General features: G+C 63.4%; 209 protein-coding genes, 2 tRNA genes and 1 riboswitch (1 of these 212 cut by a window edge). Of the genes, 84 read left to right on the top strand and 127 right to left on the bottom strand.

The window, feature by feature from the left end; genetic code table 11:
- Positions 1 to 927: the 3' portion of a type I glyceraldehyde-3-phosphate dehydrogenase gene (locus AC2FMD_RS02235; protein WP_496711336.1), read on the top strand. The gene continues 57 nt to the left of window position 1, outside the view; only the last 927 of its 984 coding nucleotides appear in the window; the start codon falls outside the window, past its left edge; its stop codon occupies positions 925 to 927.
- 5 nt (positions 928 to 932) lie between these two features.
- Here AC2FMD_RS02235 and AC2FMD_RS02240 read toward each other — a convergent pair whose 3' ends face one another.
- On the bottom strand, positions 933 to 1,421 hold the full coding sequence (locus AC2FMD_RS02240; RefSeq protein ID WP_496711335.1) for an ureidoglycolate lyase: 489 nt from the start codon (positions 1,419 to 1,421) through the stop codon (positions 933 to 935).
- Complete coding sequence (gene puuE / locus AC2FMD_RS02245) at positions 1,418 to 2,836, bottom strand: allantoinase PuuE (RefSeq protein ID WP_496794603.1); 1,419 nt, start codon at positions 2,834 to 2,836, stop codon at positions 1,418 to 1,420. The genes AC2FMD_RS02240 and puuE overlap by 4 nt, the downstream gene beginning before the upstream one ends.
- A gap of 202 nt (positions 2,837 to 3,038) precedes the next feature.
- Here puuE and uraH point away from each other — a divergent pair, with 202 nt between their 5' ends.
- Positions 3,039 to 3,395, top strand: coding sequence for a hydroxyisourate hydrolase (gene uraH, locus AC2FMD_RS02250; protein WP_496682016.1), 357 nt, complete (start codon positions 3,039 to 3,041; stop codon positions 3,393 to 3,395).
- A 4-nt stretch (positions 3,396 to 3,399) separates the two neighbouring features.
- Here the strand turns inward: uraH and AC2FMD_RS02255 are convergent, their stop codons facing one another.
- Positions 3,400 to 4,314, bottom strand: coding sequence for a LysR family transcriptional regulator (locus AC2FMD_RS02255; protein WP_496682014.1), 915 nt, complete (start codon positions 4,312 to 4,314; stop codon positions 3,400 to 3,402).
- A 95-nt stretch (positions 4,315 to 4,409) separates the two neighbouring features.
- On the opposite strand from AC2FMD_RS02255, the gene AC2FMD_RS02260 reads away from it, so the two are divergent.
- The 3 genes from AC2FMD_RS02260 (at position 4,410) to AC2FMD_RS02270 (ending at position 11,667) form a co-directional block, all read left to right on the top strand.
- Positions 4,410 to 5,633: a urate hydroxylase PuuD gene (locus AC2FMD_RS02260; protein ID WP_496794604.1), complete on the top strand. Its 1,224-nt coding sequence runs from the start codon at positions 4,410 to 4,412 to the stop codon at positions 5,631 to 5,633.
- A 140-nt stretch (positions 5,634 to 5,773) separates the two neighbouring features.
- Positions 5,774 to 7,579 carry an autotransporter assembly complex protein TamA gene (locus AC2FMD_RS02265; protein ID WP_496794605.1) on the top strand — a complete coding sequence of 602 codons (1,806 nt, stop codon included), beginning with the start codon at positions 5,774 to 5,776 and terminating at the stop codon, positions 7,577 to 7,579.
- Positions 7,576 to 11,667 (top strand): translocation/assembly module TamB domain-containing protein, encoded by a 4,092-nt coding sequence (locus AC2FMD_RS02270; protein ID WP_496794606.1) that lies wholly within the window; start codon positions 7,576 to 7,578, stop codon positions 11,665 to 11,667. The genes AC2FMD_RS02265 and AC2FMD_RS02270 overlap by 4 nt, the downstream gene beginning before the upstream one ends.
- Before the next feature lie 21 nt (positions 11,668 to 11,688).
- On the opposite strand, the gene AC2FMD_RS02275 is transcribed toward AC2FMD_RS02270, so the two are convergent.
- From AC2FMD_RS02275 to ychF, 6 genes are all read right to left on the bottom strand, one after another.
- Positions 11,689 to 12,210 (bottom strand): thioesterase family protein, encoded by a 522-nt coding sequence (locus AC2FMD_RS02275; protein ID WP_496743418.1) that lies wholly within the window; start codon positions 12,208 to 12,210, stop codon positions 11,689 to 11,691.
- The gene (locus tag AC2FMD_RS02280) at positions 12,207 to 12,995 is read right to left on the bottom strand and encodes a cyclase family protein (protein WP_496743419.1); all 789 of its coding nucleotides are present in this window, start codon (positions 12,993 to 12,995) and stop codon (positions 12,207 to 12,209) included. The genes AC2FMD_RS02275 and AC2FMD_RS02280 overlap by 4 nt, the downstream gene beginning before the upstream one ends.
- 117 nt (positions 12,996 to 13,112) lie before the next feature.
- Entirely contained in the window at positions 13,113 to 15,896 is a 2,784-nt protein-coding gene (gene fdhF, locus AC2FMD_RS02285) for a formate dehydrogenase subunit alpha (protein ID WP_496794607.1), read from the bottom strand.
- 11 nt (positions 15,897 to 15,907) lie between these two features.
- Positions 15,908 to 17,611, bottom strand: a complete 1,704-nt coding sequence (locus AC2FMD_RS02290) for an NAD(P)H-dependent oxidoreductase subunit E (RefSeq protein ID WP_496794608.1) — start codon at positions 17,609 to 17,611, stop codon at positions 15,908 to 15,910.
- Between the two features lie 86 nt (positions 17,612 to 17,697).
- Complete coding sequence (locus AC2FMD_RS02295) at positions 17,698 to 18,579, bottom strand: LysR family transcriptional regulator (RefSeq protein ID WP_496743423.1); 882 nt, start codon at positions 18,577 to 18,579, stop codon at positions 17,698 to 17,700.
- Between the two features lie 72 nt (positions 18,580 to 18,651).
- Positions 18,652 to 19,749 carry a redox-regulated ATPase YchF gene (gene ychF, locus AC2FMD_RS02300; protein WP_005978002.1) on the bottom strand — a complete coding sequence of 366 codons (1,098 nt, stop codon included), beginning with the start codon at positions 19,747 to 19,749 and terminating at the stop codon, positions 18,652 to 18,654.
- 194 nt (positions 19,750 to 19,943) lie between these two features.
- Here ychF and AC2FMD_RS02305 point away from each other — a divergent pair, with 194 nt between their 5' ends.
- The 7 genes from AC2FMD_RS02305 to AC2FMD_RS02335 all read left to right on the top strand — a co-directional run bounded on the left by AC2FMD_RS02305 (position 19,944) and on the right by AC2FMD_RS02335 (position 25,821).
- Positions 19,944 to 20,429 (top strand): acyloxyacyl hydrolase, encoded by a 486-nt coding sequence (locus tag AC2FMD_RS02305; protein WP_496794609.1) that lies wholly within the window; start codon positions 19,944 to 19,946, stop codon positions 20,427 to 20,429.
- Positions 20,430 to 20,507: 78 nt separating this feature from the next.
- A complete protein-coding gene (gene trpA / locus AC2FMD_RS02310) occupies positions 20,508 to 21,299 on the top strand; it encodes a tryptophan synthase subunit alpha (RefSeq protein WP_496794610.1) in 792 nt (263 codons plus the stop codon).
- Between the two features lie 158 nt (positions 21,300 to 21,457).
- Positions 21,458 to 22,624 (top strand): alpha-hydroxy acid oxidase, encoded by a 1,167-nt coding sequence (locus tag AC2FMD_RS02315; protein WP_496711324.1) that lies wholly within the window; start codon positions 21,458 to 21,460, stop codon positions 22,622 to 22,624.
- 110 nt (positions 22,625 to 22,734) lie between these two features.
- On the top strand, positions 22,735 to 23,382 hold the full coding sequence (locus AC2FMD_RS02320; protein ID WP_496681983.1) for a 50S ribosomal protein L25/general stress protein Ctc: 648 nt from the start codon (positions 22,735 to 22,737) through the stop codon (positions 23,380 to 23,382).
- Between the two features lie 129 nt (positions 23,383 to 23,511).
- Positions 23,512 to 24,192, top strand: coding sequence for an aminoacyl-tRNA hydrolase (gene pth, locus AC2FMD_RS02325; protein ID WP_496686909.1), 681 nt, complete (start codon positions 23,512 to 23,514; stop codon positions 24,190 to 24,192).
- A gap of 78 nt (positions 24,193 to 24,270) precedes the next feature.
- Entirely contained in the window at positions 24,271 to 25,434 is a 1,164-nt protein-coding gene (locus tag AC2FMD_RS02330; RefSeq protein WP_496743119.1) for a serine hydrolase domain-containing protein, read from the top strand.
- Between the two features lie 9 nt (positions 25,435 to 25,443).
- Positions 25,444 to 25,821: a DUF2237 family protein gene (locus AC2FMD_RS02335; RefSeq protein WP_496743118.1), complete on the top strand. Its 378-nt coding sequence runs from the start codon at positions 25,444 to 25,446 to the stop codon at positions 25,819 to 25,821.
- Between the two features lie 27 nt (positions 25,822 to 25,848).
- Here AC2FMD_RS02335 and AC2FMD_RS02340 read toward each other — a convergent pair whose 3' ends face one another.
- The 16 genes from AC2FMD_RS02340 to miaB form a co-directional block, all read right to left on the bottom strand.
- Complete coding sequence (locus AC2FMD_RS02340) at positions 25,849 to 27,504, bottom strand: autotransporter domain-containing protein (protein WP_496794611.1); 1,656 nt, start codon at positions 27,502 to 27,504, stop codon at positions 25,849 to 25,851.
- Between the two features lie 457 nt (positions 27,505 to 27,961).
- Positions 27,962 to 29,209, bottom strand: coding sequence for a tryptophan synthase subunit beta (gene trpB / locus AC2FMD_RS02345; RefSeq protein ID WP_496682055.1), 1,248 nt, complete (start codon positions 29,207 to 29,209; stop codon positions 27,962 to 27,964).
- Between the two features lie 118 nt (positions 29,210 to 29,327).
- Complete coding sequence (locus tag AC2FMD_RS02350) at positions 29,328 to 29,972, bottom strand: phosphoribosylanthranilate isomerase (protein ID WP_496686905.1); 645 nt, start codon at positions 29,970 to 29,972, stop codon at positions 29,328 to 29,330.
- An 8-nt stretch (positions 29,973 to 29,980) separates the two neighbouring features.
- On the bottom strand, positions 29,981 to 30,331 hold the full coding sequence (locus AC2FMD_RS02355) for a lipopolysaccharide assembly protein LapA domain-containing protein (RefSeq protein WP_496682576.1): 351 nt from the start codon (positions 30,329 to 30,331) through the stop codon (positions 29,981 to 29,983).
- A gap of 7 nt (positions 30,332 to 30,338) precedes the next feature.
- Positions 30,339 to 30,623 (bottom strand): integration host factor subunit beta, encoded by a 285-nt coding sequence (gene ihfB / locus AC2FMD_RS02360; RefSeq protein ID WP_149775649.1) that lies wholly within the window; start codon positions 30,621 to 30,623, stop codon positions 30,339 to 30,341.
- Between the two features lie 273 nt (positions 30,624 to 30,896).
- Positions 30,897 to 32,573 carry a 30S ribosomal protein S1 gene (gene rpsA / locus AC2FMD_RS02365; protein ID WP_496682571.1) on the bottom strand — a complete coding sequence of 559 codons (1,677 nt, stop codon included), beginning with the start codon at positions 32,571 to 32,573 and terminating at the stop codon, positions 30,897 to 30,899.
- Between the two features lie 320 nt (positions 32,574 to 32,893).
- Complete coding sequence (gene cmk, locus AC2FMD_RS02370; protein WP_496743114.1) at positions 32,894 to 33,511, bottom strand: (d)CMP kinase; 618 nt, start codon at positions 33,509 to 33,511, stop codon at positions 32,894 to 32,896.
- Positions 33,508 to 34,854: a 3-phosphoshikimate 1-carboxyvinyltransferase gene (gene aroA / locus AC2FMD_RS02375; protein WP_496794612.1), complete on the bottom strand. Its 1,347-nt coding sequence runs from the start codon at positions 34,852 to 34,854 to the stop codon at positions 33,508 to 33,510. Before aroA ends, cmk begins: the two co-directional genes overlap by 4 nt.
- A 68-nt stretch (positions 34,855 to 34,922) precedes the next feature.
- Positions 34,923 to 35,633 (bottom strand): tRNA (guanosine(46)-N7)-methyltransferase TrmB, encoded by a 711-nt coding sequence (trmB, locus tag AC2FMD_RS02380; RefSeq protein WP_496682565.1) that lies wholly within the window; start codon positions 35,631 to 35,633, stop codon positions 34,923 to 34,925.
- Between the two features lie 127 nt (positions 35,634 to 35,760).
- The gene (gene metK / locus AC2FMD_RS02385; protein WP_496686899.1) at positions 35,761 to 36,942 is read right to left on the bottom strand and encodes a methionine adenosyltransferase; all 1,182 of its coding nucleotides are present in this window, start codon (positions 36,940 to 36,942) and stop codon (positions 35,761 to 35,763) included.
- Between the two features lie 5 nt (positions 36,943 to 36,947).
- A riboswitch (SAM-SAH riboswitch) is annotated at positions 36,948 to 36,997 on the bottom strand.
- A 42-nt stretch (positions 36,998 to 37,039) separates the two neighbouring features.
- Positions 37,040 to 38,545, bottom strand: coding sequence for an apolipoprotein N-acyltransferase (lnt, locus tag AC2FMD_RS02390; RefSeq protein WP_496743113.1), 1,506 nt, complete (start codon positions 38,543 to 38,545; stop codon positions 37,040 to 37,042).
- Positions 38,542 to 39,426 (bottom strand): hemolysin family protein, encoded by an 885-nt coding sequence (locus AC2FMD_RS02395; RefSeq protein WP_496682560.1) that lies wholly within the window; start codon positions 39,424 to 39,426, stop codon positions 38,542 to 38,544. The genes lnt and AC2FMD_RS02395 overlap by 4 nt, the downstream gene beginning before the upstream one ends.
- A gap of 36 nt (positions 39,427 to 39,462) precedes the next feature.
- Positions 39,463 to 39,957 carry an rRNA maturation RNase YbeY gene (gene ybeY, locus AC2FMD_RS02400; RefSeq protein WP_496794613.1) on the bottom strand — a complete coding sequence of 165 codons (495 nt, stop codon included), beginning with the start codon at positions 39,955 to 39,957 and terminating at the stop codon, positions 39,463 to 39,465.
- A gap of 35 nt (positions 39,958 to 39,992) precedes the next feature.
- Entirely contained in the window at positions 39,993 to 41,015 is a 1,023-nt protein-coding gene (locus AC2FMD_RS02405; protein WP_496682556.1) for a PhoH family protein, read from the bottom strand.
- Positions 41,016 to 41,154: 139 nt separating this feature from the next.
- A complete protein-coding gene (locus AC2FMD_RS02410; protein ID WP_496794614.1) occupies positions 41,155 to 41,820 on the bottom strand; it encodes an outer membrane protein in 666 nt (221 codons plus the stop codon).
- A 274-nt stretch (positions 41,821 to 42,094) separates the two neighbouring features.
- The gene (gene miaB / locus AC2FMD_RS02415) at positions 42,095 to 43,414 is read right to left on the bottom strand and encodes a tRNA (N6-isopentenyl adenosine(37)-C2)-methylthiotransferase MiaB (RefSeq protein WP_496711316.1); all 1,320 of its coding nucleotides are present in this window, start codon (positions 43,412 to 43,414) and stop codon (positions 42,095 to 42,097) included.
- Positions 43,415 to 43,536: 122 nt separating this feature from the next.
- Here miaB and AC2FMD_RS02420 point away from each other — a divergent pair, with 122 nt between their 5' ends.
- Positions 43,537 to 44,400: a hypothetical protein gene (locus AC2FMD_RS02420; protein WP_496743109.1), complete on the top strand. Its 864-nt coding sequence runs from the start codon at positions 43,537 to 43,539 to the stop codon at positions 44,398 to 44,400.
- A gap of 10 nt (positions 44,401 to 44,410) precedes the next feature.
- Here the strand turns inward: AC2FMD_RS02420 and AC2FMD_RS02425 are convergent, their stop codons facing one another.
- A complete protein-coding gene (locus AC2FMD_RS02425) occupies positions 44,411 to 45,208 on the bottom strand; it encodes a phytanoyl-CoA dioxygenase family protein (RefSeq protein WP_496743108.1) in 798 nt (265 codons plus the stop codon).
- A 111-nt stretch (positions 45,209 to 45,319) separates the two neighbouring features.
- Positions 45,320 to 45,739 carry an iron response transcriptional regulator IrrA gene (irrA, locus tag AC2FMD_RS02430; protein ID WP_490360294.1) on the bottom strand — a complete coding sequence of 140 codons (420 nt, stop codon included), beginning with the start codon at positions 45,737 to 45,739 and terminating at the stop codon, positions 45,320 to 45,322.
- A 187-nt stretch (positions 45,740 to 45,926) separates the two neighbouring features.
- On the opposite strand from irrA, the gene fabA reads away from it, so the two are divergent.
- Genes fabA through AC2FMD_RS02450 form a run of 4 tightly spaced genes read left to right on the top strand, consistent with a single transcriptional unit; the run spans position 45,927 to position 48,765 of the window.
- A complete protein-coding gene (gene fabA / locus AC2FMD_RS02435; protein WP_149775635.1) occupies positions 45,927 to 46,436 on the top strand; it encodes a bifunctional 3-hydroxydecanoyl-ACP dehydratase/trans-2-decenoyl-ACP isomerase in 510 nt (169 codons plus the stop codon).
- 48 nt (positions 46,437 to 46,484) lie between these two features.
- Positions 46,485 to 47,714 carry a beta-ketoacyl-ACP synthase I gene (fabB, locus tag AC2FMD_RS02440; RefSeq protein WP_496686890.1) on the top strand — a complete coding sequence of 410 codons (1,230 nt, stop codon included), beginning with the start codon at positions 46,485 to 46,487 and terminating at the stop codon, positions 47,712 to 47,714.
- 5 nt (positions 47,715 to 47,719) lie between these two features.
- On the top strand, positions 47,720 to 48,511 hold the full coding sequence (locus AC2FMD_RS02445; protein ID WP_005978083.1) for an enoyl-ACP reductase FabI: 792 nt from the start codon (positions 47,720 to 47,722) through the stop codon (positions 48,509 to 48,511).
- Between the two features lie 59 nt (positions 48,512 to 48,570).
- Positions 48,571 to 48,765 carry a hypothetical protein gene (locus AC2FMD_RS02450; RefSeq protein ID WP_496686888.1) on the top strand — a complete coding sequence of 65 codons (195 nt, stop codon included), beginning with the start codon at positions 48,571 to 48,573 and terminating at the stop codon, positions 48,763 to 48,765.
- Positions 48,766 to 48,776: 11 nt separating this feature from the next.
- On the opposite strand, the gene AC2FMD_RS02455 is transcribed toward AC2FMD_RS02450, so the two are convergent.
- Complete coding sequence (locus AC2FMD_RS02455) at positions 48,777 to 49,205, bottom strand: FKBP-type peptidyl-prolyl cis-trans isomerase (protein ID WP_496794615.1); 429 nt, start codon at positions 49,203 to 49,205, stop codon at positions 48,777 to 48,779.
- Positions 49,206 to 49,333: 128 nt separating this feature from the next.
- Between AC2FMD_RS02455 and AC2FMD_RS02460 the strand changes: the two genes are divergently transcribed.
- From AC2FMD_RS02460 to AC2FMD_RS02500, 9 genes are all read left to right on the top strand, one after another.
- On the top strand, positions 49,334 to 50,020 hold the full coding sequence (locus AC2FMD_RS02460) for a haloacid dehalogenase type II (protein ID WP_496682540.1): 687 nt from the start codon (positions 49,334 to 49,336) through the stop codon (positions 50,018 to 50,020).
- Positions 50,020 to 50,847, top strand: a complete 828-nt coding sequence (locus tag AC2FMD_RS02465; RefSeq protein WP_496743106.1) for an alpha/beta fold hydrolase — start codon at positions 50,020 to 50,022, stop codon at positions 50,845 to 50,847. Before AC2FMD_RS02460 ends, AC2FMD_RS02465 begins: the two co-directional genes overlap by 1 nt.
- Positions 50,844 to 51,818 (top strand): threonine ammonia-lyase, encoded by a 975-nt coding sequence (locus tag AC2FMD_RS02470; protein ID WP_496711819.1) that lies wholly within the window; start codon positions 50,844 to 50,846, stop codon positions 51,816 to 51,818. The genes AC2FMD_RS02465 and AC2FMD_RS02470 overlap by 4 nt, the downstream gene beginning before the upstream one ends.
- Before the next feature lie 73 nt (positions 51,819 to 51,891).
- Complete coding sequence (pcaD, locus tag AC2FMD_RS02475) at positions 51,892 to 52,680, top strand: 3-oxoadipate enol-lactonase (RefSeq protein WP_496743105.1); 789 nt, start codon at positions 51,892 to 51,894, stop codon at positions 52,678 to 52,680.
- 13 nt (positions 52,681 to 52,693) lie between these two features.
- Positions 52,694 to 53,407, top strand: a complete 714-nt coding sequence (locus AC2FMD_RS02480; RefSeq protein WP_496743104.1) for an alpha/beta fold hydrolase — start codon at positions 52,694 to 52,696, stop codon at positions 53,405 to 53,407.
- 117 nt (positions 53,408 to 53,524) lie between these two features.
- Positions 53,525 to 54,724 carry a TCR/Tet family MFS transporter gene (locus AC2FMD_RS02485; RefSeq protein WP_496711821.1) on the top strand — a complete coding sequence of 400 codons (1,200 nt, stop codon included), beginning with the start codon at positions 53,525 to 53,527 and terminating at the stop codon, positions 54,722 to 54,724.
- 80 nt (positions 54,725 to 54,804) lie between these two features.
- The gene (locus tag AC2FMD_RS02490) at positions 54,805 to 55,899 is read left to right on the top strand and encodes a Zn-dependent alcohol dehydrogenase (protein ID WP_496682530.1); all 1,095 of its coding nucleotides are present in this window, start codon (positions 54,805 to 54,807) and stop codon (positions 55,897 to 55,899) included.
- 31 nt (positions 55,900 to 55,930) lie between these two features.
- Positions 55,931 to 57,163, top strand: a complete 1,233-nt coding sequence (locus AC2FMD_RS02495; protein WP_496682528.1) for a mandelate racemase/muconate lactonizing enzyme family protein — start codon at positions 55,931 to 55,933, stop codon at positions 57,161 to 57,163.
- Positions 57,164 to 57,278: 115 nt separating this feature from the next.
- The gene (locus AC2FMD_RS02500; protein WP_496743102.1) at positions 57,279 to 57,566 is read left to right on the top strand and encodes an ArsR/SmtB family transcription factor; all 288 of its coding nucleotides are present in this window, start codon (positions 57,279 to 57,281) and stop codon (positions 57,564 to 57,566) included.
- Between the two features lie 6 nt (positions 57,567 to 57,572).
- Here AC2FMD_RS02500 and AC2FMD_RS02505 read toward each other — a convergent pair whose 3' ends face one another.
- Positions 57,573 to 60,659: a cyclic nucleotide-binding domain-containing protein gene (locus AC2FMD_RS02505; protein ID WP_496794616.1), complete on the bottom strand. Its 3,087-nt coding sequence runs from the start codon at positions 60,657 to 60,659 to the stop codon at positions 57,573 to 57,575.
- Positions 60,660 to 60,784: 125 nt separating this feature from the next.
- Between AC2FMD_RS02505 and AC2FMD_RS02510 the strand changes: the two genes are divergently transcribed.
- Positions 60,785 to 61,177, top strand: a complete 393-nt coding sequence (locus tag AC2FMD_RS02510) for a DUF3307 domain-containing protein (protein WP_496682524.1) — start codon at positions 60,785 to 60,787, stop codon at positions 61,175 to 61,177.
- Here AC2FMD_RS02510 and AC2FMD_RS02515 read toward each other — a convergent pair whose 3' ends face one another.
- Positions 61,178 to 61,639, bottom strand: a complete 462-nt coding sequence (locus tag AC2FMD_RS02515) for an Lrp/AsnC family transcriptional regulator (protein WP_496682521.1) — start codon at positions 61,637 to 61,639, stop codon at positions 61,178 to 61,180.
- 139 nt (positions 61,640 to 61,778) lie between these two features.
- On the opposite strand from AC2FMD_RS02515, the gene AC2FMD_RS02520 reads away from it, so the two are divergent.
- A complete protein-coding gene (locus tag AC2FMD_RS02520) occupies positions 61,779 to 65,207 on the top strand; it encodes an indolepyruvate ferredoxin oxidoreductase family protein (RefSeq protein WP_496794617.1) in 3,429 nt (1,142 codons plus the stop codon).
- Here the strand turns inward: AC2FMD_RS02520 and AC2FMD_RS02525 are convergent.
- The 7 genes from AC2FMD_RS02525 to AC2FMD_RS02555 all read right to left on the bottom strand — a co-directional run bounded on the left by AC2FMD_RS02525 (position 65,195) and on the right by AC2FMD_RS02555 (position 73,207).
- The gene (locus tag AC2FMD_RS02525) at positions 65,195 to 65,926 is read right to left on the bottom strand and encodes a hypothetical protein (RefSeq protein WP_496794618.1); all 732 of its coding nucleotides are present in this window, start codon (positions 65,924 to 65,926) and stop codon (positions 65,195 to 65,197) included. The genes AC2FMD_RS02520 and AC2FMD_RS02525 overlap by 13 nt on opposite strands.
- Before the next feature lie 54 nt (positions 65,927 to 65,980).
- Complete coding sequence (locus tag AC2FMD_RS02530) at positions 65,981 to 67,285, bottom strand: NAD(P)/FAD-dependent oxidoreductase (protein WP_496794619.1); 1,305 nt, start codon at positions 67,283 to 67,285, stop codon at positions 65,981 to 65,983.
- Entirely contained in the window at positions 67,272 to 67,958 is a 687-nt protein-coding gene (locus AC2FMD_RS02535) for a TetR/AcrR family transcriptional regulator (protein WP_496711830.1), read from the bottom strand. The genes AC2FMD_RS02530 and AC2FMD_RS02535 overlap by 14 nt, the downstream gene beginning before the upstream one ends.
- Before the next feature lies 1 nt (position 67,959).
- Complete coding sequence (locus AC2FMD_RS02540; RefSeq protein WP_496794620.1) at positions 67,960 to 69,504, bottom strand: trimethylamine methyltransferase family protein; 1,545 nt, start codon at positions 69,502 to 69,504, stop codon at positions 67,960 to 67,962.
- A gap of 2 nt (positions 69,505 to 69,506) precedes the next feature.
- On the bottom strand, positions 69,507 to 71,909 hold the full coding sequence (locus tag AC2FMD_RS02545; RefSeq protein ID WP_496742367.1) for a GcvT family protein: 2,403 nt from the start codon (positions 71,907 to 71,909) through the stop codon (positions 69,507 to 69,509).
- Positions 71,910 to 71,987: 78 nt separating this feature from the next.
- Positions 71,988 to 72,617 (bottom strand): glutathione S-transferase family protein, encoded by a 630-nt coding sequence (locus AC2FMD_RS02550; RefSeq protein ID WP_496686868.1) that lies wholly within the window; start codon positions 72,615 to 72,617, stop codon positions 71,988 to 71,990.
- A 92-nt stretch (positions 72,618 to 72,709) separates the two neighbouring features.
- Positions 72,710 to 73,207 carry a class I SAM-dependent methyltransferase gene (locus AC2FMD_RS02555; protein WP_496711833.1) on the bottom strand — a complete coding sequence of 166 codons (498 nt, stop codon included), beginning with the start codon at positions 73,205 to 73,207 and terminating at the stop codon, positions 72,710 to 72,712.
- A 234-nt stretch (positions 73,208 to 73,441) separates the two neighbouring features.
- On the opposite strand from AC2FMD_RS02555, the gene AC2FMD_RS02560 reads away from it, so the two are divergent.
- From AC2FMD_RS02560 to AC2FMD_RS02580, 5 genes are read left to right on the top strand one after another with little or no spacing between them, the layout of a single operon-like run.
- Positions 73,442 to 75,214: an ABC transporter ATP-binding protein gene (locus tag AC2FMD_RS02560; RefSeq protein WP_496742368.1), complete on the top strand. Its 1,773-nt coding sequence runs from the start codon at positions 73,442 to 73,444 to the stop codon at positions 75,212 to 75,214.
- Complete coding sequence (locus AC2FMD_RS02565) at positions 75,207 to 77,120, top strand: ABC transporter substrate-binding protein (protein ID WP_496742369.1); 1,914 nt, start codon at positions 75,207 to 75,209, stop codon at positions 77,118 to 77,120. Before AC2FMD_RS02560 ends, AC2FMD_RS02565 begins: the two co-directional genes overlap by 8 nt.
- Positions 77,121 to 77,133: 13 nt before the next feature.
- Positions 77,134 to 78,162 (top strand): ABC transporter permease, encoded by a 1,029-nt coding sequence (locus tag AC2FMD_RS02570; protein ID WP_496678962.1) that lies wholly within the window; start codon positions 77,134 to 77,136, stop codon positions 78,160 to 78,162.
- Complete coding sequence (locus AC2FMD_RS02575) at positions 78,159 to 79,313, top strand: ABC transporter permease (RefSeq protein WP_496678964.1); 1,155 nt, start codon at positions 78,159 to 78,161, stop codon at positions 79,311 to 79,313. Before AC2FMD_RS02570 ends, AC2FMD_RS02575 begins: the two co-directional genes overlap by 4 nt.
- Complete coding sequence (locus tag AC2FMD_RS02580) at positions 79,310 to 80,659, top strand: CoA transferase (RefSeq protein ID WP_496794621.1); 1,350 nt, start codon at positions 79,310 to 79,312, stop codon at positions 80,657 to 80,659. The genes AC2FMD_RS02575 and AC2FMD_RS02580 overlap by 4 nt, the downstream gene beginning before the upstream one ends.
- Before the next feature lie 23 nt (positions 80,660 to 80,682).
- On the opposite strand, the gene AC2FMD_RS02585 is transcribed toward AC2FMD_RS02580, so the two are convergent.
- On the bottom strand, positions 80,683 to 83,058 hold the full coding sequence (locus tag AC2FMD_RS02585; protein WP_496794622.1) for a mechanosensitive ion channel domain-containing protein: 2,376 nt from the start codon (positions 83,056 to 83,058) through the stop codon (positions 80,683 to 80,685).
- A gap of 363 nt (positions 83,059 to 83,421) precedes the next feature.
- Here AC2FMD_RS02585 and AC2FMD_RS02590 point away from each other — a divergent pair, with 363 nt between their 5' ends.
- Genes AC2FMD_RS02590 through AC2FMD_RS02620 form a run of 7 tightly spaced genes read left to right on the top strand, consistent with a single transcriptional unit; the run spans position 83,422 to position 89,921 of the window.
- Positions 83,422 to 84,636: a glycosyltransferase family protein gene (locus AC2FMD_RS02590; protein WP_496742409.1), complete on the top strand. Its 1,215-nt coding sequence runs from the start codon at positions 83,422 to 83,424 to the stop codon at positions 84,634 to 84,636.
- The gene (locus AC2FMD_RS02595; protein ID WP_496794623.1) at positions 84,633 to 85,880 is read left to right on the top strand and encodes a glycosyltransferase; all 1,248 of its coding nucleotides are present in this window, start codon (positions 84,633 to 84,635) and stop codon (positions 85,878 to 85,880) included. Before AC2FMD_RS02590 ends, AC2FMD_RS02595 begins: the two co-directional genes overlap by 4 nt.
- The gene (locus AC2FMD_RS02600; protein ID WP_496686856.1) at positions 85,880 to 86,956 is read left to right on the top strand and encodes a glycosyltransferase family 4 protein; all 1,077 of its coding nucleotides are present in this window, start codon (positions 85,880 to 85,882) and stop codon (positions 86,954 to 86,956) included. The genes AC2FMD_RS02595 and AC2FMD_RS02600 overlap by 1 nt, the downstream gene beginning before the upstream one ends.
- Positions 86,953 to 87,537, top strand: coding sequence for a histidine phosphatase family protein (locus AC2FMD_RS02605; RefSeq protein WP_496742372.1), 585 nt, complete (start codon positions 86,953 to 86,955; stop codon positions 87,535 to 87,537). The genes AC2FMD_RS02600 and AC2FMD_RS02605 overlap by 4 nt, the downstream gene beginning before the upstream one ends.
- The gene (locus AC2FMD_RS02610) at positions 87,534 to 88,676 is read left to right on the top strand and encodes a glycosyltransferase family protein (protein ID WP_496686852.1); all 1,143 of its coding nucleotides are present in this window, start codon (positions 87,534 to 87,536) and stop codon (positions 88,674 to 88,676) included. The genes AC2FMD_RS02605 and AC2FMD_RS02610 overlap by 4 nt, the downstream gene beginning before the upstream one ends.
- The gene (locus tag AC2FMD_RS02615; protein ID WP_496742373.1) at positions 88,673 to 89,425 is read left to right on the top strand and encodes a polysaccharide deacetylase family protein; all 753 of its coding nucleotides are present in this window, start codon (positions 88,673 to 88,675) and stop codon (positions 89,423 to 89,425) included. Before AC2FMD_RS02610 ends, AC2FMD_RS02615 begins: the two co-directional genes overlap by 4 nt.
- A gap of 19 nt (positions 89,426 to 89,444) precedes the next feature.
- On the top strand, positions 89,445 to 89,921 hold the full coding sequence (locus AC2FMD_RS02620; RefSeq protein WP_496742374.1) for a class I SAM-dependent methyltransferase: 477 nt from the start codon (positions 89,445 to 89,447) through the stop codon (positions 89,919 to 89,921).
- Here AC2FMD_RS02620 and AC2FMD_RS02625 read toward each other — a convergent pair whose 3' ends face one another.
- Positions 89,922 to 91,064, bottom strand: a complete 1,143-nt coding sequence (locus AC2FMD_RS02625) for an alpha-D-ribose 1-methylphosphonate 5-triphosphate diphosphatase (RefSeq protein WP_496742375.1) — start codon at positions 91,062 to 91,064, stop codon at positions 89,922 to 89,924.
- Positions 91,065 to 91,116: 52 nt separating this feature from the next.
- Between AC2FMD_RS02625 and AC2FMD_RS02630 the strand changes: the two genes are divergently transcribed.
- A complete protein-coding gene (locus AC2FMD_RS02630; RefSeq protein ID WP_496742376.1) occupies positions 91,117 to 91,800 on the top strand; it encodes a DUF1045 domain-containing protein in 684 nt (227 codons plus the stop codon).
- Here AC2FMD_RS02630 and AC2FMD_RS02635 read toward each other — a convergent pair.
- From AC2FMD_RS02635 to phnG, 7 genes are all read right to left on the bottom strand, one after another.
- On the bottom strand, positions 91,782 to 92,330 hold the full coding sequence (locus tag AC2FMD_RS02635) for an AAA family ATPase (RefSeq protein WP_490360371.1): 549 nt from the start codon (positions 92,328 to 92,330) through the stop codon (positions 91,782 to 91,784). The genes AC2FMD_RS02630 and AC2FMD_RS02635 overlap by 19 nt on opposite strands.
- A complete protein-coding gene (gene phnL, locus AC2FMD_RS02640; RefSeq protein ID WP_496742377.1) occupies positions 92,327 to 93,010 on the bottom strand; it encodes a phosphonate C-P lyase system protein PhnL in 684 nt (227 codons plus the stop codon). The genes AC2FMD_RS02635 and phnL overlap by 4 nt, the downstream gene beginning before the upstream one ends.
- A gap of 24 nt (positions 93,011 to 93,034) precedes the next feature.
- Complete coding sequence (phnK, locus tag AC2FMD_RS02645; protein WP_490360369.1) at positions 93,035 to 93,805, bottom strand: phosphonate C-P lyase system protein PhnK; 771 nt, start codon at positions 93,803 to 93,805, stop codon at positions 93,035 to 93,037.
- Positions 93,802 to 94,662 carry an alpha-D-ribose 1-methylphosphonate 5-phosphate C-P-lyase PhnJ gene (locus AC2FMD_RS02650; RefSeq protein ID WP_496742378.1) on the bottom strand — a complete coding sequence of 287 codons (861 nt, stop codon included), beginning with the start codon at positions 94,660 to 94,662 and terminating at the stop codon, positions 93,802 to 93,804. Before AC2FMD_RS02650 ends, phnK begins: the two co-directional genes overlap by 4 nt.
- Before the next feature lie 238 nt (positions 94,663 to 94,900).
- The gene (locus AC2FMD_RS02655; protein ID WP_496794624.1) at positions 94,901 to 95,992 is read right to left on the bottom strand and encodes a carbon-phosphorus lyase complex subunit; all 1,092 of its coding nucleotides are present in this window, start codon (positions 95,990 to 95,992) and stop codon (positions 94,901 to 94,903) included.
- Between the two features lie 3 nt (positions 95,993 to 95,995).
- Positions 95,996 to 96,571, bottom strand: a complete 576-nt coding sequence (gene phnH / locus AC2FMD_RS02660) for a phosphonate C-P lyase system protein PhnH (RefSeq protein ID WP_496686840.1) — start codon at positions 96,569 to 96,571, stop codon at positions 95,996 to 95,998.
- Entirely contained in the window at positions 96,568 to 97,029 is a 462-nt protein-coding gene (phnG, locus tag AC2FMD_RS02665; protein ID WP_496686838.1) for a phosphonate C-P lyase system protein PhnG, read from the bottom strand. The genes phnH and phnG overlap by 4 nt, the downstream gene beginning before the upstream one ends.
- Positions 97,030 to 97,131: 102 nt before the next feature.
- Here phnG and phnF point away from each other — a divergent pair, with 102 nt between their 5' ends.
- Positions 97,132 to 97,848: a phosphonate metabolism transcriptional regulator PhnF gene (gene phnF, locus AC2FMD_RS02670; protein ID WP_496686836.1), complete on the top strand. Its 717-nt coding sequence runs from the start codon at positions 97,132 to 97,134 to the stop codon at positions 97,846 to 97,848.
- Between the two features lie 6 nt (positions 97,849 to 97,854).
- Here phnF and AC2FMD_RS02675 read toward each other — a convergent pair whose 3' ends face one another.
- The 5 genes from AC2FMD_RS02675 to phnC form a co-directional block, all read right to left on the bottom strand.
- Complete coding sequence (locus AC2FMD_RS02675) at positions 97,855 to 98,472, bottom strand: LbetaH domain-containing protein (RefSeq protein ID WP_496794625.1); 618 nt, start codon at positions 98,470 to 98,472, stop codon at positions 97,855 to 97,857.
- 24 nt (positions 98,473 to 98,496) lie between these two features.
- The gene (gene phnE / locus AC2FMD_RS02680) at positions 98,497 to 99,864 is read right to left on the bottom strand and encodes a phosphonate ABC transporter, permease protein PhnE (RefSeq protein ID WP_496794626.1); all 1,368 of its coding nucleotides are present in this window, start codon (positions 99,862 to 99,864) and stop codon (positions 98,497 to 98,499) included.
- Positions 99,861 to 100,742, bottom strand: coding sequence for a phosphonate ABC transporter, permease protein PhnE (gene phnE, locus AC2FMD_RS02685; RefSeq protein ID WP_496794627.1), 882 nt, complete (start codon positions 100,740 to 100,742; stop codon positions 99,861 to 99,863). Before phnE (AC2FMD_RS02685) ends, phnE (AC2FMD_RS02680) begins: the two co-directional genes overlap by 4 nt.
- Before the next feature lie 66 nt (positions 100,743 to 100,808).
- Complete coding sequence (phnD, locus tag AC2FMD_RS02690; protein ID WP_496742380.1) at positions 100,809 to 101,711, bottom strand: phosphonate ABC transporter substrate-binding protein; 903 nt, start codon at positions 101,709 to 101,711, stop codon at positions 100,809 to 100,811.
- Between the two features lie 68 nt (positions 101,712 to 101,779).
- Positions 101,780 to 102,601 (bottom strand): phosphonate ABC transporter ATP-binding protein, encoded by an 822-nt coding sequence (gene phnC, locus AC2FMD_RS02695; RefSeq protein ID WP_496742381.1) that lies wholly within the window; start codon positions 102,599 to 102,601, stop codon positions 101,780 to 101,782.
- Between the two features lie 183 nt (positions 102,602 to 102,784).
- Between phnC and rpe the strand changes: the two genes are divergently transcribed.
- Positions 102,785 to 103,474 carry a ribulose-phosphate 3-epimerase gene (rpe, locus tag AC2FMD_RS02700; RefSeq protein ID WP_496742382.1) on the top strand — a complete coding sequence of 230 codons (690 nt, stop codon included), beginning with the start codon at positions 102,785 to 102,787 and terminating at the stop codon, positions 103,472 to 103,474.
- A 108-nt stretch (positions 103,475 to 103,582) separates the two neighbouring features.
- Here rpe and AC2FMD_RS02705 read toward each other — a convergent pair whose 3' ends face one another.
- From AC2FMD_RS02705 to AC2FMD_RS02730, 6 genes are all read right to left on the bottom strand, one after another.
- The gene (locus AC2FMD_RS02705; protein WP_496794628.1) at positions 103,583 to 105,073 is read right to left on the bottom strand and encodes a class I adenylate-forming enzyme family protein; all 1,491 of its coding nucleotides are present in this window, start codon (positions 105,071 to 105,073) and stop codon (positions 103,583 to 103,585) included.
- Positions 105,074 to 105,112: 39 nt separating this feature from the next.
- On the bottom strand, positions 105,113 to 105,613 hold the full coding sequence (locus AC2FMD_RS02710) for a PaaI family thioesterase (protein WP_496794629.1): 501 nt from the start codon (positions 105,611 to 105,613) through the stop codon (positions 105,113 to 105,115).
- A complete protein-coding gene (locus tag AC2FMD_RS02715; protein ID WP_496686825.1) occupies positions 105,513 to 106,640 on the bottom strand; it encodes an acyl-CoA dehydrogenase family protein in 1,128 nt (375 codons plus the stop codon). Before AC2FMD_RS02715 ends, AC2FMD_RS02710 begins: the two co-directional genes overlap by 101 nt.
- 1 nt (position 106,641) lies before the next feature.
- Positions 106,642 to 107,832: an acyl-CoA dehydrogenase family protein gene (locus AC2FMD_RS02720; protein WP_496712876.1), complete on the bottom strand. Its 1,191-nt coding sequence runs from the start codon at positions 107,830 to 107,832 to the stop codon at positions 106,642 to 106,644.
- 103 nt (positions 107,833 to 107,935) lie between these two features.
- A complete protein-coding gene (locus AC2FMD_RS02725; RefSeq protein ID WP_496742384.1) occupies positions 107,936 to 109,111 on the bottom strand; it encodes an acetyl-CoA C-acyltransferase in 1,176 nt (391 codons plus the stop codon).
- On the bottom strand, positions 109,111 to 111,207 hold the full coding sequence (locus tag AC2FMD_RS02730; protein WP_496794630.1) for a 3-hydroxyacyl-CoA dehydrogenase NAD-binding domain-containing protein: 2,097 nt from the start codon (positions 111,205 to 111,207) through the stop codon (positions 109,111 to 109,113). The genes AC2FMD_RS02725 and AC2FMD_RS02730 overlap by 1 nt, the downstream gene beginning before the upstream one ends.
- Before the next feature lie 251 nt (positions 111,208 to 111,458).
- Between AC2FMD_RS02730 and AC2FMD_RS02735 the strand changes: the two genes are divergently transcribed.
- The 3 genes from AC2FMD_RS02735 to AC2FMD_RS02745 all read left to right on the top strand — a co-directional run bounded on the left by AC2FMD_RS02735 (position 111,459) and on the right by AC2FMD_RS02745 (position 113,015).
- Positions 111,459 to 112,277 (top strand): cyclase family protein, encoded by an 819-nt coding sequence (locus tag AC2FMD_RS02735; RefSeq protein ID WP_496712881.1) that lies wholly within the window; start codon positions 111,459 to 111,461, stop codon positions 112,275 to 112,277.
- A 2-nt stretch (positions 112,278 to 112,279) separates the two neighbouring features.
- The gene (locus tag AC2FMD_RS02740; RefSeq protein WP_496742385.1) at positions 112,280 to 112,675 is read left to right on the top strand and encodes a carboxymuconolactone decarboxylase family protein; all 396 of its coding nucleotides are present in this window, start codon (positions 112,280 to 112,282) and stop codon (positions 112,673 to 112,675) included.
- A 124-nt stretch (positions 112,676 to 112,799) separates the two neighbouring features.
- Positions 112,800 to 113,015, top strand: coding sequence for a DUF1127 domain-containing protein (locus tag AC2FMD_RS02745; protein ID WP_496679012.1), 216 nt, complete (start codon positions 112,800 to 112,802; stop codon positions 113,013 to 113,015).
- Here the strand turns inward: AC2FMD_RS02745 and AC2FMD_RS02750 are convergent.
- The 6 genes from AC2FMD_RS02750 to AC2FMD_RS02775 are packed head-to-tail and all read right to left on the bottom strand — an operon-like array spanning position 113,012 to position 120,631.
- A complete protein-coding gene (locus AC2FMD_RS02750; RefSeq protein WP_496686817.1) occupies positions 113,012 to 114,310 on the bottom strand; it encodes an aspartate aminotransferase family protein in 1,299 nt (432 codons plus the stop codon). The two genes, AC2FMD_RS02745 and AC2FMD_RS02750, sit on opposite strands and share 4 nt — an antisense overlap.
- Positions 114,311 to 114,320: 10 nt before the next feature.
- Positions 114,321 to 115,427 (bottom strand): mandelate racemase/muconate lactonizing enzyme family protein, encoded by a 1,107-nt coding sequence (locus tag AC2FMD_RS02755; protein WP_496742386.1) that lies wholly within the window; start codon positions 115,425 to 115,427, stop codon positions 114,321 to 114,323.
- Entirely contained in the window at positions 115,424 to 116,530 is a 1,107-nt protein-coding gene (locus AC2FMD_RS02760) for a mandelate racemase/muconate lactonizing enzyme family protein (RefSeq protein WP_496794631.1), read from the bottom strand. The genes AC2FMD_RS02755 and AC2FMD_RS02760 overlap by 4 nt, the downstream gene beginning before the upstream one ends.
- A complete protein-coding gene (locus tag AC2FMD_RS02765; RefSeq protein WP_496742388.1) occupies positions 116,527 to 117,105 on the bottom strand; it encodes a dimethylsulfonioproprionate lyase family protein in 579 nt (192 codons plus the stop codon). Before AC2FMD_RS02765 ends, AC2FMD_RS02760 begins: the two co-directional genes overlap by 4 nt.
- Positions 117,102 to 118,181 (bottom strand): alcohol dehydrogenase family protein, encoded by a 1,080-nt coding sequence (locus AC2FMD_RS02770; protein ID WP_496794632.1) that lies wholly within the window; start codon positions 118,179 to 118,181, stop codon positions 117,102 to 117,104. Before AC2FMD_RS02770 ends, AC2FMD_RS02765 begins: the two co-directional genes overlap by 4 nt.
- The gene (locus AC2FMD_RS02775) at positions 118,178 to 120,631 is read right to left on the bottom strand and encodes an FAD-dependent oxidoreductase (protein ID WP_496742390.1); all 2,454 of its coding nucleotides are present in this window, start codon (positions 120,629 to 120,631) and stop codon (positions 118,178 to 118,180) included. Before AC2FMD_RS02775 ends, AC2FMD_RS02770 begins: the two co-directional genes overlap by 4 nt.
- A gap of 68 nt (positions 120,632 to 120,699) precedes the next feature.
- Between AC2FMD_RS02775 and AC2FMD_RS02780 the strand changes: the two genes are divergently transcribed.
- The 10 genes from AC2FMD_RS02780 to AC2FMD_RS02825 all read left to right on the top strand — a co-directional run bounded on the left by AC2FMD_RS02780 (position 120,700) and on the right by AC2FMD_RS02825 (position 128,878).
- Positions 120,700 to 121,587 carry a MurR/RpiR family transcriptional regulator gene (locus AC2FMD_RS02780; RefSeq protein ID WP_496742391.1) on the top strand — a complete coding sequence of 296 codons (888 nt, stop codon included), beginning with the start codon at positions 120,700 to 120,702 and terminating at the stop codon, positions 121,585 to 121,587.
- Positions 121,584 to 122,708 carry an aromatic ring-hydroxylating oxygenase subunit alpha gene (locus AC2FMD_RS02785; protein WP_496742392.1) on the top strand — a complete coding sequence of 375 codons (1,125 nt, stop codon included), beginning with the start codon at positions 121,584 to 121,586 and terminating at the stop codon, positions 122,706 to 122,708. Before AC2FMD_RS02780 ends, AC2FMD_RS02785 begins: the two co-directional genes overlap by 4 nt.
- A complete protein-coding gene (locus AC2FMD_RS02790) occupies positions 122,692 to 123,084 on the top strand; it encodes a carboxymuconolactone decarboxylase family protein (RefSeq protein ID WP_170357019.1) in 393 nt (130 codons plus the stop codon). The genes AC2FMD_RS02785 and AC2FMD_RS02790 overlap by 17 nt, the downstream gene beginning before the upstream one ends.
- 190 nt (positions 123,085 to 123,274) lie before the next feature.
- On the top strand, positions 123,275 to 124,477 hold the full coding sequence (gene pcaF / locus AC2FMD_RS02795; protein WP_496679027.1) for a 3-oxoadipyl-CoA thiolase: 1,203 nt from the start codon (positions 123,275 to 123,277) through the stop codon (positions 124,475 to 124,477).
- Between the two features lie 15 nt (positions 124,478 to 124,492).
- Complete coding sequence (paaA, locus tag AC2FMD_RS02800) at positions 124,493 to 125,485, top strand: 1,2-phenylacetyl-CoA epoxidase subunit PaaA (protein WP_496679029.1); 993 nt, start codon at positions 124,493 to 124,495, stop codon at positions 125,483 to 125,485.
- A gap of 23 nt (positions 125,486 to 125,508) precedes the next feature.
- On the top strand, positions 125,509 to 125,793 hold the full coding sequence (paaB, locus tag AC2FMD_RS02805) for a 1,2-phenylacetyl-CoA epoxidase subunit PaaB (RefSeq protein ID WP_005978248.1): 285 nt from the start codon (positions 125,509 to 125,511) through the stop codon (positions 125,791 to 125,793).
- Positions 125,793 to 126,554, top strand: coding sequence for a 1,2-phenylacetyl-CoA epoxidase subunit PaaC (paaC, locus tag AC2FMD_RS02810; RefSeq protein WP_496742395.1), 762 nt, complete (start codon positions 125,793 to 125,795; stop codon positions 126,552 to 126,554). The genes paaB and paaC overlap by 1 nt, the downstream gene beginning before the upstream one ends.
- 6 nt (positions 126,555 to 126,560) lie before the next feature.
- On the top strand, positions 126,561 to 127,022 hold the full coding sequence (paaD, locus tag AC2FMD_RS02815; RefSeq protein WP_496679032.1) for a 1,2-phenylacetyl-CoA epoxidase subunit PaaD: 462 nt from the start codon (positions 126,561 to 126,563) through the stop codon (positions 127,020 to 127,022).
- A gap of 10 nt (positions 127,023 to 127,032) precedes the next feature.
- A complete protein-coding gene (locus tag AC2FMD_RS02820; protein WP_496742396.1) occupies positions 127,033 to 128,106 on the top strand; it encodes a 2Fe-2S iron-sulfur cluster-binding protein in 1,074 nt (357 codons plus the stop codon).
- Between the two features lie 13 nt (positions 128,107 to 128,119).
- Positions 128,120 to 128,878 (top strand): Phenylacetic acid catabolic protein, encoded by a 759-nt coding sequence (locus AC2FMD_RS02825; protein WP_496712899.1) that lies wholly within the window; start codon positions 128,120 to 128,122, stop codon positions 128,876 to 128,878.
- Between the two features lie 33 nt (positions 128,879 to 128,911).
- Here the strand turns inward: AC2FMD_RS02825 and AC2FMD_RS02830 are convergent, their stop codons facing one another.
- From AC2FMD_RS02830 to paaG, 5 genes are all read right to left on the bottom strand, one after another.
- Complete coding sequence (locus AC2FMD_RS02830; protein WP_496742397.1) at positions 128,912 to 129,094, bottom strand: hypothetical protein; 183 nt, start codon at positions 129,092 to 129,094, stop codon at positions 128,912 to 128,914.
- A gap of 70 nt (positions 129,095 to 129,164) precedes the next feature.
- Positions 129,165 to 129,761: a TetR/AcrR family transcriptional regulator gene (locus tag AC2FMD_RS02835; RefSeq protein WP_496679037.1), complete on the bottom strand. Its 597-nt coding sequence runs from the start codon at positions 129,759 to 129,761 to the stop codon at positions 129,165 to 129,167.
- Between the two features lie 3 nt (positions 129,762 to 129,764).
- On the bottom strand, positions 129,765 to 131,075 hold the full coding sequence (paaK, locus tag AC2FMD_RS02840) for a phenylacetate--CoA ligase PaaK (RefSeq protein WP_496742398.1): 1,311 nt from the start codon (positions 131,073 to 131,075) through the stop codon (positions 129,765 to 129,767).
- Between the two features lie 15 nt (positions 131,076 to 131,090).
- A complete protein-coding gene (gene paaI / locus AC2FMD_RS02845; protein WP_496686796.1) occupies positions 131,091 to 131,519 on the bottom strand; it encodes a hydroxyphenylacetyl-CoA thioesterase PaaI in 429 nt (142 codons plus the stop codon).
- 2 nt (positions 131,520 to 131,521) lie between these two features.
- Positions 131,522 to 132,307, bottom strand: coding sequence for a 2-(1,2-epoxy-1,2-dihydrophenyl)acetyl-CoA isomerase PaaG (paaG, locus tag AC2FMD_RS02850; protein WP_496742399.1), 786 nt, complete (start codon positions 132,305 to 132,307; stop codon positions 131,522 to 131,524).
- A 165-nt stretch (positions 132,308 to 132,472) separates the two neighbouring features.
- On the opposite strand from paaG, the gene AC2FMD_RS02855 reads away from it, so the two are divergent.
- The 8 genes from AC2FMD_RS02855 (at position 132,473) to AC2FMD_RS02890 (ending at position 141,126) form a co-directional block, all read left to right on the top strand.
- Positions 132,473 to 133,492, top strand: coding sequence for a TRAP transporter substrate-binding protein (locus AC2FMD_RS02855; protein ID WP_496742400.1), 1,020 nt, complete (start codon positions 132,473 to 132,475; stop codon positions 133,490 to 133,492).
- Positions 133,493 to 133,548: 56 nt separating this feature from the next.
- Positions 133,549 to 134,055, top strand: coding sequence for a TRAP transporter small permease (locus tag AC2FMD_RS02860; RefSeq protein WP_496686795.1), 507 nt, complete (start codon positions 133,549 to 133,551; stop codon positions 134,053 to 134,055).
- Positions 134,052 to 135,404: a TRAP transporter large permease gene (locus AC2FMD_RS02865; RefSeq protein ID WP_496679045.1), complete on the top strand. Its 1,353-nt coding sequence runs from the start codon at positions 134,052 to 134,054 to the stop codon at positions 135,402 to 135,404. Before AC2FMD_RS02860 ends, AC2FMD_RS02865 begins: the two co-directional genes overlap by 4 nt.
- Before the next feature lie 43 nt (positions 135,405 to 135,447).
- Positions 135,448 to 137,478 (top strand): phenylacetic acid degradation bifunctional protein PaaZ, encoded by a 2,031-nt coding sequence (gene paaZ / locus AC2FMD_RS02870; RefSeq protein ID WP_496742401.1) that lies wholly within the window; start codon positions 135,448 to 135,450, stop codon positions 137,476 to 137,478.
- Positions 137,479 to 137,529: 51 nt separating this feature from the next.
- Positions 137,530 to 138,330 carry a PaaX family transcriptional regulator C-terminal domain-containing protein gene (locus AC2FMD_RS02875; RefSeq protein WP_496742402.1) on the top strand — a complete coding sequence of 267 codons (801 nt, stop codon included), beginning with the start codon at positions 137,530 to 137,532 and terminating at the stop codon, positions 138,328 to 138,330.
- A 76-nt stretch (positions 138,331 to 138,406) separates the two neighbouring features.
- Entirely contained in the window at positions 138,407 to 139,387 is a 981-nt protein-coding gene (locus tag AC2FMD_RS02880) for an alpha/beta fold hydrolase (protein WP_496742403.1), read from the top strand.
- Positions 139,388 to 139,465: 78 nt separating this feature from the next.
- A tRNA-Met gene (locus AC2FMD_RS02885) sits at positions 139,466 to 139,542 on the top strand.
- 612 nt (positions 139,543 to 140,154) lie between these two features.
- On the top strand, positions 140,155 to 141,126 hold the full coding sequence (locus AC2FMD_RS02890) for an adenylate/guanylate cyclase domain-containing protein (protein WP_496742404.1): 972 nt from the start codon (positions 140,155 to 140,157) through the stop codon (positions 141,124 to 141,126).
- A gap of 125 nt (positions 141,127 to 141,251) precedes the next feature.
- Here AC2FMD_RS02890 and AC2FMD_RS02895 read toward each other — a convergent pair whose 3' ends face one another.
- The 10 genes from AC2FMD_RS02895 to AC2FMD_RS02940 form a co-directional block, all read right to left on the bottom strand.
- The gene (locus tag AC2FMD_RS02895) at positions 141,252 to 141,845 is read right to left on the bottom strand and encodes a GNAT family N-acetyltransferase (protein ID WP_496742405.1); all 594 of its coding nucleotides are present in this window, start codon (positions 141,843 to 141,845) and stop codon (positions 141,252 to 141,254) included.
- Complete coding sequence (locus tag AC2FMD_RS02900) at positions 141,838 to 142,236, bottom strand: ketosteroid isomerase-related protein (protein WP_496679054.1); 399 nt, start codon at positions 142,234 to 142,236, stop codon at positions 141,838 to 141,840. Before AC2FMD_RS02900 ends, AC2FMD_RS02895 begins: the two co-directional genes overlap by 8 nt.
- Positions 142,233 to 142,691: an arsenate-mycothiol transferase ArsC gene (locus tag AC2FMD_RS02905; protein ID WP_496686785.1), complete on the bottom strand. Its 459-nt coding sequence runs from the start codon at positions 142,689 to 142,691 to the stop codon at positions 142,233 to 142,235. Before AC2FMD_RS02905 ends, AC2FMD_RS02900 begins: the two co-directional genes overlap by 4 nt.
- 3 nt (positions 142,692 to 142,694) lie before the next feature.
- Complete coding sequence (locus AC2FMD_RS02910; RefSeq protein ID WP_496679056.1) at positions 142,695 to 143,174, bottom strand: UPF0262 family protein; 480 nt, start codon at positions 143,172 to 143,174, stop codon at positions 142,695 to 142,697.
- Positions 143,175 to 143,257: 83 nt separating this feature from the next.
- On the bottom strand, positions 143,258 to 144,055 hold the full coding sequence (locus AC2FMD_RS02915; protein WP_496686783.1) for a hypothetical protein: 798 nt from the start codon (positions 144,053 to 144,055) through the stop codon (positions 143,258 to 143,260).
- Positions 144,056 to 144,183: 128 nt separating this feature from the next.
- Complete coding sequence (gene hisD, locus AC2FMD_RS02920) at positions 144,184 to 145,485, bottom strand: histidinol dehydrogenase (RefSeq protein ID WP_496742407.1); 1,302 nt, start codon at positions 145,483 to 145,485, stop codon at positions 144,184 to 144,186.
- A 50-nt stretch (positions 145,486 to 145,535) separates the two neighbouring features.
- The gene (locus AC2FMD_RS02925; protein ID WP_496742408.1) at positions 145,536 to 146,078 is read right to left on the bottom strand and encodes a GNAT family N-acetyltransferase; all 543 of its coding nucleotides are present in this window, start codon (positions 146,076 to 146,078) and stop codon (positions 145,536 to 145,538) included.
- Positions 146,079 to 146,555 carry a DUF2948 family protein gene (locus tag AC2FMD_RS02930; protein ID WP_496679062.1) on the bottom strand — a complete coding sequence of 159 codons (477 nt, stop codon included), beginning with the start codon at positions 146,553 to 146,555 and terminating at the stop codon, positions 146,079 to 146,081.
- Positions 146,555 to 147,820 (bottom strand): UDP-N-acetylglucosamine 1-carboxyvinyltransferase, encoded by a 1,266-nt coding sequence (gene murA / locus AC2FMD_RS02935; RefSeq protein ID WP_496679064.1) that lies wholly within the window; start codon positions 147,818 to 147,820, stop codon positions 146,555 to 146,557. Before murA ends, AC2FMD_RS02930 begins: the two co-directional genes overlap by 1 nt.
- Before the next feature lie 5 nt (positions 147,821 to 147,825).
- Entirely contained in the window at positions 147,826 to 147,981 is a 156-nt protein-coding gene (locus AC2FMD_RS02940) for a hypothetical protein (protein ID WP_496711525.1), read from the bottom strand.
- A gap of 83 nt (positions 147,982 to 148,064) precedes the next feature.
- Between AC2FMD_RS02940 and AC2FMD_RS02945 the strand changes: the two genes are divergently transcribed.
- Positions 148,065 to 148,139 (top strand) — tRNA-Thr (locus AC2FMD_RS02945).
- A gap of 92 nt (positions 148,140 to 148,231) precedes the next feature.
- Positions 148,232 to 149,377 carry a hypothetical protein gene (locus AC2FMD_RS02950; RefSeq protein ID WP_496794633.1) on the top strand — a complete coding sequence of 382 codons (1,146 nt, stop codon included), beginning with the start codon at positions 148,232 to 148,234 and terminating at the stop codon, positions 149,375 to 149,377.
- Positions 149,378 to 149,669: 292 nt separating this feature from the next.
- Here the strand turns inward: AC2FMD_RS02950 and AC2FMD_RS02955 are convergent, their stop codons facing one another.
- The 5 genes from AC2FMD_RS02955 to AC2FMD_RS02975 all read right to left on the bottom strand — a co-directional run bounded on the left by AC2FMD_RS02955 (position 149,670) and on the right by AC2FMD_RS02975 (position 156,844).
- Positions 149,670 to 149,915, bottom strand: coding sequence for a MoaD/ThiS family protein (locus tag AC2FMD_RS02955; RefSeq protein WP_496679068.1), 246 nt, complete (start codon positions 149,913 to 149,915; stop codon positions 149,670 to 149,672).
- The gene (locus AC2FMD_RS02960; protein ID WP_496743148.1) at positions 149,908 to 152,163 is read right to left on the bottom strand and encodes a xanthine dehydrogenase family protein molybdopterin-binding subunit; all 2,256 of its coding nucleotides are present in this window, start codon (positions 152,161 to 152,163) and stop codon (positions 149,908 to 149,910) included. Before AC2FMD_RS02960 ends, AC2FMD_RS02955 begins: the two co-directional genes overlap by 8 nt.
- A complete protein-coding gene (locus tag AC2FMD_RS02965) occupies positions 152,163 to 152,642 on the bottom strand; it encodes a (2Fe-2S)-binding protein (RefSeq protein ID WP_170435415.1) in 480 nt (159 codons plus the stop codon). The genes AC2FMD_RS02960 and AC2FMD_RS02965 overlap by 1 nt, the downstream gene beginning before the upstream one ends.
- Positions 152,639 to 153,505 (bottom strand): FAD binding domain-containing protein, encoded by an 867-nt coding sequence (locus tag AC2FMD_RS02970; protein WP_496686772.1) that lies wholly within the window; start codon positions 153,503 to 153,505, stop codon positions 152,639 to 152,641. Before AC2FMD_RS02970 ends, AC2FMD_RS02965 begins: the two co-directional genes overlap by 4 nt.
- Positions 153,506 to 153,631: 126 nt before the next feature.
- Entirely contained in the window at positions 153,632 to 156,844 is a 3,213-nt protein-coding gene (locus AC2FMD_RS02975; RefSeq protein ID WP_496794634.1) for a reductive dehalogenase, read from the bottom strand.
- 75 nt (positions 156,845 to 156,919) lie between these two features.
- On the opposite strand from AC2FMD_RS02975, the gene AC2FMD_RS02980 reads away from it, so the two are divergent.
- Complete coding sequence (locus AC2FMD_RS02980; protein ID WP_496743150.1) at positions 156,920 to 157,822, top strand: LysR family transcriptional regulator; 903 nt, start codon at positions 156,920 to 156,922, stop codon at positions 157,820 to 157,822.
- Here AC2FMD_RS02980 and AC2FMD_RS02985 read toward each other — a convergent pair.
- A complete protein-coding gene (locus AC2FMD_RS02985) occupies positions 157,813 to 158,664 on the bottom strand; it encodes a LysR substrate-binding domain-containing protein (protein ID WP_496743152.1) in 852 nt (283 codons plus the stop codon). The two genes, AC2FMD_RS02980 and AC2FMD_RS02985, sit on opposite strands and share 10 nt — an antisense overlap.
- A gap of 104 nt (positions 158,665 to 158,768) precedes the next feature.
- Between AC2FMD_RS02985 and AC2FMD_RS02990 the strand changes: the two genes are divergently transcribed.
- Positions 158,769 to 159,473 (top strand): SDR family oxidoreductase, encoded by a 705-nt coding sequence (locus AC2FMD_RS02990; RefSeq protein ID WP_496794635.1) that lies wholly within the window; start codon positions 158,769 to 158,771, stop codon positions 159,471 to 159,473.
- 4 nt (positions 159,474 to 159,477) lie between these two features.
- On the opposite strand, the gene AC2FMD_RS02995 is transcribed toward AC2FMD_RS02990, so the two are convergent.
- The 4 genes from AC2FMD_RS02995 to AC2FMD_RS03010 are packed head-to-tail and all read right to left on the bottom strand — an operon-like array spanning position 159,478 to position 165,199.
- Positions 159,478 to 160,752 carry an NAD(P)/FAD-dependent oxidoreductase gene (locus tag AC2FMD_RS02995; protein ID WP_496743155.1) on the bottom strand — a complete coding sequence of 425 codons (1,275 nt, stop codon included), beginning with the start codon at positions 160,750 to 160,752 and terminating at the stop codon, positions 159,478 to 159,480.
- A 41-nt stretch (positions 160,753 to 160,793) separates the two neighbouring features.
- Positions 160,794 to 161,828 (bottom strand): ACP S-malonyltransferase, encoded by a 1,035-nt coding sequence (locus AC2FMD_RS03000; protein WP_496743156.1) that lies wholly within the window; start codon positions 161,826 to 161,828, stop codon positions 160,794 to 160,796.
- Positions 161,825 to 164,014 (bottom strand): dehydrogenase E1 component subunit alpha/beta, encoded by a 2,190-nt coding sequence (locus AC2FMD_RS03005; protein ID WP_496743158.1) that lies wholly within the window; start codon positions 164,012 to 164,014, stop codon positions 161,825 to 161,827. The genes AC2FMD_RS03000 and AC2FMD_RS03005 overlap by 4 nt, the downstream gene beginning before the upstream one ends.
- Before the next feature lie 18 nt (positions 164,015 to 164,032).
- Positions 164,033 to 165,199 carry a pyridoxal phosphate-dependent aminotransferase gene (locus tag AC2FMD_RS03010; RefSeq protein ID WP_496794636.1) on the bottom strand — a complete coding sequence of 389 codons (1,167 nt, stop codon included), beginning with the start codon at positions 165,197 to 165,199 and terminating at the stop codon, positions 164,033 to 164,035.
- Between the two features lie 98 nt (positions 165,200 to 165,297).
- On the opposite strand from AC2FMD_RS03010, the gene AC2FMD_RS03015 reads away from it, so the two are divergent.
- Positions 165,298 to 166,182: a LysR substrate-binding domain-containing protein gene (locus AC2FMD_RS03015; protein ID WP_496743173.1), complete on the top strand. Its 885-nt coding sequence runs from the start codon at positions 165,298 to 165,300 to the stop codon at positions 166,180 to 166,182.
- Between the two features lie 101 nt (positions 166,183 to 166,283).
- On the opposite strand, the gene AC2FMD_RS03020 is transcribed toward AC2FMD_RS03015, so the two are convergent.
- The 3 genes from AC2FMD_RS03020 to AC2FMD_RS03030 all read right to left on the bottom strand — a co-directional run bounded on the left by AC2FMD_RS03020 (position 166,284) and on the right by AC2FMD_RS03030 (position 168,954).
- Positions 166,284 to 167,441, bottom strand: coding sequence for an acyl-CoA dehydrogenase family protein (locus tag AC2FMD_RS03020; protein ID WP_496711537.1), 1,158 nt, complete (start codon positions 167,439 to 167,441; stop codon positions 166,284 to 166,286).
- A 108-nt stretch (positions 167,442 to 167,549) separates the two neighbouring features.
- Positions 167,550 to 168,341: a TIGR03084 family metal-binding protein gene (locus tag AC2FMD_RS03025; protein WP_496794637.1), complete on the bottom strand. Its 792-nt coding sequence runs from the start codon at positions 168,339 to 168,341 to the stop codon at positions 167,550 to 167,552.
- A 49-nt stretch (positions 168,342 to 168,390) separates the two neighbouring features.
- Entirely contained in the window at positions 168,391 to 168,954 is a 564-nt protein-coding gene (locus AC2FMD_RS03030; RefSeq protein WP_496679087.1) for a TetR/AcrR family transcriptional regulator, read from the bottom strand.
- 303 nt (positions 168,955 to 169,257) lie between these two features.
- Between AC2FMD_RS03030 and AC2FMD_RS03035 the strand changes: the two genes are divergently transcribed.
- From AC2FMD_RS03035 to AC2FMD_RS03050, 4 genes are all read left to right on the top strand, one after another.
- Complete coding sequence (locus tag AC2FMD_RS03035) at positions 169,258 to 169,872, top strand: pyridoxamine 5'-phosphate oxidase family protein (protein ID WP_496711540.1); 615 nt, start codon at positions 169,258 to 169,260, stop codon at positions 169,870 to 169,872.
- Positions 169,873 to 169,920: 48 nt separating this feature from the next.
- A complete protein-coding gene (locus AC2FMD_RS03040) occupies positions 169,921 to 170,268 on the top strand; it encodes an alpha/beta fold hydrolase (RefSeq protein WP_496711541.1) in 348 nt (115 codons plus the stop codon).
- Positions 170,269 to 170,525: 257 nt separating this feature from the next.
- Positions 170,526 to 170,900, top strand: a complete 375-nt coding sequence (locus AC2FMD_RS03045) for an alpha/beta fold hydrolase (protein ID WP_496794638.1) — start codon at positions 170,526 to 170,528, stop codon at positions 170,898 to 170,900.
- 52 nt (positions 170,901 to 170,952) lie between these two features.
- Entirely contained in the window at positions 170,953 to 171,789 is an 837-nt protein-coding gene (locus tag AC2FMD_RS03050) for a PhzF family phenazine biosynthesis protein (RefSeq protein WP_496794639.1), read from the top strand.
- 6 nt (positions 171,790 to 171,795) lie between these two features.
- On the opposite strand, the gene AC2FMD_RS03055 is transcribed toward AC2FMD_RS03050, so the two are convergent.
- Complete coding sequence (locus AC2FMD_RS03055; RefSeq protein WP_496686745.1) at positions 171,796 to 172,464, bottom strand: TetR/AcrR family transcriptional regulator; 669 nt, start codon at positions 172,462 to 172,464, stop codon at positions 171,796 to 171,798.
- A 64-nt stretch (positions 172,465 to 172,528) separates the two neighbouring features.
- Here AC2FMD_RS03055 and AC2FMD_RS03060 point away from each other — a divergent pair, with 64 nt between their 5' ends.
- From AC2FMD_RS03060 to AC2FMD_RS03085, 6 genes are all read left to right on the top strand, one after another.
- Positions 172,529 to 173,845, top strand: coding sequence for a flavin-containing monooxygenase (locus tag AC2FMD_RS03060; protein ID WP_496686743.1), 1,317 nt, complete (start codon positions 172,529 to 172,531; stop codon positions 173,843 to 173,845).
- A complete protein-coding gene (locus tag AC2FMD_RS03065; protein WP_496679096.1) occupies positions 173,842 to 174,744 on the top strand; it encodes a bile acid:sodium symporter family protein in 903 nt (300 codons plus the stop codon). Before AC2FMD_RS03060 ends, AC2FMD_RS03065 begins: the two co-directional genes overlap by 4 nt.
- Positions 174,741 to 175,673 carry an SDR family oxidoreductase gene (locus AC2FMD_RS03070; protein WP_496711543.1) on the top strand — a complete coding sequence of 311 codons (933 nt, stop codon included), beginning with the start codon at positions 174,741 to 174,743 and terminating at the stop codon, positions 175,671 to 175,673. The genes AC2FMD_RS03065 and AC2FMD_RS03070 overlap by 4 nt, the downstream gene beginning before the upstream one ends.
- The gene (locus AC2FMD_RS03075; protein WP_496743167.1) at positions 175,670 to 176,428 is read left to right on the top strand and encodes an SDR family NAD(P)-dependent oxidoreductase; all 759 of its coding nucleotides are present in this window, start codon (positions 175,670 to 175,672) and stop codon (positions 176,426 to 176,428) included. The genes AC2FMD_RS03070 and AC2FMD_RS03075 overlap by 4 nt, the downstream gene beginning before the upstream one ends.
- A gap of 133 nt (positions 176,429 to 176,561) precedes the next feature.
- Entirely contained in the window at positions 176,562 to 177,434 is an 873-nt protein-coding gene (locus tag AC2FMD_RS03080; RefSeq protein ID WP_496743169.1) for an NAD(P)-dependent oxidoreductase, read from the top strand.
- 104 nt (positions 177,435 to 177,538) lie between these two features.
- Positions 177,539 to 180,604, top strand: coding sequence for an aminotransferase class III-fold pyridoxal phosphate-dependent enzyme (locus AC2FMD_RS03085; RefSeq protein ID WP_496794640.1), 3,066 nt, complete (start codon positions 177,539 to 177,541; stop codon positions 180,602 to 180,604).
- A 42-nt stretch (positions 180,605 to 180,646) separates the two neighbouring features.
- Here the strand turns inward: AC2FMD_RS03085 and AC2FMD_RS03090 are convergent, their stop codons facing one another.
- Both AC2FMD_RS03090 and hemP read right to left on the bottom strand, forming a co-directional pair.
- Positions 180,647 to 181,123 (bottom strand): hypothetical protein, encoded by a 477-nt coding sequence (locus tag AC2FMD_RS03090; protein WP_496742883.1) that lies wholly within the window; start codon positions 181,121 to 181,123, stop codon positions 180,647 to 180,649.
- Positions 181,120 to 181,287, bottom strand: coding sequence for a hemin uptake protein HemP (gene hemP, locus AC2FMD_RS03095; RefSeq protein ID WP_005978533.1), 168 nt, complete (start codon positions 181,285 to 181,287; stop codon positions 181,120 to 181,122). Before hemP ends, AC2FMD_RS03090 begins: the two co-directional genes overlap by 4 nt.
- 209 nt (positions 181,288 to 181,496) lie before the next feature.
- On the opposite strand from hemP, the gene gph reads away from it, so the two are divergent.
- Positions 181,497 to 182,156, top strand: coding sequence for a phosphoglycolate phosphatase (gene gph / locus AC2FMD_RS03100; RefSeq protein ID WP_496711548.1), 660 nt, complete (start codon positions 181,497 to 181,499; stop codon positions 182,154 to 182,156).
- Positions 182,157 to 182,386: 230 nt separating this feature from the next.
- Here the strand turns inward: gph and AC2FMD_RS03105 are convergent, their stop codons facing one another.
- The 16 genes from AC2FMD_RS03105 to AC2FMD_RS03180 all read right to left on the bottom strand — a co-directional run bounded on the left by AC2FMD_RS03105 (position 182,387) and on the right by AC2FMD_RS03180 (position 199,258).
- Positions 182,387 to 183,607 (bottom strand): acetate/propionate family kinase, encoded by a 1,221-nt coding sequence (locus AC2FMD_RS03105; protein WP_496742882.1) that lies wholly within the window; start codon positions 183,605 to 183,607, stop codon positions 182,387 to 182,389.
- Complete coding sequence (locus AC2FMD_RS03110) at positions 183,604 to 184,977, bottom strand: bifunctional enoyl-CoA hydratase/phosphate acetyltransferase (protein ID WP_496742880.1); 1,374 nt, start codon at positions 184,975 to 184,977, stop codon at positions 183,604 to 183,606. Before AC2FMD_RS03110 ends, AC2FMD_RS03105 begins: the two co-directional genes overlap by 4 nt.
- Before the next feature lie 210 nt (positions 184,978 to 185,187).
- A complete protein-coding gene (locus AC2FMD_RS03115; protein WP_496742878.1) occupies positions 185,188 to 185,883 on the bottom strand; it encodes an RraA family protein in 696 nt (231 codons plus the stop codon).
- Entirely contained in the window at positions 185,883 to 186,575 is a 693-nt protein-coding gene (locus AC2FMD_RS03120) for an alpha/beta fold hydrolase (protein ID WP_496742877.1), read from the bottom strand. Before AC2FMD_RS03120 ends, AC2FMD_RS03115 begins: the two co-directional genes overlap by 1 nt.
- The gene (locus tag AC2FMD_RS03125) at positions 186,572 to 187,696 is read right to left on the bottom strand and encodes a cobalamin-independent methionine synthase II family protein (protein ID WP_496711553.1); all 1,125 of its coding nucleotides are present in this window, start codon (positions 187,694 to 187,696) and stop codon (positions 186,572 to 186,574) included. The genes AC2FMD_RS03120 and AC2FMD_RS03125 overlap by 4 nt, the downstream gene beginning before the upstream one ends.
- A 19-nt stretch (positions 187,697 to 187,715) precedes the next feature.
- Positions 187,716 to 188,675 carry a cupin domain-containing protein gene (locus tag AC2FMD_RS03130; RefSeq protein WP_496742875.1) on the bottom strand — a complete coding sequence of 320 codons (960 nt, stop codon included), beginning with the start codon at positions 188,673 to 188,675 and terminating at the stop codon, positions 187,716 to 187,718.
- 155 nt (positions 188,676 to 188,830) lie between these two features.
- On the bottom strand, positions 188,831 to 189,820 hold the full coding sequence (locus tag AC2FMD_RS03135; RefSeq protein ID WP_496742873.1) for a nuclear transport factor 2 family protein: 990 nt from the start codon (positions 189,818 to 189,820) through the stop codon (positions 188,831 to 188,833).
- On the bottom strand, positions 189,817 to 190,860 hold the full coding sequence (locus AC2FMD_RS03140) for a LacI family DNA-binding transcriptional regulator (protein WP_496679113.1): 1,044 nt from the start codon (positions 190,858 to 190,860) through the stop codon (positions 189,817 to 189,819). Before AC2FMD_RS03140 ends, AC2FMD_RS03135 begins: the two co-directional genes overlap by 4 nt.
- Positions 190,860 to 191,624, bottom strand: a complete 765-nt coding sequence (locus AC2FMD_RS03145) for an SDR family NAD(P)-dependent oxidoreductase (RefSeq protein ID WP_496686721.1) — start codon at positions 191,622 to 191,624, stop codon at positions 190,860 to 190,862. The genes AC2FMD_RS03140 and AC2FMD_RS03145 overlap by 1 nt, the downstream gene beginning before the upstream one ends.
- Positions 191,624 to 192,676, bottom strand: a complete 1,053-nt coding sequence (locus AC2FMD_RS03150) for an ester cyclase (protein WP_496686719.1) — start codon at positions 192,674 to 192,676, stop codon at positions 191,624 to 191,626. The genes AC2FMD_RS03145 and AC2FMD_RS03150 overlap by 1 nt, the downstream gene beginning before the upstream one ends.
- Positions 192,673 to 194,001, bottom strand: a complete 1,329-nt coding sequence (gene hisD / locus AC2FMD_RS03155) for a histidinol dehydrogenase (protein WP_170361379.1) — start codon at positions 193,999 to 194,001, stop codon at positions 192,673 to 192,675. The genes AC2FMD_RS03150 and hisD (AC2FMD_RS03155) overlap by 4 nt, the downstream gene beginning before the upstream one ends.
- Positions 194,002 to 194,012: 11 nt before the next feature.
- A complete protein-coding gene (locus tag AC2FMD_RS03160; RefSeq protein ID WP_496679119.1) occupies positions 194,013 to 194,543 on the bottom strand; it encodes an ester cyclase in 531 nt (176 codons plus the stop codon).
- Positions 194,544 to 194,673: 130 nt separating this feature from the next.
- Positions 194,674 to 195,828, bottom strand: coding sequence for a carbohydrate ABC transporter permease (locus AC2FMD_RS03165; RefSeq protein ID WP_496679123.1), 1,155 nt, complete (start codon positions 195,826 to 195,828; stop codon positions 194,674 to 194,676).
- Between the two features lies 1 nt (position 195,829).
- Positions 195,830 to 196,852 (bottom strand): carbohydrate ABC transporter permease, encoded by a 1,023-nt coding sequence (locus AC2FMD_RS03170; RefSeq protein ID WP_149774998.1) that lies wholly within the window; start codon positions 196,850 to 196,852, stop codon positions 195,830 to 195,832.
- 70 nt (positions 196,853 to 196,922) lie between these two features.
- Positions 196,923 to 198,134 carry an ABC transporter substrate-binding protein gene (locus AC2FMD_RS03175; RefSeq protein ID WP_496679128.1) on the bottom strand — a complete coding sequence of 404 codons (1,212 nt, stop codon included), beginning with the start codon at positions 198,132 to 198,134 and terminating at the stop codon, positions 196,923 to 196,925.
- Positions 198,135 to 198,208: 74 nt separating this feature from the next.
- Positions 198,209 to 199,258 carry an ABC transporter ATP-binding protein gene (locus tag AC2FMD_RS03180; RefSeq protein ID WP_496794641.1) on the bottom strand — a complete coding sequence of 350 codons (1,050 nt, stop codon included), beginning with the start codon at positions 199,256 to 199,258 and terminating at the stop codon, positions 198,209 to 198,211.
- 165 nt (positions 199,259 to 199,423) lie between these two features.
- Here AC2FMD_RS03180 and AC2FMD_RS03185 point away from each other — a divergent pair, with 165 nt between their 5' ends.
- Together AC2FMD_RS03185 and AC2FMD_RS03190 are read left to right on the top strand one after the other, a co-directional pair.
- Positions 199,424 to 200,425, top strand: a complete 1,002-nt coding sequence (locus AC2FMD_RS03185; RefSeq protein ID WP_496794642.1) for a nuclear transport factor 2 family protein — start codon at positions 199,424 to 199,426, stop codon at positions 200,423 to 200,425.
- Complete coding sequence (locus AC2FMD_RS03190; RefSeq protein WP_496679227.1) at positions 200,425 to 201,291, top strand: amidohydrolase family protein; 867 nt, start codon at positions 200,425 to 200,427, stop codon at positions 201,289 to 201,291. The genes AC2FMD_RS03185 and AC2FMD_RS03190 overlap by 1 nt, the downstream gene beginning before the upstream one ends.
- Before the next feature lie 10 nt (positions 201,292 to 201,301).
- Here the strand turns inward: AC2FMD_RS03190 and AC2FMD_RS03195 are convergent, their stop codons facing one another.
- From AC2FMD_RS03195 to AC2FMD_RS03210, 4 genes are all read right to left on the bottom strand, one after another.
- Complete coding sequence (locus tag AC2FMD_RS03195) at positions 201,302 to 202,303, bottom strand: HupE/UreJ family protein (protein WP_496686712.1); 1,002 nt, start codon at positions 202,301 to 202,303, stop codon at positions 201,302 to 201,304.
- The gene (locus AC2FMD_RS03200; RefSeq protein ID WP_496742868.1) at positions 202,300 to 203,172 is read right to left on the bottom strand and encodes a peptidyl-prolyl cis-trans isomerase; all 873 of its coding nucleotides are present in this window, start codon (positions 203,170 to 203,172) and stop codon (positions 202,300 to 202,302) included. Before AC2FMD_RS03200 ends, AC2FMD_RS03195 begins: the two co-directional genes overlap by 4 nt.
- 86 nt (positions 203,173 to 203,258) lie before the next feature.
- Positions 203,259 to 205,181: a DUF3604 domain-containing protein gene (locus AC2FMD_RS03205; RefSeq protein WP_496742867.1), complete on the bottom strand. Its 1,923-nt coding sequence runs from the start codon at positions 205,179 to 205,181 to the stop codon at positions 203,259 to 203,261.
- 133 nt (positions 205,182 to 205,314) lie between these two features.
- Entirely contained in the window at positions 205,315 to 206,073 is a 759-nt protein-coding gene (locus tag AC2FMD_RS03210) for a porin family protein (protein WP_496794643.1), read from the bottom strand.
- Positions 206,074 to 207,177: 1,104 nt separating this feature from the next.
- Between AC2FMD_RS03210 and AC2FMD_RS03215 the strand changes: the two genes are divergently transcribed.
- Complete coding sequence (locus AC2FMD_RS03215) at positions 207,178 to 207,525, top strand: hypothetical protein (protein ID WP_496794644.1); 348 nt, start codon at positions 207,178 to 207,180, stop codon at positions 207,523 to 207,525.
- A gap of 987 nt (positions 207,526 to 208,512) precedes the next feature.
- Here AC2FMD_RS03215 and AC2FMD_RS03220 read toward each other — a convergent pair.
- Positions 208,513 to 208,860, bottom strand: coding sequence for a hypothetical protein (locus tag AC2FMD_RS03220; protein WP_496794645.1), 348 nt, complete (start codon positions 208,858 to 208,860; stop codon positions 208,513 to 208,515).
- A 46-nt stretch (positions 208,861 to 208,906) separates the two neighbouring features.
- A complete protein-coding gene (locus AC2FMD_RS03225; protein ID WP_496794646.1) occupies positions 208,907 to 209,716 on the bottom strand; it encodes a hypothetical protein in 810 nt (269 codons plus the stop codon).
- 510 nt (positions 209,717 to 210,226) lie between these two features.
- Here AC2FMD_RS03225 and AC2FMD_RS03230 point away from each other — a divergent pair.
- Positions 210,227 to 212,248 (top strand): hypothetical protein, encoded by a 2,022-nt coding sequence (locus AC2FMD_RS03230; protein WP_496794647.1) that lies wholly within the window; start codon positions 210,227 to 210,229, stop codon positions 212,246 to 212,248.
- Between the two features lie 264 nt (positions 212,249 to 212,512).
- On the opposite strand, the gene AC2FMD_RS03235 is transcribed toward AC2FMD_RS03230, so the two are convergent.
- The 11 genes from AC2FMD_RS03235 to AC2FMD_RS03285 all read right to left on the bottom strand — a co-directional run bounded on the left by AC2FMD_RS03235 (position 212,513) and on the right by AC2FMD_RS03285 (position 227,464).
- Positions 212,513 to 213,496, bottom strand: a complete 984-nt coding sequence (locus tag AC2FMD_RS03235; protein ID WP_496794648.1) for a hypothetical protein — start codon at positions 213,494 to 213,496, stop codon at positions 212,513 to 212,515.
- A gap of 569 nt (positions 213,497 to 214,065) precedes the next feature.
- The gene (locus tag AC2FMD_RS03240; RefSeq protein WP_496794649.1) at positions 214,066 to 214,587 is read right to left on the bottom strand and encodes a DUF2478 domain-containing protein; all 522 of its coding nucleotides are present in this window, start codon (positions 214,585 to 214,587) and stop codon (positions 214,066 to 214,068) included.
- 12 nt (positions 214,588 to 214,599) lie between these two features.
- A complete protein-coding gene (locus tag AC2FMD_RS03245) occupies positions 214,600 to 215,877 on the bottom strand; it encodes a molybdopterin molybdotransferase MoeA (RefSeq protein WP_496794650.1) in 1,278 nt (425 codons plus the stop codon).
- Positions 215,874 to 216,506, bottom strand: coding sequence for a carbonic anhydrase (locus AC2FMD_RS03250; protein WP_496794651.1), 633 nt, complete (start codon positions 216,504 to 216,506; stop codon positions 215,874 to 215,876). The genes AC2FMD_RS03245 and AC2FMD_RS03250 overlap by 4 nt, the downstream gene beginning before the upstream one ends.
- Positions 216,496 to 217,065 carry a hemerythrin domain-containing protein gene (locus tag AC2FMD_RS03255; RefSeq protein WP_109565324.1) on the bottom strand — a complete coding sequence of 190 codons (570 nt, stop codon included), beginning with the start codon at positions 217,063 to 217,065 and terminating at the stop codon, positions 216,496 to 216,498. The genes AC2FMD_RS03250 and AC2FMD_RS03255 overlap by 11 nt, the downstream gene beginning before the upstream one ends.
- Before the next feature lie 20 nt (positions 217,066 to 217,085).
- On the bottom strand, positions 217,086 to 217,880 hold the full coding sequence (locus AC2FMD_RS03260; RefSeq protein ID WP_496794669.1) for a peptidylprolyl isomerase: 795 nt from the start codon (positions 217,878 to 217,880) through the stop codon (positions 217,086 to 217,088).
- 5 nt (positions 217,881 to 217,885) lie between these two features.
- Positions 217,886 to 218,671, bottom strand: coding sequence for a respiratory nitrate reductase subunit gamma (gene narI / locus AC2FMD_RS03265; RefSeq protein ID WP_496794652.1), 786 nt, complete (start codon positions 218,669 to 218,671; stop codon positions 217,886 to 217,888).
- 1 nt (position 218,672) lies between these two features.
- Complete coding sequence (gene narJ / locus AC2FMD_RS03270) at positions 218,673 to 219,392, bottom strand: nitrate reductase molybdenum cofactor assembly chaperone (RefSeq protein ID WP_496794670.1); 720 nt, start codon at positions 219,390 to 219,392, stop codon at positions 218,673 to 218,675.
- Between the two features lie 2 nt (positions 219,393 to 219,394).
- The gene (gene narH / locus AC2FMD_RS03275) at positions 219,395 to 220,921 is read right to left on the bottom strand and encodes a nitrate reductase subunit beta (RefSeq protein WP_496794653.1); all 1,527 of its coding nucleotides are present in this window, start codon (positions 220,919 to 220,921) and stop codon (positions 219,395 to 219,397) included.
- Positions 220,918 to 224,676 (bottom strand): nitrate reductase subunit alpha, encoded by a 3,759-nt coding sequence (locus AC2FMD_RS03280; protein WP_496794654.1) that lies wholly within the window; start codon positions 224,674 to 224,676, stop codon positions 220,918 to 220,920. The genes narH and AC2FMD_RS03280 overlap by 4 nt, the downstream gene beginning before the upstream one ends.
- Positions 224,677 to 224,740: 64 nt before the next feature.
- Positions 224,741 to 227,464, bottom strand: a complete 2,724-nt coding sequence (locus AC2FMD_RS03285; protein WP_496794655.1) for a nitrate/nitrite transporter — start codon at positions 227,462 to 227,464, stop codon at positions 224,741 to 224,743.
- Positions 227,465 to 227,489 lie beyond the last annotated feature (25 nt).

Here is a 227,489-nt window from a genome sequence, read left to right on the forward strand (position 1 = left end):
ATGGCGCTGCCCGCCGGGTCGGATGTTCAGGTGGTGCTGATCAACGACATCGCGCCGCTGGAAACCTGTGCCTATCTGTTCCAATACGACAGTACCTTCGGCCCCTATGCCGGGACGGTCGCGGCCCGGAACGCCGCGCTGGTGGTGGATGGCGTAGAAATCCCCGTCACCAACAGCGAAGATGTGGCGCGGGTCGATCTGTCGGGGGTGGATGTGCTGCTGGACTGCACCGGCATCGCCCGCAGCTCGGACGTGGCCGCACGGGGGCTGCAGGCCGGGGCGTCAAAGGTTCTGATCTCGGGGCCGTCACCGGCCGCCGACACCACCATCGTTCTGGGCGCCAACGAAGACGTCTTGGGCGATGCTCGGATCGTGTCGAACGCGTCCTGTACCACGAATGCGCTGGCGCCGCTCGTCAAGGTGCTGGACGGCATCGGGGGCATCGCATCAGGGCACATGACCACGATCCATTGCTACACCAACAGCCAGCCGATGGTAGACGCACCGCGGGGCGATCTGGCGCGGTCGCGCGCGGGGGCGCTGTCGATGGTGCCCACGACCTCGAGCGCGACGCACCTGATCGACGTGGTGCTGCCGCATCTAGCCGGGCGCATCTCGGGCGCGGCGGTGCGGGTGCCGACGGCCAGCGTCTCGGCCGTAGACCTAGTGGCGACGCTGGAAACTCCGATGGACATCGACACCTTCACAGAACGGTTGCGCCATGCGGTTGCCGAGTCGGCCGTTCTTGGCTGGACCGACATGCCCCTGGTGTCGTCCGACCTGCGGGCGCGGCCCGAGTCTCTGGTCATCGCCGGCCCCGAGATCCGCATGGTCGGCGACCGCCAAGTGCGAGTTTTTGGCTGGTACGACAATGAATGGGGGTTTTCGGCCCGGATGCTGGATGTGGCCCGGCTGATGGCGGGCTGACCCGGTCAGGGCAACCGCACCTCGTAAGGGGTGTCGAACCAATGCTCCTGAAGGTTGGTGCCGTCGCCGATGCGGTCGACCACGGCGAACAGGCCGGGCGCGCGCAGCGGCGTCAGCACGCCGTGCCATGTGCCGCGATGATAGTTCACGGCCTGCCCCGGCTGCGTCACGAAGGCCAGCGGCCTGCCCGGAACGCCATCTTCGTCCGGCGCGACGATCACCAGGAACGGCTGGTGGGTCATCGGAATGAAGGCCTGGCTGCCCTGAGGGTGACGTTCGACCATGTCCAGTTGATAGGGCAATGCCCGCGGGTTGGCGTCGAACAGGCTGATCCCCGCGCGCCCGTCCGCAAAATCCAGAACCGCCCGGTCATGGTATCGCCCGCACTGACCCTGGTTGATGATCTTGTCCGGCGCGCCGGAAACCTCGAGCACGTCGCCGAACGGCGCAAAGGCCTGGGCCGTCAGCGGCGCGATATGGATGACCCGGGTCATGAGGGCAGCAGGTCGCGCAGACGGAACTCGGCGATGCGCTCGACCTGACGGCAGGCTTCGGCGAGCTCGGTCTCGCGGTCATTCTCGATGCGTCGCTGAAACGCCTGCAGGATCGAGGCCTTGTCGTGGTCGCGCACCGCGATGATGAAGGGAAAGCCGAATTTCCGGGTGTAACGCGTGTTCAGATTGGTAAAGGCGTCGCGCTCGGCGTCGGTCAGGGCGTCCAACCCGGCCGAGGCCTGTTCGGCGGTGCTTTCAGCCGTCAGGCGTTTGGCCTGTGCCAGCTTGCCCGCCAGATCCGGATGCGCGGTCAGAACGCCCAAGCGCTCCTTGGGCGAGGCCGAACGGAACACCCGCGCCAGCGCGTTGTGCAGCCCGCCCGCCGTATCGTGCGCCGGCCCCAGTTCCAGCGCCCAGGCGCGCTCGGCGATCCAGGGCGAATGTTCGAAGATGCCGCCATAGGCCGCCACGAAGGAGTCGCGGTCCATCTGCGAGGGGCGCGGGCGGTCCTGCGGCGGATGATGCGCGGCCCAGTGTTCGGCAATCTGTAACCGGGTCGCGAACCACACATCGGAAAAGCCGCGCGCATAGTCCAGAAACCGCTTCAGCGCCATCACCCGGCCCGGTCGGCCGATCAGGCGGCAATGCAGACCGATCGACAACATCTTGGGCGCGCCGGCCTGCCCCTCGGCATAGAGCGCATCGAAACTGTCGCGCAGATACGCAAAGAACTGATCGCCCGAGTTGAACCCCTGCGGCGTGGCAAAGCGCATGTCGTTGCAGTCCAGCGTATAGGGCACGATCAGCTGGTCGCGCCCGCCGGTGTGCACCCAATAAGGCAGATCGTCGGCATAGCTGTCGGCCACATAGGCAAACCCGCCTTCCTCGGCGACAAGCCGCACGGTGTTGTCCGAACACCGCCCCGTGTACCAGCCGCGCGGGCGGTCTCCGACCACCTCGGTGTGCAGGCGGATCGCCTCGGCGATCTGGGCGCGCTCCTCGTCTTCGGGCATGTCCTTGTGTTCGATCCATCTCAGCCCGTGGCTGGCGATCTCCCACCCGGCGGACTTCATCGCCGCCACCTGATCGGGCGAGCGCGCCAGCGCGGTGGCCACGCCATAGACGGTCACCGGCAGGTCGGCCATCAGGCGATGCAGCCGCCAGAACCCGGCGCGGGCGCCGTATTCATAGATGGATTCCATGTTCCAATGCCGCTGGCCGGGCCAGGGCGCGGCGCCCACGATTTCGGACAGAAACGCCTCGGACGCCGCGTCGCCATGCAGCACGCAGTTTTCGCCGCCCTCTTCATAGTTCAGCACGATCTGCACTGCCAGCTTGGCGCCGCCGGGCCACTTCGCATCGGGCGTGGTGGCGCCATATCCGATCATGTCGCGCGGGTATCTGGGGGGCTGCATGTTGGGTTCCGCCTTTTGTTGCGACCATTCACTGGCTTTTTATTGCATGAAACCGCAAGGGATTATCAAATCAATCCGAACGCTGTTTCGGTTATTTGGCCGTTTCCTCGGGCATGGGTTTCGCCTCAGAATGCGGTCTATCCGTTTGCCAAATCCGCTGACGACCGGCAAGACTGCACCACGCAACAGGCAGGAGAGACCCGTGACAGGATACCTGACGACCCACGTTCTGGACACGGCCCGCGGCTGTCCGGCCCAAGGGCTGAAAATCGCGTTGTACCGCGTGTCGGGCAATTCGCACCGCAAGCTGGTCGAGATGCAGACCAACGCCGATGGGCGCACCGACAGCCCGATCCTGCCACAGGACAAGTTCCAAACCGGAACCTACGAGTTGATCTTTTTTGCCGGCGACTATCTGCGCGCCACCGGCCAGGCGGGAGCGGACCCGCTGTTCCTGGATCAGGTGCCGATCCGGTTCGGCATGTCCGATCCGCAGGCGCATTACCATGTGCCGCTGCTGCTGTCGCCCTACGGCTATTCCACCTATCGCGGCAGCTGAGAGCCTAGGCCTCGGCCCGGCGGACGACCGCACCGATCCGGGCGATCACGAAATCCATGAACAGGCGCGCCTTTGGGTCTTGATGGCGGCGATGCGTGTACAGGCACGCCATCTGCACCGGCACGGGCGGCGTGTCTTGCGCCACCGGTACAAGGCGGCCGGCCTTCAGATGCTCGGCCACTTCGAAGACCGGCTTCATCGCGATCCCCTGCCCCGCCAGTGCCCAATCGGTCAGCACGTCGCCATCATCGCACTCAAACCGGCCGGACACGGCAAAGCGTTTGGGGCCGTCGGGCGTCTGCAACAGCCATTGAAACTCGGTCGCGCCGGGATAGCGCAGGTTCAGGCATTCGTGCCGGTCCGCGATCAGATCAGCCCCCGATCGCGGCATGCCCCGGCGCGCGACATAATCCGGGGCCGCGCACAGAATGCGCTGACAATCGGCGATCTTGCGGATGCGCAGGGTGCTGTCCTCGGGCAGGCCGATGAAGAACGCAAGATCCAGCCCCTCGGTCGTCAGGTCCACCGAGCGGTCGGTCAGGCGCAGCCGCACGTCGATCTCGGGGTATTTGTCCAGAAATTCCGGCACTTGCGGCGCGATCAACCGCCGCCCCACCCCAAGCGGCGCCGCCACGAACAAGGTGCCGCGCGGGGCCTCGGTCAGGTGCATAACCTGCGCCTCGGCCTGATCGACCGCGTCCAGCACAGCAACCGCGCCGGGATAAAAGGCCCGGCCCTGCTCGGTCGGCGACAGGTTGCGCGTGGTGCGCTGGAACAGACGCACGCCCAGATGATCCTCGAGCTGGGAAATACGCGCCGATGTTACCGCCGGTGAAATCCGCAGATCGCGGCCCGCCGCGGACATGCTGCCCAGATCATAGACCCGGACAAAGGTGCGAATGTTGTCGAGATAGGACATCTTATCGTTTTTTTTGATACAGTTTGACAATATGCGGGAATACCGAAGAAACCATCACTTGCCTAGTGTGCAGGCAAACAATCGGAGAGCCATGGATGTTTGAGTTTGCCGTGTTCTGGGACTGGTTGGCCTTTGGCGTGCGCTGGCTGCATGTGGTCACCGCGATCGCGTGGATCGGGTCGTCATTCTATTTCATCGCGCTGGACCTCGGCCTGAACCGCGACATTCCCGGCCCGGCGGATGGCGAGGAATGGCAGGTGCATGGCGGCGGGTTTTATCACATCCAGAAATACTTGGTGGCGCCCGAACGGATGCCCGATCACCTGACCTGGTTCAAATGGGAAAGCTATTCCACATGGCTCAGCGGCGCGGCGCTGCTGATGATCGTCTATTGGGTGGGTGGAGAGCTGTACCTGATCGACGCGCAAAAGGCCGATCTGGCGCTGTGGCAGGGCATCCTGATCTCGGCGGCGTCGCTGACCGTGGGCTGGCTGATCTATGATTTCCTGTGCAAATCTGATCTGGGCGAGCGTCCGACCCTGCTGATGCTGCTGCTATTCGTTCTGCTGGTGGCAATGGGCTGGGGATACAACCAGATCTTCACCGGCCGCGCGATGATGCTGCATCTGGGCGCCTTCACCGCCACGATCATGACGGCCAACGTATTCTTCATCATCATGCCCAACCAACGGATCGTGGTGGACGACCTGAAAAATGGCCGCACCCCCGACCCGAAATACGGCAAGATCGCCAAGCTGCGTTCGACCCACAACAACTATCTGACTTTGCCGGTGGTCTTCCTGATGCTGTCGAACCACTATCCGCTGGCCTTTGCGACCAAGTACAACTGGATCATCGCGGCGCTGGTCTTTCTGATGGGCGTCACCATCCGCCACTATTTCAACACGCGCCACGCCCGGGCCGGCAACCCGACCTGGACCTGGCTTGTGACGGCCCTGCTGTTCATCGCCATCATGTGGCTGTCCACCGCCCCGATGCAGGACCCGCTGGAAGAGGCCGAGGCGCAGCCGCTGACGCCCTATGAACAGCGGTTCGCCGAGGCCCCCGGCTTCGAGGCCGCCCATGACGTCGTTCTGGGCCGCTGTTCGATGTGCCACGCGCGCGAGCCGGTCTGGGACGGCATCCTGTGGGCGCCCAAGGGCGTTCTGCTGGAAACCGAGGCCGACATCGCGCGCAACGCCAAGCAGATCTATCTGCAGGCGGGGATCAGCCACGCGATGCCGCCCGCGAACGTGACCTACATGGAGCCCGCGGACCGCGCGGCCATCGTCCGTTGGTTCCGCAACGCCGGGTCATGACAGCCGGCTGAAAATCCAGCTTGTCCACCCAATATTTCTGTCCCTTTCCCGCGCGCGATGTTCTAACATGCCGATCAAGGACGTTGCGGAGGCCGCATTTCGGCTGAAAAACCGCAATGCAGAACGGGTGGAGCCAATTGATGCGGGCAGGCAGGCGGAAGTGCAGTCTGAGGGGCTGGTTCATTGGCGCGATGCTGGCCGTGGCCCCGCACAGCCTGCTTGCACTGGAAACCTCCCTGTCGGCGCCGGGCCTGCCGCCGGACGTTGTCAAGAAGATCGAAAACACGTCCTCGGTCATCACGGCCGAATCCCGGGGCCTGGACACACCTTTGGAGGTCTTTTCGGCCGCCCTGTCCGATTATCGCACCATCGTGCAGATCCTGTATGACGCGGGGTATTTCGGGCCTTCGGTCAGCATCAAGCTGGACGGGCGCGAAGCCGCTGACCTCAGCTCGGTGAACGTTCCGGCGCGGATCAACCGTGCGGTGATCTCGATCAATCCCGGGCCCGCGTTTTCTTTCGGAACCGCCGTCATCCGCCCCGTGGCCCCCGAAACCGACCTGCCCGAAGGCTTCGCCACCGGAAAGCGCGCCACTACCGGCGCGATCCATGATGCGGCGTCGGCCGGGGTGCAGGGCTGGAAAAACGCGGGCCACCCCAAGGCCGCCCTGTCCGATCAAGAGATCATCGCCCGCCACGCCCAAGCCCGGCTGGATGCTCGGATCAGGCTGGACCCGGGCCCACGCCTGCGGTTCGGCAAGATGCATATCGCAGGCGACACCGATGTCAGACACAGGTCAATCGAGAAAATCGCTGGTTTCCCTTCGGGCGAGGTCTATTCGCCGGACAAGCTGCAGAGAGTCGGCACCCGGTTGCGTCGCACCGGAACATTCAGCAGCGTTTCGATCGTCGAGCGTGAAACACCCAACCCCGACGGCACGCTGGATTTTGACGCCACCTTCGAGGACCTGCCCAAGCGCCGCCTGACCTTCGGGCTCGAACTCGCCTCGCGCGATGGGCTGGATCTGGCGGCCACCTGGACCCACCGAAACGTTTTCCGACGCGCCCAGCGTCTGCGGCTCGAAGCCGCGATCCGCAACATCGGCGGGTCCGAAGACGTCGATTACCGCCTGGGCCTGCGCCTGGACCAGCCCGACAGGCTGGGCCCCGACGACAGCACATTCTGGAGCGCGTTGCTGGAACGGCGCGACACCGACAATTACACCGTCTCGGCAGCGTCGCTGGTCTTCGGCGCACGTCGGACATTTTCAGACAGTCTCTATGCCGAAGCCGCCACGGGTTTCTACTACTCCGAAGCGGATGACGCCTATGGTACAGGCCGCAAGTTCCGGTATTTCATCCTGCCGACCCGATCCGAATGGGATCTGCGCGACAGCAAGGTCAGCGCCACGCGCGGTTATTACCTTGACGCCCAGGTTATGCCGTTTGTCGGGCTGTCTGGAACCGATACGGGGATTCGGCTGTTTGTCGACGGGCGTGGTTATGCCAGCTTGGGCACCGGCGGACGGCTGGTGCTTGCCGGGCGCATTCAGCTGGGTTCGGTGATCGGCCCGCCGGCCGACGGGGTCACGCCCGACTTCCTGTTCTTCTCGGGAGGCGCGGGCACCGTGCGCGGCCAACCGTATGAAAGCCTGGGCGTGCCCGTCGGAACCGGAATCGCCGGTGGCAAATCCTTCCTGGGCCTGTCCGGCGAAGTCCGCGGAAAGGTGACCGAGAAACTGTCGCTGGTCGGGTTCTACGACTACGGTGCCGTGGACATCTCGTCCTTCGTTGGCAGCGGCGCCGAAACCCATTCGGGCGCCGGCTTGGGGGTCCGGTATGATCTGGGTGGGTTTGGGCCCCTGCGGCTGGATCTGGCCGTTCCCGTCCAGGGAGACACCGGCAACGGGCTGCAATTCTACATCGGGATCGGGCAGGCATTTTGACACGTCATCTTTTATATCCGCTTGCGATCGCCGCCCTGTCGCTGACTTTGTCGGGTCCCGTTGCAGCACAGGACTCGGACGGCGGTGGCATGCTGTCCGATTTCCTTCAGAACACCCTGTCAGCCGACAATCGCAACGTGCGCGTCGTGGGGCTGCAAGGCGCGCTGAGCGCCCGCGCCACGATCGAGGAAATCACCGTCGCCGATGACGACGGCGTCTGGCTGACCATCCGCAACGCCGAGTTGGACTGGAACCGCCTGGCCCTGATCCGCGGACGGTTTTCCGTGAACGCCCTTACGGCGCAGGAAATCGACATCGCCCGCGCGCCTGGCAAGACGACGTCAGATGAACCAACCGCCACAGCCGAGGCCCAGCCCTTTCAACTGCCGGAACTGCCTGTTGCCATCGAAATCGGAGAACTCCGGGTGGACAGCCTGTCGCTGGGTCAACCGCTGATCGGCGTCGCGGCCAAGTTGTCGGTAGACGGCAACCTGACGCTGGCCGACGGCACCCTTGACACCAAGCTGGGTATTGACCGACTGGACCGCCAAGGCGACCGGATCGCCCTGACCGCCGGGTTCCAGAACGAAAGCCGTCAGATCGACCTTGATCTGACCGTGTCCGAGGCGCCCGGCGGCCTGATTTCCCAAGCCCTGAAAATCCCCGACAGCCCGGCCATCGGGTTGACGGCCAAAGGGTCTGGGCCGATCACGGATTTCACCGCCGATATCGGTCTGGGCAGCGACGGGATGGACCATGTCAGCGGCCAGATACGTCTGCGGGGACTTGAACAAACGCAAACCTCCGCACAGGACGGCATTGTCTTTACAGCGGATCTGGGCGGCGACCTCAGGCCGTTTCTTGCCCCCGAAATCGACCCGTTCTTCGGCGCGCGCACACGCCTGTTCATCGACGGACGGACATTGCCGGGCGGTGGGATGGAGGTCTCCAAGGCCGAAATCACCTCGCAGGCGCTGCGCTTCGAGGCGCAGGTGAACCTTGCCGCAGGCAATGCCTTGCAGATGGCAGCCATTCAGGGCCGGATCACTCCGCCTGCCGGCGATGAGGTGGTTCTGCCCTTCGGCGGCGGGGATACCTCGGTGGGCGCAGCCCAGTTCTCGGCCCTGTTCGACCAGAAGAACGGCAACTACTGGGATCTCAGCCTGACCGCCAACGCAATCGATACGCCGCAGTTGCGCGTCGCTCGGGCGCGGCTGACGGCACAGGGCACTCTGACGCAAACCGCCGGCCTGGACCTGAGCGGCGATCTTCAGGCCTATTTGGGCGGTGTCGATCCAAACGATCCCGCCTTGAAGGCGGCGGTTGGCGACCAGATCACCTTGGATGGCCGGTTCGACTATGGCGCAGACCAGACGCTTGGGTTGTCGGGGTTCGAACTGGTCGGAACCGACTATGCCATGCGGGCCAACGCACAGATTAGCGGGTTGGCAAGCGGGTTGAAGGTCGACGGGACCGCCACCGCCGATGTGACGGACCTGTCCCGGTTCTCGGGCCTGGCGAAACTGGACTTGGGCGGACGGGCCAGCCTGCGTGTCGAAGGCGCGGGCTCGCCGCTGGAGGGGAGTTTCGACGGCAAGCTGACCGTTGAAGGGTACGACCTGTCCACCGGCCGCGACGACATCGACCCGGTGATCGCCGGAGAGACCGACATCGCGCTGGACGCGCGGCGCGATGCGGGCGGCATAACGATCCGCGCGCTCACCATCAATGGCGAGACCCTGACCGCGCAGGCCAGCGGAGACGTGACGACCCCCGGCGGCAATCTGACGCTCGACGGACAGGCCGAGGTGAGGGCGACCGATCTGTCGATTTTCTCGGGTCTGGCCCAGCGCCCGCTGACCGGCGCGCTGTCAGCGCGGGTGGATGGCAAGGGCGCGTTCCAAACGCTGACGTTCGACGGCACCGCCAGCCTGGACGCCCGCGATGTCCAAACCGGACTGGACCAGATCGACCCGCTGTTGACCGGCCGCGTTGAGGCGGCGTTCGACGGGGCGTACGGCCGCGACCGAATCGACATCCGGCAGGCCAGCCTGAACAGCGCCGCCGTGCAGGCCGAGATCGCCGCCACCATCGACGACCCGACTGGGACATTGGTCGTTGATGGCCGGGCCAAGGCCGAAATCCCGGACCTGTCGTTGTTCGCGGCATTGGCGGGCCGCCCCGTGGCCGGGGCCGTTTCGGCAGAACTGTCGGGCAAGGCCGCCAGAGACAGCCGGACCTTCGACATTCGCGGAACAGTCAAGGCCGACGACATCCAGACCGGGGTCGCATTGGCCGACGCTCTGGTACCGGGTCGCACGACCCTGACCGTGGACGCGGCGAACGACGACCAGGGCCTGAACATCCGCACATTCCGGCTGGCAGGCACCGCGCTGTCGGCAAATGCCTCGGGTCAGTTGGACCGGGCATCCGGCGGGCTGAGTTTCTCGGCCGGTCTGGACGATCTGGCACGCATCTCGAACACGATTTCGGGGCCATTGAAACTGGATGGTAACGTGGCGCCCACGGCTTCGGGGCTGGAAGGGTCGGCGCGTCTGCAAGGGCCTGACAGCTCATTCGCGGCGCTTGTTGGCGCGGTGAATACGGATGGGTCCGCCGATCTGGACTTTGACGCCAGGTTCGACCGTATCGAGCGTTTCGCGCCGGACTTCCCGGGCAGCGTCACCGCCAAGGGAAATGCCCGGCGTGACGATGGTGTCTGGACGATCGACGCCGCCGCAACCGGCCCGGCCGAGATCAACAGTACCGTCAAGGGCACTTATTCCGAGGCAGCAGGCACGGCCGACATCACCGCGCAGGGCGGCGTAAATCTTGGCATCGCCAATGCGTTCATTACCCCGAACAAGATCGAGGGCTCAGCCCAGTTCGATCTGGCCCTCAATGGCCAACCCTCGCTGGACGCGCTCAGCGGCTCGGTCACGACCTCGGAGACTTCGTTGGCCATACCAACCGCCGGTCAAACCATTACCGGCATCACCGGCCGGATCGACCTTGCCCAAAGCCGCGCGACGATCGCGTTGAACGGCGGCATGCGGGCAGGCGGCGGGTTCACCGTCAGCGGCCCCGTCGATCTGACACCGCCCTTCAATGCGCAGATCACCACCGCGATCAACAACCTGGTGGTGACCGACAACCTGCTGTACAAAACCACGTTGAACGGACAGCTCGCCATGACCGGTGCGCTGGCCCGCAACAGCACGCTGGCCGGGCAGATCACCTTCGGGGAAACCAACATCAACCTGGCAGCCGCCTCGGGGGCCGTCGGCGCCGCACCCATCCCGGTGATCGAGCATGTGGGTGAAAGCGCCGCCAGCCTCGTCACGCGCCAGCATGCCCAATTGGTCGAAACCGAGCGCACCCAGAAAGGCGAGTCCCGCATCGCGCTGGACATCAGCCTGCTTGCGCCCAAAAGCGTCTTCGTGCGCGGGCGTGGCGTCAACGCGGAACTTGGCGGTGCGATTTTCATCAGGGGCACCACCGCCTCCGTTGTGCCTTCGGGCCAGATCGACCTGATCCGGGGCAATCTGGACATTCTCGGGCGTCGGCTGGCCTTGACCAAAGGGATCGTCAGCCTGCAGGGCGACCTGAAGCCGTATATCGAATTCGTGTCCTCGGCCAGCACCTCGGACGGAACCGCGACCATCGAGATCGCCGGGCCGCTGGACGCCCCCGCCGTCGACGTGTTTTCCGACCCCGAACGCCCGGCCGAAGAGGCGCTGGCCATGTTGCTGTTCGGCAACCGGTTTTCCGAGCTTTCGCCCTTCGTGATCGCGCAGATGGCGGCCTCGCTGGCGCAGCTCAGCGGTGCGGGCGGCGATGCCACCAAAGGCGTGCGCGACGCGACAGGGGTTGATACCGTCGATGTCGGCGCGACCGAAGGCGGTGGCGGGCGGCTGGGTGCCGGCGCCTATCTGAGCGACAACCTCTATACCGATTTCACCGTGAACACCGAGGGCGATACCGAGGTGAACCTCAACCTGGACGTCACCGACAATATCACCGTGCGCGGCACGGTGGATGGCAAAGGGGAAACCGGGATCGGCATCTTTTTCGATCGCGATTACTGAAGGCCAGTATCGCGGGGCCCGTCAGGATCTTCGGATGCCGATCGGCTGCCCGATTTGCGGCGCGGCCTCCAGACCCGCGTGATCGGCCACCATCCGGGCCAGACGCGCTACGGCCCAGTCCGGGTAGGGTTCCGACCGACCTGTTGTGTGGCTGACATTCATGAACAGGGCCTCTTGGGTGGCACAGACCACGCCATCCTCGGCCGACACCATCTGTGCAAAATAGTGACCACGCTTGTAATCGGCGTCCAGCATCCGAAACCGGAACACCAGTGCCTCGCCTTCGCGAACCTCGCGCAGGAAATGCAGATGAGACTGCAGGATGTACGGCCCCTGCCCCAGCGCCGCGACCTGCGGTTCGCCCAAGCCCAGATGATCGACCAGCAGACGTTCGAAGGCCAGATCGAACACCACGCCGTAATACCCCACATTCATGTGGCCGTTATAGTCGATCCAGTCGGGCCGGACCGAAAAACCGGTGATTTCGACTGGTGCGGGGTACGGGCCGTCATGGCCGCCCAAAGGCTCGGATTGCGGGGTCATTGCGCGCTGTCCTCCTCGAAGATCGCCACCGCGCGGACGAACCCGGCCGAGGCGCCCTTAATCTTGAACGGAAAGCAAGAGATCTCGAACCCCGTGGGCGGCAGGCTTTCCAGATTGGTCATCTTCTCCATGTGGCAATAGCCGATCTCCATCGACGCGCGATGCCCCTCCCAGATGATCGAGGGATCATGGGTTTCCGCGTATTCCTGCGCGGTCAGCGGAAAGGGCGCGTCCCAACTCCAAGCGTCGGTGCCGGTCACCCGTACGCCGCGCTCGGTCAGGCACAGCGTGGCCTCGCGCCCCATTCCGCAGCCTTTCATCAGGTAATCCGGCTGGCCATAGCAGGTGCCGGCGGAGGTGTTGACCACGACGATATCCAGCGGTTGCAGGTCATGCCCGATCCGCTTCAGCTCGGCCTCGACATCGGCGGCGGTGACGACGTAGCCATCCTCGAAATGCCGGAAATCCAACTTCACGCCCGGGTTCATACACCACTCCAGCGGCACCTCGTCGATGGTGATCGCCCGCTCGCCCCGGTTCATGGTCGAGTGGTGGTGGTACGGCGCGTCCAGATGGGTGCCGTTGTGGGTGGCGATCTGCAGCCGTTCGATGGCCCAGCCCTCGCCGCCGGGCAGGTCCTCTTTTTTCAGGCCGGGGAAAAATGCCATCACCTGCTCGGCCGTCTCGTCGTGGCTCATGTATTCGATCTGCGGCAGCATGATCGGTGGGTCCGACACGATGCCGGTTTCCAGCGGGACGGACAGATCGACGAAACGGCGGGCCATGAACTCCTCCGGGATTGCGCGGCTCAAGGGTTGGCTGGCTGCAAGCATCTGTCAAGCCAAGAAAAAGGCGGGCATGTAGGCCCGCCTTTTCAAGGTTTTGGTGAGTGGTGGCAGTCGTTACTCGGCCGCGATGGCGTCCTCGATCTTTTCAACACGGATGGCCGAGAACTTGAACTCGGGGATCTTGCCATAGGGGTCGATGGCCGGGTTCGTCAGGATATTGGCCGCCGCCTCGACATAGGCGAAGGGGATGAACACCATGTCCTCGGCGATCGCCCGGTCGGCGCGCACCATGATCTCGATCGAGCCGCGCCGGGTGCTCAGACGCACCATCTCGCCCGGCTCGATCCCCATCAGCTTGAGCGTTCGCGGGTTCATCGAACAGTTCGCCTCGGGCTCGACTGCGTCCAGAACCTTGGCACGACGGGTCATGGACCCGGTGTGCCAGTGTTCCAGCTGCCGCCCTGTGGTGGCGATCATCGGGAATTCCTCGTCCGGGGCCTCATCCGGGGGGATGATGCTGGCCGGAGTGAATTTCGCACGGCCATCGGGGCGCGGGAAGCCGTCGCCGAACACGATGGACTGGCCCGGATCGGTTTCGGACAGCGACGGATAGGTGATGCTCTCGGTCTCGAGCCGCTCCCATGTGATGTTGTCCAGCGACGCCATGGTCAGCTTCATCTCGGCAAAGACCTGCGAGACTTCCGTGTAATCCCAGTTCAGCCCGATGCGCTTTGCCAGATCGACGGTGATCGCCCAGTCCTCGCGCGCATCGCCCGGCGGCGGCACCGCGGGGCGCACGCGCTGCACTTGGCGGTTGGTGTTCGACACCGTGCCGTTCTTTTCATACAGCGCCGAGGCCGGCAGGATGATGTCGGCATAGTTTGCCGTTTCGGTCAAAAAGATGTCCTGCACGATCATCAGGTCCAGCTTGGCCAGCGCCTCGCGGGCGTGGTTCACGTCGGGGTCGGACATGGCCGGGTTTTCGCCCAGGATGTACATGCCCTTGATCTTCCCCACATAGGCGTGGTCGATGATCTCGGTCACGGTCAGGCCCTTCTCGTTCGAGAAATCGCCCGAATTCCAGACCTGACTGAACTTGGCTCGAACAGCGTCGTCGGTGACCGACTGGTAGTCGGGCAGGAACATCGGGATCAGGCCCGCATCCGAAGCCCCCTGCACGTTGTTCTGCCCCCGCAGCGGGTGCAGACCCGCGCCCGGTTTGCCCACATTGCCCGTCATCAGCGCCAGCGAGATCAGGCAGCGCGAATTGTCGGTGCCGTGTATATGCTGGCTGACGCCCATGCCCCAGAAGATCAGCCCCGCATTCGCATTGGCGAAAATTCGGGCCACGCGGCGCAGCTGGTCCGGTTCGATGCCGCAGATCGGCGCCATCTTCTCGGGCGTGAACTGGCGCAGGTGCTCCTTCTCGGCCTCCCAGTTCTCGGTCCAGCGGTGGATGTACTGGCTGTCATACAGCTCTTCCTCGACGATCACGTTCATGATCGCGTTCAGCATCGAGACATCGGCACCGGGCCGGAACTGCAGCATCTCGGTCGCGAATTTGCGCATGCCCACGCCGCGCGGGTCCATCACGATCAGCTTGCCGCCGCGCTTGGCGAACTGCTTGAAATAGGTCGCCGCGACGGGGTGATTCTCGATCGGGTTGGCGCCGATGATGATCGCCACATCGGCATTTTCGATCTCGTTGAAGGTCGCGGTCACTGCGCCCGAGCCCACGTTCTCGATCAGCGCCGCCACCGACGAGGCGTGGCACAGCCGCGTGCAGTGGTCCACGTTGTTGTGGCCAAAGCCCTGCCGGATGAACTTCTGGAACAGATAGGCCTCTTCGTTGGTGCATTTGGCCGAGCCAAAGCCCGCCACGCTGCGCGGATCCTCATCCCGCAGCTTCATCAGCCCCTTGGCGGCCAGGTCCAGCGCTTCGTCCCAGGTCGCCTCGCGGAAATGGGTGCTCCAGTCGGCGGGATCGACGTTCAACCCCTTGGGCGGCGCATCCTCGCGCCGGATCAGCGGCTTGGTCAGGCGGTGCGGGTGGTGGATGTAGTCGAATCCGAACCGACCCTTGACGCACAGGCGGCCTTCGTTGGCGGGACCGTTGATGCCCTCGACATATTTGACCTTGCCGTTCTTGACCTTGAGGCTGACCTTGCAGCCCACGCCGCAGAATGGGCAGACGCTTTCGGTCTCGGAGTCGTAATCCTTGCTGTCGCCGCGCTGCTGGTCGTCCAGCACGGTGGCGGGCATCAGCGCGCCGGTCGGGCAGGCCTGAACGCATTCGCCGCAGGCCACGCAGGTCGACTCGCCCATCGGGTCGTTCTGGTCGAACACCACCTGCGCGGTATGCCCGCGGCCGGCCATGCCGATCACGTCATTCACCTGCACCTCGCGGCAGGCACGGACGCAGAGGTTGCAGTTGATGCAGGCATCCAGATTGACCCGCATCGCCACATGGCTGTCATCCAGCAGCGGGATCTTCTCGGGCTCTTTCGCGGGAAAGCGGCTGTCGCTGACATCGTTCAGCTTGGCCATGTCCCAGAAATGGCTGGAGGTATCATGCGGCTGCTCTGGCTGGTCGGCCACCAACAATTCCATCACCAGCGCGCGCGATTTCTCGGCGCGGTCGGTGTCGGTTTTCACAACCATCCCTTCAGCCGCCGGGCGGATGCACGAGGCGACCAGCGTCCGCTCGCCCTCGACCTCGACCATACAGGCGCGGCAATTGCCGTCAGGGCGATAGCCCGGCGCGGGCTTGTGGCACAGATGCGGGATGACCAGACCCTTGCCGTTGGCCGCTTCCCAGATCGTGGTGCCCTCGGGTACCGTCACGTCTTCGCCGTTCAGGTTGAAGGTGACGGTCTTGGTTTCGCTCGCGTCAAGCATAGCTGTCTCCCTCAGATCTCATTGGCGAAATGTTTCATGACCAGGCGGATCGGGTTCGGAGCCGCCTGCCCGAGACCGCAGATCGAGGCATCACCCATCACCTGGCACAGGTCTTCCAGCAGGTCGGTGTCCCATTTCTCGGCCTGCATCAGCTTCACCGCCTTTTCGCAACCCGCGCGGCAGGGCGTGCACTGGCCACAGCTTTCGTCCTCGAAGAACCGCAGCATGTTCAGCGCCGCGTCGCGCGCGGTGTCCTGATCGGACAGGACCACTACGGCGGCGGACCCGATGAAGGTGCCATGCGGTTGCAGAGTGTCGAAGTCCAACGGGATGTCGTCCATCGACGCGGGCAACAGGCCCGAGGACGGCCCGCCCGGTTGATACGCTTTGAAAACGTGACCCTCGGCCATGCCCCCGGCGGCATTAATCACGTCAAGAATGGTCGACCCTGCCGGCAGCAGGTAGACCCCCGGCTTGGCCACCCGGCCCGAGACCGAGTAGCTGCGCAGGCCTTTGCGGCCATTCTTTTCAACCGAATTGAGGATTTCCGGGCCTTCCCGGCAGATCTTGGACACCCAGTAGAGCGTCTCGACATTGTGCACCAGCGTCGGGCGGCCAAACACGCCGACCTGCGCCACAAAGGGCGGGCGGTGGCGCGGCAGGCCCTTCTTGCCCTCGATCGACTCGATCATCGCGGATTCTTCGCCGCAGATATAGGCGCCCGCACCGCGGCGCAGGTCGATATAGCCTTTCTCGACGATCCCGGCCTGTTCCAACGCTGCAATCTCGCGCCGTAGGATTTCCAGCACCGCCGGGTATTCGTCGCGCATGTAGATGAAGCAGGTCTCAGCCTCGACTGCCCATGCGGCGATCAGCATCCCTTCGAGGAAAACATGCGGCGTGCGTTCAAGATAGTAGCGGTCCTTGAAGGTGCCGGGCTCGCCCTCGTCACCGTTGACAGCCAGGTAACGCGGGCCGTCGTTCATGCGGACAAAGCCCCATTTCTTGCCCGACGGGAAACCGGCGCCGCCCAAGCCGCGCAGACCCGAGGCCAGAACCTGTTCCTGAACCGCTTCCCAGTCGCCACCTTCGCGCAGTTCTCTTAGTTTGGCGTAACCACCGTTTTCGAAATAGGTCGCGAAGGTCTCGTAGTCGGGCAGATGGGCGTGGGTATCGCCCGCCGCGATGGCGGCCTGCACCTTTTCTGGGGTGGCGTGGTCGATATGGTTGTGCCCGATTTCCAGCACCGGCGCGGTGTCGCAGCGCCCCATGCAGGGCGCGCGCAGAACGCGCACTTCGGACGGGTCCAGCCCATCTTCCAGCGCCTTCTTCAGCTGTTGTGCGCCGGCCAATTCGCAGGACAGGGAATCACAAACGCGGATGGTCAGCGCGGGGGGCGGCGTTTCACCTTCTTTGACCACGTCGAAATGGGCATAGAAAGTCGCGGTCTCGTAGATCTCGGCCTGACCGACTCGCATCTCAACGGCCAGCGCGGCAATGTGGTCGGCGCTGATATGGCCGTGCGTGTCCTGGATCAGATGCAGAAACTCGATCAGCAGGTCGCGGCGGCGCGGGCGGTCGCCCAGCAGGCGCTGAATCTCGGCCTGCGCTTCGTCCGTGAACTGTCGGCCCTTGGGCGTGTGCCGCCCCTTGCCTTTGCCTGACTTCCAGACGCCCTTGGGCGCGCTTGATGGCTTGGTGTCCAATGGTGCCATGATGCCCTCCGAATTGAGGCCCCGTGTCTCATCAGCAAACCATATCGTCAAATCGCAAAACCGAATGGCACGATAACGACGGTTTATCACCGCAAAGACGTCACCACCCGTCGCAAGGCATCGACCGTCGGCAGTTCCGGGTCGCGCGCCAAGGTCGCCAGACAGATCGGCTTGCTGACCACCGGATCGACCAAAGGCAGGACCCGCGTCCCCTCAAGATCGCCCAGCGCCCGTACCAGAACGCGCGGCACAACCGTCGCCGCCAGCCCTTCGCGCGCCATGACCATCGAGGCGGTGAAACCGCTGGTTTCGGCCACTACATGAGGATGTAGCCCTTGTTCGGCGAAAATCCTGTCGAGAATGCGCCGGTTCTGCATCTGCGGCTCCAGCAGGCTGAGCGGGAACTCGGCCACGCGTGCCCAAGGGATCGGGCCGGTTTCCTGCGTCATGTGCTCGGGCACGAGCAGCACATAGGTTTCCTCGTATAGGGGATGAACATGGCGCAGATCGGTGCCGATGCTGTCGCCATAGGTGATCCCGGCATCAATGCTGCCTTCGTCCAGCCGGTACTGAATCGCGGTGGCCGACATCGTCTCGATCCGCGACAGGATGCGGGGATGCGCCGCCTGCAACCGTTTGATCAGGCGTCCGGTAAAAGCGATGGCGGTCGGGATCACGCCAAGGATCAGGGTGCCGGTGATCTCGCCCTTGATCGCCTGCACCTCCTGCTCCAGCGCCTTGGCGTCATCCAAGATACGGCGGGCGCGGCGGACGATCATCTCGCCCTCTTCGGTCAGGCCCTGAAACCGGTTGGCCCGGCGCACGATCGACACGCCCAGCCGATCCTCGAGGTTGCGGATGCGCATCGAGAACGCGGGTTGCGAGATGCCGCATTCCTCGGCCGCCTTGGCGAAATGGCGATGGCGCGCAAGCGCGGACAGCAGGTGCAGGTCGCGAAGGTCGAACACGGGCGGGCCTCGGGGTTGCGGAGGATGCCCGCAGGATACCGGGTTTGCCCGCCGGGAAAAGACGTTTCGCGATCAGGTGTTGAACAGGAAGTGCAGCACGTCGCCATCCTTGACGACATAGCTTTTGCCTTCGGCCCGCATCTTGCCGGCTTCCTTGGCGCCCTGTTCACCGTTGCAGGCGACAAAGTCGTCATAGGCGATGGTCTCGGCGCGGATGAAGCCCTTTTCGAAATCGCCGTGGATCACGCCCGCGGCCTGCGGGGCCAGCGTGCCGCGACGGATGGTCCAGGCACGTGCCTCTTTCGGGCCGACGGTGAAATAGGTTTCCAGCTTGAGCAGGTCGTAACCCGCGCGGATCAGGCGATCGAGGCCGGGTTCTTCCAGCCCCATTTCCTGCAGGAACATCTGTGCCTCGTCCGGCTCCAGCAGGCTGATCTCTTCTTCGATCTTGGCGCTGATGATGACGTGGGCGTTACCCTGCTCGGCCGCCATCTTGGCCACGCGTTCGGAATACTCATTGCCGGTGGCCGCATCTTCCTCGGATACGTTGCAGACATAGAGAACCGGCTTGGTCGTCAGCAGTTGCAGATTTTTCCAGGCCTTCGCATCCTCGTCGCTGACCTCGACCAGGCGGGCGGGCTTGCCGTCCTCCAGCATCTGTTGTGCGGCGGCCAACAGGCGGTCCTGCTGCTGGGCCTCCTTGTCGTTGCCCTTGAGCTTGCGCACCAGGTTGGCGCGTCGCTTTTCAATGCTTTCCAGATCGGCCAGCATCAGCTCGGTCTCGATCGTCTCGGCATCGGCAACCGGATCGACGCGGCCCTCGACATGGGTTACGTCGCCGTCTTCGAAACAGCGCAGCACATGGGCGATGGCGTCCACCTCGCGGATGTTGGCCAGGAATTGGTTGCCCAGCCCTTCGCCTTTCGAGGCGCCTTTGACCAGTCCGGCGATGTCGACGAAGGTCATCCGGGTCGGGATGATCTGCTTGGATTTGGCAATGGCGGCCAGCTTGTCCAGGCGCGCATCCGGCACCGCAACGTCACCCACATTGGGTTCGATCGTGCAGAACGGGAAATTCGCCGCCTGCGCGGCCGCGGTCTTGGTCAGCGCGTTGAACAGGGTCGACTTGCCGACATTCGGCAGACCCACGATACCCATTTTAAAGCCCATTGCGGCCTCCTGATGCCATTCGACGGCTGCTTCTATGCATCTCACGGGGAATCCGCAAGGCGCTGGTCTGCCGCCAGACTGAGTCCCATCGGCAACATCACGAAAAGTCGCGGAATCGTGCGCCTTCCCGTGTTGAACTTACCGACATACGGTTCCGATTTACGATCCGAGTTCTTCAAAGGTTATGATTTGACATGAAAAACCTTCTTGCCTCAGCCGCGCTTTCAGCCTTTGCGACCATAGCACCGGCGCAAACCATCATTTTTGGGGCCGGTTATGCCGATTTCTCGGACCGCCTGTCTGCAGATCAAGCGATTTTCTCGCTGGAATATCAGCACCGGCCGTTCCATCAGGCCGAACGGTTCAGTGCGACCTGGGGTGCGGCGATTTCGTCGGACAAGGACGGCGACAGCCATATCGGGGCCGGACTGATCGGAACCTACCAGTTTGCCAACCGATGGTTCGTCGAAGGCAGCGTGATGCCCGGCTATTACAACGAGTCGCTGGCGCTGAATGACCTGGGCGGCAGCTTTCAGATCCGCAGCCTGCTGGGCGTCGGCTATACGCTGAACGGCGGCAACGACGTATCGCTTGCGATCACCCACAAATCGAACGCAAGCACGCAAGAAAAAAACCCCGGCATGAACGCCCTTATGCTGCGGTATCATCTGAACTTCTGACCCCGGCGGTCAGGACGGGATTGATTTTCGGCCAAACTTTCTGCACATCGGGTCCAAACCTGTATGCAAGGATCGTCCATGACCCGTATCGACGCCAAGTTCGCCGCCCTGAAGGCCGAGGGTAAGAAGGCCTTTGTCGCCTATGTCATGGCCGGGGATCCCGACTATGACACCTCGCTTGAAATCGTCCGCGGCCTGCCGGGGGCCGGCGTCGACGTGATCGAACTGGGTCTGCCCTTCACCGATCCGATGGCTGACGGCCCGACAATTCAGGCCGCCGGTCAAAGGGCACTGGACGGCGGCATGACGCTGCAGCGCACGCTGGATCTGGCCAAGGCGTTCCGGGAAACCGACGACACCACGCCGATCGTGCTGATGGGCTATTACAACCCGATCTACAGCCGCGGCGTGGACAAGTTCCTGGCCGACGCCAAAGAGGCCGGCATCGACGGACTGATCGTCGTTGACCTGCCGCCCGAGGAAGACGACGAGCTGTGCCTGCCCGCGCAGGCGGCCGGGCTGAACTTCATCCGGCTGGCCACACCCACCACCGATGACAAGCGCCTGCCGCGGGTGCTGCAGAATACCTCGGGCTTTGTCTATTACGTCTCGATCACCGGCATCACCGGTGCGGCCGAGGCCGAGGCCACCAATGTCGGCCCCGAGGTCGCGCGCATCAAGGCGGCGACCGATCTTCCGGTGATCGTGGGGTTCGGCATCAACACGCCCGAGAAATCACGCGCCATCGCCAGCGTTGCCGACGGGGCGGTGGTCGGCTCGGCCATCGTCAGCCAGATCGCCGCCGGAAAACCGGTGGCCGAGGTTCTGGACTTCGTGAAATCGCTGTCAGACGGCGCCCACAGCGCCTGACGGCAAAATCCGAAACGGATTTCAGCCGCTGCAGGCCGCACGCCCGCGGCGGTTTATCTTTGCGTCTTTGACCCATCTGACCACATGCGCAACTGGCCGTTGCGCCTTGGCGGAAGAATTGGTAAAGAAACCTAACCAATCTGCAGAAGGGCGCGGCCATGCCTGTCATTACCAATATCGACGACCTCAAACGCATCTATGAACGCCGGGTGCCCCGGATGTTCTATGACTATGCCGAAAGCGGCAGCTGGACCGAGCAGACCTTCCGCGACAACAGCGCGGATTTCCACGACATCCGCCTGCGCCAGAAGGTTGCGGTGGACATGTCCGGCCGCTCGACCGCGTCGCAGATGATAGGACAGGACGTGGCCATGCCGGTGGCCCTTGCGCCCGTGGGCCTGACCGGGATGCAGCATGCGGATGGTGAAATGAAGGCCGCCAAGGCCGCGCTGGATTTCGGCGTGCCCTTCACGCTGTCGACCATGTCGATCAACTCGATCGAGGATGTGGCCGAACATACCGGTGCGCCGTTCTGGTTCCAGCTGTACACCATGAAGGACGAGGACTATGTCCGCCGCCTGATCCAGCGCGCCAAGGATGCCAAATGCTCGGCCCTGGTCATCACCCTTGATCTGCAAATCCTCGGCCAACGGCACAAGGACTTGAAGAACGGCCTGTCCGCCCCGCCGAAACTGACCGCCAAGACCATCGCCAACCTGATGACGAAATGGGCCTGGGGCATCGAGATGCTGGGCGCGAAACGGCGCGAGTTCGGCAATATCGTGGGTCATGTTCAGGGCATCTCGGACGCCTCGTCGCTGGGTGCGTGGACCGCTGAACAGTTCGATCCCAGCCTCGACTGGAAAAAGATCGAGAAACTGATGGAGCAATGGGGCGGCAAGGTGATCCTGAAGGGTATCCTTGACCCCGAAGACGCCAAGATGGCGGCCAAGTTGGGCGCCGACGCCATCGTGGTCTCGAACCACGGCGGGAGGCAATTGGACGGCGCACTCAGCTCAATCCGGATGCTGCCGCGGATCATGGATGCGGTGGGCGGCGATGTCGAAGTGCATCTCGACAGCGGTATCCGCTCGGGGCAGGACGTGCTCAAGGCGCTGGCGTTGGGGGCCAAAGGCACCTATATCGGGCGCGCTTTCGTCTACGGGCTGGGCGCGATGGGCCAAAAGGGCGTGACCACAGCGCTGGAAGTGATCCAGAAGGAACTGGACACCACCATGGCCCTGTGCGGCGAGCGCAACGTGGCCGATCTGGGGCCGCACAACCTGCTTGTCCCGCAGGATTTCTGCGGCCGCTGGCAGGAATGACGCGGAAATCGTTTTTACCCCTTTCCAAATGGCCGGATTCGGTCTAAGGACGCCGCTTCACGCGGGGTGACAGCCTTGGAGGCACCCTGCCCTAACATTGGAGATTTATCATGGCTGGTGAGATTCCTGATCTCGTAGCTCTGGAACGGACGGGGACGGGCAAGGGCGCCGCTCGTCAGGCACGCCGCGACGGCATGGTTCCGGGCATCGTATTTGGTGGCGACAAAGACCCGCTGCCGATCCAGATTCCGTTCAACGAACTGTTCAAGCGCCTGAAGGCAGGCCGCTTCAAGTCGACTCTGTGGAACCTGAAGGTCGAGGGCCACGAAGACGTCCGCGTCATCTGCCGCGACGTGCAGCGTGACGTGGTCAAGGACCTGCCGACCCACCTGGACCTGATGCGTCTGCGCCGCACCAGCAAGATCGCGCTGTACATCCCGGTCGAGTTCATCAACGAAGACGCGGCCCCCGGCATCAAGAAGGGCGGCGTTCTGACCGTCGTCCGCCCCGAGGTCGAACTGGTCTGCACCGCCGGTGACATTCCCGAAAAGATCACCGTCGATCTGACCGGCCTGAACATCAACGACGTCGTGACCATCTCGTCGGTCGATCTGCCCAACGGCACCAAGCCGACCATCGATCGTGACTTCGTGATCGCCAACATCTCGGCCCCGACCGGCTTGGTCACCGATGACGAGGACGGCGAAGAAGAAGTAGCTGCCGATGCAGTCGAAGTCGTCGGCGAGGATCAGGAATAAATCCAGTCCCGGATTGTTCCGAATTCAAACGGGGTGTCGCAAGGCGCCCCGTTTTTCGTTTGAACCGCGGACCGCGCTTGTTTACCTGATCGGTGCAACCAACATTCCGTGCAACGCAAGGAACCAAGGATGAAACTGTTCGTCGGACTGGGCAACCCGGGCGCGAAATACGCGAGGAACCGGCACAATATCGGCTTCATGGCCGTGGACGCCATCGCCGACGCGCATGGCTTTGGCCCCTGGCGGTCCAAATTCCAGGGCGAGGTTTCCGAAGGCCGGCTGGGCCGCGAAAAGGTTCTGCTGCTCAAGCCGATGACCTTCATGAACCGGTCGGGCCAGTCCGTGGGTGAGGCGATGCGGTTCTACAAGCTCGACTCGACCGACGTGACCGTGTTCCACGACGAGCTGGACCTAGCCCCCGGCAAGGTGCGTGCCAAATCGGGCGGCGGACATGCGGGGCATAACGGCCTGCGGTCGATCCATGACCACATCGGGGCGGCCTATGACCGGGTGCGTCTGGGCATCGGGCATCCCGGCCGCAAGGAACTGGTCTCGGCCTACGTACTGGGCGACTTCGCCAAGGCTGATTCTCAGTGGCTGGAGGACGTTCTGCGCGGGGTTTCCGATGGCGCCGTGCATCTGGCCGAGGGCGATACGGCCAAATTCATGAATGCCGTCGCCCTGCGCACCGCGCCGCCGCGCAGCTCGACCACGGCAACCAAGCCCGCGCCCAAACCTGCTACCCACCCCACCGCGCCCGAGGCCGACACGCGTTCGGCGATGCAGAAGCTGCTGGACAAGTTCAAATAGGCCCCGAAGCCTGCCGCAACGTAGCGATTGCGGATTGAACGGCATCGCGCTCCAATGCCGTCAACAGGGGAGGGAAACATGAAAACGGTCCTGAAATGGCTGCTGCGCATCGTGCTGATGCTGGCGCTGGCCGCCGTCGTCGTCGGCGTCTGGAAACGGGAAGAGATCCAGCGGTTGCTGGCCGTGAACTCTCTGTTTTCCGAGGAAAAGATCGTCCACAACTTCTCGCACATGGATCAGGCTTTTCTGACGACCCCCCTGCCCCGCGGAGATGGCCCGACCTGGGAGTTGCCCTACGGCCCCGCGTTTGACCTGCCTGAGGGCAGCCAGGACTGGATCGAGGAGAGGGCGGTGACATCCCTGCTGGTGATGCAGGATGGCCAGATCCGGTTCGAGGAATACTATATGGGCACCGGGCCGGATGACCGGCGGGTTTCATGGTCGATGGCCAAAAGCTATCTGTCGGCGCTGTTTGGCATCGTCATGAACGAAGGGGCCATCGAGTCACTGGACGATCCGGTCGTCAAATATGCCCCCAAGCTAAAAGGCAGCGCCTACGAACCCGCCACGATCCGCAATGTGCTGAACATGGCCAGCGGCGTGACCTTTGACGAAGACTACCTGGACCCCAATTCCGACATCAACCGGATGGGGCGCGTGGTGGCCCTGGGTCGAGAATTGGACGATTTCACTGCCGCGCTTACCGAGAGTTTCGCCACCCCCGGCGAAGTCTGGCAATATGTCTCGATCGACACCCATGTCGTGGGGATGGTTATCCGCGGCGCCACCGGCCGCAGTATTCCCGACCTGCTGACGGAGAAAATCGTACAGCCGCTGGGATTGGCGCGCGATGGCTACTATGTCACCGACGGGGCTGGCGTGGCCTTCGTGCTGGGCGGGCTGAACTTCACCACCCGCGACTATGCGCGGTTTGGGCAGATGATCCTGCAGAACGGTGTACACGACGGCCGCCAGATGGTGCCGGCCGACTGGATCCCGGAATCGACCTGGCCCACCGCTCCGACCGAACCGGAAAAAATCGGCTATGGCTATCAATGGTGGATCCCGGTTGGGGCACATGAAGGCGAGTTTCTGGCCCGCGGCGTCTATGGGCAGTACATGTATTTCGACCAACCTCGCGGCGTCCTGATCGTGGCCACGGGGGCTGATCGAAAGTTCCGCGAGTCCGGCGTCAACGAACAGAACATCGAAATGTTCCGCAAGATCGCCCAAAGCCTGTAAGATGGGGTCATGCAGAAACAGGACAGCATCAACGTATTGGGCGGGGTTCTGGCCCCGTGTTCGCGGAAACCGCTGACAGGGTTCTTCCGTGACGGGGCCTGCAATACCTGCCCCGAAGATCGTGGCAACCACACGGTCTGCGCGGTGATGACGGCCGAGTTTTTGGCCTATTCGAAATATGTCGGCAACGACCTCAGCACGCCGCGGCCCGAGTTCGACTTTCCCGGTCTAAAGCCCGGCGACCGCTGGTGCCTTTGCGCCGGCCGGTTCCTGCAGGCGCATGACGAGGGCTGCGCGCCCCTCGTGCATCTCGAAGCGACCCATCAGCGCGCGCTCGAAATCGTGCCGCTGAGCGTGCTTGCATCCTACCGGGCGCCAGCCGACTGACAGCGAAGCGATGCCCGACCAGATGCGTCAGAACGCCATTCGCCACATCACGTTGACCGCATAGCTTTCGAAACCGCTTTCGCCGATACCGTCATAATAGATCCCGGCTGACAGCGTGCTGCTGTTTTCCAACCGGTAGTCAAGCCCAAGATCGGCCCGGCCGCGTGTGGTATCCCCGATCGGAGCCACTCCGACGGCGGTCCCGGCGCCCGAGGTGCTGCTCCAGACCCCCGACAGGCCGCCGGTCAGCGTCATCTCGCCACGCGACACCACAATGGGGCGACTGAAATCCAGACCCAGCCTGGCCGTCGTCAGGCTGAAGTCCTGATCCGGGATCCGGTTTCCCAACCCGTCGGAATAAGCCTTCTGGTCATCGGAGGCATAGCTGACGTCCAGAAGCGGCATCAGGGTCAGGTCCCCATACTGCATCTGACCGGTCACGCGAGTTTGAACCAGCCAGCGATCACTGTCGAACTTGTCCGTGTAGGTGCCGAACGGCGAAATTTCGTTGCTGGCTTGCCCATACAGCGCACGGCCTTCGAAGAACACCGGCTGCCCGGGCATCTTGGCCACGACGTAGGGGCCGATCAGCCAGCCCGTCCCATCGACATCGCCCACACCATCCTCGGTCTTGGCATAGTCGATCTGCACCATGCCCCCCACAAGCAAATTCGGATTGATCTGCCGGTGCGCGCCCATGACCGCCAGCGCATAAGAGCTGTCGAAATCGTCCTGTGAACTCCAGTTCCCGGTCAGGTTGAACCAGATCGGATAGGCCCGGCTGCTGGCAAAGTTCAGATATCCCGCCCCTTGCGTCGCAGTGGCATCCAGAACGCCGCCTCCGGGTTCCGAGAGGAACGGCGTCAGCTTGGGCTGATTGGAAACCAGGCTGTTAGCCCGCGCATTCTGAAAGGCCTGAATCAACCGTTGGGTATTCACCACGGGCTGGACCGAGCTGACCCGGTTCGAAGCTAAGTTCGGGTTTCCGGCTGCATCGGTAAACACGTTTGCAGGCACGAATAATTCGATCGGCCCGTTGCTTTGCGGCGTCAGCGTCGCCACGTAATTTGCTCCTGAACCCGTCATCGCGGCGGTGGCATTGGTAGCCGACAGATCGCCCACCACGAAATTCGTGCTGGGCTCGCTGAGCGTGATCGTCGCCTGATACTGCCCGCCGGAAGTCGCCGACAAGGGGCTGATCGTCACTGTCGGGCGTGTGGTGTCCACGGCAGTTCGGGTGTTGATGATCTGCGTGGTGGTGACGCCAGACAGCGCGATCTCGTATCGGTAGAGTTGGCCGCCTGGTGTTTCGCGGGCGGTGAATACCACCCCCATGTAGCCATCGGTGGAATAGGTCGCATCGGCTCCGTTCTGGCTGAGGATGGTCACGTCCACCCAGCCCAAAGCTGTCAAGCCGGCAGGCGTTACCGCCGGCAAAGGAAAGATGAAACCCCCGCTGTAGATGGCCCCACCCGGCACCTCGCCCGAACCGCCAAGCGAGACGAAAGCTGTCGAAGTTCCCTGAAGATTAGTAAAGAAGATGTTGCCGCCATTCGGCGTCGTCACTGTCGATCCGATGAACTGTGGCGGACCGAAGGCCCGGGCCTGCCGCCACTCGCCAATTAACACGAACATGGCCGCCAACAGCAGAACCAAAGACTTGCGCAAGACCGACCAAACCATCCCAATCTCCTAAGTCACCACCGCGGGCGGCCAAGGTTTGCCAAGCCGCGCCGTGCAATCGTCAATCATGCTTGGGGGTCTGTTCCCACCGCACCCACATACATTCTTGACTTGAGGCTAATTGAACCGAAATCCGCTGTACAGATTCCGCAAGCGAGTCACCATTCGTCTGCTGCCTCCGCGACACAAGGGTTGATTTCCACACACGGGCGCGCGGGATCGATGGACCGGCTTAGGATATCGAAAAATGTAGTTTCTATGGCAACCGGCATCCCAACGCCGTTGCCCGGATACGCGACCACCCTGGTGTTGGACGACCATCGGCTTAGGCCTGAGCTGTCAACAATTTGAACGACTAATGCGCACTCGACCCGCACCGGAAACAAGGTCGGCCAAAGGCTGCGGTTCCGGGGCTGCAAGGCCCCGAGAACGCAATCTTCCGACGCTGGGAGGCCGGTCAGCCCGCGTCGCGCCCTTCGGTGTCGGACATATCGAAGTTCAGATACTTGGCGACTGTTTGCACGTCCTTGTCGCCGCGTCCGCACATGTTCATGCAGATGATGTGATCCTTGGGCAGCTCCGGCGCGATCTTCATGACATGCGCCAGTGCGTGGCTGGGTTCGAGCGCGGGAATGATGCCCTCGGTCGCGCAGCAAAGCTGGAACGCCTCAAGAGCTTCTTTGTCGGTGATCGACACATATTGCGCGCGCCCGATATCGTGCAGCCATGAATGTTCGGGGCCGATGCCCGGATAGTCGAGTCCGGCCGAGATCGAATACCCCTCGAGGATCTGGCCGTCGTCATCCTGCAGCAGATAAGTCCGGTTGCCATGCAGCACGCCGGGCCGACCGCCCGTGAGCGAGGCGCAATGCTCCATCTTTTGGTTGACGCCCTTGCCGCCCGCTTCGACGCCGATGATGTTGACCGAAGGATCATCCAGGAACGGATAAAACAGCCCCATGGCGTTCGAGCCGCCGCCGATCGCCGCGATGATCGTGTCCGGCAGACGACCCTCGGCCTTCATCATCTGCTCCTTGGCTTCCTTGCCGATGATCGACTGGAAGTCGCGGACCATCGCCGGGTACGGGTGCGGCCCGGCGACCGTACCGATGCAATAGAACGTGTCGCGCACATTGGTCACCCAGTCGCGCAGCGCGTCGTTCATCGCGTCCTTCAGGGTACCGCGGCCCGAGGTCACCGGAATCACCTCAGCCCCCAGCAAACGCATGCGGAACACGTTGGGCGCCTGCCGCTGGACATCATGCGCACCCATGTAGACCACGCATTTCAGACCAAACTTGGCGCAGACCGTCGCGGTGGCGACACCGTGCTGCCCGGCCCCGGTTTCGGCGATGATCCGGGTCTTTCCCATGCGACGCGCCAGGATGATCTGACCCAGCACGTTGTTGATCTTGTGCGCGCCGGTGTGGTTCAGCTCGTCGCGCTTCATATAGATCTTGGCACCGCCCAGATGCTCGGTCAGGCGTTCGGCATGATAAAGGGGCGACGGACGGCCGACATAATTGGCCCACAGATCATCCATCTCAGCCCAGAAACTCGGGTCGGTCTTGGCCTTCTCGTACTCCTCCTCCAGCGACAGGATCAGCGGCATCAGCGTTTCGCTGACGAACCGCCCGCCGAAGATGCCAAAGCGGCCGTTTTCATCCGGGCCGGACATGAAGGAATTGAACAGATCATTGGCCATGGTGGTCTCCATCATCTTGCCCAACGTTCATAGGTGCTGGCGGCGGGATTTGCCATCGCAAATCGCGGCAATCGGGGCGAGGCAAACCGCTCAGCCCGGCGCCAACAGCCCTGGGCGGTCATCGCGTCGCGCGAATGAAGGCGTCGATCAGAGCCGGGTCCTTGACGCCCGGCGCCGATTCCACGCCCGACGAGACATCGACCTGCCGTGCGCCGGTCATCCGCACTGCTTCGGCCACGTTGTCAGGCGTCAACCCTCCGGCCAGCATCCAAGGCCGGCGCCAATATTTACGCCCGGCCAGCAGCCGCCAATCGAAGGCCAACCCATTGCCCCCCGGAAGATCGGCGTTCTTGGGAGGCTTGGCGTCGATCAGCAACTGGTCGGCCACGTCGGAATAGAGGTCGATCGCTGCCAGGTCCGCCTCGTCCGCAACGCCAATGGCCTTCATCACCGGCAGGCCGAAACGGCTACGAATCTCGGAAACGCGCGCGGGGTTCTCCTTGCCGTGAAGCTGAAGCATGTCCAGCGGAACCATGTCCAACAGCCGGTCCAGCTCGGCATCGGTGGCATCGACCGTCAAAGCGACCTTGGCCACCCCCACGGGGACATGGCTTGTCAGGTCGCGCGCTGCGGCGGGTTCCAGATGCCGCGGAGATTTCGGAAAAAACACGAACCCCACATAGCGCGCGCCCGCATCAACGGCGGCACGCAACGCATCCGGTGCGGTCAGGCCGCAGATCTTGACGCTGATTTCGCCGGGCATCAGTACGCTCAGCTGGCCTCGTCCAGCAGGGCAAGCACATCGTCCTCACCCTCGCTCTGTTTTTTCTTCAGCTTTTTGACCTCTCGCTCAAGCTTGCGCACCTCGGTGGATTTCACCGACGCATCGCGGCGATGCTTGTGCTCGCGCAACCACTCCCACAGAAAACCGATGACAAGACCGGCGACCACGCCGCCCAGGACCACAAGAAACAGGGGCAGATTTGTCGAAAGATTGAAGCCCAGCAACTCGGCCAAGGCATCTGGCATCAGCTTTAACTGTACCATTTGCCGGTTGGCCAAGGAGACTGAGACCAGGACGATTCCCAGCGCCGCCAGGAACCCGTATCGAATGTAGCGCATCATGAGATCACGCCTTACCGTTCAAACGGTCCCTTAGCAACTTCCCTGTCTTGAAAAACGGCACGCATTTTTCCTCGACCTGAACGGTTTCACCGGTGCGCGGGTTGCGGCCAACGCGTGCATCCCGTTTTTTCACCGAAAATGCGCCAAAACCGCGCAGCTCGACACGGTCGCCACGTGACATGGCGTCAGTGATTTCTTCGAAAACGGTATTCACGATCCGCTCAACATCGCGCTGGTACAGATGCGGGTTTTCATCGGCAATCTTCTGAATCAGTTCTGAACGGATCATGCGTGCTACCCTCCCAGGTCACCGTGTCGTCTCGTCTACTGGTTTGGACAGTATAGGAAAAAACGCTGGCATGGGGAACGCAAACTCTGGCCGTCCGGGGCGCAATTTGCAGAAAAGAACGCGAAATTCGCGCAGCGACGTGTAATTTCGGGGAAACAAGCATGAACCTAATGCCGATTAACCCGGATTTTCAGAACGCGTTGATTCGAAAAAGAAACGGCCCCGCACGGATGTACGGGGCCGCCAATTCGGGTCTGTGCCGTTGGGCCGGGCTTAGTCGCCCGACTTCAGCGCGGCGCCCAGAATGTCGCCCAGCGATGCGCCCGAGTCCGACGAGCCGTACTGTTGAACGGCTTCTTTCTCTTCGGCGATTTCGCGCGCCTTGATCGACAGGCCCAGACGGCGGGTCTTGCTGTCAACGTTGGTCACGCGGACATCGACCTTGTCACCGACCGAGAAACGCTCGGGGCGCTGTTCGGCACGGTCGCGGCTCAGGTCCGAACGGCGGATGAAGGACTTCATGCCTTCGTATTCCACCTCGATGCCGCCATCTTCGATCGCGGTCACTTCGACGGTGATGACCGAGCCACGCTTCACGCCGCCCACGGCTTCGGCGAACTTGTCACCGCCCAGGGCTTTGATCGACAGCGAGATCCGCTCTTTTTCAACATCAACTTCCGAAACGACCGCCTGAACGACGTCGCCCTTGCGGTAGTTCTGGATGGCATCTTCGCCACGCTCGTCCCACGAAAGGTCGGACAGGTGCACCATGCCGTCGATGTCGCCTTCCAAGCCGATGAACAGACCGAATTCGGTGATGTTCTTGACTTCGCCTTCGACCTGAGTGCCCTCGGGGTGCGTTTCTGCAAACACTTCCCACGGGTTGCGCTGGGTCTGCTTGAGGCCCAGAGACACGCGACGCTTGGCGCCGTCGATTTCCAGAACCATGACGTCGACTTCCTGGCTGGTCGAAACGATCTTGCCGGGGTGGACGTTCTTCTTGGTCCAGGACATCTCGGACACGTGCACCAGACCTTCGACACCGGGCTCGAGCTCGACGAACGCACCGTAGTCGGTGATATTGGTGACGCGACCCTTGTGCACCGAACCCAGCGGGTATTTGGCGGCAACCAGATCCCACGGATCTTCCTGCAGCTGCTTCATGCCCAGGCTGATGCGGTGGGTTTCCTTGTTGATCTTGATGACCTGAACCTTGATGGTCTCGCCGATCGACAGGATTTCCGACGGGTGGTTCACACGGCGCCATGCCATGTCGGTGACGTGCAGCAGGCCGTCAACGCCACCCAGATCAACAAAGGCACCGTATTCGGTGATGTTCTTGACGACACCCTCGACGGTCTGGCCCTCGGACAGGTTGCCGATGACTTCGGCGCGCTGTTCGGCACGCGATTCTTCCAGGATGGCGCGACGCGACACGACGATGTTGCCACGGCGGCGGTCCATCTTCAGGATCTGGAACGGCTGCTTCAGACCCATCAGCGGGCCCGCGTCGCGCACGGGGCGCACGTCAACCTGGCTGCCGGGCAGGAACGCAACTGCGCCACCCAGATCCACGGTGAAGCCGCCCTTGACGCGGCCGAAGATGGCACCTTCGACGCGCTCGTCGTCGGCATAGGCTTTTTCCAGACGATCCCAGGCCTCTTCACGGCGGGCCATCTCGCGCGAGATGACGGCTTCGCCACGGGCGTTTTCCGCGGCGCGCAGGTACACTTCGACCTCGTCGCCAACAGCGATTTCAGGGGCTTCGCCGGGATTTGCGAATTCTTTCAGATCGACCCGGCCTTCCATCTTGTAGCCGACGTCGATGATGGCTTGGCCCGCTTCGATCGCGATGACCTTGCCTTTGACAACCGAACCCTCTTCGGGGGTGTCCATTTCGAAGCTTTCGTTCAGGAGGGCTTCGAATTCCTCCATGGTTGCGTTAGCCATGTGGCGTTGTTTTCCTTTGCATAACGTTTTTTCTGGCCGAGCGGTTGTCTCCGCCGGTCTTGGAGTTGGTCCGGCAACCTGAAACAGTGCCACAAAACAAAGAGGGCCGGTTGTGTCCGACCCTGCTCGTCTCATTGTTTTATGGCTCAAATTGCCTTGTCGACGGGCGCTCTGTAGCAACTTGGCGGCCGCACCGCAAGGGTTTCCGGGCGATTCCGGCGCATTCGGCGATGCCATGCAGGCTCGGGCGGTCACTCCAGCGCCCGGGCGGCCACCCTGCTGTTCGCGGCCCGGCATTTTCAAACGGTTTATCCGCGGCCTCACATGCCCGAGGACAGCTTTTCCTGAATGACGGTGATCGCCTTTTCCAAAGCGGCCTCGATGCTCAGGTCCGTGGTGTCCAAAAGAACGGCATCGTCGGCCGGTTTCATCGGGGCTGTGCTGCGTTCGGCATCCCGCGCGTCGCGCTCGCGGACATCGGCCAAAACCTGCGCGCGGGTCACATCCGTGCCCTTTCCCACCAGTTCCAGATAGCGCCGTTCGGCGCGGACTTCGGGGCTGGCGGTGACGAACAGCTTCACCTCGGCCTCGGGGCAGATCACCGTACCGATATCGCGCCCGTCCAGCACCGCGCCGCCGGCCCGCCGGGCAAAGCTGCGCTGGAAATCGACAAGGGCTGCGCGCACCTCGGGAATCACCGCCACCTTCGACGCCGCCTGCGCGATCTCGGCAGTGCGCAGATCGCCCTGTTCCAACTCCTCGGCCGTCAGGGACCGCGCAGCCTCGACCGGGTCGGTGCCGTCCAGCGTGCGCCGGCCGACTGCACGATACAGCAGCCCCGTATCCAGGTGCGCCAGCCCGAAATGCGCGGCCACGGCCTTGGAGATCGTGCCCTTTCCCGCAGCGGCCGGGCCGTCGATGGCGACGGTAAAGCTCATGTGCGCTCGACCTTGGCGCCCAAGCCGTTCATCAACGGCTCGAAGATCGGGAACGAGGTCGCGATGGGGCTCCCATCATCAACCGAGACCGCCTGTTGCGCGCCCATGCCCATCACCATGAAAGACATAGCGATGCGATGGTCCAGAAAGCTTGCGCAGGTGCCGCCGCCGGGCACGCCGCCAATGCCCAGCCCGTCGACCGACCACCAGTCATCGCCCTCGTCAACCGTGACGCCGTTGGCCCGCAAGCCACGCGCCATGGCGTCGATGCGGTCGCTTTCCTTGACGCGCAGTTCCTTGACGCCGCCCATCATCGTCTTGCCGGTCGCGTTGGCCGCAACCACCGACAGCACCGGATACTCGTCGATCATCGAGGCCGCGCGTTCGGGCGGGACGTCGATGCCCTTCATGTCGGGCGAGTAGCGCGCACGCAGATCGGCAACCGGCTCGCCGCCTTCCTCGCGCATGTTTTCATAGGTCAGATCGGCACCCATCTCGCGCAGCGTGGTGAACAGGCCGGCACGCGTGGGGTTCAGGCCGATGCCCGGCACCAGAACGTCCGAGTCCGGCGTGATCAACGCCGCACAGACCGGGAAGGCAGCGCTGGACGGATCGCGCGGCACGGCGATCACCTGCGGCTTCAACTCGGGCCGGCCGGTCAGGGTAATGACCCGGCCTTCGTCGGTGTCCTCGACCGTGATTTCGGCGCCAAACCCCGCCAACATCCGCTCGGAATGGTCACGGGTGGCTTCCTTCTCGATCACCACGGTCTTGCCGGGCGCGTTCAGGCCGGCCAGCAGAACAGCTGATTTCACCTGGGCCGAGGGCACCGGCACTTCGTACCACACCGGCACCGGATCGGCCGCGCCGACGATCGTCATGGGCAGGCGCCCGCCCGAGCGGCCCACGGCCTGTGCCCCGAACAGGGCCAACGGATCGGTCACCCGCGCCATCGGGCGCTTGTTCAGGCTGGCATCGCCGGTGAAGGTCGCGCTGATCGGGCTGGTGGCCATCGCGCCCATGATCAGGCGCACGCCCGTGCCCGAGTTGCCGCAGTCGATCACCTGATCCGGCTCGGAAAAGCCGCCCACGCCGACGCCGTGCACCGTCCATTCGCCATTCCCGTGCGAGATCACCTCGGCTCCGAACGCGCGCATCGCCTTGGCAGTGTCCAGAACGTCTTCGCCTTCCAGCAGGCCCGAGATCCGGGTCTCGCCCACGGCCATCGCCCCAAGGATTAGAGAGCGGTGCGAAATCGACTTGTCGCCCGGCACTTCGGCCGTGCCGGTCAGCGGGCCGCAGGGATGCGAGGTCATCGGGATGGGCGTGCCGTGTCCGGACATGAGGGCTCCTTTTGCGCTATCAGTGCCCCTGCCGATTAGCGAATTGGCGCCGCAGCGTCCAGCCGCAATCACCCGTTGCGGCGGAACGTCAGGTAGTGCGGCGTGCGGCCTTCACGCAGGGCTTTCTGCTCGTAGCGGGTGGAAATCCAGTCGTCCCACGGCTTGCGCCAATCCTCGGGGCCCTCGGCCAGCCATTCGAAACCGGCGCGGGGCACTTCCTCGAGTGTCTGGCGGACGTAGTCCGGGATATCAGTCGCCACGCGGAAAATCGCGCCGGGTTTCAGCACACGTGCCAGCGGCTCCAGATGCTCGGGCGTCACGAAGCGGCGGCGGTGGTGCCGCTTTTTGGGCCACGGATCGGGATAGAGCAGAAACGCGCGCGAAATGCTGGCATCGGGCAGCACGTCGAACAGGTCGCGCACATCGCCGGGATGCACCGCCAGGTTGGTCACTTCGGCCCGGCGGATCTTGCCCAGCAGCATGGCCACGCCGTTGATGAACGGCTCGGCGCCGATGATGCCGATATCGGGGTTCTGCTGCGCCTGGTGCACCAGATGCTCACCACCGCCGAACCCGACCTCAAGCCATACCGGCTTGCCGCCGAACAGCGCGTCTAGGTCGATCGGGGTGCGGTCGGGGTTGCTGTCCCAATCCACCGCGCCCGGCGACAGGGCGGCCAGGTCCTCGGACAGATAGGTCTTTTGGCTGGGCTTCAGGGTCTTGCCCTTGAAGCGGCCGTAGAAGTTTCTGCGGGGGCGTTCGGGTGACTGGGTGCTCATGCCGGTGCCCTTACTGCGGCGGCGTTTGCGTTGCAAGGGTCGGGCCGCGCCGGAGGGGCGCCCTTCGAAACGGAAACGGCGCGCCACATCGGACGCGCCATGCCGTGTTTTGTTTGCCGATGCCGGCTCAGACAGCCTTTTTCAAGGCCTCGACCAGATCGGTCCGCTCCCAGCTGAAGCCGCCGTCGGCATCCGGTTCACGCCCGAAATGCCCATAGGCCGCGGTGCGCTGATAGATCGGCCTGTTCAGTTGCAGATGCTCGCGGATGCCGCGCGGGGTCAGGTCCATTACCTGCCCGACGGCCCGTTCAATCGAGGCGTCGTCAACCTGTCCGGTGCCGTGGGTGTCGGCGTAGATCGAAAGCGGCTTGGACACGCCGATCGCATAGCTCAGCTGGATCGTGCAACGCTCGGCCATGCCGGCGGCCACGACGTTCTTGGCCAGATACCGCGCGGCATAGGCCGCCGACCGGTCGACCTTGGTCGGGTCCTTGCCCGAAAACGCCCCACCCCCATGCGGGGCCGCACCGCCATAGGTATCGACGATGATCTTGCGCCCGGTAAGGCCGGCATCGCCGTCGGGGCCGCCGATGACGAACTTGCCGGTGGGGTTCACATGCCAGTCGGTCTGGTCGGTCAGCCAGCCTTCGGGCAGGATCTCTCGCACATAGGGTTCGACGATCTGGCGGATGTCGTCCGACGTCAACGCTTCGTCCAGATGCTGCGTGGACAGCACGATCGAGCTGACGCCCACCGGCTTGCCGTTGCGGTAGATCACCGACAACTGCGACTTGGCATCGGGTCCCAGCGCAGGCTCGGCGCCGCTTTTGCGAACCTCGGCCAGGCGGCGCAGGATTGCATGCGCATACTGGATCGGCGCCGGCATCAGGGCCGGGGTTTCCGTTGTGGCGTAACCGAACATGATGCCCTGATCGCCTGCGCCTTCGTCTTTGTCGCCCGACGCATTCACCCCCTGTGCGATATGCGCGGATTGCTCGTGAAGCAGGTTCGTCACCTCGACCGTTTCGTGGTGGAACTTGTCCTGCTCGTACCCGATATCCTTGATACAGGCGCGCGCGATCTCTTCGATCCGGCCCATGTAGTCATGGAGCCGCTCCTGATCCGACAGCCCGACCTCACCCCCGATCACAACACGATCGGTAGTGGCAAAGGTCTCACACGCTACGCGCGCTTCGGGTTCTTCGCTCAGAAAGGCATCGAGGACTGCATCGGAAATACGGTCACAGACCTTATCGGGATGCCCTTCGGAAACGGATTCCGAAGTAAAGGTGTAGTTCTGTCGGGACATGAAAGCGCTCCATTAAGATTTCCCCCGTCACGCCAGGAAGCCGTTGTGACGGGCATCCGACGGGATACGCCCCCAGAAACAGACGGTCAATCGGTATTTATTCGCCAACAGGCCGAACGTTGCGCCCAAGCAGCACGAACAGGCCCACCAGAAGCACAAACACCGGAAAATCCCCGAACCGCGAATAAGGGGTCGGCGGCAATGGCAGCGGCAGGCCGGCATCGACATGCCCCGCCTGGCCCAGCGGCAGCGCAGCGGTCACGTTGCCCAGCGGGTCGATCATCGCCGAAACGCCGGTATTGGCAGACCGGGCCAGCGGCAGCCCCTGTTCGATCGCACGCATTCTGGCCTGGGCCAAGTGCTGGTACGGGCCCGACCGAGTCCCGAACCAGGCATCGTTGGTGACCTGCAACAGCAGGCTGGGCCGTTCAGGTCCGGCGGCGGCAATCTGCGGGAAAATGGCCTCGTAGCAGATCAGCGGCAGAACGCTCCCCAGATCTCCGGCCCGCAACAGGCGCGGACCGGGACCGGCGCTGAATCCGCTTCCGGTCGTGGCGGCCAGGCCGCTCAGCCCGAACCGCTCCAGCAGATCGCCCAAGGGGATGTATTCGCCAAACGGCACTAGATGATGTTTGTCATACAGGCCTGCCCGCTTTCCGGATTCATCCAGATACACCACCGAGTTGTAGATGCGCAGCCCCTCGGCCCGCTGAATTCCCAGAACCATCGGGGTGCCCTGCGCGGCATCGGCAATGGCGTCGAGATAGGGCTGCGCGCTGTCCAGCCACGCCGGCACCGAGGTTTCGGGCCAGACGATCAGGTGGGGCCTGGGTTCGGCGGCCGTGAACTCGATCTGGCGCGCAAAGAACACGGGCGTGAAGGCTGGGTCCCATTTCTGGTGCTGGGGGGCATTTGGCTGGTTCAGGCGAACGATCTTTCCGGTCTGCGCAACCGGTGGCCGCATGGCGGCATAGGCCGTACCCAGCCCGGCACAGACCGCAATCGCGACCAAAGACCCCACCGCATGCCGCGCCGGACGATCGCCAACCAAAGCAGCGCCCAGCGGCAGAAACAAAAACAGGGTCAGCGCACCCAGACCATAGGGGCCGACCAGGGCCAATACCTGCGCGACATACGTATCCACCCAGATCTGCGCCAGACCCGCCCAAGGGAACCCCGTCAGAGCATATCCGCGCGCAAACTCGGCCAGGGACACGGCCAGCGCCAGCAACATGGCCCGGCGGATCGCCGTTCCCCGCACCCGATGCACCAGCCCAAACGCCACCGCCCAGAACAGGGCCAGCCCGCCCGCCATGAACACGAGCGCAAACGGCGCCATCCAGCCATGGCGTTCGGGCTCAACCAGAAACGGCTCGATGATCCACGAGAGCGCATGCGCGAAATAGCCGGTCGCAAAAAACCAGCCGACTGCGGCCGCGCCCGTGCGGGTCTCGCTGGCCAAGAACAGCGGCGTCAACAGAACCAACGATACAGCAGTGGCCCACCAATACCCAAAGGGCGCCAGACCGAATGCCGCAACCACACCCAGCCCGGCGGCCGCCAGGTACCGCACAGCGGGCGACCACCGCTTTGCTGGGTTCATGCAGCCATATCCGGCACCATCACGCGCAAACGCTTGATCCGGCGCGGGTCGGCATCGATCACCTCGAATTCCGGCCCGTCGGGATGTTGGACCACCTCGCCTCGCGCCGGCACGCGCCCTGAAAGCATGAAGACCAGACCGCCCAGAGTTTCGATTTCTTCCTCGTCCACGTCCTCGTGATTGGTCAGAGACCTGCCGATCTCGGCCTCGAAATCCTGAAGCGGCGCCTTGGCCTGTACGATGTAGCAGCCGGGCCGCTCCTGGACCCACATCTGGTCTTCGTCGGCGTCATGCTCGTCTTCGATCTCGCCGACCACCTGTTCGATCAGGTCTTCGATGGTCACCAGACCGTCAACACCGCCATATTCGTCGATCACCAGCGCCATGTGGCGCCGCTCGGTCTGCATCTTGGCCAGCAAAACGCCAATCGGCATGGACGGTGGCACGAACAGAAGCGGCCGAAGCATCGAGCGCAGGTCGAACGGCTTGGTACTGCCATTGAACCCGTGGGTCAGCGCAAAATCCTTCAGGTGGACGAAGCCAAGCGGCGTGTCCAACGTGCCCTCATAGACCGGAATGCGCGACAGGCCGCTCTCGCGGAAGACCTGCGCCAGCTCATCCTTGCCGATCGTTACTGGAACCGAGACGATATCTGCCGACGGTATGGCCACGTCCTCCACCCGCATCCGCCGCAGGTTGATCATGCCACGAGGCTGCACTGTTTCGGCCGCATGCCCGTTGACCGCGCCGCCCGTGTCTTCGCTGTTTGGAGAGAACGCTTCCAGCAAGCGCGAGAAAAGCCCGCTTTTCTCTTTGGTTTCGTCGCCGTTCCGTGAATGCGCGCTTTGCGCTGCCCCAGAACTGCCGTCTATGTCGCCCATTTTCCTGTTCCAGTTGATCGGGCACAAGGCCCCATGTCACGCATTATATGGGTTACCGATACCCATTTTGCCAAGTATTTCGATTTCGCACCGCTCCATCACAGTGGCGTCCTGGTCACGAACGTGGTCATAGCCCAACAAATGCAACATTCCGTGAACGATCAGATGCGTGACATGGTCGTCCATCGGTTTTCCGACCTCCTCCGCCTCGCGCCGGCAGGTATCGAACGAGATCGCGATGTCGCCCAACGCGATCTCGCCGGTGAAATCCGGTTCCGGTAAGGGCGGCGTGGCACCGGGATCTTCGGGGGCCAGATCCTCGGCCGGCCAGCTCAGCACGTTTGTGGGTGCGGGCTTGCCTCGGAATTCGGCGTTCAGCTCGGCGATTCGGGCATCGTCGCAGCCCAGTATGCTGACCTCGCACAACTCGGGGTCCAGCCCCAGATGCGCAAGCGTTGCCGAAACCGCCTTGCGGGACAGCGCCTCCAACCGCTGCCAGCGGGCATCCTCGATGGAGATCTCCAGGTTCATGTCGCACTGCTCCACGGCCGACGGGCTGTCGGATTTCAGCCGGCCTCCCGGCCTGAATCGGCCTCATACGCCTCGATGATCGCGGCGACAAGCGGGTGGCGCACGACGTCCTTGGATGTGAAGTAGTTGAAACCGATGTTCGGGATCGTTTTCAGCAACCGTTCCGCATCGGCAAGCCCCGAAGCGACGCCCCGCGGCAGATCGACCTGCGACCGATCCCCCGTGATGACCATCCGGCTGCCTTCGCCCAAGCGGGTCAGGAACATCTTCATCTGCATGGTCGTGGCATTCTGCGCCTCGTCCAGAACGACGAAGGCATTCGAAAGGGTCCGCCCGCGCATGAAGGCCAGCGGCGCGATTTCGATCCGCTTTTCTTCGATCAACTTGGCCAGTTGCTTGCCCGGCAGAAAGTCGTTCAGCGCATCATAAAGCGGCTGCATGTAGGGATCGACCTTGTCCTTCATGTCGCCCGGCAGATAGCCCAGCTTTTCGCCCGCCTCGACGGCCGGGCGGCTGAGGATGATCCGGTCCACATGCCCGCCGATGAACATCGAAACACCGACCGCCACGGCCAGATAGGTCTTGCCCGTCCCGGCCGGCCCGATGCCAAAGGCAAGCTCGTTTTGGAACAGGGACTGAACATAGGCCTTCTGCGCGTCGGTCCGGGGTTCGACCAGCTTCTTGCGGGTCTTGATTTCGACCGGTCCGCCCTTGAACATCTCGAGCTGATCGCCATCACGTGAGCCGGTGCCGGCCTCGGAGTTGCCCATCCGCAATTCGCGATCCACATCGGCGGCTGCGACATCGCGGCCACCTTCCAACCGGGCGTACAGGGCCTGCAGAACCTCAATCGCCTGTTTCTGCGCCTCCTCGTCGCCCATCACAACCAACTGATTGCCGCGGCGGACGATCTGAACAGTCAACTTGCTTTCGATGTCGGCCAGGTTGCGGTCATATTCACCGCAAAGGTCAATCAACAGCCGGTTGTCGGGAAATTCCAGAAACGCCTCGCCGTGGGGCATTTCGTTTTGCGGTGGGGTCAGGGCACCGATGGCCAATCCGTTCTCCTGTCTTGGCGTTGTCATCCCAAGCGTAGACAACAAGGATCGGTGGGCGCAAGCCACAGTTTCAGGAATTTGCTTGGGTGTGAACAAATCCGCCAATACCGAGTGCGCGGGCACAATGCCCAACGCGGTTTCAGAACCGATAGTTCAAACCAAACCTCAGCCCTTTGTAGCTGGGTGTGGATTTCGTCGAGAAACCCGAACCGAAATCGATGACTTCCGACTGGAATTGAACATACTCGAACTCACCGGTGATGGACCAGTTGTTGCCCAACTGGTGTTCGGCCCCGATGCTGGCCGTGAAACCGTTGCGGCTGTCGTCGTTGTCGAATGATTGTGTGGTCCCACCGCTGGTGATGCTATTTGTGGTGGTGATATCGCCATAGACCAGCCCAAGCGTAAGGAAGTAAAGCACAGTACCATTGGGATTGGTCAGGCCGTTCTTGAAACGAACAGACATCACGTTGTTGATTTCAGAGCCGCCGCGAACCACCGTGCCCGCAATATCGGTCACCACGTCATCGTCCAGACCGGACCAGTCGTACCCCAATTCGAAACCGTAGACATAATCTCGGCCCCCCGTGGCGGGAACGACACCGCGCCAACCGCCGCGGACCCCGCCATAGTACCCTTTCAGATCCAGTTCTCCGATGGGGAAGGTGCGGATGGGCGTGGTCAGACCGAACCGATCGGAACCACCAGACCCATAGGCCCCGGTGATCCCGACATAGAAGGCGCTGACATCATCCGCGTACCGCTGAGGCCCGACCACCTGAGGATCGCGAACATTTCCACCCAAGTCACTCGCCGTTGTCGATGTTCCAGCCATTGCCGCCACTGCCGCGCCTGCAAGAGTCATCCGCACCTGTCGCGCGTGCGCACCCCATACTCGTTTCACTCGTCACCTCCTTCGCCCCGTGACGGACACCATCCGAGAGCGCCTGATCCCAAACCGGGCCATGCCAGCCCAAAACTCGACTGGGCCCCTCGGACCATAGGAGCAAACACTAAATCAAGGGTAAATTTGGAGACTGCGCGTCAATTCGTGGGGCGCGACAACCATCCAAAGCGAATCAGAGCAGCTCCCCCGCAAGCGAGTTCGCCCCCGACGCCGTGATCCGGACTGGCCGGAGATCGCCGGCGGACAGCTCAGCTCCGCTGACATGCACCGCGTGCAGGTACTCGGATTTCCCAACCATCTGCCCCGGCAGCCGGCCGGGTTTCTCGAACAGGACGTTCACGGTGCGACCGACCATGGCGTCCTGAACCTCGCGCTGATGCCGCGTGATCAGGGCCTGCAGACGCTGCAGGCGCTCATCCGCCTCCTGCGGATCGACCTGCGGGCGCTCGGCTGCGGGCGTGCCCGGCCGGGTCGAATACTTGAACGAATACGCATAGCCATAGCGAACCTGCTCGACCAGATCCAACGTGGCCTGAAAATCCTCTTCGGTTTCTTCCGGGAAGCCCACGATGAAATCGCCCGACATCAGGATATCGGGGCGCGCTTCCCGAATCCGCTCGATCAGACGCAGATAGCTTTCGGCGGTGTGGCTGCGGTTCATCCGCTTGAGGATCTTGTCCGACCCCGACTGCACCGGCAGGTGCAGATAGGGCATCAGCTTTTCGCAGGTGCCGTGCGCCTCGATCAGATCGTCGGTCATGTCGTTGGGGTGCGAAGTGGTGAACCGGATGCGTTCCAGCCCGTCGATCTTGTTCAACTCCCAGATCAGCCCGGCCAGGGTCATGTCGCCATCGGGACCGGCCCCGTGATAAGCGTTGACGTTCTGGCCCAGCAGCGTGATCTCGCGCACGCCGCGCTCTACCAGGTCCTGCGCCTCACGCAGGATGCGGTCGGCCGGACGGCTGACCTCGGCCCCTCGGGTATAGGGCACAACGCAGAAGGCGCAGAACTTGTCACAGCCTTCCTGCACGGTCAGGAAGGCCGTCGGGCCGCGCTTGGCCTTTGGACGGTTCTTGAGCTTCTCGAACTTGTCCTCTTCGGGGAAATCGGTATCCAGCGCCTTTTCGCCCGCACGCGCCTTGGCTTCCAGTTCGGGCAGGCGGTGATAGCTCTGCGGTCCGACAACCAGATCGACCAGCGGCTGCCGGCGCATGATCTCTTCGCCCTCGGCCTGCGCCACACAGCCCGCCACGCCGATCTTCAGATCGGGTTTTTCGGCCTTCAACCCCTTGAAGCGGCCCAGTTCGGAATACACCTTCTCGGCCGCCTTTTCGCGGATGTGGCAGGTGTTCAGCAGGATCATGTCCGCATCTTCGGGCGACTGCGTTTCCACATAGCCCTGCCCGCCCAGCGCCTCGGACATGCGTTCGCTGTCATAGACGTTCATCTGACAGCCATAGGTCTTGATATACAGCTTTTTCGGTTCGGACATGGGCTGGGCCTTCTACGTTCGCTGGACCGGCGTCGTCTATACGCATCGAACGCCGCTTGCAATGCCGGCGCAATTACCCGAATTTGACCGAGAATTCCAGCGAGGCAGGCAGCAAACAGGCGATGCAGCACGATTCTCTCGATGATTTCCTCAGATCCGGGCGGGCGGCCCTGTCCAAGGGGCCGGTGGCCCTGATCTTTGCCGAGGACGACGTGGAAATCGACGGCACGCTGCGCCATCACCTCGACCTCGGATTCAAATCGGTGATCGCTTTCATGCCGCCGGATTTCGCGATGGCGCCCGACCTTACCCAGCGCGTCCACCGGGTGTCCATGCGCTGCACCCCGCGCGAGGCGGTCTTTGACGCCATCAACCGCATCATCCGCGCGGCGCCGTCGATCTGGATGTATTACTGCTACAACTCGGAATACCTGGTCTTTCCCTTCTGCGAGACGCGATCGATTGGCGAAATGCTGACCTTTCACGCCGAAGAACGCAGAGATGCGATGCTGTGCCATGTCATCGACATCTATGCCGACGACCTGACCGCACATCCGAACGGGGTCGCCCCCGATCACGCCATGCTGGATAGCACCGGATACTACGCCCACAGCCGGCACGACCGGGATGGCACCCCGCTGGAACGCCAACTGGACATGTCGGGCGGGCTGCGCTGGCGGTTCGAGGACCGCATCCCCTACGAACGGCGACGCATCGACCGCATCGGCCTGTTCAAGACCCGCAAAGGGTTGACGCTTCTGCCAGACCACAGCTTCAACGAGCCCGAGTACAACACGTATGCCTGCCCCTGGCACCACAACCTGACCGCGGCCATCTGTTCGTTCCGCGCGGCCAAGGCGCTGTGCAGCACGTCCGGGCCTGGCGGCCCGATCACCAGCTTTCGCTGGCCCAACTCGGTTCCGTTCCAGTGGAATTCCAACCAACTGCTCGAACTGGGCCTGATCGAGCCGGGCCAGTGGTTCTGAAGCCGCGCCTTCAGCGCCTCAGCAGTATCGGAAACCAGTCCTCGCGCAGACGCTGACCCGGCCGCATGTCATGACCCGGAAAAGGCGGCGAGGTCCGCCCCGGACGCTCGACATAGCGCGCGTCGTCACCCACCAGACGCACCGAAAACGCCCGCCGACGCCGGTCCGAGCGGTTGCCCCGGGCGCCGTGCAGGGTGCGGAAATGAAAGGCGACCGCGTCGCCCGGCTCCATCTCGAATTCGACGATCCGCATCCCTTCGGCCTCGGGGTCGGGCACCGGGATGTACTGGCCTTCGTCGGGAAAGAACCCCTCCTCCGAGACCCAGCGCGTCGGCAGAACCTCTTTTTCCCACAGATGCGAGCCGGCGACGCACCGCAGCGTGGCCTCGCGCACCGTATCCAGCGGCGACCAGAAACTGATCGTCTGCCGCCCCTCGACGAAATAGTAGGGCCCATCCTGATGCCACGGCGTGGCCATCGAGGTGCCCGGCTCTTTTACCAGCACATGGTCGTGGAACATCTGCACGGTTTCGGACTGCATCAGGTCGGCGGCGACCTCGGCCAGAGGCGAAGACTGGATGACCTCCTGAAATTGCTGAATGCGCGACCAGTTGCAGTAATCGTCGAAGAACCGGCCCGTCTCGCCCTTTTTCCTGTTTTCCGAGGCATAGGGGCCGGGCTGTTCCATGTTCAGGGCCACCCCGTCACGCAGGGATTGAACGTGATCAGCGAACAGGCCTTTGACAAGAACCACGCCGTCCTTCTGAAAGGCATCGATCATCTGTGGAGTGACAAGGGGGTGTGGCATGATGAACTCCGACTGACGTGCCCGGCGATCTGTGCACGATCGACGACTAAGTTCAACCGGAAGTTCCGACGTGAAATGCCGCAGACACCAAGGGGGAAAAGGCCGCGCCTGTCAGGCCTTCTTGCGCAGGCGGATGACCACATCGACGGATGCGATCTCGACCCCGTCGGGCGCCTGGGGCAGACGCTGGATCACCAGCTGATCCGAGGGCGCATCACTCAGCCGGCCCTCGTCTTCCCAGAAGAAATGGGGGTGGTCATGGGTGTTGGTGTCGAAATAGCTTCTGGACCCGTCCACCGTGATCTCTTGCAGTACACCCGCATCGCAAAAGGCGCGCAGCGTGTTGTAGACGGTGGCCAGCGAAACGGCATCACCTCTCTTTTTGGCCGACTCGAACAGGCTTTCGGCGGTGACATGGCGGTGCCGCCCGTCTCCGACAAGCAGTTCGGCCAAGGCAACCCGTTGACGCGTCGGGCGCAGCCCGGCGTGCACCAACCAGTTCGTCGCAATGTCCCGGCTTTGATCCGTCATGAATTCGCAATCCGATTGTCTGATCCAATATATAAGTGCCGTCCGCCGGCAATTTCAATTGAAATTCATTCGCAATCCGATCGGCCCCATCCGCCCGATGTGTTCGGCTGCTCTTGCAGGACCTTGCAAACGGGTGCTAGACGAGGCCAGATTGAACCAACAGACCCCAGGCAGGAGACGCGGCAGAATGGCCCAATTCCCTAGCAGCTTTGACAAGGATGATCTGCTGAAATGCGCCCGCGGCGAATTGTTCGGCCCCGGCAACGCCCAGCTGCCCGCGCCGCCGATGCTGATGATGGACCGGATCACCGAGATCTCGGCCGACGGGGGCGCGCACGGCAAGGGCCATGTGGTTGCCGAGTTCGACATCACCCCGGACTTGTGGTTCTTTGAATGCCACTTCCCCGGCAATCCGATCATGCCCGGCTGCCTGGGCCTGGATGGCCTGTGGCAGCTGACCGGGTTCAACCTGGGCTGGCGGGGCTGGCAGGGTCGTGGCTATGCGCTGGGTGTGGGCGAAGTCAAGCTGACCGGCATGGTGCGCCCCGACCGCAAGATGCTGACCTATTACGTCGATTTCACCAAGGCCGTGCAAACCCGCCGTCTGACCATGGGAGTGGCAGATGGCCGGGTCGAGGCGGATGGCGAAGTCATCTATCAGGTCAAGGACATGAAGGTTGCATTGTCAGAAAGCTGACCTCAGCTGATCGGCAACAAGCACAGAACGGAATACAGGAGTACGCTTATGCGTCGCGTCGTCGTAACCGGATTGGGGGTCGTTTCCTCCATTGGGAACAATGCCGAAGAGGTTCTGGCCTCGCTCAAGGCAGGTAAATCCGGCATCGAGGCCAACGAACAGATGGTCGAACACGGCTTTCGCAGCCAGGTGGCCGGTTCACTCAAGATCGACGTGGCCGAGCACGTGGACAAACGCGCACTGCGGTTCATGGGCCCCGGCGCCGCCTATGCGCATATCGCGATGAGCCAGGCGATCGCCGATGCCGGCCTGACCGAAGATCAGGTCGTGAACCCGCGCACCGGCCTGGTGGCGGGTTCGGGCGGGCCGTCGACCAGCGCCATGCTGACGGCGCATCAGACCGTTCTGAAAACCGGCGCGACCAAGCGGATCGGCCCGTTTGCCGTTCCAAAGTGCATGTGCTCGACCATTTCGGCCAACCTGGCCACCGCCTTCAAGATCAAGGGCATCAACTATTCGATCACCTCGGCCTGCTCGACCTCGCTGCACTGCATCGGCAATGCGGCCGAGCAAATCATGATGGGCAAGCAGGACGTGATGTTCGCCGGCGGCGGCGAGGAACTGGACTGGACCCTATCGTGCCTGTTCGACGCGATGGGCGCGATGTCGTCCAAGTACAACGACGCGCCCGAGAAAGCCTCGCGCGCGTTCGATCAGGACCGTGACGGCTTTGTCATTTCCGGCGGCGGGGGCATCGTCGTGCTGGAAGATCTGGACCATGCGCTGGCGCGGGGCGCCAAGATTTATGCCGAGGTGACCGGCTTTGCCGCGACGTCCGACGGCCATGACATGGTCGCCCCGTCGGGCGAAGGTGGCGAGCGGGCCATGCGCCTGGCGCTGCAGACCCTGCCCGAGGGCCGGAAGGTCTCTTATATCAACGCGCACGGTACCTCGACCCCGGTCGGAGACGTGGGCGAGGTCGAGGCTGTGCGCCGCATTTTCGGCGAGGGCAGCGTGCCGCCGATTTCTTCGACCAAGTCGATGACCGGCCATGCGCAGGGCGCGGCGGGCGCGCTCGAGGCGATCTTCTGCCTGCTCATGCTCGAACATGATTTCATTGCACCGTCGATCAACGTCGACACATTGGCCGAAGGCATTCAGCCCGGCGAAATTGCCACGCAAGTGGTTGAAAACGCAGGCTTGGATAGTGTCATGACCAACAGCTTCGGCTTTGGCGGCACAAATGGCTCCATGGTTCTGTCCAAGTATAACGGGTGATCGAGATGTCAAACTGTCTGAAGGGAAAACGCGGTCTGATCATGGGCGTAGCCAATGACCGCTCGATCGCCTGGGGCATCGCCAAGGCCATGCACGAGGCCGGGGCCGAGCTGGCCTTCACCTATCAGGGCGAGGCCTTCGGCAAGCGGCTCGAGCCGCTGGCGCAAAGCTTGGGCAGCGACTTCATGGTCGATGCCGACGTGACCGACGACGCCTCGCTGGACCGGGCCTTTGGCGAATTGTCCGCGCGCTGGCCGACGATCGACTTTCTGGTCCACGCAATCGCATATTCGGACAAGACCGAACTGACCGGCCGGTTTCTGAACACGACGCGGGCCAACTTCAAGCACTCGCTGGATGTGTCGGCCTATTCCTTCATCGAAGTCGCGCGTCGCGCCTATCCGATGATGAAGGACAATGGCGGCACCCTGCTGACCCTGACCTATCAGGGGTCGAACCGCGTGGTTCCGAACTACAACGTGATGGGCGTGGCCAAGGCGGCGCTGGAATCGGCGACCCGCTATCTGGCCAACGACCTGGGGCCCGACGGCATCCGGGTCAACGCGATTTCGCCGGGCCCGATGAAGACGCTGGCAGGTGCGGCCATCGGCGGTGCGCGCAAGACATACAAGTTCTGCGACCAGAACGCGCCGCTGCGCTCGAACGCCACGCTCGAAGCGGTGGGCGGCACCGCCGTTTATCTGGCTTCGGATGCCGGCGCCTGCACGAGCGGTGAAATCATCCGGGTCGATGGCGGGTTCCACGTTCTGGGCATGCCTCAGCCCGATTTCATGTGACTCGATCTTTCCCTGTCGCCGCCAAGATTTGACCAATTTTCGGCGGCAGGTTTCGGCACATGAGCAAACTTGACCGAATAATCGCCAGCAGCCCGCGCGCGCAACAGGCCCGTCGAAAGGAAAGGTTCCTCAGCGAGCGTGCGCGCAAACTGCTGCTGACCCTCACGACACTGTTGATCTTGTGGGTGTTCTATACCCAACCGCAGCTGCGGTCCGCGGTTGGGTCGTTGTTGGATCTGGTGCCCGGGCTATAGGCCCGGACCGGTCAGTTGACCGAAACGACCTCGATATCAAAGGTCAGATCCTGCCCGGCCAGCGGATGGTTGGCATCCAGCGTAACAGTGGTGTCGGTGGCCTCGACCACGGTGACCGGCAAGGCTTGCCCGTCCGGGGTCTGCATCTGCAACTGGGTGCCGGGGTCCAGCGGAATGTCGGCCGGAATGCCTTCGCGCGGGATGTCCTGACGCATCGCAGGATTCACCAGGCCATAGGCGTCTTCGCACGCCACTTCGACCCGTTTCTTGTCGCCGACTTCCATCCCCGGCAGGGCCGAATCCAGCCCTGGAATGATCTGGCCGGATCCGACCGCGAATTCCAGCGGCTCGCGCCCTTCCGAGCTGTCGAAGACTTTGCCGTCCTGCAAAGTGCCGGTGTAGTGAATGCGAACGGTGTCGCCTTGTTTGATTGCGGTCATGGTGGCCTCCGGCCTTGAAGTAGAAAGAGCCGCCCAACCTAGAGCCTGCCGCGCCGTTGTAAACCCTTTTGCGCTTTTCCCACTGGGGCAGTTGTGCAAACCTGCGCGCAATCACGGCGGAGGATCACATGGCAATCACGACCTGCGTTTTCGACGCATATGGCACCCTGTTCGACGTGACCGCCGCGGCGCGGCAGGCGGCAGCCGAGCCTGGCTTTGAAGCGTTGCAGGCCAAATGGCCCGAGCTTGCCAATCACTGGCGCCTGAAGCAGTTGCAATACACATGGCTGCGCGCCGTGGCCGACGCCCATGCCGATTTCTGGGACGTTACGCAGGACGGGCTTGACTGGGCGCTCGACGCGACCGGCCTTCAGGGCGACCCAAACCTGCGCCAGCGTCTGCTGGATCTGTATTGGGAGCTTCAGGCCTATCCCGAAGTACCCGCGATGCTGAAGGCCTTGAAATCCGGCGGTCTGCAGACCGCGATCCTGTCGAACGGCTCGCCACCGATGCTTGACGCCGCCGTCAGGTCGGCGGGCATCGGCGCGTTGCTGGACGATGTACTGTCGGTCGAAAGCGTCGGCGTGTTCAAACCCCATGCCAAGGTCTATGATCTTGTTCCCGCCCGGTTCGGTTGCGACCGGTCCGAAGTGCTGTTCGTCAGCTCGAACGGCTGGGACGCGGCCGGCGCCAGCGGATACGGCTTCGTCACGACCTGGGTGAACCGAGCGGGTGAGCCGATGGACCGGCTGCCTTGGACACCCGCCCATGTGCTGTCCGATCTAACGCGCATCCCCGAACTGGCGGGCCTGTGATGCCGCGTTTCACGACCACCGATGGACTGAACCTTTACTACGCGGACACCGGCAAGGGGCAGCCGCTTCTGTGCCTGGCCGGGCTGACCCGCAACAGTCTCGATTTCTCGTTCCTGGCACCGCATGTCGCCGATCTGCGCATGATCGCGCTGGATTATCGCGGCCGGGGGCAATCGGCCCACGACCCCGACTACCGCAACTATACCGTCGCGCACGAGGCGCAGGACGTAATCGCGTTGATGGACCATCTGGCCCTGGACCGGGCCAGCATCCTGGGTACCTCGCGCGGCGGGCTGATCGCCATGACGCTGGCAACCACCCATCCCGACCGTCTGGCCGCCGTGATTCTCAACGATGTCGGCCCGGTGATCGAGCCGCAGGGCATCGCCCGGATCATCGACTATGTGGGCCGCAAACCGGTGTCGAAAACGCTTGATCAGGCGGCAGCGGCCTTGAAACAGATGATGGAGCCGCAATTCCCCGACATTCCGCTTGCGGTCTGGCGCAAACAGGCCGCGTTCCAATACGAAGAAACCGACGACGGACTGGCCCTGCGCTATGACCCGGCCCTGCGCACCGCCTTGATGGAACAGATCGAAGCCGGCGAAACCCCGGACCTGTGGCCCCTGTTCGATGCCTTGCGCGCCGTGCCAACAGGCGTGATCCGCGGCGCCAACTCGGACCTTCTAAGCCGCGACACGGTCGATGCCATGCGCGCGCGCCATCCCGGCCTGATCACGGGCGACGTGCCCGATCGCGGCCATGTCCCGTTTTTGGACGAGCCACAATCCCTCGACATCATCCGCAAGACATTGGAACTGGCATGAGCACCATTGACCTGATCGAAGCCGCCGCCGACCGTCTGGCTGGCCATGTGCGCAAAACGCCGCTGTTGACCTCGCCCTTTCTGGACCAGATCGCGGGGCGCCGGGTGCTGGTGAAACCAGAATGCCTGCAGCACACTGGCAGCTTCAAGTTCCGCGGGGCCTGGTCGGCCATTTCCGTGCTGGACGACGCGGCCCGCAAACGCGGAGTTATTGCCTATTCCTCGGGCAATCATGCGCAAGGGGTAGCCCATGCCGCAACGCTGCATGGCACCAGGTCGATCATCGTGATGCCCGCAGACGCGCCCCGGCTGAAGATCGAGAACACCCGCGCTCTGGGGGCCGAGGTCGTGCTGTATGACCGCGCCTCCGAAAGCCGCGAGGATATCGGCGAGGCGCTGGCGGCCGAACGTGGCCTGACCCTGATCCGCCCCTATGACGAACCGCAGGTGATCGCCGGGCAAGGCACCGTCGGCCTGGAACTGGCGCAGCAAGCCCGCGATCTGGGTGTCGAGACTGCCGATGTTCTGGTATGCTGCGGCGGCGGGGGGCTGACTGCCGGCGTCGCCTTGGCGCTGGACCGCCACGCGCCCGGCCTGCGCGCCCGCCCCTGCGAGCCCGAGGGGTTCGACGATGTGAAACGCTCGCTGGCCGCAGGCAGCATCCAGGCGAATGCGGCCACCTCCGGCAATATCTGCGACGCGATCCTGACGCCGCAACCCGGAGAGATCACCTTTCCCATCCTCAACCGCCTGTGCGAGCCCGGTCTGGCGGTCTCCGAGGCCGAGGCGCTGCAGGCGATGGCCCAGGCCTTTCTGCGCCTGAAGATCGTGCTGGAACCCGGCGGTGCGGTTTCGCTGGCGGCGGCGCTGTTCCGAAAGGACGAGATCGCGGGCGATGCGGTGATCGTCGTGGCCTCGGGCGGGAATGTCGATCCGCAGGTCTTTGCCGGGGCATTGGAATTCCTGACCTGACAAGCGGTCGGGACAGATGCCATAAGGTGCGGCAAACGCTGCAGAAACCCAATAGAAGAAAAAGGTCGCCCAGATGCACATCGCGGATTTCGGAGAGGTCAAGCTGCACTATCGCGAGGACGGAACCCCTGACGGGGCACCCGTCGTCTTTGCAAACTCGCTGGGGACCGATATGCGCCTGTGGGACCCGATCCTGCCGTTGCTGCCCGACGGTCTGCGCATCATCCGCTATGACAAGCGCGGGCATGGATTGTCTTCGCAGCCGCCCGGCCCCTATTCGATGGGCGCTTTGGTGCGCGATGCCGAGCGATTGCTGGATCACCTTCAGGTCCGCGACTGTGTCTTTGTCGGACTGTCCATCGGTGGTATGATTGCACAGGGTCTGGCCGTGAAACGACTGGACCAGATCAGGGCGATGGTGCTGTCGAACACGGCAGCCAAGATTGGCACTCCGGCGATATGGGCCGACCGGATCGCGGCTGCGCGCAGAGGCGGGATCGAAGCCCTGGCCGACGCGACGATGGAGCGATGGTTTTCCAAGGCGTTCCGGTCCTCGCCGGACGTCCACCTGTGGCGCAACATGATGCTGCGGCAGCCGTTGGAAGGGTACCTGGGCTGCAGCGCCGCGATATCGGGAACCGATTTCTTCACGCCGACCAGCGGATTGCGCCTGCCGACGCTGGGCATCGCCGGGTCCGAGGATGGATCAACACCCCCGGACCTTGTGCGCGAAACGGTCGATCTGATCCCCGGCTCGCGGTTCGAGTTGATCCGCAAGGCCGGACACCTGCCCTGCGTCGAACGGCCCGGCGACTACGCGGCGCTGCTGTCGGATTTTCTGGCCGAAACCGGGCACGTCTGAGAAGGAGGAACCGGTGGCGAATTTTCTGTTGATCCACGGGTCGTGCCATGGCGCCTGGTGCTGGCGCGACCTGATCCCCAAACTCAGATCGCTGGGGCACAGCGCGCGCGCTATCGACCTGCCCAGCCACGGCGCGGACCCGACGCCGGTGTCGGCCGTCACCCTTGACGATTGCCGTGACGCGATACTTGCGGCGTCCACTCCCGACACCATCCTGGTCGGGCATTCCTGGGGCGGCTATCCGATCAGTGCCGCGGCCGACCATGCGCCCGACCGGATGCGGGCGCTGATATACCTGTGTGCCTACGTGCCCCGGCCCGGCCTTTCGATGATCGACATGCGCCGGCAGTCTCCGCGACAACTCATTGCGGATGCGGTTGAAAAATCGGCCGACGGCCTATCCTACACCGTCCTGCCGGAACGGGTGGAGGGCCTGTTCTATCATGACTGCGCGCCTGAAACGGTGCGCTATGCCCTTGCGCGGTTGTGCCCCCAGGCCATCCGCCCCCAGGACACGCCTTTGGACCTGAGCGGCGGTTTTGCCCGCGTTCCCAAGGCCTATATCCGCGCCACAGACGATCGGACCATTCCCCCGGAATACCAAGAGGACATGAGCCAGATCGCACCACCGGATCTGCGCCTATCCATCGACAGTTCGCACTCGCCCTTCTTTTCGCAACCCGGACATCTTGCACAGCAACTGAGCGGATTGGCCGCCCGGCTCTAGCGGTTGGGAAGTGACCGCACGTCACAAGCCGTTTGCCGCCGCAAACCACCCCGAGCGGGTTCATAGACCGGCATGGCCTCGCTAGGCTCGGCCCGAAAAATAACAGTTGGCACAGGCATGCGGCTTCCTTTTCTTTTTGCGTTCGGAACCGTGATGATCGATGCAATGGGCATCGGTTTGATCATGCCGATCATGCCGCAGCTGATCGTCGAGGTGCAGGGCGGGTCTCTGGCCTCGGCCGCTATCTGGGGCGGCATTCTCAGCACCGCCTTCGCGGCCATGCAATTCCTGTTCGGGCCGGTTCTGGGAAATCTGTCCGATGCCTATGGGCGCCGGGTCGTTCTGCTGGTGTCGCTGCTGATGATGGCGCTGGACTATGTCGTGATGGCGATTGCGGGCAGCATTTGGCTGCTGCTGGCCGGGCGCCTTCTGGGCGGCATCACGGCGGCCACGCATTCCACCGCCGCGGCTTTTATCGCCGACGTGTCGAAACCCCATGACAAGGCAGCCAATTTCGGGCTTTTGGGCGCGGCATTCGGGGTCGGATTCGTGCTGGGGCCGTTGATGGGCGGGCTGCTGGGCGAATATGGCACACGCGCACCTTTCTGGGCCGCCGCGGGGCTGTCGGTGCTGAATTTCTGCCTTGGATTTCTGGTCATGCCGGAAACGGTGACCGACAGAAACCGCCGCCCGTTCCAGTGGCGGCGCGCCCGGCCCGACAGCGCCCTGCGCGCGATTGCCGGCCTGCCCGGTATCAGGCCGCTGCTGTGGGTCTATTTCCTGTATTCGGTGTCGATCTATGTCTACCCGGCCATCTGGTCTTATTTCACGGTCGAGCGGTTCGGCTGGTCGACCCAGATGATCGGGCTGTCTCTGGCCGTTTACGGGCTGGGCATGGCTGCCGTTCAGGGCGGGCTGATCCGCCCGGCCACCCGGCATCTGGGCGAGCGCAGAACGATCCTGCTGGGCATGGTGTTCGAGATCGTCAGCTTTCTGCTGTTGGGCTTTCTGACCAATGGCACCATCGCCCTGATGCTGATCCCGATCACCGCCTTGGGCGCGATGGTCACCCCGGCGCTGCAGGCGCAGATGTCGCGCGCCACGCCGGATTCGCAACAGGGCGAGTTGCAAGGTGTGCTGGCCGCCCTGCACGCCTTGTCCATGATCCTTTCCCCACTGGTCATGACGGCAGTGTTTGCGCAGTTCGCCCGGCCCGATGCCGCGATCTATCTGCCGGGGGCGCCTTTCCTGCTGGCGATGGGCCTGATGCTGGCGGGCTTCGCGTTGTTTTTACGGGTCCGGGCTTCCGATATGTAACAACGACATGGGAATGACGTTTTCCGTCTTGCAGCCCACGGTTTCAAACGCCACCGTGACCCAAACCAAAAGAGGGATCCATGCAGACCATCAAAGCCGCCGTATGCCGCGCCTTCAACCAACCGCTTGTCATCGAAGACATCCAGATCGCGCCGCCCGGCATGGGCGAGGTCGAGGTCACGCTGGATGCGGTGGCAATCTGCCACTCCGACATCACCTATGCCAGCGGCGCGTGGGGCGGGTTTCTGCCCGCCGTCTACGGGCACGAGGCCGCTGGTGTGGTCTCGGCCGTCGGAGAAGCCAGCGGCGGATTCAAGGTTGGCGATTCGGTCGTGGTGACCCTGATCCGCGCTTGCGGGTCCTGCCCGTCCTGCGCCAGCGGCAAGCCGGTGATCTGCGAAACGCCCTATGACACGGTCAACGGGCCGCTGCGCACGGCGAACGGTGGGGCGCTGGAACAGGCGATGGCCTGTGGTGCCTTTGCCGAAAAAGTCGTGGTCAGCCATCGCCAGATTGTAAAGATCCCCGACGCGATGCCCAAGGACGTGGCCAGCCTGCTGTCCTGCGGGGTGATCACCGGCGTGGGGGCGGCGGTCAACGCCGCGCAGTTGCGCCCGGGTCAGGATGTCGTGGTCATCGGCGCGGGCGGGGTGGGCCTGAACGCCATCCAGGGCGCGCGGCTGGCCGGGGCCCGGCGGATCGTGGCCGTCGACATGACCGAAGAAAAGCTCGAGATCGCCAAGGAGTTCGGCGCCACGCACGGGGTTCTGGCCACGCTGAAAGAACCGTGGAAAGCGGCGTACAAAGCCCTGGGCGGTCGGGGGGCCGATGCGGTTCTGATCACCGTTGGGGCCATCCCCGCCTATGATCAGGCGCCTCGCTATTTGGGTCGTGGTGGCAAGGCGGTGATGATCGGCATGCCGCATTCCGGCGCGCAATCCAGCTATGAGCCGGTCATTCTGGCAGCACTGGGTCAGGGCATGGTCGGGTCGAAGATGGGCGACGTGGTGATCCAACGCGACATTCCGTGGATGATCGATCTGTATGAACAGGGGCGGCTGAAGCTGGACGAGCTGATCTCGGGTCGCTGGACGCTGGAACAGATCAACGAGGCCATCGAGGACACCAAGACCGGGTCGGCCAAGCGCAACGTCATCGTATTTGACCGGGGCTGACGGCCCCGGACCACCGGCGGGAGGAGACCGGATGAAACTACAGGATCTCGACATCATCGTGACCGCTCCGCCCGCGCCGGGCTGGGGCGGGCGCTATTGGATTCTGGTGAAGGTCACCACCGACACCGGCATCACGGGCTGGGGAGAATGTTATGCCTCCTCGGTCGGCCCCGAGGCGATGAAACACGTCATCCGTGACGTGTTCGACCGCCACATGGCCGGCGAAAACCCCGAGAATATCGAGCTGATGTTCCGCCGCGCCTATTCCAGCGGCTTCACCCAGCGCCCCGACCTGACTGTGATGGGGGCATTCTCGGGGCTGGAAATCGCGTGTTGGGACATTCTGGGCAAGGACCGGGACCGCCCGGTATACGCTCTGATCGGCGGCCGGATGAACGATCGCATCCGCGCCTACACCTATCTGTACCCGCTGCCGCAGCACAATCTGACCGATTTCTGGACCTCGCCCGAACAGGCCGGGGAAAGCGCCGCCGAAATGGTCCGGCGCGGCTTCACCGCGGTCAAGTTCGACCCGGCCGGTCCGTACACGATGCGCGGCGGGCATATGCCGGCCATGTCCGACATCTCGATGTCGGTGGCCTTCTGCAAGGCGATCCGCCAGGCCGTGGGCGACAAGGCCGACCTGCTGTTCGGCACCCATGGCCAGTTCAACACCGCGGGCGCCATCCGCCTTGGGCAGGCAATCGAACCTTACTCGCCGCTGTGGTTCGAAGAGCCCACCCCCCCGGACATGATCGAGGACATGGCCCGCGTCGCGCGCAATGTCCGCATTCCCGTGGCCACAGGCGAGCGGATGACCACCAAGGCCGAATTTGGCGCGGTCCTGCGCTCCGGTGCGGCCGAGATCCTGCAACCCGCTTTGGGGCGGGCTGGTGGCATCTGGGAGATGAAGAAGGTCGCCGCCATGGCCGAGGTCTTCAACGCGCAGATGGCGCCGCATCTCTATGCCGGGCCGGTGGAATGGGCCGCAAACATCCATCTCGCGGCCTCGATCCCGAACCTGCTGCTGTTGGAGACCATCGAAACGCCGTTTCATGACCGGCTGATTAAGGGCTCGATCCGGGTCGAGAACGGCTTTGTCGAACCGCCTTTGGCCCCTGGTCTGGGTATTGAGGTCGATGAGGATCTGGCCCGCGCCCATCCCTATTCCGGCGACGGTCTGCACCTGCAGATGCAGGAAGACCCCTGCGATTATGTCAACGGCAATGCCTTCCAAGGCGGCGCCCCTGCCACCGAGGGGTGACAAGGCCGGGCGGCTTGGTGCATACAGGCCCGGCCCGATCTTCAGCGCTGCAAGGTGTATCTTGACCCGTCCAGACACTGACCGAACATTTCAGCCCGCCAAACCAACGTTGGACATGGCCGCAAGCGCGACCCAAGCCGCCGCGTTCCTCAAGACCCTCGCCCATGAAGGGCGGCTGATGATCCTGTGCCACCTGAGCGCCGGCGAAAAGTCGGTGGGAGAGCTGGAGAAACTGCTGAATCTGCGCCAGGCCGCAGTCAGCCAGATGTTGGCGCGGCTGCGGGCTGAAGGGCTGGTTTCGACCAGACGCGAGGGCAAGGCGGTCTTTTATTCGCTTGCGGACGGGAACACGGCGCAGGTCATCGATCTGCTGTATTCGCTGTACTGCCAGCCGCAAAGCTGACCCGGATCAGCGCGAGACATACCCCGCGATCACCTGCATCAACTTGAACGCCGTCGCCGCGTCGTTTTCGACCACGGCCAGGAACTCTTCTTCGCCGATGCGCAGACAGGTCAAATCGGTTTCGGCCACCATGCTCAGCGCGCGGGGCTCCTTGCGGATCAGCCCCAATTCGCCGACCAGGGTGCCCGGCCCGACGCGGGTCACCAATTGGTCGGGGCCGCTCTCTTGCGGCAGGTACAATCCCGCCTCGCCCTCGATGATCATATAGGCCCCGTCGGTGGGCTGATCGTCTTTCAGGAAAACGACCTCTCCGGCGCTGGCGCGATACCATTGCGCCCCGAAGGCCAGCAGGCGCAACTGCCGCCGGTCCAACCCCGAAAACAACGGCGTCTGTTCAAGTGCGCGCAGCTTGCGGACCAGATCGGCCGAGGCTGCGCCTTCGCCTTCGGATTCGGATGCGATTTGATCTGACACGACCCGACCTTGCCGGATTTCGACATACATGTCGAACACGCCCGGAGTCTGGAACTGATCGTTCAGATAGATGATCGTGGTGTCGGGCAGCAGCGCCCGCAGGTTCCGGAACACCGCGATCTGAGTTTCCATGCCATAGCTGGCAAGCGCGTTTTCCAGGATCAGAATGTCGGGCTTCTTGATCGTGGCGCGGGTGAAGGCCAGCGGCTCGGACAGGGCCGCCGGCAGGTTCTGCCCGCCCAGCGCGACCGGGATGTCGTAGATCAGTTCGATCACCATCGGGCGCGCGCCGTTCTCGGCCAGCACATCGGCGACCAGTTTGCGCACCTCGTCCGAGCGGGCGCCGCCGATCTGGCTGACCTTGCCGAACAGCGCGTTCTCCAACACCGTCAGGCCCGGGGCGAATTGGTTGGGATCCAGCGGCGCGAATACGTCGTTCAGCCGCTCCATCAGCTTGTTCGAATGGCTGTGGCGCAATTCCAGAATGCGGTTCTTCAACTCGTCGGAAAAGGCCGGCCCGATCTGCTCGGCCGAGATCACGAACGGCACCGCCAGCAAGCTGGCCAGTTGCTCGTCATCCAGCCCGGCAGCCCCGGTCTCGCGCGTCCGCTCGACCAGTTCGACCGCCGCCTCGTAGGTTGCGGCCTCGAGCCCCAGTTTCCGGAACAGCGGGTGGTCGGTTCCATCCAGCCCGAAGATCTGCCGCAACATTTCGATCACGTCGCGCGTCAACGCCACCAGCGTCTCGTCCAGCCCCAGCTCTCGCAACTGACCTAGAAAAACGGTCTGCCGCGCCAGCAACTGCTGGGTCACCGGAACGCGCGGAACCGCAAACAACAGATTTTCGGCCACAGGCAGCGCCGGATTGTAGGACGCACGGTCAAACAGCAGCGCCTGCTGTTCAAGACCGGCCGTCCGAATGGCATCCTGCACCACCGGCCGCAGTTCGATCAATCGGGCGGCCAGTTCGGGGTGCAGGTCCTGATCGAACACCTGCTCGGCCCCGCGCTGAAACAGGGTCGGTCCCGAACCCATCCCCTCGATCAGCTGCAGCCACCAGTCCCGCAGGTCCTGGGTGGTTTCAAACCCGGCCAGCAACGGTTCGAGCCATTCGGCGTCGAGCGGATCGGGGCTGTTGCCAGCGCGCAGCGTTTCCTGAAAGTCCGGATCGTCGGGCGGTGGGGTCAACGGGCGCTGCCGCAGCGGTATCATCACGTTGTCGCCGATGGTTCCCTGAAACATCACCGGGCGCGAGGTCGCATGCCCGATCCGGGCGGCGATCACCGCCTGATGCAGGCCCGACAGATCCTGCCCGGCGACCTCGACCTTGCCCGATCCGGGCAGGATCTCGCGCGTGAGCAGATCGGCTAGCGCGCGGCGGTCTTCCTCGCTGGGGGCGGCGATGCCGATGGTCCGGCCGGCACCGAAGGTCAGGTTCAGATCGTCCAGAATCTGGTTCCCGTCCAGATCGCGCACCGTCACCTGATCCAGCACGATGTCGCCCTTCAGGTGCGGAACGTCCTCGGGCGTGCCCTCGAACAGCCTTTCATCCAACATTCCTTGGGGGGCAAAGCGTTCGATCACCACCTCCCACCGCAGCGACATGTCCTGGGTCTGGTTGTAGTAGGTCAACAGTTCCTTCCAGGGCGAGCTGAGATCCTTGTACGCGGCCAGGGCGGCCACCAGCGCCCCCAATGACACCGACCCCTGCAGCACCAACAGACCGCCCACCAGGTAGAACATGAACGGCGTCAATTGGGTGATGAAGTTGTTGATGAACTTCATGAAGAATTTCTTCTGGTAGATCTCGAACCGGATGCCGAACAATCGGCCCAGCTGCGCCGAGATCAACGCCAGACGATAGCGCCATCCGCCGTTCTGGCGCAGGGTGGCCGCGCCGGCCGCGTTTTCGCCGATCTGGGCGGCCAGAACGCGGACCTCTTGAATGCGACGCTTGTTGAGCAGGTTGATCTGCCGTTGCAGCCGCGGAATCAGCCAGGCCTGCACTGGTATCAGCGCCACAGCGGCCAGGCCGAACCAGACGCTTTGCAGGAACAGGAAGGACAGGATGGTCAGCATCTGCCCGGCCTGCAGAACCGGCTGGCTGATCGCGTCGCCCATCAGGCCGCCCATCGGCTCGCTTTCGGCGGTGATCATCGAAACCAGCTCGCCTTGGCTGACCCGTTCGAAATAGGGCTGCGGGAACCGCACCGCCCGCCGGATCAGCTGATAGCGGAACCGACGCAGCATGCGCTCGCTCAGAACGCCCTTCATGGTGTTGATGCGCATTTTCATCAAGCCATGCGCCAGGACGGCGGCCAAAAACGCAAAACAAAGAATGATTAGGAATGTCGTTTGTTCCAGGGCAAAGCCCCAGACATCGACCACCTCGCTCGAGGCGCCGATCGCATCGTTGATGATACGCTTGGGCAGTTCCAGCGTCAGATACAGCAGTGGGAAAAGGGTCGCCGTCACGGCCAACAGGATCAGCTGATCGCGTTTTGAGTACTTCCAGATAAACCCGAAAATCGAACGTTCTATGGCGCCTGCCCCTGCTGATGAACCAAATCTCAAAACTGGCAACGTTCGAATGAACAAAGCAGGCCGACGGTACAGCATTCGCAATCGGCGACGCAAACGGATTCAGGTGGCGGGAAACTAATTCGGCTTGTGTGAACTAGTTCATTTGCGAACGCGGGAATTTGCACCTAATCTGTGCTGGGGATGATATCGGGAGGGTTCATTTGCCTGCCACACTGGGCACAGTGCTGCTTTTGGTTGCGTTGCTTCAAGTCAAGCACATGTTTGCCGACTTCTATCTCCAGACCCCCAAGATGTTGTCGGGGCGCGGGGTATATCTCCATGCTGGGCGCGCCCAGCATGCGCTGGTGCATGTCATCGGCTCGGTCATCGTATTCGTGATCTTCGGCGCCCCATTGTCCTTCATTCTGATGATCGTGGCGCTGGAGTGGATCATCCACTTCAACATCGATTTCGCCAAGGCCAGCTATTCCGACAAAAAGCAGTTGCAACCGAACCAGGCGGCGTATTGGCGCGCGGCGGGGCTGGATCAGTTTTTACACAACCTGACCTATGTCGGTATGGCCTGGGCATGGGTCGAGTTCGTGCCCAGATGATCACAGCTCGACCGGCCGGTTGCGCTTGACCGGGCGCAGGACGACATTCGTCTGCGCGCTGGCAACTGCCGGCAATCGAAACAAGAAATTCTCGAGAAACTCATTGTAGGCAGCCAGATCCCGGCACAGGACCCGCAGGTGGTAATCGGCCTGGCCGGTGGTGGAATAGCACTCCTGCACTTCTTTGCATGTCTCGATCGCGCGGATGAATTCCACGATCCGGTCCGGGTCGTGGCGGGTCAGATGCACATGCACGATCGCCTCGAACGCCAACCCCATCGCGGCCGGGTTCACGACCGCGCCATAGCGTTCGATGACACCGGCCTCTTCCAGCGCGCGCACGCGCCGCCAAAGGGCCGAAGCCGACATGCCCACTGCATCCGCCAGATCGGCATTCGACATGCGACTGTTCTTCTGCAAAAGCGCCAGGATGCGGCGATCTCTGTCGTCCAGCTCCAACATGCGCCCAGATTATTTCAAAAATCGCATATTTGTGAACAAATTTTTCGGATAATACCTATTTTCTCGGAGAAATTGGAACGATTTTTCACACAGATCGGTCCAGAATTCTCGGGTTCAAAACTACGCGCGGACCCCAGCCATGAGCCACCACGACAGCGCACTTCGGACCTATCAACTTGCAGACCGCTATGAACAGACCACCGGCCGGGTATTCCTGACCGGCACGCAGGCGCTGGCACGCATCCTGATGGATCAGGCACGGCGCGACCGCGATGCCGGGCTGAACACGGGCGGGTTCGTCTCGGGCTATCGCGGCTCGCCCTTGGGCGGGCTGGATCTGGAACTGTGGCGCGCGCGCGAACGGCTGAAATCCGACAACATCACCTTCATGCCCGCCGTGAACGAAGATCTGGGCGCAACCGCCGTTCTGGGCGCGCAGCAGGCGACCCTGGACCCGCAGTGCGAATTCGAAGGCATCTTCTCGATGTGGTACGGCAAGGGGCCAGGCGTCGACCGCTCAGGCGACGCATTGAAACACGGCAACGCCTATGGCTCGGCCCCCAAGGGCGGCGTGCTGGTCGTGGCCGGCGACGACCATGGCTGCGTCAGCTCATCCATGCCACACCAGTCCGACGTGGCCTTCATGGCATGGTTCATGCCCACGCTGAACCCGGCCTCGGTCGAGGAGTATCTGGAATTCGGCGAATACGGCTTTGCTCTGTCGCGGTACTCCGGCACTTGGGTCGGGTTCAAGGCGATTTCGGAAACCGTCGAAAGCGCCCGTTCGGTCGAGCTGCACCCCGACCGACAGTTCATCCTGCCCGAGATCGACCTGCCCCCCGGCGGGTTGCATGTGCGCTCGGCTGACCTGCCCTCCCCCGAGATCGAGACCCGCATCCAGCATAAGCTGCGCGCCGTGCGCGCCTTTGCCGAGGCCAACCCGATCGACCGGCGCGTCTATGACATCGACAACGCCAAGTTCGGCTTTGTCACCACTGGCAAGGCGCATTTGGACCTGATGGAGGCCTTGCGCCTGCTGGGACTGGACGAGACCGCCTGCCGCCGTCTGGGCATCGACATCTACAAGGTCGGCATGGTCTGGCCGCTGGCGCGGCGCAACGCGCTGCGCTTCGTGAAGGGCAAGGCCGAGGTGCTGGTCGTCGAAGAAAAGCGCGGCATCATCGAAAGCCAGTTCAAGGAATATTTCTATGACTGGCCGGGCGACAAGCCGCACAAGATGGTGGGCAAATACGACAGCCACGGCGAACCGCTGATCCCCTGGACGGGCGAGTTGAACCCGCTGATGCTGGTCCCGATCGTGGCGGCCCGGCTGGACAAGTTCTTCCCCGAAGAAGGCCTGCCCGCCAAAGCCAAGGCGCTGACCGAACGGCCGCCGCAACTGATCAACGTGCCCGGCGCGACCCGCACGCCCTATTTCTGCTCGGGCTGTCCGCACAACACCTCGACCAAGGTGCCCGAGGGCTCGATGGCGGCCAGCGGCATCGGCTGCCACGTCATGGCCTCGTGGATGGATCGCCACACCGTCGGCTATGCCCAGATGGGCGGCGAAGGTGTGCCGCATGTGGTGGCGTCCAAGTTCAACGGCGGCAAGCACATCTTCCAAAACCTCGGTGAGGGCACCTGGTATCACTCGGGCTCGCTGGCGATCCGGCAGGCGGTCGCGGCCGGGACCAACATCACCTACAAGATCCTCTACAACGACGCCGTGGCCATGACCGGTGGTCAGCCGGTGGACGGGCCGGTCAGCGTGGCCGGCATCGCCCAGACCTGCCGCGCCGAGGGCGTCGAGCGGATCGCTATCGTGTCTGACGACATCTCGAAGTTCCACCACGCGGATTTCCCGTCGGAAACCACGTTCCACGACCGGGCAGAACTGGACACGCTGCAACGCGAACTACGCGAGACGCCGGGCGTCACCGTCCTGATCTACGAACAGACCTGCGCCACCGAAAAGCGCCGCCGCCGCAAGCGCGGCACGATGGAGGACCCCCAGCGGTTCGTCTGGATCAACGACCTGGTCTGCGAAGGCTGTGGCGACTGCTCGGTCGAATCCAACTGCCTGAGCGTCGAGCCGCGCGAAACCCCGCTCGGCCGCAAGCGCAAGATCAATTTGAGCTCGTGCAACAAGGACTTCTCGTGTCTCAACGGATTCTGCCCCAGCTTCGTGACCATCGAAGGCGGCGAACGCCGCAAACGCATGGCAAAGCTGGATCTGGCAAAACTCGAGGACGGGCTCCCCGACCCTACCCTGCCCCGCCTGGACAAACCGTTCGAGCTGCTGGTCACCGGCGTGGGCGGCACAGGCGTGGTGACAGTTGGTGCGCTGATCACGATGGCGGCCCATCTCGAGGGGAAAGGCGCCTCGGTCCTGGATTTCACAGGCTTTGCTCAGAAATTCGGAACCGTTCTCAGCTATATCCGTTTGGGAGACACTCCAAACGCGCTGAACCAGGTCCGCATTGATCAGGGCGCGGCCGATGCGGTGATTGGTTGCGACGTCGTCGTCAGTTCGGCCCCCAAAGCCTCGGCGCATTACCGCAAGGGTACGCGCGTGGTCCTGAACCGGGCGGAAATGCCGACCGGCGATATCGTTCTGCGCCGCGACGCTCAGTTGCAGGTAAAAGCCCGTGAACAGGCAATTCAGAACGTGGTTGGGGCGGAAAACCTGTTCGGTTTCGACGCCAACGCGGTGGCGGAAAACCTGCTGGGTGATGCCGTGTTTGCCAATGTGATCATGCTGGGTTTTGCGTGGCAGCACGGTCTTGTGCCGGTATCGCATGTCGCGCTGGGTCAGGCGATCCTGCTGAACGGTGTCGCTGTCGAGAAGAACCGTCTGGCTTTTGCAATCGGGCGCAACATGGCGGTTCGTTCGGACGTTCTGGCGCTGCCTTCCGACGACGTTGGTTCGGACGAAACACTGGATCAGATAATTGCGCGCCGCACTGCCTACCTGACCGAGTATCAAAATGCAAAATACGCGCAGGCCTATGCCGATCGTATCGCCGCCCTCCGCTCGGCGCTGCCGCAGGCTGACGAGACCCTGTTGCGTAGCGTCGCCCGCAACCTGTTCCGCTTCATGGCCTACAAGGATGAGTTCGAAGTCGCGCGGCTGATGACTTCGGACCATTTCGCCCAGGACCTAGCCAACCAGTTCGAGGGCGATTTTGCGGTCCGCTTTCACATGGCTCCGCCCCTGCTGAGCCGCAAAACGGACGCACGGGGCCGACCGCTGAAAAAGGCGTTCGGACCTTGGATGCAGCCGGTTCTGCGGGGCCTGTCAAAGATGCGGGCGCTGCGCGGAACAGCTCTCAATCCGTTTGGCTATCACGCCGAAGCGCGCCTCCACCGCGATCTGCTGAATTGGTATCAGGGGCTGTTGGACCGCTTTGTGGCCGAGTACGGCGATCGGGATGCCGAAACGTGGCAAAGCATCCTGGCCTGCGCTGACGAGATCCGCGGTTATGGCCCGGTTCGGATACAAGCGGCCGAGACTGCCAGACGAAAGGTCGAAGACTTGTTGCGCGCGCCGCGCGCTCAGGCCGCCTGATCCAGCACCGAGGCCTTGTAAGCCGCGAGCCAAGCCGCATCCAGCCGGTCGACAACGGCTGGATCGAACCGGTCTTCGACCTCCCAATACCGGCCGGATGGCACCACGTAACCGACCTCACACTCGGCCTGCAGCAGAGCATCGACGTGTTCGGTGCTCGGCAGGGCCTCGGGGATCACTTCTGTATGCGAAACGGATGGATAGACCAGCCGGCTGGGTCCGGAGGACAACCGCACCACATAGCAATCCTGACGCGCCGCCAGCAGCGCCAGCCGTGCCGATTTCGCCTCGAGCGAGCGCAAGGTGACGTCGGCGCGCAAGGGATCGGCCGTTCCCTGGCCGTAGAAATGGGTATTGCCCGAGCGCGGATAGACCATGTCGCAGCCAAAGTAGGCCAGTACCGATGGTTTGAGATCGCCCAGCGCCCAGTACCCGGCGGTAAAGGCCATGGTGCCACCGGCATAGACGAAGCCGCCATACGCGTTCTGGATCGGGACATAATCCTGCGCCGTCACGATGCGCTGCGTCGCTGTCAGACAGTCGGGGCGGTTCTCGGCCGGAAAATCCTCGGGATGGATCAGGAAATCCCAATCTTCGCGGATGCGCCAGGCGTTGTTGATGGCCACGATATGAGTGAACGCCCCGCGCGCCCAATCCCGCGCCGCCAGTGCTGCGGGCGCACTTCCCAAGATAAGAACTCTGGTGTCATTCTCCGCCATCGAACACGCCCTCTCTCAGTGTTTCCCGAGAGCTAGCGCATTTGTCCGGCATGGCTAGCCAAGGACCGAAAAGCTGCTTTCATCGTTGATGGGCCGCTTGCGGGAATAGAAACCCACGTCGATGGTACGTTTGATATAGGGCAGCTCGAATTGCAGGGGCTGGGCGTCGTGATCCGCACCGCCCTCACAATACTCCACCAGCGCGGCCATCATCTTGCCTGCGATCGGCGCGTTCTTGTACTGGTTCCCGCTGGTGCCGCAGGCCATGTAAAAGCCCGGCAGGCTGGATTTGTCATAGATCGGGATCCAGTCGGTCGAGGCGTCATAAAGATCCACGACCCCCCGCATCCGCGAGGGGATGCCCAGGTTGGGAACGCGCTGCGCGTATCGCATCGCCTGCGTCGTCCACTGGTCCGTGAAGTCGTGGTTGTAGTGCACATCGTCCTCGCACCACTGATGCGGGTCGCAGTCCGGGTCCTCGGATCCGATCAGGATGTGGTTGCCGTGTTCCGGCCTACAGTAGCAGGCGATATCGCTGTCCGATACGATGGTTCCCTGACGCTCGAAATCGAACCCTTCGGGCGCCGGAACATGTACCACCTCCTGCCGCAGCGGGCGGGTTTCGATGGTCATGTCGTCCAGCACACCCGCCATGCGGTTGATGATCGACGATCCCGGCCCGGCCACGTTGATCACCACGGGCGCGTGAATCTCTTCGCCCGAGGCCAGCCGGACGCCTTTGACCCTGCCACCTTCCTGCAAGATTTCCACGACCTCGACCCCGGTCCGTACCTGCGCGCCGTGTTGCTTGGCAGCATCCAGAAGGTTCTGCGCCGACAAGGCCGGGTCGGTTACATAACCCGCCTTAGGCCAAAATACCCCGCCGCCCATCCGCGCCCCGTTCGGCTGGCCGAATTCCGGGTCGTCCATCCGCTTGGCCGGGGCAAAACTTTCAAGAGAGTAGATCGGCAGGCGGTCGAGAATCTGTTCGGCTGACCATTCTTCGAAGGGGCAATCCAACTCGGCGCTGTATTTCTTGTGTTTTTCCAAGTGGCCGTTGGCCTCGGCCTTCATGACCAGGCACCCGGTCTCGCGGAACTGCGCCAGATCGGCCCCGTCGGGCAGGCCCAGATAGTCGGCCCAGTCGCGCCAGTAGTGATAGCCCTCCCACGCAAAGGCGGTGCCGTCGAAGGTGGAATAGTGCATCCGGATGATCGCGCAGGACCCGGCGGTCGAGCCATGCCCCACCTGCGCGTTGCGGTCCAGCGAGAGGGTCTTCCACCCGGCCTTGGCCATCTCGAACGCGATGGCCGCGCCGATCACGCCGGTTCCGATGATGATTGCGTCAGGCTGGCTCATGGCTTGATCCTCCCTCCCAGCAGCGCTTGGCATATGCGCTGAATTCCTCGATTTCCTCGGGCCTCGGTTCGACCCCGGTAAAGACGTACAGGTAATGCGGCACCAACGACAGGCGCGTCGCCAATGGCTCGTTCAACTGGGCCAGATCATAGCCGATCTGCATGTAGTACAGCACGCGCGCGCGGGTCTCGGCCTCGACCGCCTCATAGCCATAGCGGGCAAACATGGCGCGCAGCGCGGCCAAGCGGCGGGCATCGGACTGGTCCAGCATCCGCCGCACCTTGCCCGACCGCCGCGCCCAGTCGCGCACGGCAAAATCCAGCGCCGTGTCGAACAAGGCGGTGTTGACCACGCAGCGATGCACATTGCAGACGGCGGCGGTGATGGTCTCGGCCGGGGCTTCGGCCTGCGCGATCAGGGCGGCGGTGTTGGTGGCCTGCCAGCGATCCAGCAGCGCATCCAGCAGGTGCTGCCGGGACTTGAAGTACCAGTAGAACGAGGACCGCGACACCGCCATGCGGTCAGCCAGGTTCAGCACCTTGACCTGCTCGACCCCGTCCGAGATCAAGACATCCATCGCAACGTTCAACCAGTCATCGCGCGTGACCTTGACGTTGCCGACAAGCGGCTCGGCCTTGGGGTCGTCACGATGCAGGATGGGTTTGCTGTTCATCTCAACTCTCCGGGGGTGCGCCGCCCTCGGCGGTTCGGCGCGCGATGAAGTCGCGCATGGCGTCCAGCCCCGGCTGATCCTGCGCGGGTGGTTCGAAATTGGCCAGTATGTCCCGCCAAACCGCATTGGCCCGGTGGTTCGCATCGACCGATCCGCGTTCGGTCCAGGTGCCGAAATTGGCATAATCATGCAGGTGCGGTTCATAGAATTCGGTGGTGTAGCGCTCCATCGTCTGGCTGGCGGCAAAGAAATGGCTGCCGGGCTCGACCTCGCGCAAGGCAGTGTCGAACCCGATCTCGGCCGAACCCGCCTGAGCCCCTGCGCACAGCTCGGCCACCATGTTCAGCACCTCGGCATCACAGATCAGCTTTTCGAAGGACACGGTCAGCCCCCCTTCCAGCCAGCCGGCCGAATGGATGATCACCGTGGCCCCCGCCATCAGGCAACCCCACAGCCCGAACTGGTTTTCATTGGCGGCCTGCACGTCATTGGCGTTAGAGGCCGACCCGGCCGCCGACCGCCACGGCAGGCCCAGATGCCGCGCCAGTTGCCCCGCCGCCAGTGAGGCCTGGAAATGCGAGGGCGTGCCAAAGGCCGGGGCGCCTGATTTCATGTCCACGTTACTGGTGAAGGTGCCATAGCAGACCGGCGCGCCGGGATTGGCCAGTTGGGTAAGGGTCAGGGCGGCCAGCGCCTCGGCATGGGACAGGGTGATCGCGCCCGCGACCGTGATCGGCGCCATCGCTCCCATCAGCGTAAACGGCGTGATGATCGACATCTGCCCGTGACGGGCAAAGTCGATCAGCCCCTGCGCCATCGGAATGTCCAGCGTGCGCGGGCTGTTGGTGTTGATGATGGTGTAGCAATGCGGCCGGGCGCGAAACTCGTCATCCGACAGGCCCCGCGCGACGGCCAGCATCTGGAAACAATCCATCACCTGCGGCGTCCCGCGCGAGAAGAAGAACGGAAACTTGTCGGTCAACTCCATCTGCGACTGCGTCGTGAAATAGTGGCGCAGGTGAGTCGGCACGTCCTGCGGCTCAACCTGGGGCGAAATCATCTGGAACACGTCGAAATGATGGGTGAGCTTCAGGAACTCGAGGTAATCCTGCCCGCTGGCCGGGCGGCGGCCGCGTTCCAGATCGGTGGCATTGGGCGCGCCTGCGCCGGGTTGAAACACCAGGCTGCCCAGCTCCAGCGTGAAGTCGCGATGCCGCGCCCCTGCCCGGCAGGCGATGGATTTCGGGGCCGAGTCCACCGCAGCCTCGACCAGATCGCGACCGATGAACACCATTTCGCTGTCTTCATCCACCAGCGCCCCCGCGGCGGCGAACAGGCGCCGCGCCTCGGGCAGCAGGACCTTGACGCCCAGTTCCTCCAGCGTGCGGAGAGCGGTTTCGTGCATGTCGGCGATCTGGTCGGCGGGAAAGACCTCCATCACCGGAAACGGGTTGCGCACCTGGCGATAGTTAACATCCCGATGGGTCGCGGGTACGGCCTCAGCGCCCCGGCCCCGCCGACGGCGATCCCTGCCCCGCGCCGCCACGATCAGCCCCGCATCGCCTTGCCCTCGGGGTCATAAGGCGACGGCGCGATCACCCGCGCGGGACGCTCGACCCCGACCACGTGCACCGACAGTTCGGTTCCCGGCTGCGCCTTGTCCCGGTCCACCAGCGCCATCGCCAGCGACTTGCCGATATAGTGGCCATACCCGCCCGAGGTCACGAAACCCACGCGCTGGTCGCCCGCCCAGACCGGCTCGTACCCGCTGGCATCCGCATCCAGCGCGTCCACCTCGAGCGTCACCTGAACCTGCGCCGGGCCGTTGCCCTCACGCTCGGCCAGAGCTGCGTCCTTACCGACGAAATCCTTGTCCCAGTCAATCCAGCGGTCCAAGCCGGTCATGCCGGGTGTGTAGGCCTGGGTGAATTCGGCCGACCAGATGCCAAAGCTCTTCTCAAGCCGCGTGGACAGCATCGCGTTGAAGCCGCATTCGCGGATGCCTTCGCTGGCTCCGGCCTCAAGCAGCGCGTGGCGCAGGGCGATGTGGTCGCCATAGCGGCAGTTGATCTCATAGCCCTTTTCGCCGGTGACCGACATGCGGGCCACGCGGGCGCGCACGAGGCCGATGTCGTAGTCACCGCAGCCCATGAATTTCAGGGTTGAGATATCCTGCTCGGCCAGTTTCTCGACCACCGCCTGCGATTTCGGGCCAATCACGGCAAAGCCGCAGACCTCCTCGCCCAGGTCGCGCACGGTGACCCCGTCGATCATGTGATCGTCGAACCAGCGCATGTGCCAGGCCCGCAGGTAATAGCTGCCCATGATCCACCAAGTGCCGTCGCCCCAGTTCAGAACCGTCAGGTCGCCCTTGAGCCGCCCGTTCTCGCCCAGCATCGGCGCCAGTTTCGCGCGGCCCGGTCCCGGCAGGTTCGAGGCCATCACCTTGTTAAGCCAGATTTCCGCATTCGGCCCCGAAACCTCGAACCGTGAAAACCCGGTGATGTCCATCAGGCCCACGCCCTCGCGGATGGTGCGGCATTCCTCGGCCACGATGTTGAAGGCATTCGAGCGTTTGAGCGTCGGCGTTTCCTCGAACCCCTTGGGCGCGAAATAAAGCGGCACCTCGAGATCCCAGCTGATGCCCCATTTGCAACCCGCCTCGGTCATTGCGTCATGGGCCGGCGACATCTTCAAAGGGCGTCCGGCGGGCAGTTGCTCGTTCGGATAGGTCATCACGAAGCGGCGGGAATAGAACTGGCCGGTGGTTTCGCGGATGTAGCGCTTGTTCTGGGCAAAGTCGCCATAGCGCGCCACATCCATCGGCCAGGCATCGGCCTCGGGCTCGCCATGGATCATCCATTCGGCCAAGGTCTTGCCGACGCCGCCACCCTGCAGGAACCCGGCCATCACCGCGCAGGCGGTCCAATAGCCGCGCTTGCCCGGCACCGGACCGACCAGAGGGTTGCCGTCAGGCGAGAAGGTGAACGCACCGTTCACCCATGTCTTGATGCCCACGTTCTGGATCGCCGGATAGCGCTGGAAGCCCAGCGTCAGTTCGTTCTCGATGCGGTCCAGCTGCTCCTGGAACAGCTCCTCGCCATAATTCCACGGCGCGCCGTCCATGGCCCAGTGCTCGTGATCGACCTCGTAGATGCCAACCAGAACGCCCTTCTGGTCCTGCCGCATGTAGGTGAAGCCCTCCAGATCCACGGTCATCGGCATCTCGAAATCGGCCGCCGCGACCTCGGGCACCGTGTCGGTGATCAGATAGTGGTGTTTTAGCGGAGAGACCGGCAGCTCGACCCCGGCCATACGCCCCACCTGCTTGGCCCACAGGCCGGCAGCGTTGACCACATGTTCGCAGGTGATCGTGCCCCGGTCGGTCACCACCTGCCAGCCATCGGCGGTCTGGATCAGTTCTTCAACCTTGGTTTCCTCATAGTATTCTGCCCCGCGCTTTTTGGCTGCGGTAGCATAAGCCTGCACGGTGCCCGTGGTATCAATATAGCCTTCGCGGTCGGCCCACATCGCACCCAGAATGCCGTCGGTGGACATGATCGGGCAGCGTTTCTGCGCTTCTTCCGGACTCAGCAATTCGCAATCGTCTATGCCGATGGACTGGAAGATGCGGTAATTCGCCTGCAACCACTCCCACCGTTCGGGGGTTCCGGCCAACGTCAGACCACCGGTCATGTGCAGGCCGATATTCTGACCCGATTCCTTCTCGATCTCGCTCAGAAGGTCGATCGTGTAAGCCTGCAGCGCCGCCATGTTCGGATCGGCGTTCAGCGCGTGGATGCCCCCCGCCGCATGCCATGACGACCCCGACGCCAGACGCCGTCGTTCCAGCATGACCACATCCGACCAACCGAACTTGGCCAGATGATACAGAACCGAGGCGCCGACGACGCCACCCCCGATGACCACAACGCGATACTGCGATTTCATCCCGACCTCCCCTGGACGATTCCCAAAGGACGCTAGGGGCACTGTTCACTTCTGTCTAGACATTTCTGTACAGTGCTGTCAGGCACTGGCGCTGGGCCGCGCCTGCACGCTGTCGAACCAGGCTCGGGTTGCCGTGTTGCCCTCGGGGATGCGCATCTTGATGACACGGGCGAAATCCACGAAAACGAAGGTCGAGATATCGGCCAGCGAGAACGCCTCGCCCGCGATGAAGGGGCTGTCTTGCAAGCGTTCTTCGAGCAGGTCGAAGAACGCCCCGACGCGCGCGATGCCGCGTTCGGCCAGTTCAGGGATCTGCGCGTGGTTCTGCGGGCCGGGAATGGCGCGGTCCTTGAAGGCCGGATGCGTGTTGCGCAGCGCGTCGGCGATGGGCGCCCCGCCCTGTTGTTCGACGATCGCGTTCCACATCAGCACCAGCCCTTTCTCGTCCGGCGTCCGCCCCATCAGCGGGGGCTCGGGGAAGCGCGCCTCGAGATAGGCGGCGATACCGAGGTTCTCGGTCAGAACGGCGCCCTCGTCGGTAACCAGCACCGGAATGGTGGCGCGGGGGTTCACCTTGCGAAACGCCTCGCTCAGTTGCTCGCCCTTGGCGATCGAGATGTCGCGGGTTTCGATCTGCAGCCCTTTTTCGGCGATGAACATGCGGGCGCGGCGCGGGTTCGGAGCGGTAGAGCAATCGTAAAACAGCATGGGCGGTCCTTTGCGTGAACGTCACGCGAAGGTTAGACCGCCCGCCGTGCCGGGATCGAGTCCCTGCGCAAAGTGACCCTGCGGAACGCCGCTCAGCGCCGGTAGATGAAGCAGCGACCCGGAACCGCGCCTTCGGGGAGGGGCTGTTCCGTCAGCGTTTCGAAATACATCCGGTCGCTCGAGACCATCAAACCGCCTTCGGCCAGTAGTGGTTCTATCAGCGGCGACACGAAGCGGGCGAAGGCATCGTTCTTTTCCCTGTTGTGGCCGCCCAGATCGGCGTGAATCAGGCTGGCGGTTGCGCCGAACCGATCCAGCGCGGCGGGCAGCGTCTCGCGCACGTCACCCAGAATCAGACGATCTTCGGACGGGGTTGAATCCGGGTGCGAGGCCACCGCGCGCTCGAACACATAGACCGGACGATCCTGGATGCGCTGGATCATGTGATGATAGGTCCGCCCGTTGCCCAGCCCCAGTTCGAACACCGGACCGGCCATGCCGGACGTCTGGGCGATGGCGGCATCCAGGCAGGCCCGCTGCGAAACCATGCGGTCGATGAACAGGTCCAAGCGGCTTTGTTGATGTGGCACGATCTGATCTCTCCGTGATACCTTTGCAGGCCCGTTGGCGCGGACCGGTCGGGCCTTGGATGACAAAAACTCAAGGCTTTGTGTAGGGACAATGCACCAAGGGACGCGAGTCCGCGACGTTTTCCCCCAAGAAGGTGTTTGACTAGTTGCCCCCGGGCGCGCGAAACTGCGTCCAAAAAACAGGGAGTTGATCAAAGCCATGCCCACCGGCGGCCAAACGGGCGGAACCTCCGCATGACGGCCTTGCTGTCTGTCCGAGACCTAAGCATCGGTTTCGGGGACGGAGACTCCGTCGTCAAAGATGTGAGCTTCGATGTCGAGGCCGGACAAACGCTGGCTTTGGTCGGAGAGTCCGGGTCGGGCAAGACCATATCATGCCGGGCAGTGCTGCGTATCCTGCCCCGCGCGGCGCAGATACGGAAGGGCACGATCACCTTCGGCACCGGGCAGGATCAGCTTGATCTTGCCACGCTCGGCGAGCGCAGGATGCGCGACATCCGGGGGAACCGGATCTCGATGATCTTTCAAGAGCCGATGCGGTCGCTGTCGCCGCTGCACAAGATCGGCAACCAGGTCAGCGAAGTCTTGTGGCTGCATCGCGGGGCCTCGGAATCCGAGGCCCGCAAGGAAGTGCTGAAACAGTTCGAACGTGTCGGCTTTCCCGATCCCGTGCGGGCCTATGACTCGTATCCTTTTGAAATGTCGGGCGGGATGCGACAGCGGGCGATGATTGCCATGGCCATGGTGGCCAAGCCCGACCTGCTGATCGCCGACGAGCCCACCACCGCGCTGGACGTGACGACGCAGGCGCAGGTTTTGGGGCTGATCAAGGACCTGCAGCAGGAAACCGGGATGGCGCTGATCCTTGTGACGCATGACCTGGGCGTGGTGGCCAACATGGCCGAACAGGTGGTCGTGATGCACAAGGGCCGCGTGATGGAGGCGGGTCCCGCCGCGCTGATCCTGAGCGAACCGGCGCATCCCTACACGCAGCAATTGTTCGAGGCCGCGCCGGAAATCCCAGACGAGGACGCCGTGGGCATCCCCATGCCGGACGAGGATCTGATCCTCGAGATGAAGGGCGTTTCCAAGACCTACACGATGCGGGCGGGCCGCGGGTGGAAGGCCGACAAGCTGATCCACGCCTGTCGTGGCATCGACCTGAAGCTGGCAAGGGGCAAAACGCTGGCCGTGGTCGGCGAAAGCGGGTCGGGCAAGACCACAGCCGCGCGCATCGCGTTGGGCGCAGAACTGCCCGATCCCGGCGGCGAGGTTCTGTTTCGCGCTACGCCGCAGGACGATCCGATCCAGGTGCATCAGATGACGCGCGCCGAACGTACCGTGTTCCAGCGCAAAGCGCAGATGGTGTTTCAGGACCCTTACAGCTCGCTCAGCCCGCGGATGCGCATTCAAGACGCGATGACCGAACCGCTCGAGATTCACGGGATCGGCACCTCGGCGGAGCAACGCGAAAAGGCGGCCGAGATGCTCAAGCGCGTCGGGCTGAACGCCGACATGTTGAAACGCTATCCGCATGCCTTTTCTGGTGGACAGCGCCAGCGACTGTCGATTGCCCGTGCGATGATGTTGGACCCCACGCTGATCATCTGCGACGAACCGACCTCGGCGCTGGATGTTTCGGTGCAGGAACAGATCCTGACACTACTTGAGGAACTGCAGGACAGCCTGAACCTGTCCTATTTCTTCATCTCGCACGACCTAGCAGTGGTGGCCCGAATCGCGGACGAGGTCGCCGTGATGCGGCAGGGGCTGGTGGTCGAACAGGCCCCGCCCGAGACGCTGTTCTACAATCCCCGCCACCCCTACACAAAGGCGCTGATCGCGGCCCAGCCCGAGCCCGACATCAACCGCCCTATCGACCTGAAGCTCGTCGCCCTAGGCGCCGGATCACCGGACAGTTGGGATGACGCCTTTCGTTTCTCGGACACCGTGATACCTTCACTGGTAGAGATGGAGCCCGGCCATAAGGTACGTTGCCATGTTTAAGACCCCTCGATTACTGACGCTGGCCACCGTTCTGGCCTCTGCCTTCGGGCTTGCCGCACAGGCGGACACCCCGCCCGATCTGCAGGAAAGCACATTCTGGAAAACCGAGGTCGATGCCGGGAACCTGCCACCGATACAGGACCGTATCCCGCAAGAGCCGCTGATCGTGGATCTGGAGGCCAAGGGCCGCGCCTTTGGCAAACAGGGGGGCACCCTGCGCACCATGGTCACCCGGTCCAAGGACATCCGCCAGATGGTCGTCTATGGCTATGCGCGGCTGGTGGGCTATGATGCCGATTACAACCTGGTTCCCGACCTGTTGGCCAGCTACGAGAACGAGGATAACCGCAAGTTCACGCTGCATCTGCGCAAAGGCCACAAATGGTCCAACGGCGAGCCCTTCACGTCGGAAGATTTCCGGTACTGGTGGGAGGACGTCGCCAACAACGAATTGCTCAGCCCCTCGGGCCCACCCGATTTCCTGCGGATTGAGGGCAAGTTTCCCAAGGTCTCGTTTCCCGATGAAACGACCGTGATCTATGAATGGGAAGATCCCAACCCGAACTTCCTTCAGTCGCTGGCGCAGGCGCGCCCGCCCTTCATCTATCGGCCGGCCGAATTCCTAAAACGCTATCACGAGAAATACGCCGACAAGGAAGAGCTTGCATTCCAGGTTGACGATGCCCGCGTCAAAAGCTGGGCCGCGCTGCACAACAAGCTGGACAACCTCTACAAGTACGACAACCACGAACTGCCGACTCTTCAGCCTTGGTTGAATGCCAGCTCGGGCAAGAAGATCCGGCACAATTTCGTACGCAATCCCTACTATCACCGCATCGACGCCAAGGGCGTGCAACTGCCCTATATCGACGTGGTCGAGATGGAGATCATCGCGCCCGGCCTGGTCGCCGCCAAGGCCAATGCCGGCGAGACCGATCTGCAGGGCCGCGGGCTTGACTTCCGCGATGCCTCGATCCTGAAAAAGGGCGAGGCGCAGGGCAACTACAAGACCTTGCTGTGGAAGACCGGTGTCGCCTCGCAAATCGCGATCTATCCCAATCTGAACTATGAAGACGCGGTCTGGCGCGATGTGCTGCGCGATGTACGCGTCCGCCGGGCGCTGTCGCTGGCGATCGACCGGCAGACCATCAATCAGGCCCTGTATTTCAAACTGGCGCATCCGGCGGCCATGTCGGTCCTGCCGGCCTCGCCCTTCTACAGTGAGGAGAACGCGCAGGCCTGGGCGCAGTTCGATGTCGACCAGGCCAATGCCCTGCTGGACGAAGCCGGCTTGGACAAGCGGGACAGGAACGGCATCCGTCTGCTGCCCGACGGCCGCTCGATGGAGTTGGTGATCGAAACCGCCGGCGAAAGGCAAGAAGTCGAGAACGCGCTGCAGATCGTCACCGACACCTGGCGCGAGATTGGCGTCAAGCTGGTGATGCGCCCGCTTGACCGGGACATTCTGCGCAACCGGGTGTTTGCCGGAAACACGATGGCCTCGGTCTGGTACGGATGGGACAACGGTATTCCGCAGGTCTATACTTCGCCGCTGTATGTGGCGCCCACCGACCAGGTGTTTCTGTCCTGGCCGAAATGGGGTCAGCACTATCAAACCGGCGGCGGTTCCGGCGAGCCGCCCGATCTGCCCGAGGCGCAGCGCCTTCTGGAACTGGCCCATGACTGGCAGGTCGCCACCGACGACGACCAGCGCCGCGCGGCTTGGGAAGCCATGCTCAAAATCCACGCCGAACAGGTCTATGCCATCGGCATCCTGAACGGAGCGCCGCAACCGATCGTGTTATCCAACCGCCTGCGCAACGTGCCGGAACAAGCCATGTGGGCATGGGAACCCGGCGCACATTTCGGAGTGCACCGGCCCGACGAATTCTTCTTGGCGGACTGACGAGGGCTGACCGATGATCATGCTCCGCTATGCGGTGTATCGCTTTTTCACGATGCTGCTGACGCTTCTGGTGGTGTCGGTGATGATCTTCGTGATCATCAACCTGCCGCCCGGCGACTATCTCAGCAACCAGATCGCGGAATTGCAGGCCTCGGGGCAGTCGGCGGGCGTGGCCAAGGCCGAGTTCCTGCGCAAGGAATATGCGCTGGACCGGCCGATGTGGCAACAATACCTGATTTGGATGGGGTTTATCCCCGGCCCCCACGGGTTCGAGGGGCTGCTGCAAGGCAACTATGGCTGGTCTTTCGAATTCGACCGCCCCGTGGCCGAGATCGTGGGCGATACGCTGTGGCTGACGGTCGTGGTCAACCTGGCGGCCATCCTGTTCGTCTATGCCGTGGCCCTGCCGTTGGGCGTGATGGCGGCGGCCAAATCCCGGACCTGGGTCGATTACACGACCGCTTTCGTGGGCTATCTGGGGCTGGCCACACCCAACTTTCTGCTGGCGCTGATCCTGTTCTACTACGGCCACCGCTATTTCAACCTGCCCATCGGCGGGTTGATGGACCCGATCTACGAAGGCCAGCCGATGAGCTGGGACAAGATGAAGTCGATCCTGGTGCATCTGATCGTACCCACCTTCGTGATTGGCACCTCGGGCGCCTCGGCGATGATGCAGCGCCTGCGTGCCAACATGCTGGACGAACTGGGCAAGCCCTATGTCGAAACCGCCATCGCCAAGGGGATGGCGCCGTCGCGGATGCTGACGAAATACCCGCTGCGCGTGGCATTCAACCCCTTCGTGGCCGATATCGGCAACCTGCTGCCCTCGATGGTGTCGGGCTCGGTTCTGGTGTCGGTGGTGCTGGGTTTGCAGACCATCGGCCCCACTCTGCTGACGGCGCTTAAAACACAGGATCAGTTCCTGTCGGCCTTCATCCTGATGTTCGTGGCCCTGCTGACCCTGATCGGCACCATGATTTCCGACATCCTGCTGGTCATGCTTGACCCGCGCATCCGCTACGAGGGGCGTGAGGCATGAGTAGACTTCCCGATGGCCGCTATGTCGATGACGCCCCGTTCGACCCGCAGGCCGCCCTGCAGGAGCTGGAGCGCAAGGACCTAGACGCTCCCAACTGGGTGCTGGTTTGGCGCAAGTTCAAGACGCACAGGCTGGGCCTGATCTCGGGCATCTTCCTGCTGTTGTGCTACCTGATGCTGCCCTTTGCCGGGTTCATTGCGCCCTACGGGCCGAATGACCGCAACGGAGAGCACCTGTACGCCCCGCCTCAATCGGTGAACTGGTTTCACGACGGAGAGTTCATCGGGCCCTTCGTCTATCCGACCGTGGCCGAGGCCGATCTTGAGACCTTCCAGTGGAAATTCGTGACCGACACGGACGACCCGCGCAAGATCCGGTTCTTCTGCGAGGGTTCGGAATACAAACTGGCTGGGTTGATCCCTTCCAACACGCACCTGTTCTGCCCGCCCGAGGGCACGACCCTGTTCCTGTGGGGGTCCGACCGGCTGGGCCGCGACGTGTTCAGCCGCATCCTCTACGGCGCGCAGCTGTCGCTGACGGTGGGCCTGATCGGCATTTCGGTCTCGTTCTTCCTGGGTATCCTGTTCGGATCGCTGGCCGGCTATTTCGGCGGGCGGATCGATTGGGTCATCAACCGCGTGATCGAGATCCTGCGGTCGCTGCCCGAACTGCCCCTGTGGCTGGCGCTGTCGGCGGCGGTGCCGTCGAACTGGTCACCGGTGGCAGTGTTCTTCATCATCTCGATCATCCTCGGCATCCTCGACTGGCCCGGCCTGGCCCGTTCCGTGCGCGCCAAATTCCTGTCGCTGCGCGAAGAGGAATATGTCCGCGCCGCCGAGATGATGGGCGCCAGTTCCGGCCGGGTGATCCGCAAGCATCTGCTGCCCAACTTCATGTCGCATCTGATTGCCTCGGCCACGCTGTCGATCCCGGCCATGATCCTGGGGGAAACGGCGCTCAGCTTCCTGGGCCTCGGACTGCGGGCACCGGCGGTCAGCTGGGGCGTGATGCTGAACGACGCGCAGAACCTTGCCTCGATCGAGATCTACCCTTGGACCGCCATCCCGATGCTGCCGATCATCGTGGTGGTGCTGGCTTTCAATTTCCTGGGTGACGGGCTGCGCGACAGCCTGGACCCCTATCAACAATGAGCCTGCTGGCTTCGCTTCCGCCGGCCGAGGCCTATCGGGTCAGCGGGACCGGTGCGCTTGCCAGCGCCTTTGCCGTCTCGAACCTGGCCACTGCCAGCTTCGCCGCCGTCGGGATCGAACTTGCCCGGTTCATGCAGGCCGCCAACCTTGCCGCCACGGCGCCGGCCGTGTCGGTCGATCGTCGTTGTGCGTCGCTCTGGTTCGGGTATTCCTTCAAACCCGACGGGTGGGAAATGCCGAACCTGTGGGATCCAATCGCCGGCGACTACCAGGCCGCCGACGGCTGGATCCGGCTGCACACCAACCTGCCGCATCACCGGGCGGCCGCGCTCAGAGTGCTGGGCACCCCGGCCGACCGCGCTGCGGTGACGCAAGCGATCCGCGGCTGGTCGATCTCGGATCTGGAAACCCGGATCGTGGCCGAGGGCGGCGTTGCGGCAGCCATGCGCAGCCGCACCGAGTGGCTCGACCACCCGCAGGGCCGCGCCGTCGCTCGCGACCCCTTGATCGGCTGGCACGGTCCGCGCCGGATCACGCTGCGCGACCGGCCCCAGGCAACCGCTGCCCGCCCCTTGTCGGGGCTGCGGGTTCTGGACCTGACCCGCGTTCTGGCCGGGCCGGTCTCGACCCGGACGCTGGCGGGGTTCGGGGCGCAGGTGTTGCGGATCGACCCTCCGGGCTGGGACGAGCCCGGGGTGATCCCCGACATTTCACTGGGCAAGCGCTGTGCCCATCTGGACCTGAAATCGCCGGCAGGCGTGGACCGACTGCAGGACCTGTTGGCCCAAGCCGACGTGTTCGTGCACGGCTATCGCCCGGGGGCGCTGGACGCACTGGGCCTCGACAAGGCCAAACGCGACGCGATTGCCCCCAACCGCATCGAGGTCACGCTGAACGCCTATGGCTGGCAGGGGCCTTGGGCGACCCGGCGCGGGTTCGACAGCCTGGTGCAGATGAGCGCGGGTATCGCCGATGCCGGCCGCCTGTGGGCCAAGGCTGAAAAACCGACCCCGCTGCCGGTTCAGGCTTTGGACCACGCGACCGGGTACCTGATGGCCGCCGCTGTCCTCTCGGCCCTGACCGAGGCCACCTTGGGCCGTTCCGTCATGGATGCCCGGCTGTCGCTGGCCCGCACGGCCGAGCTTCTGGCCAGCCTCGCCAAGACCGAGACCACCGAAGACATCACCAAGCCGACCCCTGCGGACTATGCCCACGACACCGAGCAATCGGGGTGGGGGCCGGGTCATCGTCTGAAGCCCGCACTGAACGTCGGGCCGGCCGGCATGCACTGGCCCCTGCACGCGTCCCAGCTGGGCACCTCCTCCCCCGTGTGGGAGCCGTCCTGACCCCACGCGCCACCGCCGCTCGGTCAGCGGTCATCGCCGCCCGGCCCGATATCGTCCAGATAGTCTTCGTCGATCGCGGCCTGAACCGCACCGGTCACCGCCTCGCGCTGCTGCGGCGTCAGGTCGCCGGCCTCCTTGCCGTCGGCCAGTCGCACAGTCACTTCACGGTGGGCGAACTGGATGCCTTCGCGCGCAAACAGTTCCCTGATCTCCTGATAGACCCGCTTGCGCACCAGCCATTGATCGCCCGGCTTGGTCATAAACTTGACCCGGATGATCATCGCGGAATCCTGCATCTCGATCACGCCCTGCGATTTGAGAGGCTGGATGAAATTGTCGCCGATCACCGGATCGCTCAGCAATTCCTGCCCCAGCTTCTTGATCAGCTTGCGCACCTTTTCGACATCGGTGTCATAGGTCACCCGCAGAGGAAGCTTCATGATGACCCAGTCGCGGGAATAGTTGGTCAGCACCTTGATCTCGCCGAAGGGTATGGTGTTCAGCGCCCCCAGATGGTGGCGCAGCTGCATCGACCGGACCGAGATCTTTTCGACCGTCCCCTTCACGTCGCCGATATCAACATATTCGCCCTTGCGGAACGCATCGTCCAACAGAAAGAACGCGCCCGAAAAGATATCCCGCACTAGCGTCTGCGCCCCAAAGCCCACCGCCAGGCCGACGACACCGGCGCCGGCAAACAACGGGCTGACATTGATGCCAACCTCCATCAGGGCGATCAACCCGATCGAGACCACCACGATGGCCAGAATGGCGCCGCGGAACAGCGGAAGCAGTGTTGCCAACCGGCTCTGGCTGGCTTCGCCGCCCTCGTCGCCCAATTCGGCCTGACCGCCACCATCCTCGACTTCTTCGGCGATTTTCATATCGATCCAGATCCGGAAGAAATGGAACAGGATATACCCGATGAACAGGATCACCATCACGTCCAGCGCGCGCCCGACGGGCAGATCCTCGCTCCAACTGGCTTCGGGATTCCAGATGACCACCAGCGCATAGATGCCGACCACGAAGGCCAGAATGCCGGCCACCCGCCGGGCCAGATCCTCGTAGGTGACCATCGTGTGGCGCCGCTGCTCGGCCTCGGGCGTTTCCGAAGTCTCGCGCGCCTCGTCATCCGTGTCTGCCTCGGCGTTTATCGCCTCGATCTGGCGATTGCGGTCGAAATACCGTTCCAGAACATAGTTCATGGCCCCGTAGGCGATGACCACGGACATGAAGATCAGATAGCTGCTGGCCACGATCGGAATCGAATCCTCGGTTTCGAGAACCAGATCCACCGCCAACTTGAACCAACTGAACACCAGGTAGACGATCAGCACCGGCGCCCAGCCGAAGGATACGAAACGCAGCAGCCACGACACCTGATCCGGCCTGCGCCCGCCCCGGATCGCGTTCGAGATCGCCCGCGCGTTGAACAGGATCATCAGGATGTTTCCGACCAGCCCGATCAGGGTCAGGCTGCCATATACCATGGCATAAACGTTGTAGTTGAGGCCAAAATCCGCCACCCAAGTCGAAAACAGAACCGCGGTGATGTCGTAAGTCGCCAGCGCTGAGGCCCAGATGTAAAGCCGCTTGGCGTCCCGGTCCGAAAACGGCGGCAGGCGATATTGACTGAGATAGGGTGACAGCACCATGCGCCACAGGTCCGAAACCGTACGCGACAGGAAAAAGGCCGTGAAGATGGCGGTCACCGTGAACTGGATCGAGACGTCCTCAGACTGGCCGAAGAACAGATAGCCCACCAACAGCGCCATCAGCATGGCAAAGACGGTGGCCCCGATTCCCATCAGGAACCGGAACACGAGGAATGGCATCTTTTCTCGATACCCTTGCGGGTTTTCCTTGATCCGGGCGACGACCCACCGTCGGGCAAAACGCTTGCCGTACAGCTCGATCGACAGCCACCGACCCAGCAGCAGGAACAGGATGTTCCAGCCCAGAACCTCGACATAGGTCATGATCCGACCATCGGGGCTGGTCTGTTCCAGAATGTATCGCACCTCGAAGATCGAATAGGGCAACGCCTCGAACCGCGAACGGACGGCCTCGCTAAATTTGGCAACGCGCTCCTGCGCCTTCATCAACTGCGAGCTTTCCGACATCGGATCATGCGGCGCGTCCTCAGCCCGAGCGGTGGACCCGGCACCCGAGGGCACCACCTTTCCGGCACTGTCAATCACGATGACGCTGGCCCCTGCCTCGGTTGCCGCGCGTATGGCGGCGGCAATATCCGAGTCGCTGCTCGTCGCGACCTGGTCGTCCGACCCCGTCGGATACCCCGGAATCAGCGAGGTCTGGGCCGGCGCCTGCACCGCACCTGCGACCATCATCGCCCAACACAGGCACATCACGCGGACAAGAATTGTCAGATTCATAAGGCTTTGCACCCAATTTCATATCGGCTGTCCGCCAGCCTACAGGCGCGCGCGGCCCTGTTCAAACCGTCCGGCCGGGATTTCCCGACAACGTGTAGTGGCGTGTTTTTTTCCAACATTCCTGACGGCCGGCATATTTTCAAATGCCTGATTTCCGAGTAACACATCCGAGACCGGCCATCCCGCGCCAGCAAACCCGTTTCGGGTCCACGTCGGCAAATGCCCTAGGGCTGTTGCCGAATCGCAATGCCTGACGCATTTGCGGCGCTGAAACAGCGCCTTTGGCAAGCGGACCCGGAAAAGATACGCTATCAGGTGCGAACGCGCGGAAAATGCACCGAGACCAATGAAACGGGCGAAGGCATGGGCCTAGGCACAAAAGACCAAATCACCGGCCGCGCGCCGCGCATCCTGTTCTACAGCCACGACACGTTCGGTCTGGGCCACCTCAGACGATCACGCGCGCTGGCGTCCGCGATCACGCAGGCCAACGCGCAGGCCTCGGCGCTGATCCTGACCGGATCCCCGGTCGCCGGTCGGTTCACCTTTCCACGACGCGTCGACCATGTGCGCCTGCCCGGCGTGACCAAACGCGCGGATGGCTCCTATGCGGCGCAGACCATCGGCATGGGGATCGACGAAGTGACCGAATTGCGGTCAGGCCTGATCCAGACCGCCGTACGCCAGTTCGCCCCCGATGTTCTGATCGTCGACAAAGAGCCCACTGGGTTCCGTGGCGAACTGCTGCCGACGCTCGAGCAGTTGCACGAAACCGGCCATGCCAAGCTGGTTCTGGGCCTGCGCGACGTGCTCGATGAACCCGAAGTTCTGGCCGCCGAATGGGCCCGCAAGGATGCGGTTACCGCCACCGAAAAATTCTACCACGAAATCTGGGTCTATGGTCTGCGTTCGGTCTATGACCCGACCCGGGGCCTGCCGCTCAGCCCCGCGACCCAGGCCCGCATTCACTGGACCGGCTATCTGCGCCGCGACCTGGGCCCGGTCGGCACTCCGCCGGAACAGCCGTACATCCTGATCACGCCCGGCGGCGGCGGGGATGGCAAGGCCATGGTCAACCTTGTGCTGTCGGCCTACGAGCAGGACCCGGACCTGTCGCCGCGCGCCGTGCTGGTCTATGGCCCCTTCCTGTCGGGCGAATTGCGCGACGAGTTCGAAGCCCGTGTCGCGGCCCTGAACGGGCGGGTGACCGCGGTGGGGTTCGAATCGCAGATCGAGACCCTGTTCGCGGGTGCGGCGGGAGTTGTGTGCATGGGCGGCTACAACACCTTCTGTGAGGTGTTGTCGTTTGACAAACGTGCCGTGATCGTGCCGCGCACCACGCCGCGACTGGAACAATGGATCCGCGCCTCGCGCGCCGAAGACCTGGGCCTCGTCCGCATGCTGGACGAAACCCGCGATGGGTTGACGCCAAAGGCGATGATTGCTGCCATCCGCAACCTGCCGAACCAGCCACTGCCGTCGCAGGCGATCCGCGCCGGCCTGCTGGACGGGCTCGACTATGTTACCGGCCGCGTCGATGCCCTGCTGTCGCAGGAACGGGAGCGCGCCACCGGATGAGCAGAACCGCGCCTAGGCTGGCGGTGTTGGTCAAGGGCTGGCCACGCCTGTCCGAGACGTTCATCGCCCAGGAACTGGTTGCCCTGCAAGAGGCGGGCCACGACTTCGACATCTGGTCGCTGCGCCACCCGACAGACACCAAGCGCCACCCGCTGCACGACCGGTTCGCCGGCACGGTCCATTACCTGCCGGAATACCTGTTCGAAGAACCCGAACGGGTCTGGGCGGGGCGCCGGGCCGCGCAAGCCTTGCCGGGATACGACCGCGCCTATCGGCAGTGGCGGCAGGATCTGCGGCGCGACCCCACGCACAACCGCATCCGCCGGTTCGGTCAGGCCTGCGTTCTGGCCGCCGAACTGCCCGCCGAAACCCGCGCACTGTATGCGCATTTCATGCATACGCCGTCCTCGGTCGCGCGCTATGCCGCGATTATGCGGGGTCTGCCGTGGAGCTTTTCGGCCCATGCCAAGGACATCTGGACCTCGCCCGACTGGGAGAAGCGCGAAAAGCTGCAGGCCGGCACCCATGGCGCGGCCTTCGGCGCCACCTGCACTGCGGTCGGCGCCCGCCACCTGCGCGAGCTGGCCGACGATCCGGCCCGGGTCGAGCTGATCTATCATGGGCTGGACCTGTCCAGATTCCCGCACGCGCCAGACCGCCCATTGCGAAAGGTCGGCGCGCCGTTCCGCATGCTCTCGGTGGGCCGGCTGGTCGAAAAGAAAGGCTTTGACCGTCTGTTGAAGGCGCTGGCGCTTTTGCCCGCGCAGCTCGACTGGCACTGGACCCATATCGGCGGCGGTGCCTTGTCGGACGGCCTGCGAGACCTGGCCACATCCCTGGGTCTGTCGGGCCGCATCACCTGGCGGGGTGCCTGCGACCAGCCCGAGGTGATCGCGGCCATGCGCGCGGCCGACCTGTTCGTTCTGCCCAGCCGCATCGCGGCGGATGGCGACCGGGATGGTTTGCCCAATGTGTTGATGGAGGCCGCTTCTCAGAAGCTGCCGATCCTGTCCACGCCGGTTTCGGCCATCCCTGAATTCATCGAAAATGGGGTGCACGGGGTTCTGTCCGCCGACAAGCCTGACGCACTGGCGGGTGCGATCTCGGCCCTGGCGGCAGAACCCGCGAAAGCCGCGGCTATGGCCGACGCGGCCCATGACCGGTTAATTTCCGAATTCCGCATGGAACCCGGCATCGCACGGTTGTCGGCCCGGCTGCGGGCCTTGTGCGCGGATCAGGGGTGATGACGCGGGTGGCCTTCTACGCGCCGATGAAAGCGCCGGACAGTCCGATACCGTCGGGCGACCGGCAGATGGCTCGTAACCTGATGGCCGCAATCGGGGCCAATGGAACCCCGGTCGATCTGGTCTCGCGCCTGCGCATCTATGACAAGACGGGGGACGCATCGGTCCAGGCCGCGCTGCGTCGGGCCGCCCGGTCCGAGGCCGAACGGCTGATCGCCGACCTGCCCGGCGATACCGGGCTTTGGGTAACCTACCACAACTATTACAAGGCGCCCGATCTGCTGGGGCCGGTTGTGGCCAAGGCCCGCGGCCTTCCTTACGTGCAACTTGAAAGCACCCGCGCCCTGTCGCGCCTGACCGGGCCATGGGCCGGGTTCGCCCGCGCTGCCCATGACGCGTGCGATGCGGCCCGGGTGATCTTCTATCACACGGCGAATGACCTTATCACGCTGAAGCGGGAACGGTATGGCGATCAGGCGCTGATCGAGCTGCCGCCGTTCCTGCCGCGTACGGATCTGCCGCCCCGGTCGCGCTGCGACGGACCGATGCTGGCCGTGGGCATGATGCGGCCCGGCGACAAACTGGCGTCGTATACGATCCTGGCCGAGACGCTGGCCCTGCTGCAAGGGGACTGGTCGCTGGACATCGCCGGCGACGGCCCGGCCCGGGCGCAGGTTCAGGCCCTGATGGCCCCTTTCGGCGCGCGGGTGCGCTTTCTTGGGCAATTGGACGCCCCCGCGATGCAGGATGCCTATACGCGCGCCGCGCTCTTGGTCTGGCCGGGCGTGAACGAGGCCTATGGCATGACCTATCTCGAGGCGCAGGCCGCCGGAGTGCCGGTGGTGGCGCAGGATCGCCCCGGAGTGCGGGACGTGCTGGCGCCCTCGTGCTATCCCAAGCCGGAGGAAGGGCCGCAGGCGCTGGCCGCCCGTATCGACAACTTTCTGGCCGATACCGACCTGCGACGAACCGAAGGCGGGAAGGCTCGCGTTCATATCGCCGAACGCCACCTGATGCCTGCGGCCTCGGACCAGTTCTGGGCTGGCGTCGCACCCCTGCTGGAGGACCGCACATGACACGTCTGGCCCTGCTGCGACACGGTCATACCACCTGGAACCGTGCCGGACGCATTCAGGGCCGCAGCGACATTCCTCTGGACGACGAAGCCCGCGCCCAGTTGTCCGGCCTGCGCCTGCCGCCCCCTTGGAACGAGGCTGAGTTGTGGTCCAGCCCTCTGAGCCGCGCGACCGAAACGGCACAATTGGTCACCGGGCGCGCGCCGCGCACCGATCCGGCCCTGACCGAGATGGACTGGGGCGACTGGGAAGGAAAGCGCGGGCGGGACCTGATCGCCGACCCCGACAGCGGCTACCGCCATATTGAGGATTGGGGCTGGGATTACCGCCCCCCCGGCGGCGAAAGCCCGGCTGAGCTCTGGGCCCGGCTCGAGCCCTGGCTGGCCGGTCTGCAAACCGATGCGGTCGCCGTTTGCCATATCGGGATCATGCGCGTCATTCTGGCCCGGGCCTGGGGGTGGGGGTTTGCCGGCCCTGCGCCATTCCGTATCAAACGCAACCGCCTGTATGTTGTCGATCTGGACCGGATGCAGCCCGAACCCGAACCGGTCAGCCTGACCCCGCGCGAGGACATGTCATGAAGGTCATGATCGCCGTCACCCATCTGTTGGGAACCGGGCATCTCAGCCGGGCCCTGACGCTGGGGCGGGCTTTTGCCCAGGCCGAGCACGCGGTCACGGTCGTCTCGGGCGGGATGCCCGCGCCGCAACTGGATCGTGCCGGCCTGAGCCTCGTTCAACTGCCGCCGCTGCGCTCGGACGGCACCGATTTCACGCGGTTGCTGACCGAAAGCGGCCAGCCCGCTGACCCCGACTATCTGGCGAAACGGACCGCAATGCTGGCGCACGCGGTGCAAACCGGTCAGCCCGACATTCTGATTACCGAGTTGTTCCCCTTCGGCCGCCGCAGCCTGAGCGCCGAGTTTCTTGCCCTGCTGTCGGCGGCAAAGGACCTACCGGCGCGACCGGTTGTGCTGAGTTCGATCCGCGACATCCTGGCACCCCCTTCCAAGCCCGCGAAGGCCGAACGGGCCGACGAGATCGTGGCCGAATTCTTCGACGGCGTGCTGGTGCATTCCGACCCACAAGTCACACCCCTTAGCGTCAGCTGGCCGGTGTCTGAGCGGTTGGAAAGCCGCCTGCACTATACCGGTTTCGTCGCACCGCCGGCGCCGCTGCCCCATTGCGACGGCATCGGGACAGGCGAGGTTCTGGTGAGCGCTGGTGGCGGTTCGGTGGGGCAGCCGATCTTTCGCGCGGCCATCGAGGCCGCCCGAAAGATGCCAGACAGCCGCTGGCGGCTGCTGGTCGGCGGCGGCGACGCCCAAACCCGCATGGATGAACTGCGCACACTGGCCCAAGGCTGGCCGATCACGATCGAGCCGGTCCGCCCGGATTTTCGCAACATGCTGCCTCTGGCGGGGGCGTCCGTCAGCATGTGCGGGTACAACACCGCAATGGACCTGTTGCAAGCGGGTACACCGGGCGTCCTGATCCCGTTTGATGACGGCAAGGAGGTGGAGCAGACCCTGCGAGCCCGTAGCCTCGCCCATTTGCCGGCGATGCGCGTTTTGTCCTCGGCGGAGCTGACCGGAGACGCTTTGGCCCGTTCGGTCGCAGCAGTCATGGAACAGGGCCCCCGCATTCCGGCCACGCAAGGCTTTGACGGTGCGCATCGGACGGTCGAAATCGCCCTGCAGCTGCGGGAGGCGCGCGGATGACCTGGGACTGGACCCCGTTGGCGGACGAACTGCGTATCTGGTCCCGGGCCGGGCAGACATTGCCGCTGTGGTGGCGCGATGATGATGCCATGGCGGCGACGCCGCAACTCGAACGCCTGACGGACCTGTCGCGGCGGCTGGGCCTGCCGGTTCATCTGGCCGTCATTCCGAAGGCGGCCCAGCCGGATCTTGCCACCCTGATCGCCCGGACGCCCGAGTTGATTCCGGTGGTTCATGGCTGGGCCCACCACAACCACGCACCTGCCGGTGAGAAGAAGGCCGAATTCCGCCTGCATCGGCCACTTGAGGCCATCAAGGACGATGCCCGCCGCGGCCTTGCGCAATTGCGCGACCATTTCCGGGACCGGCTGCGCCCGATGTTCGTGCCGCCCTGGAACCGGATCGCGCCCGAAGTCGCAGCGACGCTGCCCGAACTGGGCTATCGGTTCCTGTCGACGGCAACCCCGCGCACTCAAAGGCTGGCGGCGCCGGAGCTTGAGCAGGTGAATACCCATCTGGACCCGATTGATTGGCGTGGCACGCGCGGGCTAGCCGACCCCGATGGGCTGATCGCCCGAACCACGGTGTTGCTGCGCGACCGCCGGCTGGGCCGCGCGGACCCCCAGGAGCCTTTTGGCGTGTTGACCCACCATCTGGTCCATGATCAACAGATCTGGGATTTCACCGAAGCACTGCTGACGCACCTGCTGCAGGGTCCGGTCCGCATCTGGACAGTACCCGCGCACTGAACGACCAAGGGAGACCCCGATGAGCCGACTGGATTCCATGCTGCGCCGTCTGACCGCCCAGCGCGACGGACTGAACTGGGCTGCGGCGCAGATCGCGGGCCTGGACGGCGACGTGCTGGACATGGGTCTGGGAAACGGCCGCACCTATGATCATCTGCGCGAAATGCTGCCCCAAAGGCGCATCTGGGTGATGGACCGGGTGCTGCAATGCCACCCCGATAGCACACCCCCCGCCGAGGATTTCCTGCAGGGCGAGGCCGAGCCGATGCTGGCCAGACTGGCCGATCGCGGCCCGTGCGTGGCGCTGGCGCATTACGATTTTGGACGCGGCATCAAGCACGAAGACGTGGCCGAAGCCGCCCGGCTCAGCCCGTTGATCGCCCGGGTCATGGTACCCGGCGGCTTCCTGATCTCGGGTCAGCCGCTGGTGGGGTTCGAACAGATACGCGGCCCCGACAGCATCGCGCCCGACCGCTATCTTTTCTATCGCGCCTGATCAAGCCACGCGGCGCCCGCGTGACCACACCGCGCGTAGGGCCGGCACCGCGTCCCGCATCCGGAACCGGATCAGATCGCCGCGCATTCCGGCTTCAATCGCGCCCCGATCCGTCAATCCGGCGGCCCGCGCCGGGGCCAAAGTCACAGTCTTCACTCCGCGCGCCATATCCCCCCACATTCGGCCCAGTTGTACGGCAGACAACAGCAAGGCCGAAGGCACATAGTCGGACGACAGGATGTCCAGGTATCCGTGTCGGGCCAGGTCGCGCGCCGCCACGTTGCCGGAATGCGATCCACCTCGGATCACGTTGGGCGCCCCCATCATCACTTGTATGCCGAGGTCATGGCAGGCCCGGGCGGCCTCGACGGTGGTGGGAAACTCGGCCAGGCGAATGCCGTGACCTGCCGACACCCGCACCTGCTCGGGCGTGGTGTCGTCATGGCTGGCCAGAACCGCCCCAAACCGACGCGCGGCCCGCACGGCTTCGTGTTCGTGCCGGTCTCCGTTGCGGTCCCGCAAGGCCTTCAATTGGGCAACATGTTGCAGAAACATGTCGTCGTTCATCGCGTATTTGCCCTTCAGATAGGCCTCTAACTTGGACAGGTCGCGGAACTGGCGCTGCCCCGGCGTGTGATCCATCAGCGAAACGATGCCGACCCGGTCCTCGGGGCCGAAACCGGCCAACTCCTCGATCAGGGTTTCCGAGCAGAGCTCGGCCCGCAAATGCAGGAAGTGGCTGATCTTCAGCGCGTCCTGCGCCCGCAAGTCCCACAGTTCGCGCGAGAGCCCGCGCGCGTAGGGCAGATACCGCCGCGCACCCGACGGGATCGACCCGACCCGCATCGCATCGAACACCGTGGTGATGCCGGTACCGGCCAGTTCGGCGTCATGCGCGATGATCGCGGCGGCGTGGGGCCAGTCGACGCCCGGCCGCGGCTGGATGTGACGCTCGAGATTGTCGGTGTGCAGTTCGACCAGACCGGGGCCGACGAAATCTCCCTCGCAATCGATCGCGCCCCTGGGAACCCGAGGGCCGGGATCGACCGCGGCGATGGTTCCGCCGGCGACCCGGACACAGCCGCGTACGATCTCGTCGGGCAGAACCAGTGCGGCATTGGCAAGGATCAGTTCATCTGTCATCGGAATTTCACACGATTTGTTCTAACAAGAGGCCACGCAACAGGAGGCCAAGGTGACATACAGGCGCTACGCGATCTATTTCGTTCCCCCCCGCAGCGCGGATTGGGCCGCATTCGCAACGGCTTGGCTGGGCTGGGACGCCGAGACCGGGACCGAGGTTGGGCATCCTGCGGTCGATGGCCTCGATATTGCCAGCATCACCGAGGTTCCGCGCAAATACGGCCTGCACGCGACGTTGAAGCCGCCCTTTCGCCTGCGCGCCGGGCAGACACTGCCTGCACTCGAGGCGGCCTGTGCGCGCCTCGCGGCGGTACAGCGCACGCTGACACTGGACGGGTTGGAAATCGCCCGGCTGGGCCGGTTCCTGGCCCTGCGCCCCTTGGGTGATACCGACGCGCTGAACGCGCTGGCCGCGGCCTGCGTCCGCGAGTTGGACAGGTTTCGGGCACCCTTGAGCGATGCGGATCTGGCCCGCCGGCGCGCGGCCCGCCTGACGCCCGCGCAAGAGGCCAACCTGGCGGCCTGGGGCTATCCTTACGTGCTGGATGCCTTTCGATTTCACATCACCCTGTCCGGCAAGCTGGACAAAGACACCCTCGGCCGAACCCAGGCGGTTCTGGAGTATCACCTTGCCCCCTTGTTGCCAGCCCCGTTCCACATTGCGGATCTGGCGCTGGTCGGCGAGGCCGAGGACGGGCGGTTTCACGTGATCCATCGCTATGCCCTTTCGCCCTGAAGCTGCCGCAGGATCTGATCGACGGTCCGCGCGAGCGGGCCAGAATTGTCCACGGTGATCACCCGCCGCAAACCGTCCGGCAGCGGGGTCTTGGCCCGCCCCAACCGATTGGCCTGCGCGGACGTGCTTTCCCGCCCGCGATCTCTGAGCCGTCGCGCCAGAACCTCGGGGGAGGCAGTCAACGAGACGACAACCAGATCTCCAAACACTTCCTGCGCCGGCAGCAGGACCGAACGGGACAGGTTGACCAGAATGCCACGGGCCGCGCGCCGCTGGTCCAGGATCGAGGCCGGGATTCCGTAGAGCAACCCATGCGCGGGCCAGTGCAGCGCAAAGGCACCATTGGACGCCAGCAGATGGAACTGCGCCTCGGTCACGCGTTCGAAATCCTCGCCTTGTTCGCCCATGGGTCGGGTGATCACCCGCCGAACGCGGCAATATCCCGGTTCCCGGTCCAGAAGCGCCTGGATCACGCTGTCCTTGCCCACGCCAGACGGCCCCACCACGGCAATGACCGGCGCCAGACTCATATCATCCGCTCCGGCGCGAAGCCCGAAACATCCACCGCCCTGTCACAGACCCGATCGCGCGCCTCGGCGTCGTGGAATATGCCGACGATGGCGGCGCCACGCGCCTTGGCCTCGCCGATCAGCGACAACACGGTTTCGCGGTTCTCGGCATCTAGGCTGGCGGTCGGCTCGTCCAGCAACAGCGCCGGATAGTCATGCACGAAACCACGGGCGATGTTCACGCGCTGTTGCTCGCCGCCCGAAAAGGTCGTCGGACTCAGCCCCCAAAGGCGTTCCGGGATGTTGAGCCGGCGCAGCAGTGCGCTGGCCCTCCCGCGTGCGGCCTGCCGATCCACGCCCAGCGCCAGCAACGGCTCGGCCACGACGTCCAGCGTCGGCACCCGCGGCACCACGCGCAGAAACTGACTAACATAGCCCAGAGTTTCGCGGCGCAGTTGCAGGATCTCGCGCGGTTGGGCCCGTGCGACGTCCAGGCCACCCACCCGCACCTGACCCGAGGCCGCCAGGTAATTGCCGTAGATCACCCGCATCAGCGTGGACTTCCCGGCCCCGCTGGCCCCGGTCAGGGCCACGCATTCTCCGGCCTCGACCCGCAGCGACGCGCCAGCCATCACCGGGATCACGGCGTCGCCCTGATTGTGGAGGACGAAACTCTTGCTCACATCTGTCAGTTCGATCATCGCGGTTCACCCTTTCGCACGGTGTCAGACCTGCAGAACGCTGGACACAAGCAGTTGCGTATAGGCATGCTGCGGGTCGTCCAGCACCTGATCGGTCAGCCCCGCCTCGACCACCTCGCCATCCTTCATCACCATCAACCGGTCCGCCAGCAGCCGGACCACGGCGAGATCATGGGTGACGATGATGGCGCTCAGCCCCATCTCGCGCACCAGACCGCGCAGCAGGTCCAGCAGCCGCGCCTGCACCGAGACATCCAGCCCGCCGGTCGGTTCATCCATGAAGACCAGCCGCGGACCGGTCACCAGGTTGCGCGCGATCTGCAACCGTTGCTGCATGCCGCCCGAAAACGCGCTGGGTCGGTCGTCCACACGAGATTCTGCAATCTCGACCCGGCCCAGCCAATCCAGCGCCTGCCCGCGGATCTGACCATAATGCCGGCTCCCCACGGCCATCAGCCGCTCGCCGATATTGCCACCGGCGCTGACCGACATGCGCAGTCCGTCGCGGGCATGCTGATGCACAAAGGCCCAGTCGGTGCGCCCCAGCATCCGGCGGGCCGGTTCCGACATCGTGACCGTGTCCACCGGCCCATCGGTGCGGGTGTCGAAGATTACCTGCCCGGCATCCGGCTTCAGATGCCCGGCCAGACAGTTCAGCAGGGTCGATTTGCCCGATCCGCTTTCGCCGACGATCCCCATCACCTCGCCGGGGTAGAGGTCGAAACTTACATCCCTGCAGCCGATCCGCGCGCCATAGCGTTTCTCGATGCCTTTGACCTGCAACAGCGGGGTCATGCTGCGCCCTCCTGCGTCAAATGCCCTTGGTGTCCGGCCTCGCGGCGGGACCGGCAGAAATCGGTGTCCGAGCACAGGAACATCCGGTTGCCTGCATCGTCCGTGATTACCTCGTCCAGATAGCTGTCTTCGGCCCCACACAGATCGCAGGCATGATCGGCCTTGGCGGCCTCGAACGGGTAGTCCTCGAAATCGAGGCTGACCACCCGCGTATGCGGCGGCACCGCATAGATCCGCTGCTCGCGCCCGGCCCCGAACAGCTGGATCGCGTCCATTTCCAGTTTCGGATTGTCGAATTTCGGGATCGGAGACGGGTCCATCACATAGCGCTCAGCCACCCGGACCGGATAGGCATAGGCCGTGGAAATCGCGCCGTGCTGGCTGATGTCTTCGTAGAGTTTCACATGCATCAACCCGTATTCCTGCAGGCTGTGCATCTTGCGTGTCTCGGTTTCGCGCGGTTCCAGAAACCGCAGTGGTTCGGGGATCGGGACCTGATAGACTAGGATCTGATCGGCGCGCAGCCGGGCCTCGGGGATACGGTGGCGGGTCTGGATGATGGTCGCCTTCCCGGTCTCTTCGGTCGTGACCACGCCCGCCGTCTTTTCAAAGAACTTTCGGATCGACACGGCATTGGTCGTGTCATCGGCACCCTGATCGATGACCTTGAACGTATCGTCGGGGGTCAGCGTCGCGGCCGAGACCTGAACCCCGCCCGTGCCCCAGCCATAGGGCATGGGCATCTCGCGGCTTGCAAAAGGCACCTGATAGCCGGGCACCGCCAAAGCCTTGAGAATGGCCCGACGGATCATCCGCTTGGTTTGTTCGTCCAAATATGCGAAGTTATACTCATTCATTTGATGTATCACTTTCGGTTTTTGGTGTTGTTGTGGACGGTTATCTGGTTGCCTCGGCCTTCGCGGTCGTCATGGTGTACTTTCTCTGGCGCAGGATACACTCCCGGCGACGGCGCCGGGCCATGCGACGCGACCAACATGGCGAATGGGCCGCGATCGGCTCGGAAACCGCCACACGGCCGTTTGCTGCCGACAAGACAACCCATCAAGCGGACAGGATGCAGGCAGATCACGGAAGTCATTCTGCCGCCTCCGGTGATGCCACTCGTTCTTGGGCCTCGCGGCGCAATTTGCGCACCAGTTCCAGTTCGGACTGGAAATCGACGTAATGCGGCAGCTTGATATGCTCCAGAAAGCCGGTCGCCTGAATGTTATCGGCATGGCTTAGGACGAATTCCTGATCCTGCGCCGGGGCACCCAGATCGTCTTCGCCCAATTCCTCCCAGCGCAAGGCGCGGTCCACCAGCGCCATCGCGATGGCTTTGCGTTCGGAATGGCCAAAGACCAGCCCATAGCCGCGCGTAAACTGCGGCGGCTCGGTTTTTGATCCCTTGAACTGGTTCACCGTTTCGCATTCGGTCAGGGCGATCTCGCCGATCTCGATCGCGAAACCCAGTTCGGGGATTTCCATCTCGACCGCGGCGGTGCCGATGCGCAACTCGCCCACGAAAGCGTGGTTGCGGGCATAGCCGCGCTGGGTCGAATAGGCCATGCCCAGCACAAACCCCTCGTCCCCACGCGTCAGCGATTGCAGGCGCAGGGGGCGGTCGGCCGGGAACTCCATCGGTTCGCGCGTCAGGTCGCCCGGCGGTTCATCGCTGGCGGGTTCATCTTGAATTAGGCCTTCGTCCTTGAGGAATTCGGTGATGCACGGGGTCGGCTCATGGCGCGGCGCGGCGGTGGGGGCTGCAGGCACCGCGCCATCGGCGGCCAGTTTGAAATCCAGCAGACGGTGCGTGTAGTCGAAGGTCGGGCCCAGAACCTGCCCGCCCGGTGCGTCCTTGAACGTGGCCGAGATCCGGCGATCGCAGGCCATGCCGCCGGTATCGACCGGGGTCGAATAACCGAACCGCGGCAGGGTGGTACGGTAGGCGCGGATCAGGAAGATCGCCTCGATCAGATCACCGCGCGCCTGCTTGATCGCAAGTGCGGCCAGATCGGGGTCGTACAGAGAGCCCTCGGCCATCACGCGGTTCACCGCAAGGCTTAGTTGTTCGCGGATCTGCGCCAAGGACAATTCAGCCACGCTGGGATCGCCCCGGCGTTCCTCGGCCAGCCAGGCATGGGCGTTTTCGATCGCTTTTTCGCCCCCTTTGACGGCTACGTACATGGCCTAACCCTCGGGCTGGATGCGGGTGCTGCGCGGCAAGGCCGCGACCGTATCCCCGCAGGTGAAGAAGAAATCGCACCCCAACGGATACAGGTCCGAATTGGCCTGCAGCGCCGCAACGTCGGGCACGGAAAGGCGTGCGGCGTCGCGGATGCCAGGACCTCGCAGGACTGCACCGGAAAGGTCCAGCGCGTCGCACTCCACGATCAGGGTGGCGGATCGGTCCGGATATTCCGGTGTGCCGATCCGGTATTGGTCCAACGGCACCAGGTCCGGCCAGCAGCCTACGGCGAAATCCGCCTGCTCGGCGGGCACGAGGGGCGCACCGGTATGGAAGGTCAGCCATTGGCGAATGGCCGAACTATCGGCCCCGCCCGCCAGATAAACGCCTGTATCCGGGTCGCATAGCGTCAGCAGAAGCGTTCCCGCGGCGACCGACAGGCCGTCGGGCGGGGTCGCGCCGACCAGCTGCCGCAACTCGCCCGGCCGGGCCATCACGGTCATGACCGCACGAAAGGCGTGGGCCGCCTGAACCGGCGCGTCGGTGAAACCGCCTGAAAAACGGGTCTGTGGGGTCATTGATCCTCTCCCCGAACCATCGTGAAAAACTCGACCTTGGTGGCCGCGGCCTTCGCGGCCCGGGCCGATCTGGCCGCCTGGACCTGGCGGGTCAGCGGCTCCAGAATTTTCGCACGCACCTCGTCCGCGTCCCCGGTCTGCATCAGCGCGTCGATCAGAGCGGCGGTTTCGGCATGGGTCTTGTCGCGCCCCTGCACATATCCGTGGCCCTCGGTTCCATCGGCCAAGACCAGAGCGCAGCGCGTGACCGTCATCTCGCCCAGGTTGAATGGCGCGCCCGTACCGCCTGCCCGCCCCCGCACCATGACGCCGCCAATCTCGGGCGTGCGCAGCCACTGGAACTCGGGACGCGCGCCATAGCCGGACCACAAGGCCGCCAGCGACTCGGCCGGCGCACGTGCCAGAAGGCCCAGCCAGGCCCGTCGATCACCTGTCGCAATTTTTGTCTGTTCCGCCATCAAAGCCTCTTGGCCAAGTTGTCTACAACTACTATACAACTAGACAAATCATAACGAGGCAATGGGTGACTCGCAACGAATATGCTGTGAAGTTTTGATGACATGAGCCAAACACCGATCTGGAAGACCATCGCGCTGGCGCTGACCGCCGACATCGCCGAGGGCCGCTTTGCCACCGGCGACCGCCTGCCAACCGAGGCGCAGCTGGCCGCAACCCACGGCGTGAACCGCCACACGGTGCGCCGGGCCCTGGCCGAACTGGCCAAGCAAGGCCTGGTGCATCCGCGCCGCGGGGCCGGCGTGTTCGTTTCGGCAGCAGCGACCGATTACCCGATCGGCAAACGGGTCCGGTACCACCAGAACATCTCGGCCAGCGGCAAGATTCCGGGCAAGCGGGTACTGTCGCTGATCACCCGCGCCGCCGACAAGACCGAGGCCGAGGCGCTGAAGCTGACCCCCGGCGACCCGGTGCATGTCTATGACGGGTTGTCGCTGGCCGATGGACAACCGATCGCGGTGTTCCAAAGCGTCTTTCCTGCCGCCCGCCTGCCGGACCTGCCCGAGGCGCTGGCCGAGAACGGCTCGGTCACGCGGGCGCTGCGGTACTGCGGCGTGGCGGATTATACCCGGATCTCGACCCGCCTGACTGCCCGCGCGGCCGACGCAGTTCAGGCCCGGCACCTGCAACTGATCGAGGGCGCGCCGGTTCTGCATTCGGTCGGCATCAATGCCGATCCGCAGGGGCATCCGGTTGAATACGGCAAGACCGTCTTTGCCGGTGAGCGGGTCACCCTGACGCTGGATGACGACCACGGGTGATGCCGGTCAATCTTCGTATTTCTCCAGGAACGCCTCGGCGGGCAACGCGCGGAAATCGGGCAGCGCCGCGCGCAGGCGGGCATTGTCCCAGTCCCACCAGGCCAGAGCCATCATCCGCTCGGCCACCCGCTCCGGGAACCGGCGGCGGATGGGTTTGGCGGTGACACCGCCGAAGATGGTATAAGGCGGCACGTCCTTGGTCACGATCGCCCCGGAGGCGACGACTGCCCCGTGCCCGATCGTCACCTCGGGCTTGATGATGGCCGCGTGGCCGATCCAGGTGTCGTGCCCGATATGCGCCAGCCGCCCCGCGCGCAGGGCGAACCAGTCCGCATCATCCTCGGCATCGTCCCAATAGTCAGCCGAGCGATAGTGGAAGTGATGCAGAGACGCTTTCTCGATCGGATGGTCGGTGGCCCCGATCCGGATGAAACTGGCGATATTGGCGAATTTTCCGATCCGGGCATTGGCGATGTCGCAGGTCCGGTCGCAATAGGAGTAGTCCCCGATAACCGAATTCGTCACCCGCGTTCCGGCACCGATTTCGACAAAGGCGCCAAAGCTGCTGCCGGTTATCTGGCAATCCGGGTGGATGACGGGCTGGTCCGGTCGCAAGCGCGCCATGGTCTGCAAGTCCTCGTATGCGATTCAGGGCAACATCAGGGGCTTGGCCTGCGGGTCGCACGGTTTTCGCGCCTTGGGTGGCCCGCCCTGGATCAGCCGCCTGCGCAGCCAGCCCGAGAACCAGTCCATCAGCATGACCATCAGGATGACCAGCACGATGTAATAGGCCACCTCCTCCCAGTCTTTCTGGGTGATGATCGCCTGTGTCAGCAACAGACCGATCCCACCGCCGGTGATCGCCCCGATCACGGTCGCGCTGCGGGTGTTGGATTCCAGGAAGTACAGGACCTGGCTGAGCAGAACCGGCGTGATCTGCGGGATTACCCCGAAACGATATTTCTGCGGCGCATTGGCCCCGGTGGACTCTACGCCTTCGATCTGCTTTTGGTCGACGTTTTCTAGCGCCTCGGAAAAAATCTTGCCGAAGGTGCCGGTATCAGTGACGAGGATGGCCAGCGCCCCAGTCAGCGGCCCGGGCCCGAAGGCGCGCGCCAGCACCACCGTCCAGATCAGGCCATCCACCCCGCGCAGAAAATCGAAGACGCGCCGCACGATGAACCGGGCTGAGCGCAAAGGGTTGAAGTTCCGCGTCGCCGCGAAGGCCAGCGGCAGGGCGATCAGCGCGGCGCCGAATGTTCCCAGAAAGGCCATCAGGATGGTTTCGAAAATCGCCCAGGCCACGTCCTGATGGCGCCACATCTTGTTGGTCCAGAAATCGTTGAATATGGCCCCTGCCTGACCTCTAGCGGCCAGCCCGGCCAACTGGGCAAAGGACTTGCCATGATAGGGGCTGTCCAGCGTGAACCAGAACAGCTCCCAGCCAGTGAAGTATCGGAACACCTCGGCCCGGTTGCGCGTCACGGTCAGGCGCCCGGCTTCGGTGGTGATCGCCAGCCGGTTTCGCGACAGGCTGATCCACTCGGGCACCGCGTCCGAAGGCAGTTGGGCCTGCACTCCCGCTGATCGGCTGGGCGTGGCGCGCACCGTTCCATAGCCGGGGATGTCAAATTCGACAGAGTCAGGACCGAAGCGAACGACATGGCCGCCCTCAAGGTCGATCACCGTGGTTTCGCCGAAGGTCACCCAGTCGGGCGCCTGACCCTCGGGATAGGCGCCCTTGCGCTCGCCTTCGATGGCGACCGAGACGTCGCCAGTGCGGTTGTCGCGGGTCACATGGGTCTTGTAGCTGAAGCTGTCCGAAATCAGAGTCCGGCCGTTTTCCCAGTTCGCCCGTCCGGCAAGACCGGGCATGTCGAAGGCAAAGAACACATAGATCAGGTAGACCAGAACCAGACCGGGCAGCGCGAGACTGGTCAGGCGTTTGCGCGCGAACAGGCGGTCGGCCCGGGCCTTCAGCGCCTCGCGGGGCAGATCGGTGGCAAAAGTCGTCATGCGGCGGTTCCTTTCTGCGCGCCCTCGGTCAGGTGGGTTCGCACCGACCCCGAAACCTGGTCGACGATCACGATCGTGACGAACAGCAGAAGAAAGATCGCCGCCGCGTCGTCATACCGCCCCTGCCCCCACGACATCGCATTGCGCAGCTCGTAGCCAAGGCCACCCGCGCCTACGAAACCCAGGATGGCCGAGGCGCGGATGTTGATCTCGAACCGCAGCAGGGCATAGCTGACATAGTTCGGGCCAACATGTGGGATCACGCCCAGAGCCATCCGCTGCGTCCAGGTGGCACCGACCGACTGCAGCCCCTCGACCGGCTTCAGCGACGCGTTTTCGTTGACCTCAGAAAACAACTTGCCGAGCGCACCGGCGGTATGGATGGCGATTGCGATCATGGCCGGAACCGGACCGCCACCCAGCACGAAGATCAGAACCAGCGCGATCACGATCTCGGGGACGGCCCGGCAGATATCGGCGAGGCGGCGAAACAGCGGGATCAGCCGAGGCCAGGGCGCCAGCCCCCGTGTCGAGACCAGCGCCAGAAATGCTCCTGCCAGCGTGCCGACCAGTGTGGCCGCTGCCGCGATGTTCAACGTTTCGACCAGGGCCGGAAAATACGCGACAAGGTTCGCGGGCATGTCCGCAATCTTGTCCCACGCCTCGGACAGCACCTCGGCCGGATAGTCCAGAACGCGGTGCAGGCCGTCGGTGAAACTGCCGGCATTGCGCCTGTCGGCGGTGCGGAACCCCGCAGCCATCAAGGCCACGAACAGGATCAGAAGAATTCCGCCATAGACCCGCTTTCGGCGGGTCATCGCGACATAGTCGTCGCGGACATCGTCTACGCTTCGGGCGCTGGCGGTCAGATCTGTCATGGAATTCTCCCGGATGGACGGCGAGGCCCGGCCTCAGGCCGGACCCCGGGGCGGCAAGGCTTGGCGTCAGTTCGACTTCAGCTTGCGGGCCTCGATGATGCTTTCATAGGCCGCATGGGTGATCGGTTCGAACCCTTTGGCTTCTCCCGCCGCCACGCCATAGAAACAGTCACGGTCCTTTTCGGCCAATCCGGCCATCAGCGCCGTCATCTTCGCCTTGATCTCGGCCGGCAGCGCCTTGCGCAGCACGACCGGGCCTTCGGGGATGGGATTGGACCGCCAGATCTCCACCAGATCGTTCATGTCCACCAGACCGGCATCGACCGCCTTGCGCAGCGCACCCGAGTTGTAGCCGTCTTCCCATTCTCCCAGACCGTCGGCCCAGGTCACGCCGGCATCCACGTCGCCATTGCTGACGGCCACGATGGTCTGTTCGTGCCCACCGGTGAACTTAACTTGGCCGAAATAGTCACCCGACTCCATCGTGGCGCCGATGGCCCGAGGGATCTCGATCGACGGGATCAGGTAGCCCGAGGTCGAGTTGGGATCGCCGAAGCCGAAGACCTTGTCCTTCATGTCGGCCAGCGACGCTATACCGCTGTCCTTGCGGGCGAAACCGATGGAATGATACCCGAACCCGCCGTCGGTGTTGACCTTGACCAAAACCGGCTCGACCGCCTCGGGGTCGCTCAGATAGGTCTTGGCATAGGCCGAGGCCCCCAGCCAAGCCATATCGATCGTGCCGCCCAGCAGTCCCTGGATCACGCCGTTGTAGTCCGCCGGGGCGAAAAGCTTGGTTTCGACGCCCAGCGCGTCCTCGGTGTACTCACGCAGACATTCGTTGTTGTTTAGCCGGTCCTGTGCGTTTTCTCCGCCCAGGATGCCGATACGGAATTCCCCGATCTCCTCGGCCATGGCAGGCGCGCTCAGGGCAGTGGTCGCGACCAGGGCGGCAACAAGTTTCTTCATCTGTCTCTCTCCGGGTTGATTGGCCCACCCCGTTCATCGGGCCGGGCGATGAATGAGGTAGTTGGGGCTCAGATCGTGGCCTCGGCTTCCATCAGAGCCTTCCGGGAGGCATCCAGCGTTTCGATCTCGGTCGAGGTCGCGGCCTCGGAGAAGCTGGCATCAGCTCCGTAGATCTCGCGGGCGACGCCGGTGGTCAGCTGCTCGGGCAGGCCGTCGAACACGATGCGTCCGTCGCGCATGCCGACCACGCGGTCGCAATAGCGGCGCGCGGTGTCCAGCGTGTGCAGATTGGCGATCACGGTGCGGCCATCCTCTTCGTGGATGCGGCGCAGGGCCTGCATCACGACCTGCGCATTCATCGGGTCCAGCGAGGCGATGGGCTCATCGGCCAGGATGATCTTGGGGTCCTGCATCAGCGCCCGCGCGATGGCGACGCGTTGCTGCTGCCCGCCCGACAGCGCCTCGGCTCTTTTGGGGGCATGTTCGGCGATGCCCAGACGGTCCAGAATGTCGATGGCGCGGTGGATGTCCGCGGTCGGGAACAGGTTGAACAGGGTCGCCAGCGTCGAGTGCCGGTTCAGCGTTCCATGCAACACGTTCGAAACCACGTCCATGCGGGGCACAAGGTTGAATTGCTGGAAGATCATCGCGCAATCCGCCTGCCAGGCGCGTTTGTCGCGCCCCTTCAGGGTGGTCACGTCGCGCCCGTGAAACAGGATCTGTCCGGCGCTGGCATCGGTCAGGCGGTTGATCATACGCAGCAGGGTGGACTTGCCGGCACCCGACCGCCCGATGATCCCGATCATGCATGGCTTGTCGACGTCCAGCGTCGCGGTGTCGACGGCGGTAATGTCGCCGAAGCGCTTGGTCAGGTTTTCGATGCGCAGCACGGGCCACCCCCAGTTGTTGATGGCGGTCAGCTACTGAACCTGTTCAACGTCTGTGTGTCGGTCTGGTAAAACTTTTGCAAAGGCGCGACATTGACGCGGTACGGTGGGGCTGGGCAATGCCGCTCGTCCCGTCTATACGCGGGCCCAACACCTGAAACGTCAGATCTGTCACATGAGGCCGCCATGAGCTTTGACCGCAAGATCAAGATCGCTCCGTCGATCCTATCCGCCGATTTCGCCAATTTCGGACAGGAGATCCAAGCCATCGAGGCCCAAGGCGCTGACTGGGTCCATGTTGACGTGATGGACGGGCATTTCGTGCCAAATCTCACCTTCGGCCCGCCGGCGGTCAAAGCGTTCCGGCCGCATGTCAAGACGGTGATGGACGTGCATCTGATGATCACGCCGGTCGACCCCTACATCCAGGCCTATGCCGATGCCGGCGCGGATTTTCTGACAGCCCATGTCGAAGCCGGCCCACATACGCACCGCACACTGCAAGCGATCCGAGCGGCCGGGATGAAGGCAGGCGTGGCGCTTAACCCGGGCACTCCGGCCGAAGCGGTCGAGCATCTGCTGGATCTGGCCGATCTGGTCTGCGTGATGACGGTGAACCCCGGCTTTGGCGGGCAGAAATTCATCGACGTGACCGCGAAGGTGCGCCGCCTGCGCGAGATGATCGGCGACCGCCCGGTGCATATCGAAATCGACGGGGGAGTCGACCCCTCGACCGCCCCGCTGGTCGCAGCGGCCGGTGCCGACGTTCTTGTTGCCGGTTCAGCGGTCTTCAAGGGCGGGTCGGTTGCGAACCCGGACGTTTATGGCCAGAACATCCGCGCCATTCGCGCCGCAGCCGAAGACCACGCGGTCTGACGGCCGCCCCCGCCAATCGTCGACGTTTTTTTGACAAAACGCCTCCTCCTGTTGGGCCCGGCGCAGCCGATGTCGCGCGGGCGCGAAAGCGTTTTGCCGGCCCTGCCCCTAGGCCAGTTGATCCGCGAAATGCGTCAGCAGCTTGTGCTTGAGGATCTTGCCCGTGGGCGCGGCGGGCAGAGACGTGGCCAGCACGATCCGGCTGGGCCGTTTGTAGCCCGCAAGACGTGCGTCCACGAACTCCGCCAACTCTGCCTCGGACACAGCGCCGATTTCAGGCACTTGAACAAAGGCCAGCACCTGTTCGTCGCCGCCCACCCGATGCCCGATCACCGCAGACTGGATCACCAGCGGGTGGTCGTTCAGCGCGGCCTCGACCTCAGGCGGATAGACGTTGAAGCCGCCGTGAATGATCAGTTCCTTGGCGCGGCCGACGACGTGTAGATTTCCCTGCGCGTCAAGACGGCCGAGGTCGCCCGTGCGCAGCCACCCCTGGGCAAGCACCCGGCCCGTTTCCTCGCCGTTGCGATAGTACCCCTTCATCACATGGGGGCCGCGCGTCAGGATCTCGCCCACGCCATCTCCGCCGCCTGGTATGGTTTCGTCAATGCGCAGTTCGACCCCCGGCAAAGGCGGGCCGACCGAGATATCTGGATCCCCGATCCGGTTGTGCGAGGCGCAGATACCCGCCGTGCTTTCGGTCATGCCATAGCCATTCTGCAGCGCGACGCCATAGAAGGCCTCGGCCTTGCGTTTCCACGCCGGGTCCAGCGGGGCGGCCCCGGACGAGGTATAGCGCAGGGCGTCCGACGGCAACCGCTCCAACCCCTGTTCCTGGGCATATTGCATCAGCAGGGCATGCATCTGCGGCACACCCGAAAACACCGTGACGCCCGCGTTCAACGCGGCAAAGGCGCGGTCCGCCGCGAACCGGGCATCCAGTTGGACGAAGGCCCCGGCCAGCGCCGATCCGGTGACGATCGAGGCCAGCCCGAAGATGTGCGAAATCGGCAGTACCCCATAGACCACGTCATCCTGCGTCAGTCCTCGAAAATTTGCCGATGTCAGCCCGCCGAACCGCAGGTTTTCATGGGTCAGCATCACGCCCTTGGGCGTTCCGGTCGTGCCGGTGGTGAACAGCATCGCCGCGACATCCGCCAGATCGGGGTCGGGCGCGCTCGGGTACGGCGCGGCCAGGTGCAACTGCCCGAAGGCCCCGGAAACAGGCTGGGCCCCGGCCCTGTGCGCATGGCGTCGCGCCTCCGAAGACGCCGCCGATGTGAACAGGATCACTGACGGAGTGACGTGATCCACAATGCATGCCAACTCAGCCGCGGTCTGACGGGCGTTCACCGGCACCACGCAGGCGCCGATTCGGGAACAGGCAAACAACGCGGCCACCGCCGCACAGCAATTCTCGAGCACCAGCATGACCCGATCGCACGGGCGCACCCCCGAGGCCAGCAGGATGTCTGACAGCTCGGAAATCGCGCGGTCGAGGTCAGCAAAGCTCCAATCGGCGCCGAACTCGTCGGCAAAGGCGCGGGCCCGCGGACGGGTCCGGATCTGGGCATCCGGATAATCGTGCCACTTGTTCATGTCCCTTCGCCCTCCCCTGCGCCGGAACCGGTTTTGCGCTCAGCGTTTCATGGTGCGCTTGAACACTCCCGCCGCCGTTGCGATCAGGGTTCCGTCGTCGCTGTGCAACTCTCCGGTCACATAGGCCAGCGTGCGCCCGCCACCCGTTGCGCGCCCCGTGGCCGTCACGCGCCCCTGACGCACCGCCGCCACATAGCTTGTGTTCAGCGACAGGGTCAGAACCAGCGGATGTTCGTCCCGGTCGAACCAGGCCGAGGCGGTGTTGCCGCAAGCCACGTCCAGAAGCATGGCGATGATGCCGCCATGCAGGATGCCCTGGCTATTCAAGTGATCCGCCCGGATGGTCAAATGACACCGGGCACGGCCGTCGGGGTCGGACAGATCCACCTCGAACCCGATCGCGTTCTGACAGCCCGATCGCCGGACCCTTGGGTCGTCTTCAGGCCGCGCCGAGTGCAATGAACCTCTCCAAGTGATAATCCGCGTCGCCAAACCTGTGATCCGACATGACGATCCGCTTGGCAATATGCGCCAGCTCATATTCCTGCGTCATGGCGATGCCGCCATGCATCTGGATCGTTTCCTCAGCCACCAGCCGGCCTACCCGCGACACAAGGTTGCGGGCCGCGGCGATCTGCCGGTCGCGGTCGGGTGCTTCAAGGTGACCGGCCGCGTTGATCACCGCCGAGCGCGCCTGCTCCAGCTCGATCAGCATATCCGCGAACCGGTGCTGCAGGGCCTGAAAGGTCCCGATCGGGCGGCCGAACTGCTTGCGCGTCATCAGATATTGCCGTGTCAGTTCCACCGCACTTTCCATAGCGCCCAGAACCTCGGCGACCAGCGCGCAATTGGCTGCGGCCACAACGTCCATCAGCGGATCGAACCCCTGCCCCGCGGCGCCCAGACGCGCGCTTTCCGGCAGGCGCACATCGTCCAGAGTGACCTCGGCCGCTCGGCCTCCGGCCAGCATCGGATACCCGCGCAGACCCAGCCCCGGCGTATCAGCTGGCACCAGGAACAGAGATATGCCGTCCAGATCGAACGGCCCGCCCGTTTCGCGCGCGGATACGATCAGCTGCCCGGCGGCCTCGGCATTCACGACCACGGCCTTGCGCCCGTTCAGGATCAGATCCGTGCCGTCGGTCCGCACGGTGGTCTCGACCCGGCTCAGGTCATACCGGCTGGCAGGCTCACCATGCGCCAGCGCCAGATGCAGCGCGCCCGAGATCACCTGATCCAGCAACACTCGCTGATCGGGGGTGCCCGCCTGCGCGATCAGCCGGCCGCCCAGAATGCAGCTGTCCAGAACCGGCTCGACCACCCCGGCCCGGCCCAGTTCCTCGAACACGGTGGCGATGTCAAAGCCCGCCCCGCCGAACCCGCCATCCGCTTCGTCGAACAGCGCGCCCAGAACGCCCAGATCGGCCAGTTCGCGCCAGATGTCGGCGCTGAACCCCGCCGCGCTGTCCAGAATGTCGTTACGCACCGGAGTAGTGTAGCGGTCGGCCAAATAGCGCCGCAGAGTGTCCTGCAGCATCTGCCGTTCTTCGGTCAGGTTGAAATCCATCTCAGCCCCCCATCTTGACCTTGGCGATGATACCGCGCTGGATCTCGTTCGACCCGCCGAAGATCGACAGTTTCCGGTTGTTGAAATACTGGGCGGCGACCGGCGCGGCATAGTCCGGCCCGATCGGGTCGTTGTCGCCTGCCACCGCCTCGGAGGCGAAAGGCATCGCATAAGGCCCCACCGCGCGGCGGGCCAGGTCGTTGATCTCTTGCCGGATGATCGTACCCTTGACCTTCAGCATCGAGCTTTCCACCCCCGGTGCCTGTCCGGCCGAAGCCTGGCTGATGATGCGCATGTTGGTGGTGGCCATGGCCATCAGGTCGATCTCGACCCGTGCCAGCCGGGCGGCGAAATGCGGGTTCTCGATCAGGGGGCGGCCATTCGCGGTTTCGATCCGGGCAATCCGCTTGACCATGTCCAGCCCCGCCTGGCTGAAGCCAACCCCGGCGATGTTGGTGCGTTCATGCGTCAGCAGATACTTGGCATAGGTCCAGCCCTTGTTCTCCTCGCCCACCAGATTTTCGACCGGGACGCGCACATCGTCAAAGAACACCTCGTTCACCTCGGGCGTTCCGTCCAGCAGGACGATGGGGCGCACTTCGATCCCCGGCGTATTCATGTCGATCAGCAGGAACGAGATCCCCTCCTGCGCCTTGGCCTCGGGGTCGGTGCGCACCAGGCAGAAGATCCAGTTGGCGTATTGCGCCAGCGTGGTCCAAGTCTTCTGGCCGTTCACGACATAGTTGTCGCCGTCGCGCACCGCCCGGGTCTTCAGCGAGGCCAGGTCCGACCCGGCGCCCGGCTCGGAATAGCCTTGGCACCACCAGTGTTCACCATTCAGGATGCGCGGCAGAAAATAATCCTGCTGCGCCTTCGAGCCGAATTTCTGCAGCACCGGGCCCAGCATCGACAGGCCAAACGGCACGATGCGCGGCGCATAGGCGGCGGCGCATTCCTCCTCGAAGATATGGCGCTGAACCGCGTTCCACTCGGCGCCGCCAAACTCCTTCGGCCAGTTGAAATTCAACCAGCCGCGCTCGTTCAGCGTGGCATGCCACCACTCATACCCTTCCTTGCCGATGTTCCGGCCAGCCCGGATCTTGTCCGAGATCTCCTTGGGCAGTTTCTCGGCCAGAAAACCGCGTACCTCGTCGCGAAAGGCCTTCTCCTCGTCCGTATAATTCAAGTCCACAGCCGCCCTCCTCCTCGACGCGATCGGAACCTTGCCTGCTCGGCCCTATGGGCCGGGCTGCGCTGGGCCGGCCCTCGATGGGCTGGCCCGGCGCCCCTTTTCTTCAATAGATCTCGAACAGACCGGCCGCGCCCATACCGCCGCCGATGCACATGGTCACGACACCCAGCTTTGCCCCGCGCCGCCGCCCTTCGCGCAGCAGATGGCCGACCATCCGCGCGCCGGTCATGCCGAATGGATGCCCGATGGCGATCGAGCCGCCGTTCACGTTGCATTTCTCGTCATCGATTCCCAAACGGTTACGGCAGTACAGCGCCTGCGAGGCGAAGGCCTCGTTCAGCTCCCACAGGTCGATGTCTTCAACGCTCAGACCATGCCGTTCCAGCAGGCGCGGCACAGCAAAGACCGGGCCGATACCCATCTCGTCGGGCTCGCACCCCGCCACGCAGAACCCCTTGAACGCGCCCATGGGCTCCAGACCCCGGCGCTCTGCCTCGGCGCTGTCCATCACGACAACCGCGGCAGCGCCGTCCGACAGCTGGCTGGCATTGCCCGCAGTGATGTAGTTTCCGGGGCCACGCACAGGCTCCAGACCGGCCAGCCCCTCCAGCGTCGTGTTCGGCCGGTTGCATTCATCCCGGTCCACGGTGACCTTCCGGTGCGAGATCTCGCCGGTCTCTTTGTCCTTGACCGCCATAATCGTCTGCATCGGCACGATTTCCTCATCGAATTTTCCGGCCGCCTGCGCCGCCGCGATGCGCTGCTGCGACCGCAGGCCAAAGGCGTCCTGTTCTTCGCGGCTGATGCCATAGCGCTCGGCCACGATGTCGGCGGTCTCGATCATCGTCATGTAGATCGCGGGCTTGTGCTCCTGAATCCACGCCTCGGGCACGGGGCGGGTTTTCGGCTGGACCAGCGAGATGCTCTCGACCCCACCGGCCACGATGGGGCCCGCGCCGCCCTCGGTGATGGCCTGCGCCGCCAGCGCCACGGTCTGCAGCCCCGACGAACAGAACCGGTTCACGGTCATACCCGAAACGCTGACCGGCAGCCCGGCCCGGATGGCGATCTGGCGGGCGATGTTGCTGCCGGTCTCGCCTTCGGGGAAACCGCAACCGATGATGCAATCCTCGATCTCGGCGCCATCCAGCCCCGAGCGCGCGACCGCGGCCTGAACCGCGTGGCCGCCCATCGTGGCGCCGTGGGTCATGTTGAACGAGCCCCGGAACGACTTGGCCAGCCCGGTGCGCGCGGCGGATACGATTACGGCTTGTTTCATCACTCGGCGCCCTTGTTCAGATCATCAAAGCTGCGGCCCTCGGCCACCAGTTTTTCCAGCAGTGGCGCGGGCTGCCAGAAATAGTCGTCCTCGGCCGACCCGGCGCGGATATCCTCCAGAATACCCGGCAGACCCTGCAGATCCGCCCATTTCAGCGGCCCGCCGCGATAACGCGGGAACCCATAGCCATAGAGCAGCACCACATCCACGTCCAAGGGGCGGCGCGCGATGCCCTCGCCCACCACCTTGGCGGCCTCATTGACCATCGCCACCATATATCGCCGCACGATCTCGTCATCCGTGAATGTGCGCGGGTTGATGCCCTGCGCCGCGCGGTCGGCCGCGATCAGGTCCAGAACCTCGGGGTTGGTCGTGCCACCGCGCTTGCCCTTTTCATAGACATAGAAGCCCTTACCGGTCTTCTGTCCGAAATGCCCGGCCTCACACAGTTTGTCGGCATAGCTGCTGTCGCGGGCACGCGGGTCCAGCCCCTCGGCGCGTTTGCGTTTGCGCACCGCCCAGCCGATATCCAGCCCGGCCAGATCGGACACCGCGAACGGCCCCATGGCAAAGCCGAAATCGGTCAGCGCCTTGTCGATCTGGAACGGGCTTGCCCCGTCCAGGACCATGTGGTCGGCGCAGGTGCGATAGGTGCTGAGGATCCGGTTGCCGATGAACCCGTCGCACACCCCCGCCCGCACCGAGACCTTTTTCAGCCGATGCCCCAGCGCAAAGCCGGTGGCGACCACCTCGGGCGCGGTCTTGTCGGCCACAACGATCTCGAGCAGCTTCATCACATGGGCAGGCGAGAAGAAATGCAGCCCGATCACGTCATGCGGGCGCGTAGTGGCGGCTGCAATTTCGTTGACGTCCAGATACGAGGTGTTGGTCGCCAGAACCGCCCCCGGTTTGCAGACCGCATCCATCTGGGCAAAGACCTGTTTCTTGACGTCCATATCCTCGAATACGGCCTCGATCACCAAATCGACGGCGCTCAGCGCGTCATAGCCGGTGGCAAGCTGCAACTGGTCCGACAGGATTGCGTCATGCTGTTGTTGGCTGATCTTGCCGCGCTTTAGGGCGCCGGCGATGTTTCCGGCGATCCGGTCCTTGGCGGCATGGGCGGCCTCCTGCGTCATCTCCAGCAAGGTCACGGGCAGACCCGCCAGCAAGGCGGCGGTGGCGATCCCCGCGCCCATCGTGCCGCCGCCGATGACCCCGATCTGATGCACCGGACGCGGCTCGACACCCTTCAGTTCAGGCAGTTTGCCCACAGCGCGTTCAGCGAAGAAGGCGTGGATCAGGCCCTTGCGCTGATCCGACTCCATCAACTGCATGAACAGTTCCCGCTCGCGCGCCATGCCCTCGGCAAAGTTGGGCGCCTCGCAGGCGGCTTGCACCGCGCGCACGGCAACAGCTGGGGACAGCTGGCCCCGGCCCTTCTTCAGAACGGCCTCGTAGACCTCATCGAAATCGACAGAGTCCGGCGCAGGCATCTCTCCGACTGCGCGACGGGGCGCGCCCGAGTCAAGCAGCTCCTGCGCATAGGCCAGCCCGATCTCGCGCGGGTCGCCATCCTGCACCTTGTCGATCACGCCCAGCTTCAGCGCCTCGTCGGCCTGGACATGGCGGCCGGTTGTGATCATATCCAGCGCGGCCTCGACCCCGGCCACGCGCGGCAGACGCTGAGTACCGCCGGCACCGGGCAGGATGCCCAGATTGACCTCGGGCAGACCGACCTTGGCTGAGGGGAGCGCGATGCGGTAGTGGCTGGACAACGCAACCTCGAGCCCGCCGCCCAGTGCCGTGCCGTGTAGCGCCGAAACCACCAGCAGGGGCGAGGCTTCGATTCGGTCGCACAAGCCCGGCAGCCAGGGCTCTTGCGGGGGTTTGCCGAACTCGCGGATATCGGCCCCTGCGAAATAGGTCCGCCCCTTGCCGTAGATCAACACCGCCTTTGCGCCCTCGGCCTCGGCCCGTTCAATTCCGGCCAGCAGGCCCCGGCGCACGTCCACGCCCAGCGCATTGACCGGCGGGTTGTTCGCCGCCAGCACCGCGATATCGCCAATCCGTTCGTATTCCACCGCCTCGGACATCAGACTTGGTCTCCTCTTGCCAACCAGAGCTTGTTCCGCATTGCGGAACAATATTCCGCAACAGATTGAACCCGTCCGCGCGCGGGTTCAACCCCTTATACCCGACTACGCCTCCGGGCCGCATTTGTTGTCGGCGAGCGGGGTCAAAACAACTTGTGAACCGGATCGCGGAAAACCGTGCTAGGCTTTGCCCACCCGGCCAATGAATTCGGCCGGGAACGAAAACAGATTGCAGAACAGGGAGTTTTGAAATGTGTGACGTTTGCGTAATGAACGCGGTGAAAGACCGGATGCTGTCCCGCCGTTCCTTTTTCAAGGCTGGCGCGGCGATGGCGGCAGGCACGGCGCTTGGAACGGTGGCAGCACCCCCTGCACTGGCCGCGGGTCATGGCGAGGTGCTGGACATGACCCATGTCTACGATGCCGATTTCCCCACTTATTTCGGCCAACCGGGGATCGAGGCGACCCAGGCCTTCAATTTCAAGGAACATGGCTTCAACCTGTTCAACCTGACCGTCAACGAACACACCGGCACGCATGTCGATGCCCCACTGCATTTCTCGGCGGATGGGCAGTCGGTGGACGAAATCCCGGTCGCGAACCTCGTCTGCCCTCTGTGCGTGGTGGACATTGCCGCCCGCGCGGCCGAGGACCCGGATGCGCAGGTGACCCCCGACGATCTGAAGGCGTGGATCGCGGCAAATGGCGACATCCCCGATGGCGCCTGCGTCGCCATGCATTCGGGATGGGCCGCCAAAACCGCCACGCCCGAGTTCCGCAACGCCGACGGCGACGGCAAGATGCATTTCCCCGGCTTCCACGTCGAAGCGGCTCAGATGTTGATCGAAGGAACCGGCGCGGTTGCGCTGGCCGTTGACACACTGTCGCTGGACCACGGGCCATCGGCCGATTTCGTGACGCATTACGCGTGGTTGCCCACCAACCGCTACGGCATCGAGAACCTGGCCAATCTCGACAAGGTGCCCGCCAGCGGAGCAACGCTGGTGGTCGGCGCGCCGGCCCATCGTGGCGGGTCGGGCGGCCCGGCGCGCATCTTCGCGATGGTCTGAGCATGGCAACGGTTCGCCTGTTGACGGACGAAGAGGTCAGCGCCGAGGCGCTGGCCGTCTTCGATGACATCCGCGCCACCCGCAACACTGATTACATCAACAATTTCTGGCGCGCTCTGGCCCATGACCCGGTGCTGCTGAAAGCGACGTGGGAGCGGCTCAAGACCGTCATGGCCCCCGGCGCGCTGGACCCGTTGATGAAGGAGATGCTGTATGTGGCGGTTTCGATCGCCAACAATTGCGAATACTGCGTGCACTCCCATTCGGCCGCGGCCCGCGCCAGGGGCATGACCGACCAAATGCAGGCCGAGCTGCTGGCGGTGATCGCGATGGCCAGCCAGACCAACGCTCTGGCCACAGCCTTGCAGGTGCCGGTGGATGACCGGTTCAAAGCCTGAAATCCTGCATTCTGCCCGCAGATTTGCGTCAGACGCACGGCGGGTATTCGGGCAGAACCCTAGCTGCACCGCAGCATCGGGTCTAACTACGCGGGGTCAACTTCAGACCAGAGGAGTTCTGCTCATGGCACATACGACGCGCCGCCCGGCGGTCTTCAACCTGCTGTCGACAGTGGCCGATGTGTTCTACGGCATCTACGAGGCGCTGATCCGCATGGGCGAGGCCAACGCCAAAGTCGTCAAGATCAAGCAACTGCACGCGCTGACCGACGAAGAACTGGCCGCGCGTGGCATGAAGCGCGAAGACATCGTGCGTTTGGTGATGGCGGGCGTCTACTAAGACACGCCCGCATCCTGCATCTCGACCACGGCCTGCGCGGCCTTGGCATAGGCGGCTTTGCACAGGTCAAAGTCCGCTTCGGTCAGCGCCAGGGACGGATAGGTCTTGCCCGGTGACTTGAACATCCCGTTCTGCATCAGAACCGCATTGAACCGGGTGGCCTTGGCCGTATCCGCGCGGACTACATCCCTGTAATCCCGCACTTTTCCGTCCGTGAACACGATCTCGAACAGGGTCGAATCGCCAATGATACGATGGGCGACCCCCTGCTTGGTCAGCGCGGCCGAGGCCATATCCATCAGACGCTGACCATTGGCGCGCAGCCGGTCGTACTGACCGGGACGGCGCAACACCTCCATCGTCTTGAGCCCGGCCACCGCTGCCACCGGATTGCCTGACAGAGTCCCCAGCTGCATCAGCCATTTCTCAGGCCCAACGGCGGGTTTGTCGAAATGGGCCATGATCTCGGCCCGCCCGGCGATCGCGGCCAGCGGAAAGCCGCCGCCGATGATCTTGCCCAGCGTGGCGATATCGGGGGTCACGCCATACAGCTCCTGCGCGCCGCCATAGGCGAAACGAAACCCGGTCACCACCTCGTCAAAGATCAGCACGATGCCGTACTTGTCGGCCTCGTCTCGCAGAAGTTGCAAGAAGCCGGGTTCGGGCGGGATGATGCGTTGCAGCGGCTCGACGATGATACCCGCGACCTGGTTGCCGTGCTCGGCCAGCAGCGAGCGGATGTAATCCGGGTCGTTGAACGGCGCGATCAGCATTTCGGCCTGAACGCTGGCCGGTATGCCCGCGCTGTCGGGAACCGCCTGCGGGAAATTCACCATTCGTGACGGGGCTAGGCTCATCTGTGCTTCGGCGCTCATGCCGTGATAGCCGCCTTCGAACTTCACGATCTTGTCGCGGCCGGTAAAGGCGCGGGCCAGCCGGATCGCGTACATGTCAGCCTCACCGCCGGACGAGACATAGCGGATCTGATCAGCGCAGGGCACGGCAGCGCAGATTTCTTCGGCCAGTTCGACCGCGCGTGCGTTGTTGGCGAAGAACGTCATGCCCTTGGGCATCTGTTCGGCGACGGCCTCTAAGACCTCGGGGTGGCCGTGGCCCAGCAGCATCGGCCCCGAGCCGATCAGCAGGTCGACATATTCCTTGCCGTCTTCGTCCCAGACGCGGCTGCCCCGGCCCTCGCGGATGAAGACCGACGGGTCGAAATTGCCAAAGCCGCCGCCGGGCAGCACCGCGCGGGCGCGCTGGCCCCAGTCGGATTGGCTGAGATGTCGCGGCATGGTCGCCTCCCTAATCCAGTATCACGTCCGGCGCGCCCAGGTATTCGCGGTCTGGCGAGACGCCGAGGCCGATCCCGTCGGGTGGCGCGATCCGACCGCCCTTGCGGGCCGGGCCATCCGGCGCCAGCCGCGGCGCGACATAGCCCGACAGGTCGCACACGTTCATCAAGCGCGCGGGTTCGGTGGCCGCGCCCAGATGCAGCAGGGCGGCTGTGGCGATGTCAGACCCCCAGGTGTCTTCGACGCACATCTTCGCCCCCAGATGCAGGCACAGATCACGCGCGCGGCGCGCCGCCGACAGCCCGCCGAATTTCGACAGCTTTACCGCGACCGCGTCCATGCAGCCCAGCGCATGCGCGGCCAGCAGGCTGGCGGTGTCGTGTGCGCATTCGTCCAGCTTCATTGGCAGACCGGTGGCAGCGCGCACGCGGGCGCAATCTTCAATCGTGGCACAGGGTTGTTCCAGCATCACATCCAGATCCGCAACCGCCCGCCCCACCCGGCTGGCGTCCAGAGACGTGGCGCCGCAGTTCCAATCGCCATAGACCAGCGGCCCGTCGCCCACCGCCTCGCGCACCAGACGCAGGCGTTCGACATCGGCCTGCCAATCGGCATCCGCGCCCAGCTTGACCTGGAACTGGGTGACGCCCTGCGCCTGCGCCTCGCGGGCGATGCGGGCCATCTCGGCCGGGGCGATACAGGTGATCGAGTGATAGAGCGGCATCGTCTGCGCCCGCCGACCGCCCAGCAGCGCGTGCAGCGGCAGCCCTGCCACCTGCCCCGTCAGATCCCACAGCGCGATGTCAATCGCCGATTTGGCATAGACATGCCCCGGCAGGTGCCGGTCCAGCCGCGCCATCAACGCCTCGGGTCCGATCGGGTCGGCGCCCAGCAGAACCGCGGCCATGTCCTGAACCGCCGGGGCCACGCCGCGCGCATAGGCGGGCAGGTAATGCGGAATCGGGCAGACCTCGCCCCAGCCGGTCAGATCGTCATCGGTGTCCAGCGCCAGAACCACCGTTTCAACCGTGTCGCAGGCCTTGCCGTCAGCCATGTAATAGGCCTGGTGGCTGGTCAGCGGCACATGCCAGAGCGAAATGCGGGTGATGCGAGTCATTGGTACACGGCCTTGGGATCGCCCAGTGCATCTTCATCCGGGGCCAGGCCAAGGCCGGGGGCCTCGGGCAGTTCCAGATGACCCTGACGGTTGCGCGGGCCGCGCCCGCCCGCAACGTCCAGCGTTAGCATGTCCTGACAGGCCCAGACGCCCAGACGGTTGTGGTCGGGGATGGTGGCGGCCAGATGCAGCGCCTCGGTGTCGGCCAGAACCGAGCCGCCGGTGGCCATTACATACATGTCGATGCCATGCGCCAGCGCGATGTCCCGCATCCGAGCAGCCTTGGTCAGGCCGCCGACACGGTTGAGCTTGATCCCGAAGACCTCGGCCAGCCCGTCGCGGGCAATGCGCGCGGCGTCCTGCAGGGTGACTAGGCTTTCATCCACGCTGACCGGCGCGGAATGCAGGGCCCGGATGGCGGCGATGTCGTCCAGCGTCTCGCCCGGTTGTTCGAACATCACGCCCAGATCCTCGGTGGCCTTCATCACCCGCAGCGCCTGCTGCCGCGTCCAGGCGCGGTTGACGTCATAGAGGATGCGCTCACCCGCCGGGCGGTGCGCCTCGACATCGCGTATGCGTTCTATGTCGCGATCCACGTCGCCGCCCACTTTGACCGAATGTACCCAATAGCCGCGGTCACGATAGCGATCCATCACCGCGCGGGTTTCCTCGATGGTCTTGGCCCCGACCGATGAGGCGATCGGCGCGGGGCTGCGCGACCCGCCGCCCATCAGATCGGCAATCGGCAAACCGGCCGCCTGTCCGGCAATGTCCCAGCAGGCCATGTCGATCGGCGACTTGGCATAAAGATGCCCGGGCAGCGCGTGGTCCATCGCCCGCTCGACCTCTAGAACCCGGCGGGGGTCCAGCCCGAGGACGAAGGGCGCCATGGTCTCGATCCCCGCCCGGATACCCGGCCCGTGCGCGGGCACATAGGTGTGGCCCCACGGCGTGCCCTCGCCCCAGCCGGTCAGGCCGGCGTCGGTTTCGATCTTGACGAAGGTGGCATCCAGCACCTCGAATTTCAGACGTCCGCCAGACAGCCAATAGGGATGCTCGAGCGGCAGATCGACGTGAAAGACCGAGATGCGAGAGATCTTCATGCGGCGTCCATCCTGGGCAGGTCGTTCAACCCCTCGCCCCGCCACAGTACGAAAGTGAGGATCGGCTGATCCCCTGTGGACATGGCGTGACTTTGCCAACTGGCATGCAACCGCGTGCCCTCAGCGCCCACAAAGGCCCGATCCCCGTCAACCTTGAAGACCGCGCCGCCCGCCAGCGTCAGATACAGCTCCTCGGCCTGGTGGCTGTGCCAGTCATAGTCCAACCCGGCGCCCCAATAGGCGACATAGCCTCGCAACTGGGTCGAATGGAAATGACCGGTTGGCCCGAACAGTTCGAAATACCCGTACCGATTGCGGAAATCGGCACCGACCTCTGCCTCGGAATAGGTTCGTTTCCAATGGGCAAGATGCGCCGCCGAACGAACCGCCTGAACGAGCCCCGTGGTCCGGGGTGATCCGGGCTGATCCAGCGCCTGCACCAGCGGCGTGGCGGGGATCGCCCGCGGTTGCAAACCGGTTGCGGTCAGGTCGGTGGGCCAGTTGCCGAATGCGGACAGCGCCGGCAGTGCTTGATGCAGTTGCCGCGCGGCTTCGAGAACGTTTTCCAGAGTCATGGGATCACCACGATGTTGCCGGTATGATGCTTGTCGATGAAGGCCTGCTGGGCCTCTCGCAGCTCAGTCAACGGGTAAGTGGCGGCCAACGCTGGCTTGATTTGCCCATTTTCTATGTATTTCACGACATCAAAGAAGTTCTGCGGCGTGTTCACGGTCGACCCGGTGAAGGTCAGATCGCGCAGGTAGAAGGTGCGCAGGTCGAATTGCACGATCGGACCGGCAATCGCGCCCGAACAGGTATAGCGCCCGCCACGCTCCAGCATGTCGATCAGTTTGGGCCAAATCTCTCCGCCCACGACGTCGGCGACGACGGTGATCCGTTCGCCTTTCAGCTCGGCCCGCAAGTTCCTGGGGCTGCGCGGCAGGATGCGATCCGGACCCAGTTTGGCGACCTCGGGGTGCTTGGCCGCGCTGGCCATGGCGATCACACGTGCACCGCGCAGCTTGGACAGCTGGATCAGCGCCCCGCCCACACCGCCCGAGGCACCGGGGATCAGAACCGTGTCGCCCTCGCCGACCTGCGCCCTGTCCAACATGCCTTCGGCCGTCACATATGAGCAACTGAAGGTCGCCAGTTCGGCATCACTCAGGCCGGAGTCGATCGCCGCCACGCCGCGGATGTCGGCCTTGGTGTATTCGGCAAAGCCGCCGTCACATTCCGAGCCGAAATATCCGGCCTTGTCGCGATTCATCGGCTCGGACCAGTCGCGCAGCCAGCCCGCCACGATCACCCGCCGGCCGATGATCGCAGGATCGGCCCCCTCGCCCACGGCCACGACCGTGCCGACCGCATCCGCGCCCTGGATGCGTGGGAAGGTCAGAGGTGCGCCGCCCCAGGTGCTGTCGTCGTCATCCACCTCGGAATAGGCGCCGCCGGTGGTCGGCTCGTCCACCGCCTTGGAATACCAGCCGGTGCGGGTGTTCACATCCGTGTTGTTCAGTCCACAAGCACCAACCTTGATCAGCACCTCCATCGGGCCGGGTGTGGGCGTAGGCCAGTCCTCATGCCATTCGTATTTGTCCAGATCGCCATGCCCGGTCAGGACCATGGCTTTCATGGTTTTCGGGATCATTCCGCAGCCTCCATCGCGGTGTCGGTGCGGGGCCGGAGGCTTTGCGGGTCATAGGCGGGTGCGCCCAGGATCCGCCCGCGACGCGGCACGCCTGAGATCACCACCTGCACCTCTGTTCCCGGCACATTGGCCTGCGGTTTGACATAGGCAAAGGCAAGGATCTTGCCGACCGTATGCCCGTAGGCCACCGAGGCGGTAGAGCCCACGACCTTGCCGTTCAGCAGGACCGCCTCGCCGCCATGCCCATCGTTCTGGCCATCCGGTTCGATCTCCAGATAGGCGCAGACCCAGCGCAGATCGGGGTTCAGAGTCCGGTCCTTGCCCAGGTATTCCTTGTCCGTGCGGGCAAAGCGCAGCACGTCGGCTTCGGCCAGGGTGACCTCGTTGGTCAACTCACCCGCGCCCTTGAAGGCCTTCTCCATCCGCAGCGCGTTCATCGCGAACGACCCGTAATCGGCGATGCCATGCGGCGCGCCCGCGGCCCAGAGCGCATCGTAGACGGCCAAGGCGCTGTCACGCGGCATGTGCAGTTCCCATCCCAATTCACCGGCATAGGACATGCGGAAAGCCCAGAGCCGGTGACCCGCCACGTCGATTTCCTGCGCGGTCAGCCATTTGAAACCGGTATTGCTCAGGTCGGCATCGGTGCAGCCGGCCAGAACCTCGCGCGCCCGGGGGCCATTGAGGCTGAGCGCGGCCCAGTCGTCGGATCGCAGGATGATATCGACGTTTTCTTCGTCGCGATGCTGGGTAAGGTGGTCCAGTAGGCGCTGCTCGAAGAAGGCAGCACAGACGAGGCAGTACCGGCCTTCGGCCAGTTTCACGACCGTGGTCTCCAGCTCGATCCGTCCACGGCGGTTGAGCATGTGGGTCAGCGCGATGCCGCCCACCTTTTGCGGCAGGCGGTTGGCAACCAACCGGTCCAGCAGGACCCGGGCATCCGGGCCGCTGACCTCGACCTTGGTGAAGGCCGAGATATCCATAATGCCGACCGCCTCGCGCACGGCCCTGCATTCAACGGCGACCATGTCATGCGCCACATTGCGGCGGAAAGAATAATGGTCGCGCTGTTCAACGCCATCCTTTGCGAACCAGCGGGGGCGCTCGTGGCCATAGACCTCTTCGAACACCGCCCCCTTGGCTTTCAGCCGGTCATACAGCGGGGACGGCTTGATCGGCCGCCCGGCAAGACGGTTGAAATGCGGAAACGGAATTTCGTGGCGCAGTTTGTAATCCTCATGCGCCTTGGTGACCTGCCAGTCTTTGGTGGCATAGGCCCCGAACCGGCGCGGATCATAGTCGCGCATCGAAATGTCGGCCGCGCCATGCACCATCCACCGCGCCAGTTCGCGCGTCAGGCCCGGGCCCCAGCCGATGCCGATCTGCGTGCCGCAGCAGCACCAGTAGTTACGCACCCCCGGCGCCGGGCCGATCAGCGGATTGCCGTCGGGCGGGTGCGAGATCGCCCCGTGAACCTCGCGCTGGATGCCCAGATCGGCGAAAATCGGCATCCGGTTCAGGCTCTCTTCGAGCCACGGCATGACCCGGTCGTAATCGGCATCGAACAGCCAGTTTTCGTAGTCCCACGGGCAGTGGTCATGCCAGACCGAGTTCGAATTTTCCTTCTCGTAGATCCCGATCAGCCCGCGCTTCTGCTCCATGCGGATATAGCCCGAGACCTTGCGGTCATCGCGGATCACCGGCAACTCGTGATCGAGGTCCTGGAACTGTGGCACCGGTTCGGTCACGAAATAGTGGTGGGTCATCGAGGTCATCGGCAGTTGCAGGCCCGACCATTCGCCCATCTGCCGGGCATAAGTGCCACCCGCATTCACCACGTGTTCGCAGCGGATCGTGCCCCGTTCGGTCTCGACCACCCATTCGCCATTGGCCGCCTGGGTGATGTTGGTGGCCCGGCAGCGGCGGATGATCCGCGCGCCGAGCTGACGCGCCCCCGCCGCCATGGCCATGGTCACGTTCGTCGGGTCCACATGCCCGTCATCCGGCGTGTGCAGCGCGCCCAGAACCCCGTCGAGGTTGTAGAACGGGTGCAGTTCGGCCACGCGGTTGGGGCCCACCAGCTCGATGTTGAAGCCCAGTGACCGGCCCACCGACAGGGTGTGGCGCAGCCAGTCCATCTCGTCCTCGGTATAGGCCAGCCGGAACGAGCCGCAGCCATGCCATGTCACCGCCTGCCCGGTCTCGGCCTCAAGCGCTCCGGAATAAAGCCCGATGTTGTAGTCCACGCATTTGCCCAGACCAAAGGAACTGGTCGAGTGGGTGATCTGCCCGGCCGCATGCCAGGTGCTGCCGCTGGTCAGCTCGGCCTTTTCCAGCAGAACGACATCCGTCCAGCCCTCGTGCGCCAGGTGATAGGCCAGACCCACGCCCATGACACCTCCGCCCACGATCACCACGCGGGCCTGTGACGGCAGTTCCTTCCCGGACATGATTTTTCCTCTCACCGAGTCGCATTTCTTCTCGACAGGCTAAGGCCACATTTGTACCATCGTCAATCATGAATGACACAAATGTATCAAATGCCGTTCTTGACCGGCTGACCCGTGAATGGGACGCACTAACGCCCGAGGCGCAGAAAGCCGCCCGCTATGTGCTGGAAAATCCGGCGGATGTGGGCGTTTCGACCGTGCGCGAGATCGCCGAGGCCGCGAACGTGAAACCCAACACCTTCGTCCGCATGGCGCGGCAGGTGGGGTTTGAGGGGTACGAGGATTTCCGCGCGCCGTTCCGCGACGCCATCCGGCGTGGCACCGTGTCGTTCCCGGACCGCGCCCGCTGGCTGCAGGAGATCGGCAAATCCGGCGAACTGGGCGGGCTCTATGCCGACATGGTCGGAGCCGCGATCCGAAATATCGAGGAAACCTTCGCCGGGATCGACGCCACCCGGTTGCAGGCTGCAGCCGAGGCGATCTGGACATCCCGGCAGATTTTCACGCTGGGCGTCGGCGTCAACAACGCGAACGCGCGCAACTTTACCTATTTGGCCTCGACCGGGATGAAGCAGTTCCACACCATTCCCCGGCCCGGCTCGACCCCGGTGGACGATCTGGCCTGGGCCGACGAACAGGACGTGCTGATCGCGATGACTTGCCACCCCTACCGGACCGAGGTGATCGAGGCGGTAAAGCTGGCCCGCGAACAGGGAATGACCGTGGTCGGCATTTCCGACAGCCCCGCCAGCCCGGTCATTCTGAACGCGCAACATGGGTTTGTCGTCGCCGCCGACACGCCCCAGTTCTTTCCGTCATCGGTTTCGACCATTGCGCTGCTAGAGACGCTTCTGTCTTTCGTGGTCGCCCTGTCCAGCGATGAAATCGTCGAGCGTGTCGAGCGGTTTCACCGCCGCCGGCACCAACTTGGCCTATATGCGGAGGAGCCTGAATGACCGCACCGCTGACCCGCTCGCTGGAAGCCCGCTATTACACCGACCCGGCGATATTTGAGCAGGAGAAACAGGGCCTTCTGGCCCGCACCTGGCAATTTGCCGGCCATGTGGCTCAGGTGCGCGAACCGGGCGACTATTTCGCCTTTGAAATCGCAGGTCAGAACCTGTTCTGCATCCGCGGGCGCGATGGCGAAATCCGCACCTTCTACAACGTCTGCCAGCACCGCGCGCATGAGATGGTGACCGGGGCCGGCAACACCCGCGTCGTCGTCTGCCCCTATCACGCGTGGACCTATGAACTCACCGGGCACCTGCGCGCCGGACCCAACATCAAGTCGGTTCCGGGCTTCGACCGCAGCGCGATCTGCTTGACCCCGGTGCGGACCGAGCTGTTCAACGGCTTCATCTTCGTCAACCTCGACGATGACGCCGCCCCGATGGACGACTGGTACCCAGGCGTGCGCGCGGAAATCCGCGCCTTTGTCCCGCAGATCGACGACCTTGAGCCGCTGGAATGGGTCGAGATTCCCGAAAACTGCAACTGGAAGGTCAGTATCGAGAACTACTCGGAATGCTATCACTGCCCGACCAATCACCCGACCTTTGCCACCGGTGTGGTCAAACCCGAAACCTATGACATTCAACCCGATGCAGGCGGCGGATACGTTCTGCGCCATACGACCGAGTGTCAGAGCCTCGACAAGATGACCTATCCCATCGACCTTTCGGTGCCCCATGCGGGCGACTATCGGTCATGGTTTCTATGGCCGATGTTCTCGTTCCAGTGCTATCCCGGCAATGTCCTGAACACCTATCACTGGCGCGCGCATGATGCCGATCACTGTACCGTCTGGCGCGGATGGTACACCGAGGGCGGGTCCGAAAGCGCGGTGATCCGCCAACTGGCGGTGCAGGACCGGGAAACCACGGTCGAAGAAGACATCCAGCTGGTTGAAAGCGTGCATCGCGGCCTGAAATCGCGCGGCTATCGCCCCGGCCCGCTGGTGCTGGACCCGGCTTGCGGCGTATTGTCGGAACATTCGATCGCCCGCTTGCAGCAATGGATGCGCGAGGCGGTGGATACAGATGCAAGCGGAGTAGACGATGGCCGACATCTTTGACGAAGACCTGTTCCTGAAAGGACTGGCACAGCGCAAGGCGACGCTGGGCGACGAATACGTGGAAAAGAACCTGGCTGCGGCGGATGATTTCACCCGCCCGTTTCAGGAGGCCATGACAGCCTGGTGCTGGGGCTTTGGTTGGGGGGACGAGGTGATCGATCCCAAGACCCGTTCGATGATGAACCTGTCGATGATCGGCGCCCTGGGCAAGATGCACGAGTGGGAGATCCACTGTCGCGGAGCCCTGAACAACGGCGTCAGCAAGGAGGAAATCCGGGCGATCATCCATGTCGTCGGCATCTATTGTGGCGTCCCGCAGGCGCTGGAATGCTTTCGCGTGGCGCGCAAGGTTCTGACCGAGGCCGGTCAGCTTTAGCCACCCCCCACCGCCGCAGATCGAGATCACCCGCCCCGCGCGGGTTTCCTCGTTTCAGCACGAATATGTTACTGAATTTCGATTTGATGCACAGTTGCGTTACATTTTCCTTGCTGCGAATCGCTTCCGGGCGTATTACCCGACCAAGCGGTCACCTAATGACCTGAGCTCAAGACACGAGGTTTGACGCATGGACGCTTTCATCTGCGACGCACAGCGCACCCCGATCGGACGCTATGGCGGGGCCCTGTCCCAGGTTCGTACCGACGATCTGGCCGCGATCCCGTTGGCCGCGCTGAAAGAGCGGAACCCGCAGGTGGACTGGGCTAGCCTGGATGACGTGATCCTGGGCGATGCCAACCAGGCCGGCGAAAGCAACCGGAACGTGGCCCGCATGGCCGCCCTGCTGGCCGGTTTCCCGGTTCAGGTGCCCGGCACCACGATCAACCGCCTGTGCGCCAGCGGCATGGATGCGGTCGGCATGGCCGCGCGGGCCATCAAGGCGGGCGATTATGACATGGCGATTGCCGGTGGCGTCGAAAGCATGTCGCGCGCGCCATTCGTGATGCCCAAGGCCACCAGCGCCTTTTCCCGCGCCAATTCGGTCTATGACACCACCATCGGCTGGCGCTTCGTGAACCCGAAGATGGAAAAAATGTACGGCACCGACACGATGCCGCAGACGGCCGACAACGTGGCCGAGGAATACAACATCAGCCGCGCTGATCAGGACGCATTCGCGGCACGCAGCCAGGCCCGCTGGGCCGCGGCGCACCAGGCCGGGGTGTTTGCGGAGGAGATCACCCCGGTCACCATCCCGCAGCGCAAGGGCGACGCCATCGTCGTCGATACGGACGAACACCCACGCCCCGGCACGACCGTAGAGAAGCTGGCCAGCCTGCACGGCGTCAACGGCCCGCACAAGACCGTGACCGCGGGCAACGCCTCGGGCGTCAATGACGGCGCCGCGGCCATTCTGCTGGCCAACGAGGCCGCCGCGCAGAAGAACGGCCTGACCCCGATGGCGCGTGTCGTGGGCATGGCGGTCGCGGGGGTCGAGCCTCGGGTCATGGGAATCGGTCCGGTCCCGGCCACCCGCAAAGTGCTGGCCCGCACGGGGCTCAGCATCGAACAGATGGATGTGATAGAATTGAACGAGGCCTTCGCAGCTCAGGGTCTGGCCACCCTGCGTGAACTTGGCGTGGCCGATGACGCACCCCATGTGAATCCCAATGGCGGCGCCATCGCCATCGGCCATCCGCTGGGCATGTCCGGCGCTCGGCTGGTCATGACGGCGGCCTTTCAACTGCGCCGCACCGGCGGACGCTATGCCTTGTGCACCATGTGCGTGGGCGTAGGCCAGGGCGCCGCGCTAATTCTCGAACGCGTGTAAGGGAGGAGACCCGACATGTATGCTCAGATGATCAAGACGGCAGGAACAGGCGTCAAATCCCGCGAGGAAATGACCGAGCAGGAACGCGCCTTTCAGGACAAGATCGACGCCGACATCAAGATCGAGCCCAAGGACTGGATGCCCGACGACTATCGCGCGACGCTGATCCGCCAGATCGGGCAACACGCCCATTCCGAGATCGTCGGCCAGCTGCCCGAAGGCAACTGGATCACCCGCGCGCCCACGCTGGAACGCAAGGCGATCCTGCTGGCCAAGGTGCAGGACGAGGCCGGGCACGGCCTGTACCTGTACTGCGCCGCCGAAACTCTGGGCGTCAGCCGCGACGAACTGACCGAAATGCTGCTGGACGGGCGGATGAAATACAGCTCGATCTTCAACTATCCCACGCTGAACTGGGCCGATATCGGCGCGGTGGGCTGGCTGGTCGACGGGGCGGCTATCATGAACCAGGTGCCGCTGCAGCGCACCTCGTACGGGCCTTATTCGCGCGCGATGATCCGCATCTGCAAGGAAGAAAGCTTTCACCAGCGCCAGGGCTATGACGCGATCCGCAAGATGGCCGAGGGCACGCCCGAACAGCGCAAGATGGCGCAGGACGCGCTGAACCGGTTCTGGTACCCGTCGCTGATGATGTTCGGCCCTTCCGACAAGGACTCCGTGCATTCGGCCCAGTCGATGGCGTGGAAGATCAAGATCAACACCAATGACGAACTGCGCCAGAAATTCGTCGATCAAACCGTGCCGCAGGCCGAGTATCTGGGCCTGACCATCCCCGACCCGGACCTGAAATGGAACGAAGAGCGCGGGCATTACGATTTCACTCAGCCCGACTGGTCGGAATTCTTCGACGTGATCAAGGGCAACGGCCCCTGCAACACCGACCGCCTGGCCGCCCGCAACAAGGCCTGGGACGACGGCAAATGGGTGCGTGACGGTCTGCTGGAACATTCCCGCAAGAAACGCGCCCGCAAGGTCGCAGCCGAATAACCCACCCGATAGGAGGACACCTGATGAAAAACGAATGGCCCCTGTGGGAAATCTTCATCCGCGGCCAGCACGGCATGAGCCACCGCCATGTCGGCTCGCTGCACGCGCCCGACGCCGAAATGGCGATCAAGAACGCCCGCGACGTCTATACCCGCCGCAACGAGGGCGTCTCGATCTGGGTGGTCGAGGCCAACAACATCACCGCCAGTTCGCCCAGCGACAAGGGTCCGCTGTACGAGCCCAGCGAAAGCAAGGTCTATCGTCACCCGACCTTTTTCGACATCCCCGAAGAAGTGGGGGCGATGTGATGACACGCGACGAGGCATTCCTGCAATTCCTGCTGCGGATGGGCGACAATACGCTGATCCTGGGCCATCGCGTCAGCGAATGGTGCGGCCACGCGCCGGTGCTGGAGGAAGACATCGCGCTGGCCAACACCGCACTGGACCTGATCGGCCAGACGCAGATGTGGCTGGGCCTGGCCGGAGAGGTTCAGGGCGAAGGCAAGTCTGCCGACGATCTGGCCTTTCTGCGCGACGCCTGGGATTTCCGCAACGTGCTGCTGGTCGAGGTGCCCAACGGCGATTTCGGCCGCACCCTGATGCGCCAGTTCCTGTTTGATGCGTGGCACTCGATCATGCTGGGCCGGCTGATGAAATCGTCTGACGACCGGGTCGCGGCGATTGCCGAGAAGGCCAGCAAAGAGGTCGCCTATCACCTGGAACGGTCCAGCGACACGGTGGTCGGACTGGGCGACGGGACCGAGGAAAGCCACAGGCGCATGCAAGAGGCGCTGGATTACCTCTGGCCCTATGTCGGCGAGATGTTCGCCAGCGACGAGGTTGATGCCGAGATGGCCGCCGCGGGTATCGCACCCGACCCGGCCGGCCTACGCGAGGAATACGACGCGCTGGTTCAGCGCGTACTGACCGAAGCCACCCTGACCATTCCCGACGGCCGCTTTTCCCACAAGGGCGGCCGCGACGGGCGCATGCATACTGAACATCTGGGCCACCTGTTGACCCAGATGCAATGGCTGCAGCGGGCCTATCCGGGCGCAACCTGGTAAAGGCCGATGGATCGCGCCACCGTAGAGCAGGTCTGGGAATGGCTCGACGCCGTGCCCGACCCCGAGATCCCCGTGATCTCGGTCGTCGATCTGGGCATCGTGCGCGATGTGACATGGGAGGGCGACACGCTGAAGGTTGCCGTGACGCCCACCTATTCCGGCTGCCCGGCGACCTCGGTCATTGCAATGGACATCGAAACCGCCCTGCGCGACCACGGCATCGACAAGATCAAGCTGGAGACCCGAATCTCTCCGGCCTGGACGACCGATTGGCTCAGCGACAAGGGTCGCGCGAAGCTCGAAGAATACGGCATCGCACCGCCCCAGCCCGCAGGCGGACCCGACCGCTGCCCGCATTGCGGCAGCACGGCAGTGGAAAAGGTCAGCCAGTTCGGCTCGACCCCGTGCAAGGCGCACTGGCGCTGCACCGAATGCCTGGAACCTTTCGACTATTTCAAGTGCATCTGAGGAGGACCGGATGGCAGGTTTTCACGATCTGGAAGTCACCGACATCCACAAGACCATCCGCGACGCGGTCGTGGTCACTCTGAAGCCGGTGAACGGCGCGGCCGAGGCGTTCGACTTTGTCCAGGGCCAGTACCTGACCTTCCGCCGCGAATTTGACGGGGAAGAGCTGCGCCGCTCCTACTCGATCTGCGCGGGCAAGGATGACGGCGTTCTGCAGGTGGGCATCAAACGGGTCGAGGGCGGCGCTTTTTCGACCTGGGCCAACACCGAGCTGAAAGTGGGCGACAGGTTGCAGGCGATGCCGCCGATGGGGGCCTTCCACACGCCGCTGGACCCGTCCGCGCACCGGCAGTACCTGGGCTTTGCCGGCGGGTCGGGCATCACGCCGGTTCTGTCAATCCTAAAGACCACGCTGGCACGCGAACCGCATTCGCGCTTCACGCTGGTCTATGCCAACAAGGGCGTGAACACGATCATGTTCCGCGAAGAGCTGGAAGACCTGAAGAACCAGTACATGGGCCGCCTGAACGTGATCCATATCCTGGAAACCGACGCGCAGGAGATCGACCTGTTCACCGGGCTGGTAACCAAAGAGAAATGCGCCGAACTGTTCCAGCATTGGATCGACGTCGAAAACACCGACACCGCCTTCATCTGCGGCCCCGAGCCGATGATGCTGGGCATTGCCGAGGCGTTGCGCGAACACGGGCTGAATGACAGCCAGATCAAGTTCGAGCTGTTTGCCAGCGCCCAACCGGGCCGCGCCAAACGCAAGCAGGGCGATGCCGCCAGCGCCGCGCAGGCCAACCAGACCCAGGCGCGGGTCACGCTGGACGGCGCCACCCAGACCATCACCATGCCCAAGGACCAGACCATTCTGGATGCGGCGCTGGAAAACGCAATGGACGCCCCCTATGCCTGCAAGGCCGGGGTCTGCTCGACCTGCCGCTGCAAGGTGATCGAAGGCGAAGTCGAGATGGTCGCCAACCACGCGCTCGAGGATTACGAGGTCGAGAAAGGCTATGTGCTCAGCTGCCAGGCCTACCCGCTGACCGACAATGTCGTCGTCGATTACGACCAGTAAAGGGAGAGGGACCATGGCCGAAGACATGAGCATCGAAAGCTACCTGGCCGCAGGCGGCGTTCTGACCAACCCGACCAACGTGCCGCCCCGATACCGGGCGGAGCTGATGAAGCTGATGGCGACCTTCGTCGACAGCGAACTGGCCGGTGCGGCTGGGTTTGCCGACATCATCAACCAGGGACCGGGCATCAAGGAACGCATCGCGGCGGCGAAGATCGTTCTGGAAAAAACCGACAATGCCGACCGCGTCCTGAAGATCATGGGCGAGTTCGGCGCGGATACCGACCGATATGCCACGCATCACCCGTGGACCGCACGGCTGGACCGTTCCGCCGATATCGGGGCCACGCGCAGCGAACATGACATGCGCCTTGCGGTCTTCAACTATCCGATCGAAGGCTGGACCGATGCGGTGGTGATGAACCTGCTCATGAGCCGCGCCGTGGGCGTGCAACTGGCCGAGTTCGCGCTGGTGTCCTATCAGCCGCTGGCCGAGGCGTTCCGCGCCATCGCCCCGATCGAGGCGCATCACGGTGAATTGGCCCTGGAAGGCGCGGTCAAGCTGTTGGAACAGGGCGCGGCGCCGGCCATGCAGGACTCGGTCGATTACTGGTGGCCCCGCGTGGCCGCAAGTTTCGGCGCGGGCGACCCCGAGCGGATGGAAAAGTTGCGCCAGATGGGCCTGCGCCGCGCCTCGGGGGTCGAACTGAAAAACCGCTGGCTGGCCGAGGCCGCCGAGGTCGTAACGCGGCTTGGCTTGCGCACCCCGTGATCACCGCCCGCTGGGGCGGCTGATCAGGCCGTATTAAAGGGCAAGCGATCGCAGGCCGCGACGCCGTGGCCGAGCCACCTTGACCGTGCCCGCGTCAACCGCACCGGCCTTGCGGTTGAACTCATAGACGTCGATGATGCGCTCGGCGCAGCCGCAGGCCTCGCCCATCCCGACCTTGGCGAAATAGAATTCGTCGAACCGTTCGGGTTTTTGCATGGCGCCCTCCGACCGCAAGTAGACGCCGGTTTGGCTCAAAAGCCAAATCACAATGCCGGTAGGGCCGGTGCTACAGCGCCTTGACGCCCGACAGGGTCAGGTTGCTGACCAGCGCGGCATAGTCCCGGCGCGCCTGTGCATCGGCACCGGAATTCCACATGTAGTACCAGTTCAGCATGCCGAAGACCGACATCGTGGCCGAGCGCAGCTTGGACCTGTTGCCGCGAAACACGTCAGGAGCGACTTCGGCAATGATGGAACTGAGGAAATTCACCATGTCGCGCTGATACCCGCGCAGCAGGCGCTGCTGCTCCTCGGGCAGGGCCGACATGCCGCTGGTCTGAACCCGGTGTTCGTCATCCACGCCCTGATAAGCCAACAGGATTTCAGCCACCACGCGGTGAAGCTTGTCGGGCGGGCTGAGGCCTTCAATCTCGAGCCCGCATATCAGGTCGCGCAATTCCCGCAGATAGGTCTCGAGAATGTCGAACAGGATCGCGTCCTTGCTGTCATAATAGTGATAGATGTTGGCCTTCGAGATCCCGCATTCGCGCGCAAGCTGGGTCATCGAGGCGCGGTCGAAGCCTTCGCGGGCAAAGACCCGCGCCGCCGATTTAAGGATCTGCGCGCGTTTCTGGTCGTGATCTTTTGCAATCGTACGGGCCAAACCTCACTCCTTGTCTCGGTTGTCGACGACGCGCTTGGCCTTGCCCTGGCTGCGCTCGACATCGCCGGGGTCCCCTACAACGATCTCGGTGGAAACGCCAACGATGTCCTTGATCCGCTTGGTCAGCATGCGGGCGGCGGCGGTCTTGCTTAGTTCATCGGCCGCGTCGGGCATCGCCTCGACATAGACGCGCATCGCGTCCATGCGGCCGGATTTGTACAGCTCGATCTGGTAATGCGCGGCAATGCCGCCGGTGGCCATGACCTGTTCCTCGATCTGGCTGGGGAAGACGTTGACCCCGCGCAGGATGATCATGTCGTCGCTGCGGCCGGTGATCTTCTCCATCCGTCGCATCGAGCGCGCGGTGCCCGGCAGCAACCGCGTCAGGTCGCGGGTGCGGTAGCGGATCATCGGCAGGCCTTCTTTGGTCAGCGTGGTAAAGACCAGCTCACCCATTTCGCCGTCGGGCAGAACCTCGCCGGTCTGAGGGTCTATGATCTCGGGATAGAAATGATCCTCCCAGATGACCGGGCCGTCCTTGGTTTCCACGCATTCGTTGGCGACGCCCGGCCCCATGATCTCGGACAGGCCGTAAATGTCGACGGCATGCATGTCAAAGGCCTGCTCGACCTCTCTCCGCATCGCATCCGTCCAGGGCTCGGCCCCGAATACGCCCACCGACAGAGAGCTTTCGCGCGGGTCCATCCCGACCTTGTGATACTGCTCGAGGATGTTGAGCATGTAGGACGGCGTGACCATGATGCCGTCGGGTTTGAAATCGGTGATCAGGGCTACCTGTTTCTCGGTCTGACCGCCGGACATGGGAACGACCGTAGCGCCCAGTCGCTCGATTCCGTAATGCGCGCCCAGCCCGCCAGTAAACAGGCCGTAGCCGTAGGCGTTGTGGATCATGTCGCCCTTGCGCAGACCGCTGGCGCGTAGGCTGCGGGCCACCAGATCGGCCCAGTTGTCGATGTCGTTCCTGGTGTAACCTACCACGGTCGGCTTGCCCGTGGTGCCGGACGACGCATGCAGGCGGATGATCTGTTCGCGCGGCACGGCAAACAGACCGAACGGATAGTGGTCGCGCAGGTCATTCTTGTAGGTGAAGGGGAACTTGGCCAGATCGTCCAAGGTTTTCAGATCGTCGGGATGCACCCCTGCCTCGTCGAACCGCTGTTTGTACATCGGCACATTGTCATAGGCATGGCGCAGCGACCATTTCAGGCGGTCCAGCTGCAAGCTGCGGATTTCATCGATCGACGCGATCTCGATCGGGTCAAGATCCGCTTTGTTCGGGGTCAGATCCTTCATGATGTCCTCCTCACCTCAAGATTCTGGAAACAGGGTCCCGTTGATCGCGCGGGAAAAGCCCCGGAACTCGGCGATCTTGTGGCCATCCTGGTTGGTCACTGTCACGTCATAGATGCCGCTGCGGCCGGTCAGGCTCTGCTCGGTCGCGCGGGCGGTCAGCCGGTCGCCCAGCCGGCCCGGCGCGACATAGCTGATCACGTTGTGCTGGGCCACGGTCGACTGGTTGCGGCTGTTGCAGGCAAAGGCAAAGGCGCTGTCGGCCAGCATGAAGGTCACGCCGCCATGGCAGATTCCGTGCCCGTTGCAATGGTGCTGCTGCACGGTCAGCGCCAGCGTCGCGGTGCCCTCGTCGACCTCGACCAGTTCCATCCCCGCCCATTTCGAGGCATGGTCCTGCGCCCACATCGCGGCGGCGGCTTTTTCGGCGCGTTCTTTCGGTGTCATGCTCATTTGCCCCGAAACTCCGGGCTGCGCTTTTCCAGAAAGGCCGCGACGCCTTCGGCATAGTCGGCGGATTCACCGCAGGTCTTCATGGCGTCGGCCTCGATCTCAAGATGATCGGTCAGACTGTTGGTCGCGGCGGCCTGGATGGTCTGCTTGGTCAGGCCCAGGCCGAGCGTCGGACCGTTCGACAGGCGTTCGGCCAGCGCGCGCGCCTCGCTCATCAGATCGGCATCAGGCAGGGCTTTCCAGATCAGGCCCCAGTCCTCGGCCGTTTTCGCCGCCAAAGGCTCGCTGGTCAGAGCCAGTCCCTTGGCACGCGCCTCGCCCAGCAGATGCGGCAGGTGCCAGCTGCCTCCGGTATCGGGGATCAGCCCGACCTTGGCGAAGGATTGGATGAATTTCGCGGACTCGGCGGCCAGCACGATATCGCAGGCCAGCGCAAGATTGGCGCCTGCGCCCGCGGCCACGCCATTGACCGCGCAGATCACCGGAAAGTTCAGCGACCGGATCAACCGCACCAGCGGCGCATAGAAAGTGCGAACCGTGTGGCCCAGATCCGGCGGACCGTCCATTTTCGACGGGTCGCGATCGGCCAGATCCTGCCCGGCGCAGAACCCACGCCCGGCCCCGGTCAGCAGGATCGCCCGCGCGCCCTCATCGCGCGCGCTTTCGATGGCGCGGCGCAGGGCATGATGCATTTCTTCGGTGAAACTGTTCAGGCGATCAGGGCGGTTGAGAGTGATTTCCACATAATTTCCATGCCACTGCGCAAGAATCGTATCGCTCATGGGCCGCTCGCTTTGCATTCGTTTCGATATTCTTCTTGCATTAACCGAACGGTTGGTCAATAAATTTCTCCGACGAAGTGCCGAATCCGGCTTTCGGCCGGTTGATGGTTACAAAAGTGACCATTAACGCATTAATGACTCATGTTTTGGAGGAGGAAACCAGTCATGAAACTCAACGGGATCAAAACGCTGTTGGCGACTGCTGCCCTGGCAGTATCGGGCAGCGTGGCATTTGCAGCGGACTACACCCTGACGATTTCCAGCTGGGCGCCGCCCACCCACGGAATCAACGCCAAGATGTGGCCCAAATTCGTCGAGATGGTTGAAGAGGCCACCGACGGCAAGGTGACCGCCGAGCTGAAGCTGGGCATCGCCCCGCCCCCGGCCCAGATGGACCTGATCATGGATGGTGCGGCGGATGCGTCGATCATCTTCCACGGTTATCAGCCGGGCCGTTTCGTGACGACCAAGCTGATCGAACTGCCGGGTTATGAGGGTTCGGCCGAGGCCGCCTCGGTCGCGTACTGGCGGGCCTATGACAAGTATCTGAAGGCGGCCGACGAACATCGCGGCGTCAAGGTCATCGCACTGCACACCCACGGCCCGGCCCAGCTGCACACCAGCAGCCCGGTGACCTCGATGGACCAGATTTCGGGCCTCAAGGTTCGTATCCCCGGTGGTGTCGGTGGCGACGTAGGCACCGCACTGGGTGCGACCGGCATCCAGGTTCCGGCCCCCAAAGTCTATGAAACGCTGGCCTCAAAGGCCGCCGATGGCGTGGTCATGCCGTTCGAATCGCGCAAGGGCTTCAAGCTGACCGAGGTTGCCCCGAACGTCTATGAAATGCCGGGCGGCCTGTATCGCGGGTCGTTTGCCTTTATCATGAACGAAGACACGTTTGCCGACCTGCCGGAAGACATCCAGCAAGCACTGGAGGAAAACGTGTTCGGCGAGCCGCTGAGCCGCGAAATCGGCAAGATCTGGGACGAGATCGACGCCATCGGCCGGGATGAGACCCAAGCCACCGAAGGCAACGCCATCCAAGAGGCCAGCGCCGAGGACATGGAGAAGTTCGCGACGATCGCCGAGGGCGTCCGCGCCAAGGTCATTGCCGAGGTCAACGAAGCCGGCGTCGATGCGCAAGCCGCCTATGACATGATCAAGTCAGAAATGACCTCGAACTGATCTTTGATGCGGGGCGGCACTGGCCGCCCCCATCCAGCCCCTTCCGGAGCCACCCGATGACCCCTCTCATCCAGCTTGTACGGCGCGCCAGCGTCCTGCCGGTGATTGTCGCCTGCACGGCCCTGTTCATCCTGATGGTGATGACCTTCTGCGACGTGATCTTGCGGTCGGTCTTCAACGCGCCGATCGAGGCCGCCACCGAACTGACGCGCATCCTGATGGCGATTCTGGTGTTCTCGGTGCTGCCCATCATCTCGGTCACCAACGGGCATATCGCCGTGGACCTGACCGACGGTATCTTCCACCGCCTGCGGCTCAGCCGCCTTCGCGACGCGGTGATCTATATTCTCAGCGGCGTCATGCTGTACTGGCCGGTCCAGCGCGTCTGGGTCTTGGCCGAGCGCGCCCGCGATTACGGCGATGTTACCGAATATCTCAGCATCCCGACCTACCTCGTTGGCTGGTTCATCACTGCATCGGTGGCGATCACCGCCGTGGTGATGATCATCACCGGCCTGCTGCACCTTTTCGCACCCAAAACCCTGACGGGAACCTCCCAATGACCGCTGCACTGATTGGATTTGCCCTTGTCCTGATCCTGGTGCTAATGCGCCTGCCCATTGTCTTTGCCATGGGGCTGGTCGGTACGCTGGGCTTCGCCTATGAACGCGGCGGCTCGATCTTTGACGAGCGCGGGCTGAAGGCCGCGATGTCGATGGTTGGCCGCCAGATCACCGATACCGCGCAGGATTACGGCCTGTCGGTCGTGCCGCTGTTCATCCTAATGGGCCTGTTCGTCAACAAGGGTGGCATGGCGCGCGAACTTTATGCGGTTTCCAACGCTTTTCTGGGCCACATGCGCGGCGGTATCGCCATGGCGACCGTGGCGGCCTGCGGCGGGTTCTCGGCGATCTGCGGATCGTCGCTGGCCACCGCTGCGACCATGTCCAAAGTCGCCATGCCGCAGATGCGCCGTTACGGTTATTCCGACGAGCTCTCGACCGCCTCGATCGCAGCCGGCGGAACGCTGGGCATCCTGATCCCGCCCTCGGTCATCCTGGTCATCTATGGGCTGCTGACCGAAACCTCGATCGGCAAGCTGTTCATGGCCGGCATCATTCCCGGCGCACTGGGCATCCTGTTCTACCTGTTCGCCGTGCGCTGGACCGTCTGGCGCAACCCGGAGGCCGGCCCGGCCGGTGCACGCGCCAGCTGGGGCGAGCGCATCAGCGCGCTGGGGTCCGTCTGGGCGGTGCTTCTGCTGTTCTTCCTGGTGATCGGCGGGCTGTATGGCGTGTTCGATTTCGAACCGCTGAACCTGACCTTTTCGCCGACCGAGGCCGCTGGCATGGGCGCCGCCGGCGCCTTTCTGATCGCGCTGTTCCGCGGTGGGCTGACCGTGGGATCGACCTTTGAGGTGCTGAAGGAAACCTGCTTTACCGCAGCCGCGCTGTTCGCGGTGCTGATCGGTGCGCAGATCTTTTCGAACTTCATCAACCTGGCCGGTCTGCCCGAGGCGCTGATCGCCATGGTCACCGCTTATGACGTGGCGCCGTTCGTGGTGATCCTCATGATCCTCGGCATCTACATCATCCTGGGCTGCGTATTCGAATCCCTGTCGATGCTGCTGCTGACGGTTCCGATATTTTTCCCGCTGGTGACCTCGCTGGGCTATGACCCGATCTGGTTCGGCATCGTCGTGGTGGTGGTAACCGAGATTTCGCTGATCACCCCGCCGGTGGGCCTGAACGTGTTCATCCTGAAAGGCGTGGTGGGGGATGTCTCGACCGGCACGATCTTTCGCGGCGTGACCCCGTTCTGGGTGGCCGACATCTTCCGCCTGGCGCTGATCGTTCTGGTTCCGATCGTGGTTCTGTACCTGCCGCAACAGATGGGCGCGCTGGGTCACTGAGCACATTTCGCCGCGCAAAGCGGCCCCAATACAGGAGCATTTCATGTCTCTGAAACAGATTTCCAGTTTCGCCGCGGGCCAGTGGGTTGCGCCCGGAGCCGGGGCCCGCACCATCGCCTCGGCGATCACCGGAGAGCCCTTTGCCACCGCCGGAAACGACGCGCTGGACGTGCAGGCGATGCTGGCACATGCCCGCGACGTGGGCGGGCCTGCCCTGCGCCGGCTGACTTTCCATGAACGCGCCAAGATGCTCAAGGCGCTGGCGCAGGCGCTGTCGGAACAGAAACAGGCGCTCTATGACCTCAGCTTTGAAACCGGCGCCACGCAGAAGGATCATCTGATCGACATCGACGGCGGCATCGGCACCATGTTCGTCTTTGCCTCGAAAGGGCGGCGCGAGATGCCCGACGGCCATGTCTATCTGGATGGCGATGTCGAGCAGCTGTCGCGGAACGGCACCTTCTTGGGCCAGCACGTCTGCACCCCGTTGCAAGGGGTCGCGGTGCATATCAACGCCTTCAACTTCCCGGTCTGGGGGATGCTGGAGAAACTGGCCCCAACCCTGCTGGCCGGGGTTCCGGCGATCGTCAAGCCGGCCACCAACAGCTGCTATGTCACCGAGCTGGCCGTGCGGATCATGCTCGACAGCGGCATCCTGCCCGACGGCGCACTGCAGCTGGTCTCGGGCGGGCTGGGCGACATGCTGGATCATTTGACCTGTCAGGACGTGGTCAGCTTTACCGGCTCGGCCGACACCGCGATGAAGCTGCGGCAGAACCCGGTGATCTTGACCAACTCGGTGCGGTTCGTGGCTGAGCAGGACAGCCTGAACGCCTCGATCCTTGGCCCCGACGCGGCACCCGGCACGCCCGAATTCGACCTGTTCGTCAAGGAAGTCGTACGCGAGATGACGACGAAAGCCGGGCAGAAATGCACCGCCATCCGCCGCATCATCGCACCCGAGGCGCAGGTCGAGCCGCTGATCGCCGCGATCTCAGCCAAGCTCGAGCAGACCACGATCGGCGATCCGCGGCTGGACGGCACGCGCATGGGCGCGCTGGTGTCGAACGGGCAGAAGGCCGACGTTCTGGCCAAGGCCAGCCTCATCGGGCAAGAAGCCGAACGTGTATTCGGCGACCCGGATGCCTTCGAGGTGATCGGCGCCGACGCCACAAAAGGCGCCTTCGTACCGCCGATGCTGTTTCACTGCGCCGATCCCGACGCCGCCAAGCATGTGCATAACACCGAGGCGTTCGGCCCGGTCTCGACCATCATGGGCTACCGCGATCTGGACCACGCCATCGCGCTGGCCAATCGCGGCCAGGGGTCGCTGGTCACCTCGCTGATCACTCATGACCCCGAGGTCGCGCGCCAGGTGGTGATGGGCGCGGCTGCCTTCAACGGGCGGATCTACATCAATGACCGCGACTCGATGCAGGAATCCACCGGCCATGGCTCGCCCCTACCGCACATGGTCCATGGCGGCCCCGGCCGCGCCGGCGGCGGTGAAGAGATGGGCGGCGTGCGCGGCGTGAAACACTACATGCAGCGCACGGCCTTGCAGGGCTCGCCCCGGATGCTGGCGACGATCGGCCGGAAATGGATCCCCGGCGCGCCCGAGATCCAAGGCCCGGCGCATCCCTTCACCCGCAACTTCGGGGAACTGCAGATCGGTGAGACGCTGCACACGGCGCCTCGGACCATCACGCTGGACGACATCGAACATTTCGCCCATTTCACAGGCGACACCTTCTATGCCCACATGGACGAGGACGCGGCGGCCAGAAACCCGTTCTTTCCGGGCCGGGTGGCGCATGGCTATCTGCTGCTGAGTTTTGCCGCCGGCCTGTTCGTCGAACCGAACGAGGGGCCGGTGCTGGCCAATACAGGGCTGGACGGCCTGCGCTTCATGAAGCCGGTCGTGGCCGGCGACAGCATCAAGGTCCGCCTGACGGTCAAGCAAAAGACCCGCCGCACCGACGACTATGGCGAGGTGCGCTGGCACGTGACCCTGACCAATCAGGATGACGAGAAGGTCGCCGAATACGAACTGCTGACCATGAACGCCTACTGAGCGCAGGGCAAAGTGTTTTTCTTGCACCGCCAGGCCGGATAGACTGAGTGTATGACCAACGCGCATCCGTGGTTCACCAAGGCCGTGGCCGAATTGGCCGACCCGCAGAATCAGCGGGTCTGGTCGATCATCGTGTCGCTGTTCGGCGACATGGCGCAGGAGCGCGGCGCCAAGATATCGGGTGGGGCGCTGGGCCGCATCATCGAACCGATGGGCATCAAGCCCGAGGCGATCCGCGTCGCCCTGCACCGTCTGCGCAAGGATGGCTGGATCGAAAGCGACCGGATCGGGCGCGTCTCGATGCATTTCCTGACCGAATATGGCCGCACGCAGTCGGCCCGGGTCACCCCGCGCATCTATGCCCGCGACCCTGCGCCAGATGCACCGTTGCACCTTCTGATCGCCGAGGATGGCACCGGCACCCGGCTGCTCGAGGACATCCTGCTCAGCCACGATTACACGCCGATCGCGCGCAACGCCGCGTTGGGATCGGGGGCACCGCCCGAGGACCAGGACGAGCTACTGATCCTTGAGGTTACTGCCCGCTCGGTTCCGCAATGGGTGCATGAAAAGCTGTTCCCGTCGGATCTGCGCGCGGCTTGCCGATCCTTGCACGAGACCGTCCGCCACGTGTCTCAGGACCGCCCGGCCAGTTGGGAGCCCACGCCCTGTCAGATCGGCACCCTGCGCACGTTGATCGTGCACCGGTGGCGGCGCGTCGTTCTGCGTCTGCCCGACCTGCCCGACGGTTTCTGCCCGCCGGACTGGACCGGCCCGGCCTGTCGGGCGCAGGTGTTCCGCCTGCTGGACCAACTGCCGCGCCCCCGGCCCGGCGACCTGAATGACGACTGATCCGGCGGTGGGTTCCTCTTGGTGCCGCTCTTGGCCTATCCTCGTGGGCGACACGCCCTGACACGAGGCCCTGCCTATGACCCTGCTGCCGATCGCCGTGACCGCAGTCTGCCTGCTGCTCATCGGGCTGCACCTGTGGACACGCTACCTGACGAAGACAGGCACCAGACGCGTGCCGCAGGCGGGGCGGATCGTGCCGGTTGACGGTGGCAGTATCCACTATGTCGCCGCGGGCGACCCGTCCAGACCGGCCCTTGTGATGATCCACGGGCTGACCGGGCAGTTGCAGCACTTCACCTATGAAATGGCCGACCGGCTGACCGACAGGTTTTACGTGATCGCGCTGGACCGTCCCGGCTGCGGGTATTCGACCCGAGATTGCGCGCGGCTGGCAACCCTGCCCGAACAAGCCCGCATGATCCACGAGTTCCTGCAGGCGATCCACGTCAAAGACCCGCTTCTGGTCGGACACTCCCTTGGCGGAGCGGTTTCGTTGGCCATGGCGCTGGACTACCCCAACCACGTCCGCGGTCTGGCCTTGCTGGCGCCGTTGACGCATCGGGTGCCCGAGACCCCTGCCATCTTCAAGGCGCTGGAGATCCGCAGCGAAAGGGTGCGCCATCTGATCGCCAACACGATCGCGGTGCCGCTGGCCAGACTCACGGCGCCGCATGTCATCGACCAGGCCTTCGCCCCCGAGCCGGCGCCGGATGACTTTCTGGACCGCGCCGGGGGCGCCCTGGGCCTGCGGCCGTCGGCCTATGTGACCGGATCGCAAGATTTGGCCGGTGTGGACGCGAGCATTGACTCGCAGGTCGCGCGCTATGGCGACTTGCGGGTTCCCGGCGGGATCCTGTTCGGCGCCGACGACCCGATCCTGTCGCCGGAATGCCAAGGCGCATCCATGGCTGACTTCGGTCTCGTGTACGAGCGGCTTGCAGGGCGGGGCCACATGATTCCGATGACTGCGCCCGATGACTGCGCAGATTTCGTCCGTCGCGTCGCAAACAATGCTCCGCGAACCGACCCGACGCCTTCCAAACCAAGACAGGCCTGACCAGAAAGAAATCTGGTGGATTGAGTATTTTTCCCTCTTGACCCTCTCGGGCACCTCCCGTAAATCGCCACTCACCTTGGCGGAGTAGCTCAGTTGGTTAGAGCAGCGGAATCATAATCCGCGTGTCGGGGGTTCAAGTCCCTCCTCCGCTACCACCATACCCCCCACCTTTTCCGAACGGTTAGAAACCAAGGCGCCGAGGCGGCCCTTGACCTCGACCGGCACGCCGTCTTCGTCGGCCGGAGAGACAACGATCTCCGAGATCAAACTGCGCACGGCTTCACGTGCTTTCGGATTCGGATACCGAAGATAACTTTGTCGCGTTTGTTGCGCTCCGCCTCAGGGTCACATGTTATGTAGTCGACGATCGGCGTCACAACGCTCGCTTGAGCCAGCGTCTGGATCCGCCCCATGCCAGGATCGGCTTTGCCAAGACGCTTTGTTTTGTCATTTAGGGGCCCTTCCTCGAACCCTTAAAGGGCGTTCTCGATCGCAGATTTCGACTGGACCCTGCCGGCCCCGCCGCAGAAACAGGTCCGGCAAAGCTATGGGCTACAGGCGAGAGGTGTATAGATGAATTGCCCTGATCGATACGAAGAAAGCGCCAATGCTGATGTGAGATCGACGCCGACACCATCGATTCTCCGGAACAAATAAACCTTGATTGGTGAAACGCTGACCATCAGCATAGTCTGAGTAATCCCATCGGAGTTGATTGTGCCAGAACGCGAAGCCACAAATCTGCTCAGACCGCCGTACACAGCAAGATGATACGGCCGTCTCCAGAGTTGCTTGCGATTTCGCGCCGGATGCATCAGGCCATCCTCACCCGCAACACCGAAATTCTGCCGGGCTTTTTCTCTACCGCCGAAGAAATGCGCTTCATTGGCACGGCCGAGAACGAATATTGGAACGGTTCGGTTGTAAGCGAAGGGGTTGCCGACTTTTTCAGCGAAGTGCCTGACATACTTGCCGTGGAAGAAATCGAGGCCGAGGCGTTCGAGAACGGCGAAACCGGCTGGGCGTCTTTCGTTTACCGGGTCCACTTTTCAGGTTTGCCCGAACCCAGCCTTCAACGCGAAACATACGTGTTTGTTTTGGATGGGGCCCGGTGGAAAATAGTTCAGCGACATGGTTCTGCACCAGTACCGAACGCTGTTCATATGGGCACGGAACAAACAGCAATACAGCGGCTGGTCGATGCGGCGAGAGACGAAGGCCCTGAACTGAAACAGTCTGAGGGATTGGCTTCGATCCTGTTCACCGATCTGGAAGCCAGCACGGAATTGGCGGCTGCGTTGGGCGATGCACGCTGGTCGAGCCTGATCAATGACCACTTTCGCGATATTGCAGACATCGTGGAGGCGCAGGGCGGTCAGTTCGTGAAATCCCTTGGAGATGGCACGTTGTCGAGCTTCCCTTCGGCACAGCAAGCCTTGAAAGCTGCCGTTGAAATGCAGAAGGCCGTTGTTTCCCAAAATCAGGACCCGCAACTTGGTTTGCGCATCGGCATCCACACCGGAGAAGTCGTTCAGAATCGCGGTGACTTCTTTGGTGCTGTAGTAAACAAGGCGGCCAGGATAACAACCATGGCCTCCGCTGGTCAGATCTTGGTGTCCGACGTCACATGCACCATGGCTGGAGACGCTCGGGACATGACGTTTTCAGGGCCCGTATCAGTGTTTTTCAAGGGCTTTGAAGGAAAACATTTGCTTCATAGGCTGGAATGGAAACGGTGAATTTGACGTTGCGCAGGCCGAATGTGGTCATCGCCGAATGAACGAAACGCCTGCACAGCGGTCGTTCATCCGAACTCCAAGATCCATGCTTGATCGAAACACCTGAAAGCTTGTGCAGAGCCGCCTCACAAATCCCTGATCCAGAACTGCAAAGGCTTTTGGGTTTCCGATGCCTCGCCCAGATCCTTCCACGAGAACTGGGCGATCACCCCGGGCAGCGGACTGTACCCGCGCGCGCGCCAGAAATCGTCCAGTGGGCGGTAGGTTGCGGGCCGCATCGGGTGGTCGTCCGGACGCTGCACGCCGCAGAAGGCAGACTTGGCGAAGCCCAAGCCCCGCGCGTGACCCTCGCGCAGATCAAAGAACGCATGTCCGACGCCCTGCCCCCTATACTCGGGTAGCAGTACGGATTCGGCGCAGTAGAAGATCTGCGACAACTCCAGCCCGGTGCCGTCGAAAGCGGCTGCGAAATCCTCGGCATGGTCGGCAAGCGGCGCGCCGGTCGCGGCCCCCACAAGCCGGTCGCCGTCAAAGGCGCCGACGACGATCGCCCGGTCGCTGTCGCGGTAGGATTGCAGGTATCTGCGCTCATAGTCCAGATCGCCGTCATAGAGATAGGGCCAATCGCGGAACACCGAGATGCGCAGCCGCGCCACGTCGTCCAGCGCCGCCGACAACGCCTCGCCGGTCAGGGCGCGGACGGCAGTGACCTCAGCCACCCGACACCTGCTTCACCCAGTCAGCCAGGTTGTAATAGGTGGTCACACGGGTGATCTTGCCGTCCTCGAGGTCAAAGAACGACCCGGCGGGCAGGCGATAGGTCTGACCCGAGGCCGCAGGCAGGCCGGCATCGGTTTCCAGATAGGTGCCGATAACGATGTATTCGGCGGCGGCGCGGGTGCCGCCCTCTGCCTCGAAGACCACAATGTCGGTCAGGGTCTCGCGATAGCAGCGGTTCATATGCGCGCAGAATTCGGCGAATTTGTCTTTGCCGACGCGGATCTGGCCTTCGTTCACGTGATGGGCCACGTCGTCGGACAGGCAGGTCAGCATGCCGGCCACATCCCCGGCGTTGAAGGCATCGAAATAGGCTTGGACAGTCTGGGTCATGCGATCTCCGTAGGTTCCCCCCAGCGATCCTTCAGGTGCTTGATGATCTGATCGCGGGTCTGACGGTAGTGGTGTAGCTTTTCTTCGCGCGTCTCGCCCAGTCCGGTAGGGTCCATTATTGGCCAGTATTCGACATCCAGGTGAAAAACCCGCGTCAGTTCCAGCGCCTTGCGCTGGCTGGCTGGCGACAGGGCCACGATCAGATCGAAGGAGCTGAGATCGTCGCCCCATTCCTGCATCTCGTCGAACGACCGCGACCGGTGGCGTGACAGTTCCACGTCGATCTCTTGGCAGACGGCGATGCTGAACCCGTCGATTTCCAAGTCGTTGCGCACACCGGCCGACTGCACGTAGGTGCCCGTGCCATAGAATTTCTTCATGATACCTTCGGCCATGGGCGAGCGCACCGCGTTGTGGTCGCAGCAGAACAGGACCGAATGCGGCAGAGGCTTCACCCGTCAACCTCCGAAATGCAGCACGCAGATCAGCGTGAACAGGCGGCGGGCGGTATCGGCGTCGATCTCGGCCTTGCCCTCCAGCCGTTCCTGCAGGACCCGACTGCCTTCGTTGTGGATGCCGCGCCGGGCCATGTCGATGGTTTCGATCTGGCTGGGCGGCAGGGTCTTTACCGCATCGAAGTAGCTTTCGCAGATCTGGAAGTAGTCCTTGACCACCTGCCGGAACGGGCCCAGCGACAGGTGGAACTCGGCGGCTTTCTGGCTATCTTCGGTGCTGACGTCGAACACCAGCCGCTTGTCGCGGATCGACAGCTGCAGGTGATAGGGGCCATCGGGCACCACTCGGTCGTCGCGCTTGGGCAGCGTGAACGAGTTTTCCTCGAGCAGATCATAGATGGCGACCTTGCGCTCCTGCTCGATTTCCGGTGTGGGCGGCGGCAGGTTTCGATCGTCCAGTTCGATATGCGAAATGCGGGTCATGGTCATCGACTTCCGTTCAGGTCAGGCCAGACCTAGCGCACCTATGCCCGCGGGACAACGCGCGAAACCGGCCGGACGCAAGGTTAGATGGGGTGATCGTTGGGGTCGATGCCGTGCTTGCGCAGCAAGGTGTCAACCAGCGAGCCGGGATTGATGTCGCGGTCCTTGAATATCTTGCGGAACCAGGACCCGTAGAAATGGATCGAAGTTTGGTTCTGCCAGTCCAGGAACTCAAGCTTGTCCTGATCCGGCTCGTTCCACAGTGCCCGGTGGCGCAGCGGAATCGCATACAGCGATTTCCGCGAGACGGCCTTGGCATGTTCCGGCGTCGGAAAAAGGTAGTGAAACAACATCGGCGGGCCAAAGCTGAAGATCGGCAGGCTCCAGTAGGTCGAGCGCCCGAAGATCTGAAGATAGGCGCGCTGCTGTTCCTCGGGCCACCAGGGCGGCACCAGATCGCCGTCAAAGGCAAAGGCGCACATTTCGGCCAGGGCCGGGCTGTCGATCGGCAGGGCAAGAACGCCATTCATGATGCGTTGCCGCCTGCGGTTGGCCGCTGGAAACAAATAGCCCTGATCGGTCTGGAAAGGTTTGACCGCATAGGCGTCGGCATCGACCCATATCTGGTCGGTCTGCTGCAGCAGTTTCAGGCGGAACAGGTCCGCGTGCACGGCGACCGACCGCGTGATCGGATCGCGATAGATCTCGGGCGTATCGAAAATCTCGCGTGCGTCGCGGGCCTCGACGTAACTCGGAATGTCCTGCAACTCGCCATAATGATAAACGATCGGAGTCTGGCCGAGATCGGCAAAGGACTTCAGGCACAGATGCTCCAGAAAGCTGAAGCGCTCTCCGATCCAGAGGGTTGCGACACGTTCCAATTTCGGCTCCGGGTTTGTCCTAAGACATCACCGGTTAAAACGCACGGGTCGGACGACCACCGCAAGTGGTTTTGCGCCGGCCGCGGCAGTCCCGGGCCGGATGTGACCCCACCGCAATTGTCCCTAGATCAGCCGTTCAGCCGCTTGAGCCGCGCCCCCACCGATAGCCCGTGCGCCTCAAGGCTTTCCGACTGCGCAAGCTGCTCGGCCGCCGGGCCAATGGCACGCAGAGCCTCGGGCGTCATGCGGCTGAGCGTGGTGCGCTTGAGGAAATCCATAACCGAAAGGCCCGACGAGAACCGCGCCGAACGCGCGGTGGGCAGCACATGGTTCGGGCCGCCGACATAGTCGCCGATGGCCTCGGGCGTGTACTGGCCCAGGAAAATGGCGCCGGCGTGGATCGTCTTTTGGCTGAGCGCCACCGGATCAGCCACGCACAGTTCCAGGTGTTCCGGCGCGATGCGGTTCGACAGGGCCGCGGCCTCGTCCAGATCGCGCACGGTGATGATGGCGCCATAGTCGCGCCAGCTGGCCCCGGCGATCGCGCGGCGCTCGAGCGTTTCCAGCCGCTTGTCCACCGCCTCGGCCACCGCGCGGCCGAAAGCGGCGTCGTCGGTGATCAGGATGGACTGGGCGCTTTCGTCATGCTCGGCCTGGCTGAGCAGGTCCAGCGCGATCCAGTCGGGATCGTTGTCCCTGTCGGCGATCACCAGGATCTCGGACGGCCCCGCGATCATGTCGATGCCCACCTTGCCGAACACCCGCCGCTTGGCCGCCGCGACAAAGGCGTTGCCCGGTCCGGTGATCTTGTCCACCGGCGCGATGGTTTTGGTGCCATAGGCCAGCGCCGCAATCGCCTGCGCGCCGCCGATGCGGTAGATTTCATCGACGCCCGACAGGCGCGCGGCCAGCAGGACCAGCGGATTGACCTGTCCGTCTGGCGTCGGAACCGCGATAGCCAGCCGCTCGACCCCCGCAACCTTGGCCGGGATCGCGTTCATCAACACCGAGGACGGGTAAGAGGCCAGCCCGCCCGGCACGTAAAGCCCCGCGGCGGACACCGCCGACCAGCGCCAGCCAAGGGTCGCGCCCGCCTCGTCGATCCATTCACGGTCCTGCGGCATCTGGCGTTCGTGATAGGCGCGGATGCGCCCGGCGGCCAGTTCCAGCGCCGCGCGGTCCTCGGCCGAGACGCCTTCGATCGCGGCATCGATTTCCCCGGCCGTGAAGGCCAGCGTTTCCGGCGTCAGCTCCAGCCGGTCGAATTTCGCGGTCAGCTCGATCACGGCAGCATCACCGCGCGACCGAACGTCCGCTATGATCTGCGCGACGACCGCGTCCACGTCCGGGCTGTCCTCGCGCTTGGCCGAGAGCAGGTCGGCGAAGGCGGTTTCGAAGTCGGGCGCAGTGGTATCAAGGAAAACGGGCATGATGGTGTCTCCGGCAGTCCTGCGGGGAATATCCGGGGGCGGCCCGCGCCTCAAGGGCTTAGATCAGGGGTGCAGCGATTTGCGCATCGGGTATCCGACGATCCAGCGCCCGGCGGTCCTGTGTCCACCCACCCGCGCGACAAGTAGAACCGGCGCGCGGTGGCGGTGCTGGTGACACGCGCCTCGGTCACGCCGAGGGCCGAGAGGCGCGATTCGCGATGCGAGAGCATGGCAGAGCTTGCGCCCTGCCCCAGGAAATCCGGGTCAACATAGTTGAGGGTGATCCGCCCGGTGCCCCGCCCCGGCTCAACCTCGCCCAGCGCCCCGACCGAGGCCAGCCTGCCATCCCCCAGCAACAGCCAGACCTCGCCATCCGAGTTCGGCAGGTCGTCCCGCAGCGCCTGCGGGGTCTTGTTCGCCGTCCAGCGGGCAATCACGTCCGGGGCGTTGCCGTGATCCTTGGTGCAGAGCCTCTCGATCGAGCGGGTCAGAACCCGGTTCATCTCGAACACGTCGAACACGGTGGCACGGCGAATTTCAGCGCCTTTCGGCGCACCCGAGAAGGTCTGGGATATCCCGCGCTTGTTCCTCACCTAGACCGGGTGCTTGGGCGCATGCCCCGAGGGCGCGCGGTACGGGCGCGTGACGTCCCTGAGCGTGGCCTCGAGCGCCTCGACCGTCAGACGAATCGCGCCATCGCCGGCCAGCGTCAGCAGCACCTCGCCAGCACCGTCCTCGGCCGGGTGGAACTCGATATCCAGCAGCGACAGGATCAGGTCTTTGTCGGACCGGTTGATGCCCTGGCTGGCCACCGCCAGGACCGAATCGAACACCAGCACCGACTGCACCCGCTCGTAGGGGCGGTCGCGGCGCTCGGCGGCCTCCTTGTCTTCCCAGCGGAAGCGGTTGAGCAGCAGGGCGAAGCGGCGGCGGGCCGGTTGCCAGGTCATCTCGCTGGCCGGAAAGACGGCATCCTGCCCCAGCGCCGCGATCACCCGCAGGTCGTCGGCGTCCAACGCGCCCAGGTTCAGCGGCGCCTCGCGCCCGTCTTCGAATGTTGCGTCTGCCATCAGCCCTTGATCCGTTCGATTTTGGCGCCCACGCCTTCCAGCTTGCGGACCACATGCTCATATCCGCGGTCAAGATGATAGACCCGGCTGACAAGTGTTTCGCCCTCGGCCGCCAGACCGGCCAGGATCAGCGAGACCGAGGCCCGCAGATCGGTGGCCATCACCGGCGCGCCCTTCAGGCGCTCGACCCCGGTCACCGTCGCAGTGCCGCCATGCACCTCGATCTGCGCGCCCATCCGCACCAGTTCCGGGGCGTGCATGAAGCGGTTCTCGAAAATCCGCTCCTCCAGCACCGAAACCCCATCGGCCGTGCACATCAGCGCCATCATCTGCGCCTGCAGATCGGTGGGAAAGCCGGGGAACGGCTCGGTCACCACGTCGACCGCACGCACCCGGCCATTCCTGCGCGAGACCTTCAGGCCCTGTTCGGTTTCCTCGACATCGACCCCGGCGGCAGTCAGCTTTTCCACGAAGGATTCGACCAGCGACAGGCGGCCACCCAGCAGCTCGACTTCGCCGCCGCAGATGGCGGGGGCCAGCATGTAGGTGCCCAGTTCGATCCGGTCGGTCACCACCTGGTGCGTCGCGCCATGCAGCCGGTCGACGCCCTGAATCTCGATGGTCGAGGTCCCCTCGCCCTGAATCTGCGCGCCCATCTTGCGCAGGCATTGCACCAGATCGACGATCTCGGGTTCGCGCGCGGCGTTTTTCAGAACCGTCGTGCCCTTGGCCAGCGTCGCGGCCATCACGATGTTCTCGGTGGCCCCCACCGACGCAAAGCGCATTTCATGCACCGCGCCCTTCAGCCCGTTCGGCGCCTTGGCGTGCAAGTAGCCGTCCTTGAGCTCAATCTCAGCGCCCAGGGCTTCCAGCCCTTCGACATGCAGGTCCATCGGCCGCGCCCCGATGGCGCAGCCGCCCGGCAGCGAAACCACTGCCTGACCGAATCGCGCCAAGAGCGGCCCCAGAACGAGGTTCGAGGCACGCATCTTGCGCACGATCTCGTAATCGGCGGTGTGGCTGGTCAGGTCGTGGCTGGACATCGCCAGAACCTGCCCGTCCTGCAGGGCCGACACCTCGGCCCCCAGCGACTGCAGCAGCGCGGTCATGGTCTTGATGTCGCTCAGACGCGGCGCGTTGGTCAGCGTGAGCGGTTCTTCGCTGAGCAGCGTGGCCGGCATCAGTGTGAGGCAGGCATTCTTTGCCCCCGCGATCGGGATTCGGCCATGAAGCGGCCCGTTGCCCGTTACAAGAATCGAATCCATCTGCTCTAGCCCTTGTCCTGACCGGCCTTGCCGTCCGAGCCCGCCCGCGCCTTGGCCTGCGCCTTGCGCCGCGCGAGATTCGCCTTGAGAGCGGCCTTGAGCCGATCCTCGCGCGTATCGCCGGATTTGCCGTGTTTTTTGGGTGAATTTTTGTCTGACATGATCTTTCTCTACAGGAGGTGAAAAAAACCGTCCAGAGACCCTTGCGCCCCGTTTCGTTTGAGTCTAATCACCCGCCCACAGCGCTGCTGTAGCTCAGAGGTAGAGCACTCCCTTGGTAAGGGAGAGGTCGAGAGTTCAATTCTCTCCAGCAGCACCATCTCTCTTGAAATTGCAGGATTTAGACGTGTTGCGGCGTAGCTTGCGCGGCTCGGTGTGGTGCTGTACCCAACCCGCAGCAGAGGTATTTCCATGACTCCGAAACGTCTTGTTTTTCATGTGGGGCTGCCCAAAACGGGCACGACATCCATTCAAAGGTACCTTGTCAGACATGCTCCGCAGCTGCGGGAGGCAGGCATCGCCTTTCCGTTCGATCTGTCCGGGCGCCCGAAAGGTGCAAATGGAAACCCGATTGGCGTCCCCCAAATTGACGGGTCAGAGTATTTTTTCAAAACGCCCAGGCGGGACGTCCCGGCCACATCGATCGATTGGGCACAGGAACTTCGCGAGTTTGCCGTGTCCGAACACTTGCACTCTTTTCTGATCTCGGATGAGACCCTCTTCAATTCTGTGCAAGGCCTTCGTACCGAAGTATTTTCCGGCCTGCCCAAAAACATCGAAGTCATTTTTCTGGCCTACCTGCGCCACCCCGTTGACTTCATCAACTCCAGAGTATTGCAAAGCATCACCGGAAGCGATGACCCGTATTCCCGGTTTTTGAAGTCTCTGCCGGGATTTGCCAGACGATATGTTCAGTATGGATATATAGACTCGCTCACAGAATATGCTCGGCACGGAACGACGCTGGTTCGCTCCTACGAACAGGCGGCCCGGACCGGAGTCGTGCGCGACTTCTGTCAGGCTCTGAACATCCCGCATCTGGAAGACGGGCCGGAACAATACGCCAACACCAAATCATTCGGCTACAAGACCGGACTTGTGCTGATGGGCTGCCGAAAAGAACTGGGTGTGTTCAACAAGAAGCGCAACGATGAAAGCCAGTCCCGGTTCTTCAGCGTCGGGGACGAAGTCGACGATTCGAAGAAGACCTTTCTTCCCGCCAAGGTCTTTGACGATGTGCTTGCAAAATGGGACGAAGAACGCCCCCTGATCGAGGCACGGTTCAACGTCTCGCTGCAGGCGACCACGAAACAGAAACCTGCACCTGACCATCTGAATATTGACCAGCCTTTTGCCCAGGCATTCCAGAATGCCGCCCGAGGTATATTTGACCCCGAAGAAGAAAGGCTTCTGCAAAGCGCCTTGAACACTGCCCAGCAGGGTTTTGAAATCTTCAAGGACTACCAGCCGGCAACCAGCCCCGAACCGATTGCTGCACCTCCGCAGAAAAATAGAGGCTGGTTTACACGGATCTTTGGAAAACGGGCCGCAGACTGACCAATTTCCGCGCCAAAATCGCACGGTTTGCCTCTGCATCCGCCAGATTCAAGCAGCGCGCTGGCCATGACGAACCGAAGCGTCATGTTGACGCTACGTCAGGATGCAAACGGGCAAAATCACAAAATTATGACACCTTTCGGCACCACATATGCCCATATTCGGATACAGGTGGAACTCACCCCTGCTGATCTGTTTTATGGTGTTTTTTTAACGAGGGGGTACTTCGGCAGGGTCAGGGGAAGGACCGATCATCAGGCCCTGTCGCCGAAATGACCGTGTCTTTCCCCGCCTAGCCGCCCCGCAACCTCTGCATCAGATAGACCTCGGCCCCGTCGGGAATGGGTTCGGACAGACCCGCTGCAATGATCCTGCCATTGACGGCAATAGACACGCCCGCATCGATCGGCGCCTGCAATTGCGGATGGAGACGCACCAGTTCGCGCAGCAGCTCGCCGGTTGTCTCGGCCTCAACCTCGACCACCTCCTGACCCCCGGTCAGAGACCGGAGGCCGGACCAGAGATGGACCTCAACCATTGTCCTTGAGCGCGGCCAGAATGCGCGGCGGCGACATCGGCAGTTGCCGCATCCGCACGCCCGCCGCGTTCGAAACCGCATTCGCGATGGCCGCCAGCGGCGGCACGATGCCGGTTTCACCCACACCGCGCACGCCGAACGGGTGGCCGGGGTTGGGCACTTCGACGATCACCGTGTCGATCATCGGCAGGTCGCTGGCCACCGGAATGCGGTAGTCGAGGAACACCGGGTTCTGCAGCCGGCCATCCTCGCCATAGATGTATTCCTCGTTCAGCGCCCAGCCGATGCCCTGCGCCGCGCCGCCCTGGTACTGGCCCTCGACATAGGCGGGGTGGATCGCCTTGCCCGCGTCCTGGATGACCGTGTAGCGGGTGATCGAGGTCTTGCCGGTTTCGGGATCGACCTCGGCATCGACGATATGGGTGCCGAACGACACGCCTGCGCCTTCGGGGGTCGCCTCGAAATGGCCCGAGATCGGGCCGCCGGTGCGCCCCATGTCAGCGGTGATCTCGGCCAGCGGCAGCGGGTCGAAGTCGCCCGCGTTGGGGCCGGATGGCACCGCGCAGCCGTTTTCCCATTTCACCGCGTCCACGGGGATGCCCCATTTGGCCGCCGCGCGTTCGCACAGTTTCTCGACCGCGTGCTGCGCCGCCTTTATCGTGGCCAGACCGCTGGCATAGGTCACGCGCGAGCCGTGGCTGACGTCGTTGTAACCCAGCGTGGCGGTGTCGGCGATGGTCACGCGGATGTTCTCGTACGGGATGCCCAGCACTTCGGCCGCCATCAGCGCCATCGACGCGCGCGAGCCGCCGATATCGGGCGTACCGACCATCAGCTGCGCCGAGCCGTCCTCGGACAGGGCCAGCGACACCGAGGTCTCGCCCCCGTGGTTGAACCAGAACCCGCAGGCGATGCCCCGCCCCTGCCCCGGCTTCAACGGCGCGGAATAATGCGGGTGAGCTTTGGCGGCTTCGAGCGTCTCGACCAGGCCGATCCGGTCATAGGTGGGGCCATAGCTGGCCTTGGTGCCCTCGCGCGCGGCGTTCTTCAGGCGCACATCGACCGGGTCGAGACCCAGTTTCTTGCACAGCTCGTCGATGACCGATTCTACCGCAAACGCCCCCATCGGCGCGCCCGGCGCGCGATAGGCGGCCTGTTTCGGGCGGTTGGACATCACGTCATACCCCACCTGGCGCACGTTGGTCAGGTTGTAGGGGGCAAAGGCGCACATCGCGGTCATGTCGCCTGGCGCGCCCGGAAAGGCACCGCCTTGCAGGCGGAACACGCCCTGGGCGGCAGTAATGGTGCCATCCTTTTTCATGCCGATCTTGACGTCCATCGAGGCCGAGGCAGTCGGCCCCGTGGCCCTCAGAACCTCGGACCGGGACATCACGATCTTGACCGGACGGTTGGCCTTGCGCGACAGCGCCAGCGCCACCGGTTCGATGAATACGGTGGTCTTGCCGCCGAACCCGCCGCCGATTTCCGATGCGGTCACGCGCAGCTGCGCGGTTTCGATCCCCAGCAGCGCGGCACAGGTCTTCTGCACGATCCAGTGGCCCTGCGTACAGCACCACAGCTCGCCCTTGCCGTCAGCGCCCAGCGAGGCAAGGCAGGCGTGCGGTTCGATATAGCCCTGGTGGGTGGCCTCGGTGACGAAGTGATCCTCGATCACCAGATCGGCCTCGGCAAAGCCCGCCTCAACATCGCCGTGACCGCTTTCGTGATAGCGCACGACGTTGGGATGCATGCCCTCGGGCACCGAATAATCGGCCGCGCCTTCGCGGATCACCGGTGCGTCGGGCGCCATAGCCTTGTCCACGTCGGTGACATGGGGCAGCACCTCGTATTCGACCTCGATCAGCTTGAGCGCATCCCGCGCCGCCAGCGCCGAACTAGCCGCAACCGCCGCCACGGCATGCCCGTCATAGAGCGCCTTTTCCCCGGCCATGACGTTTTCCAGAACGTTCCAGAATTCGCCCTCAAGCCCCGGCTTGAACGGGACATCGGCGAAATCGGCGCGGGTGACCACGGCCTTCACGTCCCGATGCGCCTCGGCCTTCGAGGTGTCGATCCGGACGATCCGCGCATGGGCGTGGGGCGAGCGCAGGATGGCGCCGAACAGCATGCCCGGCGCGGTCACGTCGGCCCCGAACCGGGCGCGGCCCGTGACCTTGTCCAGCCCGTCGGGGCGGTTCGGGCGGGTGCCCACGAAGGTGAAGTGCGACTTGCGATCGTCGAGTGCCATTACGAAGCCTCCCGCAGCTCGGCGGCCGTGTCCAGAACGGCGCGGATGATCTTGTCATAACCCGTGCAGCGGCACAGGTTGCCGGCCAGCCAATAGCGGGCCTCTTCCTCGGTCGGGTCGGGGTTCTTTTCCAGCAGCGCCTTGGCGGCGACCAGAACGCCCGGCGTGCAGACCCCGCATTGCAGCGCGGCATGTTCGATGAACTTGCGCTGCAGCGGGTGCAGGGTTTCGCCCTCGGCCATGCCTTCGATGGTTTCGATTTGCTTGCCTTCGGCCTCGACCCCCAGCACCAGGCAGGAACAGACCAGCCGCCCGTCCAGCGTGACCGAGCAGGCCCCGCAATCGCCGGTGCCGCAGCCTTCCTTGGCGCCGGTCAGGTTCAACTTGTCGCGCAGACAGTCCAGTAGGGTTTCGCGCGCGTCGCACAGGTATTCGACCGTGTCGCCGTTGACTGTGGTGGTGACGTGATGCTTGGTCATGCGGTCTCTCCCTTGGCGCGGGCATAGGCGATTTTCGCGGCGCGTTTTGCCAGAACGCCGGCCACTTCGGTGCGGAATTCGATCGTGCCGCGTTTGTCGTCGATGGGTTTGCAGGCGGCCGAGGCGGCGGCGGCCAGCGCCGCCAACGCGGCATCGTCCAGCGTGGTGCCGATCAGCGCCCGGGCGCAGTCTTCGACAAGCAGGACGGTAGGCGCCACGGCGCCCAGCGCAACACGGGCCTCGGTGATGGTGTCGCCATCGATGCGCAGGTTCACGCCCACTCCGACCACGGCGATGTCCATCTCGGTGCGCGGAATGAAGCGCAGATAGGCGTCACCGCCGTTCTCGCCCCGCGCCGGGATGTGCAGGGCCGAGATCAGTTCGCCCTGCGCCAGCGAGGTCTTGCCGGGGCCGGTCGGGATGTCCTCGACCGCCACGACCCGATCGCCCGCGGGGCCGGTCACCGTCACGCTCGCCCCCGCAGCAACCATGGCCGGAACGGAATCGGCGGCGGGCGAACCGTTGCACAGGTTGCCAACCGGCGTGGCACGGCCCTGAATCTGGGTCGAGCCGATCAGGTCCATCGCCTCGACCACACCAGGCCACTCTCGGCCCAGTTGGGGGTGTTCGTTCATCTCGGCACCGGTGACGGCCACGCCCAGCGTCCAACTTCCGTCGGCGTGGCGGGTGATGTCGCGCACCCCGTCGATGGTCTTGATGTCGATCAGGGTGTCGGGGGTCACGATCTCGGACCGCAGTTGCACCAAGACGTCGGTGCCGCCGGCCAGAAACCGCGTGATGCCCGTTGCATGGGCAGCCAGATCCGAAGCTTCGGCAAAGCTGGCGGGGCGGTGATATTGCATGATTGTACCTCGCGCCTGTTGGTCAGGGTTCACTGGGTTTGGGGCGACGTTAGAGCAGCCGCGCGGCGGCGTCCATGGCCCGCGCGACCTATTTTTTTGCCTGCAAATGTCGCTTTCCGACCGGGGTCAGAGGTCGATCTCGACCACCCCGCCCGGCTCGGCCGCGCGGCTCTGGCACAGAATCAGCGCCGATTCCCGCTGCTTGTTCGACAGGACGAAATCGCGATGCTCGACCTCGCCCCCGATCAGCCCGCATTTGCACACGCCGCAGATGCCATCGGCGCATTTCACGTCGACATGGATGCCGGCCTCGTTCAGCACCTGCGCCGCGTCCTTGTCGACGGGCACCTCAAGGTCACGCCCTGACCGTGCCAACCGCAGGGTGAACGGGTGGTTTTCATAGTCGGGCTGCTCGGGCACCGAGAAATACTCCAGATGCCGGGCCACCTCGGGCCAGCCCTGACGTTCGGCAGCCTGCATCACCGCCTCCATGTACCGGTCGGGACCGCAGGTATAGACATGCCAGCCGTCGCGATAGCCCGCCAGGATCGAGTCCAGATCGGCGCGGGTGCCTTCGTCCGAGACATGCAGATGCACGTGGTCCGCCCAGGGCGCGGCGGCCAGATCGGCCAGATACCCGGCCTTTTCCCGTGAGGGGACGGAATAGTGCAGATCGAAATCGCGCCCCAGCGCGTGCAGGCGATGGGCGAAGGCGATCATTGGGGTAATCCCGATGCCGCCGCCCATCAGCAGGGTGCGGGTGGCGGTTTCGTCCAGTTCGAAATGGTTGATCGGTTTTGACACGAACACCTTGCGGCCCAGCGTGAAGATCCGGTGCAGCAGGGCCGATCCGCCGCGGCCTTCATTCTCGCGCAGCACGCCGATCTGGTATTTCGACCGGTCCGCGGGGTCGCCCGACATAGAATACTGGCGCAGGAACTCGGGGGCCACCAGCACGTCCAGATGCGCGCCCGCCGTCCATTCCGGCAGAGGCGCGCCATCCGGGGCCGAGAACTCGTATTTGCTGACATACGGCGTCATCTTCTCGACCTTGGTCACCTCGACCCGCATGACCGGGGCGTCGCCGGCAATCGTGTAGCGATGCACCACCGACGTATCCCCGGCGGCCAGACGGGCCTTGTATTCCTCGACCGTGACCATGGCCTGATAGGCGGCGATCCCGGCCTCGCGATCCATCGCAAAGGGATAGGGCCAGGGATGCGGCGCAAGCGGGGCGGGATAGACGGCCAGCGTCTGGTCCTCGTATTTCAGGTCCAGATCCTTTTGCAGATCGCGTCGGTTCAGCGGGTGTTTCGTGGGGCGATAAGCCCCGTCGGACTGAAGCTCCAGATCCCACCACCACTTCTTGGTGTCGTTCAGCCCGCCATTGCCCAGCGCGTCATCCAGCCGTGCCAGCGCGGGCGCTGCAGCGGGGATGTTCATCGCGGCCCAGCGGAAGGGGCGTTCGGCAAAGATGCCTTCGAGGTTCCACGGGCAGGTCTTCATGCAGCGCCCGCACATCGCGCCGCCGGGCGTGGTGATCCGGTAGGTGGCGCATTTCTGGCTGTCGGATTTCCAGATCTCGTAGCCGTTGAACATCAGCTTGGGCCCGGCGGTGATCGCCCCCGAGGGGCATTCGCGAGCGCATTTGTTGCAGCTCTCGCAGAATCGCTGCAGGCCGAAGTCGATGGGCTTGTCATGCGCCATCGGCATGTCGGTCGTCACGACGCCCGACTTGAGGCGCGGGCCGAGGAACGGGTTCAGAATGACCTCGCCGATGCGGCTGACTTCGCCCAGCCCCGACAGCAGCAACAGCGGCGGCTGTAGCACTTCGCCATCCATCACCGTATGCGCCTTGGCCTTGTAGCCCAGGTTGCGGATCTGCTGGGCGATCACCCCACCCAGCAGCGAGAACCGCAGATAGGCGCGCATCGACTGGGCGACGCTGATCCAGTCATCGCCCGAGGCGCCCTCCATCGTCTCATAACCCTGGTCGATGATCATGCTGACGACCTGATCGTGGGGCGGCACGATTTCCTCGCCGGTGGCGTCGTGGGAATACCACGCCCAATCGGGGCACCGGCTGAGGCCCACGGCATCGACGCCAAGGAAATAGCTGGCCGCCTTCAGGTTGGCGGCGTTGCGATCTGCGTCATTGGGTTTGGGGCCATCGGCGCTGTCGCCGTCCTGCAGCAGGACGAACGCCCCCAGCGCACGCCTTTGCGCAAAGCTGGGCGCGGATTTTCGGACGTAATGCCCGCCTTTGGCCGCATCCTGCAGCGGTTTGCCCATATCGCCGAACTGCGCCCGCGCGAACATGTCGGCGCGTTTGGGCACGCGGGCCACGTTTGCCTCGTCGATATAGGTAGTCGGGCTGTCCACGCGTTTGAGCGTTTCGAACGGGTGCGCGCCATCGGCATAGCGGCGGCGGGCGAAAGGGTCGCGGTTCAGCGCGTTTTTGGCAAAGCCAGCGCCCAGCCACCACGCGGGGCCTTGGGTTCTGAACCATGGCTGCCGGTCGAGCGGGGCCAGCGGGCGATCATGGGCGATTTCCATCTCGGTGGTCACAGCGGCCAGGCCAAACCGATGCCCCAGCCAAGGGGCCACGGCGGTGCCACCCTCGGCCCAGACCAACCCGGCTGCGGCGGCAAGGCGCGGCAGGTCCACGTCCGAGGACATCACCGAATGCGCCCGCGCGTCATACCCCAACAGACGGATGTAATTGGCGATCACCACCGCGTTTTCGGTGGCCAGCAGGCAGGCGCGGTGGTCCTGCGCATCCAAGATCCATTCGGCACCAGGCTCGGCCGGGTCCGGGTCGCGGTGATGTTCGTACAGGAACACGATCGCATGGCGATGGGCGGTGATTGGCCCGGGCTGGGCTGCCACGCTGTCGCGCAGGTCGGCCATGATCATGTCGATCCCCGAGGCCAGGGTCTTCGTCTGCCGGGTCTGCAGCGCATGGGCCAGCCGGTCGATATCGGGATTGCGCCGGGGCCGATCCAGCAGCGCCTGCGGCGGCAGAGGCCCGCAGCCCATCATCGAGGCATCGTTGAAATAACCGAATGCCTTCAGGTGGTTGGCGCGCTCGACCGGGTCATGGGGCATCTCGGCTCGGGCCGGATTGACGAAGCCATCTCGGATGGTGTCCAGCATCGCCTGAAACTCGCCCATCGCGTTGACGATGCTGTGGGGCTGCTCGGGGCGGTCAAAACTCAGCACCGACATCGGGGCCAGCGCCGACAGATCGGGCAGCGTATCCTGTCGCCGCAGCCGCTCGAGCGGATAAGGACCCATGTGAACGGGTCGGTTCTTGTCCGAGAAAAAGCGGATCCCCATCGTGTGCCTCCTGTTGCCAAGCTTCCCCTAGCGCGGCATGAACAGCAATACCATTCATGACAGATAATAAACGGTATGAAGAAAATCGATTTCATGGACCTAGACGGCAAGGTCCTGCGCACCTTCCTGACGATCCTCGAGGAAAACTCGGTCTCGAAGGCCGCTGACCGGCTGGGCGTCACGCAATCGGCCATCAGCCACACGCTGGCCAAGCTGCGGCAAGTGCTGGGTGACCCGCTGTTCATACGGTCGGGCCAGGGGCTGCGCGCGACCGAGCGGGCTCTGGCGCTGAAAGACCCGGTACAGCAGGTGCTGGACGGGATGCGCGCCCTGACCGACGAGCGGCCCTTTGACCCTCTGTCCGAAGAGATCACCGTCCAGATCGCCACCAACGACATGCCGCGCGAGCTGATCTTTCCGCAGTTGCTGCGCGGGGCGCGGGTTGATGGGGTGCGGCTGCGGCTGGGGTTCATGCCCTCGGGCGTGCCTGACCCGGAACTGCTGCGCAGCGACCGGTGCCAGCTGATGCTGAGCCCACTGCCCCCGGACGGTCCCGACATCTTTCAGAAACTGCTGGTGAGCAGCCGTTTGATGGTGTTCTACGACGCCGAACGGCGCGACCCGCCCGCCGACTGGGCCGATTATTGCGCCTCGGACCATGTCGAGGTGCGGTTTCCCGATGGGCGCAACGCGCGGGCTGTGATGCGCGGCGTGGACCAGAGCCAGATCCGCCCGCCCACCGTGACTCTACCGCATTTCAACGCGATCCCGGCCTTCGTGAAGGGCACCGATCTGATCTCGACCGACACAGCGCTGATGAAACAAGGGCCTTTGGCGGCACTGGACTGTGCGCCCCTGCCCTTCGATTGTCAGCCGGTTTCGATCTACATGGTCTGGCATCAGCGGTTCGCCAACGATCCCGCCCATCGCTGGCTGCGGGGGCGGATCGCGGCGATTGCCGCCACGCTTCAGGCCTGAGCCCGCAGCCAGTCGCGCATCAGCGCCACAAGATCCGGCTGCCGAGGCTTGCGCGGGGTGACGATATGGAACCCCAGACCGTCCAGCAACACCTGCGCCAGCGGTTGCACCAACCGCCCCGTCGTCAGCTCGGCGGCGACCAGTAGCGCATTGGCCAGCGCAAAGCCCTGCCCGGCCACGGCGGCGTCAATGGCCAGACTGGTCTGATTGAAATTCATCATCCTCGGGCGCCCCTGCACACCGGCGCGATCCAGAAACAGCGGCCAAAGGCCATGAGAATCGCTCAGCAGTACATGCGCCAGCAGGTCTTGCGCCGATGTCACCTGCGCGGCCAGGTCGGGGCTGCCGACCACGACGAATTCGGTAGGGAACAGCGGCTCGGCCACCAGGCCATCGCCAAACGGTGCGCGGCCCTGCCGGACCGCGATGTCCACCCCGTCCGTCTGAAAATCAGCCAGCCGCTCGCGCGCATCGACCTGCACTAAGACATCCGGATGCCGCGCGGTGAAATCACCCAGCCGCGGCACCAGCCATTTCGAGGCAAAGCTGGGCGTGACCGACAGGGTGATCTGGCGCTGGCCGGACAGATCATCGACCGCCTCTTCGATCAGACGGAAAGCGCGGCGCAGGGGCGCGTGGAACCGCCGTCCGGCCTCGGTCAGCCGCAGGCCGCGCGGCAGGCGGTCGAACAACGGAGTGCCCAGCCGCGCCTCGAGGCCCCGGACCTGCTGTGTCACTGCCCCTTGGGTGACACCCAGTTCCTGCGCCGCCAGCCTGAAGTTCAGGTGGCGGGCCGACGCCTCGAAGGCGCGCAGCGCGTTCAGCGGGGGAAGGGCAGCCATGACGCCCACACAGTAGATTTTCTACAGCCATAGGGCAGAAGAACTGATTGGTCAAACGGTCGGCCACGCTTCATCTTGGCGACAGATGGAAACGGAGTACGAAGATGACGGACAAAGTGGCTCTGATCACCGCCGGCGGCAGCGGAATGGGCGCGGATGCGGCGCGGCGGCTGGCGGCGGACGGGTTCAAGGTGGGCATCCTGTCCTCGTCCGGCAAGGGCGAGGCGTTGGCGGCTCAGCTAGGCGGCGTGGGCGTGACCGGCTCGAACCAGTCGAATGACGACCTGCAGAAACTGGTGGATGCGGCGATGGCGCATTGGGGGCGGATCGACGTGCTGGTGAACTCGGCCGGGCACGGTCCCCGCGCGCCGGTGCTGGAGCTGAGCGACGAGGACTGGCACCGCGGCATGGAGGTCTATTTCCTGAATGCCGTGCGCCCCACCCGGCTGGTGACCCCGATCATGCAGGCGCAGGACGGTGGGTCGATCATCAACATCTCGACCTTTGGGGCCTTCGAGCCGGACCCGGTCTTTCCGACCTCGGGCGTGTTCCGGGCCGGGTTGGCGGCGTTCACCAAGCTTTTCGCCGACAGGTACGCCGCCGAGAACATCCGAATGAACAACGTCCTGCCCGGCTTCATCGACAGCCTGCCGGAAAAGGAGGAGTTCAAGGCCAAGATCCCCATGGGCCGCTATGGGCGCAGCTATGACGAGATCGCCTCGGTCATCGCGTTCCTGGCCTCCGAAGGCGGCGGCTATATCACCGGGCAGAACATCCGGGTGGATGGCGGGATCACCCGCTCGGTCTGATCGGTCAGAATCGCGCCTTAACCAGATGCGTCAGCGTCGCGCCGGTTTCAAAAAAGGCGCGGCGTAGGCCTGTCCAGCTTTCGCTGTGCGCAGGCACCGGCGGCAGCGGCAGGCGGGCGGGGTCGCCCGACAGCAGGCTGTCGGCCATCATGCGGCCGAACACCGTGCCCGGCCCGATGCCGCGCCCGGAATAGCCATGCGCCGACAGCGCGTTCGGCCCGATCTGCACCAGCTTCGGGATATGGTCCGAGGTCATGGCGATACGCCCGTGCCAGCCGTCTTTCAGCGGTTGGTCGGCCAGCGCGGGGTATATCTGCGCCATTTTCCGCGTGATCCAACCGCGATGAGCAAAGCTACCCGCATGGCCCAGATCGCCCATCGCCCCGATCACCAGCCGCCCGGCCCGATCCATGCGGAACGAGGTCATGATTAGCCCGGTATCCCAGCACCCCTCGCCCCCCGGCAGCAGAGTGGCGCGGATATCCTCGGGCAGCGGGTCGGTGGCGTATTGAAAGTAATAGACCGGCACATAAGCCTGCCGGGTGTCGGACAGCCCCGCGTGATAGGCGTTGGTGGCCTGGATCAGCGCCTTGGCCCGCACCGAACCCTGCGGGGTGTCCAGATGCCAAGTATCACCATCGTGGCGCAGGGCCTGCACCGGGCTGTTGGCGTGGATCGCCGCCCCGGCCTGCTGCGCTGCGCGGGCGAGGCCCTGCACATAGGCCAGAGGCTGGATCGTCCCGGCGCGCGGGTCGAAAATGGCGCCGTGAAAGGCGGTGCTGCCGGTGCGGCGGGCGGTTTCCTGCGCCGACAGCAGCTCGACCGGCGCGCCATCGGCCGACAGTTGTTGGTGGCGGGCCTGCAGGTCGCGCAGGCCTTTGGGCGAGTGGGCCAGGTGAAGGGTTCCGGCCTGCACCGGCTCGCAATCGATGGCGTGATCACGGATCAGGCGGAACACTTCGGCTGGGGCCTGCGCCAGCAGGGCGATCAGCCGGTCGCCCGCCGCGCGGCCCAGATGGCCCCGGATCTCGGCCGGGGGCAGCCACAGTCCGGCATTGGCAAGCCCGACATTGCGGCCCGACCCGCCATAGCCGATCTGGTGTGCCTCGAGCAGGCAGACCGACGCCCCCGCCTGCGCCGCCTGCAGCGCCGCCGAGCAGCCCGTATAGCCGCCGCCGATCACGGCGAGGTCCACCGTGGCAGACCCGGTCAGCGGCGGGGCGTCCACCCGCTCGCGGCTGGTCTTGGCCCAAAGGCTGGTTTCCGGGTCGGTGGTCATGGCGGGATGTCCTTGAATGCGCACGCAGATTTCCCGAGGGCTCAGCCGATGGCAAGGGGTCTTTGATCCTCGCGCCCCAGCGCGATCAGGAACGGGTCCTGCGCCTGCAGGGCCTGAAAGCTCTGCTTGTCGGACATACCGCGCCAGTTGGCCAGCACCAGCGACTGCGCCACCGCGCCGCCCAGCGTGGCGCCGGGGCCGGTGACGATGAACAGATCAGGCGCGAATTCACGGGCGGCGGTCTGCACCGCACGGGTGAAGTCGTAGGGCTCGGTCACCTGATGGCCCAGCGTGTAATCCCACAGTTCGCCCACGTCGGTGGCCCCGGGCCACCAGATCTTGCCGCGCCCGTCGATCATTGGCAAATCGGGTTGGGCGAACAGCGTGGCGGGCAACTGGCGGCGACCCTCCTGCGCCACCGGGGCCTGCAGGCGCGTGTGAAAGGCCGCGTGGTTGGCCAGCCGCATCGGGAACCGCTCCTGCACCACGGGCTGCGCGGCCCCAAAGGCCTTGAGCCCGGCTTCGTTGCCGGCCAGCACTAGCATCCCGCCCAAGTCGATCGACAGGGCAAGGTCATGCTCCGGCAAGGCATTGATGCGCGCCACCTCGGCGAAAAGCTCGGCCTTCCGGGCGGGGTCGTCACGCCAGTCGTCGCCGGTGAAGGGATAGACCAGCTGCCCGCCGATCAGGTGAGTCTGCATCAGCGTTCCCATGGTGTTGACCACCCGGAACCCGTTTTCGGGCGACAGCGCGCCAGCGGCGGCCAGCGCGATATACCAGCCCATCGAGTTGCCTGTGACGGCTACCACCTCGATATCCTCGGCCAGCGCCTGCGCGTCGGCCAGCGATGCGGCATAGATCAGGGGCGAGGCCACGTCGCCGCGCGAATATTTGCTGACCGAGAAGCGCGACGCGCCGTCCAGCGCGGTCACCGCCTCTTGGCCCGTTTCGGCGCGGATGGCGTCGAATTCGCGGAACAGCTCCATCCGGCGCGCGTGGTGGCGGTGCAGGTAGCCCAGCTCGGGCTTGTTGTAGGTGCCCCGGCCGGGGCAGATCACGACGGCGGTACGGGTCATTTCTTGGCTCCGGTCAGGGTCAGGGCGGCGGCCACGATCCCCTCGCGCGAGGGCAGCGGCGCGGCATAGGCGGGGCCGGTGGCGATGAAGCAATCCTCGGCCACCACGCGGGCGGTGGGCAGGTCGGTCTGTTCGACAAACAGCGCCATCAGCGCCTCGGACTGGCTGCCGGTGCGACGGCATTCATCGACGATCAAGACGTACTTGCAGCCCTTGGTGGCCTCCAGCAGCGCCTGTTCGGGCAGCGGCGCCAGCCAGCGCATGTCGATGATGCGGGTCTTGAGGCCCGCCGCTGCCAGCTCGGGCAGCGCCTGTTTCGACAGATAATGGCCGTTGCCGTAGGTCACGATGGCCAGATCGGTGCCGTCGCCATGCACGCCGACCTCGCCCAGCGCGATGCGTTCACCTGGCGCGGGATAGCGGGTCATCCACGCGCCGTCCTGCCCCTCGTGCAGGTCGCGCATCGGGTAGAGCGCGATGGGTTCGAGGAACACCACCACGCGCTGCTCCTCACGCGCAAGCCGCACGCATTCGCGCAGCATCCGCGCCGCATCGGCCCCGGTCGAGGGGCAGGCGATGATGACGCCCGGAATGTCGCGCAGAACCGCCAGCGAGTTGTCGTTGTGGAAATGCCCGCCAAAGCCCTTCTGGTATCCCAGCCCGGCGATCCGCACGACCATCGGGTTGGTGAACTGCCCCTTCGAGAAGAAGGGCAGCGTGGCGGCCTCGCCCCGGATCTGGTCCTCGGCATTGTGCAGATAGGCCAAGAACTGGATCTCGGGGATCGGGACGAAACCGTTGTGGGCCATGCCGATGGCGAGGCCGAGGATGGACTGTTCATCCAGCAGCGTGTCGATCACCCGGTCGGGGCCAAAGCGCTGCTGCAGCTTCTGCGTCACGCCATAGACGCCGCCCTTGCGTCCCACGTCCTCGCCCATGCAGACGATCTCGCCATGTTCCAGCATCAGGTCGGTCAGCGCCCAGTTGATCAGGCGCGCCATCGGCTGCGGGTCGTCCATCGCGCGCAGGTCGCTGCCGAAGGCGGCGGCGCGGGCCTCGGCGCTGGGGCCGTTGGTGGGTTTGCAGGGGCGCTTGGGTGGGATCAGGCTGGCCGCGACCTCGGCGGCGGTAGCCAGATGCGGGCGGGTGGCGGCCTCGGCCGCGATGCGATCGGTGCGGGCGCAGGTCTGCTCATAGATCTTCAGCGCCTGTTCGGGCGACAGCGCCCCGGCCTGATCCAACAGGCGCACCGAATGCAGCAGCGGATCGTTGGCCTCGTCGGCCTCGACCTCGGCACGGCTGAGATAGGTGGTGGGCACATCCGCCCCCGCATGGCCGTAAAGCCGCACGGTTTTCAGGTGCAGGAAGGCCGGTTTGCGCCGGGTGCGGACATAGTCGGCCGCCTGCTGCGCCACCGCGAAGGTTTCATAGATGTCCAGCCCGTTGGCCTGAAAATACTTAATGCCCGGTCGATGCTCCATCGAGGCCTGAATCCAGCCCTTGGGCGTCTTGACCGAGATGCCGATGCCGTTGTCCTCGCAGACAAAGAGCAGCGGCAGCGGGATCGACTGGACACTGGTCCAACCGGCGGTGTTGATCGCCCCCTGTGCAGTGGAATGGTTCGAGGACGCATCCCCGAAGGAACACATGGCGATGCCGTCCTCGGGCAGTTGCCGGTGTTCGGGGTCGTGACGCCGCGCCGCGCCCAAGCTATAGGCCGCGCCCACCGCCTTGGGCAGGTGGCTGGCGATGGTCGAGGTCTGCGGCGGGATCATCAGCGCCTTGGAGCCCAGCACTTTGTGCCGCCCGCCCGAGGTCGGGTCCTCTCTGGAACACGCGAAACTCAACAGCATGTCCCAGGCGATCTGCTGGCCGGGCACCTGCTCGGCCCGGGCGATCTGAAAGGCGGCGTCGCGATAGTGCAGAAAGGCGATATCGGTCGGGCGCAGGGCATGGGCCACGGCGGCCATGCCCTCGTGCCCGGAGGATCCGATGGTGTAGAACCCCTGCCCCGCCTTCTGCATCGCCCGGCTGGTGCGGTCCAGCGCGCGGCTGAGCACTTGCGCGCGGAACAGCGACACAGCCTCGGGCGCGCTGAGACCCGGGCGCGGCGGCGCACCCGCGGGCAGGTCGCGATTGGCGACGCGGGTCATGAAGTTTTCGTGAACGATCTGGGCGCGATCCATCTGATTCCCCCGGTCAGGTCAGAGTTTGGCCGTGGCGTCGGTGATCCGCAGCAGGCCTTGGGTCAGGCTATCGGTGTCATAGGCAAAGGAAAGCCGAAAATGCCCCGGCATGCCGAAGGCCCGCCCCGGCACCACCGCAACGCCCGCGTGATCCAGCAGGTGACGGCAGAACTCGGGGTCCGAGGGCATCGCAGCGGGCGTCTGCGGAAATACGTAGAAGGCGCCGTCGGGCACCGGGCAGTCCAACCCGGCGGCGTTCAGGCCCGCCACGACCAGATCGCGACGAGTGCGCATGGCCTCGCGGCGTTCGGCCAGCAGGTCCTGCGGGCCGGTCAGTGCGGCCAGAGCTGCCGCCTGCGCGATGGAACAGGCGCCCGAGGTGATCTGCCCCTGCACCGCAGCCATCGCCTTGATCAGCGGCGCGGGGCCGATCCCCCAGCCGATGCGCCAGCCGGTCATCGAATAGGCCTTGGACACGCCGTTTACCGTCAGTGTGCGGTCTGCCAGCGCCGGAACCGCCTGGGTGAAGGGCGCGAAGGGCACATAGGCAAGGTGCTGATAGATCTCATCCGAGATCACCCAGACCTGCGGGTGCTGCTCCAGCACGTCGCCCAGCGCCTGAAGTTCGGATTCGGTGTAAACCGCCCCGGTCGGGTTCGACGGAGTGTTCAGCAGCAGCCAGCGCGTGCGCGGAGTGATCGCGGCGTCGAGCTGTTCGGGCGTCAGCTTGAAGCCCTGTTCGCGCGGGCAGTCCAGCACGACCGGCACGCCGCCCGCCAGTTTCACCATGTCGGCGTAGCTGGTCCAGAAAGGGGCGGTTGTGATGACTTCATCGCCCGGATCGAGTGTCGCCAGGAACGCGCCCGCAATCACCTGCTTGGCCCCGGTCGAGACGATGACCTGCGCCGGCTCGACCCCGGCCTGTTCCGCGACGGCGGTACGCAGGGCCGGGGTTCCGGCGGTGGCGGGATATCGGGTCTGACCGTCCAGCGCCGCCTTGTGGGCGGCCTCGACCACGTGCGGCGGCGTGGGAAAGTCGGGCTCGCCGGTGCTGAGCGCGATCACGTCCACGCCCTGCGCCCGCAACTGCGCGGCCCGTTCCGAGATCTGAACAATCTCGGACAATTCGATCCCGTCGAGCCGCCCCGCCCGGCGAAATCCGCTCAAACTGTTCTGAATAGTCATGGTATTCCCGCTGCACTTTTCTAAGGTTGCGCCTTTTTGCTATTGGATTTGAGGATCCACCAGTGATATTCCCTCCACAAGCCATGAGGAAAAGTCATATGCTGGCGCCGCGTCGATTTCTGCCGTCTATTTCTTCCCTGTTGGCACTCGAAGCCGTCGACCGCTTGGGTAGCGCCTCAGCAGCTGCCGATGAACTCTCGCTGACCCAAAGCGCGGTCAGTCGGCAGTTGAAGGCCGTCGAAGAACAGCTGGGCGTCGCGCTGATCCAGCGCGACCAAATGCGCCTGCAACTCACGCCCGCTGGCAAGGAATACGTGGAAACCGCCAGAACAGCGCTGCAGCAACTGGCGCAGGCCTCACTGAAGCTGAAGGCCAACCCTTCCGGCGGTTCTTTGCAACTGTCGATCCTGCCCGCCTTCGGTATGCACTGGCTAGCGCCACGGCTTCAGGATTTCGCGCAGCGCCACCCCGAAGTGACGATGAACCTCAGCACGCGGCTAAAGCCATTCGACTTCGGCACCGAACCCTTCGACGCGGCCATCCATTTCGGCCAGCGCGACTGGACCGGGGTGAACTATCTGCCGATCATGCGCGAATCGGTTCTGCCGGTCTGCGCGCCAGCCCTGCTGCCAGCCGAAACCCCGAAGGTTGAATGGCTGGTCGACGCACCACTGCTGCATCTGGATACCCGGCCCGATGCGTGGGAACGCTGGTTCGCCGCGCAAGGCACCCCTGTCGAGGGCGTCCGAGGCATGCTGTTCGACCAGTTCTCGACGATGATCCAGGCCACGATCCATGGGCTGGGCGTAGCACTGCTGCCCAGCTACCTGATTTCAGCCGAGCTGGAAGCCGGCCGGTTGGTTCCGGCCTGCGCAGCTCCGCCGGTCAGCCTGGGCGACTACTATCTTGTCTGGCCGCAAAATCACACCGAACCGGCCCCGCTTGTCTCGTTCCGCGCATGGCTGCAGGAGCAGCTGACTTAGCCGATCCGCCTCGGCCGCGTCCGAGCATCGCTCGGGCGCGGCCGGGCCCAACCGGAGAAGGCGGCCCGCAAGGGCCGTTGACGACGGGCGGGAGCGCCCGGTCAGACGTCGATCGAGCGGGCGATGAGTTCTTTCATCACCTCGTTGGTGCCACCATAGATCATCTGCACCCGCGCATCCGCATAAAGCCGCGCGATCGGGTATTCCATCATGAAGCCATAGCCGCCGAACAGCTGCAGGCATTCATGCATGATCTCGTTTTGCACCTCTGACCCCCAGTATTTCACCATCGAGGCGGTGGCCGCATCCAGTTGGCCGGCCTCCAGCTTGGCGATGCAGTCATTGACGAAGCTGCGCAGCACCTCGGCCTTGGTCTTGCATTCCGCCAGCTTGAAGCGGGTGTTCTGGAAGTCCATCACGCGCTGGCCGAACGCCTTGCGCTCCTGCACGTATTTCACCGTCTCGGCGATGGCAAAGTCGATCGCGCCCAGCGCCATGATGCCGATGGTCAAACGTTCCCACGGCAGTTGCTTCATCAGCTGATAGAAACCCTGCCCCTCCTCGGAGCCCAAAAGGTTGGTCATCGGCACCTTCACGTCCTCGAAGAACAGCTCGGCGGTGTCATTGGCCTTCATGCCCAGTTTCTTGAGGTTGCGCCCCCGGCGGAAGCCCTCGGCCCCCTCGGTCTCGACCGCGATCAGCGACACGCCCTTGGCGCCCAGCGACTTGTCAGTCTTGGCAGCCACGATGATCAGGTCCGCGGTCTGGCCGTTGGTGATGAAGATCTTGGACCCGTTCATCCGGTAGGAATTGCCATCCTTCTCGGCTGTGGTGCGGATCGCCTGCACGTCCGAGCCGGTGCCCGGTTCGGTCATGGCCAGCGCACCGACCATCTCGCCCGAGGCCAGCTTGGGCAGCCATTTGCGCTTTTGATCCTCGCTGCCATAGGCGGTGATGTAATGGGTCACGATCGACTGGATGCCATAGCCCCAGCCCGCATCCCCCCGCGAGGTCTGTTCATAGATCGTGACCGCATCAAAACCCATACCGCCACCGACACCGCCGAATTCCTCGGGGATGGCCCCGGCCATCAGCCCAGTTTCCCCGGCCTTCCGCCAGAAGTCGCGATCGACGACGCCCTGCTCGGCCCAGGCCTCGATGTTGGGCACCAGTTCATCATCCATGAACCGCCCGGCCATTTCGGCAAACATGCGGTGTTCGTCAGTGACCCAGGAAGCGGTCGAGGTAAAAAGCGACATGATTGGTTCTCCGGAATTCTGCTGGCGAAAAGGGTAGCTTTCGCGGCCGATTCCGCCAATCCGGGTGACGCCGCGTCGGTTTGCGCTGCTACGCAACGTCCTTTGGCGTCAATGCCCTACGCGGTGCCGGGCGCCGGGCGGCGGCGGCGTTTCCGGGGCGCCGGCGAAACACTGGGCGATGTCCATCCACTCCCGCGCGACCGCCCCCCGCACCGACAGGCCGGTGTCCGCCACGTTTCGGGTCTGGGTCACCACGCGGGCGAAATCGACGGCCAGCCCTTCGATCAGGTCGGCACCGGGCGCGCCGAACTCCCACAGCTCCCCGGAGGGCGCGGTCAGGCGCAGATGGGGAGGCACCGGTGGCACCGGGCGGCCATGCACCGTGAAGGTCCAGCCAAAGGTGTTCACCCCCAGCACGACGATGTTGCGGATCCGGTCGGTCTCGGGCCGGGTCAGGCCAAGGATGTCGAACACCTCCTGCCCATGCGCCCAGGTCTCCATCTGACGCGCGGTCATCGAGGACCGCACCGACATGTCCGGCCCCACCCATTTGACCCGCGCCTTGGGGTCCAGAAGGGCCCAGTCATAGGCCATGCGGGTGTACAGATCGCGCCAGGCCAGCCGCAGGTCATGGCCCCGCTGGGAGATCGCGGCGTTTTCCGTGGCGCGAAAGCCCTCGGCCTGGATGCGCGGCATCACCCGCTGCACCCTTGCATCGAACGCATCCGGATCGCGCTGTGACAGGTCGGCCATCTGGTTCCAGAAATGCAGGTGCACCAACACATCGTCGATCGTCCAACCCTTGAATTGGGTCACGGTGCGCCAGTCGCTGGCACCAAGACGCTCAAGGGCATGGTCGAGAACCTGGCATTCCTCAAAGAAATCCGCAGCTTGATCCATGGCACTCCCGCTCTCTGCCCATTGGGCCACTAAAGCGGGTTTCGGCCGGTCAGGCCAGCGCGTTCTGCAAAAGGACCTGCGCGGCCTCTTTCGCATCGCGCGCCGGATCACAACTGTGCAGCAGAACGGCGGTGACGATCGCGCCCTCTTTCAGCAGCAGCAGCTGGCAGGCCAGCTTGTCCGGGTCCTGCGCGCCGGCCTTGCGACACAGGTCAGTGAAATATTCCAGCAGCAGGCGCTTGTGCTCGCCCGCCTGCACATGGATCGGGTGGTCGGGGGCCTGATATTCGGCCCCGGCCTTGATGAACATGCAGCCGCGGAAATTGTCTTCGCGGAACCATTCGCCCAGCGCATCGAACGCGGCCAGGAGTTGATCGGCGGGGGTGTCGGCCAGTTCCTCGATCCGGCGCACGAACCAGTTGCGGAAATTCTCGTCCCGTAGGCGCAGCACTGCCAGGATCAGCTCTTCCTTGGTGCGGAAGTGCTTGTACATTGAGGTCTTGGACACGCCGGTTTCGACCACCAGCCGGTCCATTCCGGTGGCGTGAAACCCGTCGCGATAAAACACCTGCAGTGCCTTGCGGACCAGCTCATCCCGTTTGTTCGGACGCATGATTCGGCTCCTTCGCGTACAGATCAGTACATAATCCTTCTGCCGAACGGCTGCAAATCACCAATCTGAATTCTCTGTTTTTAATCAATAAATTTTTCTTCCGGCCACCGCAGGAAAATAAATTCCGCAAAAATGGTTGAAAAAGTTAACCGAACTGTACACCTTATCAGCAAAGTTTACTGATCTGTACACCCAAAGGATTTGACCGATGCGACGCCGCGCCAGCCTATTTCCCGCAAGCTATGTCCCCTTCCTTCTGACCGTAGCCCTTCTAGCCGCCACCCTCGCCTGAAAGCCCCCACCATGCCCCGCGCCTTTTCCGAACTGACCTTCACCCCCGCCGTCCGCGCGCACCAAGAGCGGATGGGGTCCGCCGCCTCATACGCCAGGTTCATCGACGGCGGCCCGCAGCAGGGCCACCTGATCGGCCCGGCCGAGCAGGCCTTCATCGAGGCGCGCGACGGGTTCTATCAATCCACCGTGTCCGAGACCGGATGGCCCTATGTGCAGTATCGCGGCGGCCCGGCGGGGTTTCTGAAGGTGCTGGACGATCGGACCATCGGCTATGCCGATTTCTCGGGCAACAAGCAGTATATCTCGCGCGGGAACCTGGACGGCAATGACCGGATCGCGCTGATCCTGATGGATTATGCCAACCAGCGCAGGCTCAAGATCCTGGGCCGTGTGGACTTCTGCGAAGGTGCCGAGGCCGCGCGCGATCTGTTTCCCGACTGGGCCGAGGCCGAACGAGCAGCGATCATCCATGTCGCGGCGCTGGACTGGAACTGCCCGCGCCACATCACTCCCCGCTTCACCGAGGCCGAGCTGCGCCCGCATCTGAACGAGCTTGGCCGCCAGATGGCCCAGCTGCAGGCCGAAAACGACCAACTGAAGCAGGCCCTGGCCCGAAAGGCCTGAGCCAAACCCCAAGACCCCGAATACGCCAGCAACAGGAGTATCAATGCCATGCTACGCGCGATTACTAACACACTTGCCACCCTGATCGCCGGATCAATCTTTGCCGTCTCGGTCGTGACCGTCGGGTTCTACCTCTCGCCCGAAGCCGTGCGCGCCGCCGAGCCCGACCCGTTCCAGACCCAGTTCCGCGCGCAGACTATCGACGGCATGAAGATCACCTATCGCAAGGCCGGCGACCCGGCCAACCCGACGGTTCTGCTGTTGCACGGCTTTCCGCCCTCGTCGCACATGTTCCGTTACCTGATCCCTGTGATCGCGCAGGATGACCATGTGATCGCGCCCGACTATCCCGGTTTTAGCGCGTCCGATATGCCCCCGGCGGATACATATGACTAAAGCTCTGCCGGAACCGCGCATATGATGGCCGAGCTGCTGGATGCGAAGGGCGTCGATCGCTGTGCCGTCTCCCTGATGGACTACGGCGCGCCGGTGGGATTCCGGATGTTCCCCGAGGCTCCCGACCGCGTGACCGGCTTCATCATCCAAAACGGCAATGCCTATGACGAGGGCCTGCGCGAGTTCTGGGACCCGATCAAGGCCTATTGGGCCGATCCGTCCAAGGAAAACGGCGATGCCCTGCGCGCCTTCCGACCATGGATTCCACCCAGTGGCAGTTCACCCACGGCACCCAGAACCCCGACGCGATCAGCCCGGACAATTTCTGGCACGTCCAGTACCTGCTGGACCGTCCCGGCAACCAGGAAGTGCAGTTGGAGATGTTTCTGGATTTGGGCACCAATGTGGGCGAATACCCCAAATGGCAGGCGCTGTTCCGCGAATACCAGCCGCCCGCGCTGCTGATGTGGGGCAAGAATGACGTGATCTTCCCCGAAGCGGGCGCGCATCCCTACAAAAACGACCTGACCGATCTGGAGTTCCACATCCGCGACACCGGGCATTTCGCGCTCGAGGAATTCGGCCCCGAGATCGCCGCCGAGATGCAGGACTTCCTGGCCCGCATCAACTGACCCCCCTGCCCCCCGGGGCTGTCCGGGGCCCCCTATACCGGAGGACTGACCCATGACCTCGCATGTTGACCGTATCGCCGCCTTTTCCAATGGCCCCGCCGGGGGCAACCCGGCCGGGGTTCTGATCGCGGATACCCTGCCCTCGGATGCCGAAATGCAGAAGATCGCCGCCGTTGTCGGCTATTCCGAAACCGCCTTTGCCGCGCCGCAGGGCGCGGGCTGGCGGGTGCGCTATTTCGCACCGGTGGGCGAGGTCGCCTTTTGCGGCCATGCCACCATCGCGCTGGGGGCGCAGCTGGCGCAGCGGTTCGGCGATGGAGAATACGCGCTGCAGCTGAACGACGCGCAGATCTCGGTCGAATGTCGGCGTGACGGCGACAGGGTCGCGGCCACGCTGGTGTCGCCGCCGACCCACAGCCGCGCGGTGACTGACGATGTTCTGGCGCAGGCACTGACCCTATTCGGGCTTGCGCCCAGTGACCTGAGCACCGATCTGGCGCCCGCCATCGCCAATGCAGGCAACGACCACCTTATCCTGGCGCTGACGTCCCGCGATCGTCTGGCTCAGATGACTTATGACCTGCAAACCGGGGCCGAGTTCATGCAGGCCCAAGGGTTCACCACGATCGACCTGATCTGGGCCGAAACGCCCCGGCTGTTTCACAGCCGCAACGCCTTTGCCAGTGGCGGGGTGCTGGAAGACCCCGCCACCGGCGCCGCAGCCGCCGCGCTTGCCGGGTATCTGCGCGACCTGGATTCGCCGCATGGCGGCGAAATCAACATCGTGCAAGGCGAGGATATGGGCGCGCGATCCCTTCTGCGCGTTCAGATCGGCGCCGCGAAGGGCGACGGCGTGCGCGTCTCGGGAACCACCCGCGCCATCGACTGAGCCGGGTCAGGGCCGTGCGCGGCCCGAGTGTACCATTGCCTCGATCCCCGCAGCGCAGAACTCGACCAGTTGGTCGATCCCGGACAGATCGCCCCCCTGTGACAGCGCCTGCACCCGCCAGGCGCTGTTGAGATGCGCCAGCATCGCTGAAACCGTATAGACTTGGCCCGTAGCCAACAGCGCCCGGTCGGCCTGCGGATACAGCGCGGCGATTTCGCGAATGAATAGCTCAGCGGTGGGGTCGAAACACGCGGCCGCGATATGGCGCCAGCGCGGATCGACCGACACATGCGCCACTAGCCGCCCATAGGCCATCCAGCCCGGGCCGCCCGTTTCTGCAAGGCTGACATAGGGGCGGATGAAACAGTCCAGAATACCCCGCAGGGTCAGCGGGCCTTGCGCGCGCCGATCCTCCAGCGCCTGCATCCGGATCTGCGCAAGCTCGTCAGCGCGGCGCGCGACGGTCTGGAAGAACAGCTCTTCCTTGCCGCCGCCATGGTGGTGGACCAGACCCACCTGTACTCCGGCGCGCGTGGCGATGTCGCGGATCGAGGCGCCCTCGAATCCCCGCTCGGCAAACAGCGCCTCAGCCGCGTCCAAAATCCGCGCCTTGGTTTCCAGCGACCGGGCCGACGGCGCCCTTTGCCTTTGTTTTTCAATGTATTTCGCGCTCATGTTTTTCATCTTGCCTTATTTTGGACGATCGTTCAAGTTAAGCGCCACGAGCAGGGGAGGGTTCATGATACAGGCGCGCAAGGCTTATGCCTTGATCGGCGCAGGTCCGATGGGGCTGGCGGCGGCCAAGGTGCTGAAGGAACAGGGCATCCCGTTCCAGGGATTCGAGTTGCATTCCGATGTGGGCGGGCTGTGGGATATCGATGCGCCACGGTCGACCATGTACGAATCCGCGCATCTGATCTCGTCCAAGTCGATGACCGAATTTGCCGATTTTCCGATGGGCGACGACGTGGCCGAATACCCGTCGCACCGGCAGATGCGCGATTATTTCCGGGCCTTTGCCGATTATTTCGGCCTGCATGATCACTACAGGTTCAATGCCGAGGTGATCGAAGCATCGCCCCTGGGTGCGCCGGGCGATGGCTGGCGGCTAACCTGGCGGGACAGCCAAGGGACTCATAGAGCCGAATTTGCCGGGGTGCTGATCGCCAATGGCACCCTGTCCGAGCCCAACATGCCCGATTTTCCCGGCAGGTTTGACGGCGAGTTGATCCACGCCGCGCAGTACCGCTATCCCAGCCAGTTTCACGGCAAGCGGGTGCTGGTCGTGGGCGCGGGCAATTCCGGGTGCGACATTGCGGTGGACGCCATCCATCACGCCACGCGGTGCGATTTGTCGATGCGGCGGGGATATTATTTCGTGCCGAAATACGTCTTTGGCAAACCCGCCGACACGCTGGGCGGGATGATCCGCCTGCCCATGTGGCTGAAGCGCCGGATCGACGGGATGATCCTGCGCTGGTTCGTGGGCGACCCGCAGAAATACGGCTTTCCCAAACCTGACTACAAACTCTACGAAAGCCACCCGGTGGTGAATTCGCTGGTCCTTTACCACGCAGGCCACGGCGACCTGCGCATTCGCCCTGATATCGACCGGATCGAGGGGCGCACGGTCCACTTCAAGGACGGCAGCGCCAGCGACTATGACATGATTCTGGCCGCGACCGGGTACAAGCTGCACTATCCGTTCATCGACCCGAACCTGCTGAACTGGCAGGGCGACGCGCCACATTTGTATCTGAACGCCATGCATCCCGAACGCGACGATCTGTTCGTTCTGGGCATGATCGAAGCCACCGGGCTGGGCTGGCAAGGACGCCATGAGCAGGCCGAAATGGTGGCGCGCTATATCAAGGGTCTTCAATCCGGCTGCCCCGTGGCCGCGGCGCTGAAGGCGGAAAAACAAAAAGACTATAAGCGCGCCACCGGAGGCATGCAGTACCTGAACCTGCCCCGAATGGCCTATTACGTGGACAAGGCGACCTATCGCAAGGCGGTGACAGACTGGATCGCGCGGTTCCGGAAAGCCCGCGCATGACCGGCATCGACGAGATTACGCTTAATTTCAGCCCCGGCTCGCTGACCCTGCTGAACGCGATTTTGGCGATCGTGATGTTCTCGATCGCCATCGACCTGTCACCACGCGACTTCGACCGGCTGCGGCGCGCGCCCAAGCCAGTGGTGGTGGGGCTGGCCTCGCAATTCCTGGTACTGCCGGCGCTGACCTTCCTGTTGGTCTGGCTGACCGAGCCGCGCCCCTCGATCGCATTGGGGCTGATCCTAGTGGCGGCCTGTCCGGGGGGCAATATCTCGAATTTCATCACCCATCGGGCGGGCGGGAACGCTGCGCTGTCGGTGTCGATGACCGCCTTCGCCACCATCGGGGCTATCGTGATGACCCCGTTCAACATCGCGCTGTGGGGCGGGCTGTACCCGCCGACCCGCGCCATTCTGCAGCAGACCCAGATCGACCCGGTACAGATCGCCATCATTGTCGGGCTGATGCTGATCTTGCCGCTGGTTCTGGGCGTGACCCTGAACCAGAAGCGCCCCGCCCTGACGGCGCGGCTGCGCGGGCCGCTGCAGATCCTGTCCATGGCCATTTTCGTGGCCTTCATCGTACTCGCCCTGGCGGCCAACTGGAGTTTCTTCCTGGGCTACGCGGGGGCGGTCGCCGGGCTTGTGATCGCTCACAACGCACTGGCACTGGGGGGCGGTTGGGTCGTGGCCACTCTGACCCGGCTGTCCCCCTATGACCGGCGTGCAATCACGATCGAGACCGGCATCCAGAATTCGGGCCTTGGGCTGGTGCTGATCTTTGCCTTTTTCAACGGGTTGGGCGGCATGGCCGTGGTGGCCGCCTTCTGGGGAATCTGGCATGCCATCTCGGGGCTGGCGCTGGCGCAACTGATGGCCCGGACCGAGGCCGCCCGATGACCCGCATCCTGATCACCGGCGCCGCGGGGCTGGTTGGCCGCGCCCTGCTGGACGAGCTGAGCGACCATGAGGTGTTTGCCACCGACCTGCGCCGCCCCGACACGCTGCCGGACGAGGTTCCGTTTCTGCGCATGGACGTCACCACGGGCGACCCCGCGCGGGTGATCGCCAAGGTGAAGCCCGAGGTGATCGTGCATCTGGCCTCGGTCGTCACACCTCCGCCGGGGATGTCGCGGGCCGAGGCCCATGCGGTGGATGTGGGCGGCACGCGCAAGGTGATCGATGCCGCGCTGGCCCATGGCGTGCGGCGGCTGGTCGTCACCTCCTCGGGTGCGGCCTATGGCTATCACGCGGACAACCCGGTGCCGCTGCGCGAAACCGATCCGGTGCGCGGCAACCCCGAGTTTCCCTATTCCGACCACAAGCGGCAGGTCGAAGAATTGCTGGCCGAGACCCGAACCGCCGCGCCGCAGCTGGAGCAGGTAGTGCTGCGGGTGGGCACGGTGCTGGGCGACGGCACCGACAACCAGATCACTGCCCTGTTCCGCAAATCCCGCCTGTTGGCGGTGGCGGGCAGCGACAGCCCCTTCGTGTTCATCTGGACCCACGATCTGGCCCGCATCCTGAAACGCGCGGCCACCGACGGGCCGCCGGGAGTGTACAACGTCGCCGGGGACGGCGCGCTGAGTGTCGACGATCTGGCCCGCGCGCTGGACAAATCTGTGCTGCGCCTGCCGGCCTGGGCGCTGAAGGCGGCGCTGGCCGTGGCCCGCCCCCTGCGCCTGTCGCGTTACGGGCCCGAACAGGTGCGGTTCCTGCAATACCGACCGGTTCTGGACAATACGGCGCTGAAAACCGTGTTCGGCTATGTCCCGCAGAAGACCAGCGCCGAGGTGTTCGACCTTTGGAAAAGGAGTGTGGGCCTATGAAAACCGCAGTGATCTCGGGCGGGGCCGGCGGCCTGGGTCAGGCGCTCTCGGCCGCGCTGCAAGAGCGTGGATGGCGTGTAGTCTTGTTGGACCTGAAGGTGGATGGGGTGCAGGACACCGCCACGCAGATGGCGATTACCTGTGATCTTACCGATCCGGCCCAGTTGGCGCGCGCCGTGAACGATACGCTTGCGCACTGCGACAGCATCGATCTGGTCGTCTATAACGCCGGGATCACCCAGATCTGCGGGTTCGATCAGTCCGACGATACCAGCCACCGCAAGGTGTTCGAGATCAACTATTTCGCAGCCGTCTCGATGGCCCGCTCCTTTCTACCGGCGCTGCGCCAGTCGCGCGGGGCGCATCTTGCAATCTCGTCGGTGGCGGGGTTTGCGCCGCTGTATCACCGCACGGCCTATGCTGCCTCGAAACACGCGCTGGAAGGTTTCTTCAAATCGCTGCGATCCGAAGAACGGCTCCATGGCGTGCGGGTGCATATCGCGGCGCCCTCATTCGTGGCGACCAACCCGGGCCGGGCCGAGCGGCAGCCGGACGGCACCGCACGCCCCGGATCGGCCAGCGACGGCATGGACGAGATGACCCCCGAGGCGGCCGCTCGCGTGATCCTGCAAGGGCTGGATCGCGGGCGGCCCGTCATCCCGGTGGGACGGGTGGCGAGGCTGGCCTGGTGGCTGAACCGGCTGGCCCCACGCCTGTACCAGCGCCTGATGGAGCGCAATATCAGCGGCGCGTGACGCGCGGCCATTATTTGCGGCCTGTTTCCCGGTGCGGGGTTGCCCTTTGGGCGCGGCTTTGCTTTGTCTTTGACGAACAATCCGGCCAGCGGGCGTTCTCTGCCCCGGACCGGTCACAGGGAGGATCTCGAAAATGGCAAAAGTTGCATTCCTTGGCCTTGGCGTCATGGGTTATCCGATGGCCGGGCATCTGCAGGCGGCCGGGCATGAAGTGACCATCTACAACCGCACCGCGGCCAAGGCGGAGCAATGGGTGTCGCAGCATGGTGGCCAGATGGCGACCACGCCGCGCGATGCCGCCGAAGGGGCCGAGTTCGTGATGGCCTGCGTCGGCAACGACGACGATCTGCGCATGGTCTGCACCGGCGAGGACGGCGCGTTCGAAGGCATGGCGGAAGGCTCGGTTTTCATTGACCACACCACCGTTTCGGCCAAGGTCACACGCGAGCTGTACGCCGCGGCCAAGGCCCGCGGTATCTCCTTTGTCGATGCGCCGATCTCGGGCGGCCAGGCCGGGGCCGAAAATGGGGTTCTGTCGATCATGTGCGGCGGCGATCAGGCAGCCTATGACCGGGCCGAGCCGGTGATGCAGGTCTATGCGAAGATCTGCCGCCGTATCGGGGACAGCGGCGCGGGCCAGATGACCAAGATGTGCAACCAGATCGCCATCGCAGGGCTGGTGCAGGGGCTGAGCGAAGCGCTGCATTTCGCCGAGAAGGCCGGGCTGGACGGGCGCGCGGTGGTTGAGGTGATCAGCCAGGGTGCCGCCGGAAGCTGGCAGATGTCGAACCGATACGAGACCATGCTGGACGACCATTTCGACCACGGCTTTGCGGTGGACTGGATGCGCAAGGACCTTGGCATCTGCCTGGACACGGCGGACGAGACCGGGGCATCGCTGCCGGTGACTGCGCTGGTCGATCAGTTCTACAAGGATGTGCAGAAGATGGGCGGTAGCCGCTGGGACACCTCGTCGTTGATCAAGCGCCTGCGGGCCATGGGGTAACGCGGGGGGGCTGTCTGCCCCCCATCGCGCCAAGGCGCGATTCCCCCCGAGGATATTATTGGCCAGATGAAAAGGGCTCCGGCGGGCGCGGGGCGGAATTTCGAATGAATGATGTCAGTGCTTTTTGGGCGGTCGCGCTGCGGCGGGTCTGGGGGCTGGACGCCCGGCTCTCGCGGCTGGATGGCGAGTATGACCTGAATTTCCTAGTTCAGGCCACCAATGGGCAGGACTATGTTCTGAAGGTCATGCGGGCCGAATGCGACCCGCAGCTGGTGGATCTACAGATCACGGCGTTGGAGCATATCGCGGCCGAGGCCCCCGGGCTACCGTTTCCCAAGGTGATCCCCGGTCTGGACGGTAGCTTGTTGCCGCAGATCGACGACGACGCGGGACGGCCTCGGCTGGCGTGGCTGTTGGAGCGGCTGCCGGGCCGGTGCTATGCCAAGGCGGCGCCGAAAACCGAGGACCTGATCCTGAAACTGGGCCGGGTATTGGGGGCGACCGATCGGGCGCTGGAGCGGTTTTCGCATCCCGGCCTGGAGCGGCCGGATTTCAAATGGGACCTGACCCAGGCTGGCTGGATCGCTGACAAATTAGATGCGGTTGCCGACCCGGATCGTGCAGCCCTTCTGCGCGAGATTTGTACACAGTTCGATGCCGTCTCAAACATGCTGGCGACGCTGCCCCGGCAAGCCCTCCACAATGACGTGAATGACTACAACATCTTGGTCGAAGGAGAGCTGTCGGAGCGCCGGCAGGTTTCGGGCCTGATCGATCTGGGCGACATGTGCGCCGCGCCGCGGGTGTGCGAACTGGCGATCGCCGGGGCGTATGTGGTGCTGGATCACCCGCACCCCGAACGGGCACTGGCCGCGCTGGTGCGAGGCTATCACGCCGCAAACCGACTGCGCCCGCAGGAAGTGGACCTGATCTGGCCTCTGCTGCGGATGCGGCTGGCCGTGTCGGTCGTCAATTCCACGCTGATGGCCGCTGAAAACCCGGACGACCCGTATGTGACCATCAGCCAGGCACCGGCCTGGCGGTTCCTGGAGGATGGTTCGGTCAATGGCGAGCTGATGCCGGCGCGGCTGCGCGCGGCCTGCGGGCTGCCCGTCACCGACGGGGCCGAGCGCATTCACGCGTACCTGTCCGAACATCGTGGTCAGTTTGCGCAGCTGTTGGGACAGGATCTGTCGAACGTTCCGATGGGTTCGCTGTCGGTCGAAAACTCAACCTGGCCGCAGAACCCGTTTCACATGCCGCTGGACGAGGCCGCGCGGGTGGGCGCGGAATTCGGCGATGGGTTGTGGCTGGGCTATTACAACGAACCGCGCCTGATCTATGCCGAGCCGACGTTCCGCAAGGGTCCGTGGAAGGCGTCGGACCGGCGAACGGTACATCTGGCGGTGGATGTGTTTGCTCCCGCGGGGACGCCTTTGCTGGCGCCGCTGAGCGGTCGGGTCGAGGCGGTCGAGAACCGGGCGAACCATCTGGACTATGGCGGCGTGGTGATCCTGCATCACGAAACCCCCGAGGGTGACGCGTTCTATACGCTATATGGACATCTGGATCCCGAGGTCTGTGACCGCTTGAAACCCGGCGATCCGGTGGCGCAGGGGGCGGCGTTCGCCCGGCTGGGCGATGCTGGCCAGAACGGCGGCTGGGCGCCGCATGTGCATTTCCAGCTGGCCCTGACCACGGCCGGCATGCAGGCCGACTGGCCCGGTGTCGCTGACCCGGACGAGCTGGACCTGTGGCATGCGGTCTGCCCGAACCCGGCGGCCCTGCTGAACCTGCCGGACGAGAAGGTCTTCTATCGCCCGACCGACAAGGCCGAGATCCTGAACAAACGGCGGGCGCATTTCGGCGGCAACCTGAGCCTGACCTATGACGACCCGGTGATGCTGGTGCGTGGGTGGAAACATCACCTGTTCGACGAATGGGGGCGGCCCTATCTGGATGCCTACAACAACGTGCCGCATGTGGGACACGCGCATCCGCGCATTCAGGCCGTCGCGGTGGATCAGTTGAAGCGGATGAATTCGAACACCCGCTATCTGCACCCCGCGCAGGTGGAATTTGCCGACAAGCTGCTGTCGAAGCTGCCCGATCACCTGCAGGTGTGCTTCTTCGTCAACTCGGGCACCGAGGCCAACGAGCTGGCCCTGCGCCTTGCCCGGGCGCATAGCGGGGCCAAAGGTATGGTGACGCCCGATCACGGCTATCACGGCAACACCAATGCGGCGGTGGCCATTTCGGCCTACAAGTTCAACAAGCCCGGCGGCGTGGGTCAGGCCGATTGGGTCGAACTGGTCGAGGTGGCCGACGATTATCGCGGCCGGTTCAAACGCGACGACCCCGACCGCGCGCGCAAATATGCCGACCTTGTGGACGACGCGATTGCCGCCCTTCAGCGCAAGGGGCACGGGGTGGCCGGGTTCATCGCCGAGACCTTCCCCTCGGTTGGGGGGCAGATCATCCCGCCCAAGGGCTATCTTCCGGCGGTTTACGAAAAAATCCGCACCGCCGGCGGCGTATGCATCGCCGACGAGGTGCAGACAGGCCTAGGCCGGTTGGGCGAGTACTACTTCGGCTTCGAGCATCAGGGGGCGTCGCCCGACATCGTGGTTCTGGGCAAGCCCATCGGCAACGGCCACCCTCTGGGCGTGCTGGCCACCACGCGCGAGATCGCCGACAGTTTCGACAACGGGATCGAGTTCTTCTCGACCTTCGGCGGCTCGACCCTGTCCTGCCGGATCGGCAAAGAGGTGCTGGACATCGTCGATGACGAGGGCCTCCAGGAGAATGCCCGCGTGATGGGCGCACGGCTGATGGATGGTCTGCGCGCGATCGAGGCCGAGTTCGCTTGCGTAGGCGACGTGCGGGGCATGGGCCTGTTTCTTGGGGTCGAACTGATCAACCCCGACGGCTCGGAAGGCACCGAGATCTGCCGATACGTCAAGAACCGCATGCGGGACCACCGCATCCTGATCGGCAGCGAGGGGCCGAAGGACAACATTCTGAAGATCCGCCCGCCTCTGACCATCGAGGCCGAGGATGTGGACATGATCCTGTGGGCGCTGCGGTCTGTGTTGGCCGAGGTGGGCGACTATGCCCCTGCCCCGGTTTGTAACCACACCCATCACCATGAAGGGTGCGGCTGCTGCTAAGATACGCCCCGGCCGGATTCGGCCAGGCAGTTGACCGCGCTGTCAATGCAGCACGGCCGAGGGGATCTGATGGCCGGTGGACGGTAGCGGGAAGTCCGCAGTCATACGCCGCAGAGCCAGCCCGAACTGTTCGGACAGCGACGCCAGCGCGGGTGCGAAATCGGGGCGTACGATCAAGGCCGCCAGCATCATCGCATCCTCGCGCGCCCCTTCCGAGGCCGCGGCGATCATCTGCGCGAAACAGCTTTCGTCCGCGCCTAGACAGGCGCAACCCAACTCGTGCCGGATCAGGGGGCGGCGGCCGTGATGGGCGCACAGGCTGCACAGACGATCCAGCGCCAGCATAGCCAGCTGCCCATGATCGGCGCCCAGCGCGACGTCGAAATCATGCGCCGCGTCGGCACGGCCGGCGGCACCGTCACTCCACATCCGCAGATACATGACGGCGCCAGCCTCGATCGGAGTCAGATCCGCCAGCCGCCCGACCGGGGCGCCGCCCCGGGTGGATGCGCCGCTCATTTCGTCAAGATCAATTTGCCCGCGCGGGTGATGCGCAGGGTGTAAAGTTGGTCGCCCAGCTCGATATGGGCCAGGTTGCCGCCCTGGGTCAGATCCTCGGCCTTGTGGGCCGGCAGCATCGAAACGGCATAGGCTTGGGTCGGATTCGGGTTCTGCGCGTTCATCGGGTCATCTCCGGTTGTGTTCAGGCAAAGCGCCTTTTCCGTTCGGTTTTCATGGATTTGGCTGGCCCGGCGCCGGGTTGGCTATGCGTTTACGCTCTTAATCTGATAAAAATACTAAGGTATGTCAAGAGCCGGTTTTTCAACCGAACCGTTGCGCCCCATCGGCAGGCCCGCTAGGCCGGGGCGGATGACCGACGGAAGGGACAAGGATGACGGCGGCAATCGTGTTTGATCTGGACGGCACGCTGGTGGACAGCCTGGCCGACATCGCGGCGGCGGCAAACCGGATGCTGGCCGATCAGGGCCTTGCGCCCCTGCCCGAAGAAACGATCCGAGGATTCGTCGGCAATGGCCTGCCCAAGCTGGTAGAGCGGGTGATGGTCCATTGCGACATGGACATGAACAGGCACGGTAAACTGACCCAGGCGACCCTGCGCCACTATACAAACGCGTCCAGCTCACGGACGCGTTCCTATCCAGGGGTGCAAGAGGCGTTGGAAGCCCTACGGCAGGCGGGCATGTCCTTGGGTCTGTGCACCAACAAGCCCGAGGCACCGGCACGACACATTCTGCAGGCGCTGAATCTGGAGCCCTACTTCGACGCGGTGATCGGCGGTGACAGCTTGCCCGTGCGCAAGCCCGACCCCGATCATCTGAACGCCGCATTCGACGCTTTGGGCCAGCATCCGGTCAGAATATTCGTCGGCGACAGCGAGGTTGATGCGGAAACCGCGCAGAGGGCAAACGTGCCGTTTCTGCTGTTTTCCCGCGGCTACCGGAAATCGCCAGTCGCTCGGATCCCGCATCATTCCACGTTTGACGAATTTCTCGACCTGCCCCAACTGATCCAGTCGCAATTCACGGCGTAGTCCGAACAAGCCCAACCCTGGGGCACAATCAGATCGCGATCGTCAAGAATTTCGAGGGGCCGGCCGAGGGGGTAGGTGGCCAGCCCCTCGCGGGGAAAGTGGTAGGCCAAGTTCAACCTTGGTTAATCAGACACTAGCCCGGGCGCAGCCCCGCCGAAATTGGGGGTTTCCCGTAGTCCCGACATTTTTTTGACGATCCAAGGCGTTTTGATTGCGTTTGACGCGTCGATTCAGACTGTCCCGGCCGCTGCTTTATCTAAAAGCGCCTCGTACATGTGAGGATAGACGAACCGCGCGGCTGCACGGGCGATCACCAATTCTTCGTTGGTGGGAATCACCATGACTTGAACCCGCGACAAGGGCGTCGAAATTATCCGCGCATGCTCGGTATTGGCGTCATGGTCCAGTTCGATTCCCAGCCAGCCCATGTTGACGCAGATGCGTTCACGGACCAGCGCCGAATTTTCGCCGATCCCGCCGGTGAACACCACCGCATCCAGCCCGCCCAGAACTGCGGCCAGGGCACCCATCTCGCGCCGGGCGCGAAAGTTGAAATAGCTGATGGCGCGGCGCGCGGCCCCGGTATCCGCCTGCTCGAGCGTGCGCATGTCGTTGGACAGGCCGGACAGGCCAAGCAGACCCGACTTGCAATACAGCAACTCGGTGATTTCGTCCGCAGTCATGCCTTTCTGCTGCATCAGATACAGCACAACGCCCGGGTCAAGCTGACCGCAGCGGGTCCCCATGGGCAGGCCGTCCAGAGCCGTAAAGCCCATGCTGGACCCCACCGAACGCCCATGGATCAAGCCGCACATCGACGCGCCATTGCCCAGATGGGCCACGATCACCCGCCCCCCATGCAAAAGAGGCGCGGTCTTGGCCAGATGGTCTGCGATGTATTCATAGCTGAGCCCGTGGAACCCATAGCGCCGCACGCCCATGTCGTAATATTCGGTCGGCAGTGCAAAGGTATCGTTCACCCACGGATGGTGTCGGTGAAAGGCCGTGTCGAAACAGGCGACCTGAACTGCCTGGGGAAAACGCTCGATCGCGGCGCGCACCCCTTGCAGGTTGTAGGGTTGATGCAGCGGCGCGAAGGGCGCCAGATCTTCCAGCGCGCGCAGGCTGTCTGGTGTCAGCTGAATTGGGCGATCATGCTCTGGTCCGCCATGGACGATACGATGCCCGACGGCCACGATTTCGGCCTTTGGAAACCATTGGGTCAACAGATCCAGAACCCGGTTCATCGCCGCCATGTGATCCGCGATGGGCCCGACCTCGTCGCCTCCGAGGACCCGGCCATCCGATGTCTTGGCTGCGATGGTCGGCTCGGGGCTACCGATGCGCTCGACCGCGCCGGTGCAGATCGCCACCGGGTCATCCTTGTGCAGCGTGAACAGGCTGAATTTCAGCGAAGACGAGCCGGCGTTCAGGGTGACCACATGGCTCATGTGACAACGCCTCTGGTCCGGGCCGCATGCAGGGCGGCGATGGCGCATGATGCCAAACGGGCCTTGTCGTCGTCGGACCTGCTGTTGAGAATGATCGGCACCCGGGCACCCAAAACGACCCCGGCAGCCTTTCCGTTGGCGACATAGGCCAGTTGCTTGGCCAGCATGTTCCCCGCATCCAGATTGGGCACGACCAGGATCTCGGCCTGCCCGGCCACCGGCGACATGATGCCCTTGGTGCGGGCCGCGTCCAGGCTGACGGCGTTGTCCATGGCCAACGGCCCCTCGACCAGACCACCCGTGATCTGCCCGCGGTCCGCCATCTTCGACAGCAGCGCCGCGTCGACCGAGGATGGAATCGCAGGATTCACCGTCTCGACCGCCGAAAGCACGGCCACCTTGGGCGTCGCGAAGCCCAGCGACCTGGCAAGGTCGATTGCGTTCTGGGTGATGTCCACTTTGGTCTCCAGATCCGGCGCGATGTTGATCGCCGCATCGGTGATCAGGATCGGGTGCGGCTGGCCGGGCACATCCATGACGAAGACATGCGTGAAGCGCCTTCCAGCCCGCAGGCCGCGCTCGCGCCGAAGGGCCGCCCGCAACAGATCGTCGGTATGAAGATGACCTTTCATCAGCGCCCGGGCGCGGCCATCCGCCACCAGGTCAACAGCCAGGCTGGCCGCATGGGCATGCGAGGCGGCCTCGACGATCTCGACGCCGTTCAGCGTGACGCCAAGCTCTTGCGCGGCCGCACGGATCTTGGCCGGGTCGCCGACCAGAATGGGATGGATGATCGTTTCGCGCGCCGCCAGCATGGCCCCGCCCAACGAATTGGCGTCCTCGGGGGCGGCAACCGCCGTCGGAATGGGGTCGAGCGGCCGGGATTTCTGCACCAACGCATCGAAGTGACGGTGACGCAGAACGACAACTCTTGGCGTTTCGATCCCGTCGACCGGCACGGGGCGGTCCGGCGCGACCGCCACGACCTGGCCTGACAGGATCAAGGCGCCATCGCTCGGACGAGTCACGGCGACCTCCAGCAGCACCTCGCGGTTCGGGCGCTTTTCGGCCACGGTCGCTCGGGCCAGCAACGCGTCTCCTGCGGCGGCGGGCGTCGCCAGGTCGAAGGTGCAGAATTTCTGAACCGCACCCAAGCCGGGCAAAAGATTGCCCACGACCGCCGAAACCAGCCCGCCGACAAAGGCCGGAGGCGCAACCAGCTTGCCGCTTTCGGGCAAGGCGGAATGCAACGCGCCGTGATCGCCGCAGGCCGCGGCAAAAGCCAACAGATCGTCATCGCTGCACACGCGTTCGAGTTCGGCGGTCTCTCCGACCTGGATCTGGTCATAGGGCTTGGTGTCGTATCGCATCTGATGCTCTCTGCTCCGCCGGTCCGGTGTGAAATGCGGTGTAAGCCGCCGTCAAGGGCGCCCGCGGTGTTTCCGACCGGACCCTGAGGGAATGCGGTGGAAAAGTCCAACCTTTCCCGATCTACACCGCCCGACGCGCGTCGTCTTCCGGCAAACCGTCAGAATATCGGCAGAACCCGGCGGGCCATGGTCCGCCGCGGGCGGTTGGTTTCAGACCCGCGACTTTTCGAACGCGGCCCACGCCTGCTGAAAGGCTTCGAAATCGAAGCCCGGTTGGCAGGCTGCATCCAGAATGATGCGTTCGGTTTGAATCAAGCGCCCGATGGCGTCCTCCAGCCGGTCGATGACTTCGGCGGGCACGACCACCGCGCCGTGACGATCCGCATGCACCAAGTCGCCGGGCCGGACCGTCAGACCGAAAATGGAAACCGGCGTGTCGATCTCGCGGACGTGGACAAAGCCATGGCTGGGGCCAATCGATCCCGCAATCACTGGAAAGCCCGCCGGCAAGTCACCCAGATCGCGCATAACGCCGTTGGTCAACGCTCCTGACAGGCCGAACCCTTTGTGGACCGTGGTGTTGATTTCGCCCCAATAGGCGCCGATGCAATCGGGAAAGTCGAGGTCTTCGATCACCGCGACCGAAGGCGACGGGGCCGCTGCCATGTACTCATAATAGGCCATCCGGCGCTGGCGGATGACCTCGGGCGCCTCGGTCGGCGGATGCACCGCGGCGATTTTTGCGGTGCGGGCAAAGCCCACGACCGGCGGCTCGGTCGGGGCCGAACACACCATGGTGCCGCGCGTGAACCCGTCAAAGCCGCGCTTGCCCTGTGCGAACTCGATCGCGTTGCAGACGGTGGGGGTGTCGACCTGGCGCAGCAGGGTCAAAAGGGACGGTGTCATCATTCCTCCAGCCAGCGGCGCAGGGCCGCCGTTGTTTCGTCGGGTTGCTCGAGCGTCGGCAGATGCCCCGCGCCCTCGATCACCGACAGCGTGCCGTTGGGCAGCAGACCGTGCATCAGCTCGTGCCGCTCGACCGGGCATAACCCGTCCTGCCGCCCGCACAGAACCAGCGACGGTCCTGCGAAAGACCGCAGCGTCTCGGTCTGATCCGGGCGATCCATCAGGGCGCGGGACTGGCGCAGAAAGACGCCCGGACCAAGATCCATGGCCATCGCCATGCACAGATCGAGAATCGCGCCTTGACGCGGGCCATCGGCCAAATAGTTCGGTTTCATCTCGTCGCGCATCACGCGCCACAGCTCGCCCCGTTCGACCGCCGCCATCTGGGGGATGCGACGGGCCTTGACTTCGGGCCGTTCGGCCAGCGGGTTGGTGTCGAGCAGCGCCAACCGCGCGACCCGGTCCGGCGCCTGACGCAGGACCTCCATCGCGACGATGCCGCCCATGGACAGGCCGGCCAGCGCAAACCGTCCGGGGGTGCAGGCCAGCACATCGGCGGCCAGCGCCTCAACACTGTCATGGCCCGTCAGCGGCACGCTGATCAGCGGGGTTGTGCCCGACAGCGCCGCGATCTGCGGGGCGAACAGGCGCGCGTCGCACATCATGCCGGGCAGCAAAACCAGCGGGGTCATTTGACCAGCGCCGCCCCCTCGGCCAGGGCGGCCAGTTTGGCATAGGCGATCTGCGGATCGACGGCCCCGAACCCGGCGAAGGTGCCGAACCCGCAATCGCTGCCGGCGATCACGCGGTCGGCGCCCACGATCTCGGTGAAGCGGCGGATCCGCTGCGCGACCAGTTCGGGGTGTTCGACAAAATTGGTGGTGGTGTCCACGACCCCCGGCACCAGGATCTTGTCGTCGGGGATCTCGGCCCTGCGGTCACGAAACACGGTCCATTCATGGGCGTGGCGCGGGTTCGAGGTTTCGAACAGGACATAGCGGGACCTGGTCGCCATCAGCGTCGAGAACACCTTGTCCATGGCGATGTCGCAGCAATGCGGGCCTTCGTAGTTGCCCCAGCAGATATGCACGCGCACGCGGTCCTGTGGTACGTTCTGCAGGGCGTGGTTTAGCGCTTCGACATGCAGGTTGGCGACCTTGACGAACTCATCATCCGACAGGTCGGTGAACAGCATGTGGCGCGACAGGGCCAGGTCGGGGCAATCGAGCTGCAGATCTAGCCCGGCAGCCACGATGGTTTCGTATTCGTCCTTCATCGCATCGGCCAGCGCGGCCAGATATGCCTCGCGCGTGGGGTAATGCGCGTTCTGCAGGAACAGCGAGATCACGCCCGGCGAGGCTGCGTTCATGAACCCACGCTCGACCCCGTGCTGCGCCATGGCCGATTTCAGGTTGGCGATGTCCTTGTTCAGCTCATCCTGCCCCTTGGACCGCACCTCGCCCGTGCATTGCGGACGGGCGTATTGCGGGGTGCCGCCCTCATCCGCCAGCCGTTGCAGAAAGCTGGGGAACATCTTCAGGTCGGCGGGCGCGTTGCGCGGGCTGTCCCCGGAAAAGCCGGTGTAGCGATCCTTGACATAGGTCGCGTACGAGATCTTGGAGGTCTCGCCGTCGCTGACGATATCGACCCCGGCCTCGACCTGTTTTCGCACCGTTTCGGAAACGGCCCGGGTCATGCAGGCATCGAATGCGGCGGCATCATAGGGTTCGCCCCGTTCGCGGGCGAAGATGAAATCCACCACCTCCTGCGTGCGGGGCAACGAGCCCACATGGGTTGTCAGTATCCGTGTCATGCGGGCTCTCCTTTCGTTACTAGCCGGTCCAGGTTGCGCCGGCCGTATCATCGGTGGCCACGACGCGATACAGGCTGGCCTCGCCGGTCATCGACGGCTCAAGCGTATAGGCCTCGCCCGGGTTCAGCAGGCAGGTGTCGCCGGGATTCAGGATCGCCTCGGCCTCGTCGGTGCACAGCAGCCAGTGGCCGCGCACGGGCATCAGCACGGTGTGCTTCTCGGGCGTGACCTTCCCTGCCCCCAACGAACCACGGGTCAGGAATTCGACCTCGAAACCGGGGCGGTCCTTCAGTAAGGCATCGGGGCCGATCACCCTGGCCGGTGCCTTGGCGGCCAGCGCCATCAGGTCCCAGTAGCGGGCCACATAGTCGCGCACCACGTTCTGCACCGGAACCTCGGGGAAGGCCTTCAGCTCCTCTTCGGTCAACAGCGGCATGGGGTCGACGCCGTCGGGCAGGCTCTCGCCCTTCTTGGTGTCGTACAGCACCCCGTTTTCGCCCAGCACCAGACCATGGGCCGAGGCGTCCTGAATGACCTGCGGCGCCCAGGTTACGCCGCCGCCGGCATCGTCGCCCCCCAGGATGGCCATGATCATCCCGTAATCTGTGCCGATATTTTCAAAGCCGCGGAAGATACCGGTGGGAATGTTGAAGATGTCGCCTTCCTCCAGCACGACTTCGCCGGCGTCGCCCCAGCGGCCCCAGAAGAAGCGCCACCGCCCCTTGAGGACAAAGAACACCTCGGCGGTGGTATGGCTGTGCAGCGAGTTGCGGCATTTGGGCGGCTGGCCCGCGGCGCCGATGTTGAAGCCGGGCGTGTCGCGGATGTGGACATGCTGATCGGGGCTTTCCGAGACGCCGCCGCCGATTATGGTGAAATTCTCCTTCTGATCCGAGCCGGGCGTGTGGGCGTCGATGAAGGCGGTCTTGCAGGGCTTTAGTTCGCCATAGCGGACGATACGGGTTTCAAGCTGAGTCATTTTTGGGCTCCTGTGATTGGGTTGAACGATGGGAAGAGACTCCGTTCAACCCGGTGGCCGCAGGTTCAGACGCCGCGCCCGCAGCGAGGCGCGATGGGCATGGAACCGTCGCGCAGCCTGGCTGTGGTTCAGCCGGTATGGCCACGGTCTGAGCATCAGGCCTCGCCCGTCTGCAGCAGGATCTGCTTCCACACGGCGGTTTCATCGAACAGCGTGTATTCGCGGCGCAGCCTGGGTTGGCCGGTGATCAACGCGCCGAACTCGGCATGGCTGATGCCCAGCACATAGACCTGCGCCCCGGTCGGCGCGCCGAAAACGCCCCAGCCGTCATGCTTGCCCCACAGGCTCCAGCGGATCGCGGCGCGAGGCGGCATGTTGGGATCGTCGCGGCCGATCTGGTGCTCGATGCGGAACTCCGCATTGGGGAAACTGGCGCGCAGCCCCATCCAGAACCGGTCCACCGCATCCCAGCCGTGCCCCGTCAGGCCGCCGACATATTCGGACTGCACCGCGCGGTCGTATTCGGCCCCGATCACGCCCATGTCGGCGCCCATGATCCGGGTCAGGATGTCGGCATAGCGCTGGCCCCATTCGTTGTCGTTGCCACTGCCCGTGTAAGGGCCTGGCTGGTCGGTGTCGGGCGACAGGGGTTTGACGCAGTTCTGCGGCCCGCCCTCGCGCGCGATGAGGTCGGCAGCGTATTCCTTGGGGTCCCAACCCATCTGGCGCACGATCGCGCCCTGATCGCGGATCAGCCATTCATCGTTGATCTGATTGTCGATCGCGTGGCAGTCGGCCAGAATCCGATAGCGCAGCTTGGTCCCCGTGGCCTTGCCATAGACCCCGTCGCCCAGATGCGTGGCGGTCGAGATGATCCGGTGCGAGCTCAGCATGCCGTCCTCGGGCGTGCCCGACCAGATAACGTCCTCGCCCAGCAGCTGCCGGTCTGGAAACTCGGCCAGGGTCGCCATCGTAGCGCCGATGACGTTCTGGTTGCCCAGCACCACTGAGGCGGGCGACCGCACCACGATGTCGGGGCTGTAATAGTCGTGCAGCGTGGCGATGCCGCGGTCTTCCCAGATCTCCTTGGTGATGCCGATGATATAGTCAGGGAAATCCTTGAACTTGGGATCGAAGCCTTTCATGAGTCAGTCCTTTTGGGGGTCCACCCCTTGGGCAGCCGCGCCGAGGTCCGCACGACGAGAGGTCCGTCGATGGCAACCTTGCGGGGGGCGGCGTCCTTTGGGTTTTCAATGTGATCAAGCAAAGCGGTCACCGTTTCGGCCACCATCAGGTTGGCGCGCTGACGGATCGTGGTCAGGTTGTAGGCCGGCCAGCCAGCGGGCGGCACATCGTCGTAGCCGATGACCGAGACATCCTCGGGGATGCGCAGGCCCAGTTCGAACCGGATTACGTCCATCACCGCCAGCGCCATGTGGTCATTGGCCACGAACACGGCATCCGGGCGCGCCTCGGGCGCCACGTCGAACATGCGGCGGGCGGCTTGCCGGGCGTTTTCGGTGTGGAAATCGCCAGTGTCATGGGCAAACAGGCTTTGGCCGGCGGCGGCCAGCGCGGCGCGGAATCCCGCCTCGCGGTCGCGCTGGGTCGAAGCACCCTGCCAGCCCGCGATGTAGGCGATGCGCTGGTGCCCGCCCGCCAGTAGAAACTCGGCCACCTTGCGGCCGCCGGCATAGTTGTCCGAGGTCACGGTGGTGATGCCCTCGATATCCTGGCTGCGGTTGAACAGCACCACCGGAACGCCCGCCTGCTGGCAGCGGGTGGCGATATCCGACGACATCGGCACCGAGGCCAGAATGACCCCGTCCACCTGATAATCGAGGATCTCTTCCATCACGTCGTCGATGTTTCCGGCCGAGCGCGAGGCCATGAAGATCAGCACGTGATAGCCATGCTCTTGCAGGCGGTTCGACAGTTTCTCCAACGCCTCGGGATAGAAGTAGTTGTCCAGGTAGCCGACCACCAGGCCGATGATCCGGCTTTTGCCCGACACCATCGCCCGGGCCAGCACGTTGGGACGATAGCCCAGTTCGGCCGCCGCCTTGCGCACCTTTTCCTCGGTCTTCTTGCTGACCGAAGCGCCGGGCGTGAACACCCGGCTGACCGCCGACTGGCTGACGCCGGCCAGTTGCGCGACCTGAAGCGATGTGACCTTGTCAGCCATCAGTCTGCCGTCCATCCGCCGTCGATCAGCATCGACGTGCCGGTGACCAGCCCCGAGGCGTCGGACGCAAGATAGAGAACCGCGCCCATGATGTCCTCGACCTCGCCTACGCGGTTCAGCTTGATCTTGTCCATGATCCAGGCCGCGCGTTCGGGGTTGTCGAAGGTCGATTGCGTAAGCGGGGTTCGGATGAAGGTCGGGCAGACCGTGTTGATGCGGACGCCCTGCTTGCCCCATTCGATCGCCATCGCCTTGACCATGCCTTCCAGCCCGTGCTTGGTCGCGCAATACAGCGCCCGGTCGATGCCGCCGACATGGCCCATCTGACTGGAGATATGGATGATCGAACCAGGCCGCCCGGCCGCCATCAGCGCCTTTGCGGCATAGGCCGAAAGGAAATAGGCCGAGCGCAGATTGACACTCGTGACCGCGTCGAAATCCTCGGGCGTGGTTTCGACGGCTGGCCCGTGCCGCGCGGTCCCGGCCGAGTTCACCACCACGTCAAAGGCTTGCGCGGCGAACAGCGCCTGCAACGCGGTCAGGTCGCTCTGATCCAGCACCCGCCCCTCGGCCGACCAGCCCTGCGCCTGCAGGGCGGACACCGCTTCGTTCAGCCGCTCGGCCCCGCGCGCGGCGCAGACCACATGCGCGCCGGCCTCGGCCAGGGCGACAGCGCACCCCAATCCGATGCCCGAAGATGCGCCGGTGACCAACGCGGTCTTGCCGCTCAGCGAGAACGAAGGGGTGCGGGGCAGTTGGGTCATCAGCTCATTCCATCCGGGGTTTCAATGCGGCCCAGGTTCCGGGCCTTGTTGAATTCCCGCAGGCGGGCAAAGACGTCAACGCCAAGCTGCGCATAGGCGTCCAGAAGATCGACCAGAACCCAGTTTTCGCGGATCCGTCCGTTCTCCAGCCGCCAGAAATCGAGGCTGCGCATGGTGATCCGCTTGCCCGAAGGCGCGATGCCCATCCACCCGTCATGGGTGACGGTCTGGATCATGTTGGGCCAGCCCGTCACTGCCGCATAGTCGCCATCGCCGAAGAAATGATAGGTGATGTCGTCGACATATTGCCCGCGATCCGGCATTCCGTTCAGGAACGGGATCTGGTGCCAATTACGGAACCCGGCATAGCCGCGCCCGGTGCCGATGCCCGAAGGCCCGTACCAGTTCATGCGCGGATGCCAGAACCGCTCCATCTCCATCACCTCGGGCCCGCCCTGTGAGGGGTGCTTTTTCAGATGTTCCAGCATGTCGATGATGTGTTGGCAGGTGGCGCGGCCCTTGTCGGTGTCGTAGGGCCCCGGCACCAGACCGTCCTGCGTGGCCGGGCCGGGCACATGCCATTCGCGTCCCAGGCTGGGCGCCATCGGCCATGCGCGGGCCTGCATCATTACCTCGGGGATGTCCCACAGGGCCTGCATTTCGACGATCCGGCCGTTCTCGAACCGGTAGAACTCGTGAAACCGCATGGTCACCTGATGGCCGGTGGGCGGGATGTCCAGCCATGGACCGGTGAAGGTTCCGGTATAGTAGCCGCCGCAGCCGACCCAGTCGGCGCCAAACTCGTCCGGTCCGGCCATCACGATATAGTCGCGCCGCTCGAGGTCCGGCCAGGCATCCAGCAGGCCCTTGTAGGCCAGATCGTAGAACGCCTCGCTGCCGGTGCTGTCACCGAAAGGATGGCACAGGCGGAACAGGGCGTCGGGCGCGCTCACCTGCGCCAGCGCGTCCCGCACACCGGCTTCGTCGAAATCATACATCGCCGCCCGAAGCGGCGCGATCAGCGCCTTGTGCTGCGTATGCTTGTCACTCATTCGGCGGCATCCCGGTATGGGGCCGGTGCGCCATACGGCACGTTGATGCCGCCATAGCGGCGCACCCGTACGTTACATTGTTCGGCATGGCCCACGAACCCTTCCAGCAGACACAGGCGCGAGCCGTACTCGCCGATCAGGGTTGCCGCCTCGTCGGTCAGGATTTTCTGATAGCTGTGGGTCTTCAGGAATTTGCCAACCCACAAGCCGCCGGTATAACGCCCGGCCTTCTTGGTCGGCAGAGTGTGGTTGGTGCCGATCACCTTGTCACCGTTCGACACGTTGGTACGCGGCCCCAGGAACAGCGCGCCATAGCAGGTCATGTTGTCCAGGAACCAGTCATCGCGATCGGTCATCACCTGAACATGCTCCGAGGCGATCTCGTCGGCGACCTGCAGCATCTCGTCATAGCTGTCGCACAGGATCACCTCGCCATAATCCTGCCAGCTGACCCGCGCGGTGTCAGCCGTCGGCAGGATGCCCAGCAGGCGGTCGATCTCGGACAGCGTCTCCTCGGCCAGCTTGCGCGAGTTGGTGACCAAAACCGCGGGCGAGTTGTAGCCGTGTTCGGCCTGCCCCAGCAGGTCAGTGGCGCAGATCTCGGCATCGACGGTTTCGTCGGCGATCACCATGGTCTCGGTCGGGCCGGCGAACAGGTCGATGCCGACGCGGCCGAACAGCTGGCGCTTGGCCTCGGCCACGAAGGCGTTGCCGGGGCCGACCAGCATGTGCACCGGGTCGATCGTTTCGGTACCCAGCGCCATCGCGCCGATCGCCTGAATACCGCCCATGACATAGATCTCGTGCGCGCCGCCCAGATGCATGGCGGCGATCACCGCCGGATTCGGCTTGCCCTGGAACGGAGGGGTGCAGGCGATGATGCGCGGCACACCCGCAACGCTGGCCGTGGCCACTGACATATGAGCCGAAGCCACCATCGGGAACTTGCCGCCGGGCACATAGCACCCGACCGACTGCACGGGGATGTTCTTGTGGCCCAGGATCACGCCCGGCAGGGTCTCGACCTCGATATCTGTCATCGAGGCGCGTTGCGCGCGGGCAAAGTTCATCACCTGCTCCTGCGCGAACTTGATGTCGGCCAGCTCACGGTCTGACAGCTGAGCGATCAGGTCGTCGATCTCCTGTTGCGACAGGCGGAACGAGGCGGGCGAATAGTTGTCGAACTTCTCGCTCAGCTCGCGTACGGCGGCGTCGCCACGGGTTTCGATATCCTTCAGGGTTGCCTCGACCACGGCGCGGGTCTTGGCGTCATCCTCGGCCCGGTCTGCGTCGGACTTGCCGCGTTTGAGATACTCGATTGCCATTGTCTTGATCCTCAGTTGTCGGGACGGGGCGGAATTTTCTCGCCCCGGTCATATGCTTCCCAGCCGTGGCCCTGGAAGAGGTCGACGCCCAGCTGCGCGGCGACATGGGCGAAGTCGACGTTCACCCAATTGTCGACGATCTTGCCGTCGACCACTTTCCAGAAATCCATGTAGCGGATCTCGACCCGCTTGCCGGTGGGCGGAATGCCCAGAAATTCACCCGAATGGGTCGCCTCCTGCCGGCCAAAGGCCGCGGCCCATTCGCCCATGTAGAGCCGCGCCTCGTCGATGCAGACCTTGTCGGAAAACGCGGCCTGGAAGGGGCGCTGCCAGTTGTCCTGAAACTCTTGCAGACCGTTCTTCGTGCCGCAGCCTTGGTTGCCCATCCAGCGGAACCCTTCGGCGAAGAACTCGCCAATGTCGTTGATGCGGTGGTCATTCAGGCCGTCGACCATGGCTTCGATCACGCGGCGCGTGTCTTCGGTCTTGGTCAGGTCGGTGTCGCGGGTCAGAACCGCTTGTTCAGGTCGGGAACCTTTCATCGTCTTGTCCTTGTCAGATTGTCAGGGATTGGGGATCGGGGGAGCATGCCCCCAAACCCGGGAAAATCCCTTGGCAACCTGTTTAGCGCCGGGTGGCGCGTCAGGGCGTTATGGCGGAACCGGCGGCTCATCAGCCCTTGACCGCGCCGGCGGTCAGTCCGCTGACGATCTGGCGCTGGAAGATCATGACCAGGAAGAAGAGCGGCGCGGTGATCGACACGGCGGCGGCCACGGCGACGACCTGGTCGGTGGTGGTGGTTTCGCGGTTGAACATGCCGGCGATGGCGGGAACCATGGTCTGGTTCTGCGCGTCCAGCAGCAGCGAGGTCACCAGAAAGTCGTTGTAGGCCAGCAGGAAGCTGAACAGCCCGGTGGTGATGACGCCCGGCCACATCACGGGCATGATCACCCGGCGGAAGGCCTGGAAGTGGTTGCAGCCATCCACGCGCGCGGCTTCGTCCAGCTCGGCCGGGATGTTCTGGAAGAACGACCGCAGCATCCAGATGGTAAAGGGCTGGTTGATCGCCACCAGAACCGCGATCACGGCAAAGGGCTTGCCGTACAGCGTGGGCGCGTTTTCCCCCAGGATCGGGCGCAGCCATTCGGCCGAGTTGATGAAGACCGGCAGATAGCCCGCCACCAGAACAGAGTGCGGCAGCGCGCGGAACACCAACGCGACGATCAGGATCCAGAACGCAAGCGTCGAGCCGGACCGCGCCAGCCCATAGCCCGCCAGCGTGCCCACTGTCAGCGACACGGTCACGACGCCCGCGGTAACGATCAGCGAGTTCTTGAAGTTGTTGGAAAAGCCGCGGTCGATCCAAACGGTCTTGTAGTGCTCGGTCGTCAGGCCCAACACGTCGCGCCCCAGCGGGCCGAACAGTGGGTTCAGCACGTTCAGAATGGCCGGCAGAACAATGAAGAACACCAGCAGAAAACCCAGCACCAGAACCAGCCCGCCGATGATCCAGCCGAACCAGGCCTGCCCTGGCCGCGTGTAGGACTTCACCATTTCGGGCAGGGTCTTGGTGGCCAGGCGCGCGGTGGCCCACAGCACTGCGATGCCCATCAGGATATCGAGGATCGAGATCCCCTTTCCGGTCTCGAGCGTAGCCGGACCGAAGATCACGTTCAGCGCATTGCCGTCGAATGCGTCCACCGGCGACTTGAAGCTCATCACCGTGATCCAGAAGATCGGGAAGGCCGCCACCAGGCACCAGAAGGCCAGGAAGAAATTCGATGTCAGCCGCAGACCGAGCGGTTGGCGAAGCGCGCTTGAGGACATGTCAGTGGCCTCCCTTATGGTCGCGCCATGTCCGGCGCAGCGGTGCGATGAGAAGGATGACGATTCCGACCATGGTCAGCATGGCGCTGGCCGAGGCCCGGCTGATCGAACGGTTGCCCGCCTGATCCGGCACGAGGAAGTCATAGGTCAGCCATTGCAGCGAGATGACGTAGCCTTGGCTCGAGAAGCCGACGATTTCTTCGAACACCCGGTATGCGTCCATCAGATGAATCATCGACACGAAGATGATCAGCGGCATCAGGTGCGGGATGACGATGTATTTCAGGCGCTGCCAGCGGCTTGCGCCGTCGATAACTGCGCTTTCAAGGCTGTCCTGGTTCACGGTCTGAAGACCGGCATAGAACACGATCGCGGCAAAGGGCGCGACATGCCAGACGCGGTACAGCATCATCAGCAACTCGATCGTCCAGGCCTGCGCAAACAGGGCGATGTCGCGGTTCAGCCACCATTCCAGCATGGCCGTCAGGATGCCGTCACCGCGAAACAGCCAGTTGATCGACAGGGCACCGATGACCGGCGTGATGATAAAAGGCAGGAGCGACACGAAGATCACCGGCCCCCGGATCGCCTGCGCGGCGTTGTTGATGACGATGGCGATGGCCAAACCGAACCCGATCACCAGCGGCAGGGTGATCAACGTGAAGGTCAGCGTAAAGCGCAGCGCCTTCCAGAAATTGATGGTGGACAGCACGCTCCAGCTGCCTTCGCTGATCGCGCGCCAGGCCCGTTCGGGCTCCAGCACGTTGCGATAGCTTTCCAGCCCGACAAACTGGGTCTGCGTGATGATCTCGCCGTGTTCATCAAGTTTCGGAATAGACTTTTCTTCGGTCACGCAGGTCTGCGTCAGGAAGCCGGGCGTGCAGGTCTCGACCTCGACCGTCTCGTAGATGGGCTGGGTGACATAGAAACTCTGCTTGAACACGCTGACCAGCGGGAACGCGATGAAGAGAAGCATCATAAAGACAGAGGGGCCGACAAAGGCGGCAAATGTCCGGAAATTCATGGCTCTGCCTTTCTCATGGTTCTCGGTGGTGGAAGATGCGGGAGGAGGTCGGCCCCCTCCCGCGTGCGGATCAGTTGCCGACCAGACCTGCTTCTTTTGCGGCGGTCAGATAGTCGGCTTCGATGTCGGCCAGGGTGGTCTGGGCGTCCTTGGCACCGGTCAGATAGTCGGCCAGTCCATTGCCCAGCGCGGTGTGCATGATGCCCATCGGCCCCGACGCCGGGTAGGGCTTGGCGCCTGCTTCGGCCGAGGCGGCAGCACCCGCGGCCAGTTCACCGGGCGTGTAGGCCGGGTTCAGCCAGACTGCGACGTCATTGTTGGCCTGCACCATTTCCGCGTCGATGCCTTCCATCATCACGCGGAAGGCGGCGTCGGCTTCCTCGTCGCTCATGTTCTTGGCCAGAACCATGCCGTCCCACCAGATCGTGGTCGCCGGAGCCGCCGACCCCAACGGAGCCGCCGCCATCGTCACCTTGCCGACCACTTGGCTTTCGGCCTCGTCGTTCATTGCGGCCGCGCGGCTGGCCCACAGGTTGGCCATGGCGATCTTGCCCTGCTGGAACTGCTGCTGAACGTATGTCGAATCCGAGACCAGGTATTCCGGGTCCATATATGCCGTCATCGCCTTGAGCGTTTCCAGCGCGCGAACCCCCTGTTCGTTGTTGATCGCGGGCATGTTGCCTTCGGCAAAGAACTCGCCGCCCTCGCCCAGATACATGTTCACGAATTCCTGACCCAGGTTCCAGCCGGTCTTGAACGTGCCGCCCAGCGGATACTCGACCACGCCGGCTTCCTTGATCTTTTCCGCCGCGGCCAGCACGTCGGCATAGGTCTTGGGCTCGGCAATGCCCAGATCGGCCAGAATGTCGCTGCGGTACATCAGGTGCTGGGCGTTCACCATCATGGCGATGGCCATGGTCTGGCCGTCCACCTTGATCAACTGGTTCGGCAGCAGGTCCTGGCCGTATTTGGCAACCAGATCATCCAGCGGACGAATGGTGCCCGCGTTCAGCAGCGGTACCAGCGTGGCGTTCGACACGCCGCCGATCTGGTACAGCGCCGGGTTGGCCGCAAAGGCTTCGGGTTGCTTCTCGCGGAATTCCTGATCCAGCGAGGCGCTGAAATTGCCGCATTCGGCCATGGCGTCGGTAGCGGCCTTCCAGGCCTCGAACCCGGCCGAAAGCGATTTAAGCGGAACGGTGTTTTCGAACGAACAGGCGGCCCAAGCGGCGCCCGAGGCCACCGACATCGCGCCGGCCAGTATGAGTGTCTTGAGTTTCATGCGTTTCTCCCTGTCAGGATCGGTCCGTCGTCGACGTCCGGACCGGTGGTTTGCCCTTGCGGGCTGTTGCGGGGTCAATCCCCGATCCGCGCACCGCTTCCAGCTTCGAAGAGATGACAGATTTCGGTTGGCACCGAGAACGAGACGGAATCGCCGATCTCGGCGCGGAAAGACTTGTCGGCCTTGACCGAGACCAGCGCGCCGCCGACCCGGACCGAGATCATCGTGGCGTCGCCCAAAAGCTCAAGCGTATAGATCGGGGCCGTGATCTGACCCTGCTCTGAGGCAAGAGCGGCGTCCTCGGCCCGGAACCCAAGCGTCAACGGCCCGTCGGGGGCATCTATTCCGGGGATGTCCACGTGCTGCGCGCGGAACACGCCACCTTCGACGCGGCCCTCGATCAGGTTCATGGCGGGTGAGCCGATGAAGCTGGCCACGAAGGTGTTGGCGGGGCGGTCATAGATGTCGGTCGGGCTGCCGACCTGTTGCACGATCCCCTTCTTCATCACCACGACACGGTCGGCCAGGGTCATCGCCTCGATCTGATCGTGGGTGACGTAGATCGTGGTAACGGCCAGTTCGTGGCTGAGGTTCTTGATCTGCGCCCGCGTCGATACCCGCAGCTTGGCATCCAGGTTCGACAGCGGCTCATCCATCAGGAACACGTTCGGTTCGCGCACGATCGCGCGGGCCAGAGCGACCCGCTGGCGCTGACCGCCCGACAGCTCGGCCGGTTTGCGATGCAGAAAGTCGTCCAATTCGACCATCGCGCTGGCGCGGCGCACTTTCTCGTCATGGGTCGCGGGGTCGATGCCGCGAACCTTCAGCGGAAAGCGGATGTTTTCATAGACGTTCATGTTGGGGTACAGGGCATAGCTCTGGAACACCATCGCCACGTCGCGGTCCTTGGGTTCCAGATCGTTGACCACCTTGCCGTCGATCAGGATCTCGCCCTCGGTCACGTCCTCGAGCCCCGCGATCATGCGCATCGTGGTGGTCTTGCCGCATCCGGACGGCCCCAACAGCACAAGGAATTCGCGGTCGGCGATGGTCAGATCGAAATTGTGGACCCCCACGAACGACCCCCAGCGCTTGCCGACGTTGCGCAGTTGAATTTCCGCCATGGTGCCTCCCGGGAAGGAATCGTTTTGCATACGTTTGCAAAAGAGTAATCCAGCCACATCAATTCTGGCAAGACAATTTTGCAAACGTATGCAAAACTGTCCGAAGCAGGTGATTCACACACTCCTGACCTAAATCGCAACCCTCTGCCAGGAAACGGAAAAACCGTGAGTTTTCAGGACCAGAAAAAACTGATTTTGGCATTCCACGACGCGCTGGATGACACGGATGCCGCCGGCGTCGGCCAGGTCATCGAACAATTCTGCGCACCCGATCTGCTGTGGCGCGGCTTTCACCCCTTCCATGAAATCGTCGGCGCAAAGGCCGTGGCCGAGACGTTCTGGCAACCGATCAAGCACGGCCTGAAGCGCATGCAGAACCGGATGGACATCTTCTTTGCCGGCCGAAACTCGCTGACCCAATCCGATGATGTCTGGGTCGTGTCGATGGGGCATCTGATGGGCCTGTTCGACGCGCCGTGGCTGGGCATTCCGCCCACCGGCAAGCTGGCCTTTCTGCGGTACTGCGCCTTTTACAGGGTCGCAGATGGAAAAATCACCGAAACGGCCATGTATTTCGACATTCCCCACCTCATGGTGCAGGCCGGGCTGAACCCCTTTCCTCCACAAACCGCGGCACACCTCGTGCAGCCCGGCCCCAGAACCCATGACGGGCTTTTGATCGACGACCAGCCCGCAGCCGAAGGCCAAAAGACACTGGCGCTGATCAACGCGATGATTTCGGACCTGGGCCAGTGGAGCAGCGGCCTGACGCTGGAGGAGGAACTGGCACGCACCTGGCATGACGACATGCTGTGGTGGGGTCCCGAGGGGATCGGAGCCACCTACACCATCCCGCGCTATGCCAAGCAGCACTCGGGCCCGTTCCGCGCCGGTTTCGCCGAGCGGTCCAAAACGCGACACATCTGCCGCATGGCCGAGGGGCATTATGGCGGGTTCTTCGGATGGCCCAACTTCACTGCCGTTCCGACAGGCGGCTTCATGGGCATGCCCGCAACCGGCAAACCGGGTGAGTTTCGGGTCATCGACATCTATCGGCGCGCGGGCGACAAGCTGGCCGAAAACTGGATTTTCATCGACCTGCTGCATTTCTGGAACCAGCAAGGGGTCGACATCCTGTCGCGCACGCTAAGGACTGCCACGCCATGATGATCGACGCACATCACCATTTGTGGAACCTGAAGGCGGTGCACTATCCTTGGCTGATGGAGACCGGCGCTGTGCGGTTTTTCGGTGACCCGTCAGCTATCCAACGCGACTATCTTTTGGACGAATTCCGCGCAGACGCCGCGGCGCAGGGGTTTTCTGCGTCCGTCCACATTCAGGTGGGCGCGGCGGACCCTTGGGCCGAGGCCGCTTGGGTGCAGTCGGTTGCCGATCAGACACCCGACTGGCCGTTGGTCCAAGTGGCTTTCTGCGATCTAACTGCCCCGGACCTGGGGCACCGGCTGGACAGGCTGCAAACCCTGCCCTCTTTGCGGGGCGTGCGCCAGATCGTCGGCCGCGCACCCGAAGAGGACATGGCATCCGGCACCAATGCCCTGCTGGACGACCCACGTTTTCTGGCCGGCCTGCAGGAACTGGGCGCGCGCGGTCTTTCATTTGATCTGCAACTGCTGCCCGAGCTGATGGAGCAAGCCGCCCGCGTTCTGGAGCGCGCGCCCGAAACGTCGGTTGCCCTGTGTCATGCCGGCTCGCCACATGATAGAACAGAGGGCGGGATCAAATCCTGGTCCAGATCCCTTCGGTCGCTGTCCGCGCTGCCGCATGTGTCGTGCAAACTGTCCGGTCTGGGCATGTTCGACCACGGTTGGACGGCAGACTCCGTCCGCCCGATCGTTCAGGAGTGCCTGAACCAGTTCGGCCCCGCCCGCTGCATGTTCGGGTCCAACTTCCCTGTGGACAGCCTGTCCTCGGACTATGCGGAACTGGTGTCTCGCCACCGTTCGCTGATTCCGGCTGAGATGCAGGCGGATGTGTTCGGGCGCACGGCCCGACGTTTCTATCGGTTTTGACGGGTCGGGGTCAGAAACCACTGACCCGCTCGATCAGCCAATACATCGAAACGGTTCCAATTCCATATCCGGTTACCGTCGTCGCCCAGTCGAGTGCGCCACGGGATTGGAAAGCACCCAGAACACGCAGCACCGCCAAGCCAAGCGCGACGACGGCGACAAATGCCAATTGGCCGGCTTCGACCCCGATATTGAAGGCTAGCAATGCGGCTGGAATGTCACCTGCAGGCAAACCGATCTCGGACAGGGCCCCGGCAAACCCCAAACCGTGCAACAAACCGAAACTGAAGCAGACAATCCACGGATATTGCTCGGACAGTCGCAACTGCCCGTCCTTGTGCCGCAATATCTCAAGGGCAAGAAACACGATGGACAGGGCGATCACCGCTTCGACCGGAGGACCCGGCACTTGCAGCAAGCCAAGTGTAGCCAAGGCCAAGGTGATTGAATGTGCGACCGTAAACGCCGTAATCGCCCCGACAAGCCGCCAAGGATCGCGCACCAGAACGATCAGGGCAAACACGAACAACAGGTGATCCCAACCTTCGAGAATGTGTTCGAACCCCAATTGAAAATAGCTGGCGAAAACCGCCCAGGTTGACGGATCGGCCGGGATCGTCAGCTTGGTATTGTCTGGGGTGAAACGCAGCGTTACCGCTTCTGCAGCCAATGGCTGCATCCGCAGCAATACGTCGTTGCGTTGCAACTCAAGCCCATCAATCGCGATCGGTTGATCCGCGATCGGCCCTTGGCATTGCGCCACCCAGACCGAAACCCACGCAGCCCCATCGTTCTGCGGCGCGGGTCCTGATTGCGGCGTACAAATCTTTGGCAAGACCGCCTCGATTGCCATCGGCCGCCCGTTCACATCCGGCAGCCTCCACAGAACCTGCCACGTGTTTTCCGTCAACTGCCGCAGATCGAGGAAACCGGGATCCAAGGCATGGGCTTGGCTTTGCCCGGCCGCCAGCATCAACCAAAAGGCGGAAAGCGCTGCGAGGATCCGCGTCATTCTTGCGGCTCCCACGCGGGCAGCGAGATCTCATACCTGTCAGCCAGGCTCTGGTATTGTGCTTCGGCCAGTTCCTCGGAGGTTTGTCTGCGCCAATCTTGAATCACCATGTCACGAACGTCATCCAGCGGCGGCAGTATGCCCGGCTCCACTGCGTTGACCCTCACCAAGTGCTGGCCATAGCCCGACACCACCGGTCCGGCCCATGCTCCGCTGGGCAACGACGCCAGGATCTCGGAAAAGCCGCGCCCAAACGTGCTGTCGATTGCGCGCGCCGACGACAGCGGCACCGTCTTTGGCAACAGCGTGGGCAACCCTACCTGCATAGGGTCATTGCCCGCCGCAAGAGCCGATTGAGCCGCCTCAACATCGGCGCTGCCGGGGGTCTCGCCCAAGAAGACTTGTTCAAAGGCGAATTTCGGGGGCGTTCGGAATCTATCTGGATTGTCTTGCAGATACGCCGCAAGTTCCGCATCTTCGGGCACGACAGACGACGCAATCGAGCGAGTCAGGAATTCCATCTTCTGAGCAAGCCGCGCCCGAATGACTGGATCGCCCCGGTCCAGACCAAGATCGCGAGCCTCGCGCACCAATATTTCTTCGCGTACCAAGCCATCCACCAGCCGCCGCAATTCTTCTGGGGTGGGCGCACGATTCCAACTGGCGCTGAACCGGCTTGCCAACATCGATACATCATTGTCGTCAACAACGATTGCTTGCTGCTGAGCCTGCTCCTCGGACGGTGGGGATATCCAGTTGAACCACGCGAAGATTGCCACTCCAATCAACAGGAAATGTGCCAGTGGTTCTTTCAGAAAACGCATAAAATTACCTGTACTCTCGAAAAGCTTTCGCAGAAAAGTGGCCACGACACCGGGGCAAAGCCCACTCGCCCATCATGACAAAAAAAACCGGGCGATGTCATCCGCCCGGCTGAAACACTTTCGACAACCGGTCATCCCTCCGGTGTGTACCAGATCGGCGACGAATAGGCGCGCTCCTGATGCACCAGTTGCGCCTCCTCGGGAAGCTCAAGGTCAAAGCGCAGCTTGTCGTACAGAACCCAGCGTGGGGTCGGGATTTCCAATACCCGGACATAGTAGAAAGCCCGGGCTGCCGGATCGAATTCGGGATCGGTCCAGACGGTCACCAGCTCGGACGCGCCGATCGTGTTGGTCCAGCTTACGGTGTCCAGATCGACCGTATTTCCGACCGGGGGCAGTTTGCCATTTGCGTCCGGCTCTCGATCCCCTGACCAAACAACGTCGAACACCTTTTCCTGCATCTCACCCTCGGCGTCCAACCAGCCCTTGACCACCTGGACACGGTCCAAGTTGGCGCCGATCGGATCGCGCAATGCCCCGATCAGGAAGGTCGGTGCACCTTCACCCTCGCGCGGGCGGAGATCACTGCCCATGGGTACGCCCTTGGTATAGCCTACATCGGCCACCAGACGCGTCAGCAAATCGTCCTCGACAAAATCCCATCCGCCAAAGAACCGCAGCCCGATCCGAGGCCCGGTCGTGGCATAGGTTTCGCGCCGCTTGAACGCGTCGAAAATGGCCGAGCGCGTGTTGTCCGACGCCCAGACCGCCGTGTAGCCCGAGGCCACCAGCGTATGCCCTTCGAACGCGCCCAACTCGCTTTCGACGAAGGGGTGCAGCACACGGGTCGGCGATGGTTCGGCACTGACGGATTTTCCGAAATAGTTTTCCTCCTCCGCTGTGGTCAACGAAGTATGGCTGTCGGTGGCGCCGCCCATTCCGAACTTGTAGGGGTTTACGCCGAATTTCTCTTCGAGCATCAATCCGCGTTTCAGCGCCTCGCGCGCGTATTCGCCGGCCAACATGTCGTCGGTTTTCAGTTGCGTAATATCCAGATTGCCCACATCCCAATTCTCGTAGTCGGCAAATTCATCATCCGGGCTGAGAAAGGGATGCGCCTCTCCGTCGCCCTTAATCTGCGTCACCTCGTAGTGCGGTTCCCACTTGGCACGATTCTTGACGTATTCTTCGTCGACCTTGCCACCGTGATAGGTGTCTTCGGTCGGAAACATCCAGCCGTTGGACAGATTGCCATTATGCGCAAAGGCCAAAGCCCGTCCGCCGGTCCGGGCCTGATAGTCTTCCAACCAAGCATAGAGCGCCTTGGGATCCGTATCCCCGTAGGGCGGTTGTGTGACCGGTGGCACCACCTGCAGCGCTCGGATCGGCCCGTCCCGCAGCATGACGTTGCGGTGCAGGTTGAACCCCTTGGGTACCGAAGTCCATTCGAACCCAATGAAAGCGGTGAAATTGCCCGGATCGTTGTGCCGTTCGGCGGCCAGAACGATCTGCTCCCATGTAAAGGCAAATGCATCGGCGCCGGGGCTGTAGGATTCCAGCAGCACCTCGGGCAGGGTCATTTGCGAAAAATTGGTGATGATATCAAAGGCGGCCTTTGCGGCCTCTTCCCCGCCAGCCTTGTAGCCCTGGTACCATTGCAACCCCTTCGGATCAGCCAGCACACCCGGCTTGCCCGCCTGCAGGTCAGGCGCAAACCCCATCAAGTCGGTGTGATCGGTCAGAACCATCCAGTCGAGAGGCCGCGCAAGGCGCACCGGCTGACCTGTCGAAGAGATTACCTGCTCGCCCTTCGCAAATCGCCACGCCTCATCCGGACCGAGCGTATTGCCGAAAGCGCCGGCGTCCAATGACAAGGACGTGTGCAGATGTGTATCGCCCCACAACGGACGTTCGGGAAAAGTACGATTTGCATAAGGCGAAAACGGTGCTTCGGCGAAAGTGCCTTCGGCAGCCTCCTTGCTGGGAACGGCATCCGCAAAACCCGAGGTTGGCAAGGCTATCAATCCGGCGAGTATCGCGGCCACTCTAAACATCTGGTCCCCCACTTCCGTTTTGTGCGACCGGTCTTTGCCGCAGGCTCGACTCACAGAGTATCACAGTGAGGCAGCGCAAGTCTGAGAAACTTGCCTTGGGGCCAGATGACCACCTAAAGACCCTGAAAAGTCGTCAGAAACGGTAAGTCGCCCCGATCACTGGCCCAGATTGGCTGAACGTGAAGTCGTTGCCGTTCAGGACGTGATCAAAGGAAATGTAGCGATAGCCACCCCGGATCAGCCACCTTTCGTTCAAAGCATAATCCGCCGTCAGCAGCACCTGCCAGGTTTCGCTGTCACTCTGAAAGCCGCCATAATCGAAAAAGGCGGTGCCGGTCCACCGTTCGGACAGGACGAAACGCGCCCGCGCTGCAATCACCGCATCGGTCCAACTATTGTCGACCGAACTTGTACCACCCGGCGCGGAACCGGGCCGAAGCGTGAAGGTAGTTTCAGTACTGAACCAGCGCAGACCACCCGCCAGATCCAGTTGAACGGTCGGATCCTCGTAGACCCGATAGCCCAGATAGGCGCTGAGGAATTGTGTTGTTGTCGAGGTGTCGAGCCCCGAGAAAATCGGTCCGGGCGTATCGGTTCCGAACGACAGGTCCGTGTAGTTGTAGTCCGCCAACAGGGTCCAGCGCCCGTTGGTCGCGGAAAATGTACCCATGAAGGCCAGATCCAAGTTGCTCAGCGCGTCCGAGAAGCTCAACGTGCCCTCTACGCCTCCTGCGGGCGTGTCGAGGCCGGTCTTGGTTTCCGGCATGAACAGGTAGATCGTCGCCTGATAGGACCAATCGCCTTGCTGGGCCCGGGCCGAATCTGCCCCGATGACAAACGCAACCGCACACGTGGCGGTCGCTGCGATCAAATTTCGTGTTGTTCCAAACATCATTTTCCTCCCGCAAACACAAAAATTTTTTTCTTTCGCCCAGAAAGAGGGGCAAGCAGCACTGGTTGCCCAGTTCAACATAAAAACATCTTGATGTCGCCGCCCGAATTGCCGCTCGCCCTGATTAGATCTCGTAAACGCTGCTAAACGGTACGCGCCGTCATGCAGGCCACCGGAAGGAAATCTTCGGCCGGTTTACAGCCACGTTACCCGTCGAATTCGCGGCGCTTCGGCGCCAGTTCCATGTACTGCGAACCGGAGTCTGCGCCGCTCAGCCCGAACGACTTGCAGCAGAAGTGCCCCCCACGAGGATGTGAGCTCTTGCAAAGTGACGGGTCAAATCAAACGGCTATTCACCTGCCCCAGTCCAGATGCAACGCCGCGCGGCAGGCCGGTTCTTCCAGAACCCCGAAGGGCCGCCTCCCGTCTGCCAGAAGGCCGCACCGACCGGCGTTTTGGATACCGCGAAGAAATCCGATGCCAGTCCATCACTCTTTGTATTGCTTCCGCCGCACGGCAGGGTCACACCGCGCATTTAAAGTGCATTGCGGCCGGGAGTGTCGGCACCTTCCAGATTGTCTTGGGGGAGAAAGACAGTCGCCGACTTGAAAAGTTTCTCTTGGAAGTCACCGGCTGGATTTTACCAAGTGGCGGACCGAGGAGCAACAATACTTTTTATATAACTATTTGTTAATATTTTATAAAATCTCAGAAATTAAGATACATACCACTAAATATACCACACCAGTCATTGGAACTGGCGCTTCAAAGTCTCAGGTTCGGGCATGACGGAACGACCGGTAGCTAAGATAGCAGACACTCATACAAAGTGCAGCGAACGTCTTCTTCGAGCCGAGGCTGTGTGAAAACTCCGGCAGCCTGACTCGATTGCTCGAAAACCCGAGATTTTTGCTCTCTCTCGTCAAGCTGAGCACCTGTTAGGACGATTGGCAGAAACGAGCTCGACGAGAGAGATTTCACCGCTCGGTTTTCACACAGCCTCAGCCCGAAGCAGCCGTTCAGTCGTCCGAGTTTCGCCGCCATGTAGCGAATGGCAGCTTCGATCCCGGGGCGGACGTTTCCGATCAGTGGAGATCGTATTGAATGAAGATTTTCCATGGGGTGGCTTCCGCCGGGTCTGAGCACTCGGGGGTAACGGTCGATCTAACGGAACCCGGTGCTTTAAAAGATCCTCAACAAGTCCTGATGCGCCTGGACCGCATTGCCCTGAAGCGTCTTCCATTCGAGGTCGGGCGCGGCGTTCATTCTGACATCACCAATTTTTCGACTAGGCCCATGCCCGCTGGCTTCTGGACGAACATAAAGACGTTTCAGTTCGCCAACGTTGGGTCGGACCTGTTGCAGCTTTCCACGGCCGACACGCCATTGCGTCCCATCGTGTGCGAGTACAAGCCCGACGCCAGGCGGAAGTACCAAATTCCGCTTGGGTAGAGGGGCGCCAGAGGGTCCCCAGGCGTGGTGCCGGCTGGGCCGGCTGTCGCGTTCGGAGGGCGACTATCATTGCCAGACATAGCGTCGCGCGGCCCCGAATAATTACAGATCTCTGTTTGCTGGATCGCGCTGTGCGGCTTTGCAACAGGAAGACATCGCTGCATAATACTACGGTGCCCGCGCGCCTTTTGCTCGGGCGCGCTGGATTTTGAGCCGCAAGTATAACGATGAGTGAGCGATGGGGCGTCAGAAAACTGGAATATACCTCTTAACTTTGAAGGTCTCGCTTCTCTTATTGATTGCCGATCAGGGTTCTTCGCAGGCAGTTGATGCAGCCAGCCGCCTTGATAACTTGCTCAATGATTATAGAGAGGGCTGCTCGGAGAGCGGAGGCGCCCTGAAGTATAGTGGGGCCGTCAGTCGATACGATTTGGACAAAAGCGGCAAGCCTGAATACGTCGTCGACACGTCTCGATTAATCTGTTCGGCGCCTTCGGGTGGCGTTTATTGCGGTAGTGGTGGGTGTAATGTTTTTCTTATTTCCGCGCATTCGGAAGTTTCTGTTTTGGTCCAGCGATGGCAAGTGGTTGAACTAGAGTCAGGTGGCGTGTTTCTTGCCATTGTTAAGGGGGATAATTGCGGAGTTCGGATTTCGGACCTCTGTGTGCGGGCGTTTACGGTAAATGATGATAGAATATCGCACAGGCACTAACGTCGGAGCTCGCAACAACTCCTCAGCCTGAGTTCTTCTCTAGCATTCGCCACCAGCTCGGCAGCACTTGGTCCAGCTACAAACTTTGCTGCAATGCCAGGTATCGCCTTTTTGCTCAGCCCGGTTCCAGCATTCATAAAGGCCACTTCCATCTCTCGTTCGAGTTGGTAGGCATTTAGGCGTAAGTCGTCGTTCTTGCCATTTGGTCTCGCCGCAGTTTGGTCGACCATCGCCGGGTTCCAATAAGTCTTTCATTGGAGCCTGATCGTTTGTGCTTAGTTTTTTTTTACATTTTGGTTGTCTGAGGAATTAAGCTGTAGAAGCTTCTTATTAATGGCTTCCAAATCTTGCTTCATGTCTTTCTCGAATTGGCTTTCCTCGTGACCTCGGCCTTTACACTCCCTAAGGCACTTACTATATCCGTTATGGCATTTTACTTTTTCAGCGGCATTCGTTTCTGTATTTATACAGTCATAGGCTCTAATGCAGTAGCCCGTGTTGCAGCTCTGGGGATCGAATTCACCGTCAGTTGTATCTGTTGCCCGGCCCTCAATCGACTGCGATTGCGCAAAACCCGGATGTAAAAAAAGCAGAAAGAGAGCCAGTATCAGCTGAGTTTTCATGTTAATTCTCCGTTTCCGGGTAGCGATCAGCCACAAGCAAAACGCCTCATTCGATCAAAGGCAAGCAATAGTTTTCAAGAATGAAATCATAACATGCCAAGGAAAACCTATAGCGAGGGTCTTGACCCCAGCCACTATCTGGCATTGTCCCATATGGGATCATTCCGTCGAAGTTGCCGACAGCCCACCCCAACTCGTCGGTCGGGATGCCCCACTTTTCGTAGTCCGGTTGTCGGGCACCGGTAAGCCAACCCGGGTCAAACCCTTGATACGAATTAAATCCGATTGCAGCCTCGATATGGCTGCAAAGGAATGTGTTCGGGTTCGTTTCCAGATACGGCCATTCGCAGCTGCAGTCAGGTGGTGGCTTGCCATGAACGCAAATCGATGAGCCCGGTTGGCTTTGAGGCCGATTTTGGATTTTGCCCGACTGAGGCCTCATTTCTTCCGTGCGCTCTGGAGACTGAAGTGCCTGCTCCTCGACTTCCCCATCCGGCGCTTGATTTTGTGACGCGTTGTATTCGAATGCTTTAGAAATCCGTGATTCCGCCTCGCTGGTCAGACCACTTACTTCCACATTCAGTATTCGTTCGATTTCTTCAGGTTCTTCGAGGTTGTATTCGTCTTCACAATTCTTCTGGATTTCATGGTATGCGTCTATGGCTTCATTTAATACCTCTAAGTAATCGAAGCAAAAAAGCAATCCTTCGGGTGTTTTCATTTCTGACCACGTGCAGCCCAGATCGTCACTTTTCAACCGTTCAAATGGCTCTGAAACCAATTCGCAAGGTGCACCTAGGTCGGAATCTTGATAGGTCTCAACGGTTGCCAGCATTTCACCGAGGGTCAATGCCATCGTCTCAACCGGAGAAACGGTGGCACCCGCAAAAATTATGCCGAGCCGTATTCGAGTAATGCGCTCCACTCCCAACGTATTTTGAGGTTCATGATGTCTGAAGCACCGTATCGTGTCAAACTGCACTTGTGACTATGACGGCATTAATCGAAGGCAAATCATGTTCTGCCCCGGTGCTTATGAGCCGGCGTTGGGAATAAGAGTTGCCAGCTTGGGCACCAAGGAGGGGCGATCCTGCAATCTCTGTATTCGCTCTTCTGGCGATCGGTCTGATGGTTTGCTGGCGAAGGCATGTGGAAGATATTCGGCGGGCGTACCAGCCGGATTTCCGTTTCAATCTTAGCCCCAGCCTAAACAGCCCAGCATCAATGGGCGTTGCTGGCGAACGCATTGCAGGGTGTTGTACCGTCTCCTAGACTACCTGGTAGTCCAGCTTTAAGCTATTTTTGCGCTTATCTAAGCAACCGATCTGGGAGACTGGCTTTGTCGATTGGGAATTTCGCTCTGAGATTGCTGGCGCTCCTGTTCTGGACTTTGACGGTAACAAGCTGGTCGCCCGCCGAAACGGGGAGTTTTGTCCGCTCGGGAGAAGCCTGGGTACAAGTGCATAGTCGTTCCGAGGTCTCGCAGGCGCGCACTTTGGCCAAGGGGTTGCTCAAGCAATGGCCAGATTCAAGAATTTTCAGGTCACAGAATGGCTTTTATGCCGTCGTGATCGGGACAATCTTTATTCCAGACCAGAACGATTTGATTACAGATTGGAAATCCAGGGGCTGGATTCCACAGGACACCCTTCTTTCCAGCGGCGGGTCCTATGTGGAAGAGATCGCGATTGAGGCGAGCGACTACTCTGGCGTCTTTATGGAGCCAACCTCGGCTGACAAAGCTGCCTCCATATTCGTTGAGCCAACGACCACTGACGACCCAGACTCCGTAGCAGTTGGCCCAGAAGACAGCGATGTCGCTGAGCCACCTGTGAAACACAAGGATCGGAGGTACGTAGAGTTTCAATGTAAAGGCAAGACAATTAAAAAGACTTTGGACGTGAACGAGTACAGCGGATGGGACGGCGCCTACTGGGGACGTGAAGTTATCACCCAAGACTCGTACTCGGTCATATGGGATGAAGAACAGCGAACCCTAGCATCTACAATGGGTTTCTTTGGTCAAGTCCCATGGCCTTCTGGGGCGAGAGTGATTTACTCGATGGAGGAGATTAATAGGGCTGTTTTTCAGAGAGTTGACGTGACGCCAGAAGAGATTGGCCCCGCCTATGGGCTGGATGCCCGAACGCGCCTCGTGTTCAATCGGGGCAAAGGTCGTCTGTTCGCTATCAGGAAGCAATACGCCCCGTATCTGGTGCAGTCAGACAATTCGAACAACAGTAGTCTAATGATTAGCGGTTTCTTTTCAGTGCACGCGGCGGCATGCGTTCAAATGGCGAACTTAGGTGCCGACCCGGCGGTCGAAAACGACGAAGCTCAGGCGCCCCTACCGGTCGCCGAAAAGTCAGGCCACACGGGCTTTGCCGAACAGGTGATTTCGGAAAAGGCCACCGCGCGGACCGAGACCTCTGCGCTGGCTCCGACAAAAGCGCCGGATCATCAGCCGCCTGGCAGACTTGTCGGGAAGAAATGGATCCAAGTGTATAGCAGGCCAACACGTGACGAGGCCGTCGCCTTGGCCAGGGGTCTGCTGGCCCCCTGGCCGCATACACAGGTTTTCCGATCGCGGAATGGTCAATTTGCTGTTGTGGCTGGTACGTTACTTGATCCCGATCAGCTTCATCTCCTCGACTTCTTCAAGACACACGAAAACGATGAAAAACGGATTCCGAGTGACTCCGTCCTCGTATCGGGCGAAGACTATATCGAGGATATCCTCTTCGTCCGCGCCCCGCTCGGATTCGATGCCAAAGTCGACCCGGTTCGGGGATCACAGGATTTTGCGGCAAGTGATGGGGGGGCTTATAATGCAGCTGGGACTGACGAATTCTATAATGGAGTGCGCTTAGAAAAGGGTGATCAGGTTCTCCAGTGCCGCGGATTGTTGAAGCATGAGCACATCCATCTTGAGATAATCGAGGGAATACCGGCTCCGGATGTCCGGAAGAACAAAGAATACAGCGAGTCATTTTCTATTTTGATCAATCTTGAGAAAAACAACTTCCGTTTCCTCGAGGGAGAAGTTTTTTACTTCGGGGTTCCTCCGGTCTATTCGGATGCACGTTACGGTTTCAGCCGGATCGAAGGCGAAAAGATTACTCTGATAGACGAGGAAGAAAACGGCGTAGGCTTGGGCCCAGGCGAAGTGGATCAAAGGCGTTGGGGTCTTCAGTTTAATTCGAGTGACTATTCCTACAATAGTCTGACGGGGATGCTAATAAGAATTATCGTCGACGGACGCCATCTTCTGGGAGACCGAGGATACAATGAGGGCACACGGACCGACATTTACAGGGGATCGGGAGATTGTTGGCCTATCAAGGAGGTTGGAATTGTTCGATGCACAGGGACCGGTGCGTGCGACTGAAGGACGGCCGGGCAGAATGAACATGTTGAATTCGACGCAGAGCGTTGTCTGTGGTGGTTAGCAACGATAAAGCAGGCTAAAGTTGTAATCAATCTTTGGCTGCAACAGCACAATCATACTCGCCCTCACCAGGCGATCAACATGCGACCGCGAGCGCCTGACACGCTATTGAAGAACGCCCAAGTCAGCGGATCAGAAACAGGGGGCTAGAAAAGGGCTGGTCATCTTTTGGATTTTCCGGCGCTGCTTTTGCGTTGGCAAATATCAATGTTCATGCCTTAAGCGAATGTCGTAGCCAAAGGTGTGATCGATGAGCTTCGGAACGTAGGCGCGTGCGGCCAAGACGTTCTTTTCAACTTCTCTCGATAATTCAGAATGATGAATGGACGCGTAGATGGACGGCTCCTCTCCGTGCGAGATAGCCCTCCCCCTCTCTCTGCCGATTTTTCGCAGCCAATGAAGTTCATTTTCTTTGTCGAATGTAGTGCCATAGTAAGGCCTGTGTATAATTCCCAGGTTTTCCGTAATGATTTTCAATAATTTGTTGGGAATTTTTTCAGAATACAGTTTTCTTTCGAAATAATTGACCTCTTTTAGGAAGGATGCCTGCAACTGAGTAGCATTAGATGGCACACCAAATTTTCGGTGCATTTCTTCTACAGTGGAAGATTGCTCTATTCTCATATGCTCCCGAGCCCGCTTAAGTCGTCCCGCTTTCCGCCACCTAATGAGTGGGTTTATTTCTTCGTGGTCACGCACCACCCGATCTGCCTCAAAATAGTACTCCCTAAGCGGACAACTTATGGCGTCTTGGATTGCCAGATCAGTGGCCACACGAGACAGCCTATCCCGCCAGGCATTGACGTCACCGCTACCGGGATTCTGCGATCCGAGGCGAGGCTCAAGCGAATCTCCATGAGGCATAATGAGCATCGGCAGGTGTAGGGCAAGCTCTTGAAGATCAACACGGAACCACTCACCGACAACGTTCTTGGCCATCAGAAAATCGCGGACTCTTCGCTCAAGCGCTTCCGCTTCTCGATGGAATATTACGAAGTGCAATTCCGGCTTCTCCACCAGGATCTCAGCACGCTCAATTATCCGTCCAATGTTTATGTCTCCGTTTCCGGCCAGAGATGTCCCCTTATTCGAAAAACTGATGTTAATTAGGCTTGGATCCCACGGGAGACTGTATCCGTACAAGAGCGTTGGAATCCCTCGATCGCCAACAATAATGGGTTTTGTCATTGTCAGGTCGAACGCCTCCGCGCGGCTCCATCCTCGAACATAGCGACTGCCCCCCAGGAGATTTCCGGGCGCGACCCCGCCGAAGGTATCTTTAGTCGGCACGTTAGAGAAGACAACTAGCGCGCATATTCCGATATGGCTGGAACGCTGAAAAACCTGGCCCTCGCTGCTCGATTCCCAATCTTGGGACAACGGCTGCATTGTCCCGCTTAGCGGTTGTTCGGGGAAAACCGATCGATGTCCGAATTGCGGACCAAAGCGCCAGTTCGCTGCGCTTGCGCCAATGTCTGGTTCTTGCGGCTTTGCGATCCTTCAGTTTGGATTGCACACGATTTGCACATTCTTTCTGGCTACAGCCCTAACTTGGCGGGACTGTCTGTCCGTTCCTCCATGATCCCGGTCCGGTGATCAAGCCTGACGTCCGCGTGGAGTTGATGGCATATTTTCGTGCCAATTGGCATGGCATGCGATCGGCCCATTTCCGAAACTGGGCAGAACATGCCCTGTTCCAGTGACCGCCGGCCTTCATCTCCGAAAGACGAAAAGCAATTTCCGACGATCGGCCGAAATCAGACCAGCATGTCGGCCGACACGGTCATCTCGTTCACCCAAGCCATCAGCGCTGCGGGTTCGGGCGGCAATCGGGTTGCCAGCCCCTCCGCGAAGGTCTCGAAGGCCGGTCGGTTGAGCGCATTGAGGCCGACCAGAACGGGGATCTCCATCGCGACCGCCTCGGCAATCACGCTACGGAACCCGCGACCTTCGGCCTCGTGTTTGCCGAACTTGTTGACGATCAGGAGGTCAGCACCGGATGACAGGCTGGCCGCGACCAGACCCACCGCCGTTTCCAGCGCAGCGGGGTCGAGGCGGCACCCCCGCGCCTGCGTGCCAAGATCCTGGCTGATGCGCAGAACTGCACCATCGGGCAGCACCCGCACATCCATGTCGCAGGGGCCGGCATCGACGCGGGCGCTATTGATCTGGACCGTCCCGCAGCATTTGAGGCCCCGGTTTGCGAGGTCTTTTGCCAGCCGTTCAAGCACCAGATCCGTATCGCCGCGTCCTGGCGCCATCGTGTAGGCAAGTTTCATGTCCGGGCTCCTTCAGGATTGGCAGAAAGGTTGGAATTCGACCAGCGCACCGGCTGGCAGACATTCGGCGTCGGCGGGCAGAAACATGAGCCCGTCCGCTAGAGAGAGCAGCCCGACACGGGCCGAATGTGTGGCATCCTCGAAACAGACGATCTCGCGACCATGGGCATCGAAACCGGCCAGCGTGGCGGGTCGGAGTTCGCAGCGCCCGGCCTTGCGGCGGATTGGGCTTGCGGTCACGACATGCCGCCGGGTCGGGATGGACCCCTCGCCGTTCAGGGCACGGACCAACGCCAGTCCGAAGACCTGCCATGTGACGAAGGCCGATACCGGGTTACCGGGCAATCCAAGCCAGTACGCCTTGCCGATGCGCCCGACCGACACCGGCTTGCCCGGTTTGATCGCGACGCCGCTAAACAGGGTTTCGCCTCCGAGCGCCATGACGGCTGGTTTAACATGGTCTTCTTCGCCCACCGAGATACCGCCCGTGGTGATGACAAGATCGGCCTGCGCCGCCAGGTCACCCAATTGACGGACAAGGCCGGCAAGGTTGTCGGCACCATGAGCTGAGGCAACGATGTCAGCGTCTGCAGCTGTGAGGCTTGCCGTCAGCATCGGCGTATTGACGTCCCAGATCTGGGCGGCCTCACGCGCGCCTCCGGCGCGCCGAACCTCGTCGCCGGTGACCAGTAGTGCCATGCGCAACCGGCGCCGAACGCGCAAGATGCCTGCACCGCCGGCGCCACAGGCGGCAATCTCCCTAGGACCAAGCCTGCGGCCCTTGTCCAGAACGGTCGCACCCTTGGCCATGTCGCTGCCCGCGCGGCGGATGTTCAGGCCCGGCACAGGTCGGCGCGACAGATGAATAACGTCCCCGTCACGCAGGACGTCCTCCTGCATTACGACCGCGTCCGCGCCATTGGGGATTGGCGCGCCCGTAAAGATCCGGGCCGCAACCGCTCCTGCGACCGGCGTCGTCACCGCCTGCCCGGCAGGCACGCGCGCAACGACCGGCAGTACCCAAGGTCCGGCGCCAGCCAGGGCCGATGTGGCGATCGCATAACCATCCATCGCCGCATTATCGAAAGCCGGTGCCATGGACCGGGACCGGACCGGCTGAGCGAGAATGCGGCCAAAGGCGTGGTCGAGCGACAGGGCCTCGGTTCGGCCGACCGGTGCTACGTGCCCTGCAATCCGGCCTAGGGCCTCGTCGATGCTGATCAGCGCGTCAAGCATGTCCTGACTGTCACAGCCGCAGCCCGGAGACGCGATGGCTTGATGGATGGTCATTGTGCTGCCTCCTGTGTGGATTGCGCGGACTTGAAATGCCCGGGCCCGATGCTGCAATCGAGATCTCGTAGGCGCCCGTCCTTGAGCCCGTAAATCAGACCGTGCACCCGGACATCAGCCCCGCGGCGCCATGCCCTCTGAAGGATAGGCGTTTCGCAGACACGCCGCACGCCTTCGGCCACGTTGAGTTCGGCGAGCCTGTCGCGTTGCGCCTCGAGGTCGGGTTCGCGCCCCAAATCGACCGCGTAAGCGCGGGCCAGGCGCCGGATCGGTTCCAGCCAATGATCGGCCAGACCGTGCGGCAGATCCTCGGTCGCGGCCTTGACCCCGCCGCAGCCATAGTGGCCGCAAACGATGATCTCGCGCACATGCAACGCATCGACCGCGAATTCCAGCGCCGACAGCAGGTTCATGTCCGAGGAGTGAACGATGTTGGCAACGTTGCGATGGACGAAAACCTCGCCCGGATCGAGCCCCGCGACCACGTTGGCCGGCACCCGGCTGTCCGAACAGCCGATCCAGAAGAACTCGGGCGCCTGAAGGGCGGCAAGGCGGGTGAAATAGTCGGGCTCTTCGTCGTGACGTTGTTTCGACCACGCCACATTGCGCGCCAGAAGGTCATTCAGCATCGGTCGTCTCCGGGAAATCTGGCAGCCCGCGTCTTGAGCGCATGTGTTTCGACAGGATCCGCAGATCGGCCCGGGTCAGCCGGGCGCGGGCAATCGGCAAGAGGATCGCATTTTCGGCAACGAGGTGGCGCCGCACGTGCCCCGCAAACCTGGACAACACCCCGCGCTCCTTTGCGGACAGATCGGCCCCCTTATCAAGGCAACCGGCGAGCATCGCACGCACTTCGGGCAGCAGACGCATCGCCTCATCCTGATCGGCTCTGATCCGGTCGATCGCACCCTCAATCGCATCCTCTTCTGTGCAGCGCCGGGCAAGAAGCGGGAACAGGTCCTCAGCCTCGTCGCGCAGGTGGACGTTCAGTTCCTCGTTCACAAAGCGCAGCACCGTTGTCGCTTTTTGGCGATTGAAAGCGTCCGCCGTTGCCAGCGCGTCGATAACTGCGCAAATCTGACGTTCACGCAGGTGGTCTTCGCTGATGAAGTCCAGAGGATTTGCGAGCAGGCTCGGACTCGTCGGTTTGTCGCCACTTCCGCGCGTCACTGTCTCTGACGGTTTCATCACACGTCCTTTCGCGTGGTTCAGATCGGCGTCAGGCTTGCGCCGGAGATCTGCGCCCCTTGACCGAGGCTCTCCACGAAGGCGCGCGAGGCGCGCGCCCAGGCTGCCTTTTCCAAAGCCTGCGCGATCTTCGGGCGAACGGTGTCGTAGGGCAGCACCTGCCCCGGCGCCGTGGCATTCAGTCGGATGATATGCCAGCCGTGCCGCGACAACACGGGCGCCGGGGTCACCGCCCCTTCGTTCAGGGAGCGCAGGGCTGCCTCGAACTCCGGCACGGTGTCGCCGGGGCCAAGCTGACCCAGATGGCCGCCAGAAGCCTTCGAACCGCAATCGCTTTCGCGCGCGGCAGCGGCAAATCCCTTGGCATCGCCGTCGAGTCGCGCCAGCAGGGCAACGGCTCGTGCCTCGGCCGCGGCGCACTCGGCTTCGTCGCGCGGATCGCAGGAGCACAGGATGTGCGAGACATCCCAGAGCGGTGCCGAACGATATCGGGCGGGGTCCTTCTCCCATTCCGCGCGCACGGCCTCTTCACCGACGGGTTCGATCACCAGCGCCTCGTCCAGCAGGGCGCGGATCAGGGCTTCGTCGTCCGTCTCGAAGCGCCCCGGCGCCAGCTCGAGCGGGTCGGGCGTCAACCCGCGCCGCTTCGCCTCCTGCAAGAGCAGCGTACGGATCGCCAGCGCCTGCGCCGCCTTGCGCCAGGCGATCCCCGGCTTGTCCTTGGGGGCGCTTTGGTTCTGGGCCTCGGCGGCGATTGCCGCCGAGGGGATGGTTTCGCCGTTCACGACGACATCGGGAAACAGGGCCACGTTCATCTGGCTCACTCCGCTGGCGTCGTGGCGGTAGGACCGTGCTTGGCTTGCACCTTGTCATAGGCGCGGCGGCGCTCCTCAAGCGGGCGATGCCGCCGCGATCGTACGATCTGGTAACCCGGCCGCGTCAGCAGGTAGCGGAAGGGAGCCGCGAGCCCGGACCAGATGTGGACGAGCCGCGTGAACGGAAACAGCGCCGTGATGATGAGACCGAGGAAGATGTGCAGCTTGTAGAGCCAGTGCACGTCGACGACGGTGACCCAGGCGTTGATGTTCCAGCTGACCACGCTCTGCGACCAGGTCATGAAGCGGACCATTTCCGACCCGTCCATGTGCTGCACCGTCTGGGTGATCGTCAGCAGGCCGATGGCCAGCTGCAGCCATATCAGGACCATGATCAGGATGTCGGGAAAGGTCGATGTCACGCGGATGCGCGGATCGACCAGGCGGCGATGGATCAGCATGGTCGATCCGATCAGGGCCGCGATGCCGGCAGGCCCGCCGATCAGGACCGCCATCCATTGCTTAAGCGCATAGGGAATGCCGATGGCATCCAGCACCCAGACCGGCGTGAACAACCCCACGAGGTGACCGAAGAACACGGTCAGGATGCCGACGTGGAAAAGGATCGAGCCCCAGATCAACTGCTTTCGGCGCAGAAGCTGGCTCGAGGAACTCTTCCAGGTGAAAGGGTCCCGCTCGTAACGCACAATCGATCCCACCAGGAAGATCGTCAGCGCGACATAGGGCATGACCCCGAAGATGACGAAGTTGATGTCGAAGTCGCCGAACATTTCATGCGCTCCTGTTCAAGGGTTTGGGGGCGGAGGTCGCCCGGAATGCGGGTTCGTCCATCGCCGCGAGCATGTCGCGAACTTGTGGGCAACCTGCATTGGGATCGGGGCCGAAAGTGACTTCCGTTTCCTCCCAGACGGCGTCGAGCGCCACGAGGTCGGTCGGATCATCATCGGGCTGGGCCAGCATGTCGGCGACCGCTTCGGCGTTGGCCCGGACGCCCGACAGCTGCAAAAGAGCGGCGAACGCGGCTGCATATCCGCTGTCGCGACGGACGAGCCGCGTAGCGAGAGCATCGAGGACATGCGCCGCGTCCGCCAAGGTTTCCTGTGCCTCGGAAGAAGGGCGCGAGGCCAGGAATTCCAACAGCACCGGCAAATGATCAGGCAGTTCCGAGGTGGCGGGTTCGAACCCGCACTCCCGGTAGGTGTCGATCAGGCTGACCATGGCGCCGCCGCGGTCACGGCTTTCGCCATGAACGTGCTCGAAGAGATTGAGCGAGAGCGTCCGCGACCGGTCGAAGAGCATCACGTAGCCCTCCTGCAGGTCGTAGAGGTCAGCTGTTGCAAAGCCATCGGCCAATGTGCGCAGCGCAGCCCGCGTATCGGCGGCGATGCGGGGATCGCAGCCAAGAACGGCGCCGATGTCCGGCATCGCCTCCTGAAGTTCTCGAGAGGGATAGCTCAGGATCAGCGACAGGGCCTTCAGGGAACGGTCCATCATCAGAATGTCTCCTGCGGAAGGGCGAATTTCTTCTTCTTGCCGCCGAAGAGCGTCGTCTTGCCCGCCTCGCCGGTGGAACAGCCGTTGCCATCGGTGAAGCCGCAGCCGCCGCGAATGTCCGCGCCATGCTCGTTCTGTTCGCGGTGTGTCGTGGGAATCGCGAAACGATCCTCGTAATCGGCGATGGCCATGATCTTGTACATGTCCTCGATCACCCGGCCGGACATGCCGACCCGGGCGGCGATCGCCTCGTCCCGCACGCCGTCCACGCTGAGCGCCCGCATGTAGAGCCGCATCGCGGACATGCGTTCGAGGGCGTGAACGATGGGCTCCTCGTCGCCCGCCGTCAGCATGTTGGCGAGGTATTTGACGGGGATGCGCAGGGACCGCACGTCGGGCATCTGGTCGCTCATTGCGATCTGTCCCGCCTGGGCGGCGTTCTGGATCGGCGACAGTGGCGGGATGTACCACACCATCGGCAGCGTCCGGTATTCGGGGTGTAGCGGGAAGGCCACCTTCCAGTCCATCGCCATCTTCCAGACCGGGCTGACCTTCGCTGCCTCGATCCAGTCCTCGGGTACACCGTCACGGCGAGCCGCGGCGATCACCTCGGGATCGTTGGGGTCAAGGAAGACGTCGAGCTGCGCGCCGTAGAGATCTGTCTCGCGTTCGGCACTCGCCGCCGCCTCGATCTTGTCGGCGTCATAAAGAATGACACCCAGATAGCGGATGCGTCCGACGCAGGTTTCCGAACAGACCGTCGGCTGGCCGGACTCAATCCGCGGATAGCAGAAGGTGCATTTCTCGGATTTGCCCGTGTCCCAGTTGTAATAGACCTTCTTGTAGGGGCAGCCCGAGACGCACATCCGCCAGCCGCGGCACTTCTCCTGGTCGATCAGGACAATGCCGTCCTCCTCGCGCTTGTAGATCGCGCCCGAGGGGCAGGAGGCCGAGCAGGTCGGGTTTAGGCAATGCTCGCACAGACGCGGCAGATACATCATGAAGGTGTTTTCATACTCTCCATAGATGTCCTTCTGCACCTGGTCGAAGTTGTAATCCTGCGACCGCTTGGAAAACTCGCCGCCGAGGATTTCCTCCCAGTTCGGTCCCTTCTCGATCTTCTCCATCCGCTCGCCGGTGATCTTGGAACGCGGCCGCGCAGTCGGGAACGCGGTCATGTCGGGCGCGGATTTCAGGTGGTCGTAGTCGAAATCGAACGGCTCGTAGTAGTCGTCGATCTCGGGCATGGCCGGGTTGGCGAAGATGTTCGCCAGGATCCGCCATTTGCTGCCCTGCTTGGGATGCAATTTGCCCGAAGCCGAGCGTACCCAGCCGCCGTTCCAGCGCTTCTGGTTTTCCCAGTCGGTCGGATAGCCGGTGCCGGGCTTGGTCTCGACGTTGTTGAACCATGCGTATTCGACACCTTCGCGCGTCGTCCACACGTTCTTGCAGGTGACCGAGCAGGTGTGACACCCGATGCATTTGTCAAGGTTCAGGACCTTTCCGATTTGTGCACGAACTCTCATTCCGCTGCCTCCACGTTCTGGGTTGCGGACCGGCTTGCGGGTTTGTCGAGCCAGTCGATCTTCTTCATTTTCCGCACGATCACGAACTCGTCGCGATTGCTGCCCACGGTGCCGTAGTAGTTGAAGCCGTAGGACAGCTGCGCGTAGCCGCCGATCATGTGCGTGGGTTTCAGCGTGGCACGGGTGACCGAGTTGTGGATGCCGCCGCGATTGCCGGTCTTCTCGGACCCAGGTGTATTCACGATCTTTTCTTGCGCGTGATACATGAACAGCGTTCCCTGCTTGATCCGCTGTGACACCACCACCCGCGCGGTCAGCGCGCCGTTGATGTTGTAGGCCTCGACCCAGTCGTTATCGACAAGGCCCGCCTTTGCCGCATCCACCTCGGACATCCAGACCACCGGCCCGCCCCTGTTCAGCGTCAGCATCAGCAGGTTGTCGGTGTAGGTCGAATGGATGCCCCATTTCTGGTGCGGCGTAATAAAGTTCAGCACCACGTGAGGGCTGCCCTCGGCCGCGTCGTTGTTGACGGCCTTGGTGATCGTCTTGAGGTCCACCGGCGGGCGGTAGCTGACGAAGCCCTCGCCAAAGGCGCGCATCCATTCGTGATCCTGGTAGAGCTGCTGGCGGCCCGTCAGGGTGCGCCACGGGATCAGCTCGTGCACGTTGGTGTAGCCCGCGTTGTAGCAGACCTCCTCGCTTTCGATGCCCGACCATGTGGGGCTGGAGATGATCTTGCGCGGTTGTGCGGCGATGTCGCGGAAGCGGATCTTGGTGTGATGCGCGCCTTCCGCGAGGTGGGCGTGATGCCGGCCGGTGGGTTTCTCCAGTTCTTCCCAGGCCTTCACGGCCACCTCGCCATTGGTTTCGGGGGCAAGCATCAGGATCATCTCGGCCGCGTCGATGGCGGTTTCGAGCTTCGCCTGGCCTTTCGAGACGCCCTCATCCTGGACCACGCCATTCAGATCGCGCAGGTGCTTGACCTCGGTCTTGGTGTCCCAGGTGATCCCCTTGCCGCCATTGCCAAGCTTTTCAAGGAGCGGACCGACCGAGGTGAACTTCTTGTAGAGATTAGGATAGTCCCGCTCGACGGCGATGTAGTTCGGCGCTGTCTTACCGGGGATCAGGTCGCATTCGCCCTTCTTCCAGTCCTTCACATGCGCCTGCGCCAGTTCGGCGGCGGTATCGTGCAGGAGAGGAAGCTGGACGATGTCGGTCTCGACACCCAGAACCTCGGGCGCGACTTCGGAGAATTTCCGGGCGATGGACTTGAAGATCTCCCAGTCGGACTTGCTCTCGTAGGCCGGGTCCACCGCCGCCTGCAGCGGATGGATGAAGGGGTGCATGTCCGAGGTGTTGAGGTCGTCCTTCTCGTACCAGCTGGCCGTGGGCAGGACGATGTCGGAATAGACCGCCGTCGTGGACATGCGGAAGTCGATGCACACCAGCAGGTCGAGCTTGCCCTTCGGCGCTTCGTCGTGCCAGCGGGCCTCCTTCGGCATCACGCCGCCTTCCTCGCCGAGGTCCTTGCCCATCACCCCATGGTCGGTGCCCAAGAGGTGCTTGAGGAAGTACTCGTGTCCCTTGCCAGACGACCCCAGCAGGTTCGAACGCCAGACGAACAGATTGCGCGGCCAGTTCTCGGGGGCGTCCGGGTCTTGACAGGACATCTCCAGATCACCGGCTTTCAGCTGTTCGGCGACGTAGTCCTTGATCTCTTTCCCGGCCTTTTGGGCGGCTTTCGAGACCTCCAGAGGGTTCGTCTTCAATTGCGGGGCCGAGGGTAGCCAGCCCATGCGTTCCGCGCGTATGTTGTAGTCAATCAGGGAAATATCCCAGTCGCCCTCGGGCGCGGTCGGCGACAAGATCTCGCCTGCACGCAGGGTTTCATAGCGCCACTGGTCGGTATGGGCATACCAGCAGGAGGTGGAGTTCATGTGACGCGGCGGGCGGTTCCAGTCGAGCGCGAAGGCCAGCGGCTGCCAGCCCGTCTGCGGGCGCAGCTTCTCCTGGCCGACATAGTGCGACCAGCCCCCGCCCTCCTGGCCGATGCAGCCGCACATCACCAGCATGTTGATGATGCCGCGGTAGTTCATGTCCATGTGGTACCAGTGGTTCAGACCAGCCCCGAGGATTACCATGGACTTGCCATGGGTCTTTTCGGAGTTGCCTGCGAATTCCCTCGCCACGGCGATGATCTTCTCGCGCTCGACGCCGGTGATCTTTTCAGCCCAGGCAGGGGTGTAGGGGCTGTCGTCGTTGAAATCCTTGGACACCCAGTCCCCGCCAAGGCCCCGGTCGAGACCGTAATTGGCGCAGAAGAGGTCGAACACCGTGGCAACTAGAACCTCCTTGCCATCGGCCAGTTTCACGCGGCGCGCCGGAATGTTCCGGGTCAGCACCTCGGGGTGATCGCATTTCACGAAATCGCCCGTGGCCGCACCGCCGAAATAAGGGAAGTCGACACCGACAACCTCGTCGTGGTCGCCGTCGAGGATCTGGCTCAGGCGCAGCTTGCTTTCAGCGCCCTTCGCTTTCTCTTCGAGATTCCACTTGCCTTCTTCGCCCCAGCGGAACCCGATGGACCCGTTGGGCGCGACGATCTGGCCCGACGCCTCGTCGTAGGCGACTGTCTTCCAGTCGGGGTTGTTGGCCTCGCCCAGCTTGCCGTCGAAGTCGTCGGCGCGCAGCATCCGGCCCGGCACCATATGCCCGTCCTTTTCGTCGAGCCGAACGAGCATCGGCATGTCCGTGTACTTGCGGGCGTACTCCTCGAAATACTCGGCCTGCCGGTCGAGGTGGAATTCGCGCAGGATCACGTGACCCATCGCCATTGCCAGCGCCGCGTCGGTGCCCGCCTGCGGGTTCAGCCAGATGTCGCCGAACTTGGCGGCTTCCGAATAGTCCGGGCTGACCACGGCCGACTTGGTGCCGCGATAGCGGACCTCGGTGTAGAAATGCGCGTCCGGCGTGCGCGTCTGCGGCACGTTCGAGCCCCAGAGCATCAGGAAGCCCGCGTTGTACCAGTCGGCCGATTCCGGCACGTCGGTCTGTTCGCCCCAGGTCTGGGGGGAAGCTGGCGGCAAGTCACAGTACCAGTCGTAGAACGACATGCAGGTGCCGCCGAGAAGCGACAGGTAGCGCGAGCCGGCGGCATAGCTCACCATCGACATCGCCGGGATGGGCGAGAAGCCGAACACCCGGTCGGGCCCGTAGGTTTTCGCGGTATAGGCGTTGGCAGCGGCGACGATCTCTGTCGCCTCGTCCCAGCTTGCTCGCACGAACCCACCCTTGCCACGCGTCTTGGTGTAGCTGGCGCGCAGAATAGGATCGTTCTGGATCGCGGCCCAGGCGGCCACCGGCGTCATGGTCTCGCGCATCTTCCGCCAGGCACGCATCAGGCTGCCGCGGATGAGGGGGTTCTTCACCCGGTTCGCGGAATAGAGATACCAGCTGTAGGAGGCACCCCGCGCACACCCGCGCGGTTCATGATTAGGCAGCCCCGCGCGGGTGCGCGGATAATCCGTCTGCTGCGTCTCCCAGGTCACGATGCCGGATTTGATGTAGATCTTCCACGAACACGACCCGGTGCAGTTCACCCCGTGGGTCGAACGGACGATCTTGTCGTGCCGCCAGCGGTTTCTGTAGGTGTCTTCCCAGCTGCGATCCTCACGGGTGGTCTGTCCCCAACCGTCGGAGAATTGCTCCAGTTCCTTGCTCTGGAAGAAGTTCAGTTTGTCGAGCAGATGGCTCATTGGGCTGTCCTTTCGGGTGTCTGAGTCCGGGCGACGAGCTCCGCCGCCCGGGAAATCAACTGGATCATTCAGCGGGCTGGGCTGCGGTGCCCTGCGGCGTGCGGCCGTGTTCGATGTCGTAGAGAAGGCCGCCGGGGCGCGTGTAGACCACCCACGTGATGACGACGCAGATCACGTAGAAGATCAGAAAACCCCACAGCGCCCCAACGGCAGACCCGGTCATCGCGATTGATGTCCCGTAGGCCTTGGGGATGAAGAAGGCGCCGTAAGCCGCGATGGCCGAGGTGAAGGCCACGATCGCGCCGGACTCCATCGCGATCTGACGCTTGCGCTCTTCAGCACCCAAGTGCGGCATCAGGCGCGGAATTTCGCGGCCCATGATGACCGGGATCATCTGGAAGGTGGAGGCGTTGCCGACACCGGTCAGGAAGAACAGGGCCATGAAGCAGGCGAAGAAGCCGACGAAGGAACCGAGCCCGAGGAAGGAGATCACGCCGAAAGTGGCCGCGATCATTAGGGCGAAGGTCCAGAAGGTCACACGACCACCGCCGAATTTGTCCGAGATCCAACCGGTTCCGGCGCGGCTGAGCGCGCCCACCAGCGGCCCAAGGAACACGTAGTTGAGTGCGTTCACCTCGGGAAAGGCCAGGCGCGTCAGCAGAGGGAAACCCGCCGAGTAGCCGATGAAGCTGCCGAAGGTGCCGGTGTAGAGGATGCACATCAACCAGTTCTGCTTGCGTCCGAAGATCACCGCCTGGTCGGCAAAGCTGGCGCGTGCATCTGCGATGTCGTTCATACCCAGCCAGGCCGCGATGGTCGCTGCGAGGATGAAGGGCACCCAGACGAAGCCTGCGTTCTGCATCCACAGCTGTCCGCCGTCGGACATGGTCTGCGGTTGCCCGCCAAGCGCCCCGAAAACACCCGCCGTGATGACGATGGGCACGAGGAACTGCATGACCGACACGCCGAGGTTCCCCAGCCCCGCATTCAGCGCCAGTGCGTTGCCCTTTTCGGCCTTCGGGAAGAAATAGCCGATATTGGCCATCGAAGAGGCGAAGTTGCCGCCGCCGAAGCCGCACAGCAACGCCAGGACGAGGAAGATCAGATAGGGCGTGTCGGGGTTCTGCACCGCGTATCCGATGCCCATGGCAGGCAGCAGCAGCGAGGCGGTCGACAGCGTCGTCCACAGCCGCCCGCCGAAGATCGGGACCATGAAGCTGTAGAAGATCCGCAGCGTTGCGCCCGACAGGCCCGGCAAAGCCGCCAGCCAGAACAACTGGCCGGGGGTGAAGTCGAACCCGATGGCGGGCAAGCGAGCCACGACCACCGACCACACCATCCAGACCGAGAAGGCCAGCAGAAGCGCCGGGATCGAGATCCACAGGTTGCGGCGTGCAACGGCACGGCCCTTTTCGGCCCAGAATTGCGCATCCTCAGGCCGCCAATCCTCCAGCACGCGCGGCATAATCGTGCGGCCCGGCAAGTGGATGGGTTGCATCTCGGGCAGTTCCGGCAATTGGTCAAGAACTTCGCCATGCACAGCACGCTCCATCGCGCGGATCGACAGGTGCATCCAGATCAGCGCGACGGCAACCAGCCCGAACAGGAGCGCGAAGCACGAGGTATAGATGCCCGTGAGGTCCAGCAGCGCCCCGAAGGCGATGGGCAGGATAAAGCCACCAAGCCCACCGATCATTCCGACAAGACCGCCGACCGCGCCGACATGGCCCGGGTAGTAGACCGGGATGTGCTTGAATACGGCCGCCTTGCCGAGGCTCATGAAGAAACCGAGCGCGAAGAGCGTGGCGATGAACGGCCACAGGCCCATTTCGGTCGAGAAGGCGATATCGCCATCCTTGCCCTCGATGACGTAGTCCGTGGGCGGATAGCTCAGCATGAAAAGGAACAGAAGCGAGAAACCAAAGGTCCAGTACATGACCTTGCGCGCGCCGAACTTGTCCGACAGCACGCCGCCATAGGCCCTGAAGAGTGAGGCCGAGAGGCTGAACGACGCCGCCGCCATGCCCGCAAAGCGCACATCGATGCCATAGACGTCGATCAGGTAGTGCGGCATCCAGAGGGCGAGCGCCACGAAGGCACCGAAGACGAAGAAATAGTAGAGGGAGAACCGCCAGACCTGCAGGTTCTTCAGTGGTGCGAACTGCTGCGCGAGCGAGGGCGCCTTCGCCCCCGTCCTGCGCCGTTCGACCAGTTGCGGATCGTCCTTGGCCAGCAGGAAGAACAGCACACCGATGATGGCGAGCCCCGCCGCCCAGACATATGCCACGCCATGCCAGCCATAGGCGACCATGACGAAGGGCGCGACGAACTTGGTGACCGCCGCGCCGACGTTGCCCGCGCCGAAGATGCCCAAGGCCGTGCCCTGGCGGCCCGCGTCGTACCAGCGGCTCACATAGGCCACCCCGATGATGAAGGATCCGCCCGCAAGCCCGATGCCCAGGGCCGCGATCAGGTACATGATGTAGCTGTCCGCCAGAGTTAGCGCCCATGTGGCCAAAGCGGTGAGGATCATCTGGGCCGAGAATACCAACCGTCCGCCGTACTTCTCGGTCCAGACGCCGAGGAACAGCCGGGTGACCGATCCGGTCAGGATCGGCGTGGCCACCAGAAGGCCGAACTGGGTGTCGTTCAGGCCAAGCTCGGCCTTGATGGCGACACCGATGATGGAAAAGATCGTCCAGACCGCGAAACAGGCGGTGAAGGCGATCGTGCTCAGGCTTAGGGCGCGCGTCTGATCGGCGCGTGAGGCTGTGGCTACGGTCTGCATGATGACTCTCCGGCAAGAACGGTGC

Source organism: Ruegeria sp. BHSC276 (assembly GCF_059612945.1).

Bases quoted from the DNA above. Each gene is read 5' to 3' on its own strand.
- AC2FMD_RS02240 (WP_496711335.1), bottom strand. From the start codon at position 1,421: ATGACCCGGGTCATCCATATCGCGCCGCTGACGGCCCAGGCCTTTGCG.
- puuE (WP_496794603.1), bottom strand. From the start codon at position 2,836: ATGCAGCCCCCCAGATACCCGCGCGACATGATCGGATATGGCGCCACC.
- AC2FMD_RS02255 (WP_496682014.1), bottom strand. From the start codon at position 4,314: ATGTCCTATCTCGACAACATTCGCACCTTTGTCCGGGTCTATGATCTG.
- AC2FMD_RS02260 (WP_496794604.1), top strand. From the start codon at position 4,410: ATGTTTGAGTTTGCCGTGTTCTGGGACTGGTTGGCCTTTGGCGTGCGC.
- AC2FMD_RS02265 (WP_496794605.1), top strand. From the start codon at position 5,774: ATGCGGGCAGGCAGGCGGAAGTGCAGTCTGAGGGGCTGGTTCATTGGC.
- AC2FMD_RS02275 (WP_496743418.1), bottom strand. From the start codon at position 12,210: ATGACCCCGCAATCCGAGCCTTTGGGCGGCCATGACGGCCCGTACCCC.
- AC2FMD_RS02280 (WP_496743419.1), bottom strand. From the start codon at position 12,995: ATGGCCCGCCGTTTCGTCGATCTGTCCGTCCCGCTGGAAACCGGCATC.
- fdhF (WP_496794607.1), bottom strand. From the start codon at position 15,896: ATGCTTGACGCGAGCGAAACCAAGACCGTCACCTTCAACCTGAACGGC.
- AC2FMD_RS02290 (WP_496794608.1), bottom strand. From the start codon at position 17,611: ATGGCACCATTGGACACCAAGCCATCAAGCGCGCCCAAGGGCGTCTGG.
- ychF (WP_005978002.1), bottom strand. From the start codon at position 19,749: ATGGGCTTTAAAATGGGTATCGTGGGTCTGCCGAATGTCGGCAAGTCG.
- AC2FMD_RS02305 (WP_496794609.1), top strand. From the start codon at position 19,944: ATGAAAAACCTTCTTGCCTCAGCCGCGCTTTCAGCCTTTGCGACCATA.
- trpA (WP_496794610.1), top strand. From the start codon at position 20,508: ATGACCCGTATCGACGCCAAGTTCGCCGCCCTGAAGGCCGAGGGTAAG.
- AC2FMD_RS02315 (WP_496711324.1), top strand. From the start codon at position 21,458: ATGCCTGTCATTACCAATATCGACGACCTCAAACGCATCTATGAACGC.
- AC2FMD_RS02320 (WP_496681983.1), top strand. From the start codon at position 22,735: ATGGCTGGTGAGATTCCTGATCTCGTAGCTCTGGAACGGACGGGGACG.
- pth (WP_496686909.1), top strand. From the start codon at position 23,512: ATGAAACTGTTCGTCGGACTGGGCAACCCGGGCGCGAAATACGCGAGG.
- AC2FMD_RS02330 (WP_496743119.1), top strand. From the start codon at position 24,271: ATGAAAACGGTCCTGAAATGGCTGCTGCGCATCGTGCTGATGCTGGCG.
- AC2FMD_RS02335 (WP_496743118.1), top strand. From the start codon at position 25,444: ATGCAGAAACAGGACAGCATCAACGTATTGGGCGGGGTTCTGGCCCCG.
- AC2FMD_RS02340 (WP_496794611.1), bottom strand. From the start codon at position 27,504: ATGGTTTGGTCGGTCTTGCGCAAGTCTTTGGTTCTGCTGTTGGCGGCC.
- trpB (WP_496682055.1), bottom strand. From the start codon at position 29,209: ATGGCCAATGATCTGTTCAATTCCTTCATGTCCGGCCCGGATGAAAAC.
- AC2FMD_RS02350 (WP_496686905.1), bottom strand. From the start codon at position 29,972: ATGCCCGGCGAAATCAGCGTCAAGATCTGCGGCCTGACCGCACCGGAT.
- AC2FMD_RS02355 (WP_496682576.1), bottom strand. From the start codon at position 30,331: ATGCGCTACATTCGATACGGGTTCCTGGCGGCGCTGGGAATCGTCCTG.
- ihfB (WP_149775649.1), bottom strand. From the start codon at position 30,623: ATGATCCGTTCAGAACTGATTCAGAAGATTGCCGATGAAAACCCGCAT.
- rpsA (WP_496682571.1), bottom strand. From the start codon at position 32,573: ATGGCTAACGCAACCATGGAGGAATTCGAAGCCCTCCTGAACGAAAGC.
- cmk (WP_496743114.1), bottom strand. From the start codon at position 33,511: ATGAGCTTTACCGTCGCCATCGACGGCCCGGCCGCTGCGGGAAAGGGC.
- aroA (WP_496794612.1), bottom strand. From the start codon at position 34,854: ATGTCCGGACACGGCACGCCCATCCCGATGACCTCGCATCCCTGCGGC.
- trmB (WP_496682565.1), bottom strand. From the start codon at position 35,633: ATGAGCACCCAGTCACCCGAACGCCCCCGCAGAAACTTCTACGGCCGC.
- metK (WP_496686899.1), bottom strand. From the start codon at position 36,942: ATGTCCCGACAGAACTACACCTTTACTTCGGAATCCGTTTCCGAAGGG.
- lnt (WP_496743113.1), bottom strand. From the start codon at position 38,545: ATGAACCCAGCAAAGCGGTGGTCGCCCGCTGTGCGGTACCTGGCGGCC.
- AC2FMD_RS02395 (WP_496682560.1), bottom strand. From the start codon at position 39,426: ATGGGCGACATAGACGGCAGTTCTGGGGCAGCGCAAAGCGCGCATTCA.
- ybeY (WP_496794613.1), bottom strand. From the start codon at position 39,957: ATGAACCTGGAGATCTCCATCGAGGATGCCCGCTGGCAGCGGTTGGAG.
- miaB (WP_496711316.1), bottom strand. From the start codon at position 43,414: ATGTCCGAACCGAAAAAGCTGTATATCAAGACCTATGGCTGTCAGATG.
- AC2FMD_RS02420 (WP_496743109.1), top strand. From the start codon at position 43,537: ATGCAGCACGATTCTCTCGATGATTTCCTCAGATCCGGGCGGGCGGCC.
- AC2FMD_RS02425 (WP_496743108.1), bottom strand. From the start codon at position 45,208: ATGCCACACCCCCTTGTCACTCCACAGATGATCGATGCCTTTCAGAAG.
- irrA (WP_490360294.1), bottom strand. From the start codon at position 45,739: ATGACGGATCAAAGCCGGGACATTGCGACGAACTGGTTGGTGCACGCC.
- fabA (WP_149775635.1), top strand. From the start codon at position 45,927: ATGGCCCAATTCCCTAGCAGCTTTGACAAGGATGATCTGCTGAAATGC.
- fabB (WP_496686890.1), top strand. From the start codon at position 46,485: ATGCGTCGCGTCGTCGTAACCGGATTGGGGGTCGTTTCCTCCATTGGG.
- AC2FMD_RS02445 (WP_005978083.1), top strand. From the start codon at position 47,720: ATGTCAAACTGTCTGAAGGGAAAACGCGGTCTGATCATGGGCGTAGCC.
- AC2FMD_RS02450 (WP_496686888.1), top strand. From the start codon at position 48,571: ATGAGCAAACTTGACCGAATAATCGCCAGCAGCCCGCGCGCGCAACAG.
- AC2FMD_RS02455 (WP_496794615.1), bottom strand. From the start codon at position 49,205: ATGACCGCAATCAAACAAGGCGACACCGTTCGCATTCACTACACCGGC.
- AC2FMD_RS02460 (WP_496682540.1), top strand. From the start codon at position 49,334: ATGGCAATCACGACCTGCGTTTTCGACGCATATGGCACCCTGTTCGAC.
- AC2FMD_RS02465 (WP_496743106.1), top strand. From the start codon at position 50,020: ATGCCGCGTTTCACGACCACCGATGGACTGAACCTTTACTACGCGGAC.
- AC2FMD_RS02470 (WP_496711819.1), top strand. From the start codon at position 50,844: ATGAGCACCATTGACCTGATCGAAGCCGCCGCCGACCGTCTGGCTGGC.
- pcaD (WP_496743105.1), top strand. From the start codon at position 51,892: ATGCACATCGCGGATTTCGGAGAGGTCAAGCTGCACTATCGCGAGGAC.
- AC2FMD_RS02485 (WP_496711821.1), top strand. From the start codon at position 53,525: ATGCGGCTTCCTTTTCTTTTTGCGTTCGGAACCGTGATGATCGATGCA.
- AC2FMD_RS02490 (WP_496682530.1), top strand. From the start codon at position 54,805: ATGCAGACCATCAAAGCCGCCGTATGCCGCGCCTTCAACCAACCGCTT.
- AC2FMD_RS02495 (WP_496682528.1), top strand. From the start codon at position 55,931: ATGAAACTACAGGATCTCGACATCATCGTGACCGCTCCGCCCGCGCCG.
- AC2FMD_RS02500 (WP_496743102.1), top strand. From the start codon at position 57,279: ATGGCCGCAAGCGCGACCCAAGCCGCCGCGTTCCTCAAGACCCTCGCC.
- AC2FMD_RS02505 (WP_496794616.1), bottom strand. From the start codon at position 60,659: ATGCTGTACCGTCGGCCTGCTTTGTTCATTCGAACGTTGCCAGTTTTG.
- AC2FMD_RS02515 (WP_496682521.1), bottom strand. From the start codon at position 61,639: ATGTTGGAGCTGGACGACAGAGATCGCCGCATCCTGGCGCTTTTGCAG.
- AC2FMD_RS02520 (WP_496794617.1), top strand. From the start codon at position 61,779: ATGAGCCACCACGACAGCGCACTTCGGACCTATCAACTTGCAGACCGC.
- AC2FMD_RS02525 (WP_496794618.1), bottom strand. From the start codon at position 65,926: ATGGCGGAGAATGACACCAGAGTTCTTATCTTGGGAAGTGCGCCCGCA.
- AC2FMD_RS02530 (WP_496794619.1), bottom strand. From the start codon at position 67,285: ATGAGCCAGCCTGACGCAATCATCATCGGAACCGGCGTGATCGGCGCG.
- AC2FMD_RS02535 (WP_496711830.1), bottom strand. From the start codon at position 67,958: ATGAACAGCAAACCCATCCTGCATCGTGACGACCCCAAGGCCGAGCCG.
- AC2FMD_RS02545 (WP_496742367.1), bottom strand. From the start codon at position 71,909: ATGAAATCGCAGTATCGCGTTGTGGTCATCGGGGGTGGCGTCGTCGGC.
- AC2FMD_RS02550 (WP_496686868.1), bottom strand. From the start codon at position 72,617: ATGCTGTTTTACGATTGCTCTACCGCTCCGAACCCGCGCCGCGCCCGC.
- AC2FMD_RS02560 (WP_496742368.1), top strand. From the start codon at position 73,442: ATGACGGCCTTGCTGTCTGTCCGAGACCTAAGCATCGGTTTCGGGGAC.
- AC2FMD_RS02565 (WP_496742369.1), top strand. From the start codon at position 75,207: ATGTTTAAGACCCCTCGATTACTGACGCTGGCCACCGTTCTGGCCTCT.
- AC2FMD_RS02570 (WP_496678962.1), top strand. From the start codon at position 77,134: ATGATCATGCTCCGCTATGCGGTGTATCGCTTTTTCACGATGCTGCTG.
- AC2FMD_RS02575 (WP_496678964.1), top strand. From the start codon at position 78,159: ATGAGTAGACTTCCCGATGGCCGCTATGTCGATGACGCCCCGTTCGAC.
- AC2FMD_RS02580 (WP_496794621.1), top strand. From the start codon at position 79,310: ATGAGCCTGCTGGCTTCGCTTCCGCCGGCCGAGGCCTATCGGGTCAGC.
- AC2FMD_RS02585 (WP_496794622.1), bottom strand. From the start codon at position 83,058: ATGAATCTGACAATTCTTGTCCGCGTGATGTGCCTGTGTTGGGCGATG.
- AC2FMD_RS02590 (WP_496742409.1), top strand. From the start codon at position 83,422: ATGGGCCTAGGCACAAAAGACCAAATCACCGGCCGCGCGCCGCGCATC.
- AC2FMD_RS02595 (WP_496794623.1), top strand. From the start codon at position 84,633: ATGAGCAGAACCGCGCCTAGGCTGGCGGTGTTGGTCAAGGGCTGGCCA.
- AC2FMD_RS02600 (WP_496686856.1), top strand. From the start codon at position 85,880: ATGACGCGGGTGGCCTTCTACGCGCCGATGAAAGCGCCGGACAGTCCG.
- AC2FMD_RS02605 (WP_496742372.1), top strand. From the start codon at position 86,953: ATGACACGTCTGGCCCTGCTGCGACACGGTCATACCACCTGGAACCGT.
- AC2FMD_RS02610 (WP_496686852.1), top strand. From the start codon at position 87,534: ATGAAGGTCATGATCGCCGTCACCCATCTGTTGGGAACCGGGCATCTC.
- AC2FMD_RS02615 (WP_496742373.1), top strand. From the start codon at position 88,673: ATGACCTGGGACTGGACCCCGTTGGCGGACGAACTGCGTATCTGGTCC.
- AC2FMD_RS02620 (WP_496742374.1), top strand. From the start codon at position 89,445: ATGAGCCGACTGGATTCCATGCTGCGCCGTCTGACCGCCCAGCGCGAC.
- AC2FMD_RS02625 (WP_496742375.1), bottom strand. From the start codon at position 91,064: ATGACAGATGAACTGATCCTTGCCAATGCCGCACTGGTTCTGCCCGAC.
- AC2FMD_RS02635 (WP_490360371.1), bottom strand. From the start codon at position 92,330: ATGAGTCTGGCGCCGGTCATTGCCGTGGTGGGGCCGTCTGGCGTGGGC.
- phnL (WP_496742377.1), bottom strand. From the start codon at position 93,010: ATGATCGAACTGACAGATGTGAGCAAGAGTTTCGTCCTCCACAATCAG.
- phnK (WP_490360369.1), bottom strand. From the start codon at position 93,805: ATGACCCCGCTGTTGCAGGTCAAAGGCATCGAGAAACGCTATGGCGCG.
- AC2FMD_RS02650 (WP_496742378.1), bottom strand. From the start codon at position 94,662: ATGAATGAGTATAACTTCGCATATTTGGACGAACAAACCAAGCGGATG.
- AC2FMD_RS02655 (WP_496794624.1), bottom strand. From the start codon at position 95,992: ATGTACGTAGCCGTCAAAGGGGGCGAAAAAGCGATCGAAAACGCCCAT.
- phnH (WP_496686840.1), bottom strand. From the start codon at position 96,571: ATGACCCCACAGACCCGTTTTTCAGGCGGTTTCACCGACGCGCCGGTT.
- phnG (WP_496686838.1), bottom strand. From the start codon at position 97,029: ATGGCGGAACAGACAAAAATTGCGACAGGTGATCGACGGGCCTGGCTG.
- phnF (WP_496686836.1), top strand. From the start codon at position 97,132: ATGAGCCAAACACCGATCTGGAAGACCATCGCGCTGGCGCTGACCGCC.
- AC2FMD_RS02675 (WP_496794625.1), bottom strand. From the start codon at position 98,472: ATGGCGCGCTTGCGACCGGACCAGCCCGTCATCCACCCGGATTGCCAG.
- phnE (WP_496794626.1), bottom strand. From the start codon at position 99,864: ATGACGACTTTTGCCACCGATCTGCCCCGCGAGGCGCTGAAGGCCCGG.
- phnE (WP_496794627.1), bottom strand. From the start codon at position 100,742: ATGACAGATCTGACCGCCAGCGCCCGAAGCGTAGACGATGTCCGCGAC.
- phnD (WP_496742380.1), bottom strand. From the start codon at position 101,711: ATGAAGAAACTTGTTGCCGCCCTGGTCGCGACCACTGCCCTGAGCGCG.
- rpe (WP_496742382.1), top strand. From the start codon at position 102,785: ATGAGCTTTGACCGCAAGATCAAGATCGCTCCGTCGATCCTATCCGCC.
- AC2FMD_RS02705 (WP_496794628.1), bottom strand. From the start codon at position 105,073: ATGAACAAGTGGCACGATTATCCGGATGCCCAGATCCGGACCCGTCCG.
- AC2FMD_RS02710 (WP_496794629.1), bottom strand. From the start codon at position 105,613: ATGAGCTGGCGCATATTGCCAAGCGGATCGTCATGTCGGATCACAGGT.
- AC2FMD_RS02715 (WP_496686825.1), bottom strand. From the start codon at position 106,640: ATGGATTTCAACCTGACCGAAGAACGGCAGATGCTGCAGGACACTCTG.
- AC2FMD_RS02725 (WP_496742384.1), bottom strand. From the start codon at position 109,111: ATGAAACAAGCCGTAATCGTATCCGCCGCGCGCACCGGGCTGGCCAAG.
- AC2FMD_RS02730 (WP_496794630.1), bottom strand. From the start codon at position 111,207: ATGTCCGAGGCGGTGGAATACGAACGGATTGGCGATATCGCGGTGCTG.
- AC2FMD_RS02735 (WP_496712881.1), top strand. From the start codon at position 111,459: ATGTGTGACGTTTGCGTAATGAACGCGGTGAAAGACCGGATGCTGTCC.
- AC2FMD_RS02740 (WP_496742385.1), top strand. From the start codon at position 112,280: ATGGCAACGGTTCGCCTGTTGACGGACGAAGAGGTCAGCGCCGAGGCG.
- AC2FMD_RS02745 (WP_496679012.1), top strand. From the start codon at position 112,800: ATGGCACATACGACGCGCCGCCCGGCGGTCTTCAACCTGCTGTCGACA.
- AC2FMD_RS02750 (WP_496686817.1), bottom strand. From the start codon at position 114,310: ATGCCGCGACATCTCAGCCAATCCGACTGGGGCCAGCGCGCCCGCGCG.
- AC2FMD_RS02755 (WP_496742386.1), bottom strand. From the start codon at position 115,427: ATGACTCGCATCACCCGCATTTCGCTCTGGCATGTGCCGCTGACCAGC.
- AC2FMD_RS02760 (WP_496794631.1), bottom strand. From the start codon at position 116,530: ATGAAGATCTCTCGCATCTCGGTCTTTCACGTCGATCTGCCGCTCGAG.
- AC2FMD_RS02765 (WP_496742388.1), bottom strand. From the start codon at position 117,105: ATGACTCTGGAAAACGTTCTCGAAGCCGCGCGGCAACTGCATCAAGCA.
- AC2FMD_RS02770 (WP_496794632.1), bottom strand. From the start codon at position 118,181: ATGATCCCGAAAACCATGAAAGCCATGGTCCTGACCGGGCATGGCGAT.
- AC2FMD_RS02775 (WP_496742390.1), bottom strand. From the start codon at position 120,631: ATGTCCGGGAAGGAACTGCCGTCACAGGCCCGCGTGGTGATCGTGGGC.
- AC2FMD_RS02780 (WP_496742391.1), top strand. From the start codon at position 120,700: ATGAATGACACAAATGTATCAAATGCCGTTCTTGACCGGCTGACCCGT.
- AC2FMD_RS02785 (WP_496742392.1), top strand. From the start codon at position 121,584: ATGACCGCACCGCTGACCCGCTCGCTGGAAGCCCGCTATTACACCGAC.
- AC2FMD_RS02790 (WP_170357019.1), top strand. From the start codon at position 122,692: ATGGCCGACATCTTTGACGAAGACCTGTTCCTGAAAGGACTGGCACAG.
- pcaF (WP_496679027.1), top strand. From the start codon at position 123,275: ATGGACGCTTTCATCTGCGACGCACAGCGCACCCCGATCGGACGCTAT.
- paaA (WP_496679029.1), top strand. From the start codon at position 124,493: ATGTATGCTCAGATGATCAAGACGGCAGGAACAGGCGTCAAATCCCGC.
- paaB (WP_005978248.1), top strand. From the start codon at position 125,509: ATGAAAAACGAATGGCCCCTGTGGGAAATCTTCATCCGCGGCCAGCAC.
- paaC (WP_496742395.1), top strand. From the start codon at position 125,793: ATGACACGCGACGAGGCATTCCTGCAATTCCTGCTGCGGATGGGCGAC.
- paaD (WP_496679032.1), top strand. From the start codon at position 126,561: ATGGATCGCGCCACCGTAGAGCAGGTCTGGGAATGGCTCGACGCCGTG.
- AC2FMD_RS02820 (WP_496742396.1), top strand. From the start codon at position 127,033: ATGGCAGGTTTTCACGATCTGGAAGTCACCGACATCCACAAGACCATC.
- AC2FMD_RS02825 (WP_496712899.1), top strand. From the start codon at position 128,120: ATGGCCGAAGACATGAGCATCGAAAGCTACCTGGCCGCAGGCGGCGTT.
- AC2FMD_RS02830 (WP_496742397.1), bottom strand. From the start codon at position 129,094: ATGCAAAAACCCGAACGGTTCGACGAATTCTATTTCGCCAAGGTCGGG.
- paaK (WP_496742398.1), bottom strand. From the start codon at position 131,075: ATGAAGGATCTGACCCCGAACAAAGCGGATCTTGACCCGATCGAGATC.
- paaI (WP_496686796.1), bottom strand. From the start codon at position 131,519: ATGACACCGAAAGAACGCGCCGAAAAAGCCGCCGCCGCGATGTGGGCG.
- paaG (WP_496742399.1), bottom strand. From the start codon at position 132,307: ATGAGCGATACGATTCTTGCGCAGTGGCATGGAAATTATGTGGAAATC.
- AC2FMD_RS02855 (WP_496742400.1), top strand. From the start codon at position 132,473: ATGAAACTCAACGGGATCAAAACGCTGTTGGCGACTGCTGCCCTGGCA.
- AC2FMD_RS02860 (WP_496686795.1), top strand. From the start codon at position 133,549: ATGACCCCTCTCATCCAGCTTGTACGGCGCGCCAGCGTCCTGCCGGTG.
- AC2FMD_RS02865 (WP_496679045.1), top strand. From the start codon at position 134,052: ATGACCGCTGCACTGATTGGATTTGCCCTTGTCCTGATCCTGGTGCTA.
- paaZ (WP_496742401.1), top strand. From the start codon at position 135,448: ATGTCTCTGAAACAGATTTCCAGTTTCGCCGCGGGCCAGTGGGTTGCG.
- AC2FMD_RS02875 (WP_496742402.1), top strand. From the start codon at position 137,530: ATGACCAACGCGCATCCGTGGTTCACCAAGGCCGTGGCCGAATTGGCC.
- AC2FMD_RS02880 (WP_496742403.1), top strand. From the start codon at position 138,407: ATGACCCTGCTGCCGATCGCCGTGACCGCAGTCTGCCTGCTGCTCATC.
- AC2FMD_RS02890 (WP_496742404.1), top strand. From the start codon at position 140,155: ATGATACGGCCGTCTCCAGAGTTGCTTGCGATTTCGCGCCGGATGCAT.
- AC2FMD_RS02900 (WP_496679054.1), bottom strand. From the start codon at position 142,236: ATGACCCAGACTGTCCAAGCCTATTTCGATGCCTTCAACGCCGGGGAT.
- AC2FMD_RS02910 (WP_496679056.1), bottom strand. From the start codon at position 143,174: ATGACCCGCATTTCGCATATCGAACTGGACGATCGAAACCTGCCGCCG.
- hisD (WP_496742407.1), bottom strand. From the start codon at position 145,485: ATGCCCGTTTTCCTTGATACCACTGCGCCCGACTTCGAAACCGCCTTC.
- AC2FMD_RS02930 (WP_496679062.1), bottom strand. From the start codon at position 146,555: ATGGCAGACGCAACATTCGAAGACGGGCGCGAGGCGCCGCTGAACCTG.
- murA (WP_496679064.1), bottom strand. From the start codon at position 147,820: ATGGATTCGATTCTTGTAACGGGCAACGGGCCGCTTCATGGCCGAATC.
- AC2FMD_RS02940 (WP_496711525.1), bottom strand. From the start codon at position 147,981: ATGTCAGACAAAAATTCACCCAAAAAACACGGCAAATCCGGCGATACG.
- AC2FMD_RS02950 (WP_496794633.1), top strand. From the start codon at position 148,232: ATGACTCCGAAACGTCTTGTTTTTCATGTGGGGCTGCCCAAAACGGGC.
- AC2FMD_RS02955 (WP_496679068.1), bottom strand. From the start codon at position 149,915: ATGGTTGAGGTCCATCTCTGGTCCGGCCTCCGGTCTCTGACCGGGGGT.
- AC2FMD_RS02960 (WP_496743148.1), bottom strand. From the start codon at position 152,163: ATGGCACTCGACGATCGCAAGTCGCACTTCACCTTCGTGGGCACCCGC.
- AC2FMD_RS02965 (WP_170435415.1), bottom strand. From the start codon at position 152,642: ATGACCAAGCATCACGTCACCACCACAGTCAACGGCGACACGGTCGAA.
- AC2FMD_RS02970 (WP_496686772.1), bottom strand. From the start codon at position 153,505: ATGCAATATCACCGCCCCGCCAGCTTTGCCGAAGCTTCGGATCTGGCT.
- AC2FMD_RS02975 (WP_496794634.1), bottom strand. From the start codon at position 156,844: ATGGGGATCCGCTTTTTCTCGGACAAGAACCGACCCGTTCACATGGGT.
- AC2FMD_RS02980 (WP_496743150.1), top strand. From the start codon at position 156,920: ATGAAGAAAATCGATTTCATGGACCTAGACGGCAAGGTCCTGCGCACC.
- AC2FMD_RS02985 (WP_496743152.1), bottom strand. From the start codon at position 158,664: ATGGCTGCCCTTCCCCCGCTGAACGCGCTGCGCGCCTTCGAGGCGTCG.
- AC2FMD_RS02990 (WP_496794635.1), top strand. From the start codon at position 158,769: ATGACGGACAAAGTGGCTCTGATCACCGCCGGCGGCAGCGGAATGGGC.
- AC2FMD_RS02995 (WP_496743155.1), bottom strand. From the start codon at position 160,752: ATGACCACCGACCCGGAAACCAGCCTTTGGGCCAAGACCAGCCGCGAG.
- AC2FMD_RS03000 (WP_496743156.1), bottom strand. From the start codon at position 161,828: ATGACCCGTACCGCCGTCGTGATCTGCCCCGGCCGGGGCACCTACAAC.
- AC2FMD_RS03005 (WP_496743158.1), bottom strand. From the start codon at position 164,014: ATGGATCGCGCCCAGATCGTTCACGAAAACTTCATGACCCGCGTCGCC.
- AC2FMD_RS03010 (WP_496794636.1), bottom strand. From the start codon at position 165,199: ATGACTATTCAGAACAGTTTGAGCGGATTTCGCCGGGCGGGGCGGCTC.
- AC2FMD_RS03015 (WP_496743173.1), top strand. From the start codon at position 165,298: ATGCTGGCGCCGCGTCGATTTCTGCCGTCTATTTCTTCCCTGTTGGCA.
- AC2FMD_RS03020 (WP_496711537.1), bottom strand. From the start codon at position 167,441: ATGTCGCTTTTTACCTCGACCGCTTCCTGGGTCACTGACGAACACCGC.
- AC2FMD_RS03025 (WP_496794637.1), bottom strand. From the start codon at position 168,341: ATGGATCAAGCTGCGGATTTCTTTGAGGAATGCCAGGTTCTCGACCAT.
- AC2FMD_RS03030 (WP_496679087.1), bottom strand. From the start codon at position 168,954: ATGCGTCCGAACAAACGGGATGAGCTGGTCCGCAAGGCACTGCAGGTG.
- AC2FMD_RS03035 (WP_496711540.1), top strand. From the start codon at position 169,258: ATGCCCCGCGCCTTTTCCGAACTGACCTTCACCCCCGCCGTCCGCGCG.
- AC2FMD_RS03040 (WP_496711541.1), top strand. From the start codon at position 169,921: ATGCTACGCGCGATTACTAACACACTTGCCACCCTGATCGCCGGATCA.
- AC2FMD_RS03045 (WP_496794638.1), top strand. From the start codon at position 170,526: ATGGATTCCACCCAGTGGCAGTTCACCCACGGCACCCAGAACCCCGAC.
- AC2FMD_RS03050 (WP_496794639.1), top strand. From the start codon at position 170,953: ATGACCTCGCATGTTGACCGTATCGCCGCCTTTTCCAATGGCCCCGCC.
- AC2FMD_RS03055 (WP_496686745.1), bottom strand. From the start codon at position 172,464: ATGAGCGCGAAATACATTGAAAAACAAAGGCAAAGGGCGCCGTCGGCC.
- AC2FMD_RS03060 (WP_496686743.1), top strand. From the start codon at position 172,529: ATGATACAGGCGCGCAAGGCTTATGCCTTGATCGGCGCAGGTCCGATG.
- AC2FMD_RS03065 (WP_496679096.1), top strand. From the start codon at position 173,842: ATGACCGGCATCGACGAGATTACGCTTAATTTCAGCCCCGGCTCGCTG.
- AC2FMD_RS03070 (WP_496711543.1), top strand. From the start codon at position 174,741: ATGACCCGCATCCTGATCACCGGCGCCGCGGGGCTGGTTGGCCGCGCC.
- AC2FMD_RS03075 (WP_496743167.1), top strand. From the start codon at position 175,670: ATGAAAACCGCAGTGATCTCGGGCGGGGCCGGCGGCCTGGGTCAGGCG.
- AC2FMD_RS03080 (WP_496743169.1), top strand. From the start codon at position 176,562: ATGGCAAAAGTTGCATTCCTTGGCCTTGGCGTCATGGGTTATCCGATG.
- AC2FMD_RS03085 (WP_496794640.1), top strand. From the start codon at position 177,539: ATGAATGATGTCAGTGCTTTTTGGGCGGTCGCGCTGCGGCGGGTCTGG.
- AC2FMD_RS03090 (WP_496742883.1), bottom strand. From the start codon at position 181,123: ATGAGCGGCGCATCCACCCGGGGCGGCGCCCCGGTCGGGCGGCTGGCG.
- hemP (WP_005978533.1), bottom strand. From the start codon at position 181,287: ATGAACGCGCAGAACCCGAATCCGACCCAAGCCTATGCCGTTTCGATG.
- gph (WP_496711548.1), top strand. From the start codon at position 181,497: ATGACGGCGGCAATCGTGTTTGATCTGGACGGCACGCTGGTGGACAGC.
- AC2FMD_RS03105 (WP_496742882.1), bottom strand. From the start codon at position 183,607: ATGAGCCATGTGGTCACCCTGAACGCCGGCTCGTCTTCGCTGAAATTC.
- AC2FMD_RS03110 (WP_496742880.1), bottom strand. From the start codon at position 184,977: ATGCGATACGACACCAAGCCCTATGACCAGATCCAGGTCGGAGAGACC.
- AC2FMD_RS03115 (WP_496742878.1), bottom strand. From the start codon at position 185,883: ATGACACCGTCCCTTTTGACCCTGCTGCGCCAGGTCGACACCCCCACC.
- AC2FMD_RS03120 (WP_496742877.1), bottom strand. From the start codon at position 186,575: ATGACCCCGCTGGTTTTGCTGCCCGGCATGATGTGCGACGCGCGCCTG.
- AC2FMD_RS03125 (WP_496711553.1), bottom strand. From the start codon at position 187,696: ATGACACGGATACTGACAACCCATGTGGGCTCGTTGCCCCGCACGCAG.
- AC2FMD_RS03130 (WP_496742875.1), bottom strand. From the start codon at position 188,675: ATGACTCAGCTTGAAACCCGTATCGTCCGCTATGGCGAACTAAAGCCC.
- AC2FMD_RS03135 (WP_496742873.1), bottom strand. From the start codon at position 189,820: ATGAAAGGCTTCGATCCCAAGTTCAAGGATTTCCCTGACTATATCATC.
- AC2FMD_RS03140 (WP_496679113.1), bottom strand. From the start codon at position 190,860: ATGGCTGACAAGGTCACATCGCTTCAGGTCGCGCAACTGGCCGGCGTC.
- AC2FMD_RS03145 (WP_496686721.1), bottom strand. From the start codon at position 191,624: ATGACCCAACTGCCCCGCACCCCTTCGTTCTCGCTGAGCGGCAAGACC.
- AC2FMD_RS03150 (WP_496686719.1), bottom strand. From the start codon at position 192,676: ATGAGTGACAAGCATACGCAGCACAAGGCGCTGATCGCGCCGCTTCGG.
- hisD (WP_170361379.1), bottom strand. From the start codon at position 194,001: ATGGCAATCGAGTATCTCAAACGCGGCAAGTCCGACGCAGACCGGGCC.
- AC2FMD_RS03160 (WP_496679119.1), bottom strand. From the start codon at position 194,543: ATGAAAGGTTCCCGACCTGAACAAGCGGTTCTGACCCGCGACACCGAC.
- AC2FMD_RS03165 (WP_496679123.1), bottom strand. From the start codon at position 195,828: ATGTCCTCAAGCGCGCTTCGCCAACCGCTCGGTCTGCGGCTGACATCG.
- AC2FMD_RS03170 (WP_149774998.1), bottom strand. From the start codon at position 196,852: ATGAATTTCCGGACATTTGCCGCCTTTGTCGGCCCCTCTGTCTTTATG.
- AC2FMD_RS03175 (WP_496679128.1), bottom strand. From the start codon at position 198,134: ATGAAACTCAAGACACTCATACTGGCCGGCGCGATGTCGGTGGCCTCG.
- AC2FMD_RS03180 (WP_496794641.1), bottom strand. From the start codon at position 199,258: ATGGCGGAAATTCAACTGCGCAACGTCGGCAAGCGCTGGGGGTCGTTC.
- AC2FMD_RS03190 (WP_496679227.1), top strand. From the start codon at position 200,425: ATGATCGACGCACATCACCATTTGTGGAACCTGAAGGCGGTGCACTAT.
- AC2FMD_RS03195 (WP_496686712.1), bottom strand. From the start codon at position 202,303: ATGACGCGGATCCTCGCAGCGCTTTCCGCCTTTTGGTTGATGCTGGCG.
- AC2FMD_RS03205 (WP_496742867.1), bottom strand. From the start codon at position 205,181: ATGTTTAGAGTGGCCGCGATACTCGCCGGATTGATAGCCTTGCCAACC.
- AC2FMD_RS03210 (WP_496794643.1), bottom strand. From the start codon at position 206,073: ATGTTTGGAACAACACGAAATTTGATCGCAGCGACCGCCACGTGTGCG.
- AC2FMD_RS03215 (WP_496794644.1), top strand. From the start codon at position 207,178: ATGAAGATTTTCCATGGGGTGGCTTCCGCCGGGTCTGAGCACTCGGGG.
- AC2FMD_RS03220 (WP_496794645.1), bottom strand. From the start codon at position 208,860: ATGAAAACTCAGCTGATACTGGCTCTCTTTCTGCTTTTTTTACATCCG.
- AC2FMD_RS03225 (WP_496794646.1), bottom strand. From the start codon at position 209,716: ATGGCATTGACCCTCGGTGAAATGCTGGCAACCGTTGAGACCTATCAA.
- AC2FMD_RS03235 (WP_496794648.1), bottom strand. From the start codon at position 213,496: ATGACAAAACCCATTATTGTTGGCGATCGAGGGATTCCAACGCTCTTG.
- AC2FMD_RS03240 (WP_496794649.1), bottom strand. From the start codon at position 214,587: ATGAAACTTGCCTACACGATGGCGCCAGGACGCGGCGATACGGATCTG.
- AC2FMD_RS03245 (WP_496794650.1), bottom strand. From the start codon at position 215,877: ATGACCATCCATCAAGCCATCGCGTCTCCGGGCTGCGGCTGTGACAGT.
- AC2FMD_RS03250 (WP_496794651.1), bottom strand. From the start codon at position 216,506: ATGCTGAATGACCTTCTGGCGCGCAATGTGGCGTGGTCGAAACAACGT.
- AC2FMD_RS03255 (WP_109565324.1), bottom strand. From the start codon at position 217,065: ATGAAACCGTCAGAGACAGTGACGCGCGGAAGTGGCGACAAACCGACG.
- AC2FMD_RS03260 (WP_496794669.1), bottom strand. From the start codon at position 217,880: ATGAACGTGGCCCTGTTTCCCGATGTCGTCGTGAACGGCGAAACCATC.
- narI (WP_496794652.1), bottom strand. From the start codon at position 218,671: ATGTTCGGCGACTTCGACATCAACTTCGTCATCTTCGGGGTCATGCCC.
- narJ (WP_496794670.1), bottom strand. From the start codon at position 219,392: ATGGACCGTTCCCTGAAGGCCCTGTCGCTGATCCTGAGCTATCCCTCT.
- narH (WP_496794653.1), bottom strand. From the start codon at position 220,921: ATGAGAGTTCGTGCACAAATCGGAAAGGTCCTGAACCTTGACAAATGC.
- AC2FMD_RS03280 (WP_496794654.1), bottom strand. From the start codon at position 224,676: ATGAGCCATCTGCTCGACAAACTGAACTTCTTCCAGAGCAAGGAACTG.
- AC2FMD_RS03285 (WP_496794655.1), bottom strand. From the start codon at position 227,464: ATGCAGACCGTAGCCACAGCCTCACGCGCCGATCAGACGCGCGCCCTA.